We start from the raw sequence: 228,332 nt of genomic DNA, 5'->3' as shown, positions 1-228,332 counted from the left end.
GCGTCGGGAACCCGGCGCGACGTGCGTCCTCTATGCTGATGTCTTCGGCCTCGGTGGTCTCGATCGCGTCGATCGACAATATGCCGGCCGCTGTGCGCAGGCTGCCGCCGGCCTTGACTGTTGGCCTGGTCCAGCGCCGAAAGGCCAGTGTCACGTCGCCCTTGGCGATCTGGTAGAGAATGGCCTTGCGGAACAGCATGTCAGTTTGTGGCGCGGCGATAGAAAGCGAGGGAACCGGCAAGGGCAAGCAGGGCGCCGCCACAGATACGCTCGAGCCAGACGGCCCCGGAATGCTTGAGAAAACGAGCCGCCTGGGAGCCGAGTAGCGCGTAACCGAGCATCACGGCAAAATCGACAGCGGCGAAGACCAAGGCAAGTACTGCGTATTGCGGCGCCTGCGGCAAGGCGAGGTCAATGAACTGCGGCAGGAAGGCCGAGAAGAAGAGATAACCCTTCGGGTTGGTGACGGCGACCAGAAAGCTCTTCAGAAAAATCGCAGGCGTCGCGACGTCGGCGGCGCCTTTGTCGATGGCGACATCGAGCGTTCCCTTCGACCGCAACAGCATGACGCCGAGAAAGGCGAGATAGGCGGCGCCGAGCCATTTGACGACCGTAAACCAGAATTCCGAGGCAGCGAGTAGCGCGCCGAGACCCAGCGCCACCGCGCCGATCAGCACGAAATCCGAGAGAACGGCGCCGATCATGCCCACAAGCGCACGCTTGATGCCGTAGCGCGAACCGTTGGTCAGCGCCAACAGCACGGTCGGGCCCGGCGTGGCGATACCGATGAAAGCGACAAAGGCGAATGCGAGGATGGTTGTACCGCCCATGGGACACTCCGGTGTGCAGGGCGAATCTGTCTCACACCTTTGGCGTCGGAGCAACCGCCAGAATGCGTTCAGAAAGATCCACCGAGCGCGCGACGACGAGATCGACGCGATGGTCCTTCTCGGGATCGGTCTCGCGCTGGAGGGAGTGGGGGTAATCGACTTCGAGTTGAGGCTTCCTCTCCGGCCCGAGCAGCAGCGATGCCGTCAGCGCCTGCGTTTTGCGCGGTAGAGATAGGCGCAATAGGTGCTGCGTCTCGTCTTGAGACGATGAGCTGATGACCCCCAGACATGTTATCCGCTCTTTTTCTTCGTCGGCAAGGCAAAACGCCGGATTTGACAGTTCAGGTCGCTGGCCCTAATGGACGCGGAGGGCAAGGGCCCCTGCCGTCCGCGAGCGTCATGCTTTGGTGAAGCCCTTCTTTCAGACACGGTCAGCCGAAACGGCATGCGAACCGGTGGCAATGCGGGCTCCCATCTCTGATAATGCATGCCGCAGCAGGAGACCCTGTCATGATGCGCGGATCAAACACGCTACCATCGCTCGATGCCCTCAAGGACCAGGCGAAACGCCTGCGATCGCGGCTATCCTGCGAAGGCGAGAATATCAACCACTCCCGTTCCCTCGAACTGGTCGCCGCCCAATATGGCTACCGCGATTGGAACACGCTTCACGCTGCCGCCGGCAATCGGCCGCCGTTCAATCCCTGGATGCTCGGCTCGCGGGTGAAGGGCCTTTATCTCGGTCAGCCCTTCGAAGGCGAAATCCTTTCAGTGCAGGCGCTGACGGCCCAGCCGGGGCGCTACCGGTTGACGATGAAATTCGACGAGCCGGTCGATGTCGTTACCTTCGAGAGTTTCTCCGCGTTTCGCCAGCGGGTGACCGCGACGGTCGACGAGACCGGGCGCACGATCGAGAAGACGTCCAACGGCCGCCCACAGTTGGAGCTGGAATGGTGAGCGGCCCTTGCTGCTGCCGTGCGATCATCACGGTTGCGACTTGCCGGCTGTTGGCTTTTCAGCAGACTTCCCCGAAGCCAAGTGCTTCGGGGACTTAATCACCGTAGCTTTTCGCGCGACGATACCCCACTGATGCACCAATCCGTTCATCGCATCCGTTGGCATCATCATTAGTTGCGAATGAGTTGCATTTGCATTATCAATGTAGTTGCGAACGGTTCGCAATAAGGCGAGCCGATCAAATCGGGCCTTGTGGCATCGCCTCTGCAATCCGGAGCGGACACGTGGAGCCGTATCGGGCGAGGGGCGACTTCTATGGACAATTCGGTGAGGCAAGATCTGCTGAAACGGCGCAGCCTGCTGATGGGTGGGCTGGCGGCCGCCGGCGGCACCGCGATCTGCGCCGGCGCGGCGCCGGCGCAGATCGCGTCCCACGGTGGCGGCCACCAGATGGCCGCGCGGGCGTCCGAAGGCATGGCGGCACCGATGCCGGCGATGGGGCACGGCGCCATGATGACGGTCGGCGACGTCGATAACACCGCCAACGGTTTCGATCCGACCGACATGCTGACCGACTGGGACACCGGCACCGTCTCGGTACTGCCGGATGGGCGAACGCTCCGGACCTTCGAGATGGCTGCCGAGGATCGCGACATCGAAATCGCGCCGGGCATCACCTTTCCGGCCTGGACCTATAACGGCCGCGTGCCTGGCCCGGCGCTTCGGGCCAAGGAGGGCGAGCGCCTGCGCATCGTCTTTCGCAACTACGCCTCACACCCGCATTCGATCCACTTTCACGGCATTCACGCGGCGCGGATGGATGGCGTACCGGGGGCCGGCATGGTCGATCCCGGCGATGAGTTCGTCTATGAATTCGACGCCAAGCCTTTCGGCTGCCATCTCTATCATTGCCATGCGATGCCGCTGCGTCGGCATATCCACAAGGGCATGTACGGCGCCTTCGTCATCGACCCGGACCCGGAGCGCCATCCGGATCAGATCGACGTCGCCCGCTCGCGGCTCATCGGCACGCCGGAGAACGCCGGCTGGCAGGAACTGGTGATGGTGATGAACGCCTTCGACACCAACTTCGATGCCGAAAACGAATTTTACGCGGTCAACACCGTCGCCCATGCCTTCATGAAGCGGCCCATCCGGATCGTGAAAAGCAAGCCGGTGCGCATCTACCTCATCAATGTCATCGAGTTCGATCCGATCAATTCGTTCCATCTGCACGCGAACTTCTTCGATTATTACGACCAGGGAACGACGTTGACGCCGACGCTTAGAACTGTCGACCTCATCACCCAGTGCCAGGCACAGCGCGGCATTCTGGAGTTCACCTTCGCCGAGCATGAACCCGGCCTCTACATGTTCCATCCGCACCAGACCGAGTTTACCGAACTGGGTTGGGTCGGCATGTTCGACGTCGTGGAGGCGCTGGCATGAACGAAACCCTGCCGAGGGCCGCTATCCGTGCGGCGAAAACCAATCTGGTTTGGCTGGCGCTGCCGCTCATCGCGTTGGCCATCGCCGTCGCCTGGATCCTGTCGGCCGATCCGCTGTCGGGCTTTCGCAACGGCGCGCCGCCGGTGGAAAACCTGACCTTCGAACGAACCGTGCTCGACGACAGCGGCCTTCGCCTCTTGGTTCGCGCCGGTGGATCGGAGCCGATGACGGTGGCGCAGGTTCAGGTGGATGACGCCTACTGGCAATTCACCCAGGATCCGCCTGGTCCGATCGCGCGGGGCAAGGCGGCATGGCTGAGCCTGCCCTTCCCATGGATGCTGGGCGAGGCGCATGCGCTGAAGGTGGTGACCAACACTGGCGCCACCTTCGCCCACGACATTGCCGTTGCCGTGCCGACGCCGCAGGCGACGGCAGGTCAATTGCGACTGCAGGCGCTGGTTGGCATCATCGTCGGCATCGTGCCGGTCGCCGTCGGCCTGATGTTCTACCCGCTGCTGCGTGGCGTCGGCCAGGCGGGCATGGCGTTTCTATTGTCGCTGACGATCGGCCTGCTCGCCTTCCTGCTGATCGATGCAAGTGCGGAAGCCCTGGAACTGGCGTCGCAGGCCGCGGCAATTTTCCAGGGGCCGGTCATGGTGGTGCTTGCGGGGCTTGGCAGCTTCCTGTTGCTGATGGCGATCGGCCGGCGCGGCGGCGTGCCGACCGGGCTGGCGCTTTCCACCTATATCGCGCTTGGCATCGGGCTGCACAATCTCGGCGAGGGGCTGGCGATCGGTGCTGCCTTTGCCGCAGGATCGGCCGGGCTCGGTACCTTCCTGGTGCTCGGCTTCGCCCTGCACAATGTGACCGAAGGCATCGGCATCGCCGCGCCGATCCTGAAACAGCGGCCCTCGCTATGGGTCTTTGTCGGCCTGACGCTGCTTGCCGGCGGGCCGGCGGTGATCGGCATGTGGCTCGGCAGCCTGGCAACGTCGGCGCAATGGTCGGCGCTGGCGCTGGCGATCGGGGCCGGCGCGATCCTGCAGGTGATCGTCGAGGTCAGCGCTTACCTGATGCGCCAGAGCGGAAAGCGGATCGAGGTCCTCCTGACGCCGCCCGTCATGAGCGGGCTCGTTGCCGGCGTCGCCTTCATGTACGTGACCGCGGCAGTGGTGAAAATCTGATTGTTTGTGGATCGCTGTCATGAGCGATTTGGCAGCCCCTCATCCCGCTGCCGCGACCTTCTCCCCGCAGGCGGGGAGAAGGGACTCGTGGCGCGGTTTCGTCCGGCCAGATATTTCGGCATTCTTTGACAGAGCGTATGCCACGTCCCCTCGCCCCGCTTGCGGGGAGAGGGTTAGGGTGAGGGGCAACTGCGCTAACGCCGTCGAAGAGCGTCGAGCGAATGTTATCCGGCGATATCGACGATGCCGCAGTCGCCCTCGGCCGAGCCGAAAACGAGCTGGCGCCCGTCCTTGCTCCAGGCCATGGCGGTGACCGCACCCTTGCCGGGACGGCGCAACAGCACTTCCTTGCTGTCGGCGAAACGGGCGGCGAGGATCATGCCGTCCTGATAGCCGATGGCGACGATGTCTTCGGCCGGATGACAGGCGACGGAAGTCACCATGATGTCGGCGCGGGTGCCGAGTTCCAGCGGCGCCTTGCCCATCGGTCCGTCTTTGCCCTGGAAGGGCCAGACGATGGCGGCCGGCGCGCCCGAAGATGCGAGCCACTTGCCCTTCGCGGACCAGGAGAGCGACTTCACCTTGGCCGGGTAGCCGGTCATGCGCATGTGGCGTGCCTCGCCGCCGGGCTTTGCGTCGAGCTTCCAGCCGTGCAGGGCATTTTCCTGCATCGTGGTCACGAGGAAACGGCCGTCGGGCGAGAAGGTGACGCCGGTATGGGCGCCCTTCCAGTCGAGATCAATCGGCTGGCCCGCGGTCGCGACCCAGTGCATCGACACGCCGTTGTAGCGGGCGGCGGCAACACGCAAGCCCTTCGGCGCAAAGGCGACGCCCTCGACCGTGCGCTCCTCGGCAAATTCTTTCGTCGTGCCGTCGGCCAGCCGCACATGGGTGGTCTTGCCATAGGCATAGCCGACGGCGCCCTGCGGGCCGGCTGCGACTTGGGCGATCCACTTGCGCGGCGCTTCGGCAACCAGCGTCGCGGTGCCGTCGGCAGCCGTGCGCATCACCTTGCCGTCCTCGCCGCCGGTCAGAAGCGTTTCGTTCGCCTCGTCGAGAACCAGAGACAGCAGGCCCTCGTGGACTTCCGTCGTCTTGTGGCCGTGGTCGAGGCGGTGGATGGCGCCGGTGGCTTCGGCGAAGAAAGGTATGCCCTTGAGAAAGGCCACGCCAACGACGTGGCCTTCGAGATCGAGCGGAGCGACTGTCGGCATCAGATTGTCATGGTCCCCTGGTTCGGCATGCTGTTGGAGCATGATGCCGAAAAGGACCGACGCCATGCTCTCCTTAATTTGATCTTAGAGCCGCATCGCGGCTTCCGGAATCAGGCTGAAGCTTCGCAGGCCTTGAACGTGCGCTCCAGCTTTTCGCGGTCGAGGTCGCGGCCGATGAAGACCAGGCGGCTTTCGCGCTTTTCGCCTTCCTTCCAGGCACGCTGATGGTCGCCCTCGATGATCATGTGCACGCCCTGCACGACATAACGCTCGGCGTCGCCGGCAAAGGCGATGATGCCCTTCAGGCGCAGGATGTTCGGGCCGTCCGTCTGGGTGATCTTCTGGATCCAGGGGAAGAAGCGATCAGCGTTCATCTCGCCGCCGCGCAGCGAGATCGATTGCACCGTCACATCATGGATCGGCGAGGGGGCGTGGTCATGGTGGTGATGGTCGTGATCATGATGGTGGTGATGATCATGGTCATGATGATCGTGGTGATCGTGGCCGCAATCCGGGCCGCAGGTGTGATCGTGCTCGTGATCGTCCTGGTCGAGGAAATGCGGGTCGTTTTCCAGCGCTCTCTCAAGGTTGAACGCGCCCTGGTCGAGAACCTTGGTGAGGTCGATCTCGGAGCGCTGCGTTCTGTAGATGCGGGCCGACGGATTTATGACGCGAACCGTCGCCTCGATCCGCTCCAGCTCTTCCGGGCTGACGAGGTCGGTCTTGTTGAGGAGCACGACGTCGGCAAAGGCGATCTGGTCTTCGGCCTCGCGGCTGTCCTTCAGCCGGAGCGGCAGGTGCTTGGCGTCTACCAGCGCGACGACGGCATCAAGCTCGGTCTTGGCGCGCACATCGTCGTCCATGAAGAAGGTCTGGGCGACCGGAACCGGATCGGCAAGACCGGTGGTTTCCACGATGATCGCATCGAAGCGACCGGGCCGGCGCATCAGGCCTTCCACCACGCGGATCAGGTCGCCGCGCACGGTGCAGCAGACGCAGCCGTTGTTCATCTCGTAGATTTCCTCGTCGGATTCGACGATCAGGTCGTTGTCGATGCCGATCTCGCCGAATTCGTTGACGATGACGGCGTATTTGCGCCCGTGGTTCTCGCTGAGGATGCGGTTCAACAGCGTCGTCTTGCCGGCGCCGAGATATCCGGTGAGCACGGTGACGGGAATCGGCTTCTGCGGGGATGTTTCGGTCATGGGAACCTCTGGGATCTCGGGATGCGGGGAGCGGGCATCCATGTCGCGTTTCATATAGGAGATGCGGCGGCGATGCGCAAATGGCGAAGCCGATTTTGGCCACGCCTTTGCCGCCTCCGGGACGGGCGAACCGGGCAGCGATAACGCTCCTTTCATCAAAATCAGGGAGAGTTCGCGTCCTACCGAAGGGGTGCATGCGTGAAGACGATTTCCATCAACGGCCGGTTCCTGACTCAGCCGCTCACCGGCGTGCAGCGCTTTGCCCGCGAGATCACCCGCGCGCTCGATGCCCGCATTGCCGCGGGCGACGTGCCGCCGGCGCTGAAGGATGTGCGCTGGCGGTTGCTGGCTCCAGCGTCCGCGCCGGATGATCTGCCACTGTCGGCGATATCGATCGAGCGTTTCGGCTCAGGCCCGGGCCATCTCTGGGAGCAGGGGCCGCTCTATTGGCGGACGCGGCGCGATACGCTGGTCGGCCTCGGGGGCAGCGGACCGGTGCTGCATTCCGACCAAGTGGTGGTGATCCACGACGTCACGCTCTTCCGTCATCCGGCTTCCTTCGGGCGCGGCTACCGGCTGTTCCACGGCGCGCTCGGCTACATCCTGACGCGTCGCGCGAAGATCGGCACCGTTTCCTATTTTTCGCGCGGTGAACTGGCGGATGTCTTTCGCGTTCCAGCATCGGGTATTGACGTGATCTACAACGCCACAGATCACTTTTCCGACCTTCAGCCGGACCGGGAGATCGTTGCGAAGCTGGGGCTTGCCGAGACCCCCTTCTTCCTTCTCGTCGGCACACTGAAGCCCAACAAGAACGTCGAGTTTGCGGTGCGTGCCTTCGAAGCCCTGGGTGCTACCGGCAGCAAGCTCGTGGTCGTCGGCGGTACGGATCCCAGCGTTTTTCGCGACATCGCCCCGACGTCGCGGGGGAACCTGATCTTTCCCGGGCGGCTGACGGACGCCGAGATCGCCGGGCTGCAGCGCCACGCCACCGCCTTCCTGTTCCCGAGCCTCTATGAAGGGTTCGGTATCCCGCCGCTCGAGGCGATGACACAAGGGTGCCCGGTGCTGGCCGCTGACATACCCCCGGTCAGGGAAGCCTGCGGCGAGGCGGCTCTCTATTTCGATCCGGCGAAGGCGGAAACCCTCGTCGAGGTTATGCGGAAGATATCCGCCGATGATGCGCTTCGGCGACAGCTGGGGCGTTCGGGGCATGAAAATGCAATGCGGTTCTCATGGAACGCAAGCGCGGTCATTCTGCTCAACCTGCTGGTCGCAGGGCAGGGCTGACTAGCTTGCTTATTCGGAACTGAACGCGCGATTAGAGTTCGAGTGTGCGCAGCGGATCTATCCTGCCGCGTAGGAGATCTACGAGGGCGATAAGGTTTCCCTTAAGGCGGCCCCGTCTGTCGACAAGCCCCTGAGATTTCAGACTGCCGACGATGTTTGCGGCGATGTTGGAGCTCAAAAGCTTCAATGCCCAGCCCAGACCGACCGTGCCTTTGCGGAAAAGGTAGAGCGGGTTTGCCACCTGTGAGTAACCGAAGCGCAAACCCGAAGTACGTCCCCGTTTGTTGCCGAGATGGACGCCGCGCAGGGTGGCGCTGCGCACAATGCGGCCGTGGCGGGCGAGGCGGCGGCAGAAGTCGACATCCTCCTGCCAGCCGTAAAGCGGCAGGTTTTCGTCGAAGCGGGTGGCGTCGGCTTCAATGGCCGACACGCGAAAAACCATATTGCAGCCATAGGCGTTGTAAACGGGTTCGAGGGTGGCCTGTCTGCCCGTTGCCCGATCGCGCGCAAGGATTTCCAACCCTTCCTTGACCGGGATGCCCGGGCCATGAATGCCATCGGCCAGCACCAGGCCGGTCGCCACGGCAATGTCGGCCCTCTTCTCGAAGAGGGTTTCGACTTCAGCCAGAAAATCGCACTGGGGCAGGAAATCATCGTCGAAAAACACGATGATATCGGCGGTCCCCGTGTGGTCGAGGATGGCGTTGCGCTGCGCACAGGAGCCCTTGCTGCCCGTGACCAGGGTGATCTCCGATGCGAGCGTGCTGACAAAGTCGAGATCGACGTCCTGCGGCGACGAGGGGCAGACGAGGATCGTGTCCGCCTGGCGATCCTGCCGGCTCAGGTGCAGCAGTGTTTCGGACAGCACTTCGCGGCGACCCGCCGTGGCTATTCCGACAATGATCTTCATGGTGTTCTTCGCCTCTCGGTTTGCCCAGATCTAAACCGAAAGAGGTTCAGTTTTCCTTATCGCGCCCGGTTCACTATCGCGCCCGAGATCACGCGGCGGTTGACGCGCGCATGCCGAGCCGCAGGCGATTGAGCGCCAAGAGGCAGCAGACCCCACCAATGACAATCCCGGCGGCAGTAGCGACGGTGGCGGACCGGTAAGACAGCACGAAGGCGACAATGGTGACTCCAAGGCCGGCAGCGGCGAGGAGAACCGGCGACCAGGTGAAGTCGAAGGGCAAGGTCGCCATCAGGCGCAGGCCGATCAAGGATGCGAATATGGCGCCGAGCGCGCCGCCTGCCATCAGTGTGGCGGCGCTTGGCGCCAAAAGGAACGCGCTGGCAAGCGCGAAGAGATTGAGAAGCGCGCAGTCGATGGCCGCGAGCGCGAAGATCGCGGTCAGGCGCTGCTTCAAGTGCAGCGGTGTCGGCAGCATGATCTGGGTCAGAACGCGCGCGAGCGAAAGGATAATGACGAACGGGGCCGTCGCGAGGAAGCCGGCCTGCAGGTCAGGGCTGATGACCAGCCATGTCGCCGGCACCAGAACGGCGAAGATGCCTGCCGCCATCATCAGCGCGAAGCTGGTGAGCAGCGCGTAGTATTGTCCGAGCTCACGGCGAAGCGCCAGGGTATCGCCGCCCTTGTCGTGAGCAGCGACGATTTCGGGATACTGGATCGCCTGGAGGGCGGAGACGATCAGCACGAACGGGCGCTGCAGCAGATCGAGCGCCAGCAGCGCACCGGCAGCGCCGCCGGGGCCGAGGACCGAGGTGAATATCGCCTTCAGCGCAAGCGGTGCAAACATCGAGGCGCTGGCGGCACCCGCCGAAACGCTGCCATAGACGAGGTGCTTTCGCACGCGCGCCATGTCGAGCGAGGCGGAAGGCCGCGGGCCTGATCTGCGCGAAAGTAGGGTTGCGAGCAGAGCGTAGAGAGCATAACCGCCAAGCAGGCCGGTGACCGTCGACAGGAAGGTTGGCGATACGAGCGCGCCGATCAACGTTCCCGCCGCCAGGATGGTGGCGCGAGATCCCTGGAGTACCGAGAAGGCGCGAAAATCCTGGCGGAAGCGCAGCATGGTCAGGTGCAGGTCGCTGCCGCCTTGCGCAACGGCAACGAGGCCGCCGACCAGCGCCACCAGCGGCGAGACGCCGAAGGCGAGCGACGCGGCCGCAGCGACAAGGCAGAAAAGCGCGCAGGCCGCTGCCTCCGCAACGATCGTTCGCCGCTCCGCCGCTTCGATTTCCGCCGTCTGGCCGGGATAGAAGCGCATGCAGGAGAAACGCACCCATTCGAAAGCGGCGATCGCGCCGAATTGGCTGAGCGAGATGAACAGCGAATAGGCGGCATAGTCGACTGGGGCCAGCCAGTGGGCGACGACGATCAGCAGGCCGAAGGCGATCAGGGCCTGGTAGAAATAGGCGCCGAGCGCGATGATCTTCGCCATGGGGTTCCGGCCTAGCGCCGCCTGTCGTCGTTTGCTGCTGTCCATGCTGATAGCGCAAAAGCACAAACAAAGTGTTTTGTCGGCGCGCCCTGCCGGTCCTTCAGGCGAATTCGGTCATGTCGAAGTCGGCGACATCGGTCAAAAGCTCGATCACGCCCGTAACCGCGTGGGCCAGCAACTGTTCGCCGCGCGCCGCGGTTGCCACCGAGGCATTGCCGGCAACACCGTCACGGTTGAGGTCGGACATCTTCCAGCCGAAGGCATGCGGGCCATAGGCGCGCAAATGCCGGAAGCGTCCGGCGTAGTCGCTCTGGCGCGAGGGGAAGGCGCGGGCTTTCGCCATCTCGACCTTTTCGGGATGGAGCGCCAGCATCACCGACGTCTCGATCTCGCCGCCGTGAATGTCGATCGCCTTGTCTTCGGGCGCGATCCAGCCATCTGGCTGGCCGAAACGGGTCCAGCTGGTCGCCACCGCCAGCATGCCGAAACGCACTCGCGCCTCAGTCGCAACGATCGTCATCAGCGGCGAATTGCCGCCATGGGCGTTCAGCATCACGAATTTGCTGAGGCCGAGACCGTGCAGGTTTTCGGCGATCCCAAGCCAGCGACGCACGGCTTCGTCGTAGCCGAGCGACCGGCTGCCGGCCACATCCATATGCTCGATCGAATAGCCGACGGGTTCGGTCGGCAGGAAAGTAACGGGCAAGTTCGCGGGCAGGGCGGCGATGCAGCGTTCGACAATACCCTCGGCAATCAGCGTGTCCGTATCGAAGGGCAGATGCGGTCCATGCTGCTCATGGGCGCCGAGCGGCAGCACGGCGATCCAGTCGCGGCGGGCCTGTTGCGGAAGATCGGTCGGATTGTCCTGCCATCGGGCTTGGGGCATCGACATCTCTCTTCGATCCTTCACGTCAATTGTCGTAAAAATGTTATTTGAGTCATACAGTTCGTAATCGCAAGCTGTATTGCTATAAATGTCTGAGGCGGGATTCGGCAGGAGGTCCAATGGGCAAGAAGAACAAGGCCGAAAAGAAGGGCAAGAACGGCAAGAAGAAGGACGATCTTCTCGCCGAACCGCACGATCTTGCCTCGATCCTTGTCCAGGCGGCGCGTTCGATGCGCACGGTGATGTCGCGCAATCTGCTCGAAAGCGGTCTCTATGCCGGCCAGGACGGTGTGATGCTGGCGCTTGCCGAAATGGACGGGCTGACGGCGGGCGGGCTTGCCGCCAAGCTCGGCGTCAAGGCGCCGACGATGACGCGCACGATCGGTCGCATGGAAGCGCAAGGTTTCCTCGAGCGGCGCCCTGATGATGACGATGCGCGGCTGACCAAGGTCTATCTCACCGAACCGGGGCGCAACCGGCTGCAGACGATCGCCGAGGCCGGCCAGCATTCGGAAAACCTTGCGACGCGCGGACTGACCGACAAGCAGGTGCGCACGCTGATGAAGCTTTTGCGGGCTGTCGACAGCAACCTGCAGGCGGCACGCGCAGCCGACTGAGCCTTGTTTCGCGGCATATTGCGGCGGCGATTTAAACAGTTTAAATAGGATTTAAATTTGAGGGTAGGCAACTAGGCTTAAACAGGGGGCATCGTGGCGCAAAAAGTCAAGCTTTCGACGATCGCGGAAACACTCGGTCTTTCGACGGCAACAGTATCCCTGGCATTGCGTGACAGCCCATTGGTGGCGACCCTCACACGCGATAAGATCAAGGAGCAGGCCCGCGCACTCGGTTATATCTATAACCGCCGCGCTGCCAGCCTCAGAACCTCCCGGTCCGGCATCATCGGCGTCGTCGTGCACGACATCATGAACCCGTTCTACGGGGAAATCCTGAAGGCGATCGAAGCGGAGCTCGACCGCGACAAGCAGACCTTCATCCTCTCCAACCATTACGATTCGGTCGACAAGCAGCGCGATTTTATCGAAACGCTGCTGCAGCTCGGCGGCGACGGCGTCATCATGTCGCCGGCGATCGGCACGCCGCCGGAAGATATCCAGCTTGCCGAGGACAACGGCATGCCGGCGATCCTGATCGCCCGTTCGATTGAGGGGCTCGACGTGCCGATCTTCCGCGGCGACGACGCCTATGGCATCTCGCTGGCGACCAACCATCTGATCGGCCTTGGCCATCGCTGCATCGCCATGGTCGGCGGCACCGACCAGACCTCGACCGGTCGCGACCGCTATCAGGGTTATGTCAACGCGCTGCGCAAGGCCAACATCGAGGTCGATCCGGAATTGCGCATTCCCGGCCCGCGCTCCAAGCAGGGCGGCTTCGAGGCGGCTGTGCATCTGCTGTCGCTGCCGCAGAAGCCGACCGCAGTCGTCTGCTGGAACGATCTGGTGGCGATCGGCATGATGAACGGCATCGCGCGTGCGGGCCTTGTTCCAGGCGTCGATATCTCCGTCACCGGCTATGACGACCTCGAGGAGGCCTCGATCGCGACACCGGCGCTGACCACCGTCTGGAACGGCCAGGCCGATGTCGGCCGCAGTGCGGCACGCGCACTTCTCGACAAGCTTTCCGGCAGCCACGAACCCGACGGCATCCACCTGATCAAGCCGGAAATGCGCATCCGCCAGTCGACAGGCCCGTTGCGCGTCACCGCCTGAAGAAATCCCTAATGCATGTCGCGCAAAAGTGTGCAGCGGTTTTGCGAAGGCGACATGCACAAAAGCAAGAACCTAAAGTGCGGCAAGCGAATCCTGGAGATCGCGACGCGCTTTAATACCAGGAGTGCCCATGTCCGCGAGCCTTCCCCGCATCCTCGTGCCCGGAAAAATCAACGAACAGGTGCTGCTGCGGTTGCCCGAGATGTTCGAGATCGTGCGGCTGGACCGTGCGGACCCTGACCTTGTGACGGCAGACATGGCCGATATCAGGGGTATCGCCGTCTCTGGCCGCGTTCCCGCCGGTCTGATGGATGCGCTGCCCGGTCTTGAGATCGTTGCCAATTTCGGTGTCGGTTATGACGGGGTCGACGTGAAACATGCCGCCTCCAAGGGCATCGTCGTCACCAACACGCCTGACGTTCTGAGCGAAGAGGTCGCCGATACCGCCATCGGCCTGCTCATCAACACGCTGCGCCTGCTGCCGCAGGCGGAACAGTGGCTGCGCCAGGGGCGTTGGGTGCGGGATGGCGCCTTTGCGCTTTCGCCCTTGTCATTGCGGGGTCGCACGGTCGGGCTTTACGGCCTCGGACGCATCGGGCTTGCCATTGCCAAGCGGCTCGAAGCCTTCGGCGTCTCGGTCGCCTACCATACGCGCAGCCCACGCGATGGGCTTGCCTATGCCTATCACCCGACGCTCGAACGGCTTGCCGCCGCCGTCGATACGCTTGTTGTCATTGTTCCGGGAACGGAGGCGACACGAAAGACGGTCAACGCCGCGGTGCTTTCGGCACTGGGAAGCAATGGCGTCCTGATCAATGTCGGGCGCGGCTCGACGGTTGACGAGGCAGTGCTGGTCTCAGCACTTCAGGCCGGTGTGATTGCGGGGGCGGGGCTCGACGTTTTCGACAACGAACCGCATGTGCCCGATGCGCTGCTGGGGTTGCCGAATGTTTCGCTGTTGCCGCATGTGGCGTCGGCTTCGGTTGTTACCCGCAACGCCATGGCGGATCTGGTGGTCGATAACCTCATGGCCTGGTTTTCGACCGGCAAGGCACTGACGCCAGTGCCGGAAACGCCGTTCACGCGCCGAGCCGGTTAAAGCGTTGCCGGTTCAGACGGAGGTGCAGAAACGCTCCATCTCTTTGTTTTTGCGCATTTGCTGATGGAAAACCGCTTCGCACTTTTCCTGGAAATGCCCTAGGCGGCCATGCGCCGCGCCGCGTAGGCGCGCACGGCATCGCCGAAAGCCCTGAACAGGCTCGCCGACGGTGCGTCCGTCCGCACCCAGTATTCCGGATGCCATTGCACGCCGACGGCGAACGCCTTGGCGCCAATCACCGAGACCGCCTCGATGGTGCCATCGTCGGCAACGGCTTCGACGGCGAGGCGCGGCGCCGTTGCGCCGATGGCCTGGCGATGCAGGGAATTGACGCGAACGCGACCGGCACCCAGCACCGGCGCAAGACAGCTGCCTTCCTTGACGATCACGTCCTGGCGGATGCCGTAGGCGACATCCAGCTCGGAAACGTCGGGCTTGCGGTGATCCCAGACACCCGGCTGCTCCTGGATTTCGCTTGCGAGCGTGCCACCGAGGGCAACGTTGAGCTCCTGGATGCCGCGGCAGATGGCAAACAGCGGAACGCCGCGCTCGAGCGCGCGCCGGATCAACGGCAGGCTGGTGGCATCGCGGCCAGGATCGAAGGGGCCGTCGGTGTCCTTGGCCTCGCGGCCGTAGAGCGAGGGATGAACGTTGGATCGGGCGCCGCTTGCCAGCACGCCGTCGACGCGATCGAGGATCTCGTCGATATCGTTGCCGGTCTCAAGCGCCGGAATGAGGAAGGGCATGACGCCGGCGCCTTCGACGGCGGCACGGACATACTGGTTGGCAACGACATGCCAAACATTGCCGTCGAATTCGCGGAAATCGCAGGGGATGGCAACGACAGGTTTCGACATCATCAGGCTCCGTATCTCGCTTTGCAAAGCCTTGCCGCCAGATGTGGCTGAAAGTCAACTGCGAAGCGCGCAGATGTGATGGTGATACCGGCCGCAACTAGGCTCGTATGTGCATGGCAGGAATTGATGCGTTTTCTTCAGCTTTGGGTAACCACATCCTGAGTGAATCGGTGGATATGATGTTTGCCAAGCAGAATTGCCTTAAATACAATGTCAGAAAGCAAAACGTGATTTTGTCTATGCATGGTTGTAGAAGGCATCCGCCGGCCGTTGGTTTCGCAATACTAGGTTGAGTTTGGGAAAAACTCCCATGGGGCACCGTTTGAATGTTGCAATACAAGGCTTGGAGGCGGTGTTTTCACGAAATCTTTCGTTAAATCATCGCCTCTAAAAATCCGGAAAACCGGAGCTATGGGTTCATGACGCGCAATGAACGGGGCGCTCTCCCGACGGATGTCTATCTGTCGTCCGTGAGCTCGCTCTACGAACATCGCAGGACTCTGCTGATCGGCATGCTTTCGCATGTCGTGACTTTCGTGCTCGTCTATTTCAAGACCACCGACCCGCTCTATCTCTTCTGCACGGCCGCCATCGTTGTGCTCTGGGGGCTGCGCAACCTCGACATGGCGCGCTTTGATCGCCAGGATTTCTCCAACGCCGACCGAGCGATGGTCCGGAAATGGGAGAATCGCTACATTCTCGGCGGCGTCAGCGTGACGCTCACCTGTGGTATTGCCTGCGGCTACGCGATCGCCGTCAGCCGGGATTCCTTCTCGGAACTGGCCTGCATCTCCGTCACGCTCGCGTCGATGATCTCGCTGGTCGGGCGAAACTACGGCTCCGAACGGGCGGTGCTGCTTCTGTCCTCGTCCGCCTGCCTGCCGATCGTGATCGGGCTGATCACGCTTCAGGATGGTTTCATGCTCATCCTGGCGGTTCTGATCCTGCCATTCATCTTTTCGACCTGGATGATGGCCAACAATGTGCGCGCGTTTCTCTACGAGAACGTGCTGGCCGCCCGAGAAATCGCAACGATCGCCGGCCAGTTCGACGCAGCACTCAACAACATGACGCACGGGCTGCTGATGCTCGACCGCGACAACCGGATCGTCGTTGCCAACGAGCGCGCCTGCGCGCTGCTGATGCTGGGCGACAAGGCCGACCTGAGGGATCGGCTGCTGGATGACGTCGTGCGCCGCGGCGTCCGGCGCATGTCGCTCAGTGTCGAAGAGACGCGCGCGATCTCGCGGCAGCTCGACCTTCTGATCAAGGGCAAGAAGACTCAGGTTCTGGTGCCGGTCACCGACAACCTCTTTCTCGAGTTTTCCGCTGGGCGACACGAGAACGGTGAGGTCGTGCTGATATTCGAGGACGTGACCGCACGCGTCCAGGCCGACAGACAGATCCTTCAGATGGTGCGCTTCGACACGCTGACCGGCTTGCCGAGCCGCGATTACTTCGCCGAACTTGCCCACAGCGCTGTGGCGCTCGAAGGCAAGGAGGACGTCGAGGTCGGGCTGATGGTGCTCGACGTTGCCGAGTTCAAGCATGTCAACGACATGCGCGGCCACATCGTCGGCGACAGGCTATTGCAGGCGATTGCCGGGCGGCTGAAGACACTGGTCGGCAATACGGCGATCGCCGCGCGCCTGATGGGCGACGAATTCGTCGTCTTCTTCCCCAACAGGATGCATCGGCCGGATCTCGAAGAGCAGATGCGCGCGGTTCACGCCGGGTTGCGCGGTGCCTATATGGCGAATGGCTTTACCTTCAACGTGACCATGAGCGCCGGCGTCGTTCTCGTGCCGAGCAGCGCCTTCCGGCTGGAAGAACTCCAGATCAAGGCCGATCTTGCGCTGTCGGAAACCAAGGCACGCAACAAGGGCGGCTGCACCGTATTCGAAGAAGAGATGGATGCCCGCTATCTCGACCGCCAGAAACTGAAGAGCGATCTGCGCGATGCGATCAATGCTGGTGCCCTGACGCTTTCCTACCAGCCGATGTTCACGCCGAACGGCGCGCGTCTCGAATGCTGCGAGGCTTTGGCGCGCTGGACGCATCCCGAGCGCGGCCCGGTACCGCCGAATGTCTTCATCCAGCTTGCCGAGGAACTGGGGCTCGTCACCGAGATCACCCGCTTCGTGCTGGAGCAGGCGTGCAAGGATTGCATGGGCTGGCCCGGCGAGGTTTCCGTTTCGGTCAATCTGTCGGTGCTCGACCTGCGCAGCAACGACATCGTCACGGTGGTGGCGGATACGCTGCGGGCCACCGGGCTCGATGCTTCGCGGCTGCATCTCGAAGTCACAGAGAGCTGCCTGATGGATGAGCCGGCCAAGGTGCAGGCCATTCTCGGCGAGCTGCGTGACAGCGGCATAACGATCGCCATCGACGATTTCGGCACAGGCTATTCCAGCCTCAGCTACCTGGATGCGCTGCCGGTCAACATCATCAAGATCGATCGCTCTTTCGTGCGCAACATCCGCGAGGACTCGCGCCGCTTCAAGCTGCTGCGCGGCACAGCCAACCTCGGTCGTGCTCTCGGCCTGAAGATCGTCGTCGAGGGTGTGGAGACGGCGGATCAATTGCAGCTGATCAACGACTACCACTGCGCCGATCTGATACAGGGTTTTGTGTTCGCGGCCCCGATGCCGGCGTCCGCCATCGCGGCCTTCTGCAAGAATGGTGTCCAGAAACCGGTCACCACGCCGTCAAGCAAGCGTATCGCCTGACAACTCGCCACGTCGCCCGTCATTTCCTCCGCGATCCGCGTCCTCCATCCTCTTCCTTGCTCCGCCGCTTGTCCAAGATGGTGAGGTGGCGGGCTTAACCAATCGTTAACCATAAAACTTTACGAAATATTAAGGTTAACAATAGGTTAATCGTAATGTGTGCCATTTTGTTGTTGCTGCTGTGCCGACCGTCAATAGGTTAACGATCTGTTAACCATGAGGGTCAGGAAATGGGTGAAGGTCTTCACCGGGCGGAGCCTGGGAGTTTTTCTGAGAAGCTGATGCTTCTTCTCGATCGCGTCGAATACCGGCGGGTCGAGACGGGCGAGGACATGGAGGATATCGCCCGGCTCCGCTACAAGGCCTACAAGGCCGTCAATCTGATGGAACTCACCGGCTCGACCTTGATCGACGATCTCGATTTCGACAGTCACGCCTATGTCTTCGGTATCTATCTCGACGAGAACCTGGTCAGCACGGTGCGTGTTCATCACGTGACGCCTGAGCACAGGGCGAGCACGTCTGGGCTGATCTTCGGGCCCGAGATCGACGTCTTTCTCGACGCGGGCATGGTGCTGGTCGACCCCGGCCGGTTGGCTGTCGACCCCGATGTCACCGGCGACGAGATGCGCGCGCTTCCCTACCTGACGCTGCGCCCGGTGGCGATGGCATGCGAATACTTCACCGCCGACCGGTGCCTGACCGCCTGCCGGCCGCGGCATGCGGCGTTCTACAAGCGCATTTTTGCGTCGGAGACCGTTGTCGCCAAGCGCGAGAACCTCGGCGTCTACAATGCCGACGGTGCGCTGCTGGTTGCGCAGGTGAGGGGGCAGCGGCCCTCGATCCTCGATCGCTATCCGATCTTCGATTCGGAGCCGTTCGAGCGTCGCCTGATGTTCGCGGGCCGACAGGAAGTGCCGTTCGCGCCTTTGACGATTCTGCCGACGGCGCGGATCGCACAGAACGGTTCCGGCCGTTCCTATCGCACATCCGTATTCCGCTAGAGACGCACGCGGCATATCGCCCCAGGTGACCGGGCGCAGCGGCGGGTTTTCGTTGCGCCCGGGCCTGGCATTGTGTATGGGCAGCTAAAGGGCTTCCGTGCGGTTTTCCGCCAAAGCCGTTTCGTGGATCAAGGTTGAAGGGCGGCGAGGGCCAAGGGTCGGGCCGCAGCATTCTGGGAGAATTGGACGATGGCTGAGCATCATTCTGGACCGGTCGAAATGGGCGCTCCGATGGATTATGCGGAACACGAGAAGACCTACAATTTCTTCCTCAGTGCAACGAAATACCTCACGCTGTTCTGCGTGGCTCTGCTGATCGCCATGGCTGCCGCCTTCTTCACCACGATGGGCTTCTTCAGCTCGCTGGTGCTGTTCATCCTTATCAACGTCGCTGGTTTCTTCTTCCTTCGTTAATCGGCACTACTGACACGACTTGCCAGGGACAGGCCGGGTGGAGGCTTGCCCTTGGCTGCCGGACTCAAGGTCCGGATTGAAGCCGCATGACATCGACCGGGAGCGTCGATGGTCTTGCTTCGGCTGATGAAAGTTCGCAGCGCCTTGAAGCGTTCGTTGGAGAACGCGCGGCGCTTATCCTCACTGCGTGAGGGGGAGAGTGGAGGACAGGCTGAGCCTGTCTCCAGGGGAATGTGTGCTTTGCACATGGGAGGGCGCCTGCTCGCATGAGCGGCCGCTTTGCAGTCGGACAGGATGCCCGCATTCCAGCCTTGGCTCGATTGCGGCCAGGGAGGGGACTTGTGAGCGAAATTGTCTTTATTGCCAAGGAAACGGATCCGAACGAGGGTCGCGTTGCGGCATCGCCGGATAGCGTGAAGAAACTGAAAGGGCTGGGCTTCGACGTCGTCGTCGAGACCGGCGCCGGGTTTCTGTCGCGTATTCCGGATACAGAATATGAGAAGGCTGGTGCCAGGATCGGTGCTGTTGCCGATGCGAAGACGGCGGATGTCGTCCTTCGGGTTCGCCGGCCGAACAGCGCCGAAATCGCCGGCTATAAGTCCGGCGCCATCGTCATCGCCATCATGGATCCCTACGGCAACGAGGATGCGGTCGCCGAAATGGCCAAGGCCGGCCTTAGCGCCTTTGCGATGGAGCTGATGCCGCGCATCACCCGCGCGCAGTCGATGGACGTGCTGTCGAGCCAGGCAAACCTTGCCGGCTACCAGGCGGTGATCGATGCGGCCTGCGAATATGACCGGGCGCTGCCGATGATGATGACGGCGGCCGGCACGGTTCCCGCGGCGAAGGTCTTCGTCATGGGTGCCGGCGTTGCCGGCTTGCAGGCAATCGCGACGGCCCGCCGTCTCGGCGCCATGGTTTCGGCGACCGACGTGCGTCCCGCCGCCAAGGAGCAGGTGGCCTCGCTCGGCGCCAAGTTCATCGCCGTCGAGGACGAGGAATTCAAGGCGGCCGAAACCGCCGGCGGCTACGCCAAGGAAATGTCCAAAGAGTATCAGGCGAAACAGGCGGCACTCGTCGCCGAGCACATCGCCAAGCAGGACATCGTCATCACCACGGCGCTGATCCCGGGCCGGCCGGCGCCGCGCCTCGTCACGCGCGAAATGTTGAAGGCGATGAAGCCTGGTTCCATTGCGGTCGACCTCGCTGTCGAGCGCGGCGGCAACGTCGAAGGCGCCGAGGCCGGCAGGGTCGCCGATGTCGAGGGCGTCAAGGTCATCGGCCACCTCAACGTGCCCGGTCGGATCGCCGCATCGGCTTCCGGTCTCTACGCCAAGAACCTCGTGACCTTCCTCGAGACCATGGTCTCCAAGGAAACGAAGGCGCTGGCGCTCAACATGGAGGACGAGCTCGTCAAGGCGACGGCGCTCACCCATGGCGGCGCCATCGTCAATGCGAATTTCGAGCCGAAGAAGAAGGGGGATCTTTGATGGCGAACGAAGCATTGGAAAAAGCGCTCGATGCGCTCGACAAGGCGGTTGCCGCTGTCCAGCAGGCAGCGCTGAACCTTCCCGATGCCGCGGAAGCTGCCGGCGCGCTCGCGCACGGCGCCACCGGCGGCGCAATTGATCCGTTCGTCTTCCGACTGGCGATCTTCGTCCTGTCGATTTTCGTCGGCTACTATGTCGTCTGGTCGGTGACGCCGGCCCTGCACACGCCGTTGATGGCGGTCACCAACGCGATCTCTTCGGTCATCGTCGTTGGTGCACTGCTCGCCGTCGGCATCTCGGCCTCCGGGCTTGCGACCGGTTTCGGTTTCATCGCGCTCGTGCTCGCCTCGGTCAACATCTTTGGCGGCTTCCTGGTCACCCAGCGCATGCTCGCCATGTACAAGAAAAAAGACAAGTGAGGCCGGCCGATGAACGCTAACTTCGCAGCCTTCCTCTATCTCGTCTCGGGCGTGCTCTTCATCACGGCGCTCCGCGGCCTGTCGCACCCGGCCACCAGCCGCAAGGGCAACACCTACGGCATGGTCGGCATGGGCATTGCCATCGTCACCACGCTGCTGCTGGCCAAGCCCACCTTCGGCGGCTTCCTCTTGATCGTGCTCGGCCTTGCCATCGGCGGCGGTGCCGGCGCGGTCATCGCCCGCCGCATCGCCATGACGTCGATGCCGCAGCTTGTCGCCGCCTTCCATTCGCTCGTCGGTCTGGCGGCGGTGATGGTCGCGGCCGCGGCGATGTATGCGCCCGAGAGCTTCGGCATCGGCACGCTCGGTGACATCCACGCCCAGGCGCTGGTCGAAATGTCGCTCGGTGTCGCCATCGGCGCGGTCACCTTTACCGGTTCGGTCATCGCCTTCCTCAAGCTCGACGGACGCATGTCCGGCAAGCCGATCCTGTTGACCGGCCGTCACTTCGTCAACGCTGGCCTGGCGATCGCGCTCGTCGTCCTGGTGATCATGCTGGTCTTCACCCAGAGCACGACCGTGTTCTGGCTGATCGTCGCCCTGTCGCTGGCGCTCGGCGTGCTGATCATCATCCCGATCGGCGGCGCCGACATGCCGGTGGTCGTCTCGATGCTCAACTCCTATTCGGGTTGGGCCGCGGCCGGCATCGGCTTCACGCTCGGCAACCTGGCGCTGATCATCACCGGCGCGCTCGTCGGCTCGTCGGGTGCGATCCTGTCCTATATCATGTGCAAGGGCATGAACCGCTCGTTCATCTCGGTCATCCTCGGCGGCTTCGGCGGCGAGGCGGCGGCAGCCGCTGTTGACGATGGCGTCCAGCGCACCGTCAAGCAGGGCGCGGCCGACGACGCGGCATTCCTGATGGCCAATGCCTCCAAGGTGATCATCGTCCCGGGCTACGGCATGGCCGTCGCCCAGGCGCAGCATGCGCTGCGTGAACTCGGTGATCAGCTGAAGGCGGCGGGCGTCGACGTGAAATACGCCATCCATCCGGTTGCCGGCCGCATGCCCGGTCATATGAACGTGCTGCTCGCGGAAGCAAACGTGCCCTATGACGAGGTGTTCGAGCTCGAAGACATCAACTCGGAATTCGCCCAGGCGGATGTCGCCTATGTCATCGGCGCCAACGACGTGACCAACCCGGCAGCCCGCGACGACCCGTCGTCGCCGATCTACGGCATGCCGATCCTCGACGTCGACAAGGCCAAGACCTGCCTGTTCGTCAAGCGCTCGCTCGGCTCCGGTTACGCCGGCATCGACAACACGCTGTTCTACAAGGACGGCACCATGATGCTGCTCGGCGACGCCAAGAAGGTGACGGAAGACATCGTCAAGGCCATGAACCACTGAGGTTCCTTGCCATTCGGGTGAGCGACACAAAGGCGTCTATCCGTTGGGTCAAATGTTGGAAAAGAAAACGCCCGCCACATGGCGGGCGTTTTCGTTTGATGCGTCGAACTGCCGGCGAAGGTCGTCTTGCCGACTTTTCGTCATCTCGCCTTATCAGCTAGCCGGGGCGAGCGTCAGTTCGTCGACGCCGATCGCGATGTTCAGTCCTTCCTGGACCTGCACGTTAACTGGCTGCAGCATGAAGGCCTTGTTGGTACCGCCGCCGATCACCTTGGCGCCGCCGCCAACGGCAAGGCTCGCGTCGGCGCCGATGCCGTAATATTCACCGGCAAGCGCGTATTTGGTGATCGGAGTACCTGTCTTGGCCAGGACATCCCAGACCATCGTGCTCTTGCCGGTCTTGCCGATGTCGATGCCGATCTTGCGAATGGTGCCGGCATAGCTTGCGGCCGGCGCGCCGTTGGCGGGCCTGAAGGTGCACAGCAGGTTCTTTGTCGAGGTCAGAATCTGCCCCGTGCCGCCGTCGGAGCCGCAGACAAGGCGGCCGAGCGCGACATAATTCTGCGCTGCGGACGGGCCGGCGCAAAGGGCTGCCAGGGCCAGTGTCGCGATGAAGGTTTTCTTGATCATTGGCTCAGTCTCCGTTTTTCGTTCCTGGGCAAACGGATGGTGGCCGGGAAGGTTCCGTTCGTCATTGGAGGAGCAAATGGCTAATTCCTTAAATCGACATCGATTTATGGACAAAATTACGCAGCAGGTTCAGGGCGTTACGGCGTCCTTTACGCGTCATGCCGGACGCGCGGCGCAACGACGTGACGAAAAAACGAAAACGGCCGCGAACCGGTCGCGGGCGTTGAAACGGGAGAAGTGCTTTTCTCTCCTAAGAGGCTAAGCGGCTTTCACGCGGGCGAGACCTGCGCGCGCCGGCTCGTATTTCGGGTCGAGCTGCAGTGCGTGCGAGTAGGACTTCGCTGCCTTGGCCTTGTCGCCCTTGCGCTCGTAGACCAGCGCCTGGTTTGCCCAGGATTCGGCAACCTTGCCGTCGAGCGTGATCGCGGTGTTGAAGTCGGAGAAGGCATTGTCGTCATCGCCCTGGGCGACGTAGGAGATGCCGCGGCCGTTATAGGGCTCCGGCGAGCTCGGCGACAGCGAGATCGCCGTCGAGAAGTCTTCGATCGCCTGGCCGTGCTGGTTGCGGGCCTGGTAGATCAGGCCGCGATTGTGGTAGGCGCGCGGGTCGGTGGTGTCGAGCTGGATCGCCTTGTTGAAATCGTTGAAGGCGGAATCGAGCTGGCCGGCCTGGCGATAGAGATTGCCGCGGCCGATATAGGCGACGTCGTAGTTGGGGTTCAGCTGCAGCGCCATGTTGTAGTCGGCAAGTGCGGCCTGGGTGTTGCCCATGTTGCGGTGAACGAGCGCGCGGTTGGCATATGCCTGGTAGAAGCGCGGGTTGAGCTGGATCGCCTGATCGAAATCGGCCAGGGCGCGGCGGTATTCGCCTGCACGGCCATAGGCGGAGCCGCGGACGTTATAGCCCTCGGGGTCGCTCGGGTTGGAGGCGATCACGCTCGACAGCGATGCGATATTTCCCTGGGAGCCCTGTTCGCGCTCGACCTTGGCCATCGATTCCGGCCCTTCGGTCTGGCATGCCGACAGAAGCAGAGCCGATCCGAGGAGGAACAGGGCCGCAAGCTTCGGCTTGCGCTGGTGGCGGCGGCGCGCCTCTTGGGTGGTGAAACCGGCGACGTCCGCAGTCATGGCAGCAAGTGTCAAAGGTCGATCCCTCAATGCGACTAGGTCCGAAAGCCAACGGCTTCCCGTTCAAGGAGGCCGGCGAATTTCGCGGGGCCCCACAGCCGAGGCTACCAGGGCCTGCGGCAAACCGTCCGGCGTCAAGCGCCGCGACCGGCTACCGTTGCCGGCTGCATTGTCACGCTAGCCCGACGACGGAAAAGATGTCCATACCAAAAGAAAGGCGGCGGCGATATTTCGCCCCCGCCACGACTTAGATCGAAAAGTGTCGAAAAATCGACAAATTAACGGGCCACGAGGCCTTCGCGCTGTGCACGCTTGCGCGCCAGCTTGCGAACGCGGCGAACGGCTTCAGCCTTTTCGCGGGCGCGCTTCTGGGACGGCTTTTCGTAGAAATCACGCATCTTCATTTCGCGGAAAATGCCTTCGCGCTGCATCTTCTTCTTGAGAGCGCGGAGCGCCTGGTCAACATTGTTATCGCGGACAAGTACCTGCACGTGAAATCCCGTTCCTTTGGTTGTTTCGAGTTGTTGCCTCACGTCAGGTGTCGGAGGCAAAAAAAGCTACGTTCGCTGAGCCGAAAGCTCGACGATTGAAGGTGCGGATACCAGATCGTCAGCGGAAAGTCCAGCGAGGACATGAGGCTGTGCTGAAAAATCCGCAATGACGCCACGCTATGTGTATCATCGCGCCGCAGATGGTGTGATGCAGCGATGTCGCAACTCCGCGCAAGTCCGCCCGTTTGCGTCGCAAAAGAAACGTTGCGCAGGCGTCGGATTTGCGATTTCTAACGCCAACGAGAATGATCACCGGGGTTCATGGAGTAACAGGCGGATGCGCAAATATTCAGTTTTTGCCGTGGCGCGCGAGGCTTTGCGCGGCCACAAGGGATGGGGTCCGCAATGGGCCTCGCCCGAGCCCCGCAAGGACTATGATGTGATCATCATTGGCGGTGGTGGCCATGGGCTGGGCGCTGCCTACTATCTTGCCAAGGAGCATGGCATCACCAATGTCGCGGTGCTCGAAAAGGGTTGGATCGGCGGCGGCAACACCGGCCGCAACACGACGATCATCCGGTCCAACTATCTCTATGAAGAGAGCATGGACATCTACGAGCATTCGCTGAAGCTCTGGGAAAACCTGTCGCAGGACCTCAACTACAACGTCATGTATTCGCCGCGCGGCGTCATGATGCTCTCGCACAACATCCACGACCAGCAGTCGTTCAAGCGCCATATCAACGCCAACCGCCTCTATGGCATCGACAATGAGTGGCTGACGCCGGAACAGGCCAAGGCCTACTGCCCGCCGCTCGATATCGCCAAGAACGCCCGCTACCCGATCAACGGCGCAGCGCTGCAGCGTCGCGGCGGTACGGCTCGGCATGACGCGGTTGCCTGGGGCTATGCCCGCGGCGCGTCCGACCGTGGCGTGCACATCATCCAGAATTGCGAAGTGACCGGCATCCGCCGTGACGAGAACGGCCGGGTGACCGGCGTCGACACCAGTCGCGGTTTCATCGGCGCCAAGAAGATCGGCGTTTCTGCCGCCGGCCACTCGTCGGTGCTGATGGAAATGGCCGACGTGCGCGTGCCGCTGCAGAGCCAGCCGCTGCAGGCGCTGGTCTCCGAGCCGCTGAAGCCGATGTTCCCCTGCGTCGTCATGTCGAACTCGGTGCATGCCTATATCTCGCAGTCCGACAAGGGCGAGCTCGTCATCGGCGCCGGCACCGACCAGTACAATTCCTACTCCCAGACGGGCGGCCTGCAGATCATCACCCATACGCTGGATGCGATCTGTGAACTCTTCCCGATGTTCCGCCGCGTCAAGATGATGCGGCAGTGGGGCGGCATCGTCGACGTGACACAGGACCGTTCGCCGATCCAGGGTGTCACCCCGGTTCCGGGCCTGTTCCTCAATGCCGGCTGGGGTACGGGTGGCTTCAAGGCGACGCCGGGTTCGGCCAACCTCTTTGCGCACCTCATTGCGAGGGGCGAGCCGCATCGGCTGGCTGCCGGGCTGACGCTCGACCGTTTCCGCACCGGCCGACTGATCGACGAGGCGGCAGCTGCCGCCGTTGCGCACTGATTGCCAAGGATTTCGAGATGCTTTTGATCTATTGCCCCTATTGCGAAGAAGAGCGCTCCGAGCTCGAATTCCGCAATGCCGGTGACGCCCACATCGTCCGCCCTGCCAACATTGCCGAGATCAGCGACGAGGAGTTCGAGGAATTCTTCTTCCTCCGGCAGAACCCCAAGGGCCTGATCTTCGAACGCTGGCGCCATATCCACGGCTGCGGCCGCTTCTTCAATGCCGCGCGCGATACGGTCAGCGACCGGTTCTACACCACCTACAAGGCGGGCGAACCAAAGCCCGATGTTGCCGCCATTCTGAACAGCGAGCAGGACAAGGGAGCGGCACGATGAGCGGCACCAACCGTATTGCAGGTGCCGGCCGTCTGACGCCGGCGCGTACCGCCCGCTTCACCTTCGACGGACGCACGCTGACGGCGCTCGAAGGCGATACCGTCGCCTCGGCATTGCTTGCCAACGGCATCCATCTCGTCGGCCGCTCGTTCAAGTATCACCGTCCGCGCGGCATTCTTTCCGCCGGAGCCGAGGAGCCGAACGCGCTGCTCGATATTTCGCGCGATGCGGCCCGCCGCCAGCCGAACGTGCGCGCGACGGTGCAGGAAGTCTTCGATGGCATGAAGGTGGAATCGCAGAACCGCTGGCCGTCGCTCGCCTTCGACGTCGGCGGGTTCAACGACCTGCTGTCGCCGTTCTTTGCCGCCGGCTTCTACTATAAGACCTTCATGTGGCCGAAGGCTGCCTGGCACGCGATCTACGAACCCTTCATCCGCCGTGCGGCCGGTCTCGGCGTCGCGCCGACGGAAGCCGACCCGGACCATTATGCCAGTCGCTATGCCCATTGCGACGTGCTGGTGATCGGCGCCGGTGCTGCCGGCCTCTCCGCAGCGCTTGCAGCAGCCAAGGCCGGTGCCAAGGTGATCGTCTGCGACGAGCAGCCGGAAGTCGGTGGCGCGCTGCGCTATGAAGGCGGCACGACGATCGACGGCAAGGACGGCTGGGACTGGGCGCAGGCGACAGCCAGGGCGCTTGCCGCGATGGACAACGTCACGGTGCTCACGCGCACCACCGGCTTTGGCTACTACAACCACAATTTCGTCGGCCTCGTCGAAAGGGTGACGGACCATCTGTCCGTGCTCGACAAGGCATTGCCGCGCGAGCGCCTCTGGCAGGTGCGGGCGAAGAAGGTGATCCTCGCCAACGGCTCGATCGAACGCCACATGGTGTTTGCCAACAACGACCGCCCGGGCATCATGCTCGCTTCGGCCGGACGTACCTATCTCAACCATTACGGCGTTGCCGTCGGCTCCAAGGTCGGCGTCTACACCGCGCATGATTCCGCCTATGAGGCGGCCTTCGATCTCAAGCGCGCCGGCGTTGCCGTTCCTGCCATCGTCGACTGCCGCGACAATCCCGGCGAAGCGGTGCTTGCGGAAGCCCGTCGCCTCGGTATCGAGGTGCTGACCGGCCACTTCGTCGTCAATGCCGGCGGCAAGCTGCGCGTCTCCTCGATCAGCGTTGCCCGCAATGGCGGCGGGTCGGCGCGCAAGATCGCGGTCGATGCGCTGCTGGTTTCATCCGGCTGGACGCCGTCGGTGCACCTGTTCTCGCAGTCACGCGGCAAGGTGAAGTTCGATGCGGCAACGCAGCGCTTCCTGCCGGGCACCTATCTGCAGGATTGCCTGTCGATCGGCGCCTGCAACGGCACCGACGACCTGCAGGCAACGATCGACGAGGCGTTGGCAGCCGGCGAACTGACCGCACGCGCGGCAGGCGCCGAAGGTGGCGCCCAGGTGACGCTCCACGGCGACAATGCCTTCAGCTGGACCGGCGGCATGATCGGCGCTGCCGAAGGGGCCGGACCCGACACCACCGTCAAGGCCTTCATCGACTTCCAGCATGATGTCTGCGCCAAGGATATCCGGCTTGCGGTGCGCGAAGGCATGCATTCGATCGAGCATATCAAGCGCTTCACCACCAACGGCATGGCGTCAGACCAGGGCAAGCTGTCCAACATGCATGGCCTTGCCATTGCCGCCGAAGCGCTTGGCAAGGACATTCCGCAGGTGGGTCTGACGACCTTCCGCCAGCCCTACACGCCGGTAACCTTCGGCACGATCGTCAACCATTCGCGTGGAAGCCTGTTCGATCCTGCCCGCAAGACGCCTGTTCATGCCTGGGAAGAGGCGCATGGCGCCGAGTTCGAGGATGTCGGCAACTGGAAACGTGCCTGGTTCTACCCGAAGGCGGGCGAGAGCATGCATGAGGCGGTCGCGCGCGAATGCAAGACAGTACGCGAGGTCGCCGGCCTGTTCGACGCCTCGACGCTCGGCAAGATCGAGGTGGTCGGCCCGGATGCGGCCCAGTTCCTCAACCTGATGTACACCAACGCCTGGGACACGCTGAAGCCCGGCCGCTGCCGCTACGGCATCATGCTGCGCGACGACGGCTTCGTTTATGACGACGGCGTGGTCGGCAGGCTTGCCGAGGACCGCTTCCACGTGACGACCACCACCGGCGGTGCGCCGCGGGTGATGCACCATATGGAAGACTACCTGCAGACGGAGTTCCCGCACTTGAAGGTCTGGCTGACGTCGACGACGGAACAATGGGCCGTTATCGCCGTGCAGGGTCCGAAGGCGCGCGAGATCATCGCTCCGCTCGTCGAAGGCATCGATCTTTCCAACGAGGCTTTCCCGCATATGAGCGTGACCGAGGGCAAGATCTGCGGCGTGCCGACCCGGCTGTTCCGCATGTCGTTTACCGGCGAGCTCGGCTTCGAAGTCAACGTGCCGGCCGATTATGGCCAGGCGGTCTGGGAAGCGATCTGGGAGCGGGCCGAACCCATGGGCGCCTGCGCCTACGGCACCGAGACCATGCACGTGCTGCGCGCCGAGAAAGGCTACATCATCGTCGGCCAGGATACCGACGGGACGCTGACGCCCGACGATGCTGCCCTGTCCTGGGCAGTCTCGAAGAAGAAGGCCGATTTTGTCGGCATCCGCGGTCTCAAGCGCCCTGACCTCGTCAAGGATGGTCGTAAGCAGCTGGTCGGGCTCCTGACCAAGGATCCGAAGGTGGTGCTGGAGGAGGGCGCACAGATCGTCGCCGATCCGAACCAGCCGAAGCCGATGACGATGCTTGGCCATGTGACGTCGTCCTACTGGTCGGAAAATTGCGGCCGTTCGATCGCGCTCGCCGTCGTTGCTGGTGGCCGCGCACGCCTCGGTCAGACGCTGTACGTGCCGATGGCCGACAGGACGATCGCCGTCGAGGTGAGCGACATGGTGTTCTTTGACAAGGAAGGGGGTCGCCTCCATGGCTGATCTGGCAACTGCAACCCGCAAGGCTGCTCTTACTGCCCGCGGCGGTTTCGCCGAGGTGGTCCTGACGCCGGCACCCGCCGCTTCGCGCCTGTCGCTGCGCGCCGGTGCCGATGCGCTCTCCGGTCTTTCGGCGGCACTCGGCGTGACCTTGCCGGCACGGCCGAAGACCTCGGCTTTGAGCGGCAAACGCCATGCGCTCTGGCTCGGGCCGGACGAGTGGCTGGTGATCGACGAGAGCGAAGGTGACCTGATGGCCGCGGCCGCATCGAGCGGCACGCTGCACTCGGCGGTCGATGTCTCCCATCGCAACGTCGCCGTCATCGTCAGCGGTCCGGGCGCCGAAGTCGCGATCAACAGCGGCTGCCCGCAGGACCTGTCGCTGCCGATCTTCCCGGTAGGCGCCTGCTCGCGCACCATCCTCGGAAAGGTCGAGATCGTATTGCTGCGCCTCGCCGAGGACACGTTCCGCGTCGAATGCTGGCGGTCGTTTTCCCCCTATGTCTTCGGCATGCTGTCCGAAGGAGCGGCGGACGCTGGCCACTAAAGCTTTTCCAGGAAAACTGCGAAGCGCTCTTTCGTCAGGAAATGCGTACAACAAAGAAATATAGCGTTTTCAGGCGTTAAGCTGGAAACGCTCTCGGGCCGGCAAATTGCTGCGCGATCTTCGGGATGCGCAACGCCCTGTGGCCGGGTCCGCAATCCGACCTTGCCGCCGGCCTTCTCCGGCGGCTAAGCTGCCCCCGTTTGCAAGCGGGAGGACATCTTGAAGACACGGGCAGCAGGGCAGCAGTGCTCAGGCACGCACCGGTCGAGCGGCCCTATGCCAGGTCGCGACCGCTCTCGATCGAGACCGTCGACCTCGACACACCGGGACCCGACGAACTGCTGGTTCGCATCGGCGCTGCCGGTCTCTGCCACTCCGATCTTTCGGTGATCAACGGCGACAGGCCACGGCCCGTGCCGATGGCGCTCGGGCATGAGGCGGCAGGCACGGTGGAGGCCGTCGGCAGCGCAGTGCGCGATCTCAAGCCCGGCGATCGGGTGGTGATGAGCTTCATGCCGAGCTGCGGCGACTGCCAGCCTTGTGCGGAAGGGCGTCCGGCGCTCTGCATTCCAGGTGCCGAGGCGAATGGCAGGGGAACGCTGCTTTCCGGCGAGCGCCGGATTCGTTGCGACGCTGTTCCAGTCCATCATCACCTCGGCGTTTCCGGCTTTGCCGACTATGCGGTCGTCTCGCGCCATTCGGCAGTGAAGATCGAGGCGGACCTGCCGCTGGTCGAGGCGGCACTCTTCGGCTGCGCGGTGCTGACCGGCGTCGGTGCGATCGTCAATACCTGCCGCGTCCAGGCGGGCCAGTCGGCCGCCGTCGTCGGTCTCGGTGGCGTCGGGCTTGCCGCGGTGCTCGGAGCGGTCGCGTCGGGCGCGGAGCGGGTCGTCGCGATCGATCTCTCAAAGGACAAGCTGGCGCTGGCACGCTCGCTTGGCGCGACCGACACTTTTGTCGCCACCGATCCGGATGTGGGGGATGCGATCCGCGAGGCGACGTCAGGCGGTGTCGATCATGCGCTGGAGGCGGCCGGTTCGGTCAAGGCGTTCGAGCTTGCCTATCGCATCACCCGCCGCGGCGGAGCGACCGCGTCGGCCGGCCTTGCCCATCCCTCAAGCCAGATTGCCATCCCAGCCGTCAGCCTGGTCGCCGAAGAACGCACGCTTCGCGGCAGCTACATGGGAAGCTGCGTGCCGAGCCGCGATATTCCGCGCTTCATCGGGCTTTATCGGCGTGGCAAGCTGCCGGTCGACAGGCTGCTATCGAGCACCGGTCCGCTCGAGGAGATCAACGAGGCCTTCGACCTGCTCGACCAGGGCAAGGTCATCCGGCACGTGATTGCGTTTTGATCAGAGCCGCGCCGTAGAGGGTGAGCTTGGGCTGCCATCGCAGGATTTAGGCATCGGCAGGGCGGTCCTTCGGATCGAACTGGATGATCGTCTGCCAGGTGGCCGTCAGTGCCGGTTTGCGTTCACCCTCGATTTCGACCGTGACCTCATAGGTGATCATCAACATGCTGCTGCCACGGAAGCGCGCGTCTGCGATGGTGAAGTGCCCGCGCACGCGGGTGCCGCTCTTCACCGGTGCGATGAAGCGCACCTTCTCGAAGCCGTAGTTGATGCCCATCGTCTGTTCGCGGATTTTGGGCAGGCAGCTGTAATTCATCGCCGACAACAGCGACAGCGACAGGAAGCCGTGGGCGATCGTGCCGCCGAACGGCGTCTCGGCGGCGGCGCGCACCGGGTCGACATGGATATACTGATAATCGCCGGTTGCCTCGGCGAACTTGTCGATCGTGTCCTGCGTGACCGTGATCCAGTCGGAGACGCCGATCTCGGTGCCGACCAGCGGTCTGATTTCGGAAAGTGAAATATCCTTCAGCATATGGCTGTCCTGAAAGTGGCCCCCCAACGAATCTATAGGACGGTCGGGTGAGTTCTAGCAAGTGGTGGGAATAGTTCAGAAATTTTCGACGAAGAAGGAAACGGAGCGAGGAGGGACAAAGGTGGGTGGGAGTTCTGCAGAAAGCGCATCTTGCCACTGGCCGTCGAGGCTTTCGGGCAGATGGATCGGGTGCGGCGCGTGGCTGCGATTGACGACGACGGCAAGCCGCGTCGATCGCGTCTTCTTGCCGTCGCGTGTGGCAAGCACCATCGTCAGGTTGTCCGTTGCCGGGTGCTCCCAATCGGTCACCGCCATCGGGCGACCATCGAGGCGCAGCCATTCGACATCGTCCTTGCCGGTAAAGAATGTCGTCTCGCCGAACACACCGAAGCGCTTCCTCAGCGACGAAAGCGCTGCCGTATGGGCGACCAGCGTCTCATCCATCGCGCTCCAGTCGATCCAGGTGATGGCGTTGTCCTGGCAATAGGCATTGTTGTTGCCACGTTGGCTGCGTCCGCCTTCGTCGCCGGCGGTCAGCATGATCGTGCCGCGGGACGCAAACTGGGTGCCGAGAAGCGCCGCCACGTCATGCCGGCGCGCAACCGTGATCTCGGGGTCGGTTGTCGCGCCCTCGGCGCCGTTGTTCCAGGAATGGTTCTCGTTGTGGCCGTCACGGTTCTCTTCGCCGTTGGCCTCGTTATGCTTGCCGGCATAGGCAACGATGTCGGCAAGCGCAAAACCGTCATGGGCGGCGATGAAGTTGACCGTTCGGGTGCCGGTGTCGCCCCAGCGGGAAAACGTATCCGAAGAGCCCGCAAGCGCTGTCGCAAGCGCACCGATCACGTGCCGGTCGCCGCGCCAGTAGAGCCTGACGTCGTCGCGCGCCCGGTCGTTCCATTCCAGAAACGGAGCGGGAAAATTGCCGAGCTGGTAACCGCCGGGGCCGACATCCCAGGGCTCGGCGATCAGCACGCGGTCGGCAAGCACCGGATCGGCTTGGATTGCCTCAAACAGGGGAGCGTTCCGATGGAAACCGGTCATGTCGCGGCCGAGGACAGAGGCGAGATCGAAACGGAAGCCATCGACGCCGGCGGCCAGCACGAAGTGGCGCAGGCTGTCGAGGATCAGCGCCTGGACGACAGGGTGGTCGCAGGCGATCGTGTTGCCGCAGCCGGTGTCGTTGATGAGATCGCCCGGCCTGTCGGTGACGTGGCGATAATAGGCGAGGTTGTCGAGCCCTCGCATCGACAGCGTCGTGCCGAGCCGATCGCTTTCCCCGGAATGGTTGAAGACCAGATCGAGGATGACGCCGATGCCGGCCTTGCGCAGTGCCTCGACAGTCTGGCGAAGTTCCTTCAACCCGCCCGGCACCAGCCGTGGATCGAGCGCCATCGGCGCGATCGGATTGTAGCCCCAGCCATTGCTGAGCCCCAGTAGCGGCAGGTGACGTTCGTCGATCCAGGCGACGATCGGCATCAGTTCGACGGCGGAAACGCCGAGCCGCTTCAAATGGTCGATGATGACGGGCTCGGCGAGCGCTGCGACAGTGCCGCGTTTCGCCTCGGGAATGCCTTGATGCAGCGCTGTGAAGGGTTTGACGGCGATCTCGTAGATCAACCCGCCCGCCCTGAAGATCGGCGGCTTCGGCTTGGCTGTCTTGACGTCCCTGACGATTGCCTTAGGCACCAGATCGGCGGTGTCCTCGCCGAAGATGGTGAGCCTCGGATCGTGCCGGAAAGGCCGGTCGAGTTCGATGGCGTAGGGGTCGACGAGCAGCTTCGCTGGATCGAACCAGAGGCCGTGGTCGGGCGAATAGACCCCATCAGCGCGAAAACCGTAGCGGGTTCCCTTCGGCGCATCGGCAACCATCAGGCTATGCACATCGCCGTCGCGCAACATCGGCAGCTGACGCAATGCCTTGGCGCCCGCCTTGTCGAACAGGCAGAGGTCGATGCACGCAGCATTGCGCGACCAGACGGCAAACCGTGTACCGTCAGGGGTAAGCGTGGCGCCGAGGGGTAACAATGCATCGGTCGGCATTAATCAGTCACCCCTCGGGTTTTCTTGCTATATCAGTCTCTTGCGCGCCCCTGATGGGCGCTCCGTCAGGTGATCACGCTCGGCTCGGTGCGGCCGGTGCGGGTCTTGATGCCGGCGATCTCATCGGCAACGAGGATCAGGTCGGCGAGCGCCTCCTGGGTGTCGATATCATGGCGGGCCGGATTCGGCTCGAAACGCTCGATGTAGACACGCAGCGTTGCGCCTGATGTGCCGGTGCCCGACAGGCGGAAGACGACGCGCGATCCGCCCTCGAACAGGATGCGGATACCCTGGTTCTTGCTGACGGAATGGTCGACCGGATCGTGATAGGAAAAGTCGTCTGATGTCGCGACCTTGAGCGCGCCGAAGGATTTCCCGGGCAGGGTCGCGAGCTGGTCGCGGAGCGCTGCCACTAGGCCGTTGGCGGCATCGCTGTCCACTTCTTCGTAGTCGTGGCGCGAGTAGTAGTTGCGGCCGTAGGTCGCCCAGTGCTTGCGGGCGATGTCGAGCGCGCTTTCCTTGCGCACGGCAAGGATGTTGAGCCACAGGAGGACCGCCCAGAGGCCGTCTTTTTCGCGGACGTGGTTGGAGCCGGTGCCGGCACTTTCCTCGCCGCAGATCGTTGCCATGCCTTCATCGAGAAGGTTGCCGAAGAACTTCCAGCCGGTCGGCGTTTCGTAGAGGCCGATGCCGAGTTTTTCGGCGACACGGTCGGCGGCGCCGCTTGTCGGCATCGAACGGGCGATACCGGCAAGTCCCTTGGCATAGCCCGGCGCCAGATGGGCGTTGGCGGCCAGCATCGCCAGACTGTCGGACGGGGTGATGAAGATGCCGCGGCCGATGACGAGGTTGCGGTCGCCGTCGCCGTCGGAGGCTGCGCCGAAATCGGGGGCGTTGGGCGCCATCATTGTCTCGTAGAGCGCGCGGGCGTGTACGAGGTTCGGGTCCGGGTGATGGCCGCCGAAGTCCGGCAGCGGAATGAAGTTCATGACCGAGCCCTTCGGCGCGCCCAGACGCTTCTCGATGATCTCCTTGGCGTAAGGCCCGGTGACCGCGCTCATTGCATCGAAGACGACGCGGAAGCCGCCCGAGATCAGCTTGCGGATAGCGCCGAAGTCGAACAGGCTTTCCATCAGCGCGGCGTAGTCGGCCACCGGGTCGATGACGGTCACAGTCATGCCGTCGATCTCCTGCGAGCTCTCGGCATCGAGGTTGACGTCGGCGACATCCGAGATCTTGTAGGTGTCGATCACCTGGCTGCAGGCATAGATCGCGTCGGTGACCTTCTCCGGTGCCGGACCGCCATTGCCGATATTGTACTTGATGCCGAAGTCTTCGGTCGGGCCGCCGGGGTTGTGGCTGGCGGAGAGCACGATGCCGCCGAAGGCTTCGTATTTGCGGATGACGTTGGAGGCGGCCGGCGTCGACAGAATGCCGCCGCGGCCGACGAGTACGCGGCCGAAGCCGTTGGCGGCCGCCATCTTGATGGCGATCTGAATGACTTCGCGGTTGTAGAAGCGGCCGTCGCCGCCGATCACCAGGGTCTGACCGGCAAAGCCTTCGAGGGCGTCGAAGATCGACTGGATGAAGTTCTCGGCATAGTTCTTCTGCTGGAACACCGGAACCTTCTTGCGCAGGCCCGACGTGCCGGGTTTCTGATCGCCATAGGGTGTGGTGGTGACTGTTCTTATCATTCTGACTTAGCCTTTCCCGAGAAGACCGGAATATAGTGAGACGTAACGCTCGGCACTTCTGGCCCAGGAAACGTCCGATTTCATGCCCTGGGTCTGCAGACGCGCCCAGACTTTCGGTTCGTTGTATGCACGGAAGACGCGCCGGATCGCAAGACGCAACCCGTCGGCGGTGACCGGCGTGAACTGGAATCCGGTCGCCACCTTGGCTGACAACCCGGCTTCGTTCGCGTCGATGATGGTGTCGGCGAGGCCGCCGGTACGGGCAACCACCGGCACGCAACCGTAGCGCAGGCCGTAGAGTTGGGTCAGCCCGCAGGGCTCGAAGCGCGACGGAATGAGGATTGCGTCGGATCCCGCCTGCATCAGGTGCGACAGCGGTTCGTTATAGCCGGTAACCATGCCGACATGGCCGCGATGGCGCGAGGCGGCGGCGAGAAGCGCGCCTTCGAGCGCCGTGTCACCGGAGCCGAGAACGATGAGCTTGCCGCCCATCGCGACGATCTCGTCGGTGACTTCGGCGAGAAGGTCCATACCCTTTTGCCAGGTCAGCCGGCTGATGACGCAGAAGATCGGGCCGTTACCCTGTTCGAGCCCGAAGCGTTCCTCCAGCGCCCGGCGGTTGGCGGCGCGCTGCTTCAATGTCGTCGCGCTGAAATGCTGGGCGATAAAGGGGTCGCTGGCCGGATCCCAGACGTCGGCGTCGATGCCGTTGACGATGCCGGAGAGGTCGGAAACCCTGCTCTTGAGCAGGCCTTCAAAACCCATGCCGAAGTCCGGAGTCAGGATCTCCTGCGCATAGGATGGGCTGACGGTGGTGATCGCATTTGCGGTCTGCAGGCCACCTTTGAGGAAGCCGACATCGCCGTAATATTCGACGAACTGCGTCGAGAAGGCTTCGGGCGGAAGTGCCAACTCGGCGAAGATTTCCGGCCCAAATTGCCCCTGGAAGGCGATGTTGTGGATCGTCAACACTGTCGGCGTCGAGGCGGCGCGGCCAAAGCGCATATAGACCGGCGTCAGTGCCGTCTGCCAGTCGTGCACATGGACGATATCGGGCTTCCAGCCGGACACGACATCGCCGGCGGCGATTTCGGCCGCAGCCAGCGACAGGGCGGCGAAGCGGCGAAAGTTGTCGACATAATCGCGGCCGGTGGCGTCGACATAGGGGCCGCCGTCGCGCTCGTAGAGGGCAGGCAGATCGAGCACCAGCAGGTCGAGGCCGTCAAGATCGGCCGCGAGAACCGAGGCCGGGCTGCCGAACAGATTGGCAAAACTGCCGACCTTCTTTTTCTTCTTCAGTTTCTGCAGCACCGCGGGATAGCCGGGCACCAGGGTGCGGGTGCGGATGCCGTGCGGCGACAGTGCGGCCGGCAGGGCGCCGACGACATCGGCGAGCCCCCCGGTCTTGACCAGCGGATACACTTCGGACGCAACGGAGAGGATGTTCATCAGCGGCGGACCTACATTCCCAGTTTGTCGATCATTGTCTGGGTGATCAGGCAAACGCCGTTTTCCGAACGGCGGAAGCGCTTCGCATCCAGTTCCGGGTCTTCACCGACGACGAGGCCCTCCGGAATGACCACGCGGCTGTCGATCACCACGTTGCTGAGCAGCGCGCGGCGACCGATCTTCACATCGGGCAGTATGACGGCATTTTCCAGTCGCGAATATGAATTTACTCTGACGCCGGTGAAAAGCAGGCTGCGATTGAGGGCAGCGCCCGAGATGATGCAGTCGCCCGACACCAGCGACGAGGTCGCGGAGCCGCGGCGGTTCTCGTCGTCATGCACGAACTTTGCCGGCGGCTTGATCTCGGCGAAGGTCCAGATCGGCCAGGTGCTGTCGTAGATGTCGAGTTCGGGCGTTACATGCGTCAGGTCGATATTGGCCTGCCAATAGGCATCGATCGTGCCGACGTCGCGCCAGTAGGCTTCGCGTTCGAAGTCCGAGCGCACACAGGACTGGTTGAAGCGGTGGGCGACCGCCTTACCGTTGTCGACGATATACGGGATGATGTCCTTGCCGAAGTCGCGGCTCGACTTCGGATCGGCCGCGTCGCGGCGCAACAGATCCATCAGGAACTTGGTGTGGAACACGTAGATGCCCATCGAGGCGAGCGCCATCTCGGGATTGCCGGGAATGCCCGGCGGATCGGCCGGCTTCTCGACAAAGGCGATAATGCGATCCTTGTCGTCGACATGCATCACACCGAAGCCGGTCGCTTCCATGCGCGGCACTTCGAGGCAGCCGATGGTGACGTCGGCGCCGGAATCGACGTGCTGCTGCAGCATCAGTTCGTAGTCCATCTTGTAGATGTGGTCGCCCGCCAGGATGACCATGTATTCGACGCCGTGATCCTCGATGATGTCGATGTTCTGGTAGACCGCGTCGGCGGTGCCTTCGTACCACTGCGTTTCGGAAACGCGCTGGCTTGCCGGCAGGATATCGAAACTTTCGTTTCGCTCGGGGCGGAAGAAGTTCCAGCCGCGCTGCAGGTGGCGGATCAGCGAATGGGCCTTGTACTGCGTGGCGACGCCGATGCGACGGATGCCGGAGTTGAGGGCGTTCGAGAGTGCGAAGTCGATGATGCGGGCCTTGCCGCCGAAATAGACGGCCGGCTTTGCCCGTCGGTCGGTCAATTCCTTCAGGCGGCTGCCGCGGCCGCCAGCGAGAACATAGGCCATGGCATCACGGGCCAAGGGTTGCGTACGCTTTTCCACCATTTGTCCTCCCCAAAATCATTGTTCTTCGGGATCGTCACGGCGACCTTTGGCGACGCCTTGCGGCCCTCGAAATTTCTTCTTGCACTCCCGCCGTCCGGTTCACCCGTCGGGCTGGAACACTCTGCAGCGCCGCGCGTCTTATTAGACTTAGACGCGCAAAGGTCGCTGTAGCACTTTGAATTGCTGCATGTTTTTATCCTTAAATCGAATAGGATTTAAGGAAACATGCAGCAGCATTTCCGATTTGAACCAAGTCGAAGAAACGCTCTATCCCTTTGTTTTTGCGCATTTCCTGACGGAAAACCGCTTCGCAGTGCGTTCAGATGAACGCACAAAGGACGCTCTAGCACTTTGATTCTAGAGCATCTTATCCGCTTTCAGTGATTCCACTTGAAAGCGGGATGCTCTAGTCCTGCTCCAGCATCAGCGTTGCCAAAGGCGGCAAGGTGATGGTGGCTGCTATTGCTCCTGTCTGATCCTTTTGTGCCTGAACGGCGCCGCCGTTGCCCTTGCCACTCCCCCCATAGATTTCCGCATCGGTGTTCAATATTTCCTTCCAGCGACCCGCGACCGGAAGCGGGATCGTGTAGTTTTCCCGATAGACGGGCGTGAAATTGGTGATGACGGCGACGAGCTTTTCACCCGGCGCCTTGCGCAGCCACGCAAAGACCGAGTTGTCCCGGTCGTCTGCGAGCAGCCATTCGAATCCGTCGCCTTCGCAGTCGCGCGCATGCAGCGCCGGCTTCGAGCGATAGGTGCCGTTGAGATCGCGCACCAGTCGGCGCATGCCCTCATGCAGGTGATATTCCAGCAGGTTCCAGTCGAGCGCGCGCTCCTCCGACCATTCGCGCCACTGCGCAAACTCCTGCCCCATGAACAGGAGCTTCTTGCCGGGGTAGCCCCACATGAAGCCGTAGTAGGCGCGCAGGTTGGCGAACTTCTGCCAATCGTCGCCGGTCATCTTGGCAATGAGCGAACCTTTGCCGTGCACGACCTCGTCATGGGACAGCGGCAGCACGAAGTTTTCGCTGAAGGCGTAGAGCAGCCCGAACGTCAGGTCGTTGTGGTGGTGGCGACGGTGGATCGGCTCGCGCGACATGTATTGCAGCGTGTCGTGCATGAAGCCCATGTTCCACTTGAAGCCGAAGCCGAGACCGCCGGCATGGACCGGATGGGACACCTTGGGCCAGGACGTCGATTCCTCGGCGATCGTCAGGATGCCTTTGTGGACGCCGTAGATTTCGGTGTTCATCGTCTGAAGGAAGCGGACCGCCTCCAGGTTCTCGTTGCCGCCGTATTCGTTCGGCACCCATTCGCCGTGTTTGCGCGAATAGTCGAGGTAAAGCATCGAGGCGACGGCATCGACGCGCAGCCCGTCGACGTGGAATTTCTCCGCCCAATAGAGCGCGTTGTTGACGAGGAACGACAGCACTTCCTGCCGACCGAAATTGTAGATCGCCGTATTCCAGTCGGGGTGGAAACCCTGGCGCGGATCCTCATGCTCGTAGAGCGCGGTGCCGTCGAACCAGCGCAGCCCGTGCTCGTCGGTCGGGAAATGCGCGGGCACCCAGTCGAGGATGACGCCGAGGCCGACTTTGTGGCAGCCGTTGACGAAACGCGCAAACCCTTCCGGCTCGCCGAAGCGTGCCGTCGGCGCATAGAGGCCTGTCGTCTGGTAGCCCCAGGAGGGATCGTAGGGGAATTCGGAGATCGGCAGGAATTCGATATGGGTGAAACCCATGTCGACGCAGTAGGGGATCAGCCGGTCGGCGAGCTCATCCCAGGACAGCATGTCGCCATTGTCGCGGCGCTGCCACGAGCCGGCGTGGACCTCGTAGATCGAGATCGGCTGGCGGCGGGCGTCAGTCGATGCCCAATGGGCGCGGTGCGCCTCGTCTTCCCACACCTGTGCGATCTCAGGCGTCGTCACCGAGGCGGTGTTGGGCCGAAGCTCCGAACGGCGTGCGAAGGGATCCGCCTTCAGCGGCAGCAGCGTACCTTGGCGGTCAAGGATTTCGTATTTGTAGGCAAGGCCCGCCTCGACACCGGGGATGAAGATTTCCCAGATGCCGGTGTCGGTCCGCAGCCGCATGACATGGCGCCGCCCGTCCCAGCCGTTGAACTGGCCGACCACCGACACGCGCTTGGCGTTCGGGGCCCAGACGGCGAAATGGTAGCCTTGAGCGCCTTCATGGTCGGTCGGATGGGCGCCCATCTTGTCGAACAGCCGGAGATGCGAGCCCTCGCGGATGTAGTAGTCGTCCATCGGTCCGAGTACGGGGCCGAAGCTGTAGGGATCGACGACGATCCACTCGCCGCCATCGTTGCGGGCGCGATAACGCACCGGCTGGATCTTGCGCAGCGAGACCGGTCCCTCGAAGAAGCCGGCGTCGTCGCGCCGCTCGAGGGTTCCGAGTTCCTTGCCCGCCAGCGTTTCCGCAACGACGCTAGCGGCATCCGGGATGAAGCAGCGGGCGACGTAGTTTTTTCCCGCCGGATGCACGCCAAGAACGGCAAAGGGATCGTCGTGCGTGCCCGAAAGAATGGCCGCAATGGCCGGCATTGACAGCAGGGCTGCGGCTGCGGGTTCCGGGTCCTTGCCGGCCGAAGGGGTCATCCGGCTCTCCAAATTTCCCCGGCATATTGCCGGATGGTCCGATCGGACGAGAACCAGCCCATGCGCGCGGTGTTGCGTACGGCCTGCGAATACCACGCCGACGGCGTCGTCCACAGCTGGTCGATTTCACGCTGCGCCCGGGCATAGGCTTCGAAGTCGGCCGCGACCATGAACCAGTCGTGATTGTAGAGGCCATCGACGAGGCTGGTGAAGCGGTTGCGGTCATCGGGCGAAAACACACCCGAAGCGATCGCCTGCAACGCCTGCGACAGCTCGCGCGACCCTTCGATGATGGCGCGCGGATTGTGGCCTTCGGCGCGGGCGTTGGTGACTTCCTCGGCCGTCAGGCCGAAGATCTTGATGTTTTCCTCGCCGACCCAGTCGCGCATTTCGACATTGGCGCCGTCGAGCGTGCCGATCGTCAGCGCACCGTTCAGCGCAAACTTCATGTTGCCGGTGCCGGAGGCCTCCATGCCGGCCGTCGAGATCTGCTCGGACAGGTCGGCTGCGGGGACCATGATCTCGGCCAGCGAGACGTTGTAGTTCGGTACGAAGACGATCTTCAGAAGACCGCGCACCGCCGGGTCGTTGTTGACCACGCGGGCGACGTCGTTGGCCAGTTTGATGATCAGCTTGGCGTTGTGGTAGCTCGGCGCCGCCTTGCCCGCGAACAGCTTGACGCGCGGCACCCAGTCGAGCTCGGGATGCGAGCGGATCTGGTCGTAGAGCGCCACCGCCTCGATGATATTGAGGAGCTGGCGCTTGTACTCATGGATGCGCTTGATCTGGATGTCGAACATCGCCGACGGGTCGAGCCTGAGGCCGAGGCGGCTTTGCACAAGCTGCGCCAGCTTCACCTTGTTGGCGCGCTTGACCGCGGCAAAACGCTCCTGGAAATCCGGTTTGTCGGCGAAGGCATCGAGTGCCTGCAGCGCCTCGGTATTGTCCATGAATTCGTCGCCGATCGCCTCGCGGATCAGGCTGAACAGGCCGGGATTGCACTGCATCAGCCAGCGGCGGGGGGTGATGCCGTTGGTCTTGTTGTTGATGCGATCTGGATAGAGCCTGTGCAGGTCGGCAAAGACCGTTTCCTTCATCAGCTCGGTGTGCAGCGCCGACACGCCGTTGATCGAATGGGAGCCGACAAACGCAAGGTTGCCCATGCGCACCCGGCGGTCGCCGCTTTCGTCGATCAGCGAGATGTTGCGGATTTCCTGGTCGGTGGCGCCCTTCTGCTTGCGCGCCTCGATCAGGATCTTGGCGTTGATCGCATAGACGATCTGCATGTGGCGCGGTAGCAGACGTTCGAAGAGCGGCACGGGCCAGCTTTCGAGCGCTTCGGGCAAAAGCGTGTGGTTAGTGTAGGAAATGGTCCGGCGGGTGATCTCCCAGGCCTGTTCGAAATCTAGGCCGTGCAGATCCGTCAGCAGCCGGATCAGTTCGGCAATCGAGACCGCCGGATGCGTATCGTTGAGCTGGATCGCGACGGCATCGGGCAGCGAGGTGAAGTCGGGATACTGCTGCAGGTGGCGGCGCAGGATGTCCTGCAGAGACGCGGACGAGAAGAAATATTCCTGGCGCAGGCGAAGCTCCTGGCCGGCGGGCGTCGCGTCGGCGGGGTAGAGCACGCGGGTCAGGCTTTCGGCCTTGTTGCTTTCGCGCAGCGCGCCGATGTGGTCGCCGGCATTGAAGGCATCGAGCAGGATCGGGTCGATCGGCTGCGCCGTCCAGAGCCTGAGCGTATTGACGCGCTTGGCGCGCCAGCCGACGGCAGGCGTGTCGAAAGCGGTGGCGATCACACGCTCGGCCGGCTTCCACACGAAGCGCTGGATCTCCTCGTCGACATTGGCGGTTTCGACAACGCCGCCGAAGCCGATCTCATAGGAGCTTTCGCGCCGCTCGAACTCCCAGGGATTGCCATGGGCAAGCCAGGTCTCCGGCAGCTCTACCTGCCAGCCATCGGCCATCTGCTGGCGGAACAGGCCGTGCATGTAGCGGATGCCGTAGCCATAGGCTGGAACGTCCACCGTCGCCATCGATTCCATGAAACAGGCTGCAAGACGGCCGAGACCACCATTGCCGAGTGCTGCGTCGGGCTCGAGCAGGGCGATGACATCGATATCGACACCGAGCGAGGCGAGCGCATCGCGCATCTCCTCCATCAGGCCGATATTGGTCATGGCATCGCGCATCAGGCGGCCGATAAGGAACTCCAGCGACAGATAATAGACGCGCTTGGCACCGGTCGCGTAGGTCTGGCGGGTCGAATCCATCCACTTGTCGGTGATGCGGTCGCGCACCACGAGGATAGCCGCGGTCAGCCAGTCATGCGGCTTGGCGACCTTCGGATCCTTACCGATACGATACTTCAGGCGTTCGAGAATTTCGACGGCAAGCTGATCGGGTTCGGAAGAACGAAGTGCGGGCTGCGGCAGTTCGTTGGCGGAAATCTTGTTCATCATCAGAACTGTCTTACCCTTTTGCGTTGGGAGGTCGCAGGCCGGAACCGACCGGGGATGGGCAATTTATGCATCGATCCGAAGCGCTTGCAACAGCTGTTTTTAAAAGGATTAGAATTGCCTGAATAGAAGGGATACGCGACGAAGAGCCATGGGCTTGACGATTGCGCGAACGAAAAATGCCGCCCGGCGGGACCGGGCGGCACAGTGGTGCGCGCTTTTGTTGTTTACTTGGTCAGGCGGGTCGCCATGGCCGAAGCCTTCTCGCCGATCGCCTTGAAGGCCGCGATCAGGTCGGCGGCTTCTTCCGCCTGGAAGTAGTTGGCGGTGGTGGTGGCGCAGGACTTGAGCAGTGCTTTGCCGCGGTCCGGTGCCATGAAGGCGACGGTATAGACCTGGATGTTGTTCTTGCGTGCCGTATCGCACCACGTCAGTGTCGTCGTGTCGTCGCTCGTGTTGTTGTTGTCGCCGTCGGTCATGAACACGATGTATTTTGTCGGTACCTGACCGTTCTTGGCCTTGTGCGCGGTATTTTCCGTCGCGGCAGTGACCTTGTTGTATGCGGTCTTAAAGGCATTGCCCGATGCTGTGCCGCCGGTTGCAACGAGGGCGTTGACATAGGTTGCCGTTCCCGTCGTGCCCCAATCGAGATTACCGGCCGTATCCTGCGCCGAATTGTAGGAAACGGCTGCCGTGCGGACATAGAGATCCTTCGGGTCGGCAATCTTCAACTGCGCGAGCAGATCCTTGACCGCGGTCTTGAGCGCATCGACCTTGGTGACGTAGCAGGGCTTGGTCGCCTTCAGGTTCGGATACTTGCTCCAGTTGTCCTCGGTGTAGTTGGCGCACGACGTTTTCGTCGTGTCCAACGCGTTGGTCTTCCAGGCCATCGAGCCGGAGCGATCGAGCACGAGATACATCGACAGCGCGTTCTTGGTTTCGGTTGCGCTGTCCGCGGTGGCCCGGGTTTCGAGCTGGGTCCATTTCCGCCCGAGCAGGCGGGTCATCGCGTTGAATTCGATCGTGTGCTTGTTGACGATCGAGACTTTGAAGGTCTTGCCCGTCGCGCCGTTGCTGCCCTCGATGATGTCGACGGTTGCCTCATCGACGGGCGGCTTGTCTTCTGCGGCCGGATCGGCGGCGGATTTGAACGATGCCGCAGTTCCGCCATTCTCGCCCCAGCCGTCAGTGGCACTGCCTGCGGCCGTGGACTGAGCCTTCAGGAAGTTCAATGCGATTTCCTTGGCCTCTTCCGGCGTAGGCGGAGTTTTCGACACCAGTGCAGACGCTGCGGCCAACGCTGCGGCGTCGGCCGCATCTTGCATCTGGTTCTTCATCGTCACCATGTTCGCCAGGTCGATGGCGACGCCACCGGCCGCAAGTATCAATGGCGTTGCCAAAGCCGCCATCATGCCGAAATTGCCGCCGCGGTCCTTCAGCATAGCCATGAAGGACCGGTTGATCGTGGATCGTTTTCCCATCTCTGCACACCCCAAGGAACGCGTTGCAAGCTTGAGGGGGACATTAGCGGGGGTGACTTACGATATCGTTCAGGCGATCGATTCAATTTTAGCGGAATGCAGGAAAACCAGTGGTTACAGCGGGTTCACGCGACACGGAGGCGTGCGAAAACGGGAACGTCGTGTCTCAAATCGGGTCAGGTGACCGGAATGACGTCAACGGCCTGTTCGGTCTTCTGCCCGCCATAGCTCTTCAGCACGCCGATGACGGGTGCAACGTCGCCGTAGTCGCGACCATGACCGACGACGATATGGTCGGTTCCAGCAGGGATATTGTTGGTCGGATCGAGTTCAAGCCAACCAGCGGTGGTGCCACACCAGATACGAACCCATGCGTGCATGGCGTCAGCCCCTTCCAGGCGCTCCTTGCCGGCGGGAGGAATCGTTCTCAAGAATCCGCTAACATACCCAGCGGGAATGCCGAGGCTCCTGAGCGCCACGATCATCACATGGGTGAAATCCTGGCAGACACCGCGTTTGAGTTCGAATGCTTCCGCCGGTGTGGTGCTTACCGTCGTCGCCTCGGCGTCGTAGACGAAGTCCCGGTGGATGCGGGCGCAGATTGCCGTTGCGATCTGGCGGATCGTCATCCCGGGAGTGACCACGGCTTGTGCGTAGGCCGCAATCTCCGGGACCTCCGTCAGAAGCGGACTGGGGCCGATGAAATGATGCGGCGCTTCCGGGTCGACGGACCACGAGGCGGCGAGCTCCGTCGGCAGGCGCGACAGATCGGCCGAAAAGTCGGCCGTCAGCGGCAACGGCTCCACCTGCACCCGCGCCTGCATGCGGATCACGAGGTCGTCATGGGCGGAGCGAAACAGGATCGCGGTGAAGGGATTGGCGAAGAAATCGACGCTTTCGGAGCGTTCCGCCGGCATCGGGTGACAACTGAGCGAGCCGACGACGAGCCGCTGCCGGCCGGGCAGCGTCGCCGGCATGACGCGCACGAGGTGGCGCCCGCCGGACACCGGCACTTCGTAGCCGTAGGTGATCTTCAGGCTGATATCATAGAGCATGGGTGTATCCTGCCGGTCAGCCGAGATAGGTGTTGGCGAGAATATTGGAGAGCGCTTCCAGGTCCCGCTCCAGCCTGTTGTAGACGCCGAGGTTCATCGCCTCCGGCGTCATGACCGCAAGGCCGGAATGCAGGCGCATCGCCTCGCGGTAGAAGGGCGACATCTGGCCGTTGACATAGGCGTTCGGCAGAAGCTCCACCTCGGTCTTGATCTCGTTCAGCTGGTAGAGCACCGAGCGTGGGTTGAGCGGGTCGAGCGCCAGCAGGTCGGTCACGGTGAGTGCCGCGGTGTTGACGTTGTAGCGCCGGCGGTGGGTCATGACGCTGTCGCCGATCTCAAGCAGCATGTCGTAGGCGCCATCGGGGGCGTCGGGGCCGGACATATGACCAAGCAGCCGCGTCATGTGCAGCCCACGTTCGATGTAGCGGCCGATCGACAGAAAGCGCCAGCCGGTAAAGCGATACATGTTTTCGTGCACGAGACCGGCAAACCCAGCGAGCTTGCGCAAAAGCACGGTCATGGCGCGGGTGGCATCGTCGCCCGACTGCACGGTCGCATGAAACTTTCGTGCCGTCTGCGACAGATCGTTGAGCGCCAGCCAGCCGTCCGGCGAGAAGCGGTCGCGGATGTTGCCGGCGCTGAAGAGCGCGCTTGCGATATTGGCCAGCAGGCTGTCGGGCACCGCCTGGCGGGTATCGATATCGAGGGCGGCAAGATAATCGGTGACGTCCTGAAGCAGCGGCAGGCTCGGGTCGGCAGTCTCGGCAAACCGGCCGTGCCAGGCGCGCAGGATGCGCAACGCCCCTTCCGCGCGCTCGATATAGCGGCCAAGCCAGAACAGGTTGTCGGCCGCCCGGCTCGGCAGGCTTCCCGGCATGTTGCGGGCGAAGCTTTCCTCGGCCGGCAGCAAGGTGGTGCGTTCGACCGGCCGGTCGCTGACGATCCAGACGTCGGCCGCCGTGCCGCCGGCCTGCATGGCGATCGCGGCAACATCGTCGCCGGATCCGATGCGGGCAAAGCCGCCGGGCATGATCTGCCAGCCATCGCGGGTGCGGGCGGCAAAAACGCGCAGGCTCATCGGGCGCGGCGTCAGGCGGCCGCGCACCCAGGCCGGCGTGGTCGACAGCGTGACCGCCTCCTGGCCGACAAGTTTTCCGGCCTCGGCATCGAGCCAATCGGAGATCGACGCCTTGTCCTTTTCGCCCAGTGACGCTCCGAGCACCGACTGGCCGTTGTCGTCGAAGAACGGGCGCGTCGCATAGGCCGGGCCGATGACCATGCGCTCGATATTGGCGGCGACCTGCGCACGCTCGGATGTCTGGCCGCACCACCAGGTGGCGATCGATGGCAGCTTCTGTTCCTCGCCGAGTAGATGCCGGCAGATGGCCGGCAGGAAGGCGAGGAAGGCGCGCGTTTCGACGATGCCGGAGCCGAGCGCGTTGACGATCGCGACGGAACCGGCCCGCAGAGCCTCGACGATGCCGGGGGTGCCGATGTGCGACGACTGGTTCAATTCCAGCGGATCGGCGAAGGCGGCGTCGAGGCGGCGCCAGAGCACGCCGACCGGCTTCAGCCCGGCGACCGTGCGCACCATCACCCGTCCGCCGACAACAGTCAGGTCTTCGCCTTCCAGAAGCATGAAGCCGAGATAGCGGGCGATATAGGCGTGCTCGAAATAGGTCTCGTTGGCGATCCCGGGCGAGAGCACGGCGATGCGATCGTCCGGATGCAGCTTGCGCGCCTGCAGCGTGTCGCGGAAGGCGCCGAAGAAGCCGGCGAGGCGATGCACATGCGTTTCGGCATAGAGATTGGAGAAGGCACGCGTGGTGGCGACCCGGTTTTCCAGCGCGAAGCCGGCACCGGACGGCGCCTCTGTGCGATCCGAGAGGACCCACCAGTTACCATCAGGCCCACGGCCGATCTCGAAGGAGATGAATTGCAGGAAATGGCCATCGGCCGGTTTGACGCTGACGAGCGGTCGGAGAAAATCGGGGTTGGAGGCGATCAATGCCGGCGGCAGCAGGCCTTCGCGCACCAGGCGGTTTTCGCCGTAGACGTCGGCGACGACCTTCTCCAGAAGTTCGGCGCGCTGGATGAGGCCTTGCGAGACCGTCGCCCATTCGTGCTCGTCGATCAGGACCGGGATATGCGACAGCGGCCAGCTTCTCTCCGAGCTGTCCTTGCCGCCATAGACCCGATAGAAGACGCCGGCGTCGCGCAGATAGCGGTCGGCGCGTGCGAAGCGATTGACAAGGTCCGTTTCGTCGAGGCGGCCGAGCGTCGAAAGCAGCCGCTGCCAGACGGGCCGGACATTGCCGTGCGCGTCGAGCATCTCGTCGGCAATGCCTGGAAGTGCACGGTAGCCGAAAACCGGATCGTCATCGATGCCCAGCCGGCCTGCCGCTGCTGTCTGCTTCTTCGCCATTTACGCTCCTGGCGGACGCCTGAGATCAAGCGTCATCGGAAATTCCATCGACGGGCTTTCCGGATGAAGCAGGTAGCCTCCCGGAGTGTGGCCCCAGGGCTCGAACCGCGCCAGTCGCCGCGCTTCTGCCTCGTTGCCGTTGACCGGAAATGTCTCGTAACTGCGCCCGCCCGGATGGGCGACGTGGTAGACGCATCCGCCAATCGCCCGATTCGACCATGTATCATAGATATCGAATGTAAGGGGAGTGTTCACGGGCAAAACCGGGTGAAGGCCGGCGGCCGGTTGCCAGGCCTTGTAGCGAACGCCGGCAACGGCGCTGCCATTGACACCCGTCTTGGCGAGAGGCACGGGACGGCCGTTGCAGGTGACGGTGTAGCGCTCGGGATTTGGCGTGTCGAGCCTGACCTGCAGCCGCTCGACGGAGCTGTCGACATAGCGCACGGTGCCACCGATTGCGCCCTGTTCGCCCATGACATGCCAAGGCTCCAGTGCCTGACGAATTTCCAGCCTGCCGCCTTCGTATTCGACCTCTCCGCAGAAGGGGAAGCGGAATTCGAGCTGGGCCTCGAACCATTCCGGCCGAAGATCGAACCCATGGGCGCGCAGATCGGCGAGCACTTCGAGGAAATCCTGCCAGACGTGATGCGGCAGCATGAAGCGGTCATGAAGGGCGGTTCCCCAGCGCACGAAGCGGCCGTCGAGCGGGTGTTTCCAGAAACGGGCGATGAGCGCGCGCACCAACAGCTGCTGCGCAAGCGACATGCGGGCATTGGGCGGCATCTCGAAGCCGCGGAATTCGACGAGGCCGAGGCGGCCGGTCGGCCCGTCGGGCGAAAACAATTTGTCGATGCAGATTTCGGCACGGTGGGTGTTGCCGGTGACGTCTACGAGCAGGTTGCGGAACAGCCGGTCGACCAGCCAGGGCAGGGGCGGCGGTGTTGCGGAACCCGGCAGCGGGACCTGCGCGAGCGCAATCTCCAGCTCGTAGAGCTGATCGTGCCGAGCCTCGTCGATGCGCGGGGCCTGACTGGTCGGCCCAATGAACATGCCGGAGAACAGGTAGGAGAGCGACGGATGGCGCTGCCAATAGAGGACAATGCTCTTCAACAGGTCGGGCCGGCGCAGGAACGGGCTGTCATTGGGATTGGCGCCGCCGACGACGACGTGATTGCCGCCGCCAGTGCCGGTGTGGCGGCCGTCGATCATGAACTTGTCGGCGCCGAGCCGGCTTTGACGTGCCTCTTCGTAGATCGCGGTGGTGATATCGACGCACTCCTGCCAGCTGGCGGCCGGATGGATGTTGACCTCGATGACACCGGGATCGGGTGCCACGCGGATGACATTGATGCGCTCGTCGTGTGGCGGCGCGTAACCTTCTATGTGAAGCGGCAGGCCGAGTGCGGCGGCGGCCCGTTCGGTCGAAGCGATCAGGTCGAGATATTCCTCGATGCTCGTCGTCGGCGGCATGAAGACGCAGAGCCTGCCGTCGCGCGGCTCGACACTGATCGCCGTGCGCACCAGCCCGGCGATCTCGTCGCGTGGCTGGGGTTGCGGGGTTTCAGGCGCTTCCGAGGCCTGGAAGCGCGAATGCTGCGGGCGGGCGCTGGTTTCGGCGAAATCGGGCAGATCGTCGCGCGGAACGGTCGGGTCGACCGGATGGATATAGGGATAGGCGGACGGAGCGACATAGGGCAGGGCGCCGAGCGGCAGGCGATAGCCGACGGGGCTGTCGCCTGGAACGAGGAAGATGCGGCCGCGGCGGGTCTGCCACTTCTCGCTCATCCACCGCACGCCGGTGGCACGCGCATTCCAGGCCTGCACCGGCAGCACGTAGCCGGTCGGTGCCGTCAGGCCGCGCTCGAACACGCGGGCCATGCGGCTGCGTTCCTCTGGATCCTTCAGCTTGGAATTGGCCGGATCGACGTTGTCGGGAAGGTTTGCTTCCTTGAGCAGCCAATCGGCCGGGTCTTCGAAAGCCGGCACGACCATCTCAGTCGGCACGCTCAATTCGGCTGCCACCACATGCAGCAGGCGTTCGGCATCTTCTGCCGTCACGTCATGCTGGCCGTTCTCCTCGGCAATGAGATCGGCCTGACGCCAGATCGGCACGCCGTCCTTTCGCCAGTAGAGCGAGAAGGTCCAGCGCGGCAGGCTTTCGCCCGGATACCACTTGCCCTGGCCGTAATGCAGAAAACCGCCGGGCGCGAAGCGTTCGCGCAGCCGACGGATGAGGATATCCGCCTTCTCGCGCTTGGTCGGCCCGACAGCTTCGGTGTTCCATTCCTCTGCTTCGAAATCGTCGATCGATACGAAGGTCGGCTCGCCGCCCATCGTCAGGCGCACGTCGTTTTCGGACAGCACCTGGTCGACTTGCTCGCCGAGCGCGTTGAGGGCCTGCCAGCTTTCATCGGAGAACGGCTTGGTGATGCGCGGATGCTCGGCGACGCGCGAGACCTTCATGTCGAAGGCAAAGTCGGTACGAGTTTCAAGATCGCCGAAGAAGCCGCCGGAAATCGGGGCGGCGTTGCGGTAATGCGGCGTGGCGGCGAGCGGAATATGGCTTTCGCCGGTCAGAAGGCCGGAGGTCGGGTCAAGCCCGACCCAGCCGGCGCCGGGCAGATAAACCTCGGCCCAGGCATGCAGGTCGGTAAAATCGTGTTCGGTGCCGGACGGGCCGTCGAGCGCCTTGAGATCGGGCGCCAGCTGGATGAGGTAGCCCGAGACGAAGCGGGCGGCATAACCCAGATTGCGCAGGATCTGGACGAACAGCCAGCTCGAATCGCGGCACGACCCTCTGGCCGACGTCAGCGTTTCCTCCGGCGGCTGGACACCCGGCTCCATGCGGATGACGTAGCCGACGTCCTGCTGGAGCCGGGCATTGAGGCCGACGACCATGTCGATGGTCCGTTGCCGGGAGCGATCGACGGTCGCCATGAACGAAGACAGCGCCGGCCCCATCGGTTCCGGCGTCATGTAGATCTTCAGGTCGTCGATTAGGTCCTCAGGATAGGCGAAGGGCCAATGCTCGGACTCTTCCTCGATGAAGAAGTCGAAGGGGTTGTAGACGGTCATGTCGGCGACGAGATCGACTTCGACCTTCAGTTCGGTCACCGGATCCGGGAAGACGTAACGGGCGAGGTAGTTGCCGTAGGGGTCCTGCTGCAGATTGACGAAGTGGTTGGCAGGCGAGACTTTCAGCGAGTGGCTGATGACCTTGGTCTTGGAGTGGGCCGCCGGTTTCAACCGGATGATCTGCGGTGAAAGCCTGATCGGGCGGTCATAGGTATAGTGGGTCAGGTGGTAGATACTTGCCTTGATCGACATACCGGATTTTGTCCCCTTGATGGCAAGTCTAGCGCCGCCATTCAAAGGAAGTTTGTGCAATGCGAAGGGAGAAAGCAAGCGCGAAAGACAGCGCCGGATTTCTCCGGCGCGTCGATCGGCGGGCGGAGGCGTTCACACTGCCGGCGGGTTCAGGCGGGCGAAGCCTTCCTGGAGGTGATAGGGGAAGTGCGGGTAGGTGGGCGTCTTCTGACTGGCCTTGTCGAGCCGTGCAATCTGGTCAGGTGTCAGCGACCAGCCGACGGCACCCAGGTTCTGGCGCAACTGCTCTTCATTGCGGGCGCCGATGATGACGCTCGACACCGTCGGGCGCTGCAGCAGCCAGTTGATGGCGATCTGCGGGAGGGTCTTGCCGGTCTCAGCCGCCAGCTCGTCGAGCACGTCGACGATATCGTAGAGCTTGTCGTCATCGACCGGCGGGCCGAAGGAGGCGGTATCGTGCAGGCGGCTTCCTTCCGGCCAGGGCTGGCCACGTCTGATCTTGCCGGTCAGGCGGCCCCAACCGAGCGGGCTCCAGACGAGTGCGCCGACGCCCTGGTCGAGCCCAAGCGGCATCAGTTCCCATTCATAGTCGCGTCCGACCAGCGAGTAATAGACCTGATGGGCGACGTAGCGCGGATATCCTTGTTTTTCCGCCGCGGCGAGCGACTTCATAAGCTGCCACCCGGCGAAATTGGAAACGCCGACGTAGCGCAGCTTGCCGGCGCGCACCAAGGTATCGAGCGTCGAAAGCACCTCTTCGACCGGCGTGCCGGCATCGAAGGCGTGCAATTGCATCAGGTCGATGGTGTCGGTGCCGAGGCGGCGCAGGGCATCGTCGATCCCCTTGATCAACCGCGAGCGCGACGAACCGGCATCGTTCGGACCGTCGCCCATCGGCAGTGACATCTTGGTGGAGATCAGCACGTCGTTGCGCCGTCCCTTGATGGCTGCGCCGAGCACCTCTTCGGAGGCACCGTCGGAATAGACGTCTGCCGTGTCGAAAAGATTGACGCCGGCCTCGATGCAGATGTCGACAAGACGGCGTGCCTCGGCATTGTCGCTGTTGCCCCAGGCGCTGAAAAGCGGGCCCTTGCCGCCGAAGGTGCCGGCGCCGAAACTGAGCGCTGGAACCTTCAATCCTGATGAGCCAAGCCGTCTGTATTCCATCATTCTAACTCCTCGTTGCGTTCGTGCCTGCATTGGCAGGAGGAAGGTGGTGTCTCTGGCATTTGAGAGGTAGACCGTCTGCAGGAACATCATTTGTGAGTTGAAGTCACATGTCGCGAAATTCGATCAACCGATCCGGCGAAATGGCCGTCTTCGTCAGGGCTGTCGAGCTCGGCGGCTTCTCGGCGGCGGCACGCGAATGCTGCATGACGCCATCGGCGGTGAGCAAGCTGGTGCAGCGGCTGGAAGAAAGGCTCGGCGTTCGGCTGATCAACCGGTCGACGCGGCAACTGCAATTGACGCCGGAGGGCTGCGCCTTCCACGAGCGAGCGGCCCGCATTCTCGCCGATATCGATGACGCGGAGAGACAGGCGGCTGCTGGCGATGCACCGGCGGGCCGCGTTCGTCTCAACGCCAGCGCATCGTTTGCCACGCATGTGCTGATGCCGCTGCTGCCGGAATTTCTGAGCGCCTATCCGGAGCTTTCGGTTGACATCATCCAGACCGATGCCGTCGTCGACCTCATGGCGGAGCGCGTCGACATCGCAATCCGCGCCGGTCCGCTCAAAGCCTCGAGGCTGATTGCACGCAAGCTCGGCAGCACGTCGATGACCATCGTTGGGGCGCCGTCCTATCTCGAGCGCTGCGGCAGGCCCGAGAGCCTTGACGCGCTGATGGCGCACAATCGCCTAAGCCTCAGCTATATCAGGTCCGTCGACGGCTGGCCGCTATTGTCCAATGGCGAAGCGATATTGCTGCCGCCGAGCGAGAAGCTGCGCGTGAGCGACGGGGAGGGGTTGCGCCGGCTGGTGCTTGCCGGCGTTGGACTGGCACGGATGGCGACCTTTACCGTTAGGGATGACATCGATGCCGGCCGGCTGGTGCCGCTGGTCGAGCATCTCAATCCGGGGGACCGCGAGACCTTTCACGCCGTGTTTCAGGGCCAGGGCGGGGCGCTTCCGTCCCGCGTCAGGGTGATGCTCGATTTTCTGGCAGCGCGAGCACGGTTGTCCGGGTGACGAGGAGACGGGGTGTCCGGCTGTCGGGTCAGCCGCAGACGCGATTGCGTCCTTCGGATTTCGCGCGGTAGAGCTCGGTGTCGGCGCTTTCGATCAGGCCTTTCCAGCCCGGATTGGCGTCGGCCCCGGCGACGCCGAAGCTTGCGGTGACGTTCAGCTCCTTGCCGTCGGCAAAGGTGATTGGCGCGCGCGCAAGATTGGACCTGATGCGTTCGGCAAGGGCGCGCGCTGCCTCGAGATCGTCGCCTGGGGTAATGACGGCGAATTCCTCGCCGCCGAAACGCGCGACGAGATCGGACGAGCGCACGGAATAGCGGATGATGCGGGCGGTTTCCTTCAGCACGATGTCGCCGACAAGATGGCCGTGGGTGTCGTTGATCTGCTTGAAGTGATCGATGTCCATGAGGATCAGGCAGGCGTTCTTGTCGTTACCCGCCGCATCCTCGGCGCCGCCGATGAGTTCCAGCGCGCGACGGTTGAGCAGACCGGTCAGTTCGTCGGTCTCGGCCTGGCGTTCGAGGTGCTTCATCAGGAGCGTGCGCTCGTCGAGCCTCTGACGCAGCACGTCGATCGCATCGAACAGCCGTCCCATTTCGCCTTCGCCGCCCTTGCCGCTCAATCGGGCGATCGGGCGGTCATGGGCAAGCTCGATGATGCTGTGGCGCGCAAGCAGCAGCGGCTCGAAGACCAGCGATCGCGCGCGGCGCATGAGAACGAGAAGAACGATGAACAGGGCGAAGGTTGCGGTGGTGGCGATCGCCAGCTTGACCGAAGCCTGCGTCTTGCTGCTGGCGAGCCTCTCGACCGTGGCATCCATGAAATCGCGGCGAAGGATCTCGAGTGGCTTCATCTTCGGAACGTAGCGGTCGGTGAATTGCTCCGCTGTCATCGGGTAATGCCCGGTATGCCTGCCGACCGAAACGACGCTGTCGACGATGGCAAAACCTTCGCCGAAGAACTGGTGCTCGATCGCAGCGATATCGGCGATGTTCTTCGGCTTCAGCCCGGGCAATGCGCCCGGCTTGCCGACGACGGACCAGATTTCCTGCAGGCGACCGCGGGTTCGCTCGCTGTCGGCGATGTTCTTGGCTTCCAGCGGTCTTCCGACCGCGACCGGAGCCATGACCTGGGACGCGAGCCGACCGCCATCCTCGCGCAGATTGGCGAGCATATGGGCGGCGATGGCGATGCCCGCCAGATCAGGATCGGTGTTGGTCAAGCGCTGGATGTTCCAGTCGAAGGCGGGGCGCATTGCGTCGATCACCGCAAACATGCCTTCGATCGCCATCTGGATTTCCTTGAGGTCGCGGCGTTCCGGCGGCAGGGCGGCGATGCGATCGATCTCGGCACGGCCGAGCTGAAGGCGACGCTGGACTTCGGCAAGAATGGGAGAAAGTGCCGTCGCCGGCTCCGACCGGCTGCCATCGGTCGCGCCGGCGACGATCTCGGCAAGGGCTGCGTCGCTGCGCGCCCGAAACTCGACAAGGCGCGCCTGAACCGGAGAACCCGGGCCGACGCCGATGCCCATCACCCCATTCGACGGCCCACGCTCGGCCGAGAGATAGGTTGCCGTGTTCAGAACACGACAGAACGCGATGACTTCCGCAAGGTTGCGTCGAGCAACAACGAAGTCGGAATAGGACGCGGCGATGATTTCGGTGGCAAGCACACCCGTACAGGCGACCACGATGGCGATCAGCCACTGCAGTTTGCGGCGCAGCATCTTCGCTGAGCGAAGGTTGCGACCGTTCTCGCCGCGCTGGAGCTCATTGTTGGTGTGATTGGTCATTTGCGCGAAGTTGGTCCACCAATGCTACCGGCTATCGTGCCGGAGTCGCGACAATTTCTTGTCGCGGAGAAGGAATGCTTTCCGCGATCAGTGATACATGCCGCATGTACTATCGCATAAGGTGTTAAATATCCCTGAAATACCCTAAAATACCATGGGTTAAACCGCAACTGAGGGATGCGTGCGGCGCACGCCGGGCGCCGATTGCAGGGCGCCTGCCAGATGAGCGGTGATCATCGGCCTGCCTGGAGCCCATCGATGGACGTCAGGCAGGTCCGTTTCGATCGCGATTGCGTTCAGCCTCTCTGGCCGGCAAGAGCGAAGAGTGCGCCTTGCGGGTCGAGCGCCTGGATGATCCAGGCTCCGCCCGGTACTTCCAAGGGCTCAAGGACGATCTTGCCACCACCGGATTTGATACGCTCTATGGCCGTGTCGAGCGCTGCGACGTTGATGTAATAGAGCCAATAGGGGGACGGGATGTCCTTCGGCTTGGTCATCATGCCCCCGGCCTGCACGCCGTCGATTGCAAAGATCTGATAGGTGCCCATTTCCCCCATATCCATGGCGTGATCCTTGGTCCAGCCGAAGACCTCGGCATAGAAGGGGAAGGCCGTGTCGAGGTCGCCGGACATCAGTTCATGCCAGCCGATCTGGCCCGGCATCATTGGGTCAACGGCGGGCGGCGGGTCGCCGATGCCGGTAAACAGGGCGAAAACCGCGCCATGCGGGTCGGTGGCGATGGCGAAGCGGCCGATGCCGGGGATGTCGTCGGGCGCACGGTGGATCTTGCCGCCCTTGGCAGCAACCGTTGCCGCCGCCGCATCGACATCTTCGACACCGATATAGCCGAGCCATGCGGGGGGCACGTTCATCTCGAGCGCGCCTTCGGGCATGGTCATCAGGCCCGCGACTTGCCGCTCACCTTTCGTAAACAGGGTATAGCTGACGCCGGGCATGCCGGCGTCGCGGGCGTCCCACCCCACGACGTCCTTGTAGAAGGTTTCTGCCGCCTTGGTGTCCGTCGTCATCAGTTCGTACCAGACGAATTTGCCGTGATGGCCTGCCATCTTATGTCCTCCGGTTGCGATGTTGGAAGCCGGCGCCGAACGAGGCCGGCGAGGCCAAGCGATGTGTTTTAAATCCCCGTCAGAGGCGGCTGTACTCCGCCGTCATCAGTTCCTTCCAGGCCCCCTCAACCGTCCTGACATGGGCCGTCAACAGGCGCCGGGATTGGCCATGGTTATGGCGTCGCGATACCTGGCCTTCCTTCCTGGAGCGTCGAAGTCCGGGCCATCGCAATAGAGCGACAGCGTCAGCCCGTCAGGTTCGAGTTCGCCGTCATAGATCCACATGTGGGTCATCATCGAGCCGACCCAGGTTCCAACGAAGCGTCCGGTTTCGGGGCTGTAGCCAAGTGTCATCAAGGTCTGGCCGAAGCTGCCGTCTGGCATCGTGCCCTGGCCTTCGCAGACCGCCCAGAGCCCCTGAAGGCTGCGAACATGCTCTGTCCATGGGGTGCCTGTTTCCGGCGCGCCGGATGTGCGCACCTGCCAATCGCCGAGCAGTTGCTCGAGCCAGCGATGCGCTTCTTCCGGTTCTGCCTTCACCGAAGCTTCCTCTCCCCGGGACGCGTGAAAATCGATCAGAGATACGAGTGGATCAGAGATACAAGCGAAAAGAAACGCGCCCGGTGCCGAAAGGTTCCGTTCCGGGCGCAGTTGCCGGGAGGCTTAGCCGGCTTTGCGTCTGGGCATATCGCCATATTCGTCATGGCGGCGCACGAAACCCTGTGTGCCCTCCTCGTTTCGTCCCTTCGGCGCGCGGTCGAGAAGCATCAGCGTGCCGACCATTTCCTCAAGCCCGCGGGCATAGGTGGAATAGGTGTGGTAGACGGTGCCGTCGTCGGTCTTCTGAAAGGCGCTGAGGCCGGGCAGTTCCTCGTGTGCGTTGGCACTTTCCGTCTCGGTGAAGTTGTAGACGACCTTGCCCTGAGCGAGTTCGGCCGGCGTGAAGGCGACGTGAAAGTCGCTGTTGAAGCCGTTGCCCTCGGCCGAAGCCCAGGGGAAACGCCAGCCCATGCGTTTCTTGTAGGCTTCGAGCTTCGAGAGGGGCGCGTTGGAGACGGCGGTCAACGTCACGTCGTGGTGATTGAGGTGCGGCAGCATGCCGTCGAAATGGTCGACGAGGAACGAGCAGCCGGGGCAGCCGGCCTCCCAGGTCGGGCCGAACATGAAGTGATAGACGACGAGCTGGCTGCGCCCGTCGAAGAGTTCGGCCAGGGACTTCTGGCCATCAGGCGTGTCGAAGACGTAGGATTTTTCCATCTTCACCCAGGGCAAGGCGAGGCGTGCCGCGTTGACCTTGTCTCTGAGGTGGGTGTGTTCTTTTTCCAGATCCAGAAGCGCTTTTCGCGCTTTCAGCCATTCCTGCGACGATACGACTGCATGATCCTGTCTCATGCCCGCTCCTCCTTCCAACGTTGCACTTGACTAATTACGTTGATATCAACATTAATCAGTCATGTCAAAAGTACCCGTCATTCCGTTCGAGACCACATTGTTCGTGAAGGACACCTGCCTGTGCCTGCATGTCCAGCGCGCGGCCCGTGCGATCGCCCGCCAGTTCGACGATGCCTTGCGGCCGCTCGACATTACCAACGGCCAGTTTTCCCTGCTGATGTCGCTCAATCGTCCGGCGCCGCCGAACATGGGCGCGGTAGCGTCGCTGCTTGCCATGGATCGCACGACGCTGACGGCAGCGCTGAAGCCGCTGGAGCGGCGCAGGCTCGTCGAGATTTTCGCTGACGAAGAGGACCGACGGTCGCGTCGGCTGCGGTTGACGCCGGAGGGCGAGCGCCTGCTGGCACGGGCTGTCCCGATCTGGAAGGCGACCCACGCGATCGTGGGCGTGAGGCTCGGTGAGGGCGGGCCGGAGCGTCTGCGCTCCGATCTCCTGCAGTTTGCCTGATCGATCCTGCTTCTAGCCCGTCGCCTGGCGATCCCGCAGCAGGCCGATGGCTTCACCGATCAATGCGGTTGCTCGCTGCAACTGCTCCTCTCCGAGTTCCGCGCCAACGGCATTCGCCCAGACGGCCTGCCTGGCCTTGATTTCATCCAACACCTCCTCGCCGCGCGGCGTCGGTACCATCAGCTTTGCCCGCTGGTGTGCCGGATTGTCGCCATAGGCGATCAAGCCCTCTTCTTCGAGCAGGTCGGCGATGCGCTGTACGCCCTGTCGCGCAAGGCCAAGCGCGCGGGCGGCATCGGCAACTGACATCGGTGCGTGGCTTGCAGCCGCCAACACCTGCCAACGCGCACTGGTCTGGCCCGAGGGTTTGGCGAGCGTGTCGCCCGCCGCCGTCAACGGACCGGCCAGGCGAAGCACCGAGATGGCGAACTGGGCGAAGGCGTCGCCGGCAGGGGTGCGAACAGGGTCATTCATGTTGGAAGAGACTACCATTGCGCGATGGTGAATAATGACAGCATGTTGTCATGGAGGCGTCCTCGTCGCAAGCGTTTTGATAGTACGAAGGGAATCTTGCCTGCCCTGACGACCTCGACCCTTCGGCGCCGGCGGGGGCTCCCGTCGTCTATACGGACGGACGCAACGACAACTGGGCCAGTGCCCCTTCGGGGATCCGGCGTCTCTAAATTCGGTGCATCGTTTGAGTATCGTGCTCGGTCCGTCTGCTTTCCCTACTTTCAGCATTCCATCGTAGAGCGCAATTGACAATATGTTGTCATTGTGGGAGGGGTAAATGACAGTAAGTTGTCATGTTGGCGCCTTGAGAAGGCGCTGTTTTGGTCTGGGAGTATAGTCAATGAAAATGACCTATCGGGGAAGCTGCCATTGCGGAAAGATCCGCTATGAGGCCGACATCGATCTCGACGCCGGTACGGGCAAGTGCAACTGCTCGATCTGCTGGAAGAAGCGTTACTGGGGCGCGATCGTGAAGCCGGATGCGTTCCGGCTGCAGGCCGAAGAAGTCGATATCGCCGACTACCAGTTCGGCAGCGACAGCGTGCATCACCGCTTCTGCAAGACCTGCGGCATTGCTGCCTACGGGCATGGCTATATCGAGGAAATCGGCGGCGCCTACTATTCCGTCAATGTTGCAACGCTCGATGATCTCGATCCCGCCGTGCTTGCCGAAGCGCCGGTGAAGTACATGGACGGCCGCAACAACAACTGGTTCCACCCGCCGGCCGAGACACGCCACCTCTAGGCTGCTGCATCGGGCGTCATGCAATGCTCCTGCATCGATGGGCCCTGGTGGAACGGTCTTCAAACCTTGCGGAACTCAAGGTGATAGGTGACCTCTTCGCCGGTTGTTGGGTCGACGCCCGGCGCGCTGTGGATCACTAGCCGGTCGCCGTCCAGCATGAACGGCCGGATCAGGTCCGAAACGCCCCAGGCCGGGTTCCAGCTCGCCTCGACATGATGGATGACCTTGCCGTCCTCGAGCGTATAGGAGCCGGCATAGGCAAGCATCGAATCGAACAGTGCGACCTTTTCCTCGTCGGTGGGGGTTGCGCCGTTCGGCACGGGTCGATTGCGCTTGACCACGACCGCGGTCATGCGGCCATCCGGCTGGTAGGAGAGATAGCCGATGGGGTCCGGACCCATGGCATCGCTGATTTCGCCCGATACCACCGCCTTGCGGGTCCAGGAGAGCATTTTCCAGGTGCCGAGCAGGTTCGCCGCGTTTGTCATCGTCCACCCCTACAAAAATTAGATCAATCTAAAATAGCAGGTGAATTGTGTGCGTAACAGGCCGGCTGAGCCTGTTAGCGGCGCGTGTGGTCGCAAGGTCGCGACGCGCATGAAAAAGGCCCCCGCGAGCGGGAGCCTTCCGTCTCGTTAACCGTCGTCGGCTCAGAGATCGCCGAGGTCGCGAACAGCACCGCGGTCTGCGGAGGTGGCAAAGGCGGCGTAGGCCTTGAGGGCCGTCGTCACCTTGCGCTTGCGCACCTCGGTCGGCTTCCAGCCCTTGGCGTCCTGTTCGGCGCGGCGGCTGGCGAGTTCCGCCTCGTCGACGCGCAGGCTGATCGTGCGGTTGGGGATGTCGATGTCGATCATGTCGCCTTCGCGCACCAGGCCGATCATGCCGCCGTTCGCCGCTTCCGGCGAGACGTGGCCGATCGAAAGGCCCGAGGTGCCGCCGGAGAAGCGGCCGTCGGTGATCAGCGCGCAGGCTTTGCCAAGGCCCTTCGACTTCAGATAGCTCGTCGGATAGAGCATTTCCTGCATGCCCGGGCCGCCCTTCGGACCTTCGTAGCGGATGACGACGACGTCGCCGGCCTTGATCTCGTTGGCGAGAATGGCCTTGACCGATGCGTCCTGGCTTTCGAACACCCGTGCCGGACCGGAGAACTTCAGGATGCTCTCATCGACGCCGGCGGTCTTCACGATGCAGCCGTCGAGCGCAATGTTGCCCTTGAGCACGGCAAGGCCGCCGTCCTTGGAGAAGGGATGTTCGACCGAGCGGATGACGCCCTTTTCGCGGTCGGTGTCGAGCTCATCCCAGCGGGCTTCCTGGCTGAAGGCGACCTGGGTCGGAATGCCACCGGGGGCCGCGCGGAAGAAGTTGCGCACGGTTTCGCTCGTCGTGCGCGTGATGTCCCAGCGGTCGATGGCGTGGCCGAGGGTCTCGCTGTGCACCGTCGGGCAATCGCGGTTGATCAGCCCGCCTTTTTCTAGTTCGCCGAGGATCGACATGATGCCGCCGGCACGGTGCACGTCTTCCATGTGCACGTCGCTCTTGGCCGGAGCCACCTTGGACAGGCAGGGAACCTTGCGCGACAGCCGGTCGATGTCGGCCATGGTGAAATCGACCTCGCCTTCATGGGCGGCGGCGAGAATGTGCAGAACGGTGTTGGTCGAGCCACCCATGGCGATATCGAGCGCCATGGCGTTTTCAAAGGCCTGCTTCGAGGCGACGTTGCGCGGCAGCACACTGTCGTCATCCTGCTCGTAATGGCGGCGGGCGATGTCGACGATCAGGTGGCCAGCCTCGACGAACAGGCGCTTGCGGTCGGCATGCGTTGCGAGCGTCGAGCCGTTGCCCGGCAACGACAGGCCGAGCGCTTCCGTCAGACAGTTCATCGAATTGGCGGTGAACATGCCGGAACAGGAACCGCAGGTCGGGCAGGCCGAGCGCTCGATGACCTTGACGTCCTCGTCGGAGATGTTGTCGTCGGCGGCAGCGACCATGGCGTCGACCAGGTCGAGCGCATGCGTCTTGCCGTGCAGGACGACCTTGCCGGCCTCCATCGGGCCGCCGGACACGAAGACGGCCGGGATGTTGAGGCGCAGTGCCGCCATCAGCATGCCGGGCGTGATCTTGTCGCAGTTGGAGATGCAGACCATGGCGTCGGCACAGTGGGCGTTGACCATGTATTCGACGCTGTCGGCGATGATCTCGCGCGACGGCAGCGAATAGAGCATGCCGTCATGGCCCATGGCGATGCCGTCATCGACGGCGATGGTGTTGAATTCCTTGGCGACGCCGCCGGCCGCTTCGATTTCGCGGGCGACGAGCTGGCCGAGGTCCTTGAGGTGGACGTGGCCCGGCACGAACTGCGTGAAGGAGTTGACCACCGCGATAATCGGCTTGCCGAAGTCGCCATCCTTCATGCCCGTCGCGCGCCAAAGGCCGCGGGCGCCGGCCATGTTGCGGCCGTGGGTGGTGGTGCGGGAGCGATAGGCAGGCATGGACGTTTTCCTTCAAGGACGAAATGTCATTGGCTGATGTGGCGATCACCGACCGCCAGTGCAGGGGCTACCTAGCGCAAAATTGCGTGCACGTCATCTTTTGCGTCAGATTATTTCGACGCGACACTGCCCGCATTTCGGCCGGATATCGACCCCTTGCGCCAATCTAGCGTCGTGTCCGCGGCTTGGACACCCGCCACGTGATCCCCTTATGAAAATCTTATGCCGGCCGATGCAAGTCGCAATCGAAACCGGACGCGGGGCAGGGGTAGCCTCCACTCATCGACAACGGGTGAGCATCATGACCCTTTACGATTTCAGCCTTCGCCATCGTTCCGATACGCCGGATCGCCAGCCCGGCATCAGCCCCTTTGAGGGAGCGGATCGCGCCGACGGCGGGCCGGATGCCTTGAAGCTCCTGCTCCTGCGCATCGCGGCGGTGCGCCGCCTACGTGAACATCACGTCTGGGAGGCCGTACGACTGGTCCAAGACATGCCTGATCTGGTTGCCGAAGACTGGCCGTCGCGCCGCTTCCGCGAGCTCATGGCCGCCGACGCGCTGGTCGATGCCGTGATCCAGCTGACGACTTCGACCAAAGCCAAGCTCTGCCTGCGCACGCTCAGCCACGAATGCAGCGTGTGGACCTGTACGCTTCGTTACGCTCCGGCGGGTGCCGGCCGCGTGACATTCAAGGCGCGCCACGCCGATCTGGCGACGGCCCTGCTGACGGCCTTCCTGCAATGCTGCCGCGTCCACCGGCTTTCCATCGAAGGCGACAGAATTCGCCGCGGCCATCTTCCAACCTGAAGGACATTTCCATGAGCGATCATTGGCTTCGCCTCGAAGGGGCGATCACGGCGTTGGTCACGCCATTCAAGGACGGCAAGGTCGATACCGTCGGCCTGATGTCGCTCGTCGAATGCCAGATCCGCCACGGCATTTCCGCCATCGTCGCCTGCGGAACGACGGGCGAATCCGCGACGCTTTCCCGCGCCGAGCGTAGGATGGTCATCGAACGGTGCGTCGAGGTCGCCGAGAAGAACGTCCCTGTCATCGCCGGCACGGGCACGAACTGCACCGAAACGACGGTCGAACTGACCACGGAGGCCAAGACGCTCGGCTCCGACGCCGCGCTCATCGTTGCACCCTATTACAACAAGCCCTCCCAGGAGGGGATCTATCGCCACTACGAGGCAGTGGTCCGGGCGGTCGATCTGCCTGTCATCGTTTACAATGTGCCCTCACGCAGCGGCGTCGATATTGCGCCGCGCACGCTCGAGAGATTGGCGCAGCTGCCTGGGGTCGTCGGCATCAAGGACGCGACGGGAGACGTCGGCCGCTTTCTCGCATCGTCGCCATCGATCAAGGCGCAGCTCTGCCACTTCTCGGGCAACGACCAGACGGCGCTGCCGTTCAACCTTTGTGGCGGGCATGGCACGATTTCGGTCGCCGCAAATGTCGTGCCGAGGCTGATGGTGTCGCTGCATCATGCGATCACAACGGGCAACGCCCAAGCGGCTGTCGCCATCCATCAGCGGCTCCAACCTCTGTTTATCGCGCTCGAGCGCGAAACCAACCCGGGGCCGATCAAATACGCCTTGCATCTGGCACGAGGCTTAAGCCCCGACGTGCGGCTGCCGCTGACGACGGTGTCGCCGGAGACGGCAGCCGAGATCCGTTCAGCGCTCGAACCGCTGGCCGAGGTTCGCAGCGCCTCCCATGCCAGCCCGAGCTTGCCACTGGCGCTTGCGAGCTGAGGCCGCGTCGACATCAAAGGAGACAGACCATGTCACGCTTTCCCCATCTTGCCGCGCAGGCGGAACAAAGACGCCGGTCGGAGGGCAGCGATAACTATGCCACCTCCAACAGTGTGGTTCGCGACGCCTTTCTCGGCATCGGCATCCGCCTCGGTATCGTGCTTGGGCTCGCCTATGCCATCCAGATGGTCATCCCCTGGTTTGTCGGCTGAGTAGCCGCACTCTTCATCAACGAGGACCATTCGATCATGGGCAGTATGCAGCAGGTACGGCGTGGCTTCCTGGCGCGCGCGCGTTTCGTCGTCGGGCGCGATAGTCATGGATGGTGGGTTGTCTCCGACCGCAAGGGACTGGTCGGAGGGCTCTTCACCAATGAGGCGGCGGCGATCCACTTCGCCATCGAAGCAAGTGATCGCCACCCCGAAGAGGTTTGCCGGGCGCCGGACGGCGCCGCCATCGATCTCGGTACCTTTGCAGGCAGGTCGAGCGTGCGCAGGCCGTCCCGCCGCCGCGCCCACCCCTGATTTCGAGGTCTTTGTTTCCGTCGGCCAAGGGCTCGCTTGGTCGACGGAGAGGAATGCAGAATGCCTCCCAAGGGCGCCATGGCGCGTCCTGTTCGTAGCCTGTCAGTCTTTGAAATCTTAATTAGCGATTGCTTGCAAAGCCTTGCCGGCGGGTTCATTGTTTTGTGCATATTTTGTCCAAACGGCTCTGGGTAGCATGCGGAGCACGGAGCCTCTTCGAAGGTTCGCCATTGATGAATTGTCGTGAGTGCGGTTGCGAGATCGAGGGGCGTTTTTCGTTTTGCCCGAGCTGCGGAGCCAAACAGCAGAGCCTGTGTCCGGGCTGTGGCGCGGACTGTCTGCCAGGTTTCGCCTTCTGCCCGAATTGTGGGACGCCGGTGGAAAAGCCGACGGCGGCAAAGGTCCTGGCGTCCGGGCAGGCTGCCGTGATGCCCCAGCCTAGAGCGGTGCGGGACTCATCCCTGACGGTATCGAGCGACAACGAAAATGCCGACCGCCGTACGGCAACCATTCTTTTTGCCGATCTGTGCGGGTTTACCAGCCTTGGCGAACATATGGATCCGGAGATCCTGCAAACGTTTCAGAACGAACTTTTTGCAGAGCTCACCGCGGCGGTCGAAACCTATGGCGGCTTCGTCGACAAATTCATCGGCGATGCGCTGCTCGCGCTGTTTGGCGCCCCGGTGGCGCATGAGGATGATGCCGAGCGGGCCCTGCGTGCAGCGATCGACATGATCGCGCGCGGCAGCCTTGTCGGTGAGCGCTGGCAGGATCGCATCGGTGCGCCGGTCAGCCTGCATATCGGCTTGAATACCGGAACCGTGGTTGCCGGCGCCCTGGGCGCTGGAGACAGCAGATCCTATTCGGTCACTGGCGATGCCGTGAACACCGCGCAGCGCCTGCAGTCCATGGCAGGACCCGGCGAAATTCTCGTTGGACCGGTGACACACCGCGTGACCCGGCATGCCTTCGCCTACGAGGCGCTGGGTGCAACCGCATTGCGCGGCAAGGCCGGCATCATCGAGGTTTACCGTCTGATCAAGGTTCTTGACGCCCCTAGTGCCGCACGAGGTCTGGAGGCGTTGGGTCTGACTTCACCATTGGTCGGGCGCGATGCGGAAATGAAGCGACTGCTCGATTGCCTGGAACTCGCCTGTAACGGGGCGGCGCAACTGGTGCGTCTGTCCGGGGAGGCGGGGATGGGAAAATCGCGCCTCGTCGATACATTTCTTGCGCTGGTCGCCGTCGATCCGCGCTTCGGGCACGTTGTCGTTCGTCGCGCTAGCTCTTCTCCGCTCGGAGAACCTTCCTACGGTGTTCTGGCATCTGTTTTGCGCGGCGCCTATGGCATCTCGACCTTCGATACATTGGAGCGGACGACAGAGTTGCTCACAGCGGGGCTTGCCGAGATCGGCTTTGCGCCCGAAAAGCTTGAACAGCTCGTGCCGCTTTTCCTCCGCATCCTGGGGATGGGAACGCACGACGAAACCTTGCGCCATGTCGAGCCGGAACAGATGCGTCGCCAGCTCTTTGCGGCCGTGCGAGCCATCTTCGAGCGGCGCCTGTCGCGAACGCCGCTGCTGCTGGTGATCGAGGATCTGCATTGGGCCGATGCCGCGTCCCTCGATGCCATCGCCTTTATCCTCGACCGGATGGAGGGCAGTCCATTGATGATGCTGACGACGCAGCGCCCGGACGCGGCGGTCGATCGGCTGAAGCCTGGCCGAACGAGCCTCACGGCGTTGCGGCTCGCGCCGCTCACCGAGACCGAAGGGCGCAGGCTGCTTTCGGCCTTCTTCGGTACCGATGGCCTGCATCGGGGGCTGGCGGGCCGAATACTGGCGCGCGCCAGCGGAAATCCGCTGTTCATCGAGGAAATCGTACGTGGCCTGATCGAAGTCGATGCGCTGAAGCATTTCGGGGCCGCCTGGCGCGTGGTCGAGCGCGAGGCCACCGTCGATATTCCCGTAACCATCGAAGCCATGCTTTTGGGCAGGATCGACCGACTGCAACCGCGGTCGCGCAGACTGCTTCACCATGCGGCAGTCATCGGCCCGCGGTTTGATGTCGACTTGCTGCGTGTCGTTGCCGGCGATGAAGCCACGATCGATGCGGCGCTGGACAATCTGTGTGATGCCGAAATTATCGAGGAGACGCGGGAGGGACGCTTACAGGGCGCGCAGACCTACCGCTTCACCCAGACGCTGCTGCAGGAGGTGGTCTACAACAACCTGCTCCTGCGTCGGCGTGCGGAGATACATGCCGTTGTCGCCGACCAGCTTGAGCGCCGCTATGGAGCACAGACGACAAGGCTGGAGGAGATGGCGTTGCTTGGCCACCATTTCAGCCAGTCGGAGGATAGGTCGAAGGGCGCGCGCTATCTCATGGCGGCAGGAGAACGCGCGCAGGCGATCTATGCGAATGATGATGCCATACGGTTCTACAAGCAGGCCATGGCCGCCTGGGCGGCCGCTGGCGAGGAGGGGACCGAATGGCTTGCTGCCCGCGAGCGCGTTGCCGATCTGCTCGGCCCTTCCGGGCGGCGCGACGCGGCTGCTGGGCACTACGCTTCCCTGCTCGACGTCTATCATGCCACTGACGACCGGGTCTCAGCGGCCCGCATCCAGCGCAAGTACGGACATCTCCTGTGGGAGGCGGCCCGGCGCGACGAGGCGCTGGTGGCATTCGCGAACGCGGCCCAGCTTCTGGAAGACGCGGATGCGCCGATCGAAAGCGCCCATCTCTCCCAGGAACGGGGCCACCTTGCCTTTCGCATGGGCAACTATGCCGACGCTATCGTCTGGGCCGACGATGCCCTGAAGCGTGTCGGGGCGCTGGTGCCGCAAGCACCGGACGCTCGGCGCGAAATGGATCGGGTGACGGCGGAAGCCCTCAATACCAAAGGGGTGGCGCTGGCGCGCCTCAACCGCGGCACTGAGGCGATCGCAACGATCGAGCGCAGCGTCTCGGTCGCGGAGGCTGCCGACCTGCTCAATGCGGCCTGCCGGGGGTACACCAATCTTGCCGTCCTCTACACGATCATCGAGCCACGGCGGGCCATCGAGGTCTGCAAGTTCGGCTTCGGCATGGCCCACCGTATCGGCGACCTCAGCTTCCAGGCGCGGCTGCTTTCCAATCTGGCGGTGGCCTACTGCACCTTCACCGACCGCTGTGCTGCCGACGGCATTCCGGCTGCCGAACGGGCGATCGCGATCGACCGCGAGCTCGATCAGCGCGATCATCTGCCGGTGTCGTTGCTGGTGCTGGGACAGATCGATCAGTGCCACGGTCGCCCGGATGTCGCGCGCCGTCTGTATGAGGAGGCTCTCGAACTCGCTTTCGAAACGCGAGAGGCACAGCTGTTGTTTCCGTGCTATGATGGCTTGGCGACGCTCTGCCTTGATGCTGGTGACCTCGATGGTGCGGAAAGGCACTTCGCTTCGGCTCGCGACATATGCACACGGCACGGTCTTGATCCCGAAGCGTTGATGATACTGCCATTCCTCGACTAGGGGCGCTGCAGGGCAGGTCCGTCGAAGGTAAACACGACGATTCGGGTTCTACTGCATGTTTCCTTAGATCCTATTCGATTTAAGGATAAAAACATGCAGCCATTCAAAGTGCTACAGCGACCTTTGCGCGTCTAACAAGACGCGCGGCGCTGTAGGATTGGCCGCGAAAGGGCGCCCGAAATGTAGGCTTGTGTCGCCAAACCGGCTCTGCGTTCGACGCGATGGTCGCGTTTAGCGCACCGCGCGAGACGCGCTCCCCACATCTCCGTGACCCACGATCGGCATAAGGAGAAAAGATTATGGTTGAACAGCACAATGGACCGTTGCAACCCGGTGACCGGGCACCGAACGTGGTTCTCGACGCCATCACCCAGGACGGTCAGATTTCCATCGACGATTTTCGCGGTCGCAAGCCGGTGCTGGTCGGCCTGTTCCGCGGTCTGCACTGCCCCTTCTGCCGACGCCAGATCGCGGCGATGGCGCAGCTCGACGAGGCACTGCGCGAAAAAGGTGTCGAGAGCCTGACGGTCGTCAACACGCCGATCGACCGGGCGCGCCTTTATTTCCGCTACCATCCTCTGCCACATCTGCTGGCGGCGTCCGATCCGGAACGGGTTTCTCACCGCGCGTTCGGCTTACCCAATCTTCAGTTCACCGAGGATGAGGACGATTGGCCTCACAAACTTGCCAAGAAAACCGTCATGGCAATGCTGGTTGACATGCCGGGCGAGCTGCCGGCCGCTATGGATCCTTGGGCGGCCTCGTCGTTTCTCGACAAGGCGGACGGCTATGAAATCACACATGACGACGAACGCATGATCGCGACGGGCGAAGGGCAACTCGTCGGCGAGTTCCTGCTCGATCGGGATGGCATCGTGCGATGGAGCTTTACCGAGGCCACGGCTGACGGACACAACATGTTCGGCGTGCCTCGCCGAGAGGAGCTGATGTCGGCCGCGTCGAACGTCGCCCATTGACCGCCGCCCGTGGACGATAGACGGCGGCACGTTTGGCCGGCGCCGGTGTTCGTCCCGCGAAGACGATGCTGCCCCGAAATGAAAATGTCGTTCGGGGCAGCCGGTGGCGCGACGCCCGACGTCAGGCGAGCGAGGCGACCGCTTCTTCGATCAGCGCGACGACCTCCGAGGCACGCGAGGCCAGCGACGCGTGGCTCGCGTCAAGCGTGATCGTCTTCTTCGCCTTGATGCGCTCCGCCATCCACTGTTCGGTTTCCGGCGGAATCATGTTGTCGCGGCTCGACACCTGATACCAACTGGGCTTCACCTTCCAGGCCGGCGGGCCGGACTTGTCTTCAAAGCAGCGTCCTGCAATCGGCTTCTGCGCGACGGCCATGACCAGCGCTTCGGTCTCGCCGAGATCCTGGCCGAAGCTCTGGCGGAACGTCGCCTGGTCGAGCCAGAGGAAACCATCCTTATCAGGCCGGATACTGCCGGCACCGGAAGGGGCGTCGCGGCGGGCGAAGATGCTGCCGAGACTGTCACCTTCGTCGGGCGCGAAAGCGGCGATATAGACCAAGCCGGCAACGTTCGGCGCGTGGCCGGCGCCGGTGATCACGGCACCGCCATAGGAATGGCCGACCAGCAATGTCGGCCCGTCCTGTGCGGCCACAAGTTTCGATGTCCGGTCGATGTCGTCGGCAAGTGACGTCAGCGGGTTCTGGACCGCTGCGACATTGTAGCCCTTGGCGTGCAGCGGCGGTATCACGTGGCGCCAATGCGAGGCGTCACCCCAGGCGCCATGGACCAGGACGATGTTCTTGATGGCTGGCATTGTCCGTTCCTTTCCTTCCCACTTCAGCGCCGCGCGTCTTATTAGACGCGCAAAGGTCGCTGTAACACTTTGAATTGCTGTATGTTTTATCCTTAGATCGAATACAGTCTAACGAAACATGCGGTAGGGCTCTCGAATCCTCGGCACTTTGCCGTCGACATGGCGCGTGCCTCCTGCCGGGCGGATGCGTTCAGGTCGCGAGAGCAAAGTAGGGCGGCGAGGCTGGCCGATCCATGAGCTACCCCGAATATTCCGCGCAGTGGCGGCCGCTGCGGTCGATGCCGTCACTCGGTGGCTTGCACGGCAATGCCGTCACGGTGGGCCGGTTGATCAGATCACAGGTAGGCAGACGATCGGCTTCATCGAAGCACGATCGCCGTTCCTCTCATCTATCGATCAAGTTCTCGATCGTGCCTTACTGTTTCTTGTAGGCGCCGTCGAACGAGGCAGAGTTGCCGCAGAAAACGCGGCAATCCTTGGGAGTGACATCGATCTGGGAACCTGTGATCTTCAAGTCGACCGTGCACTGACCGTCGGCGCCGATTTCCTCAGGCGTGAAAACGTGCTGCACCGCCTCCCCTTCAAGCGGGGCACGGAAGGTTACCGAGCAGGAGTCGTAGGAGGGAGCGCCGACATCGGTCGAGATGTTGACCAAGAGGTTGCCATCGGGAAACAACACGCTGTCGAGCACGCCGCGCGCGTTCCCGTACGTGCCTGTGAGATGTTTTTGGTCATAGGCGGAGCTGAGTTCGGCATAGCGGCCACGATAGCTGTCGATCAGGCAATTCATCACCTTCTCGTCCGAACCCTTGCAATGGTCTCGCTTTGCAAGCCAGGCGCGCTGGCTCGATTCCAGTGTGGCGGCATCCGCGCCTGGCGCAGCGCGGACGGCCTTGTACAGGTCGGCCATGGTCTGATCGATCCACCCCATTCCGGAATCTCCGCCGGAGCAAAGAACTTTTTCGACCTGGCTCTTGGCCTTTGAACAATCAAAGCTCGGCTCCTCCTGCGCCTGGACCAGAGATGGTGCAGTCGACATTGAGAAAAGACCAAGACCGAAAACGAAAAATCTGTTCATTGTACCGTCTCCTCGTGTGGCGTTGGACAACCCGTGAGAACTGTGCGTGCCGTTGGTTTCACAAATTCGATGGCAAGGGTCAGGGCCTGTTAAATTCATCCACTCTGTTCAGGACCATGGGATCGGATGGAAGGAAACAGGCGCAAGGCAAGACCCGAAGGTCTTGTCGAGCACTGTTTTCGATCAGACTGCCCATAGTCCTGATCACGAAGGGCGAGGCCGATTTTGCGCGTGGCTGCGTCGGAAGGATTTGAAAATGTTGGTGTATATCCTGCCGCTGTAGTGTGTGTGCAACAACGTAACGCTGCTTGAAATTAAGTTGTATCCTATTGAATACTGCAATCTTTGCGATTTTGCGTCAAGGTAAACGAGTAGCGATTCATGCCGCTTTCCATTTAGCGCAATCCGCAGTGTGCCGATGATCCGGCACGGATCGTCCCATGCTGTTCTGATCCTCTCCAATATCGCGCTTAGGCGTCATCGGCCGCAGGTTCGATGAACCTTGGAAGCAAAACGTAAAAAGGGCTTCCGGTTTCCCGAAAGCCCTTTTTATCAGAAACTTGGATGGTGGGCGTGACAGGGATTGAACCTGTGACCCCTACGATGTCAACGTAGTGCTCTCCCGCTGAGCTACACGCCCATCCGATGAGGCGCATAGACCATAGAACCCGCTCTCGCGTCAATAGGGTTTTCGAAGGTTTTTTGACTGAAATTTTGCTGGCGGTTTTCCGTCATCGTCTGCCGCCTGTGGCGGCTTGCCGGAAGTCCGGATTTCCGGGCTTTGCGCGTAAGTCACTGAAATAAAAAGACCGCCGGAGATCCCTGTGGATCGCGGCGGTCGATCTGAAGTCTGCGCCGATCCGGTCCAAGTGTCACGGACGGCGGCGGCAGCTGTGGAAAAAATGTCTGGCCTCAGGCGGCCAGCATCTTGTTGACCTCGTCGACCAGGTCGCGAAGGTGGAAGGGCTTCGACAGGACCTTGGCGTCCTTCGGAGCTTTCGAATCCGGGTTCAGCGCGACCGCGGCAAAGCCGGTGATAAACATCACCTTGAGATCCGGATCGAGTTCGGTCGCCCGACGGGCAAGCTCGATGCCGTCCATCTCGGGCATGACGATATCGGTCAGGAGAAGCGAGAAGGGCTCTTCGCGAAGGCGGTCGTAGGCGCTGGCGCCGTTGTCATAGGACATGACCTTGTAGCCAGCCTTTTCGAGCGCCTTCACAAGGAAGCGGCGCATATCGTTGTCGTCTTCGGCAAGAAGGATTTTCACAGTCATGAACTCGGCCGTTGCTTCTCTTTATTCATTGCGTATGGATTGCGGCGTTCTATCCAAACCGCAACGGGGTAAATATCTCGTGAACGCGACGCGTCAACTCCCCAGAAACCGGAGTGGGCGCACTATGGACACAGAGCCGACCAACTGGCAACATGATGGCAACAGCAAGAACCGCACATGGTAAAAAGGGTTCCGATGGGGGAGATGACGGAGAGGGAGCTGTTTGAGGTTCTGGAACCTGCAAGTCAGCGGATTCCCTTCGTATTCAACTCGCCGCATAGCGGCCGCTCTTATCCACAGGCCTTTCTCGATCAGTCCCGCCTCGATGCGCTGGCGATCCGTCGTTCCGAAGATCACTATGTCGACGAGCTGTTCCAGAACGCGACGTTCCTCGGCGCGCCGATGCTGCTGGCGCATTTCCCGCGGGCCTTCCTCGACGTCAACCGCGAGCCTTACGAACTCGACCCGCGCATGTTCGACGGGCCGGTGCCGCCGCATGCCAATATCAGTTCGATGCGGGTGGCAGGCGGCCTTGGAACCGTGCCGCGGCTTGTCGCCGAGAACATGGAAATCTATCGCGGCCGCTTCCCCGTCGAAGACGCGCTGGCGCGCATCGAGACGATCTACAAGCCCTACCACGCCACCTTGCGCAAGCTCATCGCCCGCACGCATGTCCAGTTCGGCCTGTCGGTCTTGATCGATTGCCACTCGATGCCCGGCAATGTGCATCTGCCGGGCAGCGCCCAGCGGCCGGACTTCATCATCGGCGATCGTTACGGCACCAGTGCCGCGGCGGAACTGTCGAGGATGGCCGTCGATCTGTTGGCTGAGCTCGGCTATACCGTCGCGCGCAACAAGCCCTATGCCGGCGGTTTCATCACCGAACATTACGGCCGACCGAGCCGCGGCCTGCATGCGCTGCAGATCGAGATCAATCGCGGGCTCTATGTCGATGAGACGACGCTGGTCCGCAAGCCCGGTTTCGGCGCGCTGGTCGCCGATCTCACCAGCTTCATCGCGTCGCTCGCGCGTCATGTCGAGGATTATGGCGCCTATCTGCCGCTTGCTGCGGAGTAGCGTCGGTTCCCTATGGCATGTTCCTTAAATCCTATTCGATTTAAGGATAAAAACATGCAGCAATTCAAAGCGCTACAGCGACCTTTGCGCGTCCAATAAGCCGCGCGGCGCTGTAGTAGACCTCAAAAAGAACCGCGCCGGTGGCGCGGTTAAGTCTAGGGAGGAAACACCCAAGGAGGGTATTTACAGTCACAAGTGACTGCACAAAAACCCTAATATTGCACTGCACAATTGTCAAGTTGAGAGAGTGAAAACTTTTGCAGTGCGGCAAAGGAATTTCACCGGATCGACGGCGCTGAAACGATCGGAACGGCCCACCGTCTTGGATCGCTGACAGCCGGTCGCTTGGCCGTTTGCCTTTCTGCAGATTTCGTCTATGCAGATTGGACCTTCCTGCTTCTTTCCCTAAAGAGAGTGACATGCTGCCCGACCGCTCCTTTTTCGATCGTCTCGCCGATGCCGCCAAGGCGGAAACCTTGCCGCGCTTTCGCATCGGCACGAGCGTCGTCAACAAGCTCGAGGGCGGTTTCGATCCGGTGACCGAGGCCGATCAGTCGGCTGAGGCCGCGATCCGCGCTCTGATCGAGGAGAATTTCCCCGGTCACGGTATCCTCGGCGAGGAGCATGGCAATGTCGGGCTCGATCGCGAATATGTCTGGGTGATCGATCCGATCGATGGCACGCGCGCCTTCATCTCCGGCCTGCCGGTCTGGGGCACGCTGATCGGTCTTTATCGCAACGGCGATGCGGTGATGGGCCTGATGGATCAGCCATTTACCGGCGAACGCTTCTTTGCCGACGGCAAGCAGGCGCTCTACCGTGGACCCGACGGCGACAAGGTGCTGTCGACCCGCACTTGCGACGCGCTTTCAGATGCCGTGCTGTTTACGACCTCGCCGCATCTCTACACCGGCGACAACAAGACCCGCTTCGAGGCGCTGCAGGACAAGGTGCGGCTGTTCCGCTACGGTTGTGATTGCTATGCCTTCGCGCTGCTTGCGGCCGGTCATGTCGACCTGGTCATCGAGTGCGGGCTCAAGCCCTATGACGTCGGCGGCCTTATCCCGTTGATCGAGCAGGCTGGCGGCATCGTCACCAACTGGCAGGGCGGCCCGGCGGAAATGGGTGGCGAAGTCATCGCTGCCGGCAGCGCCGAACTGCATGCGCAGGCGCTGGAAATTCTCAAAGGCTGAATTTTCTCAAAAGACTGAATTGTCTCAGGCCGCTTCGCCTTCGTCCTTGTCGTCCTTATCGGGAATGACGAAAGCAAGAATGGCCGCCATGGCCTGGGCGCGATAACGATCGGCCTCGTGCAGCAGTTCGTGGCGCGCACCGTCGATCGGGATCATGTGGGCGGCGCGGAAATTGCGCGCCAGCCACTCGACGGCGACATGCGGCACCAGCCGGTCGGCTGTCGGCGCCAGGATGATCGTCGGCAGGGTGATGCGGGTCAGATGTTCCCGTCGGGCGACGCGGCGCATTGCACGAAACGCTTCGGTCAACCAGCGCGCCGACGGCGGCCCAAGTCGCAATTCCGGATAGGCTTCGGTCAAGGCCAGGTTGCGCGCAAAGCGCCGGCGGTCGGCGGTCAGCACGTTGTTTTCAAAGGGGCGATTGCCTTTGTCGGCATGCAATGGCAGCCGCCCGAGACCGACCCAGCGCATCACCGTTGCCATGCTGGCGATGCTGCGTTCGCCAATTATCTGGCCACCGAGGCCGACAAAGGGGGCAAGCACCACCAGGCGATCAATGCGGCTCGAAAGCATGGGCGCGAGCGACAGCGCGACCAGCGCGCCCATGGAGTGGGCGACAATCGAAAACGGCAGCCGGGTATCCGGCAGCACGATCTGTTCGAGGAAGGTGGTCAGATCGCGCTCGTAATAGGAGAAGCGCTCGACATGGCCGCGCCCGGCCTCGGGCAAGAGCCGCTCCGAGCCCGCCTGGCCGCGCCAGTCGAAGGTTGCGACCCAGAGGCCGGCGGCGTTGAGTTCGGCGATGGTCTCGAAGTATTTCTCGATCGATTCGTTGCGGCCCTGCAGCAGCACCACGGTGCCGCGCGCAACCGGCGTCCTGGTCTTGAAGATGGCGTAGCGGATCTTGCGGCCACCGGCTCCATCGAAGAAGCCCGCCACGTGATTGTCCGGTATCGGATTATCCGGTGTGGAGCGGAGGATCGTGGTCATGACGGACGAAACCAGGCTGAAGACGCGTTGATCGGTATCATCAGGGATAGGCGGCGGGCTTGGCGCCGTCAAAGAAAAAAGCCGGAAACGGTGGGTGAAATCCGGACGATCACCGTTTCCGGCCGCTGAAGGGGAAGGGACATGTCACTTCAGCCCCAGGAGATTTCCTCCCAGTGTGGCCTTTGTAACGCCCCTGATCTGAACCACGGCCGAACCTGTCATTCATCCGCCATTCACCTCTTGGGAATCTTGAGGCGGCATGCCTTGAACTGACGAAATCGCATTCCCATCTCTTGCTCACGGACGCCGATAACGGGTCCGTTCACCGGTCGCGCCGCTGCCTGGATGGGGTGGCAGACCAGACATCGCAAACAGTTGCTCCCAGGAGGACACCATGCGTCACGTTGATTTTTCCCCCCTCTATCGCTCCACCGTCGGCTTCGACCGCCTCTTCACGATGCTCGACAGCCTCGGCCAGCCTGACCAGGCTCAGACCTATCCGCCCTATAACATCGAGCGCACCGGCGAAAACGCCTACCGCATCACCATGGCGGTTGCCGGCTTCGACGAAACCGAACTGTCGATCGAAGCGCGCGAACATACGCTGACAATCAAGGGCGAAAAGAGCGAGGACAAGGCCGAAGAAAACCAGTTCCTGCATCGCGGTATTGCCAAGCGCGCCTTCGAGCGTCGCTTCCAGCTTGCCGACCATGTGGAGATCAAGTCCGCTTCGCTGAAGAATGGCCTGCTGCACATCGACCTCACCCGCGAGATCCCGGAAGCAGCCAAGCCGCGCCGGATCGACATTACGTCGGTCGCATCGCAGCCGAAGCAGATCGAGGCCCAGAACCTCTAATCCCTCCCTCCCAAGCTTGAAGAGGCGGCGCCCGAAAGGACGCCGCCTTTTTTTGGGATCGTTGTTTTCGCGTCTTCCCGGACAGGTTCTAGATCATTGAAATAACGCAATGCCGGACGGAAAACCGTTTCACACTTTTCCTGGAATTGCTTTAGGGGCGGACGGGTTCGGCGATGGCGTCCAGCTCTTTGCGGGCGGCGTAACGCTGGGCAATCACCGCGCAGGCCATCAGCTGGATCTGGTGGAAGAGCATGACCGGCAGCACGATCGCACCGATGTTCTGGCCGGCGAAGATGGCGCTTGCCATCGGGATGCCGCTCGCAAGGCTCTTCTTCGAGCCGCAGAAGGTAATGGCGATCTCGTCGGCGCGGTTGAAACCGAAGAGGCGGCTGCCGAACATGGTGACGGCGAGTACCAGCGCCAGCATGACGATCTCGATCGCGACCAGCACCCCGAGATCGGCAAGCGAAAAGGTCTGCCATAGCCCCGATGTGACGGCCTGGCTGAAGGCCAGATAGACGACCATGAGGATCGAACCGCGGTCGACGGGCGCAAGCAGGCCCTTGCGCGCCCGGATCCAGCCGCCGATCCACGGCTGCAACAATTGACCGGCGATGAACGGTGCCAGCAGCTGCAGCAGGATCTGCTCAAGGGCATCCAGCGACACACCGCCATGGCCGCCGGCGGAAAATAGGAGACCGACGAGAAGCGGCGTCAGGAACATGCCGAAGATGTTGGAGGCGGACGCTGAGCAGATTGCTGCCGGGACATTGCCGCCGGCAACCGACGTGAAGGCGATCGACGATTGCACGGTCGAGGGCAGGACGCAGAGGAAGAGGATGCCGGTATAGAGCGCCGGCGGCAGGACCGATGACGGTACGAAGCCGACGACGAGGCCGATCAGCGGGAACAGCACGAAGGTCGATGCCAGGATCGCCAGATGCAGCCGCCAATGCAGGAAGCCGGCGACGACGACATCGCGCGACAATCTTGCGCCATGCAGGAAGAAGACCAGGCCGACCGCCACCTTCGTTGCCATGGCGAACCAGGCCGTCGCCTCGCCATGGATCGGCAGCATCGATGCCAGAAGCACGGTGAGAAGCAGGAGCAGGGTGAAGGTGTCGGGAAGATAGCGGCCCATGTCTGTCACTGGCTCGATTGAGAAACGTCTTGCCGAGAAATGTCATTATGAAGCAGGATGCAAGGAATAACAGTTATCGCGAAATTGGATAATGCATGCTCGACCTCGTGCAACTGCGCAGCTTCGTTGCGCTCGAACAGATGGGCAGCTTCACCCTCGCGGCCGAGAGACTGGCGCTTGGCCAGTCGACGGTCAGTCAACATATTCAAAGGCTTGAGGCGTCGCTCGGGCGCAAGCTCGTTGCCCGCGACACGCACCGGGTCTCGTTGACGACGGATGGTCAGGCCCTGCTTGCCCATGCGCGTTCGATGCTGGCGATCGACGACGAGGTCAAGGCGCTGCTTGCCGAAAGCAGTCTGCGCGGACGATTACGGCTGGGCATGTCGGAGGATTTCGTCACCAGCCGGTTGCCGGGCGTGCTCGAAGATTTCGTTCGCGCCCATCCGTCGGTGGAGCTCGAATTGACGGTAGCACTCAGCGGCGTGCTCTACCATATGCAGGATGGTGGCGAGATCGATCTGGTGCTGGCAAAGCGGCGGCTGGGCGATCCGCGCGGCGAACTGGTCTATCGCGAGCCGCTGGTCTGGTTGGCGCGTGATCCCGAGCGTGTGAAGCGTGACAGGGTGCTGCCGTTGATCGCCTTTCCGCCGCCGAGCATCACGCGCAGCGTGGCGCTCGAGGTGCTCGACCGGCATCGGCTGCCATGGCGGATCGTCTGCACCTGCGGCAGCCTCAGCGGGCTGACGGCCGCCGCCCAAGCGGGCATGGGCGTGCTCGTCCAGCCGCGCAGTATGGCGCCGCAGGGCCTGCGGGAAATACCCACCGGCACCTTGCCGCCGCTGGAGGATGTCGAGTTCGTACTGGTTCCCAGCAAGGGCGCCGACCAGAAGCTGATCGCGGCGCTCTCGACCGAGATTTTGTCGAAGGTGAGGACGTTACAGGGCCAGGCGTGAGCCACAACACCGCGCGTGGCACGCGGTATTGTGGCTCTTTGAATTTGCTGCATAATTTTCTCCTCGGATCTATCCTGATCCAAGGAATTATGCAGTCGCCTCAGCAGGCTGCGACGAAGCGATCGACGTCGTCCATCTTGGTCGCAAAGCTCGTCACCAGGCGATAGAGGCCCTCGTCGGCCGCGAGGCTTCCGGCGAGTTCGTGCGGAACCGGCCAGTCGTAGAAAACGGCGCCTTGCTCCTGCAGTTTCGTCGCCACGTCCTTTTTCAGGATGACGAAGACCTCGTTGGCTTCGACCGGCCAACCGAGCCGGCTGTTGCGCGAAGCGGCGATGCCGTTGGCAAGACGCCGGGCCATGGCGTTGGAATGCCGGGCGAGGTCGAGCCAGAGACCGCCTTCGAGGTAGGCGTCGAACTGGGCCGAGACGAAGCGCGATTTCGAGAACAACTGAGCCGAGCGCTTGCGCAGGAAATGCATCTCGTGCGCCTTCGAAAGATCAAAGAGGACAAGGGCCTCGGCGCACCAGCAGCCGTTCTTCGTGCCGCCGAAGGAAACGAGATCGACGCCACGCTTCCAGGTCATCTCGGCCGGTGTGGCATCGAGGCTGACCAGCGCATTGGCAAAGCGGGCGCCGTCCATGTGCAGCGGCAGCTTGTGTGCATTGGCGACCGCGGCAATCGCCTCGATCTCATCGAGTGCGTAGACGGTGCCGCTTTCGGTCGCTTGCGTCAGCGTGACCGCCATCGGCTGACCGCCATGGACATTGTCGAGCGGGTAGCGGCGAATTTCCGCCTCAAGGCGCGATGCGTCCATCTTGCCATGTTTGCCGTCGACGGGCTTCAACCTCGATCCATGGGTGAAGAATTCCGGAGCGCCGCACTCGTCGGCCGTCACGTGCGCTTCGCGGTGGCAGAACGCGACGCCGCCGGCGCGGCTGGTGCTGGCGAGCGCCAGCGAATTGGCGGCCGTTCCCGTGCCGACGAAGAAGACTGCGACATCGCGCTCGAAAACCTCCGACAGTTTCCTCTCCACCTTCCGGTCGAGCTCACTGGTGCCGTAGGCGGAGGCGTAGCCGTCGGCATGGCTCACGAGGCTCTGGGCGATGGCAGGGTGGGCGCCAGCCCAGTTGTCAGAGGAAAAAATCATCACATATCGTCCTGTTTCACGGTCATATCGACGTCGTTCGGGCGACCATAACCCACCTGCCGGCCGGATCAATCACGGTCGCTGCTATGGAGGCCAACAGGATACCAGTTTGAAACCAAAATGAAGAAAACGTCCGTTTGTCGTAATTAAATTATAAAACCGGGAAATTTTCGGCAATGTTCGGCAAAATCCCTTCTATTATTTGCTCATATGCCCCTTGCGGAGGGGGGCGGTTTCTGGCATAGAGCGCATGAAATAGGACAGTCTTGCTGTCCTATTTCGGTCTAGGGACCGGAACAATCGCCGCAAGTGCCCAAAAAATCGGCAATCGGCGTGTGGCGCAGGGGGATCCGCCGGATTTCATCCGGTTGTTAACGCCTGCCATCAGGATGGTCACTGACATCAATGCCTGATGATGCCGTGCATTATTTGCGACCTGATCAGGATCATGAGACGATGAATGCCCCGGCTTTGCGGCACGTGAATGCGTGCGACGAGAAGCCATGCGCGGGCGCAGGTATGCCCGGACATGCCGGGTTCAACAGGAGGGAAGACGATGACGGATCACACGCCATCACAGCAATCTGGGCTCAACCTCGCACACACTGTTGCGACGGCTGAAAAAACGCCCACATTCCCGTCCGGCCTGCCGCGAAAACAGGGTCTCTATGATCCGCGCAACGAACACGATGCCTGCGGCGTCGGCTTCGTCGCGCATCTGAAGGGTGAGAAGTCGCACCAGATCGTGCGCGACGGCCTCTTCATGCTCGAAAACCTGACGCACCGCGGTGCCGTCGGCGCCGACCCGCTGATGGGTGACGGCGCTGGCATCCTCGTGCAGATCCCCGACCGCTTCTTCCGCGAGGAAATGGCCAAGCAGGGCGTTACCCTGCCGAAGGCCGGCGAATATGGCGTCGGCTACCTCTTCATGCCGCGCGACGAAAAGCTGATTGCCCATTTCAAGGACGTGATCAGCGAAGTGGTCGCCGAGGAAGGCCAGCACGTGCTTGGCTTCCGCGACGTGCCGGTCGACAATTCGTCGCTTTCCAAGGCTCCTGATATCGCTGCGACCGAACCGCACCATGTGCAGGTGTTCATCGGTGCCGGCCGCGATGCCGCGACCAACGCCGAATTCGAGCGTCGCCTGTTCACGCTGCGCAAGGTGATCTCCAACCGCATCTATGCGGAAGCGGAAGGCGGCGATCTCGGCTTCTACGTCGTGTCGCTGTCGACGCAGACGATCGTCTACAAGGGCATGTTCCTGGCCTATCAGGTCGGCGCCTACTACAAGGACCTGGAGGACGAGCGCTTCCAGTCGGCCGTCGCCCTGGTTCACCAGCGCTTCTCGACCAACACGTTTCCGTCCTGGAAGCTCGCGCACCCCTATCGCATGGTCGCCCACAACGGCGAAATCAACACGCTGCGCGGCAACGTCAACTGGATGGCGGCGCGCCAGGCTTCCGTGTCCTCGCCGCTCTTCGGCGACGACATCTCCAAGCTCTGGCCGATCTCCTACGAGGGTCAGTCGGACACCGCCTGTTTCGACAACGCGCTCGAATTCCTGGTGCAGGGCGGTTACTCGCTTTCGCATGCGGTGATGATGCTGATCCCCGAAGCCTGGGCCGGCAACCAGCTGATGTCGCCCGAGCGCAAGGCGTTCTACGAATACCACGCAGCGCTGATGGAGCCGTGGGACGGACCGGCAGCCGTGGCCTTCACCGACGGCCGCCAGATCGGCGCGACGCTCGACCGCAACGGTCTGCGTCCGGCCCGCTATATCGTCACATCTGATGATCGCGTCATCCTCGCGTCTGAAGCCGGCGTGCTTCCGGTCGACGAAGAAAAGATCGTCAAGAAGTGGCGCCTGCAGCCGGGCAAGATGCTGCTCATCGACATGGAGCAGGGTCGCATCATCTCCGACGAGGAGGTGAAGTCTTCGCTCGCCGACAAGCATCCTTACCGCAAGTGGCTCGACGATACCCAGCTCATCCTCGAAGAGTTGAAGCCGGTCGAGCCGCGTGCGCTGCGCCGCGACGTTTCCCTGATCGACCGCCAGCAGGCCTTCGGCTACACGCTCGAAGACACCAAGATCCTGATGTCGCCAATGGCCACCACCGGCCAGGAAGCCATCGGCTCGATGGGCACCGACACGCCGATCTCGGCAATGTCCGACAAGCGCAAGCTGCTCTATACCTACTTCAAGCAGAACTTCGCGCAGGTCACCAACCCGCCGATCGACCCGATCCGCGAAGAGCTGGTGATGAGCCTCGTCTCGTTCATCGGCCCGCGCCCGAACCTGCTCGATCATGCCGGCATGGCGCATGCCAAGCGGCTGGAAGTGCGCCAGCCGATCCTGACCAACGGCGATCTGGAAAAGATCCGCTCGATCGGCCATACCGAGGACCGGTTCGACACCAAGACGCTCGACTTCACCTACGACATTTCGCGCGATGCCGAAGGCATGCCGGAAATGCTCGATCGCCTCTGCGAACGTGCGGAAGCGGCGGTCAAGGGTGGCTACAACATCATCGTGCTTTCCGACCGCCAGGTCGGTCCGGACCGCGTCGCGATCCCGGCGCTGCTGGCAACGGCCGCCGTGCACCACCACCTGATCCGCAAGGGCCTGCGCACCTCGGTCGGCATCGTGCTGGAATCCGGCGAACCGCGTGAAGTGCATCACTTCTGCCTGCTCGCCGGCTACGGCGCCGAAGCGATCAACCCGTATCTTGCCTTCGATACGCTGACCGACATGCACAAGCGCGGCGATTTCCCCAAGGAAGTCGACGGCAGCGAAGTGGTCTACCGCTATATCAAGGCGGTGGGTAAGGGCATCCTCAAGGTGATGTCCAAGATGGGCATCTCGACCTACCAGTCCTATTGCGGCGCGCAGATCTTCGATGCTGTCGGCCTGTCGTCGAAGCTGGTCGACCAGTTCTTCTTCGGGACTGCGACGACGATCGAAGGCATCGGCCTTGAAGAGATCGCGGCCGAAACCGTCGCCCGCCACAAGGCAGCCTTCGGTGCCGATCCGGTGCTTGCCAACACGCTCGATATCGGTGGCGAATATGCCTACCGCATGCGCGGCGAAAGCCACGCCTGGACGCCGGATGCGATCGCCTCGCTGCAGCATGCCGTGCGCGGCAATGCAGAGGATCGCTATCGCGAATTTGCCGAGATGGTGAACAACTCGGCGCTCAGGATGAACACGATCCGTGGCCTGTTCACCGTCAAGAGTGCGGAGGCTGCCGGCCGCAAGCCGATCTCCGTCGACGAGGTCGAGCCGGCCACCGACATCGTCAAGCGCTTCTCGACGGGCGCCATGTCCTTCGGCTCGATCAGCCGCGAGGCGCATACGACGCTGGCAATCGCCATGAACCGGATCGGCGGCAAGTCGAACACCGGCGAAGGCGGCGAGGAAAGCGACCGCTACCTGCCGCTGCCCGATGGCTCGACCAACCCGGAACGGTCGGCGATCAAGCAGATCGCCTCCGGCCGCTTCGGCGTGACCACCGAGTATCTTGTTAATGCCGACATGCTGCAGATCAAGGTGGCCCAGGGCGCCAAGCCCGGCGAGGGCGGGCAGCTGCCCGGCCATAAGGTGGATGCGACCGTCGCCAAGACCCGGCATTCGACGCCGGGCGTCGGCCTGATTTCGCCGCCGCCGCACCACGACATCTACTCGATCGAAGATCTGGCGCAGCTGATCTACGACCTGAAGAACGTCAACCCTGAAGCCGATGTTTCGGTCAAGCTGGTCTCGGAAGTGGGCGTCGGCACGGTTGCTGCCGGTGTCGCCAAGGCGCGCGCCGACCACATCACCGTTTCCGGTTTCGACGGCGGCACCGGCGCATCGCCGCTGACGTCGTTGAAACACGCCGGCAGCCCCTGGGAAATCGGCCTTGCCGAAACTCAGCAGACGCTGGTGCTGAACGGCCTTCGGTCGCGCGTTGCCCTTCAGGTCGATGGTGGCCTGAAGACCGGCCGCGACGTGATCATCGGCGCGCTTCTCGGCGCCGACGAGTTCGGTTTTGCCACCGCGCCGCTGATTGCGGCCGGCTGCATCATGATGCGCAAGTGCCACCTCAACACCTGTCCTGTCGGTGTCGCGACCCAGGATCCGGTGCTGCGCAAGCGCTTCAAGGGCACGGCCGAGCACGTCATCAACTACTTCTTCTTCGTTGCAGAGGAAGTGCGCGAGATCCTCGCCTCGCTCGGCGTGCGCAGGCTCGATGAAATCATCGGTGCTTCCGAACTCTTGGAGAAGGACGGCGCGCTCGCCCACTGGAAGGCCAACGGTCTCGATTTCTCGAAGATCTTCCACAAGGTCGACGCTCCGAAGGCGGAGACCTACTGGACCAGCCGCCAGAAGCACCCGATCGACGACGTGCTCGACCGAACGCTGATCGAGAAGGCCAAGATCGCCTTGGAAACCAAGGCGCCCGTCGCCTTCGAAGCCAAGATCAAGAACGTCGACCGGTCGGCCGGCGCCATGCTTTCGGGTGTGCTTGCCAAGCGCTGGGGCCACAAGGGCCTGAAGGACGATACGATCCACGTCACCCTCAAGGGTACGGCGGGCCAATCCTTCGCCGCCTTCCTGGCGCGCGGCATCACCTTCGACCTGGTGGGCGACGGCAACGACTATGTCGGCAAGGGGCTTTCCGGTGGCCGTATCATCGTCCGGCCGCCTGAAAACACCAAAATCGTGCCCGAAAACTCGATCATCGTCGGCAACACCGTGCTTTACGGCGCGATCTCCGGCGAATGCTACTTCAACGGTGTTGCCGGCGAACGCTTCGCCGTGCGCAATTCCGGTGCCATTGCGGTCGTCGAAGGCGTGGGCGACCACGGCTGCGAATACATGACCGGCGGTGTCGTCGTCGTTCTCGGCGCGACGGGCCGCAACTTCGCGGCCGGCATGTCCGGCGGTGTTGCCTATGTGCTGGACGAGGAAGGCGATTTCGCCCGCCGCTGCAACATGGCGATGGTCGAACTGCAGCCGGTGCCCGAAGAAGACGACATGCTCGAGAAGCTGCATCATCACGGCGGCGACATCATGCACAAGGGCATGGTCGACGTGTCCGGCGATATGACGCGCCACGACGAGGAGCGGCTCTATCAGCTGATCTCCAGCCACCTGCACCACACGGGCTCGCCCCGGGCAAAGGCGATCCTCGACCATTGGGCAGACTACCGGCCGAAATTCCGCAAGGTCATGCCGGTCGAATATCGTCGTGCGCTCGAAGACATGGAACGCATGAAAATGGCAGAGGCGGCCGAATAGAGGCCCCGGTGAAAAGGGCTCCCGGTTCCGAAAAGGGTTCGGGGGTTCATCACGCGCGCTTGTCTCAAGCGCCTGTTCAGACGCATAGCTATCAGGATGATACGATGGGTAAGGTAACTGGTTTTCTCGAGATCGACCGGCAAGTGGCAAAGTACCAGCCGGCGTCCGACCGCATCCGCCATTTCCGTGAATTCACCATTCCGATGTCGGAACCGGAGGTGCAGAAGCAGGCGGCACGCTGCATGGATTGCGGCATCCCCTACTGCCATGGGCCGACCGGGTGTCCGGTGCACAACCAGATCCCCGACTGGAACGATCTGGTCTACAACGGCAACTGGGAAGAGGCGATCCGCAACCTGCATTCGACCAACAACTTCCCGGAATTCACCGGCCGCGTCTGCCCCGCGCCGTGCGAGGAAGCGTGCACGCTGAACCTCGAGGATGCGCCGGTCGCGATCAAGACCGTCGAGCAGGCGATCGCCGACAAGGCCTATGAAATGGGTTACATCGTGCCGCAGCCGGCTGTTACCAAGACCGGCAAGAAGGTCGCCGTCATTGGTTCGGGTCCGGCCGGCATGGCCGCCGCCCAGCAGATGGCGCGCGCCGGTCACGAGGTTCACGTCTACGAGCGCGAGAGCAAGCCCGGCGGCCTGCTGCGCTACGGCATCCCCGACTTCAAGATGGAGAAGAACTTCATTGATCGCCGCGTCGAGCAGATGAAGGGCGAAGGCGTCACCTTCCATTGCGGCGTCAATGTCGGCGTCGACCTGCCGGCCGAGCAACTGATCGATCGCCACGATGCCGTGCTCTATTGCGGCGGCTCCGAAACGCCGCGCAATGCCGGCATCCCCGGTGTCGAATTCGCCGGCGTGCATGACGCCATGCCCTATCTCGTGCAGCAGAACCGCCGGGTCGGGCGTGAGAACATCGACAGCACCGGCTGGCCGTCAGCGCCTATCCTTGCCGGCGGCAAGCACATCGTCGTCGTCGGCGGTGGCGACACCGCCTCCGACTGCGTCGGCACGGCCTTCCGCCAGGGTGCCGTCAAGGTCACCCAGCTCGACATCCGCCCGCAGCCGCCGGAAAAGGAAGACAAGCTTGCCGTCTGGCCGTTCTGGGCGACCAAGATGCGCACCTCGTCCAGCCAGGCCGAAGGCGCGATCCGCGAGTTCCAGGTCGCGACGTTGGAGTTTGTCGGCGACGAGGACGGCAACCTCATCGGCGTCAAGTGCTGCCAGGTGGACGATCGCCGCAAGCCGATTGCCGGCACGGAGTTCATCATCAAGGCCGATCTCGCCTTCATCGCCATCGGCTTCAGCGGCCCGTTCACCGATAGCGTACTGAAGGATCTCGGCGACAAGCTGACGCTCAACACCGATCGTCGTGGCTCGACCAACGTCGTTGCCAACGACCGCGACTACAAGACTTCGGTCGACAAGTTCTGGACGGCCGGCGACGTTCGCCGCGGCCAGTCGCTCGTCGTCTGGGCGATCCGCGAAGGCCGCCAGGCGGCCCGCGCGATCGACGAGGCGCTGATGGGATCGTCGATCCTGCCGCGCTGACATCATTGCTCCCAAGTGCAAAAAGGGCTCCGCCGGTTCATCGTGGGGCCCCTTTTGCTTTAGGGAATTTCCAGGAAAAGTGCGAAGCGGCTTTCCGTCAGGAAATGCGTAAAAACAAAGAGATAGAGCATCTGTGCGCTTCCGTCCAAATCGGAAACGCTCTAGGCGAAGCGATCGCCGTGACGATGGTTGTCGCACGCAGCCGCTCGAAAAAGTGTTAGTTCCGGATCACCGGATTGCTGATGACCGTACTAGGCTTGGCGAGGCGGAAATCGTCGACACGGCCGGCAGGTGCCGCGGCAACATCCCCCTTGTCGACCAGTCGGTCGCGCGGGCTCTTGCCTGTGCCCTTGTTGGGTGCGGCATCGCCGAGCAGTGCTGCAGCGCCGTCGAGATCCGGATCGGTGAGGCCGATCGGCTGCGTCTTGACGATGTCCTCGTTGGCAAGCGGCGCGGTAACCACAAGGTCCTTCAGCCCATCGGCGCCCGGCACGTCCTTGTCGGTCGCCGCGGCATCCCCGAGCAGGCGGCGAATGTCCTTTTCCACGTAGAAGGCGAGCTTGCGTTTACCGGCTTTGGTCAGGTTGATCCCGTCGGCGCCGCGCAATCGAACCTGCTGGCCGTTGATGTCGGAGCCGGTCAGCACGAACTTGCCGCCTTCGTCGACGAAACCGTCCCAAATGTCGACGAACTGGCCACCGACCTTTTCGACTTCCTCGCGGTAGATGCCGTTGAACGTCACCATGTCGGCGGTCATCGCGGCGGACTGGAACGGCGGCATGCCGACCCACAGGACCGGCAGTTTTTCCTTGTGTGCCAACTCTGCTAGCGCATGGACACGTTTGCGGTATTCCTCGGTCCAAAGATCGGTGCGGTACTTTTCCTTGGTGCTGCCGATCTGCATCTGCTGACGATCGTTGGCGCCGAGGCTGATGATGATGACGGAAGGCTTGATCTCGCCCACATAGCTCGGCAGCGTCACCGGCCAGTTGAAATAGTCCTCGCGCACCAGCCCGGACGAGCCGCTTGCGCGCGTCTCGATGGTGATGCCGGGCGTCATCTCGAATGCGGTCTTCAGGCCATCGCCGAGGCTGCCGGCCATGAAGTCGCCGACGACCAGAACCTTCTTGGAGTCCGGCGCCTTTTCAACCGGCTGCGGCACCGGCGCCGCATCGGCAATGGCGGGCTTTGCCTTTTGCTGGCCCGGAGCCTTCTGTCGTTGCGGGGTTTGGCTTTGGCGGGCGCGCCTCGGGCGCGGCTGTTGCGGAAACTCGTACCGCTCGTCGATTACGCGGCGTTCGCGCGTGAGGCCGCCGAACAGCATCTGGAAGAGATTGCGTCGCTGCACCCTCTGCTGGGCTTCCGCATAACTTGCGGCAAAGCCGACGAACAGCATCGCGGCTGCGGCGATGATCATCGTCGCCGTCCTCCAGGGCATTGCGCCCCCTGTCATCCGGGCCTTGGTTTTCGCATGCATATCTGATCATCCATCGAACGGACGGCGGCCGCAAGGCCGCCGTCGCGTTTCGGGCGTGCGCGTCAGTTGCGCAGGGCGCGCAGCAGATGTTGTGTCGGCTCGCCGTCCGGCGCCAGGCCGTTCTTCGATTGGAACTCCTGGATCGCAGCCTTGGAGCCGGATCCGAAATTGCCGTCGACTTCGCCGCTGTAATAACCCAGTTCCTTCAGGCGGTTCTGCAATTCGAACTTCTCGCTGATATCGAGCGAACCGTCCGGTCGCGGCCAGCGCTGCTGCATTCCGGCATAACCGGCGATCTGGTCGGCAAGAAGACCGACGCCGAGCGCGTAACTGTCCGACGCGTTGTAGCGCTTGATGACGAAGAAGTTCTTGGTCATCAGGAAGCCTGGACCGTTACCGCCGCTCGGCAGCTTCAGTTCGGCCCGCGAATTGCCGTTGCGGAAGCCCTTGCCGTTCGGGCGGAGGAAACCGAGTGCTGCCCACTGGGCAAGCGTCTTCGTCTGTCCGGAATATTTCGCGGCGTTGGCCGGTGGTGCGACTTCGTAGCCCCAGGTCTCGCCCGCTTGCCAGCCGTTCTTCTTCAAAAGGTTGGCGGCGGTCGCAAGCGCGTCGGGCACCGAATTCCAGATGTCACGATGGCCGTTACCATCAGCGTCGACCGCGTAGAGCAGATAGCTGGTCGGGATGAATTGCGTGTGTCCCATGGCGCCGGCCCAGGAGCCGGTCAGTTCGCGCGGGGTGATGTCGCCGCTCTGCAGGATCTTGAGTGCGGCAATCAGCTGGGTCTTGGCGAATTTCGCGCGCTTGGGATCGGCATAGGCAAGGGTTGCGAGCGCCCGCGGCACGTAGTGCAGGCGGTCGTCCTTTTCGAGAACGGCGCCGTAGTTCGATTCCATCGACCAGATCGCCAGCAGGATCGTCTTGTCGACGCCGAAGTGCTTTTCGATCGAATTCAGCGTGCGGGCGTGCTTGGCGGCCATCTCCTGGCCGACGCGCTTGGTGTAGGGGTTGACGCGGGAATCGATGTATTCCCAGATCTTGTGCTTGAACTCAGGCTGGTAATTGGCCTTTTCGATCACGGTGGCGTCGGGTGTCTTCACGCCGGCAAAGGCCTTGCGATAGGTCGCCTGGGTGATGCCGCTCTTTGCAGCCGTGGCATAGAAGTTGTTGATCCAATTCTGGAATCCGGCATCGGCGCGCGCGGGGGAGGTGCCAAGCGCGACGGCGGATAGGACGAAGGCGGCTGCGATATGACGGAAAAACGTCCTGCGGTTTCTGATCATCAGCTGTCGGTTCCGTTTCTCTGCGGAGCCTCAGCCGTCATAGCCGGGACATTTCCGCATGGTGGCAGTCTGGAGCCAGCCTTGCGGTTCGGCGACCGCCGGCGGTTCCTGTTCTCGGATCCGGCCGCAGTCGATGCAGCGCCGGATTAAGGCGAATCTACAGAAACGTGGTCAACAAACCCTTTACCATGAAAAGGCCATTGCGTCTTCCGTGGAAGAAAATGCGAGTACCGTCCGTATCTGCATTTTTTTCGTCCCGGTTCAGCGTGCGTTCACATCGTTGCGTAGAGATTGCCGCCGCACTGCAAAGCGCTGCACGATTCCTTAAATTGATTTTGATTTAAGGATTTTAACAGCAACACTCAGGATTGAAATCCGAATGAAGGAGGTACCGATGACCGACAAGCGTAAAGTCCGCAAAGCCGTGTTCCCGGTCGCTGGTCTGGGCACGCGTTTCCTGCCGGCCACCAAGGCCGTGCCGAAGGAAATGCTGACGGTGGTGGACAAGCCGGTCATTCAATATGTGGTCGACGAGGCGATGGAAGCTGGTATCGAGCACCTGATCTTTGTCACCGGCCGCAGCAAGGCCGTGATCGAGGACTATTTCGATATCCAGGTCGAACTCGACCAGACCCTGCGCGAGCGCAACAAGAAGATCGAGATCGAGCTTCTCGACACCATTCTGCCGAAGGCCGGCACGACGAGCTTCACCCGCCAGCAGGCGCCGCTCGGCCTTGGCCATGCCGTGTGGTGCGCCCGCGAGCTGGTCGGCAACGAGCCTTTCGCGCTGTTGCTGCCCGACATGATCATGAAGGGCGAGAAGGGCTGCCTGAAGGGCATGGTCGAGCTCTACGAACAGAGCGGCGGCAACGTCATAGCAGTCGAGGAATGCGCACCGGACCAGGCCCACAAATACGGGATCGTCGGTGTCGGCGACAAGGTCGGCGACGGCTTCAAGATCACCAAGATGGTCGAGAAGCCCGCACCGGGAACGGCGCCGTCGAACTTCTTCATCAACGGCCGCTACATCCTGCAGCCGGAAATCTTCCCGATCCTGGAGAAACAGGAGCGTGGCGCCGGCAACGAGATCCAGTTGACCGACGGGATGCTGAAGCTTTCGGAGGTCCAGCAGTTCGCCGCCTATCATTTCCGCGGCGAGACCTACGACTGTGGCGCCAAGGATGGCTTCATCCTCGCCAACGTCGCCTTCGCGCTGGAGCGCGCCGATATCCGCCCGATCGTGGAGGGCCCGCTGAAGGCGCTTTTGAGCAGCTTGAAGTAATCCCGGTTCAACCGAAACGAAAAGGCCGCGTCCCCCACGGGCGCGGCCTTTTTCTTTGTGTGGAAATGCGCATTGCCGCCCGGCCTTTATGCATGGCGGCCTCTCTGCTTTTACTCAACGCCGCAGCACAAGACCGACGCCGACGCGGGTGATGTCGGTCGTATCGCCGACGTCGGGCGTGGTGCGCTCATAGCTGACATCGCCGATTAGTGCGAGGTAACGGTTCATATCCCAGGTGAGGCCTGCGCCGGTGCGCCAGGTTGTCTCGTCGAGGGAACTGGAGTCTGACGGATATTTGCGGATGATCAGGGTGTTGGACAGTCGTGCAACCAGATCGGAGCGCATCTCGTGGGTGATGATGTTGGTCAAGGCATAGTCCATCGATCCGGAAACGCCCGCTGTCGTCGACGGGTCGAGACCGGTCGATAGCCCGAAGAGCACATCCGTACCGCGTTGCGGCGACCAGTTGAGGCGGCCGTCGACGGACAGGCCGCTGACGTCGCTGAGCCGGTCATCTTCGAAACGATAGGTCTCGTAGCCAAGGGCGATCTCGCCGTAGAGCTTCTCGCCAAGGTCGACCTCCAGACCGCCACGTGTCGCGTAGCTCTGGTAGGAGCGCTCGAAGCCGAGCGTGTCCTGGCGAAGATCGTAGATCGACCCGCCGACCGCGGCCTCGATGAACGGGATCAGTGCCGGTGACATTTCATAGCCGACGCGCGCCGTCAGGGTTCCGTTGTTGCGGTTTCGGTCTTCGACCGACATCGTCGTGCCGTTTTCCAGCTCGACGTCGCCATAGGTCTGCCGTTCGAATTCGAGCCCGACCGATCCGCGGATGAGGCCGAAGTCGCGCTCGATGGCAGCGCCGAGCCGATAGGTGTTGACGCCCGATTGTGTCTTGGCATTCGAGATCGCGTTCGGATCGTCGGCGTCCTCACGGTCGAAGCTGTAGCCTGCCCGAAGACGCGCAACGGTTTCATCTGAGAGATCGAGGCGCAGTTCCGCGTCGATGTCAGCGCGAGGCTCTTCCTCGCCCTCGCCGGAGATGTTGTTCTGCAACACGCCAGCGCCGATAACCGTCAGTTCGTGGCGGGACCAATCCGACGTCAGGGTGCCGCGGATGCCGGTTTCCAGATAACCGCGGTTCTGCTTGTTGTTGTTGCCGTTGTTGCGCCATTCATGGTTGATCGTCTCGCCGATTTCCGGCCGCAGCGTGAATGTGCCGATGCGAACGCCGGGTGCGCGGTCGTCTTCCGGCTCTATTCGCGTCCGCAATCCATCGATCGTTGGTTCGCGGCGGTTGAGACGGATGAGGTCTTCGTCCGAGGCCGGAGACAGATCGTCGGTGCTGACGGCGCCCGTCGTTTGCGGATCGGCGATCGCCGGTGCTGCGGTTGCTGTGCCGGGGGCAACGATGCCAGGGGTCGTCGGCACGGCGGCGTTCGTCACCGTTTGGGCATGCGCCGAAAGCGGAGCGGCCATCGCGGTGCCGGCCAGCAGCAACGCCACCAGCGTCAAACGCCGCGCGTCTCTTCCGATCGAGCGAGTGTTGTCTGGCACCATCTGCCGTTTGTCCGCGAGCCTGATTGCAATCCTTTCGCAATCGTAAAGCCGCGTGGTTAACCAATCGTTTCCAAACGGCAAAAACGCGTTAACGACATGCGCAAAAACAAGAGCTTAAAGCGCAGCACGCGCATCTGAACGGTCGCGGCGCTTTAGGCGCTCTCGACCGTCAGGTTGCGCCCGTGGCTGGCAACGATGCGAACGCGCGTACCGGCGGGCAGATCGGGCCCCTCGACGATCCAGATCGTATCGTCCAGACGCACGCGGCCGTGGCCCTCGGCAATCGGCTTTTCAAGCACGGCGGTTCGGCCGACGAGGCTTTGGGCCCGTTGGTTGAGCAGCGGTTCGTCCGTCTCCCTGGAAGACGAGGAGATGAAGTGCCGCCCAAGGAGAACGGCGACGATGGACAGAAGCGCGAAGACGACGAACTGAACCTGCCAGCCCCAGACGACAGTGTCCCACAGCAAAAGCGACAGAACGCCGGTGATGAGCGCGGCAATGGCGATCCAGACGAGGAAAACGCCGGGTGCGACGACTTCGGCCGCCAGCAGTGCAAGACCGAGAACCCACCAGCTCCAGGGGCCGAGTTCAAGGATGATGCGCTGGACCATCGCCTATTGTCCCTGAGGTTCAAACGGATCGGACGCCGGGCCGGTGCGCGGTGTCGTCGATTGGCGCTGCCGGGGGGCTGGCGCCTGGTTGTCGCCGAACACTTCCCTGGCAATTGCGCCAATGCCGCCGAGCGAGCCGATCAGCGCGGACGCTTCCATAGGCATCAGTATGATCTTCTGGTTGTTGGCAGTGCCGATCGCAGCAAGCGCTTCGGTGTATTTCTGGGCGACGAAGTAGTTGATCGCCTGGACGTCACCGGCAGCGATCGCCGCCGACACCATCTGTGTCGCTTTGGCCTCGGCCTCGGCCAGACGTTCGCGCGCCTCGGCGTCGCGGAAGGCGGCCTCGCGCTGGCCTTCGGCCTGCAGGATGGCCGACTGCTTGGCACCTTCGGCACGCAGGATCTGCGCGTTTCTCGACCCTTCCGCTTCCAGCACCTGGGCGCGCTTCTCGCGCTCGGCCTTCATCTGCCGAGCCATGGCGTCGACGAGATCCTTCGGCGGTGCGATGTCCTTGAGTTCGACGCGGGTGATCTTGATGCCCCAGGGGTTGGCGGCGTCATCGACCACGCGCAACAGCTTGTCGTTGATGGTGTCGCGGTTCGACAAAAGTTCGTCGAGGTCCATCGACCCCATGACCGAGCGGATGTTGGTCATGGTCAGGTTGAGAATGGCGTTTTGAAGATCGGACACCTGGTAGGCAGCCTGGGCGGCGTTGAGCACCTGGTAGAACGCGACGGCATCGGCCGACACGCTGGCGTTGTCCTTGGTGATGACTTCCTGGGTCGGAACGTCGAGGACCTGCTCCATCACGTTCATCCTGGCGCCGATCCGGTCGATGAACGGAATGATGATGTTGAGACCCGGTTCCATCGTCTTGGTGTAGCGGCCGAAGCGCTCCACCGTATAGCGATAGCCCTGCGGCACCGTCTTGACCATGGTGATGATCACAAAGATCACCAAGACCACCAATGCGATGACCGCAATATCAAATCCGCCCAAAGACACGTCCCCCATGATCACAACCCCAGTTTGAAGTGACACTCTAACCCAGACGTGGGCATCGGTCAGTCTATTTCAAGCGGTCGTCGCAGATTTCGGCTTCAAAGCCAGCCGCTTAGCTCCCGGCGCACGACATGCTCGAGAACCATCATGCCCTCGGCACTGTCGTTGAGACAGGGGATATGTGCAAACTTTTCGCCGCCATTGTGATGGAAGCTCTCGGCCGCCTGCTCGGCGATCTCCTCGAGCGTTTCCAGACAGTCGGAAACGAAGCCTGGGTTGATCACGGCGATGCGCTTGACGCCGTCCTGCGCCAGCTTCTCGACCGTCTTGTCGGTATAGGGCTGCAGCCATTCTTCCGGCCCGAAGCGGGACTGGAAGGTTACCTGCAGCTTGTCCTTGGACCACCCGAGCTTTTCGCGCAGCAGACGCGCGGTCTTCTGGCACTGGCAATAGTAGGGATCGCCCTTTTCGAAGTAACTCTTCGGGATGCCGTGGAAGGAGGTGAGCACCACTTCCGGCTCCCAGTCGAGTGTCGCCAGATGCCGCGTGATCGAAGTTGCCAGCGCGTCGATATAGACGGGATCGTCATGATAGGGCGGAACGGTGCGCAGCGCCGGCTGCCAGCGCATCTTGAGCAGGGCTTCGAATGCCTTGTCGTTGACGGTGGCTGTCGTTGCCGCGGCGTATTGCGGATAGAGCGGGAACAAGAGGATGCGTTCGCATCCGGCCTTCTGCAGGGCTTCCATGCGCGAGGCGATCGACGGCTGGCCGTAGCGCATGCCCCAATCGACGACGATGTGCGGCTGATTGGCGAAGGCTTCCGCCATCAAGGTCGCCTGGTTGCGGGTATAGGTGCGCAGGTAGCTTTCGTTCAGATCCTTGTTCCAGATCATTTCATAGGCCTTGCCGACCTTGCCGGGGCGGGTGTTGAGCACGATGCCGTAGAGGATCGGATACCAGAACAACCGCGACCATTCGATGACGCGGCGATCGCTGAGGAACTCCTTGAGATAGCGGCGCATCGAGGTGTAGTCGGTGCCATCGGGCGTGCCGAGATTGACCAGCAGAACGCCGACCTTTCCGGATTTAACGGTCGGGTGATCGCTTTGGGCGGTCGCGGCGGGCGCGTTGGTCATCTCGGTCCTCGTGGTCACGTATAAGCAGGTGCATGCACTTTTCGTCACGTCCTTCTAAGAAGAAAAGCCGGTGCGGGGAAGCCCGCGCCGGCTCTCGAAGGAGAGGCAAATTGTCTTACTTTGCCGGAATCTCCAGTTCGGTTCCGACATGCAGGTGGCGCGGAGCGGGCTTGCCGTTGGCCGCGGAGATCTTTGCCCAGAGCGCACCATCGCCGTAGAACGCCTTGGCGAGATCCCAAAGCGTGTCGCCCTTGGCGATGACATGCTTCTGCGGACCGGAGGCCGTCGCGCTCGCGGCGGCGTCGGCTGCAGGCTGCGTTGCCGTTGCCGGTTCGGCAGTCGTGGCGCCGGCGGCTGCAGCGACTTCGGTGATGCGGCCATCCGTGTAGGGCTTGAACGGCTGGTGCGCGGCGAGATAGTCGGCCAGAACGGTTTCGAGGCCCGGACCGTAGTCGTAGGCGTTCTCACCCTTGTCCTTGAAGATTGCGTAGCCGTCGCCGCCATTGCGCATGTAGTTGTTGGTGACGATCGAATAGGTCTTTGCCGGATCGAGCGGCACGAAGCCTTCGCCTTCCTTTACCTCGACCGAGACGACGCGGCTGCCCACTTCCTTCGACTTGTCGAAGGAATATTTCATGCCGGCCACCTGCGGGAAACGGCCGCCGGGTTCTTCAAGCTTGCTGAGGCCGTTCTCAAGCGCGGCACGGATGCCGTCACCCTTGAGCTGGAAGGTCGCAACCGTGTTCTGGAACGGCAGCACGGTGATGGCTTCGCCCATCGAAACGTCGCCGGCATCGATGGAGGCGCGCAGGCCACCGCCATTGGTGATGGCGATCGTCACGCCCTGGCCCTTGACGCGGTCGAGCATGGCGTCGGCAACGAGGCTGCCCATTTCGCATTCCCTGGCCCGGCAATTGTCACGCGAACCGTCGATCGGGGCCTCGGTCTTGCCGATGATCTTGGAGCGCAGCTCCTCGATCGGCTTGGCGAGTTCGGCCACGCGGGTCAAAACGGACTGATCCGGCTTGACGGAAGAATCGACTAGGATCGGATCGCCCTTGGCAGCCTTCACCACGCCGTTGTCGTCGAAGGTGACGACGAGATCGCCGAGGTACTTGCTATAGGAGGCGGCCTGGACGACCGGAACCTTGTAGCCACCGGGGTTGTCGACCATCGTCGGGTAGGGGCCTTCGGCCTTTGCGTCGGTGTTCGACAGCAGGCTGTGGGAGTGGCCGCCGACGACGACGTCGACATCGGGGATCTTTGCGATCGCGGCGAGGTCACGCGGGTAGCCGACATGGGTGAGCGCGATGATCTTGTCGACGCCCTGCTTCTTCAGCTCTTCAACCGCGGCAGTCGTGGTGGCGACGTCGTCACCGATCAGGATGTCCGGGCCGGGGGAGGAGAGTTCGGGCGTATCGTTGGCGACGGCGCCGACGATGCCGATCTTCTGGCCGCCGGCTTCGAGAACGATCGACGGCTTGATGCGGTCACCGATCTTCGACTTGTGACTGGGCAATACGTTGGCGGTGACGACGGGGAACTCGATCTTATCGAGGAAGCCGACAAGGCCATCTTCGCTCTCGTCGAATTCATGGTTGCCGACCGTCATCGCGTCGAACTTCATCAGGTTGAGGAATTCGGCTTCGGCCAGACCCTTGTAGGTGGTGAAGAACAGCGAACCCTGGAAGTTGTCGCCGGCATTCAACAGCAAGACGTTCTTGCCGGACAGATCCTGGCGTTTCTGGTCGATCAGAGACTTCAGGCGGGCGACGCCACCGAAGCACTCGTTCTTGCCTTCCTCTTCGGCCGAGCAGGTCGAATCGAACTTGTTGATCGATTCGATACGGGAGTGGAGATCGTTGATGTGCAGGATGTTCAGTTCATAATCGGCGAAGGCTGCGCCCGAGGAGAGGGCAAGAATGGACGCGGTCATCAGGCCGGTCCGTATGTGTCTGATCATGATGTTCTCCTGTTTTGCCTGTTGTCTGCCGGCCGCTTTAAGACCCGCCGAAGCGGGTCCGGTCCCCGCGGCCGGGGTGGCTTTGCCGGTGCGAATGTTTTCATCACTTCAGGGCGACTTCAAGCACTAAAACCATCCTCCGGTTGCCGGATCTGCAACTACAGCGCCGCGCGCCTTTTCAGGCGCGCAAAGGTCGCTGTAGCGCTTTGAATTGCTGCATGTTTTTCCCCCTAAATCGGCTTCGATTTAGGGAAACATGCAGTAGGGTTAAGTCATACGAATGCACAAAAAAAGCCCCCTAGCGGGAGCTTTGATCCGTGCTCGAAGCTTGTCTCAGCCGCGTCGCGCCAGCGAGAACTGGGCGCCGGCATCGGTGGTGCAATTGAGCTGGCTCTGTGTGACCAGCGCGCAATTGACCTTGGACTGGGTGTTGCGCACCAGCGAGGTCATGTTGATCTCGACGAGTGTCGGGCTGAGCTTCACGTAGTTGCCGGAAGCCAGCAGCTGGTTGCTGTCGGTGGTGCGGGTCGAGAAGGTTCCGCCTGCAAAGGTCGAAACGATGCCGTTCGGATCCGTCCATGAGCCTTCGACACCCGTTGCCTGGCGAGCGGGCGGTGCCCCTCCGGCTTCCCGGGGCGACGACTGGCAGGAGGCCAGGGTCGCGGCGGTCGCGAGAAGGGTCAGAATTGCGAATGGCTTCATTGGCGATTTCCCTCGCTTTGTGCCGAGCGTCCGTTTCATTTCGCCGAACCATGCCGCGATCAAGAGTTGAAAGCAAGAGTGGTCGGGCCGGCGCGCCGGGCTTTTCCCATATGAACAAAAAAAGCCCGGGGCAGAAATGCCCCGGGCCGGATGCTTCGCAATGTCAGCGGTTTAGCGAACGAGGATGTTCTTGAACTGCCAGGGATCCTTGGTGTCGATGTCTTCCGGGAACAGGCCCGGGCGACCGTCGAGCGGGGTCCAGTCGGTGTAGTGTCCTTCGACCGGGCCGAGATAGGGCAGCTGCACTTCGAGGCAGCGCTTGTAGTCCATCTCGTCGGCTTCGACGATGCCGGCCTTCGGGTTTTCGAGCGCCCAGACCATGCCCGCGAGCACCGCAGAGGTGACCTGCATGCCGGTGGCGTTCTGGTAGGGGGCGATGCGGCGGGTCTCTTCCAGCGACAGGCGCGAACCGAACCAGTAGGCATTCTTGTCATGGCCGTAGAGCAGGACGCCCAGTTCGTCGACGCCTTCAACGAGTTCCTTCTCGTCAAGAACATGATGGACTGGCTGCGAATTGCCGCCGTTGCCGAACATTTCGTGCAGCGAAAGGACGGCGTCATTGGCCGGATGGTAGGCGTAGTGGCAGGTCGGGCGATAGGTAACTTCGCCGTCCTTGTCGCGGACGGTGAAGAAGTCGGCGATCGAGATCGACTCGTTGTGGGTGACGAGGAAGCCGTATTGCGGGCCAGGCGTCGGGCACCAGGTGCGCACGCGGGTGTTGGCACCCGGCTGCTCCAGATAGATGGCCGCCTTGCAGCCCTTCTTGTGCTTCTTGGCGTTCTTCGGCATCCAGTTTTCGTGGGTGCCCCAGCCGAGTTCAGCCGGCTGCAGACCTTCGGAGATGAAGCCTTCGACCGACCAGGTGTTCCAGAAGACGTTGAGCGGCTTCGGCTTCTTGGTCAGCTGGGTGTCGCGCTCGGCGATGTGCACGCCCTTGACGCCGACCTTCTTCATCAGCTTCGCCCAGCCTTCGCGGTCGTCCTGATGCGGTTCGTCGTATTTCACGCCAAGGTCGTTGGCGAGGTTGAGGAGCCCCTGCTTGACGAACCAGGAGACCATGCCCGGGTTGGCGCCGCAGGTCGAAACGGCCGTGGTGCCGCCCGGGTTCTTTTCCTTTTCCTTGCGCATGGTTTCGCGCAGGGCATAGTTGGTGCGCGAGGCGTTGTCCATTTCGGCATCGAAGTAGAAGCCGAGCCACGGTTCGACGACGGTGTCGATGTAGAGAACGTCGAGCTTGCGGCACATCTTGATCAGGTCGAGCGAGCCGGTATCGACCGACAGGTTGACGCAGAAGCCTTGGCCTTCGCCTTCGGTCAGGAGCGGCTTCAGCAGCTCCTTATAGTTGTCCTTCGTCACATGGGCGCGAACGTGGCGGACGCCATGACGCTCGAAGATCTCGTTGTCGGCAGCATCCTCGCGCGGCTCGACCACGATCAACCGGTTCTTGTCGTATTTGAAGTGGCGCTCGATCAACGGCAAGGTGCCGCGGCCGATCGAACCGAAGCCGATCATGACGATCGGGCCGGTGATCTCGCCGTAAACCGGATAGGTGGTGTCTGCCATTTTGGTCTTACTCCTGAGGAAACTTTCCCAGTGACGGTGTTGAAAGTGTCTGAAAATGAGGCTCGCGCCGTGTGATAGGCCCTAGAGCATAGTTTGCTGTCACAATAAAGGGCCGCCGGGTCAACGCTGATCTGCGATATTGTTTAACCGGCGATGGAAATGAGGGCCGAAATGAGAGCGTCCCGCTTGCTGACGAGGCCCTTGTAGGCCGCCTGCGGCAGGTCGAGAGAGCGCAATTGCTCGATGAAGGAAAGGGCCAAAGTTCCCGCATCCGCCCGCTGTCGCAACAGCGCCAGGGGATCGGAATAGATCCGGATTGTGAAGACGATCGCGCCGCTTCGCGGCAACTTGCGCAACGTCTGGCGCTCGACGCGGATGAAGGTGCGCTCTTCGGTCAGCTCGATCGCGCCGGCCGACACCCCTTCCGATTTGGGCTTCGGCAGATGCAGGGAGCCGTCGACATTGACGGCCCAGTTGAAGCGTTCGACGAAGCGGCCAGGCGGCAGGTTATCGAACATGCGGCTGATGAGTTCGGCGTTGCGCGTGCCGTCTCCGAAGCCGGGGACCGGGGCGTGGATCTCGTCCATGGTGCGCCCGAACTTTTCGGCGAGCGACCAGGACGAGGGGAAGGCGATGTAGGCGGCGCCAAGGCGCCAGCCGCGGTCGTCGCGCTGCATGATCGCCAGGTCGTCCTGAACGAGCGAGCCCGCTAGCACAAGCGCGTCGTCGCCGGACAAGGGCACCCGTCGCCCGCCGACCATCATTGTTTCGTCCTGCCGACAGTAGATGTCGGGATACCGTGTCGGCAGATAGTCGGACAGGATCTGCAGCAGTTCGCTCTGCGCGTCCTGCGTCCGGTCGTCGGCGGCAAAAACCACGTCGCGGGACTGTGCGAGCAACTGGGCTTTCTGGTCGAGATAGTGCTGCAGCTGGACGTCCGGCTCGATCCAGCGATCGGGATCGAGCTGCGTGAGGCCGATCGTAAAGGGCTTGGAGGAGCCGTCGTAGGGCGTGTGTTTCATGCGGGATGACCGGATCATGCTCGCGATTTAACCATATTCCCTTTCGTTTCGCATGGGCCGAAGCTTGTCACAAGGACTTCGTGCTATAGCTTTGATACAATCATCCGCTACGCGCCATGATTGTTGTTTCCTTCCCCGACCTGGAGGCGTCGCAGACTGAACGTGACCGGCGACCATATAAAGACCTTGATGGGCCTGCAGGCCCAAACACCCGTGCTGATGGCGCTCTACGATCAGCACGACCGGCTGCAATTTGCCAATGATGCCTTTCGCGCTGCCTATTTCATCGAGGCCGACGAGGCGCCGACCTGGGCGGAAATCATGCGGCGCAACCATGCCGCCGGTCGCGGAACCGTGCTCTCGACCAGCGACATCAATGCCTGGATAGCCTCAACGATCAATCGGCGCGGCAAGATCCCGTTTCGGGCGATGGAGACCGACCTGCATGACGGCCGCTGGCTGTGGATGACGGAAACGGTCGATGCCAGGGGGTGGATGCTGTGCGTCGCCGTCGACATCACTACCATTCGCGTCGAGGAGCGCGCGCTAAGGCAGGATCGCGATTTCGCGCTGCGCGCCTCGCAGGTCGATGAACTCACCAATGTGCCCAACCGGCGCTATACCATGGGGCGGCTCGGTGAATTCATCGCCAATTGCGCCCAGAACCCGCATATGTGGGGCTGCGTCGCCATCATAGACATCGACTATTTCAAGGCGATCAACGATCGCTACGGCCACCATCAGGGCGATGAGGTTCTGCTCGACTTCGCCCGCCAGATGCAGGAGTTCGTGCGCCGCTCCGATTGCTTCGGCCGCATCGGCGGCGAGGAGTTCATGCTGATCCTGCCCGACACCACGATCAGCGAAGGCAACATGATCCTCGACCGCTTGCTCGACAAGGTGCGCAGCGCCAGGCCGCTCGCGAGTATCCCGGAGTTCTACTACACCTGTTCGGTGGGGCTGGCCGAGTATCGGGAAGGCGACGGCGTCAAGGACATTTATGCCCGCGCCGACGAGGCGCTCTATCTCGCCAAGCGCGACGGGCGCGACCGGGTAAAGCGGTACACCTTGCCGGGTTCAGACCCAGAGCTTCGCCCGGATCAGGCCCCGTAGCGAATTCCCGACATAGAGCTCGGCTTTTGCCAGATCGTCGAGCGACAGGCGGGCGACGCGCGCCCGTCGCTGGCAGATGAGTTCCGTCCGGAGCACGCCGGCCAGAAGCCCGCAGGCGATCGGCGGCGTTTTCAGCGTGCCGCTGCCATCGTCGAGGAAGATTGAGGTGATCGTTCCCTCGCAGACCTCGCCCTTTTCGTTGAGGAGAAGAACTTCGTCGACCTCGGTTGCCGGGTATTCAGTGCGTGCCGTCTCGTAGATGTCGCGCCGGGTGGTCTTCACCCGCACCAGCTTGTCTTCGGAAGAGAGCCGCGTTTGAGCAAAACGCACGCGCCAGACAGTGTCTTCTGCAAGGGGCGTGAAAGTTGCCGTGGTCACGGCGACGGTGCCGTTGCGGTCAAGCGTCAGGCGGACCCGTAGCGGGCCTGTTGCACCCTGGACGGCGGCTTGCAGCTCCGCCTGCGCCCGCTCGGCGCCGGCAAATCCCAATCTTCGTGCCGATCGTTTCAACCGGGCGAGATGTAACCTCAAGCGAACGAATTCAACATCGGGTTCGTAGCGCAGGGTCTCGATCAGGGAAAAATCCGTCATCGGGCGATCTCGGCATCGCCGATGGCAAACCGCGCCTTGAGCAGGCATTCGTCATATTCGGACTGGGCGCCGGAATCAAAGACGATGCCGCCGCCGACATTGAAGACGGCCTCGCCATTGGCAAACAGCGAGATGGTGCGGATCGCCACGCTGAAGCGCATGATGCCGTTCGGCGCGATAAAGCCGATTGCGCCGCAATAGGCGTCGCGCGGACCGTCTTCGAGATCGTGCAGGATTTCCATCGCCCGCATCTTCGGCGCGCCGGTGATCGAGCCGCAGGGAAAGAGTGCGGCGAAAATATCGGTGATGCCGACATCCGGCCGCAGCTTGGCCCTGACATGGCTGACCATCTGGTGAACGGTCGGATAGGTCTCGATGTCGAACAGTTTCGGGACGTCGAGCGTTCCGACCTCGGTGATGCGCGAGATGTCGTTGCGCAAGAGGTCGACGATCATGCGGTTTTCGGCCTGGGTCTTCTCGTCAGTGCGCATGGCAGCAATGATCTCGGCGTCCTCCTCAGCCGACGCGCCGCGCTTTGCGGTGCCCTTCATCGGATGCGTCTCAATCCATCGGTCAGCGTCGACCCGGAAGAAGAGCTCGGGCGAGCGCGAGACGAGGATCGGACCATCCAGCACGACGAGCGCGCCGTATTTTACCGGTTGCCGTTCGATCAGTGACCAGAAGGCGGCGCGCGGATCGCCCGTCCAGCGGGCGCGGATCGGCATCGTCAGGTTCGCCTGATAACAATCGCCCTGGCGCAGATGCTGATGCAGGCGGTCGAACCGCTCGCGATAGGTGGGAAAATCCCAGGCGGCACGCGGCTCGGCAAGGAAAGGCTCGTTCTCCATCCGACGTTGCGGCTCGCCAAGCGGATGGTCGTCGCTCGGTGCGTCGAAGATGCCGAAGGACATCAGCGGCGTTTCGCGCCCCCCCTCCTCGGCAAAGGGGCTCAGCTTCTCTTCGAAGATATGGCCCGCCTCATATGCCATGAAGCCGGCAATCCATTTGCCGGCCGCATGTGCACGCTCAAGCTCGGCGAGGCCGCGGCGGAATTCGGCTTTGGTCCGCGCCGTGACGACGCGCTCCGGATCAGTGAAAACCGTGGTCCGATTTTCGCTGTCGTCCCGGAAAAGCACAAAAGGTGCGTTTTCGTTCATCGATGCCGCTTCGCACTTTTCCTTGAAAGTCTCTGGAGCGCGGGCTCGGCCCGCGCCGGATCACGCCTTATCAAGCGCCTCGAGTTCGTCGATCAGCCCCTCGATCATCGACAGACCCTGTGCCCAGAACGACGGATCGGTGGCATCGAGGCCGAAGGGAGCGAGCAATTCCGAATGGTGCTTGGTGCCGCCGGCTTTCAGCAGCTCGAAATACTTTGCCTGGAAGCCCTTTTCGGCGTTCTGGTAGACGGCATAGAGCGAGTTCACCAGGCAATCGCCGAAAGCATAGGCATAGACATAGAACGGCGAGTGGATGAAGTGCGGGATATAGGCCCAGTAGGTCTCGTAGCCCTCGGAAATCCGGATCGCCGGCCCGAGGCTTTCCGCCTGCACCGAAAGCCACAGATTGCCGATATCCTCGGCGGTCAGTTCGCCTTCCTTGCGGGCCGTGTGCAGCTTGCGCTCGAATTCGTAGAAGGCGATCTGGCGCACGACCGTATTGATCATGTCCTCGACCTTCTGGGCGAGCATGGCCTTGCGCTCGCGCTTGTCCTTGGTCTGGTCGAGAAGCGCACGGAAGGTCAGCATTTCGCCGAACACCGATGCCGTCTCGGCGAGGGTCAGCGGCGTCGAGGCCATCAGCGCGCCCTGCTCGCCGGCGAGCACCTGGTGCACGCCGTGACCGAGTTCGTGGGCAAGCGTCATTACGTCGCGCGGCTTGCCCATATAATTGACGAGCACGTAGGGGTGCGCGGAGGGAACGGTCGGGTGGGCGAAGGCGCCGGGGGCCTTGCCGGGGCGCACCGGCGCATCGATCCAGCGGTCATCGAAGAAGCGGCGGGCAATTGCGGCCATCTCTGGGGCGAAGGCATGGTAGGCCGAAAGCACCGTATCCTTCGCCTGGTTCCACGAGATCAGCGCATTCGGCGTTTCCGGCAGCGGCGCGTTGCGATCCCAGAACTCCATCTGTTCCATGCCGAGCCACTTCGCCTTCATGGCATAGTAGCGGTGCGAAAGGCGCGGATAAGCTGACTTCACCGCTTCCGCGAGCGCATCGACGACCTCGCGCTCGACGCGGTTGGCGAGGTGCCGGCTGTCGGCGATATCCTCGAAACCGCGCCAGCGATCCGAGATTTCCTTGTCCTTGGCGAGCGTATTGGTGATCAGCGTGAAGGTGCGGATATTGGCCCTGAAGGTTTCGGCAAGCGCCATCGCCGCCTTCTTGCGCACCTCGGTCGAGGGATCCTGCAGCAGGTTCAGGGCCATTTCGAGCGGCATCGTCTCGCCGTCGACGGTGAAGGTCAGCGACGTCATGGTCTCGTCGAACAGGCGGTTGAAGGCGGCTGGCCCGGTCATCGATTTCTCGAGGAACAGCTGCTCGAGCTTGTCATCAAGCTGGTAGGGCTTGTCCTTGCGCAGGTCGAGTAGCCAGGGCTTGTAGTGCGCCGCCAGGCTGTCGTTGGTAAGCGCTGCGTCGATCACCGCATCGTCGATGCGGTTGAGTTCGAGCGAGAAGAACAGGAGATGCGCCGACATATCGGTCAGCTTCGACTGCACGTCGCCGTAGAGCTTGCCGTTTTCCGGCTTGGAGGTGTCGGAGAAATAGGTCAGGCCGGCAAAGGACGCGATGCGCCCCATGATGTCTTCCAGCGCTTCGAATTCTTTCACGGCAGCACCGATGCCTTCGTCGCCGGCTTTCGTCGCAGCGGTGGCAAGCTTGCCTTTCCACTTGGCCTCAAACGCAATCGAGTCCGCCTCGGCCTTCTTCATGTCGGAACGGAATGCATCAGAGGTTGCGGACGGATAGAGATCCTCCAGCCGCCAGGAGGGCAGATCGCCGAGCTCGGCCACAGCTCCTTGGGCGGGGCCGGTGGCGGCACGGACGATGGTTTTCTCGAGGGCGAAGGTGCGGAAGGTCATCGTCGGATTTCTCTCGTTCGTGGCAGGAAGAGGCAAGCGATATGGGTTCCATTGCTATCGCCGCCAATGGATAAAATGCAAGCATTTCTCAAAAGATGATGTTCAGCCCTTTATGGCACAGATGCCTGACGTGATTTGGCACATGACGTTGGCCAAAAAGTACCGCGTGTCCAAAGCAGGAGGCTTCCGTGACATCACACATTCTTGTCATCGATGACGATCCGGTGCAGCGCCGGTTGCTGACGAACATGATCGAGCGTCTCGGTCATGTCGCGCATCTCGCCGACAATGGCCGCAGTGGCCTGGAGCTGCTCGAGCGCAAGGGCGGCATCATCAACGTCATCCTTCTCGATCTGCTGATGCCCGAAATGAACGGCCACGGCTTTCTCGATGCGCTGGCGGAACGGGGCGTCGATACGCCCGTCATCGTGCAGACGGGGCAGGGCGGTATCGAAACCGTCGTGCAAGCGATGCAGGCCGGTGCCTTCGACTTCCTGGTCAAGCCGGTTTCTCCGGAGCGGCTGTCGGTGGCGCTCGGCAACGCGCTGAAGATGGCGAGCCGCGACGGCAAGGTCAAAACCTCGCGCCGCCCGCGCGGCGGTGCCGTCGGTTTCGATGACGTCGTTTCGGCCAGCCCGGCGATGATCCGGGTGATCGATCTCGCTCGCCGGGCTGCGCAGTCTAACATTCCGATCGTGCTCGAGGGTGAATCCGGCGTCGGCAAGGAAATGGTGGCGCGGGCGATCCAGTCGGCCAGCGACCGTTCGGGCAAGCCGTTCATCACCGTCAACTGTGGCGCCATCCCGCACAATCTGGTCGAGAGCATTCTCTTCGGCCACGAGAAGGGCGCCTTTACCGGTGCCACCGAAAAGCACAGCGGCAAGTTCGTCGACGCCGACGGCGGCACCCTGTTCCTCGACGAGATCGGCGACCTGCCGCTCGAAGTGCAGGTGAAGCTGCTGCGTGCGGTCCAGCAGGGCGAGATCGAGACGATCGGCGCGCGCCATCCGCACCGGGTCAACGTGCGACTGATCTCGGCCACCAACAAGGACCTCATCAACGAGGTGCGCGAAGGCCGGTTCCGCGAGGATCTCTACTATCGTCTCAACGTCTTCCCGATCACCATTCCGGCGCTGCGCCGGCGCAAGGAGGACGTCCCGGTCCTGGTGCGCTCGTTCGTCGACCGGTTTGCGTCCGAGCAGAGGCTCAGCACGCCGCTCACCGTTTCGAGCGGTGCGATGGCGCTGCTCACCGCCTATGACTGGCCGGGCAACATCCGCCAGCTGGAGAACGCGATCTTCCGTGCGGTCGTTCTGGCCGACGGCAACGAACTGACGGTCAAGGACTTCCCGCAGATCGCCACGCAGATCCCCGGCTACGTCGTTTCCGACCGCAGCGGTTTCTCCTGGGGCGATGCCGGCCCCGAGCGCACCGCCGCTGCCGATCCGGCCGTAAGCGTCTATCCCGATTTTGCCAGCACGGCGAAATCGATGGAGGCCGATGCCACGCATGATGGCCGTATGGAGAACGCAATTGCCAGCGTCGATGAGGGCGGAGACGTGCGCAAACTCGCCGAAGTCGAGGAGGAACTGATTCGTTTTGCGCTGAAATTCTATCGGGGCCAGATGAGCCAGGTGGCGCGCAAACTCGGTATCGGCCGGTCGACGCTCTACCGCAAACTCAAGGATTACGGCATCGATCCCGACAATCCCTTGCGTGAGGCGGCATAAAATCGACGCATTCACGCCTCACTAGCCGTGCGATTCCGTCACCGCCGTTTAGACCTTGTTAGTGAAGTGTTCACTATATTATAAGGGGCGGTGACGACTGTGGCATATATGCCATCCTGTCACCTTATTTGACAGTCATCTGAGACAGCGAAGCACGGTTGTCCGTCGGACGGGGATTGAATGCCAAATTTGTTCAGTTTTAAGAAGCCTCTCGGCTCCTTAGCTAGCAGACTCTGCTCGGCGATGACCCGTAAGGTGCCGCAGGTTCTGACATCCATCGCCCTTGCGGTGTCTCTGGTTACGCCTGGCATGGCACCTCCCGTCGAGGCCGCCGGCCAGACGCGTACGCTGAAGCTCTATTTCATCCACACGCAGGAAAAGGCGCAGATCACCTTCAAGCGCAACGGCCGCTATGACCCGAAGGGCCTGCAGCAGATCAACCGGTTCCTGCGCGACTGGCGTCGCAACGAGCCGACCAAGATGGATCCGCGCCTGCTCGACCTCGTGTGGGAAGTCTACACCAAGAGTGGCTCGCGCGATTATATCCACGTCGTTTCGGCCTATCGTTCGCCGGCCACCAACGGCATGCTGCGTTCGCGCTCCAAGGGCGTTGCCAAGAAGAGCCAGCACATGCTCGGCAAGGCGATGGACTTCTACATTCCCGACGTGAAGCTGAAGACGGTGCGCGAAATCGGCATGAAATTCCAGGTCGGTGGCGTCGGCTACTACCCGACCTCAGGCTCTCCGTTCGTTCACATGGATGTCGGCGGCGTTCGCGCCTGGCCGCGCATGACCCGCAACGAACTGGCCCGTCTCTTCCCCGACGGCAAGACCATGCACGTTCCGTCCGACGGCAAGCCGCTGCCGGGCTATAACCAGGCTGTTGCCGACTACAAGCGTCGCGTCGGCGCCTCGGCGATCGAAGTTGCCGGTGGTGGCGCCAAGGGTGCGGGCGATGCCGAGGGCGGCAAGCGTCGCGGTAACCTGTTCGCCATGCTCTTTGGCGGTGGCGGCGACGAGGATGAAGAACCCTCGGCAATCGCGGCCGGCCCCGGCGATGAAGAAGCCACTCCGGCAAAGGTCCAGACGGCGTCGGCACCTGCCGCCCAGGAAGCACTTCCGGGTGTTGCCGGTTCGGTCGCAGCCGAGACCACCACAGCCGAGACCACCACAGCCGAGACCACCACAGCCGATCAGAACATCAATGCACCGGTTCCGGCCGTTCGTCCGGCCTTCAAGGATGCGCCTGAAAATGGCGGCGTAGCCGTGGCCCTGGTCGCGCCGCAGAAGAACGCGGCCCAGGACGCGCTTGCTGCCGCCCTGCCGCAGACGCCGGAAATGCCGAGCGAATTTGCCGATCTGACCTCGGTCAAGGTGCCGGTCCCGCAGATGCTCGATCGGGGTGGCGTGAACGCTGCTGCCGGCGAGACGCTTGTGGCATCGGTCGATCCGCTGGCAACGGACATGCAGGCACTTGGCTTCGTGCCGGTGCCGGCCATGCGCCCGGCGGGTGATGCGGCTCTTGCCGCTGTCGCGGATGCCAAGGTTGCCGTGCCTGCCTTTGCAGAGCGCCCGGTTCTGGCTTCGGCCGAGCCGCCGCGTGATACCACGGCCCAGGCATCGACACGCGTCGCGCTTGCCGCGCCGACACAGGCAGAGCGCGAGCCAGTCGCCCAGCCGGTCGAAATGGCCGCCTATGCGCCGCAGGCCTCGACGAATGGCCGCGCCAATGCCTTTGATGGCGCCTTCGACACCCAGGCCGAAGCCCCGGCAAAAGGTGGTCGTCCGAAGAAGCATGATGCCGACGCCGCGACCCGTTCGTCGGTTCGCACCGAGCCGAAGCTGACGCAGAAGATCATCTCCGAATGGGCCCTTTCTGCCGGCCGCGTCGCGACGCTTTCCAAGCCCGTGAAGGCACCGCGCTTCGTCAGCAAGACGCTGCGCACGGCCCCGACGACTGTTTATGCTGCGGGCTTCAACAGCACGGCCGGAACAACGGTCGATACGGCCCGCTTCAGCGGCAACGCCGTCAACTTCATGGAAGTGAAGAAGTTCAGCACCAACTGAGTTTCGAGCAAATAAGACTCAACACAAAAAAAGCCCGCCGGTGATACCGGCGGGCTTTTTGCTGTCTATGGCAGGAGAAATTATTCTTCTTCAGCCGCGGCCGGGATCATGCCGAGCGCCTGCAGGTAGGTGTCGAGGATCGCTTCCTGTTCCATGCGCTCATCGGCGTCCTGCTTGCGAATGGAGATGACCTTCCGCAGGATCTTGGCATCGAAGCCGGTGGACTTGGCTTCGCCGTAGACGTCCTTGATGTCGTCGGCGATGGTCTTCTTTTCTTCTTCCAGGCGCTCGATCCGTTCGATGAAAGCGCGGAGTTGGTCGCGTGCGACGCCGTGTGCATCTGACATGGTCTTCTCCTTTTGCGGGGAATGAAATTCTTGGGTGCCGTGACGTGCCGCGAACGGCGGCCAAGGTCAAGGGCCATTGCGCAACAACGCTGGCATTTCCGTGGCGGTGGCCCGGCGCAGAGGTTTATTCCTTGGGGCGGTTGGTTTCGAAGGCGGCTTTCTGCTCGCTCGAGGCTTCCCTCTGATGCAGCGCCCGCCATTCCTCATAGGGCATGCCGTAGACGATCTCGCGGGATTGCTCCTTGTCGAGTGTCACGCCGGCCTCGTTGGCTGCGTCCCGATACCAGTTGGACAGGCAGTTGCGGCAGAAGCCGGCAAGGTTCATCAGGTCGATGTTCTGCACGTCGCTGCGCTCGCGCAAGTGCGCGACCAGACGCCGGAAGGCGGCGGCTTCGAAGGCGGTCTGCTGGTCCGGGGTGAGCTCGGTCATGATGTTGTCTTTCCTGGTCTCAAATGTCGTAGGCGCCGGTGCGCGACGGGTGCCGTTCGTAGCGATGCAGGTCGGGCCGGGTATTGAGATCGGCAAGGATCGGGGCGAGCCGATCGGCCCATGCGGCAATGCCCGCCTCGTCTGCGATCAGATCCTGCCTGATCTCGATCAGGGCATGGGGAATGCCCGGTGCCATGCAGTGCCGGAACATCGTATCCCCGCGCAGCGCTCCGTCATAGGGCTCGTTGTTGCCGACGACGATATCGCCCGATGCTTCGAGCTTTTCGATCAGCGGCAGCACCGCGCGCGCGTCGTTGTCCCAGAGCACGGCCGCGTGCCACGGACGGACGGCACCCTTCCAGGCGGGCGTAAAGGAATGGATTGAGATGACCAGCGGGGCGCTGCCCGTGGCCAAGGCACTGCGCTCCAGTGTCTCGGCGACTGCGCGGTGATAGGGCCGATGGAAACGGTTCAGCCGGTTGTCCCATTCCTCCTCGCTGATCGGGTGGTTTCCCGGAATGATCGCGCCGTCGGAAATCTTCATGATCAGGGTCGGATCGTCCTCGCCGCGATTGGGGTCGATCAAAAGTCGCGAGAAGCACCCTAGAACTGCCGGTGCGTCGAGTGCGGCCGAGAGCCGGCGGACGAGATGTTCGACGCCGATGTCATAGGCGATGTGACGTTGAAACGCGGCTGCCGGCAGGCCGAGGCTGCCATATTCTTCCGGTAGGCGGTTCATGGCGTGGTCGGCGAGTAGTACGAGGCCGGTTGTGGGGTTGGCTTCGATAATCTCATAGGGCGAATAGTGCTGCATGCAGTTCCAGTCTGCTTTCGGGGGGGTATGCTTTTGATTGCACGCGTCGGAGACATTCACAAGAAAAACGCAACTGTTTTGCGCAATCGACACCTAATTAGCCCGATGTAATCGATTAGAGTTACGTTGACTTTCCGGGCTGGTCGTCGCAAGAAAGGCCACGCAAATCAAAACGGAGTTCCATCGGAAACCGTGTCCAGATATCCATTTTCCAAAGCGAAGCCGGGGCTGTCGACATTGGGGGGGATCCTCCTGTTTTCCCTGGCTATTTCAGGCTCATTTCTATTTGCCGGTGAGGCTCGCGCCGATTTTCGCGTCTGCAATGGCACGCAAAATCTGGTCGGCGTGGCGATCGGTTACCGCGCCAAGGAAGGCTGGGTAACCGAGGGGTGGTGGCAGGTTCCCGCGACCACATGTGCGACCCTGATCGAGGGCGAGCTCGAATCGCGATACTATTATCTCTACGCTGAAGACGCGGCCCGGGGTGGCCGTTGGACCGGCGACGTCAACATGTGCGTCGCCGAAAACGAATTCAAGGTTTCGGGCGTGCAGGACTGCTTTGCCCGCGGCTTCCAGCGGATGGGATTCAAGGAATATGACACGGGGCGGCAGGGAAGCTGGATGGTTCAGCTCTCCGATACGCCCGGCACGCAGGAAAGCCAGAATTGATGAAGCGGAACAGAAAAGTCAAAATCCTCGCCACGCTCGGACCGGCGTCGGCCGACGAGCAGATGATCCAGAAGCTGCACGAGGCGGGGGCTGATCTGTTCCGTATCAACATGAGCCACGCAAGCCACGACGTGATGCGCACGCTGGTGCAGCGCATCCGCGCGGTCGAAGCGCGCTGTGGCCGCCCGATCGGCATTCTCGGCGACCTGCAGGGTCCGAAGCTGCGCGTCGGCAAGTTTGCCGAAGGCAAGGTCGACCTCAAGGTCGGTCAGACCTTTACCCTCGACAACAAGGACGAGCCTGGCGACAGCACCCGCGTGTTTCTGCCCCATCCGGAAATCCTCGAAGCGGTCAAGCCTGGCCATCGCCTGCTGATCGATGACGGCAAATTGCACCTGCGCGCCGAAAAGACCGACGGCAAGAGCATCGTCACAACGGTTGTTGCCGGCACGAGGATTTCCGACCGCAAGGGCGTCAGCCTGCCCGACACGCTGCTGGCCGTCGGCGTCCTGACCGACAAGGACCGCTCGGACCTCGATGCGATTCTGGCAACCGGAGAGTTCGACTGGGTGGCGCTGTCCTTCGTCCAGCGTCCCGAGGACCTGGCCGAGGTTCGCAAGATCGCCCGCGGCCGCGTCGGTCTGATGTCCAAGATCGAGAAGCCGCAGGCGCTCGAGCGCATCGACGAGATCATCGAGCTCTCCGACGCGCTGATGGTTGCACGCGGCGACCTTGGCGTCGAAATGCCGCTCGAATCTGTGCCTGGCCTGCAGAAGCAGCTGACGCGCGCCTGTCGCCGCGCCGGCAAACCGGTGGTCGTGGCCACGCAGATGCTGGAATCGATGATCTCCGCGCCGGTGCCGACGCGCGCTGAAGTCTCCGACGTTGCGACTGCCGTCTTCGAAGGCGCCGACGCCATCATGCTGTCGGCTGAATCCGCCTCCGGCGAGTATCCGGTGGAAGCCGTCTCGACCATGGCGTCGATCGCCAGCAGCGTCGAGCGCGACCCGCACTATTCCAGCATCATCTACGCGCAGCGCACGCCGCCCGAGGCGACCGGTGCCGACGCGATTTCGCTGGCCGCCCACCAGATCGCCGAGACGCTGCGGTTGTCTGCAATCGTCTGCTACACCTCGTCCGGCACAACGGGCCTTCGCGCCGCGCGCGAGCGCCCGCAGGTTCCGATCATCGCGCTGTCGCCGATCGTCCAGACGGCTCGCCGGCTTTCGGTCGTCTGGGGCCTGCATTGCGTCGTCACCGAGGATGCGACCGATCTCGACGACATGGTCAACCGTGCCTGCCGCATCGTTGCTCATGAGGGTTTCGGCAAGCCCGGCGAACGCGTCATCATCTCGGCCGGTGTGCCGCTCGGCACGCCCGGCGCCACCAACATGCTGCGCATCGCCTATATCGGCTCGGACGGCCTGAGCGGTATCTGAGGCTCGCCGCTCGTTTCAGAATGCCATGAGGCCATGGGAGCAGTGAACCTGCTCCCATGGCCTCTGTCTTTCTATTGGGCCAGGCCGATCTGCTTCATGAAGCCCTGATTGTCCCAAAAGAGGTATTCCTCATCCATCACGCCTTCCTTGGTCCAGTGACCTGTTCACAGAGCCGGGACAGCTCTTCTACGAACGTGCCCGGCAGATACTCGCCGATATCAAGAGGCCGAGGCGCTGGTCCGGCTTGCGTCTCGACATCGATTTGACCGACATGCTCGTCGATCTCGCCCATTCCGGTGTCGATGTCGCCTTGCGCATTGCCCGCGCGCCCAGCGCCAGCCTTATCGCGCGTGAAATCGCACCGGTGCGGATGATCGTTTGTGCTTCGCCAGATTACCTCGCTCGCAGCGGCACGCCGCAGCAACCGTCCGATCTCGGCGGCCATGAAACGTTTAGCTATTCCTATCTCTCGCTCGGGGATAGCTGGATGTTTTCCGATGTCGAGGGGCGCGAGACGCAGGTTCGGATTGATCCGGTCGTGCATGCCACCAATGGCGATCTGCTGCGCGCGCTGGCACTCGCCGGCGGCGGGGTCATCGTACAGCCGGACTTCATCGTCGGAGACGATATCGCCTCCGGTCGGTTGGTCCCCTTGCTGGAAAGCTGGCATATGAGCGCGCTCAACCTCTATGCCGTCTACCTCAGCCGACGTCACCTTTCGCCCGAGGTTCGCGTGTTCATCGATTATCTCGTCGAGACGCTGGGAAGGTCGACGGCTCAGGCCTCGGATCGGTTGAGATAAAACTTCCGCTCCTATCAATGCGCCTTGCCGTCGGTGAGCCTCTCTTCGGCGAGCTTCACCGCTGCGCGGAGATCGCCGGGTTTGCCCACCAGTTTCTCCACTGCGGCGACAACCACGTCGGTGACGACATAATCGGGCTTGTGGCCGAGGTTGCCGATCCACAGCAGTTCCGATCCGGCAATGTCGCGCGCCAGGCTGCGCGAGTGAATATCGGCCAGCACGATGTCGTCGCTGTCGCCGCTGACGATGATCGTGGGTGCGGCGCCGTCTTGTCGATGTAGTCGGCGGGTCGCGGATTGGGCGAAAAGACCGACCGCGTGCCACTATCGATCCGCCGGAGGCCGATCGGCGCAGCCAGCGTATGGGCAAACAGCCAGCCGACATAGGGCAGTGCCGTCAGCCGGTAGTACCAGTCGATGCCGCCCGGCCAGGGATGGGTCGCGGGCGCCAGCAGGATAAGGCCTGTCGTCCTTTCCGGATGGCGAAGGGCAAAGCTCGCGGCGATCGCCCCGCCGAAGGAGTGGCCGACGATGATCGCCCGAGGCATGCCTCGCATGTCCATCAGCTTTGCGATCGCATCCGCCTGGCCATCGGGGCGATCATTCGCCCGCCCGCCGCGCTCGGAGTAGCCGTGGCCCGGCCGGTCGACGAAAAGCATCTCCGCGCGGCCCTCGAAGGCCGGAGCAAAGGCATGCATCTGATCGAGCAGGTTGCCGCTCGCACCGTGAATGAAGACGAGCGGGACCAGGTCAGCCTCCGAAGTCGCCGGCAGGTGGACGCTGTTCATGCGGAAGCCGCCGATGTCGATCAGCTCGCCCGTATTCGGGAACCGCGCGCTGATGTTTCGTGCGCTACGCTGGCTGTAGGCGATGCCTGCGAGGGTGAGGGCAACGATGAACAGGGCGGCTAGAACCATTGTCTCGGCGGCTCCTCTTACTCTGCAGTGTACGCAAACATCTCAGGGATAAGGGTCGATGGTTTTCTGCTATTGCAGCGCCATCGTGGCCAGATTTCGTCCACCGCGCGCTGACAGGCCCGAATGAACTCCGGCAATGCCGTGTCGCGGTCGCCCTTGCTATAGCGGCGATCGTAGCGATCGACGATGTGCACGGGAGGAGCGCCGAACTGGTCGGCCGTAATATCGACGATAACGTTGCCGCACTCGACCCAGGCGTGGCTTTGCCAGCCGGCGTCACTGAGGAAGCCGAAATCGCCCAATTCCGGCCCGGAAGATGACAGGCGGGGCGTGCCGCTTGCCCATGAAGCCTCGAAACCTTCAGCCGCCAGGGCACGCGACAGAAACAGACTTGTGCGCCCGCATGTCCATTGAGAGGGCGTGACCGGCGCATCGCCGTTCCAGGCGCTATTCCATTCCAGCCAGATCGGCTCCACGAACAGGTGCGCTGCCGTGGCAAGGTTGCGGATAGCGGCCAGTTCCGTGGGAGGCGTCATCGCGGGGCCTGCGCTTGCTTCGGCATCCGTCCGGTTTACGTCTTGCTGCCCGCGAGCTTTTCGGTCAGCTCGCCCAGTTGCTCCTGTGCCTTGCGATCGGCTGGATAGATTGCCAGGAACTGCTCCCAGGCCCTGAGCGCCAGCTCGTCCTTGCCGGCGGAGCCGAGGATTGCGGCCATGCCGGCGAGCGCGCCGAAATGCCGAGGCTCGAGCGACAGGACATGATTGATGTCCGACATCGACTTGCGATAGTTACCCATCGTGTAGTGCAGGGTCGCGCGGCGGTTCCAGCCTTCGACGTAGCTCGGGGCCAGCGTGATCACCTGGTCGAGGATATCGAGGGCTGCCGCCGGCTTATTGTCGGTGATGGACTTGTCGGCCCACTGCATCAGCAGGTTGACCGTCGCGCTGCCGGAATCCTGCCATTCCAGGCGGATCTGGTTGGCGAGTTCGCGCGCCTTGTCGGCGTCCCGTTCCTTCTTGAGGTCGGAGAACAGGGCGTCGAGGCGTTGCTTTGGGGTGGTGAGGCTGGCGGCCTCGGTTTCCGGTGCCGTCTCTGCGGCGAAAGTCAGGGTGCCGGCTCCAACTGAGGCGGCGAGAAGGGCGGAACACGCCAGAATCAAGGGTACAAAAACTCGCATGGCGAGCATGTTAGCTCGCCACGGAATAAGATCAAAATCAATTTTGGGACATCGCCGAAGCGAGACGCCAAACAGAAACCAGTCTGGGCCTCAGCCCTGACGTGCCTTGAAGCGCGGGTTCTGCTTATTGATGATGTAGATACGGCCCTTGCGACGAACCAGACGGTTTTCGCGATGGCGGGTCTTCAGCGACTTGAGCGAATTCTTGATCTTCATTTTCCTGATCCGCAGGTTTCGGGGAAACAAAATTCGCCCGGTATTTCTAACAATCAAAAGCGCGCCATTCAGCGCGCTCCATAAGGTGGGATGGCAAATACCGTGTCACCCCTGTTGTGTCAACCGCAAGACACCGGATTTTGGCGCCTTGCCCCGCATTTCTGTGGCTTTGAGGCTCACGTCAAGCGGGTGATGTGACCCATCTTGCGGCCCGGTCGGGCTTGCGTCTTGCCGTAGAGATGGACGAAAACGTTGTCCTTGGCAAGCCAGGCCGGCACATCGTCGATGTCGTCGCCGATCAGGTTCTGCATCACGCAGTCGGAGTGGCGAACGGGATTGCCGAGCGGCAGGCCGGCCACGGCGCGAATGTGCTGCTCGAATTGCGAGACGATGCAGGCCGCCTCCGTCCAGTGGCCGGAATTATGCACGCGCGGCGCCATTTCATTGGCGACGAGGCTACCGTCGGCAAGCACGAAGAACTCCACACCGATGACGCCGACATAGCCGAGCGCATCGAGGATCGCCTTGGCCGCAGTGCGCGCGGTCTCGGCGGTGGCAGGGCCAATGGCCGCGGGTACGGTGGATGTATGCAGGATGCCGTTGCGGTGAACGTTCTCCGCCGGATCGTAACAGGCGACGGCGCCATCTACCGAGCGGGCAGCGATGATGGAGATTTCGCGCCCGAACGGCACGAAGCTTTCGAGGATCAGCGGCACGGAGCCGAGCGCCGCGAAGGCGCCTTGCGGGCTGTCCTGCCCGGAGCGGAACACGCGTTGTCCCTTGCCATCATAGCCGAGGCGGCGGGTCTTCAGGACGCCGGAACCGCCGAAATCGGCAAGTGCCGCCTCAAGATCGGCCTGGCTGTCGACCGCATGGAAGCGGGCGGTGACGATGCCGCTGTCGTTGAGGAAGCGTTTTTCGACCAGGCGGTCCTGGGCGGCTTCCAGTGCCTTCGGCGGCGGGAAGACAGGCCGGGCACGGGCGAGCCTCTCGGCGGCCGCAACCGGCACATTCTCGAATTCGTAGGTGACGATGTCGCAGGCGGCCGCCAGCGCATCGAGCGCGCGTTCATCGTCATAGGCGGCAACGATCTGTTCGTTTGCCACCTGCGCTGCCGGACAGTCGGGCTGCGGCTCGAGGATGATGGCGCGGAAGTTCAGCCGTGCAGCAGACATGGCCAGCATGCGGCCGAGCTGGCCGCCGCCAATGATGCCAATGGTTGTCATGCGTCGTCCACCGGATACTCGGCGACGGCGACGGTCTGCTGCTCGCGCCAGTCGTCGAGACGGTCGGCAAGGTCGTTGTCGCTGAGCGCCAGTACGGCTGCGGCGAGTAGTGCCGCGTTGACCGCGCCGGCGCGTCCGATCGCCAGCGTTCCGACGGGAATGCCGGCCGGCATCTGGACGATCGACAGCAGGCTGTCCTGCCCGGACAGTGCCTTCGATTGCACCGGCACGCCGAAGACCGGCAACGGCGTCATCGAGGCGCACATGCCCGGCAGATGGGCGGCACCGCCGGCACCGGCGATGATGACCTTGAAGCCTTCGTCGCGCGCGCCCTTGGCGAAGCTTACCAGCCGATCAGGTGTGCGGTGTGCAGAAACGATGCGAGCCTCATAGGCAATGTCGAGCGCGTCGAGCGTATCGGCGGCGTTCTTCATCGTCTCCCAGTCGGACTGGCTTCCCATGATGATGGCGACGGGTGGGGTAGTGGTGTCGAGCACGTCTTTAAAGTTCCGCTTCAGGCGATGATGTCGGGGATGATCTGGTCTTCGAGCTTGGTGATCTTGTCCTTGATGACCAGCTTCTTCTTCTTCATGCGCTGAATTCTCAGCGCATCGCAGCCGGTCTGAATCATGGCGTTGATGGCAGCATCATAATCTTCATGTTCCTGCCTCAGCCGCGCGGCGGTCAATCTGAGTTCGGCCTGGTCCTGGTCCGGCATGCAAAGCGATCCCCATCAGCCCGGTTGCGAAGTCCTCCTCGAACCGGAATTTCATGCGCCGCTCTATCACATCTTGGGCGGTAACGGGAAGTTATCCGTCGTCATCATTTCGCCTTCGACAAATGAAAAATGGCATGGCACAGTAGTAAGGTTACAACCATGGAACATCCGGCATTTACCAGCCGGATGCAAGCAAAAGGAAGGGACTGCCAATGACCATTGAGGCTCATCTTGCAACGCTTGAGAAAAAACATGGCGCACTGGAGCAGGAGCTCCATGCAGCAATGAACCAGCCGTCCATCGAGGACGAAATGATCAGCGACATCAAGCGAAGGAAGCTGCGCATCAGGGACGAAATCGAAAGGCTTCGCTCCTCGACTCACTGATTATAAACGGTATTTCCCAGTAACAACGGGAGGTGTCCTCTCCGCGGAGACGACGCAACAAGGTTCACAACCAATCCCCTCAACGGAAGATACGGATCGCTCGACCGGGTTTGAGACCCGGTCGATTTGTGTCAGGCCGCGGTTACGCTCCCGTCCGGTCATCAGGCCCAGAATTGATCCAACCACAGGTTGAGCCTGTCGAAGCCAGGGCGGTTGATCGCATATATCCGCCGCGTACCGTTGGCCGAAACCGAAACCAGATTGCAGTCGAGCAGGGCCTTCAGGTGCTGTGATACCGCGGGCCGGCTGATCGGCAATCCTTCGGCCAGTTCGTTGACCGTTTTCGGCGCGCGCCGCAGTTCCTCCAGCAGGTAACGCCGGTTGGGATCCGCGATGGCATCGAAAGGGTCCGCAATGGTCATGACCGGACGTTAAGCGAAATCACCGCGGGCGGCAAGAAATTTGTGCGCTGCGGCATTTTCGTTTTGCTTTGCAATATGATCGATCGCTTGGATGCAGTCAGGCGCCGGCCAGCAGGCTGTTGAGGCTGTCCCACAGCAGCTTCAGCCCGGCGATGAAAGCCATGCTATACATGAAGGGATAGAAGATCTGCGGCTTCATGCGGCGAACGATGAAGGCGCCGCAGACGGTGGCAACGATCGCCAGCGGAAACAGTGTCGCAGAGATCTTGAGATTGCTCATGTCGAGCTGGCCGAGCGCGAAATAGGGGATGAGCTTGACGGCATTGAGGATGGCGAAGAAGCGCACGATCGTGCCGGTGTATTCGCGCGGATCGAGCTGAAGCGGCAGGGCGTAGATCTGAAAAGGCGGGCCGCCGGCGTGGGCGACAAAGCTGCCATAGCCGGCAAACGAGCCCCAGAGCGTTGCGGGGCCAGCCCGTTGCTGCTTGGGCGTGATCGTTATTCCGTTGCGCATGCGCCAGACATTGTAGACATAGCGCAGGACGAACAGCACGGTGATGAGGCCGATGATCAGGCGCAGATAGTCGCGCGAGACATAGGCCGACGTCGCCCAGCCGATGAGAATGCCGGCGATGGCGCCGGGCAGGAGCATGAACAGGGTTTTGCGATCGCCGTGCTTGCGCCACATCCAGAGCGAGACGAGGTCCATCGCGATCAGGATCGGTAAGAGCAGCGCGGCCGCCTGAACCGGCGAGACGGCCATCGACAGGATCGGCACGCCCATCAACGAAAGGGCCTCGCCCATACCGCCCTTGCTGAGGCCAACGAGAAGAACCGCCGGGATGGCGACGAGATAGAAGTCCAGGTCGGGAAGCATCGGTGGCGGTTGATCCTTTTGACGTCTCCGTCTATCGGTTTTCCCAAACGAAATCGAGCGCTGGTTTCCGTCGACATGCGGGCACAGCTAGAAATGGATGTCATGAGCAAGACAATAGAACGCTGCCGCCTGGTGCTGATTGCGCCGGATATCGCTGATCCGGCGGATCGCGCCAAGGTGCTTGCCGACGCCTTGAAGGGCGGCGACGTCGCTTCGGTGATCGTGCCGCAATATGGCCTCGATGACGCCGAGTTCCAGAAACACGCCGAGCGCCTCGTGCCGATCATCCAGGAGGCTGGAGCCGCTGCGCTGATCGAGGGCGATTCCCGGGTCGCCGGACGCGCCAGGGCCGACGGCCTGCATATTTCCGGCAATGCCGAAGCACTTGGCGAGGCGGTCGAGAAGCACACGCCGAAGCTTATCGTCGGCGGCGGCAACGCGGCCGACCGCCATCACGCGCTTCAAATCGGCGAAGTGCGTCCGGACTACGTGTTCTTCGGCAAGACGGACGGCGACATCAAGCCGGATGCGCATCCGAAGAACCTGGCGCTCGCCGAATGGTGGGCCTCGATGATCGAGATTCCCTGCATCGTCATGGGCGGCACGGATCCGCAGTCCGCATTGGCGGCGGCCGAGACCGGCGCCGAATTCGTGGCGCTTCGCCTGGCCGTCTTCGGCGAGCCCGAGCAGGCGCCGTCGGTGGTCGCCGCCGTCAACGCGCTTCTTGACGAAAAAGCGCCACGGTTTGAAGCTTAAGACGTGTCGATGTTGAACCGCCTGTCTTCAAAGCTCAGTTGGGGCGTTGCCCTCCTTGCCGCCACCGCCGCCGTGGCGACGCCGGTGCGTGCGCAGGAAAAGCCGGCTCCAGTGCAGGAGCTGGGCGTCAACGCCGATGATAGTGGCGCTGCAAAGCGCGGCCGCATCACCCCCTTCAATGGCGCAGCGATGCCTGAAGAAGGCACGGGCAAGCCTGTGGCCAAGCCGGCTGACCCGGCGGACAAGAAGAAGGCTGGTGATGGCACGGTGCCTTCGCAGGGCGTCAATGTCTTTGACCGCATGGGCGCCGAACTGCCGGCACTACCTGCGGAAAAGCCATTCGCCGGCAAGGTCGACGACGCCTACGGCGCTTTCCAGCGCGGCTATTATCTGACGGCGATGGATCTCGCACTTCCGCGCGCGCAGCTCGGCGATCCTGCCGCGCAAACGCTTGTTGCCGAAATCCTGCAGCAGGGCCTCGGCGTGGTGCGCAATGCCAAGCAGGCGGCGTTCTGGTACGGACAGGCGGCTGAAAACGGCGACCCGGCCGCCATGTTCAAATACGCGCTGATCCTGATGGAAGGGCGCTACGTCAAGCGCGACCGCAAGAAGTCCGAAGAACTGATGAAGAAGGCGGCCGATCTCGGCAATGGGTCGGCCCAGTTCAACTATGGCCAGACGCTCGTGGCCGACAGCCCCGGACCGAAGGGTCTGAAGGCCGCTATGCCCTACTACGAAAAATCGGCCGAGCAGGGGATCGCCGACGCGCAATATGCGCTGTCGCAGATCTATCTCAACGTCGATGGCATTGACGAAGGCAAGCGGGCGCGGGCCAGGGAATGGCTGCTTCGGGCGGCCCATGCTGGTTACGACACGGCGCAGCTCGACATCGCCATCTGGATGATCGAAGGCATTGCCGGCGATCGCAACCTGGAGGACGGTTTCGGCTGGATGAAGCGGGCGGCGGAAGGCGGCAATGTCGTGGCGCAGAACCGGCTGTCCCATCTCTATGTCAACGCCATCGGCACCCGGCCCAATCCGGTCGAGGCGGCGAAGTGGTATGTGCTGTCGCGCCGCGCCGGCCTCAAGGACGATGCGCTGGAAGACTTCTACCTCGGTCTCAACGAGCAGCAGCAGAAGGCGGCACTCAGCGCAGCCAACAAGTTCCGCTCGAGCTGACCGGGATTCCACTGCATGTTTCCTTAAATCCTATTCGATTTAAGGATAAAAACATGCAGCAAAAATCAAAGTGCTACAGCGACCTTTGCGCGTCTAATAAGACGCGCGGCGCTGTAGGCGCCTGAATCTCGGCTGTTCGGCCGAGCCAGGCGCTATTTCTCTTGAACTTCCGGGGTTTTTGTGGTCTTGAAGCCCCGGTTTTTGCCCCTGGCGCCATGGTTTTCCGGCACGTCCCGGGCGGAGTGATCTTCACTCGGTTTTTTGACGATGGAACTCGATGACAGGCCTTGCCCGATCGGCAGGTGCTATCCCCGTGTTCCGTCACACAGGTTCAATGTCCGATCGAGAAGGCTCGATCGGCCTTCGCTTCACAAGGATCGCCAGATGGCCCGTTCAGCTCTCCTCAATGTCATGGTTCAGGCCGCCTTCAAGGCCGGCAAGTCGCTGGCGCGCGATTTCGGTGAAGTCCAGAACCTGCAGGTCTCGCTCAAGGGACCGGGCGACTACGTGTCCCAGGCCGACCGCAAGGCCGAAAAGCTCATCCGCGAAGAACTGCTGAAGGCGCGTCCGACCTATGGCTTCCTCGGCGAGGAAGGCGAGGAGATCATCGGCACCGATGGCGCCCATCGCTGGATCGTCGATCCGCTCGACGGCACCACCAATTTTCTGCACGGCATTCCACATTTTGCTGTCTCGATCGCGCTTGAGCGCCAGGGCGAGATCGTCGGCGCTGTCGTGTTCAACCCGGCAACCGACGAACTGTATACCGCCGAGCGTGGCGGCGGCGCTTTCCTCAATGACCGTCGCCTGCGCGTCGCTGCGCGCAAGGCCTTGTCGGATGCGGTGATCGCCACCGGCACGCCGCATCTCGGTCGTGGCAATCACGGCAAATACCTGATCGAACTGCGCCACGTGATGGGCGAAGTCGCCGGCATCCGCCGCATGGGCTCGGCGGCACTCGATCTCGCCTATGTTGCAGCCGGCCGTTTCGACGGCTACTGGGAGCGCGACCTGGCCGCCTGGGACATTGCGGCCGGCGTGCTTCTGATCCGCGAAGCCGGTGGCTGGTCGACGGATATCGATGGCGGCGCCAAGCCGGTCAACGAGGGTTCGATCGTTTGCGGCAACGAATACATCACCAAGGCGCTGCGCGACGTCGTTCACCGTCCGATCCCGTCGAAATAATCGACGGCCCGTCCGTTTCCTGCTTGCCAAGCCTCCGGCGCTCCATGTGTCGGAGGCTTTTTGTTTTTTCCTTCAATTCGGCGCAAAGCTCCACTACAGCGCCACACGTTAAACAGGACGCGCGATGGATGCTGCAGCGCGTTAACTTGCTGCATAACTTTCTCTTAAATCGATTCCGATTTGAGGAATTATGCAGTAGGCTCCGACGCGTCGCGGCACCGTTCCGCCAAATGCAACCGGGAGAATGGTATACCCATGACGAAACTGCATCTGTCCGGGTGGGACGGTCGGGAAGGGGTGGAAGCAGACTACAATCCGCATAAGCTTTCGAGCCCCATGCATTTTTTCTGGACCATGGTGATTTTCCTGATCATCGTCGGTTTCGTCGGCGCGATCCTCTTTCGGCAGGCACACAATGCCTTCCTCGCCAATCCCGGCCTGAACGGCCTGATCCTCGGGGTGCTGCTGATCGGCATCCTGCTGGCGTTCAACCATGTGCTCGGGCTTCGTCCAGAGGTGCGCTGGTTCAATTCTTTCCGCGCCGCCGGCAGCGCCGACAAGGTCGGGCGGGATCCGGTCCTGCTGTCGCCGATGCGCGCGCTGATCGGTGGCCGCCAGACGGCGATCTCGACGACGGCGCTGCGGTCGATCCTGGATTCGATTGCAACACGGCTGGATGAATCGCGCGACACGACGCGGTATCTGACCGGTCTGCTCGTCTTCCTCGGCCTGCTCGGCACCTTCTGGGGTCTGCTCGGCACGATCGGCTCCATCAACACCGTCATCCAGTCACTGGATGCCGGTTCCGGCAGCACCGAGGACGTGCTGGGCGCTCTCAAGAACGGCCTGTCGGCGCCGCTGACCGGCATGGGAACGGCGTTCTCGACGTCGCTCTTCGGCCTTTCCGGTTCGCTGATCCTCGGCTTTCTCGATCTGCAGGCGGGTCGGGCGCAGAACCGGTTCTATACCGAGCTTGAAAACTGGCTCTCCTCCGTCACCGATGTCGGATCGGAACTCTCGATTGCCGGCGACCTGTCGACCGGCGCGCCTGTTGAGGAGCTGAAGCGCCTGACGGACCAGCTCGTCCGCCTCAACCATGAAGGCGGTTCCAACCAGCGCACGACGGCGGCGATGGCGAGCCTGGCTGAAGGTATTCAGGGTCTGGTCAAGAACATGCGCGGCGAGCAGCAGATGCTGCGCGACTGGATAGAGGCGCAGCAGGAAGAGGCGAAGGCGATGCGCAAGACGCTGGACAAGCTGACGACGCGCATCGGCCACTCCGAGCGCATTTCAGTGAACAGCGAGAAGTCCGGATCGCAGGCCAAGCTCAGCCATGCGGACGATACCGGAGGGGAATGACCCATGGCGCTTGCCCGAAAAGGCCGTTCACAGCGCACGATCGACTACTGGCCCGGTTTCGTCGACGCATTGTCGACCCTGCTCCTGTCGATCATGTTCCTGCTCAGCGTCTTCGTGCTGGCGCAGTTCCTGCTCAGCCGCGAAATCAGCGGCAAGGACGAGGTTCTGACCCGGCTGAACAGCCAGATCAACGAGCTGACGCAGCTGCTGGCGCTGGAGAAAAGTGGCAAGCAGGATCTGGAGGATTCGCTCGCCAATCTCCAGGCCTCCCTCTCCCAGTCGGAAGGCGAGCGCTCTCGCCTGAAAGCCTTGCTTGACCAGGGCGCCGGCAGCACGGATGCCGCCAACGAGAAGCTGGGGCGTGTCGGTGCCGAGCTTGACGCCGAACGCCAGACCAGCGCCCGTGCCATGAGCCAGATCGAGCTTCTCAACCAGCAGATCGCGGCGCTGCGCAGCCAGATCGCGGCGATCGAAGAGGCCTTGCAGGCGTCGGAAGCCAAGGACCAGTCTTCGCAGACGAAGATCGCCGATCTCGGTCGCCGACTGAATGTCGCGCTGGCGCAGCGGGTGCAGGAACTAAACCGCTATCGTTCCGATTTCTTCGGACGGCTGCGCGAAATCCTGTCCGATCGCGAAAACATCCGCATCGTCGGCGACCGCTTCGTCTTCCAGTCGGAAGTGCTTTTCCCCTCCGGCGGCAACGAACTCAATCCTGAGGGCCAGACTGAAATGGCCAAGCTCGCCTCGGCGCTGCTCGACCTTGCCAAGGAAATTCCGGCGGAGATCAACTGGGTGCTGCGCGTCGACGGGCACACGGACAATGTACAGCTTTCAGGCACCGGCCGTTTTGCCGACAACTGGGAGCTTTCGTCCGCCCGTGCCACATCCGTCGTCAAGTTCCTGATCTCCAAGGGCGTGCCGGCCGACAGGCTGGTCGCCGCCGGTTTCGGCGAGTATCAGCCGATCGCCGAGGGCGAGAGCGTCGAAGCGCGGTCGCAGAACCGTCGTATCGAGCTGAAGCTGACCGAGAAATAGGCTCAAGGATAGCCCTCGGTCCGACGCCCTTGAATTGACCTTGACGTGCGCGTAACACTTGCATCCACAACATGCAGGGGGAAGCTTGCATCTTGGCGGATGCAGGGGAGGGCGCCGTTAATGGATTGCGATGTACTGGTCGTCGGTGCTGGGCTTGCCGGTCTTGTGGCCGCGTCTGAGGCAGCAGCGCTTGGCCGCAAGGTGATCGTTCTCGATCAGGAGGGGGAGCAGAACCTCGGCGGTCAGGCCTTCTGGTCGCTAGGCGGTCTCTTTTTCGTCGACAGTCCCGAGCAGCGGCGCATGGGTATCAAGGACAGTCGCCAGCTCGCCCGCCAGGACTGGATGGGCTCGTCGCAATTCGATCGTCCCGAGGACCACTGGCCGCGATTGTGGGCCGATGCCTATCTCGATTTCGCTGCCGGCGAGAAGCGCAGCTGGCTGCATTCGCTCGGCATGCGCTGGTTCCCCGTCGTCGGCTGGGCCGAGCGCGGTGGCGGCCTTGCGCATGGGCATGGCAATTCTGTTCCGCGCTTCCACGTCACCTGGGGCACCGGCCCGGCTGTTATCGAGCCGTTCGTGCGGCTGACGCGCGAGGCGGAAAGCCGCGGCCTCGTGCGTTTTCGCTTCCGCCACCGCGTCGACGAACTGGTGACGACGGATGGGGCGGTCACCGGCGCGCGCGGTTCGGTGCTCAAGGCCGATCCGGTCGGCCGCGGCCAGCGCAGCTCGCGTGATGTCGCCGGTGATTTCGAGATTTCGGCGGGCGCGGTGATCGTGACATCGGGCGGCATCGGCGGCAACCATGAGCTGGTACGGCGCAACTGGCCACGCAAGCGGCTGGGCCAGCCGCCGGCGACGATGGTCTGCGGCGTGCCGCATCATGTCGATGGCCGCATGCTGGAGATTGTCGGCCGCGCCCGCGGCTCGGTCATCAATTCCGATCGCATGTGGCATTACACCGAAGGCCTGAAGAATTTCGATCCGATCTGGCCGGATCACGGCATCCGCATCCTGCCCGGTCCGTCGTCCTTCTGGTGCGATGCTGACGGCAATCGCTTTTCAGCACCCGCCATGCCCGGCTTCGATACGCTCGGCACCTTGCAGGCCATCCGCCACAGCGGCCACGACTACAGCTGGTTCATCCTGACGCGGGCGATTATCAAGAAGGAATTTGCCCTTTCCGGTTCCGAACAGAACCCTGATCTGACCGGCAAGAGCATCTCGCTCCTGCTCAAGCGGCTGGGCAAGAACCCGCCCGGACCGGTGCAGGCCTTCATGGATAGGGGAGAAGATTTCATCGTTCGCGACCGGCTCGACGATCTCGTGCCGGCGATGAATGCGCTGACGGCTGAGAACCGCCTGTCGGTCGATCACCTGCTCGAGCAGATCGAGGCGCGTGACCGCGAGATCACCAATCCCTTCTCGAAGGATGCGCAGGTGACGGCGATCCGCGGGGCACGGTCCTACCGCGGTGACCGGCTGCTGCGTACCGCCAAACCGCACCGCCTGCTCGACCCCAAGGCCGGGCCGCTGATTGCCGTCAGGCTGCATATCCTGACGCGCAAGACGCTCGGCGGCCTGCAGACCAACCTGGCCGGCCAGGTGCTGGAGCAGTCGGGCGAACCGGTGCCGGGCCTTTACGCTGCAGGTGAAGTCGCAGGCTTCGGCGGCGGCGGCATGCATGGCTACAACGCGCTGGAAGGCACGTTTCTCGGCGGCTGCATCTATTCCGGCCGTGTCGCCGGGAGGCATGCGGGTGCGGTCTAAGCGGGCTGAATCGGCTATCGTTGTCCGCGTGTCGGGCCCCTCACCCTAGCCCTCTCCCCGCAAGCGGGGAGAGGGGACGCATAGCGTTTCCGGTCCGGTGCTTGTTGAGGTCAAGTCCTGCGCCAGCGTGCCACATATCCCTTCTCCCCGCAGGCGGGGAGAAGGTGGCGGCAGCCGGATGAGGGGCCGATCCGGCAGATGGGGTCAAGTAACTCCGATCAATCCATCTGGATGTTGGCGTCGCGAACGACAGGGGTCCATTTTGCGAGCTCGGCCTTCACATGCGCGGCAAGCTCCTGCGGCGTCGAGCCGACGATGGTTGCGCTGAATTCCTTCATCCGCTCGACCACGGCCGGATCCGCAAGCGCTTTGTTGGCGGCTTCGTTCAGGCGGGCGACAACTGGCTCGGGCGTGTTGGCCGGTGCAAACAGCGCGTTCCAGGTATAGGTTTCGTAGCCCGGAATGCCTGCCTCCGCGACCGTCGGAACGTCGGGGAAGGATGGCGCGCGTTCGGCGGTCGTTACCGCAAGCGCCCGCAAGGTGCCGGCCTTGATGTGGCTGGAGGAGGACGGCAGGTTGTCGAACATGATCGGCACCTGGTTGCCGATGACGTCGTTGAGCGCCGGTCCGGCGCCCTTGTAGGGGATATGCTGCATGTTGACGCCGGCCATCTTCTTGAAGAGCTCGCCGGAGAGGTGCAGCGGCGTGCCATTGCCGGAAGAAGCGTAGGCATATTCATCGGGCTTGGCCTTGAGCAGTGCCAGAAGCTCCTCGACGGTCTTGGCCGGCAGCTCCGGATTGACCACCAGCACGTTCGGAACGACGACCAGAAGCGAGATCGGAGCGAAGTCCTTTTCCGGGTCATAGGGCTTGGTCTTGAGGATCAGCGGGTTGAGGGCGTGCGTCGCCACCGTGCCCATGAGGATCGTATAGCCGTCCGGGTCGGCGCGCGCGACATTGTCGGCACCGAGGTTGCCACCGGCGCCGGCGACATTCTGGACGATGACCTGCTGGCCGAGATCCTCCGACATCTTCTGCGCCACGATCCGCGCGACCACGTCGGTCGAGCCGCCGGCGGCAAAGGGAACGACAAGGGTGATTGCGCGATCCGGAAAGTCCTGGGCATTCGCCTGGATGCCGGAGCCGAGAACGGTGAGTGCGGTGAAGCCGAGGGCAAGCGCCGCCCGGCGGGTCAACTTCGAAAATGTCATTAGGTTCCTCCCTGAACAATCCACATCGGTCGTGGCGGCCGAAAAAAGCCGGCACCTATAGAATAGGGTCCGGCTTTCCAGCTGCAATGGCATGCCGGACATGCCGGCATGCGACTATGGTAGTGGTCGTCTTACTTCCCAGCGTTCAGGAACAGCTCCTGGGCTCCGTGGTTGAACTGCAAACGGGCCAGCTTGGCATAGAGCCCGTCCTGCCGGATCAGCGAGGCATGGGTTCCCTCTTCGACGATCCGGCCGTGTTCCATCACGAGGATGCGGTCGGCCTTCAAGACGGTTGCGAGCCGGTGGGCGATGACAACAGTCGTGCGTTCATGCAGCAAGCCCTCGAGCGCCTTCTGCACCAGTGTCTCGCTTTCGGCGTCGAGCGCCGAGGTCGCCTCGTCGAGCAAAAGGATCGGCGCGTTGCGCAGGATGGCGCGGGCAATGGCGATGCGCTGGCGCTGGCCGCCCGAGAGCGTGATGCCACGCTCGCCGACAAGCGTGTCGTAGCCCTTCTCCATCCGGCCGATGAATTCGTCGGCCTGAGCGGCGACGGCAGCGGCGCGCACGGCTTCACGGCTTGCACCCGGCAGGCCGAAGGCAATGTTGTCGTGGACGGAGGAGGCGAAGATGGTGACGTCCTGCGGCACGATCGCCAGGCGGTCGCGCAGATCCTTCGGGTCCACGGTGCGGATATCGACGCCATCGACCGTGATGGCACCCTTTGCCGGATCGTAGAACCGCAGCAGCATCGAAAAGACGGTGCTCTTGCCCGCGCCGGATGGGCCGACAATGGCGACGGTTTCACCCGGTTTGATCGCAAAGCTCAGGCCGTTCAGGCTCTTGTAATCAGGGCGCGCGGGGTAGGCGAAATAGACTTCGTCGAAGCTGATGGCGCCGAGCGCCGGCGCCGGCATGGCGACGGGGTTTGCGGGCGCCTCGATTTCCGGGACTTCGGTCAAGAGCTCGTTCAACCGCTCCGCGGCACCGGCTGCCTGCGAGAGCTCGCCCCAGACCTCCGATAGCGAGCCGAGGCTGCCGGCGGCGAAGACCGAATAAAGCAGGAACTGGCTGAGGGTTCCGGCCGAGAGATTGCCCGCCAGCACGTCGCGCGCGCCGAACCACAGGACGGCGACAACGCTACCGAACACCATGGTGATGGCGAAGGCCGTCAGCACCGAGCGGGCCTTGATGGCCGCGCGTGCCGCGCCGAAGGCATCCTCGACGGCGTTGCCGAAGCGGTTGTTGGCGATGTCCTCGCTGTTGAAGGCCTGAACGGTGCGGGAGGCGGCGATCGCCTCGCCGGCATAGGCCGATGCCATCGCCAGGGTGTCCTGTGCCTCGCGCGAGCGGCGGCGGACGGAGCGGCCGAAGCCGACCAGCGGGAAGACGATCACCGGGATTGCCGCCAGCACCAGGCTCGACAGCTTCGGGCTGGTATAAACCATCATGCCGATGGCGCCGAGACACAGGATCAGGTTGCGAAGTGCTACCGATGCCGTCGCGCCGACGGCGGACTTCAGCTGCGTGGTATCGGCGGTCAGCCGCGAGACGATCTCGCCCGACTGGTTCACGTCGAAGAACGACGCGGAAAGGCGGGTGACGTGCTGGAAGACGTTGCGCCGGAGATCGGCGACAATGCGCTCGCCAAGGGTGATGACGAAATAGTAGCGGGCCGCACTGGCCAAAGCCAGGATGATGGCGAGCATCATCAGCATCGAGAAATAGGTATTGATGAAGCCGCTGTCGGAATTGGAGAAGCCGTTGTCGACCATGCGCCTGACGGCGAGCGGCAGCGTCAGCGTCGTCACCGCAGCGATAACGAGCGAAATCCCGGCGCCGATGACCAGATGGCGGTAGCGCTTGAGGTAGGGCAGCAGCGTGGCGAGAGGGCGAATGGATTTACGCGCTGGTGACTGGTTTGCTCGTTCGGACACATGACCCCCGTTCGCCAATCACGGAGGGGGCGGGTTTGCCCATGAGTCTTCCGCGCGGCACTTGTTATCCCGCGGACCTTGATGTATAGGCACGGCATCGAATTGGGAAGCCGTGGCCCATCAGCCGGTCCGCGGCTTCATTTACGTGTTCGGTCTCGAAGTCGCAATGCCTTGCGACAATTGGACCCTGGAACTCTAGGAAGATCGTTATGAAGGCAGACATCCATCCCGACTATCACCTGATCAAGGTGGTCATGACTGACGGCACCGAATACGAAACCCGCTCGACCTGGGGTTCGGCAGGCGCCACCATGAACCTGGAAATCGACCCGAAGTCGCACCCGGCTTGGACGGGCGGCAACCAGCAGCTCATGGACCGCGGCGGCCGCGTCTCCAAGTTCAAGAAGCGTTTCGAAGGCCTCGGCCTCTAATCGCACGCTCTCTTGGCGCGTTTTCGAAGCCCGGCTCTGCCGGGCTTTTTGTTGTGCGGATTTCCGTCCCGACTTAAGGCCGATCTTTGATGATTGAGATCGTGCGAGCCGGCTCAAGCCGCGCATGAAAAAACCCGGCTCAAGGCCGGGTTCGTTTCGTTGGCAGCGAACTGCCGAATATTTTGAAATCAGTTGGTGCCGAAGGCCGTCTGCAAGAGCTTGATCTGCGCCTTGACGCCGTTCTGGTTATCAGGAACGAAGGTCGAGGCTTCCTGCGGACGGTAGATCTCGCGATCGAGCAAGGCGACGCGGTTCTGCAGGCGCAGCGAGCGCTCGATGAGGTCGCGGAATGCTTCCGGCAGCTCACTCCAGCCGGGCGCGCTGCGGTCGACGTTGAAGCTGTCGAGGCGAACCTTGCTCTTTTCCGACAGCACCTGGTCGCGGCTCATCTCACCGTTGTTGACAGCGCGTTGAAGCAGGAGCCAGGATGCCATCTGCATGAGACGCGTGGTCAGACGCATGGATTCTGCTGCATAGAGGACCGATGCCATGCGCGGGAGGACCTTGGAGGCAAGGCGACCGGGGCCGTCGAGATAGCTCGCGGTTTCTTCGACCAGACCCATGCCTTCCGAATAGAGCGCCTTGAACTGCGCCGACGCCGCCGCGTGTCCCGCGAAACTGACGGTATTCAATCCTCTTTCGGACATGACCTGTTTTCCCTGGTTCAAACGCATCACGACAGTCGGGTAACGGGCGGTTTTGGGAAAAGTTTCCTTGCCGCCTCTATGCCTGAAGAATGATGCCATAGCGCATTTCGCGCAAGAGCATTCTTAAGAAAGGGTTAATCTCCACAATTCTTTGCAGCGACATATATCAAAACAAAAAAAGAGCCGCGGAAAGCGGCTCTCAAGGTAAAACAGGGAGAAAAATCAGACCCATTCGCCAGTCGGAGAAATTGTCTGAGTCCGGAAAGCTCCGGATAAACAGACAATCGCAGAGAATGCTTAATATACCGTTAAGAAAGCGCCGTTTCGGGCCGTTTGTCCTTGTGCGATCGTCAGCGGAACAGGCCCTCGGCCGCAGATCGGCTTGCGGATTTGCGCTCGCGCTCCGCCTCGAGCCGGGCGATTTCCTCCTTCAGCAGCGCGATGCGCTGTGTGAGCTCGTCGACGGACAGCAGCGACAGGTCGCTGCCGATCTCATGCGCCAGCTTCTTCTTGGGTTGGTCTTCGTCAAACAGGCCCATTCGACTTCTCCTCCTGTTCGGGGTCGATATCGCCGTCGTCGTCATCATGTGTTTCATCGAACGGTGCTGCGCGCGGCGAGAGCTGCAGGCTCTCGGGCGTCATTGCCGTTCCGGCATTGATCGGCGAGAAGGCATCGCGCTCGGCGACGGGAACCGGCGCGCGCATGCGGCTGCGGATGATGGCGTAGGCGGTGATGAGGATGTGGGCGCAGGCGGTGATCATGAACAGCCCGTAGGGGCCGGTCGCAGTCATCACCGGGCCGCCGATGGTCGGGCCGATAATGGTGCCGATGCCGTAGAGCAGCAGCAATCCGCCGGAAACCTTAACGAAATCCTCGGCTGTCGCAAAGTCGTTGGCATGCGAAACGGCGATCGGGTAGAGCGCGTTGGCGGCTGCGCCATAGATCGCAATCAGGGTGAGCACGATCCAGACCTGGCTTGGTTCGACTAGGAAGATCAGGAGCCCCGCCAGCGCACCGACACCGGCAAGGGCGGCAAGCACGTAGCGTCGATCGATGCGATCGGACAGGCGCCCGGCCGGCAGCTGCATCACCGCGCCGGCAAAGATCGCCACGCTCATCATCGCCGCGACAGTGCTGTCGGAGAGGCCCGCCTGGCGGCCGAAGACGGCGCCGAGCGTGCCGAAAGCGCCGTTGGCGATGCCGACGAGCAGGATGCCGAGGAACGAGACCGGGGAATTGCGATAGAGCCCGCGCAGGTCGAGCTGGACCTGCTTCAGCGGCTGCGGCGAGGCGGCCTTCGAGAGCAGGGTCGGCAGCATAGCGACGCAATAGAGAATACCGCAGATCATGAAGAGGGTGCTGGTGGAGGTATCGCCGAACGGGATCATCATCTGGCCGCCGACGACGCCGAAGAGCGTGATGGCGATATAGAGGGAAAAGATGACGCCGCGGCTCTCATTGGTGGCGCGCTCGTTGAGCCAGCTTTCGATGATCATCGAGGTGCCGGCAGTGGAAAAACCGGTCAGCGCACGCAGGATCAGCCACCAGGTCGGGTCGATCAGGATGCCGGTCATCAACGCGACGATGGCAATCATCGAGGTAAAGACGCTGAAGGCGCGCACATGGCCGATGCGCTTGACGACATTAGGTGCAAAGAAGCAGCCAAGCACGAAGCCGGCCGCCCAGGACGTGCCGATCAGGCCAAGGATGGTGGTGGGATAGCCCTCGGCCGTGCCTCTGACCGGCAAAAGCAGGCCCTGCAGGCCGTTGCCCAGGAAGAGAAACAGCGTGCCCAGCAGGAGCGAGGCGACGGGGAGCAGGTTTTTTCTCATCATCCATCCGAAAATCGTTCTGCCGTCAGCAAGTTAGGGCGGTGTGCCCGGAATTGCCAGCCGGATTCTGTCCGGCCGGTCATTGCAAATCGGCGGCGGAAACAATAGCCCTCTAATGCATCATCCCAAGAATCGATATCGAATTTCGGGATCATAAGCAGTTGCGCGTGCTGACGGCCTGCGCTGCTACGACGACAAGGTGACGGCGGCGTGACAGTTCCGCCGAGTTGCGGGAATTTACCCGGGGATAGGCTGGATATGTCGAAGGCGCTGGCGCTCATTCTGCTTCTGGCGATGGCCATCCAGCTGATCTGGCCGATCGGCCTGCCCGGTCTGAGGCAGCGTCGCGATTTCTGGAAGATCGCAGTGTTTGCGATCGTCATGATGATGATCACGGTTCTCATTCGACCGTGATACGGCGAACGAAGTAATCCCATAGTGTTAGGATGGTGGTTTCCTTGGAAACTTCGCCATCTGGCCTAGTGTGTTATCCGGTTCTTCGGTCATTCGTCGTACCCAGAAAAGTGCGCAGGACAGATGATGAAGAACGCGCTAGATTGTATACTTCACCCAGGAGATGAAATCGGGGGTTACTTGGAACGCCGCCTTGCTGCCATCCTTGCTGCCGATGTCGTGGGCTACAGCCGCCTCATAGGCGCTGATGAGACCGGCACGCTGGCCGCCATGAAGCGGCACAAGAACGAGCTGGTCGATCCCAAGGTCAGCCGACACAAGGGTCGGATTGTCAAACTGACCGGCGACGGCATTCTGGTCGAGTTCGCGAGTGTCGTGAACGCGGTTGCTTGTGCCGTCGACATTCAGCGCGGCATGCTTATCCGCAACGAAGACGTGCCGCAGTTGAAGCGTATCGAACTGCGCATCGGCGTGCATCTGGGCGACGTGATCGTCGAGGACGGCGATATCTTCGGCGACGGCGTCAATGTCGCAGCCCGGCTCGAAGGCCTGGCCGAGCCCTCCGGCATTGCCGTCTCCGCCTCCGTTCGCGACCATGTCGGCTCGAGGCTGGATGTCGGCTTCGTCGACAAGGGACAGCACGCGCTGAAGAACATCGCAGCGGGTGTGCATGTCTATTCGGTGGCGCTGGGGGCGCCGACCAAGATCGCCAAGGTGTTGAATGGGTCCCATACGGTAACGGTGGACGATGGTTACGGGCTTTCCGTCGCCGTGCTGCCCTTCACCAATATGAGCCATGACCCGGAGCAGGAATATTTCTCCGACGGCATCACCGAAGACATCATCACCGACCTGTCGAAGATCTCGCAGTTGCACGTGGTCGCCCGCAACACGGTCTTTACCTACAAGGGACGGTCTGTCCGGGTCAAAACCGTGGCGCAGGAACTGGGCGTTCGGTTCATCCTCGAAGGCAGTGTGCGCAAGGCCGGCGCGCGGGTGCGCATCACCGGGCAGCTGATCGATGCGCTGACAGGCACGCATCTTTGGGCCGACCGCTACGACCGCGATCTCACCGATATCTTCGCCATCCAGGACGAGATCACTCACGCCATCGTCGACCAATTGCGCATCAAGCTGTTGCCTGAGGAGAAGAAGGCGATCGAGAGCGATCCGACGACGAGCGTCGAGGCCTACACTTACTATCTACGCGGGCGGCGATTCTCGCACGCCTGGACCCGTTACTATCTGCTGCTCGCCCGGCGGATGTTCCTGAAGGCCGTCGAGCTCGACCCGAATTTTGCCCGCGCCTATGCCGGCATCGCCGATTGCGAATCCGCTCTTCGCGACTGGCACGAGCACGAATTCCCGCTCGAGAGCATTCTGAGCACGAGCGAGCGGGCGCTGGCGCTCGATCCGAACCTGGCGGAAGCGCACGCTTCCCGGGGATTGGTCCTGCACCAGGACGGGCAAAGCGAAGAGGCCGTTGCCGAGTTTGAGCGCGCCTTGACGCTTGATCCGCAGCTCTACGAGGCAAACTTTCACTATGGCCGCTTTCTCTTCATGCGCGGCGAGTTCGAGACGGCGATCCAGTTCTTCAAGCGGGCCGCGGAAATCAGCCCGGATGACTATCTCTCGCCGATCCACCTGATGAGCGCCTACAAGTCGCTGGGCCAGGAAACCGAGCGGGGACACTGGGCGAAGATTGGTATTTCCCGGGCCGAGCGGGCGCTGGAGCTGCATCCGGAGAATTCCGGTCCGGCCCATCGCGGCGCCCTGGCGCTGGCCCATATGGGCGAAGCAGAGCGCGCGCGTGAATGGGCGGCGTGCGCGATCGCCATCGATCCGGATGATGTTGTTGCACGCTACAACACGGCCTGCGTCCATTCGATCCTCGGCGATGTCGACACGGCGCTCGACATGCTCGAGAGCCTGTTGCCGCAAAGTTCCTGTTACCAGCTGCTTTGGTTCAAGCAGGACTCCGACCTGGACGCCGTTCGCCACCATGTGCGTTTCGAGGCGTTGGTGGCAGCGATCGCCCAGTGCGAGGCAGCAAAGCACTGACCACCTGAAATCAGTGCGCCCGGTAGGACCCGACCGGCGCGACTGCACGTTTCCTGAAATCGCATTCGATTTAAGGATAAAGACATGCAGCAATTCAAAGTGCTACGGCGACTTTTGCGCGTCTAATAAGACGCGCGGCGTTGTAGGCGATTGCCGCGCGTAAACCACCAGATGCCGGCGCCGGTGGCAAACAGGAGGCCTGTTGCCAAAAGGACGACGGCGACGAACGCCTTCTCGAAGGCCGCTTTGGCGAGTGCCACTAGATTTTCGGCATCATTCGACGACAGTTTTTCCGCCAATATCAACGCCTCGTCCAGGCTGTCGCGTGCGATCGCCGATATGCCCGCCCCTTCCGGCAGCATGACGAAGGCGGTGTAGACAGCCGACATCACGCTGCCGAGCACGGCGATGCCGATGGCGCCGCCAAGTTCGAAGGAAACCTCCTCGATGGAGGCGGCCATGCCGGCGCGTTCCGGCGCGGCGTTGGACATGATGGCGCTGGAGGCTGCCGTCATCGAAGCGCCAATGCCAAGGCCGAGCACGACCAGGCTGACGATCTGAGCGAGCACGCCGGCTTCGTGCACGGCAAGAAACGCACCGAGGCCGGCAGCTGCGGTGATAAGGCCGGTGCGCAGCACCATCTCGGCGCCGAGGCGCGGCAGCATCATGCCGGTAAGCGGACCGGCGACGAAGGCCGCAAGCGGGATCGGCAGGATGAAAATGCCGGCCTCAAGCGGCGAATACCCGGCGACAAGCTGCAGCCGCTGGCTGAGCACGAGCTCGACGCCGACGATGGCCGCGGATGCGACAAGGGCTGCGGCGACGCCCGAGGAGAAGGCGGCGTTGCGGAACAGGCCGAAGTCGATCATCGGGTGCGGGCTGCGCCTCTGCCTGCGCACGAAGAGGAGAAGCGCTACGACGCCGATGGCGGCGGCGATGAGCCCGGCTTCAGCCGAGGGTTCGCGCTTGCTCATCTCCTTGATGGCATAGGCAAGCCCGACCAGGCCGACCATGATCTGGACGGAGCCGAGCGGATCCCACGGGTGATCCTTGTTGCCCTTGCTGTCGGGAAGCACGACAACGCCGAGCAGCAAGGCCACGGCGACGATCGGCACATTGATGAGGAAGACCGAGCCCCACCAGAAGTATTCGAGCAGGAACCCGCCGAGCACCGGGCCGATCGCCGCGCCACCCGAGGCGATGGCAGCCCAGACGCCGATCGCCAGCGCCCGCTCACGCTCGTCGGTGAAGGTCAGCCGGATGATCGAAAGCGTTGCCGGCATCATCAGCGCGGCGCCGACGGCAAGAAGCACGCGGCCGGTAATCAGGATCGACGGGTTCGAGGCATAGGCCGCCAGCAGCGAAGCGAGGCCGAAGACGGCAAGACCGGCAATGAACGGCCGCTTGTGGCCGAGCCGGTCGCCGAGCGTGCCGAGCCCCGGCAGTAGGCCGGCAACGACCAGCGCATAGGCATTGACGATCCAGAGCTTTTCCGACGCGGACGCGCCAAGATCGTGGGTCAGCCGGGGCAGCGCCGTGTAAAGCACGGTCATATCGACAACGATCAGCAGCAGCGCGCTCGACACGATGGCAAGAATGAGCCAGCGATTATGCGGGGACATGGTACACCTCTGTGGCCGACCCGCTGCCTGCGGGACCTATGGCCTTGTTGACTTCAGAGCGATTATATAAATACATACGTATGGAATTGAAAGAGGGAATCTGAAATGGGACGACGCCGGACGATCGATCGCGACAAGGTGCTGGATGCGGCGGAGGCGACCGTCAGCGCCGTCGGTGCTGCCGGCCTGACGATCGACGCGGTGGCCAAGGCGGCGGGCATCACCAAGGGCGGGGTTCAATATTGCTTCGGTAACAAGGACGGCCTGATCGACGCGATGATGGAACGCTGGTTCAACGAGTTCGACAGCGCGGTCGCCGCCGAAGTCGGAGACGAGACGGATCCGGTAACGGCGATGCGCGCGCACGCGGAGGTGACGGCGCGCATGAACACGGCGGAGAATGCCCGCACGTCCGGGATGATGGCAGCGCTCCTGCAGCGCGAAGACCATATGGAAAAGAACCGGGCCTGGTATCGCGGGCGCCTCGACAGCCTCGATCTGTCGACCGAGGAGGGGCGCCGGGCGCGTCTTGCCTTTCTCGCAACGGAAGGCGCCTTCCTACTGCGCAGTTTCGGTTTTGCCGAAATGGACGATACCGAATGGCAGGATATTTTTGCCGATATCGTTGCCCTGGTGCCCAAAGAAAACGCCTGACTGCGACCCCTCGACCGCCGGGCACGATCCGGCAAGCGACAGGGCTTCGAGCAAAGGGAAGAGCATGCCGACGCTGGTCGAAGTCATCGCCTACGACGATGCGTGGCCGCAAGCATTTGCGGAGATGTCGAAGCATCTGGCGAGCCTGCTTGGCTCCGCCACGGTCGCAATCGACCATATCGGCAGCACTGCAGTTCCCGGGCTCATCGCCAAGCCGATCATCGATATCGATGTGACGCTGTGCAGGCCGGAAGCAATTGCCGCCGGCGGCGCGGCGCTCGTCGCCGACGGCTTTATGTCACGGGGGAACAGATATGACGATGGCGTCTGGGCATTCGCCAAGCAGGGATCGCCGGGGCGGCGCGTCTATCTCTGTTCGCCACACAACGACACCCATCGCCGTCGCCTGATCTTTCGTGATCAGCTTCGTCAAAGCCGCGAGACGGTCGACGCCTACGCAGCGCTGAAGCGAAGCCTTGCCGCGACATTTGCCTTCGATGGCGACGGCTATACCGCGGCCAAGACGCAGTTTATCGAGCAGGTGGTCGAGCGCGCCGGCCGGAGTTGAACGGCCCTCTCCCCCTCGCGTGGCGTCAGCTACGGGCTGCCGCCAGTTGGGCAAGGTGGCCGGGCAGGTCGGTCCCGCGACCGGCGGCGTTGATCGTTTCGAAATAGTCGTGCCAGCCGGCCGCCGCGATGCCCGAGACCAGGGCATCAAGCGCTGCTTCATCGGGGACGCGCCAGATGGCGAAATAGGACTGCGATGCGGCATGAAGCTTGCCGGCATCCACCTCGCCAAAGGCGATAGGCTCGACCCCGAGATCCGATAACTTGGCCATGCCATGGCCGACGGTCTCGAAAAACTGCTGCCGCGCGACGGCGTCAAGCGACAGCCATGTTCGCTTCGAGGTATAGAGTTCGCTCAGATAGTGGGGCATGCATTCTCTTTTCAGGATCAATCGATGGATCGAAGTGCGCGCTTGCAGATCCGGGCGGTGGCGGCGCTGTCTTGCTTGCGTTGCCAGGAGGCGCAGAGATCGCGAACCCAGTCGGGCCGGTCCTTGGCCGCGTCGTTCAGCCAGTTGCCGACGGAGTCCTGAACGTAGCGCGAGGGGTCGGCGTTCAACGGTTCGAGGATGATTAGTGCCATTTCCGGATTGTCTTTGAGCGTCGGGATATGGCTGCACCAGACCCCACGGGGGCGCGTCGCTTCGCTTGCAAACCGGCGCAGACGGTCGGAGGGGGAGGCGGTCCAGCGGCCAAGAAGCGTTATCGCCGCTTTGAGATCGGCGGCGAGATGCGGCCGCACGGCCATCCAGGCCCATTCACGCACGCCGAAGTGCGGGTCGTCGGCAAGCGGCCGGATCGCTTCGAGGCGTTGTTCAAGCGTGAGCGCTGGATTTGCGCCGATCACGAAGCACGCCCAGCCCCTGACCGTGTCGGACTGGTGTTGCTGCAGCCTTGTCACTGCGCCATCGCCAAGCCGGCCGCGGATCAATCCTGCTGCGAGCGCCATGCGTTTGGAAATGCCGGTGCCGGCTATGGCGCCGATGCTGGCGAGTGCATCGTCGCCGACTTCCGGTACGGCCGACCGCATCAGCGCCGCGAAATCGACCGCGAGGCATTCGGTCAGCGTCGAGGTTTGCGCCGCTCCCGCATTCAACAGCGCGAGCCGTTGCGGGTCGATATCCTGCACGCGTCGTGGGGCAGGGCTCATGGCTCGATCTCGTTTCCAGCCGTCGTCAATACGGCCTTTCGGCCGGCGTCGGTGTTGCGCCACGCGCGCTGGATGAGCGTACTTAGCGTCTGTCGGTCGCGCTCGTCGAAACCGGCAAACAGCGATGCAATCCAGCGCGTGTGCGTGTCGAACAGCTCGCGCGCTGCATTCTCGCCCTTCGGCGACAACTGCACCAGCACCTTTCGGCGATCGTCCTTGCTCTGCTGCCTCGCGAGAAAGCCGTCCCGCTCCAGCCCGTCCAGAAGTCCGGTAACGGTTGCGCGTGTGACGCCGGCCCGATCGGCAAGCTCATATGGCGACAATCCCTGCGGCAGCTGGTGCAGCAGGAAAAGCAGAACGAACTTTCCCTCTGAGAGATTGTGTGGCGCGAGCCGCGTAGCGCAGTCGCGATCGATGGCGGCGGCAAGTGCCATGACTTCGAAGCACAGACGCAGGTTGGCGGTTGGTAAGTGTCCGCGCTGTTCGGCTTCGGTGATCAGGGCGAGGTGCTTTTGCTCAAGCATATCCATCAGGCGCCATATAGTATGGCGCCTAATTAAGAGTCAATGGGTTCGCCGAAGGCACGCATGCGGGTTCGCTCGCGCCGCCGGTCAGCGTCTTGCGGGTGTTTAGAGCGCGATGGAACCGCGCATCGCAGTCACGCAGGCGCCGGCAATGCTGGTTTTGCCTACGGTGCCGCCTTGCTTGCTGACGCTGACCTCGATGATGCTTCGGCGCCCCATCTCGACGCCTTGCTCGATCGTCAGATCGACGTCGATGGTCTCTTCAGGCAGAAGCGAAACGAGATAGGCGCCAAGCGCAGCCGAGGCGCTGCCGGTCGCCGGGTCCTCAATGACGTTGTCGAGCGGTGCAAACATGCGGGCGCGCAGCTGCCATGGCTTTTCGGCCGAGCGGGCATAGAGGAACAGGCTGAAGCTGTCCTCATCCGGCTTGTAGCGCCGATTGGCGGCCTCGAAGGCGGTGACGTTGGGACGCGCCGCCGACAGCGCGGCTACGTCTTTCAGTTCCGCGACCGCGAAGGGCAGGCCGACGGAAACGCGCACCGGCGCATGGTTGGCGGTGCTGACGGCATCGGGTGCGACCATGGCGCAGGCGGCGATCGTCTCGACATCGATGCTGGGTCCAATGCTCAAGGCGCGCGGCACGACGATACGCGCTTCCTTCACCGCGCCATCGGCGCGCGACAGGGCGACCTCGACCAGCCCGGCGAGCTCTTCAAACCGCAGGTGATCGCCGGGCGCCCGGCCGAAAATCTCCGCCTGCTGGCCAAGCACGAAGGCGGTGCCGACATTCGGATGTCCGGCGAAGGGGATCTCCATCGTCGGCGTGAAAATGCGCACCCGCGCGCTGTTGGCAGGATCCTCCGGCGGCAGCACGAAGGTGACTTCGGAATAGCCGAACTCGGTTGCGATCGCCTGCATCTGCGCATCGCTTAAACCCCGTGCGTCCGGGATGACGGCAAGCTGGTTACCGGCGAAACGATCTTCAGTGAAGACGTCGACGGTGATGTAATCGACGGAGTGCACGGGGGCAAAAGAAGTCATGAACGCTCGCTTCCGCTGGATGCGGCGGCGATCAGCGCCGCCTGGTGGCCTGGATTGAAAGGCCTAAGGCAGGCGGCGAAACCGGCAAAGACACCAACTTGTCTTGGTGACAAGATCGGCATTTACGCTCTACGGCGAGCGGCAAACCATACGGGCGCCGCACGAAAAGGTGCCAATAAATGGCCCCTTGCGTTGTCTTCGACTTGGCTGACAGCGCCGCTCAGGCGGCCTTCTCCAGGTCCTTCTTCCAGCTGCCTTTGGCGGCCAGGCTGCACATTTCGGCGCGGTGCGAGAAGGCCCGCTGGCCGGCGGCGACATTCTCCGCCTTGCCGTTCCAGGCGGACAGCGCTTCCTGCTGCAGGGCGCGGCCGTAGGAGAAGGTGAGCTTCCAGGGCAGATTGTGGGTCGCATTCATGGCCGAGAGATGGGCCGTCGCCTCCTCGGTCGTCTGGCCACCGGAAAGGAAGGCGATGCCGGGAACGGCTGATGGCACCGTGCGTCGCAGCACCTTGATCGTGCGTTCGGCGACTTCGGCGACGGACGCCTTGCGCGCCTTCTTGCCATCGATGACCATGCTCGGCTTCAGGATCATGCTTTCGAGCTTTACACGCATCTCGGCGAGCGCCTCGAAAGTGACGCGCAGCGTCCATTCGGTGACCTCCTGCGACCGGTCGATCGAGTGATCGCCCGGCGCGCCATCCATCAGCACCTCCGGCTCGACGATCGGAACGATGCCGGCTTCCTGGCAAAGGGCGGCGTAGCGCGCGAGCGCATGTGCGTTCGCCCTGACGGCACCTGGGCTCGGCAGGTTGTCCGAAATGGCAATCACGCCACGCCATTTGGCAAAGCGGGCACCGGCCTCGTAATATTTCGTCAGGCGTTGTGCGAGCCCGTCGAGACCTTCGGTGATGGTCTCCGCCGGAAAATTGGTCATCGGTTTGGCCCCGGCATCGACCTTGATGCCCGGGATCGAGCCGGCGGCGCGGATGACGTCCACCAGCGGCGTGCCGTCGGCCGCCTTCTGGAACAGGGTCTCTTCGTAGAGAATGACGCCGGAAATGTACTTGCGCATCGCCTCGTCGGCGCGAACGAGCATTTCGCGATAGTCGCGCCGCGATGTCTCGGTCGATTCCAGACCGATGCCGTCGAAGCGCTTCTTGATCGTCGCCGTGGACTCGTCGGCGGCAAGCAGACCCCGGCCGTTTGCGACCATGGCAACTGCGATGTCTTCCAGTCTTTCGCTCATGTTTTTCTCCCTAGGTCACGATGATTTGGGCCGGGCCGGGCCAAATCATAACCGTGATCGTTCCCAATAAGTAGAGCGGGATACGGACGGAAAAAGCAGGCGTTTTCCTCATCCCGCTCAGCGCCGATCAGCAAGGATCAGGCAACCACTGAAACCGTTTCGGGGCCGTCGGTGCGCACGTGACCGCCACGCCCCCAAACAGGGCGTGAGTAACAGGGGAAATTGTCCGGGAAAAAGGCAGGAAAAGCGACTGAAACGATTTAAATAATTTTAATCGTTTGAATTATCTTGGTTTTTTCTGCGTCTCAGGCGCGCGGGTAAGCCGCGCGCCTGAGCGCCTGACTTATTTCTGCTGCTTGAGGATGTCGACGCCCGGCAGCGGCTTGCCTTCCATCCACTCGAGGAAGGCGCCGCCGGCGGTCGAGACATAGCTGAAATCGTCCGTGACTTCGGCGTGGTTGAGGGCTGCAACCGTATCGCCGCCGCCGGCGACCGACACGAGCGATCCCTGGCGGGTGCGGGCAGCCGCATGCTTGGCAACGGCGACCGTCGCCTTGTCGAAGGGGGCGATTTCGAAGGCGCCGAGCGGACCGTTCCAGACCAGCGTCTCGGCCTTGGAGATCCAGTCGTTGACCGCAGCGATCGACTTCGGACCGACGTCCAGCATCATCGCATCCGCCGGAATGGCGTTGATCTCCACCACTTCATTGTCGGCGCCGGCCTTGAATTCGCGGGCGACGACGCCGTCTTCCGGCAGGACGATGGCGCAACCGGCTTCAGCCGCTGCAGTGATGATCGCCTTGGCGGTATCGGCGAGATCGTGCTCGCAGAGCGACTTGCCGACATTGACGCCCTTTGCGGCGATGAAGGTATTGGCCATGCCGCCACCGATGACGAGGGCGTCGACCTTCTTCACGAGGTTCTGCAGCAGATCGATCTTGGTCGAGACCTTGGCGCCGCCGACGATGGCAACGACCGGGCGCTTCGGCTGGCCGAGACCCTTTTCAAGTGCCTCGAGCTCGGCCTGCATGGTGCGGCCGGCATAGGCCGGCAGGTGGTGGGCAAGGCCCTCGGTCGAGGCGTGGGCGCGGTGCGCGGCCGAAAAGGCATCGTTGACATAGATGTCGCCGTTGGCGGCAAGTGCCTTGACGAAGTCCGGCTCGTTCTTCTCTTCACCCTTGTGGAAGCGGGTGTTTTCGACCAGCAGCACGTCGCCGTCATTCATCTCGGCGATGGCATTTGCAGCCTTGTCGCCGATGCAGTCGGCGGCAAAGTGAACGCGCTGGTCGAGGATGTCTTCCACTGCCGGCGCAATGGTCTTCAGCGACATTTCGGCGACCGGCTCACCCTTCGGGCGGCCGAAATGCGCCAGCAGAATGACCTTGGCGCCCTTTTCCGACAGTTCGCGGATAGTCGGCGCGACGCGTTCGATGCGGGTTGCGTCGGTGACCACGCCGTCCTTGACCGGCACGTTGAGGTCGACACGCACAAGCACGCGCTTGCCGGCAATGTCGGTCAGGTCGTCGAGGGTCTTGAAAGTCATCAGATCGTCTCCGGTGATAGTCTCTGGAAAAGGGTGGGGTAGTCGATGACGAGGCCGTCCTCGTCCACGGGCAGGTCTGCGGCAAAGCTGCGGTCCTCGGCCTCGTAGCGATAGAGCCTGCCATCATCGAGGCAGGTATAGTGCTGGCGGTCGACCACCGGTTCAAAGGTGTCGAACGGCACGTACAGCATTTTCAGCCGCGCCTTGCCGGCCTTGCAATCAAGGCCGAGGCGGCGGATCGGCAGCGTGTTGGTAAAGGGCGTTCCGGCGAGGTCGATGTCGACGCAGCCGTCGAATTCGGGCAGCGCCGTGCCTCCCGACGTCGCCCATTGGCCCGGAGCATCCGAGCGCGGATGAAGGCTCCGGCCATCGGTCGTATCGACCATGAGCTTTCGAACCAGCCATCCGGCATCGCAATCGATCCCGTAGCGCACACCGTAGGGCGTGCCGCCGCGGTTGCCGATCAGAACGCCAACGGCGCGGATGACCGCGCCGTTGGTTGTGTCGGTTTGCGTCAGCGTCAGATGTTCGAGCCCTTCCCCCTCCAGCGGACGCCAGCGGACCGTCGTTTGGGAAAGGGCGCGAAACATCGGAGTTAGATGAGCTTGCTGAGCGCAACCGCAGTGTCGGACATGCGGTTGGAGAAGCCCCACTCGTTGTCGTACCAGGTCAGGATCGACACGAACCTGCCTTCCATCACCTTGGTCTGGTCCATGTGGAAGACCGAGGAATGCGGGTCGTGGTTAAAGTCGATCGAGACGTTCGGAGCGAGCGTGTAGCCGAGGATGCCCTTGAGCGGGCCGTCAGCAGCTGCCTTGATCGCAGCGTTGATCTCTTCCTTGGTGGTTTCGCGCTTGGCGACGAACTTGAGGTCGACGACCGAGACGTTCGGGGTCGGAACGCGCATGGCGAAGCCGTCGAGCTTGCCCTTCAGTTCCGGCAGAACGAGGCCAACGGCCTTGGCAGCACCGGTCGAGGTCGGGATCATCGACAGGGCTGCAGCGCGAGCGCGGTACAGATCCTTGTGCATCTGGTCGAGCGACGGCTGGTCGTTGGTGTAGGAGTGGATCGTCGTCATCATGCCGTGGTCGATGCCGATGACGTCGTTCAGGACCTTGGCGACCGGTGCAAGGCAGTTGGTCGTGCACGATGCGTTGGAGATGACGAGGTGATCCTTCGTCAGCTTGTCGTGGTTGACGCCGTAAACGACGGTGAGATCGGCGCCCTCGGCCGGAGCCGAAACGATGACGCGCTTGGCGCCGGCTTCCAGGTGTGCGGCTGCCTTGTCGCGGGCGGTGAAGATGCCGGTGCATTCCATCGCGACGTCGACGCCGAGTTCCTTGTGCGGCAGTTCGGCCGGGTTGCGGATCGCGGTGACCTTGATCGGCTTGCCGCCGTTGATGATGATCGCATCGCCTTCGACCTTCACATCAGCCGGGAAACGGCCGTGGATGGAATCGAAACGCAGCAGGTGTGCGTTGGTCTCGACCGGGCCGAGGTCGTTGATGGCAACGACTTCAATATCCTTGCGGCCGGATTCAACGATGGCGCGCAGCACGTTGCGGCCGATGCGGCCAAAACCGTTAATGGCGACTTTCACTGTCATATCGGGTCTCTCCCTGTCTGAATGGCATGGTCGGAAAAAAGCGGGGCGCGCTTTCACGCGCGCCCCGCGGCTTGATCAGGAAAGCTTGGCTTCCGCAGCGGCGACGACCGCCTCAGGCGTGATGCCGAAGTGCTTGTAGAGTTCCTTGTAGGGACCGGAAGCACCGAAGGACGACATGCCGATGAAGGCACCGTCGCTGCCGATGAAATGATCCCAACCCTGGCGGATGCCGGCTTCGACGGCGATCTTGACCGGCGAGTTGCCGATGATCGCCTGCTGGTAGTCTTCGCTCTGCTCGGCAAAGAGTTCGAAGCAGGGGACCGAGACGACGCGGGTCGAGATGCCCTTGGCGGTCAGCGCCTGGCAGGCCTTGACGGCGATTTCGACTTCCGAGCCGGTGGCGAAGATCGTCACCTTGGCGTCGCTTGCCGAGATCAGGTCGTAGGCGCCGCGAGCGCAGAGGTTTTCTTCCTCATACTCGGTGCGCACGGCCATCAGGTTCTGGCGGGTCAGCGCGATGCCGGACGGGCGGTTGTGGCTTTCAAGCGCCAGCTGCCAGCACTCGGCCGTCTCCGTGGCGTCGGCCGGGCGGAACATCAGGAGGTTCGGGATGGCGCGCAGCGCCGCCATGTGCTCGACCGGCTGATGCGTCGGGCCGTCTTCGCCAAGGCCGATGGAATCATGCGTCAGCACGTGGATGACGCGGATGCCCATCAGAGCGGCGAGGCGGATCGACGGACGGCAGTAGTCCGAGAAGATCAGGAAGCCGCCGGAGTAGGGGATGACGCCGCCATGCAGCGCCATGCCGTTCATCGCAGCCGCCATGCCATGCTCGCGCACGCCGTAGTGGATGTAGCGGCCGGAGAAATCGTCCGGGGTGATCGACTTGGTCTGGCTGGTCTTGGTGTTGTTGGAGCCGGTCAGGTCGGCCGAGCCGCCGATCGTTTCGGCCAGGACGCCGTTGATGACTTCGAGCGCGTCTTCGGAAGCCTTGCGGGTTGCCGGCGACGGCTTGGTCTCGGCCAGCTTGCGCTTGTAGTCGTCGATGGCCGACGACAGGCGGCCTTCGAGTTCGCCGGAGAAGCGGCGAACGAACTGTGCCTTCTTCTCGGCGTCGCTCTTGTCGAGGCGCTCTTCCCAGTCCTTGCGGGTCTTGGTCGAACGCAGGCCGGCCAGGCGCCAGGCGTCGAGCACGTCGGACGGAACGACGAAGGCTTCGGATTCCCAGTTCAGCGCCTTGCGGGTGGCGGCGATCTCCTCGGCGCCGAGCGGCGAGCCGTGAACCTTGTGGGTGCCGGCCTTGTTCGGCGCGCCGAAACCGATCGTCGTCTTGCACGCGATCATGGTCGGCTTGTCGGACTTCTGCGCCTGTTCGATCGCAGCGGCAATGGCTTCCGGATCATGGCCGTCGACGGCGATGGTGTTCCAGTTCGAGGCGCGGAAGCGGGCGTGCTGGTCGGTCGAGTCGGCGATCGAGATCGGGCCGTCGATCGAAATGTTGTTGTCGTCCCAGAAGACGATCAGCTTGTTGAGCTTGAGGTGGCCGGCAAGCGAAATCGCTTCCTGGCTGATGCCTTCCATGAGGCAGCCGTCGCCCGCGAGCGCATAGGTGTAGTGCTCCATGAGGTCGGCGCCGAACTCGTCGCGCAGCTTGCGCTCGGCGATCGCCATGCCGACGGCATTGGCAATGCCCTGGCCGAGCGGACCGGTGGTCGTCTCGATGCCGGCGGCGTGGCCATATTCCGGGTGACCGGCGGTGCGGGCGCCGAGTTGGCGGAAATTCTTGATCTCTTCGATGGAGATGTCTTCGTAGCCCGTCAAATAGAGCAGCGAATAAAGCAGCATCGAGCCGTGACCGGCCGACAGCACGAAGCGGTCGCGGTTCGGCCAGGAGGGGTTTTTGGGATCGAAGCTGAGGAAGCGCGTGAAGAGGACTGTCGCTATGTCAGCCGCACCCATGGGCAGGCCGGGGTGACCTGAATTTGCCTTCTCGACGGCGTCCATGGAGAGGAAACGGATCGCATTCGCCATCCGGTCGTGTTTTTCGCGAGAGATCATGACTGTTCCGTTTTGAGTTCGGTGGTCAGGGGACGGTCTCTATCCTCCAAAGACCGTGCAAGAAGCGGCAGACAAATAGCATCTGCGCCGCGCGAGTCAACAAATACAGGCCTTTTGCGGCCATTGGCAGCATGGTTTTCAAGGGGTGATATCGCGTCGCAGCAGAGTTTTTGCGCTGCGGCCGGATGAGCCGGCTATACAAACCATCCACAGCTTCCGTAATGCTTTGCTACAGTTGGCATTGTTGAGATTTGCGTAATAGGTTTAAAAAGGAGTGAGCCGAAGCGGCGGACGGGATGCTGGCGATTCGGCCTCACATGCGAGGTATCGAAAAACATGCCGGCAAAGACGGTCAAAGCGGCGATCGACGAACTGAAGAACGCGGTTCAGTCCCTGGAAAACGCGATCGACAGCCGTTTTGACAGGGAACGCGATCTCGGCGAGTTCGAGGGCGAGGTCCGGCGGGTCAATTCGGACCGGTCGCGACTGGCACAGGAACTCGACCAATCCCAATTCCGGGCAAACCGACTTGAAGAGGTCAACCGCGAGGTTTCCCGACGCCTCGTGACGGCGATGGAAACCATTCGAGCGGTGCTCGACCGCTGAGGTTTAAGCGACATGGCGCAGGTGACAGTATCGATCGACGGCAAGGCCTATCGCATGGCCTGCGAAGAGGGACAGGAAGATCATCTGATCGAACTGGCCACCAACTTCGATCAGTATGTCGGTCATTTGAAGACGCAGTTCGGCGAGATCGGCGACCTCAGGCTGACGGTCATGGCCGGCATCATGGTCATGGACGAACTCAGCGAAGTGAACCGCCGGCTGAAGGCGCTCGAAGCGGAAGTCGACACCCTCAAGCGGGGGCGCGACAGTACCCTCACCGACCAGGCAAGAAGCGAGGAGCTCCTGGCCTCGGCGCTGAGCGAAGTCACCTCGCAAATCCACACCATTGCCGCCAAGCTCAATGGCCGGGCAACGTCTTCGACAAACTGAGCTCTTTCGTCGGGCTGCCACTGGCGCGAAGCAGGGATAGGCTCTATATGTCGGATGCGGTCTGCGCTTCCCGACAGGATCCACAATCCCCGGGGCCTTACTCGATCTCAAGGGAGCTGTCCCTGGCCGGGCTTGTGGGCTCGGACATATGGCGCCCACCTACTTTGTAGGCACCCGGGATCGTAAAATATCCATCGGTTGGGTGGATCGCACCTCTTCCCTCTTCTCCATCAGTCTTAACCGGCGGCAAAAGCGCTGCGGATGGCGTCGGCCATCGCGTCGACGGTCTGCGAGCGCTTGCCGGGTCGGGTGCGCAGCACGACGTTGGAAAAATCGATGACGCTGAAGCCGTCTTCTTCGGTCAGTTCGCGGCAACCGACCGGTATGGCGCTGCGCGACAAGGGCGCAATGGCAAGCCCCGAGATCACGGCGGCGATCAGGCCGTTGCTGGTCCGGCTCGCATAGGCGACGCGGCTTTCGAGCCCACGCTTCCTCAGGCTCTTCATCGCAAGGTCATCGCACCACCCTCCTGCCAGATAGGTATAGGTGGCGATCGGCAGGGGCCGGCGTTCATGGGCCGCGTGCTGGTCCGAGGTCACCCAGACTGTGGGGTCGATCATGAGGACTTCGTTTTTCGTCGGTCCGCCAGGCTCGAAAACCACGGCGATGTCGATTTCGCCGGCAGCAAGGGCGTTGACGTTCGACATCGACACACCCTGCTGCACCGTCACTTCCACGCCGGGATGAACGGCAGCAAAGGCGCCCAAAGCTTTCGGAAGCGTGGAGTTGATGTATTCCTCGGAGATGCCGATCCTGACCGTTCCATCGAGCGCCGGCAGGCGCATCGATGCCGCGGTATCGTCGAGCAGAGCCACGATCCGCCGGGCGTTGTCGACGAGACGCAAGCCCTGCGCCGTCGGCACCACGCCGCGCGAATGACGCTCGAACAGCGGGTCGCCGAGCATGTCCTCGAGTTTCTTGAGTTGCATGCTGACGGCGGACTGTGTGCGGCCGATGCTGTCGGCGGCGCGTGTCAGATTGCCGGCGTCGGCAACGGCGAGAAAGGTTCTGAGCAGATCGCTGTCGAGGGGGACGGACATTGTCTCTACCATCAGAGTTTCTGATGGTAGTCATGCTTGCAATTCGTTTGTCAGATGTCAACGAGGCGAGGACAATTAGCCGGTCCTATAGACATCAAGGCTGTCCCGATGAGCGTTCTTGCTCTTGTCTTCTTCTCCGATCTTCACACCACCATCCGTGCCCGGCTCGTGTCATCAAGTCGCTGGATGCTAATAGCCGCTTCCGTGGAGCCGCCGCCTGCGATCCCACGCGACAAGCCGCATCTGCTGCACGATGCAGGGCGCCGTGAGCTGCGGTTCGACGACCGCTGGCGGGAGGGTTTGGGCAGGGATGCGGTCTATCGGTCGCTCTGGATGTTATGAAATAATATCGAGACGGGCGGCGCGGAAAATCGCTTCTGCAAGATTGCCCGCCTGCAGCTTGCGCATGGCGTCCTGCAAGGCCCTGTCGATGCGGTCGAGGGGAATGTCGGTCTCGCGCATCATGTCCTGACGGGTGCGGCCGCGGGCGGCCAGCGTCAGGCAACGCAATTCCAACGGATCGAGTTCGTTCATCTGGTCCTTCATGGACGTCGGCTTTTCCACTGCTGCCTGCAGGAGCGCGTCCATACATCGAACGCGGGCATTAGTTCCTGCTAATTATTTGAAATCACGACTGTATTTGCACGCGGCCCCACTCATGCGAAAGCGGAACCGTTGTCCATGATGAACGGAACGCTAACTCTGTGCCGTTGCGGGAATGCGCTGTTCGACTGTCGCAAACTGTTGCAAAACCGGCGGTGACGTGGTTCGAGCTAAAGGCTGCAATGCGTTAGATCGCAAGCGCGGAGGCGGGAAATCGATCGGTCCACGACGTTCTGTTTCATTTTGGGAAAAGAATGTGCGGGCGGTCGAATATTTGCGCGCAGTCTGTCGGAGGGGAATGATGTCACCAAAGGATCTGAAGGCCGCTCTGCGCAAGGAGAAGCTGGCGCTTCGCGACGCGATGGCGCCGGAGAGCCGCATCGAGGCAAGCCTGACCATGGCCGATCACGCTGGCGACGTCATTGCGCTCGATCGCGGCCATATCGTTGCCGGCTTTTGGCCGATCCGTTCCGAGATGGACATCCGGCCGCTGATGGCGCGCCTTCGGGATCGCGGCGCGCGGCTCTGCCTGCCCGTCATCATCGACAAGAAGACGATCGTGTTCCGCGAATTGCTCAATGGCGCTTCCGTCATCGAGACCGGTTTCGGCACGACGGGGCCTGGCCCGGATGCGCCGGAACTCGACCCCGATATCATGCTCGTGCCACTGTCGGCCTTCGATGCGACCGGTCATCGCATCGGCTACGGCGCCGGATATTACGACCGCGCCATCGACAAACTGCGCAACAAAGGGCATCTGCCGAAGCTGATCGGGATTGCATTTGACTGCCAGGAAGTGGCATCAGTGCCCGCTGAACCGCACGACGTCGCGCTGGACGCCGTCCTCACGGAGAGCGGATTTCGACATTTCTAGAGGGTTTCAGGCAATCTACGGATTCCTGGAAACGATCTATCTCTTTGTTGTTTTACGCAGTTCCGGACGCAAAACCTCCTGGAACTGCTCTGGTGGGATTGAACGGGCATGAGGCTTTTGTTTCTGGGAGATATGGTTGGCAAGACGGGCCGCACGGCGGTATGGGAGCGTCTTCCGGGGCTGGTCGGTGACCTCATGCTGGACTTCGTCATCGTCAACGGCGAGAACGCCGCCGGCGGCTTCGGCATCACCGAAGATATCTTTCTCGAGACGATCAATGCCGGTGCCGATGTCGTCACCACAGGCAACCATGTCTGGGACCAGAAGGAGGCGGTCGTCTTCTGCGAGCGGCATGACCAGTTTTTACGGCCGGCCAACTATCCGGCGGGCACGCCCGGGCGCGGATCGAACCTGTTCTTTGCCCGCAACGGCGCACGCGTGCTGGTTGCCAATGTCATGGGTCGCGTCTTCATGCACCCCGAACTCGACGACCCCTTCAAATCGGCCGAAGCGATCCTCGATGCCTGCCCGCTCGGCGAGCAGGCGGACGCCATCGTCTTCGACTTTCATGCCGAGGCGACGAGCGAGAAGCAGTGTTTCGGCCACTTCGTCGACGGACGGGCAAGCCTCGTCGTCGGCACCCACACCCATGTACCGACGGCCGATCATCAGATCCTCAACGGCGGCACCGCCTATATGAGTGACGCCGGCATGTGCGGCGACTATGATTCCTCGCTCGGCATGGACAAGGAAGAACCGCTGAACCGGTTTATTTCGAAGATGCCGAAGGGGCGTTTCGAGGCGGCATCGGGGCCGGCGACCATCTGCGGCCTCGGCGTTGAGATTTCCGACCGCACCGGCCTTGCCGAAAAGATCGCGCCGCTGCGCCTCGGTCCGAGATTGACCGAAACGATCCCGGATTTCTGGGCCTGAGCCATCCTCAGATTGATGATTTTCGGTCGCCTGATCGTCTCGCCCGCGCCTGACCAAGGCGCGGGTTTGCACACGTATCACCTTCCCGGAATTGATTTTTTTCAAGGTGACAAGCCGGCGAAATGATGGCAGGGTAACGCCACGTCAGCGCCGTTCGGACACGGCTGACGCTCGCAAGTCTTCCATACTGAGTACCATCCGCAGCACAGGATTGCGGGTTCGAAATGTCGCCGCAGGTACTCGGACGACCAATGTCCCGTGCCGGGCGTTCTCGATTTTACTGCATAATTCCTTGGATCGGCGTCGATTTGAGGAGCAAATTATGCGGCGAGTTTCAAGCGTGACAGCGTCCTTTTGCGCTTCATCTATGACGCGCGGCGCTGTCGGTGCATTCGGAGAGCGTGCATGTATTCAAGATGGCATTTGCCGATGATTTTCGGCGTTTCGATTTCCCTTTTCTCTGCAGCCAACGTCGTCGCGCAGGATGCGCAGCTTCCCACCGTCACTGCCGCCAAGCCGGTCGTTCGCGATGTGATCGACAGCGACGAGTTCATCGGTCGCTTCGAGGCAGTCGATGAAGTTTCCGTCCGCGCCCGCGTCGGGGGCTATCTCGACGAGGTCAACTTCACCGACGGTGCCCTGGTGAAGAAGGGCGACAAGCTCTTCGTCATTGACCAACGCCCCTATCGCACCGCGCTGTCGCAGGCGGAGGCGACGCTCGAGTCGACGCGTTCGTCTCTCGCCTTTGCCGAGACACAGTTCAAGCGCACGGAATCCCTGACTGGAACCGGCACGCTCTCCGTCTCGACGCTCGATGACCACCGCCGGGAATTGCTTTCGGCGCAAGCCGCCGTGCGCGGAGCGGAAGCCGCGGCCGAGCGCGCCAAGCTCGATCTCGACTATACGACGATCATCGCACCGCTGACCGGCCGCGTCGATCGCCGCCTGATCTCGACCGGCAACCTCGTTCAAGCGGACCAGACCGTGCTGACGACGATCGTTTCGCTCGATCCGATCGACTTCTATTTCGACGTCGATGAGCGTCGCCTGCTTTCCTATGCGCGTGTTGCTCGCGAACGCGGCAGCGCACTTCAGGAGGGCGGCGGCGCGCTCGATGTCATGGTCACCATCGCTGATTCCAACGAGGCGCCGTTCAAGGGCAAGCTCGATTTCGCCGAGAACCGGCTGGACCAGGCAAGCGGCACGATGCGGGTGCGTGCGCGCTTCGACAATCCCAACTACGTGCTACAGCCGGGTCTCTTCGGTCGCGCCGAACTCGAGGGCTCGAACACCTACAAGGCTGTGCTCATTCCCGATGAAGCGATCGGCGCCGACCAGAACGAACGCATCGTTTATGAGGTGCGCGAAGACGGCACCGTTGCGACCAAGCCGGTGCGGCTCGGTCCGAAGCTTCATGGCTATCGTGTCATCCGCAGCGGTATGACCGGCGACGAAACCATCGTGGTCAACGGCCTGATGCGGGCACGTCCGGGCACGAAGGTGAAGCCCGAGATCGTTGAACTGCCTCCTGAAGCTCAAGCGACGGGGAGCGCTCAATGAGGTTTGCCCATTTCTTCGTAGACCGGCCGATCTTCGCATCGGTGCTTTCGATCGTGTTGCTGATCGTCGGCAGCATCGCCTACTTCCAGCTGCCTGTGGCGCAGTATCCGGAAATCGCACCGCCGACCATCGTCGTTCGCGCGGCCTATCCGGGCGCCGATGCCGAAACCATCGCCAACACGGTGGCGACGCCGCTGGAACAGGAAATCAACGGCGTCGAGAACATGCTCTACATGTCCTCCTATTCGACCGCCGACGGTTCGATGGCGCTGACCATCACCTTCAAGCTTGGAACGGACCTCGATCAGGCCCAGGTTCTGGTGCAGAACCGCGTGTCCATCGCCGAACCGCGCCTGCCCGAAGATGTCCGGCGCATCGGCATCACTACGGCGAAAAGTTCACCCGACCTGATGATGGTCGTGCATCTGCTGTCGCCGAACGAACGTTACGACCAGCTCTACGTCTCGAACTATGCCCGCACCCGCATCCGCGACCTGCTGGTCCGTCTCGACGGCGTCGGTGACGTCATCCTGTTCGGCGAGCGTGAATATGCGCTGCGCGTCTGGCTCGATCCGGAAAAGCTCTCGGCCTACGGAATGACGGCAGGCGACGTCGTGCAGGCGTTGCGCGAGCAGAACGTGCAGGTCTCGGGCGGTTCGATCGGCGCGCCGCCGACACCGGGCGACAGCGCGTTCCAATATACTGTTACCACCGACGGCCGCTTCAGCGATGCCCGCCAGTTCCGCTACGTCATCGTCAAGGCGACGGAGAGCGGACGGCTGGTGCAGCTGCAGGACGTGGCGCGCATCGAACTCGGCGCCCGCGAATACGTCAACAACAGCTATCTGGACGGCAGCCCGGCCGTGGCGCTCGGCATCTTCTCGCGGCCGGGTACCAACGCGCTCGACGCGGCCGACGCGATCCAGAAGGTGATGACGGACGTTTCGAAGGACTTTCCGGAGGGCCTCGAATACCGGATCGTCTACAACCCGACCGAGTTCATCTCCGAATCGATCAACGAGGTCTACAAGACGATCGGCGAAGCCGCCATTCTGGTGGCGCTCGTGGTTCTCATCTTCCTGCAATCCTGGCGCACAGCGATCATCCCGATCGTGGCGATCCCGGTGTCGCTGGTCGGCACCTTCGCTTTCCTCTACGCCTTCGGCTTCTCGCTCAATATGCTGACATTGTTCGGCCTGGTGCTGGCGATCGGCATCGTCGTCGACGATGCCATCGTCGTGGTCGAGAACGTCGAACGAAACCTGGCGCGCGGCATGACCCCGCGCGAGGCGTCGCACGTGACCATGGACGAAGTGGGGGCAGCGGTCATCGCGATCTCGCTGGTGCTGACCGCCGTCTTCATTCCGACGGCCTTCATCCCCGGTATTGCCGGCCAGTTCTATCTGCAGTTCGCCGTCACGATATCAGTGGCGACGGTGATTTCCGCCTTCAATTCGCTGACGCTGTCGCCGGCGCTCGCGGCAATCCTGTTGAAACCGCACGAGAACAATCACCACGAAAGCGGCAACCCGCTCACCCGGTTTGGTCGGTCGCTGGCAAACGGCTTCAACAACGGTTTCGACCGCATGGCTGAAGGCTACGCCTGGATCGTGCGCAAGCTGATTTCGACAAAAACGGCGCTCGCTGCGGCGCTCATCGTCTTCGTCGGCCTGCTTGGCGCCACCTGGTACATGGCGCAGATCGTGCCGAGCGGCTTCGTACCGACCATGGACCAGGGTTATGCCATCGTCGTCATCCAGCTTCCCGACGGCGCGTCGCTCGATCGGACCGATGCGGTGGTCAAGCGCGCTTCGAAGATCATCCAGGAAGTGCCCGGCGTGAAAAACGCCGTCGCCTTCGCCGGTTTCAACGGCGCGACCTTCACCAATGCGTCCAATGCCGGTGTCATCTTCGCGTCCTTCGAGAGCTTCGAGGAGCGGCTCAAGCACGGCGAGAGCGCCAACCAGATCATCGGCCAACTCTATGGCAGCCTGCAAAGTATCCAGGAGGCCTTCATCATCGCCGTTCCCCCGCCGTCGGTGCGTGGCATCGGCAACTCCGGCGGCTTCAAAATGCAGATTGTCGACCGGCAGAGTGCCGACATGCGCCGCGTGCTGGGGCTGGCCTACCAGATGATGGGTGCTGCCAACCAGACCGAGGGGCTGACCGGCGTCTTCACGACGTTCTCGGCGTCGAGCCCGCAATACTTCCTGGCGATCGATCGCGACAAGGCGAGGACCTTGAACGTGCCAATCCCGAACATCTTCGAGGCACTGTCGATCAATCTCGGCACATCCTATGTCAACGACTTCAATGCCTTTGGCCGCGTCTATCAGGTGCGGGCACAGGCCGACCAGCAGTACCGTCTGGAGCGCGACGACATCCTGGCGCTGAAGGTCCGCTCTGCCACCGGCGCACTGGTGCCCATGGGCACACTGGTCGAGATTCGCGACACTGCGGGTCCCGCCTTGGTGCAGCGATACAATATGTATGTCTCGGTACCGTTGCAGGGCAACCCGGCGCCGGGTGTCTCGACCGGCACGAGCCTCGACAAGATGGAGGCGCTTGCGGCCCAGATGCTGCCACAAGGCACATCGTTCGAGTGGACGGAACTCGCCTTCCAGGAGCGCCAGACGGGCAACACCGCGGTCTTCATCTTCGCGCTGTCGGTCGTCTTTGTGTTCCTGGCGCTGGCAGCGCAGTATGAAAGCTGGGTCCTGCCGCTGGCGATCATCCTGATCGTGCCGCTCGGTGTGCTCTCGGCACTCATCGGCGTTTTCCTACGGGGGCTCGACAACAACGTGCTGACCCAGATCGGGTTGATCGTGCTGATCGGGCTTGCTGCGAAGAACGCGATCCTGATTGTCGAGTTCGCCCGCCAGGGCGAGGATGAGGGGAAAACACCGATCGAAGCGGCGGTCGAGGCCAGCCAGTTGCGTCTGCGGCCGATCCTGATGACTGCCTTCGCCTTCATCCTCGGCGTCGTGCCGCTGATGATCGCCACGGGACCCGGTGCCGAAATGCGCCAGTCGCTCGGAACGGCGGTGTTCTCCGGCATGCTCGGCGTGACCTTCCTTGGCCTGTTCCTGACGCCGGTCTTCTACGTTACGCTGCGCTCGTTCCGCCGGCGCAAGCCGGTTGCGGCGAGCGAGCCGATGGCGACGCCGGCCGAGTAACACGAGCGCTGTTGCTTGTGATCCAACGCCCCGGTGGCAGCGCCGGGGCGTTTTGCTGTGAACAGGACGCGCGCCGCTGTTCGCAATGCCAGCACAATGACGCAAACGTGAGTGCTTGATGCAGCTTTGTCGCTGGACGTTACGGCGCGCTTGAACAATCCTCCTTTCGCCCGTGACGGCAGCGTTTCTCGAACTGACGCGTTCACTGCCGATACTGTCAACGGCCGCATGACCTGTACCCAAGTCTGACGTGCTTGAGCACAGGTCATGCGCGCGCGGTGTGAAAGGTGATGGATGATGCTCCGCTACCTTGCCTACACTTTTGCCGCGATCTGGCTTCTGCATGCCTTCTGGCCGTCGGCCGCGCATGCACAGGCAGCGCCCGCACAAGTGAGCCAATGCCAGGCGATCGCCGAGGCGTTGCCGCAGGCCACTTTCGCCAGTTTCACACCGGCCGCCGCAACGAAGGGGCAGATGGTCGCTGGCGAAGTGACGATCACCTATCTCGGCCACTCGACCTTTTTGATCGAGACACCGGGCGGTGTTTCGATCGCCACGGACTATAATGGCTGGTTCCGTCCGTCGGCGCCGCCGACCGTGGTGACGATGAACAAGGCGCATTCCAGCCACTACACTTTGACGCCGGATCCGGCGATCCGCACGGTGCTGCATGGTTGGGGTGAAGACGGCGAGCCGGCGCGACACGACCTCGTCGTCGGCGATGCCTATATCCGCAATGTCACCACGGACATCCGCTCCGGCGCCATGACGATGGAGCATGATGGCAATTCCATCTTCATCTTCGAGGTGGCGGGTCTGTGCATTGGCCATCTCGGCCATCTGCACCACGAGCTCGATGACAGCCACTACCGGCAGATCGGCAGGCTCGACGTGCTGATGGTACCGGTCGATGGCGGGCTGACGATGGGGGCCGAAAGCATGAGTCGCGTCGTTTCGCGGCTGCGCGCGGCGCTGATCTTGCCGATGCATCGACGCGGTCCCCCGATCGACGCCTTCCTCGACATGTTCGGCGACGATTTCGACAAGAGCTTCGCGACTGGAGCGAGCGTCAAAGTCTCGCTGCGTTCCTTGCCAAGCAAACCGCTGATTTATATCCTCCAGGGAGTCTGAACATCGGGATTGCCCAATGAGAATGTTTGCAGCCGGCGTCGTTGCGTTTCTGTCCTTTTCAACAATGGTTTTGGCAACGGCAGCTCTGGCCGGAGGCGCACCTGCACCGCGCATGCCGCCTCCCGACACCCAGCACCCGCAAGCTGTTCCCCAGGCGACTGTCGCGCCCGTTGCCGAGCAGGAAGAGTTCGTGATGCCATCGGGCAATATCGGCTGCATCTACACGCCCGCGGGCGGCACGCCGACCTATCAGCCTGCCGACGGCGGGCCGGAACTTTCCTGCGATATCATCGCGCCGCGTTACGTCAGGGCAACGCTCGGACGGGCCGGCGCGGCAACGATCAATCGCGAGGTCGGAGATCCGAGCTGCTGTTCGGCCGGGCCGATCCTCGAATATGGGGTGACATGGCAGGGCGGGCCCTTTTCCTGCATCTCGGAACGAACGGGCCTTTCCTGCCGCCGCGACGACGGCCATGCCTTCGTTCTCAGTCGCGGGCGCATCTCCGCCAACTGAAAAGAAACGCCCCCTGCTGGACGGAAAGCGGCAATAAAACTATAAGGCGCCCCATTCCATTCAAATTCATGCATGCAGAGGGTGCCATGGCTGGCCATTCACAGTTCAAGAACATCATGCACCGCAAGGGCCGTCAGGATGCGGTGCGCTCGAAAATGTTTTCCAAGCTCGCGCGCGAAATCACGGTTGCGGCGAAGACCGGCATGCCCGATCCGTCGATGAACGCGCGCCTGCGTCTGGCGATCCAGAACGCCAAGGCGCAATCGATGCCGAAGGACAACATCGAACGGGCGATCAAGAAGGCCTCCGGCGGCGACGCGGAGAACTACGAAGAAGTCCGTTACGAAGGTTATGGCCCGGGCGGCGTCGCTGTTATCGTCGAGGCGTTGACCGACAACCGCAACCGAACCGCCTCCAACGTCCGCTCGACCTTCACCAAGGCGGGTGGCGCGCTTGGTGAAACCGGTTCGGTTTCCTTCTCCTTCGACCGTGTCGGCGAGATCACCTACAAGCTTTCGGTCGGCGACGCCGACAAGGTGATGGAAGCGGCGATCGAAGCCGGTGCCGACGACGTGACCACCGACGAGGACGGCCACACGATCATCTGCGGTTTCGAAGCGATCGGCGAAGTCTCCAAGGCTCTGGAAGACACGCTCGGCGAAGCCGAGACCGTCAATGCGATCTGGAAAGCCCAGAACACCGTGCCTGTTGACGAGGAGAAGGCGCAGTCGCTGATGAAGCTCATCGACATTCTTGAAGACGACGACGACGTGCAGAACGTCTATTCGAACTTCGAAGTGTCCGATGAGGTCATGGCGAAGCTTTCGGCCTGATCCGATTTTTTCAGGCCTACTGCATGTCTCCTTAAGTCCCATCCGATTTAGGGACAAAAACATGCAGCAATTCAAAGTGCTACAGCGACCCTTGCGCGTCCAATCGGACGCACCGCGCTGTAGACGTCTTGATCTACCCGTGTCCTAAAGGGCACGGGTTTTTCTTTGGGCGTCACCGATGGGATGTGACCGATGGCGTATGAGTTCGCGATCTTCGACTTCGACGGTACACTCGCCGATACGGCGGAGCTGTTCATGGCGGCGAGCAACCTTGCTGCCGCGCGCTTCGGGTTTCGCCAGCTCACGGTCGAGGAGTTCAAGGGGCTGCGCGCCATGGGCAGTCGCGAGATCATCGCGCATCTCGGCGTACCGATGTGGAAACTGCCGCAGATCGCCACTTTCATGCGGCAGGAAATGGCCGCCCAGGCTCGGGCCATCCAGCTTTTCCCCGGCGTTTCGGGCATGCTGACGGCGCTGAAGTCGGCTGGCATCGGCATCGCGGTCGTCAGTTCGAATGGCGAAGCGGCCGTTCGCAAGGCGCTAGGCGAGACCGCTGGCGCTATCGACCTGTTCGAATGCGGCGCCACGCTGTTCGGCAAGGCGCAGCATTTCAAGAGGGTCGTCAAGTTTGCTGGTATCGATCCTTCGCGGATGCTTGCGATCGGCGACGAGGCTCGCGACATCGAGGCAGCCCGCAAAGTACGCATTGCGGCGGGCGCCGTCGGCTGGGGTTACGCCGATCCCGCGTTTCTGAAATCGCTCGGGCCGGATCGTTTCTTCGATCGCATCGACGAGATCCTGCCGGCCTTTCGGGGCGCGAACGGCTGATCAGTCAGGCCGCCTTGGCAAGCTCCTGCTGCGCTTCGGCGAAAAGCCGAAGCGACTTGAGCCGGGCATCCATGTCGAAGATCGGCATGGAGATGATCAGTTCGTCGGCCTTGGTCTGGTCGAGGAACGTTTCGATCTTTCTGCGGATCGTCTCCGGCCCGCCGACGATGGCATAGGACATCGCATGATCGACAAAGATCTTCTCGTCCGAACTCCATAGCCCGTCCATGGATGCGACCGGTGCCGGGAACCGGCCGCGGGCGTTGCGCCGCAGGGCGACAAAGGATTGCTGCATCGACGTGAAGAGGTAGTTCGCCTCCTCGTCGGTGGCAGCTGCCACGCCCATGACGCCGACCATCACGTGCGGCTTGTCCAGCGTCTCCGAGGGCGTGAAGCGCTCGCGATAGATCTCGAGCGCCGACAGCAGCATGTCGGGCGCGAAATGCGAGGCAAAGGCAAAGGGCAAACCGAGCATGCCGGCGAGATGGGCGCTGTAGTGGCTCGATCCGAGCAGCCAGATCGGCACATTGGTGTCGGAACCCGGAACCGCGATGACCTTCTGATCCTCGGCGATGGGGCCGAGCAGTGCCTGCAGTTCGACGACGTCATTGGGGAAGTTGTTGGCGCTCGCCTCCATATTGCGGCGGAGCGCCTGGGCGGTGCGCATGTCGGTGCCCGGCGCCCGCCCAAGCCCGAGATCGATCCGGCCGGGATAAAGGGCGGCAAGTGTGCCGAACTGCTCGGCAATCACCAGCGGCGAATGGTTCGGCAACATGATACCGCCGGAGCCGACGCGGATCGTCTTCGTTCCCGCTGCGACATGGGAGATGACAATCGAGGTCGCAGCGCTGGCAATGCCCTTCATGCCGTGGTGTTCGGCCAGCCAGAACCGCTTGTAGCCGTTTTCTTCGGCCGCCTGCGCCAAGAGCCGCGAGTTTTCGAGCGATTGGGCGACGCTGCCGCCTTCGGTGATCGGGGAGAGATCGAGGACGGAGAAAGACGCCATGAGCAAGGCCCTTTATTGAGCGAAATTGATTGAATGGCTATGTAAGGTCAAAATTCCTCAATCCAAGGGTAGTGCTCGAGATTTCCGGCAGCCGCGTTTGCCTTATGTGGATGTTTTTGTTTTGTTCACTTTTTGCTGGCAGCGTCCGGACACGCAGCATAGGGTGAAATTCATGCAGACCACGATTCGCATCATCGGCATCGATCCGGGCCTCCGCCGTACCGGCTGGGGTATCATCGAAACGCTTGGCAATTCGCTGCGGTTCGTTGCCTCCGGCACCGTGACCTCGGATGGCGACATGGATCTCGCTTCGCGGCTCTGCCAGCTGCATGATGGCCTGGCGGAAGTCGTGCACAGCTATCAGCCGGACGAGGCTGCGGTGGAGCAGACCTTCGTCAACAAGGATGCAACGGCGACGCTGAAGCTCGGGCAGGCGCGCGGCATCGCCATGCTGGTGCCGGCGCGCGCGGGCTTGAGGGTTGCCGAATACGCGCCGAACGCGGTCAAGAAGGCCGTCATCGGTGTCGGTCACGGTGAAAAGCAGCAGATCCACATGATGCTGAAGGTTCTGATGCCGAAGGCCGAGTTCAAGGGCAACGATGCTGCCGACGCGCTCGCGATCGCCATTTGCCACGCGCACAACCGCCTGTCGGTGACCAGCCGGCTTGCGGCCCTGATGGGGTAGTTGCGCTGCTGCCGTTAATTTCCGATGGTCGGTCCGATCATCCCGCAATCCATCCATGAGAGACGACGCCACATGATCGGCAAATTGAAGGGTACTATCGACGAAATCGGCGAGGATCATGTCGTTCTCGACGTGCATGGCGTCGGCTATGTCGCCCATTGTTCGGCGCGCACATTGTCGAAGCTGGGTTCGGCGGGGGAGGCGGCGGTGCTGTTTATCGAGACCTATGTGCGCGAGGACCAGTTGAAGCTGTTCGGCTTCCTGACGGCGCTGGAGCGTGAGTGGTTCCGGCTGTTGCAGAGCGTCCAGGGGGTGGGCTCCAAGGTTGCGCTCGCCCTCTTGTCGACGCTGACGCCGGGCGAGCTTGCAAACGCGATTGCGCTGCAGGACAAGACCTCGGTATCGCGGGCGCCGGGCGTCGGCCCGAAGGTGGCGGTGCGCATCGTCACCGAATTGAAGAACAAGGCGCCGGCGTTTGCCGGCGAAATGTCCGGCACGATCGGCCTCAAGCAGGAGCTTGGCGAGGGTGTTGCCTCGGCGCCGGTTTCAGACGCGGTGTCGGCGTTGACCAACCTCGGCTATTCCCGCGACCAGGCTGCAAATGCGGTTGCCGCGGCGCTGAAGAACGGCGGCGAGGATGCCGACAGTGCCAAGCTGATCCGGCTGGGTCTCAAGGAACTGGCGCGATGAATCCTTGCGTTGTCGTGCCGGCCGATGCAAAACGGGCATTCTCTTTGACACCACGCGCAAGCATGCCCGATCGATTGGAACGGATGGATGACTGAAGCCGCACGTCTGATAACGCCGGAAAAGCGCGGCGAAGATCTCGATGCGACCATGCGTCCGCAGTCGCTGGACGAATTCACCGGCCAGGCGGAAGCCCGCGCCAACCTGAAGATCTTCATCGAGGCGGCGAAGAACCGCGGCGAAGCGCTCGATCACGTGCTGTTCGTCGGGCCGCCCGGTCTGGGCAAGACGACGCTGGCGCAGATCATGGCCAAGGAACTGGGCGTCAACTTCCGCTCGACCTCCGGGCCTGTTATCGCCAAGGCGGGCGATCTGGCAGCGCTTCTGACCAATCTCGAAGAGCGCGACGTTCTGTTCATCGACGAAATCCACCGGCTCAACCCGGCCGTCGAGGAAATCCTTTATCCGGCGATGGAAGATTTCCAGCTCGATCTGATCATCGGCGAGGGGCCGGCGGCGCGATCGGTGAAGATCGATCTGTCGAAGTTCACGCTGGTCGCTGCAACCACCCGTCTCGGCCTGCTGACGACGCCGCTGCGCGACCGCTTCGGCATTCCGGTGCGGCTCAATTTCTACACGGTCGAGGAACTGGAATCGATCGTGCGCCGTGGCTCCCGGCTGATGGGGCTCGGCATGACCGACGACGGCGCGCGCGAGATCGCCCGCCGCGCGCGCGGCACGCCGCGCATTGCCGGTCGGCTGCTTAGGCGCGTGCGCGACTTCGCTGAAGTGGCGCGGGCCGAGGCGGTGACCAAGACGATCGCCGACGAGGCACTGACGCGGCTTCTCGTCGACAATATGGGGCTCGACCAGCTCGACCGGCGCTATCTCTTCATGATCGCCCAGAATTTCGCTGGCGGGCCTGTCGGCATCGAGACCATTGCCGCGGGGCTTTCCGAACCGCGCGATGCGATCGAAGACATCATCGAACCCTATCTGATCCAGCAGGGTTTCATCCAGCGCACGCCGCGCGGCCGCATATTGACCGCCAATGCCTGGAAACATATCGGCCTCAATCCGCCAAAAGAGGTCGAGGCGACCCAGTTTCGATTGACGCTCGAGGACGAGTAAATGATCACGCGCCGTGGGCTTCTGAAGTTTCTCGGCGGCGGGATTGCCAGCATGGCGGCGCTTGGCAGCTATGCCTTTGCCATCGAGCCGCTCGCCCGGCTGAGCGTGACGCGTTATGCGCTGACGCCGCCGGGCTGGTCGCCGGGCTTGAAGCTGCGGGTGGTGGCACTTGCCGACATCCACGCCTGTGAGCCATGGATGTCCGCCAGCCGCATCGCCTCGATCTGCCGGCAGGCCAATGCGCTTGGTGGCGATATCACCGTCCTTCTCGGCGACTATGCCGCCGGCATGAACCTTGTCACGCGTTATGTGCATTCCAGCGAATGGTCGAAGGCGCTCGCGACGCTTGAGGCGCCGCTCGGCGTGCATGCGATCATGGGCAATCACGACTGGTGGGAGGACAGGACCGCGCAGAAGAACAGCGGCGGCCTCACCTTCGGTCACAAGGCGCTCGCCGACGTCGGCATCAACGTCTACAGCAATCGCGCCATCCGCCTGGAAAAGGATGGCCTCGGCTTCTGGCTCGCCGGCCTCGAAGACCAACTCGCGTTGGTGCCGGGCAAGAAATGGATGCGCAAGCATATGCAGGGCCTCGACGATCTCGATGGCACGCTGGCACAAGTAGAAGACGACGCGCCGGTGATCCTGCTTGCCCATGAGCCGGACATCTTTCCGAAAGTGCCTTCGCGTGTCGCCTTGACGCTCTCCGGCCATACCCATGGCGGGCAGGTCCGGTTTCTCGGCCACGCTCCGGTCGTACCCTCGCGCTTCGGCGATCGTTATGCCTATGGTCATATGGTCGAGGGGGATCGCAGCCTGATCGTTTCCGGCGGGCTCGGCTGCTCGATTGCGCCGGTCCGCTTCGGCGTGCCGCCGGAGATCGTCGTCATCGACCTCGGCTGAGGGGATTCCGGCCGCATGGCTTAGGCGCGCGGCCAAATGGCGTATTTCGGCGTGGCGGCGGGCTCGCTATGATCCGCGACAGCGCCACGCGTCTCATGAGACGCGCAGAGGTCGCTGTAGCACTTTGAATTGCTGCATGTTTCCTTGAACCGGATACGATTTAAGGAAACATGCAGTAGGGAAAGAGCCGGCCGTCGACGTTGGACGAGCGCTTTCCATTACCTGCATCGCCTCGATGAAGGTGGCAGGCGGCTTGGCGTCCATCCATTGAAGGGAAGAGTGAATGCTGGCGCGGCGCGGGTTCTTCAAGCTTCTCGGCGGGCTGGTGATGGCTGGGTTTGGCACCAGCGCCTATGCGGTGGGGGTCGAGCCGTTGCAGCGGCCGCTGGTGACGTCCTACGCTTTGCGGCCTGCCAACTGGCCGCCAGGCCTCAAGCTCAGGGTCGTCGTCCTGGCCGATATCCACGCCTGCGAACCCTGGATGCCTGTGCACCGGATTGCCGGCATCTGCGATCAGGCCAGTGCGCTTGGTGGCGACATCATCCTCCTTCTCGGCGACTATATGAGCAGCCTGCGCCTGACCGGTTTCGTCGAACCCGCCCGTTGGGCCGAGGCATTGGCGCGGCTGAAAGCGCCTCTCGGGGTCCACGCGATCATAGGCAATCACGACTGGCTCAACGATCCGGTCGCCCGTCTGGCCGGGCATGGTCCGACAATAGCCCACAGGGCGCTTGCCGGCGTTGGCATCCCGGTCTACGACAATCGTGCGCTGCGGCTCGAAAAGGACGGACGATCCTTCTGGCTCGCCGGTCTGGCCGATCAACTCGAGCCAACCTACCTGGCTCCCGACGGCTCAGGCATGATCCCCGGGCTCGATGACCTGCCCGGCACGATGGCCGGCATGGATGGTGACGATCCGATCATCCTGATGGCCCACGAGCCGGACATCTTTGTCGACGTGCCCCGGCGTGTATCGTTGACACTCGCCGGCCATACCCATGGCGGGCAGGTCAGGATTCTCGGCTATGCGCCGCTTGTCCCGTCGCGATACGGCAACCGCTATGCCTACGGCCACGTCGTCGAGGACGGTCGTCACATGATCGTCTCCGGTGGATTGGGTCTTTCGAATTTGCCGATCCGGATCGGATCGCCTCCGGAAATCGTTGCCATCGATATCGGCTAATGACAGCGTCGATTCAAGCAACGGGCTCGGTGATCTTGCCGAAGGTGAAGATGCAGATCGGCCGCTCGCTGACGGAAGGCATGTCGACCAAGCAGCGCAGCACCTTCCTCGTCTCCGGTGTAATATCGGCAACCTCCTGGCGCGTGCCGTTGATGCTCGGCGCATTGCCACAGCTCAATTTCGTCGTTCCGATGACGGTGATCCTGATGGCCTATGGCCTGCTGCTTGCCGCCGCGATCGTTGTCTCGCACAGCCTTCTCTTCGTGCTTACGGCGGATAAAACCGGCAAATTCGATGAAAGCGCGGATCGAGCCCATGATGGGCCTGCTGTCGGTGGCTTGAGTTGGGGGATCAGGGGTCTGGTTTGACCCGTGATCAGAAGGAAAGGCCCGGCGTCGAGCGCGACGCCGGGCCTTTCTGTTTATGGGTGTTGAGCAAACCGCGTCAGGCGGCCTTGCCGAAGAGATTTTGTAGAGCGCTACGCAAGCCGGGTACGACTTCATAGGTGTCGGTTACCAAAAGCAAACCATCCGCGCACTCGAACCAATCTCCTGCCATCCCCGCGATCCCTTTGATTGATGTGCTGAGCTTGGCAACCTCGATCGAGTTGGGCGGGGTGCTGATGACCCGCTCTGCAATCCAGGCGTCAAGCCAGCTTTGGTTCGCGGGTGAGACAGCCTCCAGCGCGGTTTGTGGGTGTTTGTCGAAATAGTCCTGAATAGCGATATTGGTCGGTGCGATGACGATCTGGTCGAGATTGCTGTCCCCGAAGGCATCGATGACGCGTGAGCGTTCAAGCGCCATCAGGAAGGTATCGGTCTTGCCGTCCCGGCCGGTTGTCGCCGCGAGAGAGCGTAGCGTCTCCAGTATCGTCGGAAGCTGTTGTTCCTGTTGCGCGTCGTCGGCGCCGGTCTTGATGAGGGACTGATAAACGAGGTCGATGCCGGGGGTGAACGACCGCTTGCGGATGCCGCGTGTCCAATTGTATTCGAAATCCACTTCGAAGCGACCTTTGAGATTGGGCACTGCGCCCTGCGGCACCTCGATGATCACGGCTGGGTTCCAGATATAGCCGGCATAGGATGGGCGGCCGGGATTTGCCGGCATTCCCGACGACACCCAGCCGACATGCGGCAAGCTGGTGTGCCATTCGATTGATCGCGATTCCGGGCGGGCCGCGAACGAGACCTCGGAAGCGGTGAAGCTGACGCCGACGTTGGCGCTGAGCGAAGCGCCCGCCTTCGGGCCTTCCGAACTATACTCGGCGCTCAGTTCGCCGCCGATCGAGAAGCTGATGGTTGCCTGCTCGACCGTGCTGTTCGGCCCGAACGTCAAGAGACGTGCCTGTGCCGAGGTCGTTTCAATGCGCAGATTCATGTGGTTGGCATAAAAGCCGACCGAGACCCAATTGGACGACGGCTTGGACGGCGAGCCCTGAATGCCGTGGTAGACATCGCCGGCAACGAGATAATAGTCGCGCGTCAGATTCTGATCGCCGTGTATCAGCTTGTAGACCGATAGCAAGGCGTTCGCGGTCAGGGTTTGCGATGAGGTTTTGACCGTACCCCATCCAAAATCCTTACCGCCGTTCGTTCTCCATTCACCGTTCAAAGTGCCGACAAGCTTCCAGACTTCAGGATTCAACGTCTCGATAGGCATCGTTTTGTTTCCTTCGAAGCGCCGTCGATCGACGGGAGGTTGAGCTGTGGAGCGAGACCGGAACCGGCCCGCGCAGCCACCTTAACGCAGATATTCGAAGACAACCTGAGGTAATTATTTGTACATTAAAGCTCTTTAAACGAGTCCTAAAATTAGACAAGCAGGACGCTGGTCCTATGCGCTTGCGGCGTCAGGCAAGCAGCGTTCTGACCGTTGCCCGCAATCGCTCCAGCCCGCCCGGCCGCCAGTCAACTGCTCGGATCTTCTCGCTATTCATGGCGTTGAAGGTGGTCAGCGTGGCCGGGCGCGGAAGGGCGTGCTTGGAGCCGGTAATATCCTGAACCATTGCCAGAATGGTACAGTTGTCGACGAGCACATCGGAGACGTTGAACACGCCGCTCGTCAGGCCGTCGAGCGGTGCTTCGAGGGTGAGGCGAACGGCGGCGGCCACATCATCGCCATGAACTTCCGTGCCGGCGCGTGGCGCAATCTCTCGGCCCGCGAGATAGTCATCGAAAAGCGGCTGCCATTTGTGAGCGGCACCTGTGCCGGACGGTCCGTAGACGCCGGTCACACGCAGGCTCACCGCCTTGAATGCGTTCGTGCCTAGTGCGGCCAGTGCATTTTCGGCTTCCAGCTTGAGGCTGCCATAGAGGCTTTCGGGATGGCAGGCCGTATCTTCAAACAGTTCTACGCCCGGCAGTTGGTCGCCATAGACGGCGCGGCTCGACAGGAAGACGCAGCGCTTCACGCCGTGGTCGCGGGCGGTTCGAAACAGGCGGACGGAGCCGTCGAGATTGCTGCGGCGGAACCCTTCCGGGTCATCGCCTTCGCCGCCCCGATAACGCCCGGCGACATGCTGGAAGGCGGCATGGACGAAGTGGTCGACGTCACGGAAGGCGACGCTCTGATCGATATCCGGGTCGAGAGCGAGCGGAACGAAAGCGACAGGCTTCGAGAAGAAGGCGGGAGCGGGCGGAGTGCGGCCGCCGGCAACAACGTCATACCCGGCGGCCATCAGATGCTCGACGATGAAGCGGCCGACGAAACCGGTGCCACCGGAGACGAGCACGCGCGTCATGACTGAGCCGGATTCGCAAGGGTTGCTATGTCTGGAATATTCTCGCCGGTGAGGTAGGCGGACCAGAGGTCGATCAACGGACGAAGCTGCTTGCGGGGATGGTCCTTCTCCCACGGCTTTTCGTACTGGTAGTGCAACACGCCGATCGACGACCAGTCCCAGAGTTCTGGCAAATTGAACCAGACATATTGCAGCATGTTCATGGTCACCGGCAGGCCATGCCATTCGGGAAAAAAGCTCTGCAGGAAGGTCTGGTCGGTGCGGGGCCAGAAGGCTTCAGGCGCGTCGAGCCTTTCGAGCATGGCGCGGAACGTCGCGATGGATGGCTCGGCAACGAAGACGCCGGAATTCAAACGGTGAAAATCGGCAAGACCTTCATAGACATTCGGCGCGGCGGAAAACTCCGGATAGCCAAACAGCCGGTCGATGTTTCTGAGAACGATCGCATCGGCGTCGATGAACACGCAGCGGCGATATTCTGTCAGCTGCCAGAGCCGCAGCTTGCAGAAATTGTCGAGCGGCGAATGAAAAGCCGGCTTGCGCCCCTTGGTGAAGGGCGCTTTGTCGTGGACGTTGCGCTTGCCGTGGCGCTCGTTGAAGGCTTCCGAGAGCGGCAGCAGCTTCGTTTCGATAAGGCGGCAGCCGATTGTTGAGAGTGGCGCAAGGACGTCGGCGGCAACGCCGCCAGTGTGGAGAACGACGATATCGGCCGGGGTGTTCGTCAGGCGGATCGAGCGGACGAGCGCGCGGGCGCCGAGCGCATAGTCGGCATTGGTGACGAGCGTCACGAATGCATGATCGGACGAGGCAGGGGAGGAGGGGCGGAGCCCCTCCGGGTGATCGTCAAGTGATGTCATGAAACGGATTTCAGCCGCTTGCCCTCAGGGTCGTGGTTGATGCGCATCGCGATATCCTTGGTCCAGGCGGAGACGGCCGGAACGCGCGAGCGATCGACGCGATAGGCAAATTTCCTGGCGACATCGACGATTTCGGAAAGCAGACCATCTCTGAGACGGATCGGATCAAGGCCAAGCCCCAGGAACTTTTTGTTGTGCACGACGAGTTCGTTTTCCGCCGCTTCCTTGCGCGGGTTGGGCAGCCAGGCAATCTGCGAACCGGAGATCGTGGCGATCATTTCGGCGAGGTCCCGCACCCGGTGGGTTTCCGTCATCTGGTTGAAGATTTCGACGCGGCTGCCACGGGCCGGCGGGTTCTTCAGCGCCAGTTCGATGCAGCGCACGGAATCCTGGATGTGGATGAAGGCGCGTGTCTGGCCGCCGGTACCATGCACGGTCAGCGGATAGCCGATCGCCGCCTGGATGAGGAAACGGTTCAGCACCGTGCCATAGTCGCCGTCATAGTCGAAACGGTTGATCAGCTGAGCGTGCCTGCGGGTCTGCTCCGTGTGGGTGCCCCAGACGATGCCCTGGTGCAGGTCGGTGATCCTGAGGCCATCGTTCTTGGCGTAGAACTGGAAAAGCAGCTGATCCAGGCACTTGGTCATGTGGTAGATCGAGCCGGGATTCGAGGGATAGAGGATGTCCTGGCTCACGGTTTTGCCCGCCATCGTCTCGATGCCAACAGGCAAATAACCCTCGGGGATCGCCGCGCCGACGGTGGAATAGCCATAGACGCCCATGGTGCCGAGATGCACCAGATGTGCATCGAGTTCGAGTTCGACGAGGGCGTTCAGCAGATTATGCGTGGCATTGACGTTGTTGTTGACGGTGTAATTCTTGTGCCGGTCGCTCTTCATCGAATAGGGCGCTGCGCGCTGTTCGGCGAAATGCACGATCGCGTCGGGGCGGTGTTGCGTAAGCCAGTTCTTCAAAAGCTCGTAGTCGCGGGCAAGATCGATCAGGTTGAAATGAATGCGACGGCCGGTTTCGGCATGCCAGATGCGGGTACGCTCCTGGATCGAATCCATCGGGGTCAGAGACTGCACGCCGAGCTCGGTATCAATCCAGCGGCGTGAGAGATTGTCGAGAATATGGATGTCATGACCGGCGTCGGACAGGTGAAGGGCCGTTGGCCAGCCGATGAAACCATCACCGCCGAGGATCGCAATCTTCATGCACGGTTCTCCTGATCAGGAAGGAAAGCTGTGTCACGTGTAGGATAGGTTTGTGACAAAGCTGCAATGCTTGCAAATGCCTTTTTGTTCCTGCACAGGATTTGGGAAATTCTTGTCGGAGAGAAGCATGTCCCTGATCTCGATTGCAGGCGAACTGACCGAAGGCGGCCATCGACTGGTCCAGCGCGTTTATTACGAAGACACCGATTTTTCCGGCGTCGTTTATCACGCCCGCTACTTGCATTTCATGGAGCGCGCCCGCACGGATTTCCTGCGGCTGCTCGGCGTCGAGCAGGCGACGCTGGCGATCGAGGGGGACAGCGAGGGTCTCGTCTTTGTCGTGCATCGGATGGAGATCGACTTCAAGGCGCCGGCGCGCATGGACGACATCCTGACGATCGGCACGGTGACGGAGAAAGCGGGCGGTGCCAAGATGGTGCTGCTGCAGGAGATCCGCCGTGATGGGCAATTGCTGATCGCCGCCAAGGTGATTATCGCGGTGATCAACGGCCAGGGCCGTCCCCGCCGCCTGCCCGAAGCGCTGGCGACGAAATTCACACAGGCAAGGCAAAGCGTGGGTTAAGCCGGCACGTGCTGTTGCATGCATCGAAGCGTCCTTTCTGAAGGGCGCTTTTTTCGTTGCCAGGAGGTTAGTTGCAACCCGTACCGTTTGTGCAGTTGACGATCATGCGGACGTACGTATGGATCGAGGGCCTGCGGCAGGTGGCGGCCTAGCCGCCCCGCTTATTCGGCCAGCGTATCCAGTATCTTCTTGGTCAGGGACTGCCTTGTATCGCCAAGCTCAGACCAGGGTTCCATTCCATTTTCGATGCGCTGGAGGATATCGGCGATATGGAAACCGTTGGCTGCGTCGAGGTTGGAAAGCTCGCTCCAGCTGACGGGCGTTGCCACCGGTCCACCTGCGCGGGCTCGGGTGGAATAGGGAGCGATCGCTGTCGCGCCGCGTTCGTTCCTCAGCCAGTCGATGAAGATCCTGCCCTGGCGCTTTGCCTTCGACATGGTGGCAATGAAATTATCCGGATCGCGGTCGGCAAAGCCCTGCGCGAACGACTTGGCGAAGCGTTTCGCGTCCTCCCATGGTGCGCGTGGCGCCAGCGGAACGATGACATGCACGCCCTTGCCGCCGGTAACCATCGGAACCGATTGCAGGCCGATGTCGTCGAGCGCGTCTCGAAGGCTGAGTGCGGCGTCCTTGACGGTTGAAAAATCGACGCTTGGGTCGGGGTCGAGGTCGAACACCAATCGGTCCGGCGTCTCGATCTTGTCGACCGGCGATCCCCAGATGTGAAATTCCAGCGTTCCCATCTGGACCGCCGCAACAAGACCCTTGGCATCACGCACATACATGTAGTTCTCGGTGTCGCCGGAGGATTCCTTCACCGGTGTCTCGCGGATCTCGGCCGGAAAACCCTCGCTGGCATGCTTCTGGTAAAAGCATTGGCCGCGTCCGCCCTGCGGGCACCGCATCAGCGACAGCAGGTGACCGCTGGCAAAGGGCAGCATCTTGTCCGCCACGACGGCGTAGTGGCGGGCGAGATCGAGCTTGGTGATGCGCCCTCCCTCGAACAGCTCGCGCTCCGGATGGGTGATGCGAACGCCGAGAACGGTGTCGTCCGTAACCGAATTCGCCGCGCTCGGCGTTTCGCGCGAGGCACGCTTCGCGTTGCCCTGCGCACGCACTGCTTGGTTCGGCGCACGTTTCGCATCGGGTTCGGGCTCCTTCGTCATCTTCGGTCTTTCCTGTGTCACGGCCTTGGCCTCCTTGTCGCGGCGCAGCCCTTCGAAGCGCCGTGGCGAATGTGTCCATCGTCAGAGAACTCGGCTAAGTCGAACTAGGCCACCAGATCCGGCGTGTGCCGGCGGGCCCCATGCCGTCGAGCAATGCTTGCAGCTCGTGCCGTCGCTTGATGAGCGGGTTCTTGCGCAGGTCAGCGTTCTCCGTTCAGCGGTTTGGTGCCTGACGCGCGGACTGCGTCTTGGGCGAGGGCCTGCTCGATGCCCGCGATATCTTCGCTGGTGATGGCAGGGATCGGATCGGAGATGATTGCCTGAAGCACCTCGCTGGATAGGACGCCGTTGGCGAGTGCCTCTTCCAGCGCGGCGCGGGTTTCCCGCTCGGCCTTCAACTGCGCGTAGAGTGCCAGGATCAAGCGATCGCGCTGATCGAAGTGCTGCGGGGTGGACCGCCGGTCGCGATGTCGTGTCGTTTGCGTGGTCATGGCGAGAAAACGCCCGCCGACGAGGGAAGTTCCGTGATGGGCGCTTGGCCTCAAGGTGCGGCCGGAAAGACACAGCACGGTAACACTCCCTTAACCATAATGGTGTCTTAATCAGCCCATCAGGATTTGTGCAGTGCACGTCATCCTTTGACCAAAATTGACGGCAAGAAGGCAACCATAAGCTAATAAAGGTCGCGATGGTGCGACCAGCGGCGGCGCCGGGGCATTCTTGCAACAGGACGTTTGGGCTACCCGGTCACGAGCATGAGCCGCTCTTGCCGGGTGTTTGGATTCGGGGACTGAAAACGATGGAACAGGTTGGATTGGCCGCTGCGACGCACGATGTGACCCTCTGGTCGCTGTTCATGCAAGCGGGCTTTGTCGTGAAGTTGGTCATGCTGGGGCTGATTGCAGCTTCGGTGTGGACATGGGCGATCGTCGTCGACAAGACGCTGAACTACGGCCGTGTCCGTCGCCAGCTCGACGGCTTCGAGCAGGTGTTCTGGTCGGGCCAATCGCTCGAAGAGCTGTACCGCACGCTCTCCGACCGCCAGACGGCGGGCATGGGGGCGATCTTCGTCTCGGCGATGCGCGAATGGAAGAAGAGCTTCGAGCGCGGCGCTCGCTCGCCGATCGGCCTGCAGATGCGTATCGACCGTGCCATGGACGTGACGCTTGCGCGTGAATCGGAATCGCTGGAAGCGCGCCTCGGTTCGCTCGCGACCATCGGTTCGGCGGCACCCTTCATCGGCCTCTTCGGTACCGTCGTCGGTATCATGACCTCGTTCCAGGCGATCGCCGGTTCGAAGTCGACCAACCTTGCAGTTGTGGCCCCCGGTATCGCCGAAGCGCTGCTGGCAACTGCCATCGGCCTGCTTGCGGCTATTCCCGCCGTTATCGCCTACAACAAGTTTTCTGCCGACGCCGGCAAACTGTCGGCGCGTATGGAAGCCTTCGCCGACGAGTTTTCCGCGATCCTGTCGCGGCAGATCGACGAGAAACTGCAGAACCCGCGCCAGGCCGCGCAGTAATCGCCAGAGAGCACGGAGACCACGCTGATGGGTATGTCGGTTGGCGGAGCCAAGGGGTCGGGCGGCGGTCGCCGCCGCCGCGGCGGCAAGAAAGCGATCATGAGCGAAATCAACGTCACGCCCTTTGTGGACGTGATGCTGGTGCTGCTGATCATCTTCATGGTCGCCGCACCGATGATGACGGTCGGCGTGCCGATCGACCTGCCGGAAACGCAGGCCAAGGCGCTCAACTCCGATACGCAGCCGATCACCGTTTCGGTCAACCCGGCCGGCGAGATTTTCCTGCAGGAAACGCCGATCGCAATCGAAGAGGTTGTGCCCAAGCTCGAGGCGATTGCCACCACCGGCTACAACGAACGCATCTATGTCCGCGGCGACACCAACGCCGACTATGGCACGGTGATGAAGGTCATGGCGCGCATCTCGGCTGCCGGGTTCAAGAACCTCGGCCTCGTGACGCTGCAAGAACAGGAAAAGTGATCCTTGGCCATGAAGGGCAGTCTCGCCACATCTGGTCTGCTTCACGCTCTGGTTCTGACCTGGGCGCTGGTTTCGCTCGGCAGCCCGGCTGACTTCCAGGTCGCCGACGTCGAAGCCTTGCCTGTCGATATCGTACCCTATTCGGAAATGACCCAGGTCCAGCAGGGCGACAAGAAGGCACCGAAGAAGGAAACATCGTCGCCGGTTCCGACCAAACGTCCGGAAACGAGCCAGCCGGCCGAGAACATCGGCGACAACGACACGGACCTGAAAACGCCGCCGACGCCGAACGCCAAGCCGTCGAAGAGCGAGGCCACGGCCTCGCCGGAAAAGAACGAGAAGCCCGAACCGACGCCCGATCCGGTCGAGCAGGAAATCAAGAAGGTCGAGGAGACGAAGCCTGCTTCCGAACCGGCGACCGAAGTCGCGGCACTGCCGGAAGCCAAGCAGGAAGTAAAGCCCGAAACCAAGCCGGAACCGGCGCCGGCCGAAGAAAAGCCGGCCGAAAATCCGGAAGCCGAAGCGTTGCCCGAAAAGGTGCCGACGCCGGCTGCCAAGCCCAAGGTCGAAAAACCGGCACAGTCGGCAAAGACACCTGACCGCAAGAACGAGCAGACGCCGAAGGAACAGAAGAAGGCGGCCTCCACTGAGGAAAGCAAGTTCAACGCTGACGAAATTGCCGCCCTTCTCAACCGGCAAGATCCCTCTGCCGGTGGCGCCAAGCGCTCGACGCAGGAGGCGGCTCTCGGTGGCAAGAAGACCATCGGCGTGGGCTTGAGCGCCAACGAGATCGACGGTGTGAAGGGTCAGATCCAGGACAAATGGTCGCTGATGGCCGGTCTCACAGGCGTCGAGGAAGTGCGCGTCTCGATCCGGGTGCAACTGGATCCCTCGGGCAACATCGTCGGTGAGCCGGAGGTGACCGCCACGGGGGGGCCGGAAGGAACGCGCCGCGCCGTCGAGAGCAGCACGCTGCGCGCGCTCCGCCGCTCGGCACCGCTACAGAACCTGCCGCCTGAAAAATATGACGGCGAAAAAGGATGGAATACCCTCGTGCTGAACTTCGACCCCTCGGATTTCGCACTCTAGAGCTGCCGGGATTGGAATCATGCCGGATAGCAAACCAACCCTGCAAACCCTTCGTACTAAGCTGAAAGGCTTGTCTCTATGATCAAGAGCTCTTTTTTCCGCGCCCTGATGGTGGCAGCGGGTCTGCTGGCCGCCTTCGTGGCGGCGACGCCGGCGAATGCGGTCGTTGAAATCAACATCAACAAGGGCAATGTCGAACCGTTGCCGATCGCGATCACCGACTTCCTGCAGGGTGAACTCGGCAAGAAGATTTCGGACGTGGTCGCAGCCGACCTCAAGCGGTCGGGCCTGTTTAAGCCGATCGACCGCGGTGCCTTCATCGAAAAGATCAGCAACCCCGACGCCGCGCCGCGGTTCGAGGACTGGAAGGTCATCAACGCCCAGGCGCTCGTCACCGGTCGCGTGACGCAGGAGGCCGACGGTCGCCTGAAGGCCGAGTTCCGGCTTTGGGACACGTTTGCCGGCACGCAGATGACCGGGCAGCAGTTCTTCACCCAGCCTGAAAACTGGCGTCGTGTTGCCCATATCATCGCCGATGCGATCTATGAGCGCATCACCGGCGAAAAGGGCTACTTCGATACGCGTGTCGTCTACGTTGCCGAAAGCGGCCCGAAGACCGCCCGCAAGCGCCAGCTTGCGATCATGGACCAGGATGGCGCAAATCCACGACCGCTCACCAACTCCAACGACATCGTTCTGACGCCGCGCTTCTCGCCGAACCGTCAGGAAGTCACCTACATGTCGTTCGAAAACCAGCAGCCGCGGGTCTACCTGCTGCAGCTGGAGACCGGACAGCGGGAGGTTGTCGGCAACTTTCCGGGCATGACCTTCTCGCCGCGCTTCTCGCCCGATGGCCAGCGCGTCATCATGAGCCTGCAGCAGGACGGCAACGCCAACATCTACACGATGGACCTGCGCTCGCGCACGACGACACGGCTCACCAGCACGCCGGCGATCGATACGGCACCGTCCTATTCGCCGGATGGTGGCCAGATCGCCTTTGAAAGCGACCGCGGCGGACGTCAGCAGATCTACGTCATGGGTGCCGATGGCTCCGGTCAGCGTCGTATCTCCTTCGGCGACGGTTCCTATTCGACGCCGGTCTGGTCTCCGCGTGGCGACCTCATCGCCTTCACCAAGCAGTCGGGCGGCAAGTTCTCGATCGGCGTGATGAAGCCGGACGGTTCGGGTGAGCGCATCCTGACCACAGGCTTCCACAATGAAGGCCCGACCTGGGCGCCGAACGGCCGCGTTTTGATGTTCTTCCGCCAGAACGCCGGTGCCGGCGGACCGCAGCTCTACTCGATCGATCTGACCGGTTACAACGAGCAGGCCGTCCCGACACAGGGCTTTGCCTCGGACCCGGCCTGGTCGCCGCGGCTTGAATAGCAGGCTCGCCTTTGCGGCGGGGATTGTGGCGACGGTGCCGCTTTCTCGCCGCAAAGTGCTGGTCTAGCAGGCGCCGAGCTTAAATTATCGATTTGTTAACCATAACTGTTGAATAGCGATTAACCGCTTCCGGTTACAGTCTGGCAACCGTGAATTCAGACACTTCTCAAGGAGACCGGCGCATGAGCCGAATTGACACCCCGGCCGCAGGCCGCATGCAGACCATCGCTCGCAACCCGGTCATGATCGCACTTGTCATGACCCTTGCCATCGCTGGCTGCGCCTCGAAGAAGAACATGCCGAACAATGCCAACGAGCTTGGTCTCGGCGCCGGCGCTGCAACGCCGGGTTCGCAGCAGGACTTCACCGTCAATGTCGGCGACCGTATCTTCTTCGACACGGACTCGACCTCGATCCGCGCCGACGCCCAGCAGACGCTCGACCGTCAGGCTCAGTGGCTGGCCAAGTACCCGAACTACGCCGTCACCGTCGAAGGCCATGCCGACGAACGCGGCACCCGCGAATACAACCTGGCACTCGGCGCTCGCCGCGCTGCTTCCACCAAGGACTATCTGATTTCGCGCGGCGTTCCGGCCAACCGCCTGAAGACGATCTCCTACGGCAAGGAAAAGCCGGTTGCCGTTTGCGACGACATCTCGTGCTGGTCGCAGAACCGCCGCGCCGTGACCGTTCTCGGTGGCGCCGGCATGTGATCTTCCGATCACGCATCGCTAAATTATAAGGGCGGCCTTGTGCCGCCCTTTGCTTTTTTACCACACTTTGGCCGAACTCCGTTGCTTTTTCAGGGTAATTGGAAAACTGTGCGGCAATCATCCAGATGAATCGGCGAGATGTATTGCGGGCCCCGATTCCAGGGTGGGAAAACCGGTATTCGAACAGGACAAATGAAATGAAGAAATTTGTCGTGGCTGGACTGCTTGGTCTCGCGGCCCTTTCGGGCCTGGGCCAGACAGTAAACGCCATGCCGCTTTCCGGGCTCATGGCCCGAACGACACACGCCGACACGGCAGGGGCGCACAGTCTTCCCGTCGTGAAGGTACAGGCGTCCGAAACCACACGGGTCGGCCAACTTGAAGAACAGATCCGCTCGCTCAACGGGCGTATCGAGGAAATGAGCTTCCAACTCCTGCAGATGCAGGAGCAGATCCGGAAGTTCCAGGAGGACAACGAGTTCCGCTTCCAGGATCTGGAAAGCGGCAAGGCCTCCCCGAAGAAGAGCGGCGCATTGCAGACGCCGAAGTCCAGCGATCAGGCGTCCGTCACCCCTCAGGTGACGGATAGCCAGACGATGGCGCCTGTCGATCCTGGCACCGGCATGGCCGCATCGGGTGCCAATCAGGGCACGACCGGTGCGGCACCGCCGACGACGCTCGGCCAGATCGTCTTCGACGAGAGCGGCAATCCGATTTCGACGACGACAGACGCACAGCCTGGCGCCAACGCCACGCCTCCCGGTGTCGATCCCGGCGTAGCACTTCCGGGCACCGATGGCGGGCTCAACGCCAATCCGGATAGCCAGCGGCAGACGGCAGCGCTGGACAACCCCGGCGACCTCTACCAGTCGGCCTATGGGCACGTGCTTTCCGGCGACTACAGCACCGCCGAACAGGAGTTCCGCGACTATCTCGATGTGTTCCCGCAGGGCGAAAAGGCAGCCGATGCCAGCTTCTGGATGGGCGAAGCGCAGTATTCGCAGGGCAAGTACAGCGAAGCCGCCAAGACGTTCCTGAATGCGCATCAGGCGCACGCCAAATCGCCGAAGGCTCCGGAAATGCTGCTGAAACTCGGCATGTCGCTTGGCGCGCTCGACAACAAGGAAACCGCCTGCGCCACGTTGCGCGAGGTGAACAAGCGCTACCCGAAGGCCTCGCCGGCCGTGCGCGCAAAGGTGACGAGCGAGCAAAGCCGCTTTGGCTGCTGAGACGCCGGCGCACCTGGCCGTTCTCGAAACGGCGAAACGATTTCTTTCATTCTTCCATCGGCCCGCCCGACTGCTCGTAGCTGTCTCAGGCGGTAGCGATTCCAAGGGACTGCTTCTTGCCCTGCACCGGGCGATCGAGGCAACCGGCAAAGCCGACCTTTCCCTTGCCGCCTGCACGGTCGACCATGCCCTGAGGCCCGGCTCCGCCGATGAAGCGGAGGCGATCGCCGCCTTCTGCGCCAGCCTCGGCATTGCACATATGGTCAAACGCTGGGACGGCCACAAGCCGACGGCGGGAATTCAGGCCGCGGCACGCAACGAGCGCTATCAACTGCTGGCGAGCGCTGCCGATGAATTCGGGGCCACCTGCATCGTCACCGGGCACACCCTCGATGACCAGCGCGAGACGATCCTGATGCGGTCCGAGCGTGGGCAGGGGCCCGGTGGCGCCGGAATGGCCCGCGCAACGCTCTACGACAGGCGCTTCTGGGTGTTGCGCCCGTTTCTCGGCCTTCGCCGCGCCGACATACGCGCTTTTCTGAGCGCGGAGGGCGTTGGCTGGTTCGACGATCCGAGCAACATGAATATGCGCTTTGAGCGTGTGCGCACCCGCGAGCGCCTCGCCGAAACGGGTGGCGAAGTGGCTGCCGCATGGGATGCTGCGTCGCGGGCGCGCTCCTCGGCAAGGGCCGCCGCCTGGCTGAAGCTTCATGCGCGCGTTCACGAAAACCTCGTGGTGAGCTTTGCGGGCGCTGCTGTCGCCGGATGCGTCGACGCCGACTGCCGCCGCGCGCTTCTGGCGATGGCTGCCGTCGTCGGTGGCAGGACGCATCCACTGGCCGCGGAAACGGTCACGCGACTGATGGCGTTTCTCGAGCGGGACGAACCCGGACGGCTGACGGCGGGACGCGTCGTGTTCGACAGGCGTGCGACCGGCCTTTACCTCTATCGCGAGGCGCGTGATCTGCGGCTTCTGGCGCTGAGGCCCGGCGAAGCCGGCATCTGGGACGGCCGCTTTACGGTTCGAAATGTCGGAAATGGCATGGTGCAGATCGGCGCCACCAACGATGGCGGCCTGCAACAGGAGAGACTTATTGCCGCAGGACTGCCACCGGGCGTTGCCAAGCGGGCGTCGGTTTCCGCGCCTTGTGTTGTATCCACAGACGACAATTGCGTCGCGAAGACCGACGTTGAGCCGCGCATAGGCCCCTACGACACCTTTTTGCCGGGTTTCGACCTGATCATGGCGGAGATGATTGCCGGATTGTTCGGGCGTCAGCCCTATGTTCGGTCGCCGGTTCACGATCTGTTGACAGAAATGGAACGGTAGTTGGCGGTTTGCCTTGGCAAGGCGTCGCCAGAACCCTATGTTAGGGGCAAGAAAGCGGCCCGGCGAAATGTGCGGGTCGTGACAGGTTCCGGGGAGTTCGATGAACCCTAATTTTCGTAATTTTGCCCTATGGGCAATCATAGCGCTTTTGCTGATCGCGCTGTTTAGCATGTTTCAGCAACCGACCGAGCGCACCGGCTCGCGCGAGATTCCGTTCTCGCAGTTCCTCAAGGACGTCGATGCGAGCCGCGTCAAGGAAGTCGTGATCACTGGCTCCAAGGTCATCGGCAGCTATTCTGAAAGCGGCGCGACGTTCCAGACCTATGCACCTTCGGTTGACACCGCGCTCACCGAGCGTCTGGAAGCCAAGGACGTGACGGTGACCGTTCGTCCGGAAACCGACGGCTCCTCCGGGTTCCTGAGCTATATCGGCACGCTGCTGCCAATGCTTTTGATCCTCGGCGTCTGGCTGTTCTTCATGCGTCAGATGCAGGGCGGTTCGCGAGGCGCCATGGGCTTTGGCAAATCCAAGGCCAAGCTTCTGACGGAAGCGCATGGCCGCGTCACCTTTGACGACGTTGCCGGTGTCGATGAAGCCAAGCAGGATCTGGAAGAAATCGTCGAATTCCTGCGCGACCCGCAGAAGTTCCAGCGGCTCGGCGGACGTATTCCGCGCGGCGTGCTGCTCGTCGGCCCTCCCGGTACCGGTAAGACGCTGCTTGCCCGCTCGGTCGCAGGCGAAGCCAACGTTCCCTTCTTCACCATCTCCGGTTCGGACTTCGTCGAAATGTTCGTCGGCGTCGGCGCAAGCCGTGTGCGCGACATGTTCGAACAGGCCAAGAAGAATGCGCCCTGCATCATCTTCATCGACGAAATCGACGCCGTCGGTCGCCATCGCGGCGCCGGTCTCGGCGGCGGCAACGACGAACGCGAGCAGACGCTGAACCAGTTGCTGGTCGAAATGGACGGCTTTGAGGCCAATGAAGGCATCATCCTGATCGCGGCGACCAACCGTCCCGACGTTCTCGATCCGGCCCTTCTGCGTCCGGGCCGTTTCGACCGCCAGGTCGTGGTGCCGAACCCCGATATCAACGGCCGCGAGCGCATCCTCAAGGTGCACGTTCGCAACGTGCCGCTGGCGCCGAATGTCGACCTCAAGGTTCTGGCCCGCGGCACGCCCGGCTTTTCCGGTGCCGACCTGATGAACCTCGTCAACGAAGCGGCCCTGATGGCTGCGCGCCGCAACAAGCGCGTCGTCACCATGCTCGAGTTCGAAGACGCCAAGGACAAGATCATGATGGGTGCGGAGCGCCGCTCCTCTGCCATGACCGAAGCCGAAAAGAAGCTGACCGCCTACCACGAAGCCGGACACGCAATCCTGGCGCTCAACGTTCCCTCGGCCGATCCGCTGCACAAGGCGACGATCATTCCGCGTGGACGGGCGCTTGGCATGGTGATGCAGCTGCCGGAAGGCGACCGTTATTCCATGAGCTACAAGTGGATGGTCTCGCGGCTCGCCATCATGATGGGCGGACGTGTTGCCGAAGAACTGACTTTTGGCAAGGAGAACATCACCTCCGGCGCTTCGTCCGACATCGAGCAGGCGACCAAGCTTGCTCGTGCGATGGTGACGCAATGGGGCTTCTCCGACCAGCTTGGCCAGGTTTCCTACGGCGAGAACCAGCAGGAAGTCTTCCTTGGTCACTCCGTTGCGCAGCAGAAGAACGTTTCGGAAGCGACCGCTCAGAAGATCGACAACGAAATCCGTCGTCTGATCGATGAGGCCTACGAGACCGCCCGCAAGATCCTCACCGACAAGAACCACGAGTTCGTGGCTTTGGCGGAAGGGCTGCTCGAATACGAAACCCTGACCGGCGAAGAGATCAAAGCGCTGATCCGCGGCGAAAAGCCGGCGCGCGACCTCGGCGACGACACCCCGCCGCATCGCGGCTCCGCCGTGCCTTCCGCTGGCGTGAAGAAAGAGGGTTCGTCGGGTAACAAGGGCGAAGAATCCGAAGGTGGGTTCGAGCCGCAGCCGCAATAGCGGTTTTGGTTTCAGACGCTTATCTCAGAAGCCGCCGCGCCGGAGGGTGCGGCGGCTTTTTGTTGCTACTGCAACGTTTTCCTTAAATCGCATTCGATTTAAGGATAAAAACATGCAGCAATTCGAAGTGCTACCGCGACCTTTGCGCGTCTAATAAGACGCGCGGCGCTGTATGTGCAGGATTGCACTTGGTAACGCGATGTAATGATTTCTGATGCTATCGTCGCTGCCGTTTGCATTGGTTTTGTGTCAAAGAAGAAACGAAATACTCTCGGCCTTTGCTTCGGCATCAAGGTCGCGGGGGCCACGGTAACAGCCGGAATGATATGAGGTCTGGTCAATGAAACCCAGTCGCGGAGCACGCAGACAGGTGAAGCAGGCAAAGCCTGCATTGACCCAGCAGAACGATGGAGTTCTTATGAAGCGCAAGTATTTCGGCACGGACGGTATCCGCGGTCAGTCCAACATCTTTCCGATGACGCCGGACCTCGCCATGCGGGTCGGCATTGCAGTCGGTACGATCTTCCGCAATGGCGCCCATCGCCACCGGGTGGTGATCGGCAAGGACACGCGCCTCTCCGGCTACATGCTTGAAAACGCCATGGTCGCCGGCTTTACGGCTGCGGGTCTCGATGTGTTCCTGCTCGGACCGATCCCGACCCCCGGCGTTGCCATGCTGACGCGCTCGCTGCGCGCTGATATCGGCGTGATGATTTCCGCGTCGCACAATCCGTTCCAGGACAACGGCATCAAGCTGTTCGGCCCTGATGGCTACAAGCTCTCCGACGATATCGAAGCCAAGATCGAAGCCCTGCTCGATCAGGATCTGTCCGGCCAGCTCGCCAAGGCGGAAGACATCGGCCGCGCCAAGCGCGTCGACGGCGACATCTATCGTTATCTCGAACATGCCAAGCGCACCTTGCCGCGCGACGTCACCCTTCAGGGCCTGCGGATCGCCATCGATTGCGCCAACGGCGCCGCCTACAAGGTTGCACCCCAGGCGCTTTGGGAACTCGGCGCCGAGGTGGTGTCGATCGGGACCGAGCCGAATGGTGTCAATATCAACCTCGATTGCGGCTCGACCCATCCGGCGGCCCTTTCCAGGAAGGTGCATGAGGTGCGCGCCGATATCGGTATCGCGCTTGATGGCGACGCCGACCGGGTTCTGATCGTCGATGAGAACGGCACCGTGATCGATGGCGACCAACTGATGGCTGTTATCGCCGACAGCTGGGCCGAGGATGGCACGTTGCGTGGCGGCGCGATCGCCGCAACCGTCATGTCCAACTTGGGGCTGGAGCGTTACCTCAAGGGCCGTGGTATCGAGCTGCGCCGCACCAAGGTCGGCGACCGCTACGTTGTCGAGCAGATGCGCCAGGACGGCCTGAATGTCGGTGGCGAGCAGTCCGGCCACATCGTGCTGTCGGACTTCGGCACGACCGGTGACGGTCTCGTGGCCGCCCTGCAGATCCTTGCGGTCGTCAAGCGCCTGGGCAAGCCGGTGAGCGAGGTCTGCCACCGTTTCGAGCCGGTGCCACAGGTCTTGAAGAATGTGCGCGTGTCCGCCGGCAAGCCGCTCGAGGATGCAGCCGTGCGCCAGGCGATTGCCGATGCGGAAGCCGAGCTTGCCAAGTCCGGCCGCCTGCTGATCCGTCCGTCGGGTACAGAGCCTTTGATCCGGGTCATGGCCGAGGGCGATGACCGCGGCCAGGTCGAGCGGATCGTCGACGGGCTGATCAATGTCATCGGCAGCGCGCGTAACGCTGCTTAAAAGCGTACCTTCAGAAGTTTCCTCCAGGGCCGGTGACAATCACCGGCCTTTTCTTTGCTCGCCAAAGAACAAGTTGCCGCAGCCCGGAGTATTAACGTTCCTTAATGCACACGGTAAACGTTTGTAGTTAATCGGAGTTTAACCTTTCCCCCTCATTATCCATAACCAACGTCAGGATTTGGACACCACTTTCATGGTGCACCAAGCAACCGAATGTATTGGAGTGGGCCATGAAGAGAATTTTGAGTGGCGTTGTTGCAGTCTTGCTCAGCGGCACCGCAGCTTTTGCTGCCGACATTTACCAACCGCCTGTCGAAGCGCCTATCGTCGAGCCAGTGATCCAGACCAGCGGCTGGTATCTGCGCGGCGACGTCGGCTACGCCTGGAACGACCTGCGCGGCGCGAATTACTACCAGGGAGGCCCGGGCGGCTCTATCGCTGAGTTCGCCTCGGCCGATATCGATGACTCCTGGGTCATTGGCGGCGGTGTCGGTTACCAGTTCAACAACTATCTGCGCACCGACGTCACGCTCGACTACTGGGGCGGTGGCGACTTCAACGGCTCGACCTTAGGCGGCTGCGGGATCGTCGCGGGTCCCTGCGTGTCAAGTGACACAAGCTCGGTTTCCGCCTGGAGCTTGATGGCCAACGCCTATGTCGACATCGGCACCTACGGCGCCTTCACCCCCTATGTCGGTGCCGGTATCGGTGCCACGCACGTGAAATGGGACGGACTGCGCAACACCAGCTGCAGTGTCAGCAATCCGGCAGATTGCGACCCGACGACGGATCACGGTGGCGAGAGCGATTGGCGCTTCACCTACGCGCTCATGGCCGGTACTGCGATCGACCTGACCTGCAATCTCAAGGCAGACGTTGGCTACCGCTTCCGCCAGGTCGATGATGGCGACATGTTCGGCTACAACAACGGCGGCGGCCCGGGCTTCGACGAGGGTTTCTACATCCACGAGGCACGCGCTGGTCTGCGCTACTCCTTCGGCAATGTCTGCGAGGTTCCCTACGAGCCGGAGCCGATCGTCTACAAGTAAGACATATGACGCTGAAATCATGAAGGCCGCCCCCGGGGCGGCCTTTGTCGTTTCGCCCAAAGCTTTGCGCAAATCCTAACGGGCATGGTTAACCGCGAGTTAACCTCTGTCTGCAATAGTTAACGCTGAACGAAGCAGCTGGTGGGTGGATCCTATTCGGCGATGGCAATGGCAGCGAAAGGGCATGGGCATGGATTGGCGAAACGGGATCTGCGGAGCCGCGTTCGGTGTCGGCCTGTTGCTTTCCGGTCCGGCAGTTGCCGCAGACGAGACCCTGATCGACGCCCCCGAAATCACGATTGCCCAGGAAGCAACCGGCAGCAGCGGCCTCTACCTGCGCGGCGACATCGGGTACCGCACCTTCGATCTGGGGACCGGTTACAGCAATATTCCGTTCGACGGTGCACGCTTCGATAAACCGCTTTCGGGCACCATCGGCCTCGGCTACCAGATCACCGACACTTTCCGCGCTGACCTCACGGCCGATTATTTCGAGGGTCGTTTCGACGGCTCGTCGCTTACTGCAAGCCCCTGCGCGGGGCAGGGTGCCGGCACGTCCTGCGCCTTTGCCGCGACGGCGGATTTTTCCGCGCTGGGCCTGATGGCGAACGCCTATGTCGACTTCGGAACGCTCGCCGGCTTCACGCCCTATCTCGGCGCCGGTATCGGGGCGACCAATCTGCGTTGGAATACCGCCTTTGCCAGCGAGAGCTGCGTTGCCGGCGGCGGCGCCTGTGCCGGCGCTCCGGCCACAACCTCATTTGATGGTCGCGACAGCTGGCGCTTCACCTATGCGCTGATGGCCGGCGTCTCCTACGACCTCAGCGATCGCCTGAAGCTCGATGTCGGCTACCGCTATTCGCATATCGGCGACGGCGAGATGTTCGGCTTCGGCGCCGAGGCGCTAGCGGGTGCGAGCGGGGCAAAGGGTTTCGACGATGGACTTTCCCGTCACGAGATCAGAGCGGGCCTGCGTTTCTCGTTCTGGTAACAATCGGTCGGCAGGCGCAGCCCCATCTTTGCTGATATTGCCTGCGACGCCATAAATATTCTCGATTGCGACACAAGTCGCTTGACTTCCTTCCGGACCCGCAATATTTCCGACGGCGGGACACCCTTCCCCAACGAAGGGCTATCTATCTGGAAGGATAGCACATGACGAAGCCTGCCAAGCCGGACATCCGTCCGAACAACACCCATTTTTCTTCTGGCCCATGCTCGAAGCGCCCCGGTTGGTCGCTCGATGCTCTCTCCGGCGCTCCGCTCGGTCGTTCGCACCGCGCCAAGGTCGGCAAGACGAAGCTCAAGCAGGCCATCGATCTTACCCGTGACATTCTTGAAGTGCCGGCCGATTACCGCATCGGCATCGTGCCCGCTTCCGATACCGGCGCCGTCGAAATGGCACTCTGGTCGATGCTCGGCCAGCGTGGCGTCGACATGGTCGCCTGGGAAAGCTTCGGCGCCGGCTGGGTGACCGATGTGGTCAAGCAGCTGAAGCTCGCCGATGTGCGCAAGTTCGAAGCCGGTTATGGCGAACTTCCCGATCTCTCCAAGGTCGATTTCGACCGTGACGTCGTCTTCACCTGGAACGGCACGACCTCCGGTGTGCGCGTTCCGAACGCCGACTTCATTCCCGCCGACCGCAAGGGTCTGACCATCTGCGACGCGACGTCGGCCGCCTTTGCGCAGAACCTCGATTTCGCCAAGCTCGATGTCGTCACCTTCTCCTGGCAGAAGGTACTGGGCGGTGAGGGCGCGCACGGCGTCATCATTCTTTCGCCGCGTGCCGTCGAACGCCTCTTGACCTACGTGCCGGCCTGGCCGCTGCCGAAGATCTTCCGCATGACCTCGGGCGGCAAGCTGATCGAAGGCATCTTCACCGGCGAGACCATCAACACGCCGTCGATGCTCTGCGTCGAAGACTACATCGATGCGCTCGTCTGGGCTGAGAAGGTCGGTGGGCTCAAGGGCCTGATGGCGCGTGCCGACGCCAATGCCAAGGTGATCTTCGACTTCGTTGCAGCCAACGGCTGGATCGCCAATCTGGCGGTCAAGGACGAAACCCGCTCCAATACGTCGGTCTGCCTGAAGATCGTCGACACGGACGTCGCCGCACTGGATGCGGATGGACAGGCAGCCTTTGCCAAGGGCGTTGTCGCCCTGCTCGAAAAAGAAGGTGTCGCGTTCGACATCGGCCATTATCGCGATGCACCGTCCGGTCTCAGAATTTGGGCCGGTGCCACGATTGAGGCATCCGACATGGCAGCTCTGATGCCGTGGCTGACCTGGGCTTTTGAGACCCAGAAGGCGACGCTGTCGCTGGCAGCGGCCTAACCCAAGCGTTTGCTTCGCTCTCGATGGGGAGCGAAGCCCTTGTACCGCATTCCCGTTCAGACCTGATCTTCTCAAGGAGGCCATCATGGCACCTCGCGTTCTCGTATCCGACGAACTGTCGGAAACCGCCGTCCAGATCTTCCGCGACCGCGGCGTTGAAGTCGATTTCCAGCCGAAGCTCGGCAAGGACAAGGACAAGCTCGCCGAAATCATCGGCAACTATGACGGTCTTGCCATTCGCTCGGCCACCAAGGCGACCGAGAAGCTGATCGCCGCTGCGACCAATCTCAAGGTCATTGGCCGTGCCGGCATCGGCGTCGACAATGTCGATATTCCGGCCGCTTCGCGCCGCGGTATCATTGTCATGAACACGCCCTTCGGCAATTCGATCACCACGGCCGAACACGCCATCGCGCTGCTTTTTGCCGTTGCCCGCCAGCTTCCGGCCGCCGACACCTCGACGCAGGCCGGCAAGTGGGAGAAGTCCCGCTTCATGGGTGTCGAAATCACCGGCAAGACGCTCGGCGTCATCGGCGCCGGCAACATCGGCTCGATCGTCTGCTCGCGCGCCATCGGCCTCAAGATGCATGTGCTTGCCTATGACCCGTTCCTGTCGAAGGAGCGCGCCGAGGAAATGGGCGTCACCAAGGTCGAGCTCGACGAGCTGCTGGCCCAGGCCGACTTCATCACCCTGCACGTGCCGCTGACGGACAAGACCCGCAGCATCCTCAATGCCGAAGCTCTGGCCAAGACCAAGCCGGGCGTGCGCATCATCAACTGCGCCCGCGGCGGCCTCGTCGACGAGAAGGCGCTGGCCGACGCGATCAAGTCCGGCCACGTTGCCGGCGCCGGCTTTGACGTGTTCGAGGTCGAGCCTGCGACGGAAAGCCCGCTCTTCGGCCTGGCGAACGTCGTCTGCACGCCGCATCTCGGTGCGTCGACCACGGAAGCACAGGAAAACGTCGCCCTGCAGGTCGCCGAACAGATGTCGGACTATCTCGTCAAGGGTGCCGTTTCCAACGCCATCAACATGCCCTCGATCACCGCCGAAGAAGCCCCGATCCTCAAGCCCTTCATCCGGCTTGCCGACGTGCTTGGCGCCTTCGTCGGGCAGGTGACGGAAAGCGCGATCAAGGAAATCGAGATCCTCTACGATGGCGCGACCGCAGCGATGAACACCAAGGCGTTGACCAGTGCCGTGCTCGCCGGTCTCATCCGGCCGCAGGTGGCCGACGTCAACATGGTTTCGGCTCCGATCATGATCAAGGAAAAGGGCGTCATTCTTTCCGAGGTCAAGCGTGACAAGACCGGCGTCTTCGACGGCTACATCAAGCTGACGGTCAAGACCGCCAACCAGACCCGCTCGGTCGCCGGTACGGTGTTCTCCGACGGCAAGCCGCGCTTTATCCAGATCAAGGGCATCAACCTTGATGCGGATGTCGGCAGCCACATGGTCTACATCACCAACACCGACGTACCCGGCATGATCGGCTTCATCGGCATGACCCTCGGCGATGCCGGCGTCAACATCGCCAACTTCCAGCTCGGTCGCGAGAAGGAAGCCGGCGACGCCATCGCGTTGCTCTATGTCGACGGCCCGGTTTCCGATGACGTGCTCGACAAGCTGCGCGCCAACGGCGCGATCCGCCAGGCAAAGCCGCTGGTGTTCAACATCGATTGATCATCGATGCAGCAGCCTTGCGCACCGCCTGGTGCGCAAGGCTGAAGGGCGCAAATCGGCCATGATTTTGTGACCTATGCGCCGGCGAATGGCCCGCTCGCCAAGGCGGGCAGATGATTGAATTCGAGAATGACCAGGAACGCATCGGAGCAAACCGGTGCGTTCTTTCGGTTTGAAACATTGATGACGGCAATGACACGACAGGCATTCCGCTGGCGCGAGGCCAGCCTTCCCGATCTCGTTTCGGTCTCCGAAATCCAGCTGGTGGTTCACGAGGCATTCCCCGAGGACGATCACGTGCTTGCCGATCGGTTGGAACTGAGCCCGGAGGGCTGCTTCATGCTGGAGGTCGGCGGCGTCACTCAAGGCTATGTCTTGAGCCACCCCTGGATCCGCCGTGCGCCGCCCGCGCTGAACGCGGTGCTCGGCGAGATCCCTGAAACCGCCGACACCTGGTACATTCACGACCTGGCGCTTTTGCCTGAGACCCGTGGATCCGGGGCAGGGGGCAACGTCGTGCCGCTGCTCGCCGATATCGCCCGGTCGGACGGCTACCACTCGATGTCGCTGGTGTCGGTCAACGGTTCGCGCGGCTTCTGGGAGCGGCAGGGGTTTTCCGTCCGCATGGACGAGCGGCTGGCAAGCAAGCTTGCAAGCTACGGCGAGGATGCGCTCTACATGGAGCGGTTGCTCGCCTGAAAGAGGGGCGCCGGCTCGGCCGGAAGAGGTCAATATCCGTGCGGGTTGGTATTAGTGTTTCGGGCGGCCCTTCTCGGCAATGGCGATGCCGCCGAGAACAAGCAGCAGGGCGATGAAATGGAAGGTGTGGAAGGTCTCGCCGACCAGCATGACCGACAGCAGCGTGCCGAAGACCGGGATGGCATTGATGAAGAGCCCGGCACGGTTGGCGCCGATCATCTCGACGCCGCGGACATAGAGCACCTGCGACATCAATGACGGGAAGATGGCGGCGTAGAGCACGATGATCCAGCCGGTCGTGTCAGGAAAGATCGCCGTGCCGTTGCCGATCTCCCAGAAGAGCAGTGGAATGGCGCTGAGCAGGGCGCCGAAGGCGGGTGCGGCGATGAAACTCTGCCAATGCATCGTGGGCTTCCAGCGCAGTGCCACGGTATAGGCGGCGTAAACGATGCAGGCGGCGATCATCAGGGCGTCGCCGAAGTTGAACTCCAGTTGCAGCAGGCTGGCGATGTCGCCGTGCGCGGCGGTGATCAGCACGCCGATCAGCGTCACGGTGAAGCCGATCACCTGTGCGATCGAGGCGCGGGTTCGAAACAGCATGAAATTGAACAGGAAGATCAGCATGGGGATGCCGGCCTGCAGGATGACCGCGTTGATCGCGCTGGTATATTTCAGCGCAGAATAGAGCAGGGCGTTGAAGGTGGTGAAACCGATGACGCCATAGGCCAGCAGCTGCAGCCAATGCTGCTTGATCTTCTGCCAATCGCGGCGGATCTGCGGCGTCATTAGCACCAGGATGATGAGAAGCGCAAACACCCAGCGAAGGGTGGTGAGCATCATCGGACTGACATGTCCGACGGCCATTTTTCCGGCGACCGAATTGCCGCCCCAGAAGAGTGCGGTGACGCAGAGATAGAAATAAGCCCTGGAATTCACGATGCTGCAACCTGCTGGGATGACGGGGATTGATTGCCGCAAGGGCGGGAGAGACGCAAGATATAGGCGCTAAATCCAGCGCTTGTCATGCAAAAAGGGCGGAACGCCCGTCATAACGGGGTCGCTTTCCCGGTGACAACACAGTATAGATGCGCGGGTTTTGAGAACAGCGCAACCCTACTTGCGCGCGTCAACAGGAAGAGAATTATGACGAATGTCGTGGTGGTCGGATCCCAGTGGGGTGATGAAGGCAAAGGCAAGATTGTAGATTGGCTCTCGGAACGCGCGGATATCGTCGTGCGCTTTCAGGGCGGTCACAACGCCGGCCATACCCTGGTGATCGACGGCGTCAGCTACAAGCTGTCGCTGCTTCCGTCCGGCGTCGTGCGTCCCGGCAAGCTCGCCGTCATCGGCAACGGCGTGGTCATCGACCCGCATGCGCTGATCGCTGAAATCGACAAGCTCGGCAAGCAGGGCGTGACGATCACCCCGGAGAACCTGCGTGTTGCCGACAACGCCACGCTCATTCTTTCGCTGCACCGCGAACTCGACGGCTTCCGCGAAGACGCTGCCTCCAACAGCGGCACCAAGATCGGCACCACCCGCCGCGGCATCGGCCCGGCCTATGAAGACAAGGTCGGCCGTCGTGCGATCCGCGTGATGGACCTTGCCGACCTCGAAACCCTGCCGGCCAAGGTCGATCGCCTGCTGACGCACCACAACGCGCTGCGGCGTGGCCTCGGCGAACCGGAAATCAGCCATGACGCGATCATGCTCGAGCTGTCTTCGGTTGCCGACAAGGTACTGCCGTTCATGGAAACCGTCTGGGTGCTGCTCGACAAGGCGCGGCGCAAGGGCGCCCGCATCCTGTTCGAAGGCGCGCAGGGCACGCTTCTCGACATCGATCATGGCACCTATCCGTTCGTAACCTCGTCCAACACCGTTGCAGGTCAGGCCGCCGCCGGTTCGGGCATGGGCCCGGGCTCGCTCGGCTACATTCTCGGTATCACCAAGGCCTATACGACCCGCGTCGGCGAGGGCCCGTTCCCGACCGAACTGCACGACGAGATCGGCCAGTTCCTCGGCGAGCGCGGCCACGAATTCGGCACCGTTACCGGACGCAAGCGCCGCTGCGGCTGGTTCGATGCTGCGCTCGTGCGCCAGTCGGTCGCTGCCAACGGCATCACCGGCATCGCGCTGACCAAGCTCGACGTGCTCGATGGCCTTGATGAACTGAAGATTTGCGTCGGATATACTCTCGACGGACAGCAGATCGATCATCTTCCGGCAAGCCAGGCGCAGCAAGCTTCGGCAAAGCCAGTCTATATTACACTTGAAGGCTGGAAGGAATCGACTGTCGGCGCACGCAGCTGGGCAGATCTTCCGGCACAGGCGATCAAGTATGTTCGCCAGGTCGAGGAACTCATCGGTGCACCGGTGGCTCTTCTTTCGACCAGCCCGGAGCGGGACGACACAATACTTGTGACGGACCCCTTTGAGGACTAGTGTCGGCGGACTGACATTGCGTCGTGATCGCAAACACATGCCTGAGCGTATGAGAAAGTTCTGATGGCGGATTTTGTTGCAGTTATTCGCAGGACCGTTGACGGCCTGTCGGAAAACACACCGGAAATGCGGGATAAGGTCTACGAGAAGGCGCGCGCCGCCGTGCGTCGCCAACTCGAAAATATGAATCCGCGTCCGTCGGACGATATGATCAATCGTCAGTTGGCAAAACTCGAAAACGCGATCGGCGAGGTCGACAGCGAGTATGCTGAGGCCCTGCCGGCGGTCGACGCGTTCGAGCCCGAGGCTGAAGTCGCGGAAGCGGTCGTGCCCGCTGAGGCGGAACCGGAACCGGGCGATGTCGTCGAGACGCCGGTCGAACAGGCCGAAAGCGAGCCGGTGACGGCGGCAGCCGAAGAACCGGCACAAGACGACGTTGTCGGCGATGCCGAGCCTGCTTACGCCGACGCAGTTGCCGAGCATGATGAGCAGACGGAAAGCTATGCCGAGACCGTGCCCGCGGAAGCACCGGCCGAATATGTCGAGGTAGCAGCCGAATACGCCGAAGCCGTCGAAGAGCAGGCCGAGCCGGCTTGGCAGCCGCCGGTCGAGGCACAGGCGCATGATGAGGAAATCGTCGCACCCGCCCAGCCTGCCGCTGAAGAGGTCCTTGACCATGCGCCGGTTGCCCCGGCCATCGAGCCTGAACCCGAATCGGTGCAGGATGCGACCTGGGATGCGCCCGCTGTCGCGCCTGCTGCGGAAACGTCAGCGCATTCGGAATGGGAACTGCCGGACTGGGAAGACACGAAGCCCGCTCCTGCACCTGCCTCGCTGGACGCGAAGCCGGACGACGTGGTCGACGATGCCGGTGCACCTGAGTTGCTCGGCATGCATCCCGTCGAGGAAAAGCCTGCCGAAATAGAGCCGGCGGCGCCGAAAGCGGATGCCAGCCGTTCCTGGTCGTTCGACGACGACGATCCGTTTGCCTCGATCACCGAGCGCCCCGCTCAAAAGGCCAGCGACGCCGAAATTTCCGATTGGTCGTGGCCGGTCGAAAAGACATCGCTAACGCCGGCCGCAAACTCGGCGGAATCCGCAAGCCAGCAGGAGCGCGCGGGTACGGCCTGGGATCACATTGACGATCTTCTGGGTCTTGAAGGCGGTGCGACGGCGGCAGGTGCGGGAGCGGCAACGGCCAAGGATACCGATCGCGGCATCGAGATGCCGGCGCGGCCGACTTCGTATAGCACGACGCCAAAGCCTTCGCGCTTCAGCGTCAAGCGCCTGGTGATCGCCGCCGGCTTTTTGCTCGTGCTCGGTGGCGGCGGATTTGCCTATTGGCAGAACCGGGAGGCGGGCAATGCCTGGATTTCCGGCATGGTCGCTTCGATAACGTCGGCCGTTTCCGGCAAGGGTGAGACGCCGGCGGAACAGCAGAGCACGCCCCCGGCGCCGACCGGCGAGACCGTGACGCAACAGCCCGGCGCGCATGACGACACGGCTGTTCCGGACAACACGTCGACGAAATTTACCCAGCGCCTGCTTGCCGATGGCTCGGAAACCGATGCCGGCCCGGCTGTCTTGAACGGTGAAAGTGCCGCGCAGGAAGGCAAGTCGGTCGCACCGCAGACCGAAGCCGGAAAACCGCAGGAAGAAGCGGCCGGTACGCCTGGTACCGACGCCGGAACGCCTGGTACAGGTCTGCAACCCGGCGCTCAGCCGGCACAGCCGGATGTTGCGGTTGCCAACGGCGAAAAGATGTTCCTCTACGAAGAGCGGCTCGGCCAATCCTCTCCGACCGCCATTCCGGGAACTGTCGCCTGGTCGGTCAAGGAGGAGTCTCCGGGTGGCGACGCCAAGCCGGAACCGGCAATCCAGGCTCAGATCACCGTGCCGGACCGCGGGTTGACCGCGCTGATGACGATCAAGCGCAATGCGGATCCGTCCCTGCCGGCGAGCCACGTGATCGAGTTCGTCTTCTCGCTGCCGCAGAACTTCGAAGGCGGCGCCATCGACGGCGTGCAGCGCGTTTCGATGAAGCGGACGGAGCAGGATCGTGGCGATGCGCTGATCGCGGTACCCGCCAAGATCACCGACGACTTCCACATGATCGCGCTCAATGACTTCGCCGAAGCGGTTGGCAGCAATACCGAACTGCTGCGCAGCCGTGGATGGATCGATATCCCGCTGACATACCGCAACGGTCGCCGCGCCTTGCTGACGCTTGAAAAGGGCCAGAGTGGCAACGAAGCCTTCAGCCAGGCGATGCGCGCTTGGGGATCGTCAGGCAATACGGCAGCGACAGGCCAATAGGGCCGGACACGCTGAAGCAGAAACAACAAAAAAACCCGGCGAGAACTTCGCCGGGTTTTTTCGTTTCCTGTTATGCCAAGCCTCGGACCTATGCGCCTTCGACGACGCGCAAGGCTTGGGCATTCTCCAACGCCGCCTTGCGGACGGCGTCCTGGACCTTTTCAAAGGCCCTGACTTCGATCTGGCGCACGCGCTCGCGGCTGATATCGAACTCGGTCGACAGGTCTTCGAGCGTCAACGGATCTTCGGTAAGGCGGCGCGCCTCGAAGATGCGGCGTTCACGATCGTTGAGCACCTTCATCGCGTTTGCGAGCAAGGCCTTGCGGCTGTCCAACTCGTCCTGCTCGATCAGGATCTGTTCCTGATTGTCGTGGTCGTCGACGAGCCAATCCTGCCATTGTCCGGATTCGCCTTCGCTCGCCTTGATCGGCGCGTTCAGCGAAGCATCGCCGGACAGGCGACGGTTCATCGAGATGACCTCGTCCTCGCTGACCTTCAGGGTCGTGGCGATTTCCTTGACGTGCTCGGGCTTCAGGTCGCCTTCGTCGAGCGCCTGGATCTTGCCCTTGAGTCGACGCAGGTTGAAGAACAGCCGCTTCTGGTTGGCGGTCGTACCCATCTTGACCAGCGACCAGGAGCGCAGAATGTATTCCTGGATGGCGGCCTTGATCCACCACATGGCATAGGTCGCCAGGCGGAAGCCGCGATCGGGCTCGAACTTCTTGACGGCCTGCATCAGGCCGACGTTGCCTTCAGACACGACTTCGCCGATCGGCAGGCCGTAGCCGCGATAACCCATCGCGATCTTGGCGACGAGGCGCAGGTGGCTGGTGACGAGCTTGTGAGCGGCGTTGCGGTCGTCATGCTCCTGATACCGCTTGGCGAGCATGTACTCTTCCTGCGGCTCGAGCATGGGAAATTTGCGGATTTCGTCGAGATAACGATTGAGGCCGCCTTCACCAGCGGCAATGGACGGCAAATTGTTTCGGGCCATGAAGCACCCCCCTTTATAGTCTCCGGCCTCCGGGCGGCAGGCCGGGCATGTGGGTCTTCGTCAAGACCCCACGAGGCTACAAAATAAGTACGGCGAAAGCATGATTCAAGGAGTCCGGTTTCACTAACATGTGACGCCGGAGGCAAGACAGATCACGAATAGAGGCGCAGTTAAAATTGGAATCCTGCGGCCGAAATTCAAGAGGTGGCGTTACGTTCCGCCACGCAGGGCCTCGACCAGGGCCGCCATGTCGTCAGGCACCGGGGCCTCGAAGTGCATGGTCTCGCCGGTCGACGGATGTTCGAACTGCAGCATGAAGGCATGCAGGGCCTGGCGGTGGAATTGGCTGACCACGGACTTTGCCGCCTCCGGCAGGAGGTTGGCCTTGGTGCGGAAGGCCGCGCCATATTCCGGGTCGCCGATCAGCGGATGGCCGATATGAGCCATGTGCACGCGGATCTGGTGGGTGCGACCGGTTTCGAGGTGGCATTCCACCGTCGATGCCAGGCTGGTGCCGTCGGGCTTTTCCAGATAACGCTCGACGACCTCGTAATGGGTAATCGCTTCGCGGGCGTCGTCGCTGTCCTCGCGTTTTACGGCGCGCTTGGTGCGGTCTCCCGCACSGCCAAGAGGGGCGTCGATGGTGCCCTTCAACTGGCGCGGACGGCCCCAGACGACGGCCCGGTAGGCACGCTCGAGCGGGCCGGTGCGGCCGTGATCGGCAAACTGGTCTGACAGATGGCGATGGGCGGCGTCGTTCTTGGCGACGACCATGACCCCGCTCGTTTCCTTGTCGAGGCGGTGGACGATACCGGGCCGCTTGACGCCGCCGATGCCCGAGAGGCTGTTGCCGCAATGGTGGATGAGAGCATTGACCAGCGTGCCCGTCCAATTGCCGGCGCCGGGATGAACGACAAGCCCTGCCGGCTTGCACAGGACGATAAGGTGGTCGTCCTCATAGAGCACGTCGAGCGGGATATCCTCGCCCTTCGGCTCCGGATCTTCCGGCTCGGGCAGGTCGATCTCGAAATGGTCGCCCGGCTGGACCTTCTTCTTCGGTTCGGTCACCAGCTTGCCGTTGATCGAAACAGCACCCTGCTCGATCAGGCTCTTGATCCGGTTGCGGGAAAACTCGCCCGAAAGTGCCTCGGTCAGGAAGGAATCGAGCCGCCCTGCGGCGTCCTCGCCCGCCGTCAGGACTTTCCTATTGGCTGCTGCTTGTTTAAAGGGGTCGTTCATTCCGTTTTAATTCCGATAAAAGGCCAATCATGACCGCGACCGCGCCCGATGACCAGGAAGACAAGCCGCTAGACCCGGCGATGGAGAATGTTCGCCGCAAGATGGTGCGGCTGCAACTCGTCTCGGCAGGCGTGATGTTGGTCATGCTTATGGCTGTCCTCGGAACGATTGTCTACAAGCTGACCCGCACGGACGAAAAGGCGCAGGCGCAATCCGCAGCCATCGCCGTTCCGAGCGAGGCGCCGGTCAATGCGGTTGCCGCCCTCCCGGCCGGCTTCACGGTGACCAACGTCGCGCTGTCGGGCTCGCAGGTGCTTTTCTACGGCAATCTGCCCGGCGCCGAGCCGCGCGCCATCGTTTTCGATATCGCCGCCGGCCGCATCGTGGCCGACATCACCGTCAGGACCAACTGACGGTATGAGCTCAAGCGCCTCGCCTCCGATCCGCATCGATGATCCGGCAGATCCGCGCATCGCCGGCTTCGTGTCGATCAAGGAGCGCGACCTGACGGGCCGACAGGGGCGTTTCATCGCTGAAGGCACGGTGGTGCTGCGCATGCTGGCGGCGGCGCATCGCTCCAACAGCGGGCTTGGCGCCGAGGCCATCCTGCTTCTCGAAAGCCGTGTGGCCGGCGTGGAGGCCATTCTGGCGGAATTTCCCGCTGACGTGCCCGTCTATGTGGCGGCGGCACCGGTGTTCGACGCGATCGCCGGTTTCAACATGCACCGTGGTGTGCTGGCACTTGGGCGCCGTGACGGCATTGTCGGCCGGGACACGCTGCTTGCCTCGCTTCCCGCTTCAAGCCTGGTCCTCGCAGCCTGTGGCATCTCCAACCATGACAATATGGGTTCGCTGTTTCGCAATGCCGCGGCCTTCGGCGTCGATGCGGTGCTGATGGATGAGACGAGCTGCGATCCGATGTACCGGAAGGCGATCCGTGTTTCCGTCGGTTCGGTGCTGACGGTGCCGTTTGCGCGCGAAGGGTCGGCGGCGTCGCTGATCGAACGGCTGCAGGCCGAGGGCTTTGCGATCTGGGGGCTGTCGCCGGCCGGCGAAACCGACATCGGCGGAATACCGCCGGCCAGGCGCACTGCCTTGCTCGTCGGAACGGAAGGTGAGGGGCTGCCGCCGGCCATCCTGAAATCCGTACGCACCGCCCGCATTCGCCAGCGGCCCGGGCTCGACAGCCTCAATGTCTCGATGGCAGCCGGCATCGCGCTGCATCAGGTCGCCTTGATCAACGACCGGATCTGACGCGCACAGAAAGTGCCTATTCCTTCGGCAGGATTTCTTTTGCCCGCGTTGCCAGGCTCTTGCGGCCGGCCGCATCGTTGTTTTCGTCACCCGCGAGCAGGCTGAGGATCGGCGAGGCGGCGCCCTCGCGCGTTGCCGTCAGAGCCACCATGCTGGCGGCAATTTCCGCCACTTCCTCGCGCAAGGCATCGTCATGGGCGGTCGTCTTGGAATTGGTCAACCGTTCCGACAGGGCGGCCGCACGGTTCTTGAGTTCATGCGAAAGCGCCGCAGTTTCCAGCGGCGGCACGCCCGGTTGCTCGATGAGCTGCGCAGGGTGCGCGGCAACGCCCTCCGACGGCTCGCTGCCGCTTGCGCGACGGTCCTTGCGCGCTGGGAAGGCGATACCTGCCGCGCGCAACACCTTGGCGGCATCCCGCATGTCCTGGTTCACGTCTTTCACCTTGGTCTTCAGTCGTTCGATTTCATCGGCGCGTCGCTCGAGCGCGCTTTCGCGATCGGCGCCTGCAGCCAGTTCCCGCGAAAGCTTGTCTTCCAGTCGCTGCAGGCGGCTCTCGTCACGGGCAAGACGCAGCTCCATTTCCTTGGCATGCGCGCTTTCCGTCTTCAGATCTGCACGCAGCGCATCGCGCTCGTCGCGGAGCGTCGCGACGCGGCTCTTGAGGTTTTCGGCCTCTGTCTCGCCGGCGGCAAGGTCGAGGCGTAGATTGTCGATGGCGGCGGCCTGTTGCGCCAACTGATTGGTCAGAGTCTTGATCGTTTCCGCCTTGCCGGCGTTGTCGCGCTCGACGGTTTCGAGCGAAACCTTCATGCGCTCCAGTCGCTGCTCGAACTGTCGGATCGCCGAGCGCATGTCGGCGGCTTCGACGTTCATGTCGGCAAGCTGGGAATGCAGATCGGCATTCTCGCCGTTCAGGCGGCGTGCCTCCTGCAGTGTCTTTTCGTTGTTGAGCATCAGCGATACGCCCTTGTCGCGCTCGCGCTTCAGGGCTTGCTGCGTGCGTGCGTTCTCGGCGGCAAAGGTGGCGCGGGCGGCATCTTTCTGGGCGCGCACTTCCTGGGGGCTGAGCGGCATGGTCGCCTTCAGACGATCCTCGGCAAAGCGCACGATGCGGCGGTGAATGGCCGGCGCGACGAGAAGGCCGATGATGATCGCCGTCAGGAAGCCCAGGGCAAAGAGGAGCGAGAATTCAATCACGAGCTGGCCGTTTCAAAGCTGGACCGGAAGCAAACGCCCCGCCCGACCATTACAGCCAGAGCAAGGCGCTTGATGTTACTTCCCTGCACTAAACATGACGTCTCGTGCGCTGCAAGTATTTGAGGTGGGATTTCGCCAAAGCGCACCCGCCATCTACAGCGCCGCGCGTCATATTAGACGCGCAAAGGTCGCTGTAGCATTTGAATTGCTGCATGTTTTATCCTTAAATCGAATAGGATTTAAGGAAACATGCATTAGGTCAGAAGGGGTTCCAGGTCGGGTTCTGTGTCATCTTGAGATAGCCGACATTGACCCCGAGCCGGGCGCCGATGCCGGTGCGGATCGGGACGACGACGATGTGTTCGTCGGTGAGCACCGTCATGCCGACGCCGGCCACGACATAGGCCGAACCGGAGACGCCGCCAAACCGCTTGTAGAGGGATGGCACGCTCGGAAGGTTGTAGACCAGCATCATCGTTCGGCTGCCCTGTCCGCCCCAGTCGATGCCGAGTGATGGCCCCTGCCAGAAGACGTTGTGCTGGCCGGCATTCTTGGTGTTGAGTTCGCCTTCCCCGTAGGTCAGGCCAGCGATGAAGGCGCCAGAACCTTCCTGTCCGAGGATATAGCCGTTCGGCAGGCCGTAACGTTCGAAGGCGCGCTCCACCACCTTGGCGAGGCCGCCCGAGGTTTCGCCGAAGAAGCCGTGACCGGCATCGACGATCTCCTGCATCGAATATTGACTATTCGCCTGCTGGGCATGGGCGGCGGATATGGCGCCGGCCATCAGGAACATCGTCGCCAGGATAGCGCGGCTGGCCATCGTGGCTGCCTTCATGATCTGCTGCATCGTTTCCTCCGTCAGGCGCGAAAATCACTCGCTTGCGGGTTTGCTATGGCCGGCATCGCCTGTGACGGCGCGGCCAGCGGGGGTCTGGACCATTTCCCTGCAATTTGAACCGATGGTCTTAACAATCGGTTTACCAAATGTGGTGTCATTATGATCCACTGATGAACGGCTGCGCCGGGCAGCCCATGGCTTGCGTCTTAGCGCCTGAGGCTTTACCGGCTCTGCCCGAGCGCGTGCCTCATGTCCGCATGCCGATGGAACCGAACAAGGAAAGACGATGGCAACGAATCCGAACCTGACATTGACGGGACCCGATCTGGCCGCGCTTCTGTGCAGCCGGGTTTGCCACGACATCATCTCGCCGGTCGGCGCCATCAACAATGGCCTGGAACTTCTGGACGAGGGCGGCGCCGATGCCGACGCCATGGACCTCATCCGCACCAGCGCACTCAACGCGTCGGTCCGCCTGAAGTTCGCTCGTCTCGCCTTCGGCGCCTCCGGCTCGGTCGGCGCGTCGATCGATACCGGCGAAGCGGAAAAGGCGGCCAAGGACTTTGCCGCCGCCGAGAAGAAGACCGAGGTCAACTGGCACGGGCCGCGCGCCATCATCGCCAAGAACCGGGTCAAGCTCCTCCTGAATCTTTTCCTCATCGCCTATGGGGCGATCCCGCGCGGTGGCGTCATCGACATCACGCTCGAAAATCCCGAGCTCGACGCAGTGTTCACGCTGGCCTGCAAGGGCCGGATGATGCGCGTGCCGCCGCGTCTGGTCGAACTTCTGTCCGGCACGCCGGAAGAGGCGGTCGATGCGCATTCGATCCAGCCCTACTACACGGTGCTGCTCGGCGAGGAAGCGGGCATGACGATCGATGTGGTTTCGACCGGCGAAGAGATCATCTTCACGGCGCGTATGAAGCCGGTCGACGCCTAAGTCCGGCGCTGCCTTTGCTGTTTTGATACATGTCCGGCGCGGTGTGGCGATGGCCCCCGCGCCGGACATTTGCGTGGCCACAGTTTGAGCGCCCGCCTTTCCTGGCTTTTGGCCGGTTCACCGAAAAATTAATATTTTCAGCGTGTTAAAAACAGCCGGAGAGCCTGCGTTAAGCAAGCTCCGTAACGAAATCTTTGCCAAATTTGTATAGGGTTGTTTCAGGCGTGCGAGCACGCGTATAGGTAAGTCATGAAGGAGTTGGACATGCGGCGCTTGATGATTGCCGACGGCTCGGATGTCGTCAGGAAAGTTGGGAAACGTATCCTGTCCGGCATGGGCTTCCTTGTCTACGAAGCGCCGAGCGGCCTTGAGGCGCTGGTGCGCTGCGAAGCCGAGCTGCCGAATATTCTCGTGGTCGACGCCGGCCTGGAGGGCGCTCTGGATCTCATCGCCAATATCAGGCGACTGCCGAATGGTGCGTCTGTGCGCATCTATTACTGCGTCGTCGAGGCGGATCTGAAGAAGATGATGGCCGGCAAGCGCGCCGGTGCCGATGATTTCCTGCTGAAGCCGTTCGATCGCAAGATCCTGACGAGCGTCTTTGCCAGCCAGTCGATGGCGGCCTGAACCGCAATAAACGTGTTTCCGGACTGAACAAGCCGCGGCAGTTGCTGCGTCTTTTTGCTGTCTCGTCTTGGCACTTTTTGCATGACACCCGAGATCAAGGCCGAGGCAGGCGCATGTCACCACCTTCGGACCTTTGACACCAGGAAGCACCTGATCACCGAGGGAAGGGGCGACCATAACGAAAAAACCCGCCTCGAAGGGCGGGTTTGTTCAAAAGGCGTCCGTTGGCGTCATGCCTGGATATGCGGGTCCATGCCGCGCCCGGAAGAAAGCTCGAAATCAGGCGGTTTCGGCGTATTCGGCACCATCCGGCTCGCGCAGAACGTAGCCACGGCCCCAGACGGTTTCGATGTAGTTGGCGCCGCCGGCAGCATTGGCAAGCTTCTTGCGCAGCTTGCAGATGAAGACGTCGATGATCTTCAGTTCCGGCTCGTCCATACCGCCGTAGAGGTGGTTGAGGAACATTTCCTTGGTGAGCGTCGTGCCCTTGCGCAGCGAGAGCAGCTCGAGCATCTGGTATTCCTTGCCGGTGAGGTGGACGCGCTGTCCGCCGACTTCCACCGTCTTGGCATCGAGATTGACGATAAGTTCGCCGGTCGAGATGACCGACTGGGCATGACCCTTGGAACGGCGGACGATCGCATGGATGCGCGCCACCAGCTCGTCCTTGTGGAACGGCTTGGTCATGTAGTCGTCGGCGCCGAAGCCGAGACCGCGAACCTTGTCTTCAATTCCGGCCATGCCGGAGAGAATGAGGATCGGCGTCTTCACCTTGGAAAGACGCAGTGTTCTCAAGACCTCGTAACCGGACATGTCCGGAAGGTTGAGGTCGAGAAGGATGATGTCGTAGTCATAGAGTTTGCCGAGATCGACGCCTTCCTCACCGAGATCGGTGGTGTAAACGTTGAAACTCTCGGACTTGAGCATCAGCTCAATGCTCTGAGCCGTTGCGCTGTCGTCTTCAATTAGTAGAACCCGCATATTCTTCCCCTTTTCCGCCGCCCAAGGTCATCGTGGCCCCCTTACGCGATACGGATCCAGTCGTTGCCTGATTTGGAGGCTGCCATCAAATGGTTAACAAATTCTGATTCACTCTGGCAAGCTGTATCGAGATTGTTAAATATTTTTAGCAGTTCCCTGATTTCAAACGTGAATCCAAAATGGCACTTTTCATGCGAAACATGAGGAAATGCCGCTATCTGACTCTTCTGACTCGTTAATGCCGGGGCCGTCATATTTCGTGCCTCAGTATTTACGGAGCCTTAAATCATCACCCCTATGATTAACGATGCCCGTAAACGAAAGGTTACCAGCGGTAGGCTTTTGTTAATATCGCTGTCGATTTTCGTTTTCTGTCTGTTGGGGCAGGCTCGACGGGCCAAATCAGTAACCGGGGTCTCGTTATCCACGGGAGTATTGCGTATGAAAGCACGTGAGAGCCTTGTCCGCCTGAAGGAATTTCAGGTCAGGGAGAAGCAGCGTCAGCTGAGCCAGCTTCAGATGATGATGGCTGAGTTCGAACGGATGACCAAGGATCTGGAAAATCAGATTGTTTTCGAGGAAAAGAAGTCGGGCATTTCCGATCCCTCGCATTTTGCCTATCCCACTTTCGCCAAGGCTGCTCGTCAAAGAGCCGACAATCTTCAGGTCTCCATTCGTGAACTGAAGGCGCAGCAGGATGCGGCCGAACTTGCACTTGAAGAAGTGCAGGCCGAATTTGCGAAGGCGGCGGCGCTCGAGGAACGGGATACGACGACGCGTCTCAGGGCGTAAGCTCCTTAGCCGTTTCGAGGCAGATGATTTTCATTCTTTGTCGGGCGATGCCGATGGCACGGCCCGATCCGGCACGATTGTCACAAGAACGAAAAACCCGCGCGACAGGCATCTGTCGGGCGGGTTTTCCCATTTCGGAACTTTGGTGGTTTGCCGCCTCAGGCCTGGATCACGTCCTGCCAATCGGGATGGCGCAGCGCCTGCGCGCGCATGAACGGGCAGAGCGGAATGATCTTCCAGCCGCCCTTGCGCGCTTCGTCGATTGCATGTTTTGCCAGCGCCTGGCCGACGCCCTTGCCGCGCAACTCGTCGGGAACGAGCGTGTGATCGACGATGATCAGTTTCGGCGATGAGCGGGAATAGGTCATCTCGCCGGTATAGCCTTCGACGGTTGTCGAGTAGCGGCCGTGCGAACCGATTTCTTCGTGGGCGATATCCATCTCAGCATCCCTTCACATTCAACGTTTGCGTGTTGCTGAAGATGCTATCGCATGACTGCAGCATTCGAAACCGGTTTGGCGAACGCGAAGGGGAAACGCACTGTCGCCGAAATGTTGCCTATTGAAAGACGGGGCGGAGCGGGCGACGGAAAACGAAGACGGCGGCCACCGGAAATTCCGGAGCCGCCGTTCGACCTATGGCCCTGTTGGGGGCTTTTAGTGGCGATATTGCTGGATGCGTGTGGTGCGCAGGCCGGCCAGACCGTGATCGTTGATGGAGGACTGCCAGGAAAGGAATTCCTCGACAGTGAGGGTATAGCGTTCGCACGCTTCCTCAAGGCTCAAAAGGCCACCGCGGACAGCGGCAACCACCTCAGCCTTCCTGCGAATAACCCAGCGCCGGGTATTCGCCGGCGGCAGATCCGCAATCGTCAGAGGACTGCCATCGGGGCCGATGACATATTTTACACGTGGTCGCATCATTTCGGTCATGGGACTCTCTACACAAACTCAAGACCATATGTTGCTGACCTTAGCCCGCCACATTTAACATTTGCCTAAGCGGTCGGTAACAATTTGCTCATAATTTTAAATACTTCCGCACACTCCCTCGATCACTTCCGCAACGTCCCGCCGGCGATCGCGACGCCTGTCGCGCTCGACAAGAGCCGCCTTAATGCCCGGAAAGCTTTGGATTATCGCGGATTTTACATGGGAGCCATGCAATTACCACATTTCACTTTAACTAAAATTCTTGGTAACGAGGCGCCGAAATAAAGGATGAGCGACGTTTGTGCGCTCCCGAATCATTCTTGGTGCATCGTCATATTTTCACAACCGGTCGCGTTGCTTTCGCGGGCATGCCGGAGAGGGTGGCTGTATTCTGGCTGCCGGGTGAAGTTCATGCACCGGATGATTTTCGGGGCTGTTTGTATTCTCTCGACCAGGTGCGTTGGCACCGGTGATGTGGTGATCAGAGATGAAGGAATCGAATGAACCAGCCTTGCTGCGCGAGGCTGAGACGGCGGACATGATTTCCGAAATCGATACGGCTGCCGTCCGCACGGAATACGAACTTCTGCACCTGATGCGGCGGTTGATCGCGCGCTATGGCTTCGGCCATTTCATGATCGCGCGCCTGCCGCTGGCCGAGCAGCAGCGCTTTTCCGAGCGCCTGGTGCTGAGTAACTGGCCGTCGGAGCTGGTGCGCCAGTACGACGCCTGCGAGACCTTTCAGTCGAGCGTGCTCGTCGAGCGCCTGCGCGGTACCAAGCTGCCGGTAACCGGCGGCGCCGAGCTGCTCGATGCGGCCGGCAAACCGACCGACGAGGCGATGGTGCACCGGCTGCTGGCGCATCCGGAGATGGGGCGCCATTTCGCCGTCCAGTTGCATACCAGCAGCGGCGATCCCTTCGTAGCCATGCTGTCCGGACGACGCGACCCGCCTGTCGGCGTCGAGCAGGCGACGCTCTATCTTTCCCTCGTGCAGCTGTTCGAATGCCTCGAACGCACCTTCGACACCGGCAGCTCGGCGCGCGAAAAGCTGTCGAGCCGCGAGATCGAGTGTCTGCGCTGGGCCGCAGCCGGCAAGAGCAGCGACGAGATCGCCATCATCCTTGGCATCTCCACCTATACGGTCAGCAGCTACTTCAAGAGCGCGACCCGCAAGCTCGACGCCGTCAACCGCATGCAGGCGATCGCCCGCGCCATGCGGCTGAAACTGATCTGAGACGGACCGCCCTGACCGGCCTTGCGCCATAGCACCGCCCTTGCCGCCGGGCGGACAAGTTTCTATATGTCGGCGACTGGAGCCTCCCGCTTTCAAGAAAGCGGAGAAGATACTCTGGACATTGTCGTGCTACAGCGACCTTGGCGCGTCTGAATAAGACGCGCGGCGCTGTAGAAGCCGAACGCGTGCCGCGTGCTATCGCGCAGGCATTGCATCGCATGAAGCGTGAAACAGGGGCGAGCGTTGTCGCTGCCACCCGAAGGCCGGATTGGATCCCGTGAATACTCTCAATTTTGACCGCAAGCCCGAAGATACGCGTGTCGTTGTCGCCATGTCCGGCGGCGTCGATAGTTCCGTCGTCGCGGGCCTGCTCAAACGCGAGGGTTACGACGTTCTCGGCATCACGCTGCAGCTCTACGACCACGGTACCGCCGTCCACCGTGCCGGCTCCTGCTGTGCCGGCCAGGACATCGACGACGCGCGACGCGTCTGCGAAACGCTCGGCATCCCGCATTACGTGCTCGATTACGAAGCGCGCTTCCGCGAAACGGTGATCAACCCGTTTGCCGAAAGCTATGTCGCCGGCGAAACGCCGATCCCCTGCGTTGCCTGTAACCAGACGGTCAAGTTTGCCGATCTCCTGGCGACGGCCAAGGAGCTCGGTGCCGATGCGCTGGCGACCGGCCACTACATCCGCTCGCGGCCGAGCCCGAACCCGCGCTATGCCGGCCAGCGGGCGCTCTATCGCCCGACTGACGCCGATCGCGACCAGAGCTACTTCCTCTTTGCCACCACGCAGGAGCAGATCGACTATCTGCGCTTCCCGCTCGGTCACCTCTCCAAGGCCGAAACGCGGGTGCTGGCCGAAGAGATGGGCCTTGTCGTTGCCCAGAAGGCCGACAGCCAGGACATCTGTTTCGTGCCGCAGGGCAAGTACAGCGATATCGTTTCCAAGCTGAAGCCGAATGCAGCGCTTGCCGGCGAGATCGTGCATCTCGATGGCCGCATACTCGGCACCCATGACGGCATTTTGCACTACACCATCGGCCAGCGCCGCGGCATCGGCATCGCCACCGGCGAGCCGCTCTATGTCGTCTATCTCGACGCCCGCTCGCGCCGCGTCATCGTCGGCCCCAAGGAAGCGCTGGAAACGCGCCGCGTCTACCTGCGCGACGTCAACTGGCTGGGCGATGAAGATCTTGAAGACGTGGCAGCCGATGGCTTCGACTGTTTCGCCAAGGTCCGCTCCACCCGCCAGCCGGCGCCCGCTATCCTGAAGCGTGACGCCGAGGGTCTTTATGTCGAGCTTGCCGAAGGCGAAGCCGGCATCGCGCCCGGCCAGGCCTGCGCGCTCTATTCCGGCGTCGGCGAAGACGCCCGCGTCTATGGCGGCGGCTTCATCCGCAAATCCGAGCGTGAGGCCGGTGCGGAAGCCGCATTGAAGGTGCTTCTGGCAGCGCCTGCGGCTGCCTGAGGCAGTCATTTCCGATCGCGCGGGAAAACTTCACATTTTCCCCGCGACTTGGCTTGACACTAGGCAGAACCGGGCCTTATAAGCCGCCCGTCCAGTCAAGACGGCTTCACCTTCGAAGCCCTGACGCGGTACCCGGCGGAGTAGCTCAGTAGGTTAGAGCAGAGGAATCATAATCCTTGTGTCGGGGGTTCGAATCCCTCCTCCGCTACCATTAGACACCCCGCTCGTACCTTAGGTTGGGTCTCTGCAAAGGAACTCCTTAGCTTTCCAATGAGTTGGATATCGGGCTTGCGCTTCTCCAAGTTCTGACCCGTACTTCCTTGATCAACTGGCGCATCAGCCTCGAATAGGCGTCTGCGCTCTTCGGGTTCCGCTCGATCACCTTCCGGGGTGACGGCTATCTCTCTGCGCTGATCAATTTCCGCTACATGGCCAACGGCCTTTGGACGACCGATGAGGTTGTCAAGATGCTGGTCCAGGCATAACGGGGATCAATCCCCAGGCGGATCAGGCACAGAATGCCCGGTCCGTCCCGCACCAGCGCGAACCATCGCCGCTATAGCTCGCGCTTTTCCGGAATTTTGCCACGCAAGTCCGGAAAATTTGCATTTCCGATATGCTCCAAAATCCGCAACTTCGACGCACTTTCAAGCCGTCTCAGAGGTAATTTCAGGGCACCTAAACGCCCTCACCCATGACTATGCCGGTGATGCAGGTCCGGGTAATGCGGATGCTTATGCCGCATCGGTTCGTGCCGGTGCCAGTGGGAGTGCGGCTCGGTGACCGGGCCGTCGTGGCTGTGGTTGTGATGTTCGTCGTGAATATGGGCGTGTTCGTGCTCGAGCGCCTCGTGGGTGTGTTCGTGGTCGTGGCGCTCGGCCAGGTGCATCCAGAGGCCAAAGGCCATCAGCAGGCCGGCTGAGAGGAATTGCAGGGTGATCGTGTCGCGGAAGAGGGCGATCGAGAGAAGGGCGCCGATGAAGGGGGCGAGCGAGAAGTAAGCGCCAGTGCGCGCCGTGCCGAGATGGCGCAGGCCGAGCATGAAGAAGACGAGGCTGATGCCGACACCGAGGAAGCCGACGAGGGCGGCTGCTGCCGTGAGGCCGACAGACGGCAGCGAGGCGCCGAGCGACAGGGCAAGGGCGAGGTTGGTGGCGCCGGCAGCCAAACCCTTGATCATGGCGATCTGGACGGGATCGGCGGAGGAGAGTTTTCGCGTCAGATTGTTGTCGATGCCCCAGGCAAGGCAGGCGCCTGATATCAGCAGGCTGCCGCGATCGAGGCTCAGGCCTGCACCGTTCCACGACAGGAGAACCGCGCCGCATAAAATTGCGGCTGCGCCCAGGAGCAGGCGGCGATCGACATTCTCGCGAAACACCAGCCAGGCAATCGCCATTGTCGCCAGTCCCTCGAGGTTGAGGAGCAGCGATCCGGAGGCGGCCGTGGTCTGGGATAGGCCGAACATCAGCAACAGCGGGCCGAGCACGCCGCCGAACAGGATCACGGTAATCAGCCAGGGAATATCGGCGCGCGCCAGCGGCGCTTCGACGCCATCGAGTCCGACCAGGGCGCGGGCGCGGTGAACGATCGCCAAGCCAATCCCGGCGCCGAGATAAAGCATGCCGGCGAGCAGCCAGGGGTCAATGGTGCCGAGCAGAAGTTTTGAAAGCGGCGTCGAGGCGCCGAAGAGAACGGCGGACCCCAGGGCGAGGGGAACGCCGGGCCAGAGGTGGGAATGATCGCTCGACATCGGAAACTTCCTGGCAACGGATGGGCATCGGCCATGAGGCGGCCGGTGCGGTCCATCCAAGCAGCAAAGTCATGCCAGGGGAAGTCTTTGTTCGTGCCGACAATGGGAAGGGAGGTTTCTCCACCAGGACATCGGCCGTTCACGTTTCAAGGAGACCGGCCGGCTCTGCCTGACGCGGAGAATAGCGCCGGCCGACTGCGCAACGGTCAGGCCGCGATCATGGCGATCGCCGTACTTAGGTTCGCCCGTCGCCTTGCCGCCAAGAGTGCGGCTATCAGGGAGATCTGGAGAAAAGCGGGTCTCGAAGCTCTGGGGGTGCCTGAACCGGTCGTAGCCAATGGCTGCCCGCCCAGGTTGCTGCTGCCAATTCAGCCTCCTGCTGTCAGCGCGGAACGCTGGCGGGCCGACCATTGCCGTTGTAGGCTAAACGCAACTTTGAATATATGAGCGATTCGGCGAATACTATGACGATTGCAGTTTCGAAACTCCGTGCTGGCCCGTTTTCCGCTATCTTGGCCGCGTGTATGCTGATCAGTCTGCCGGCCCAGTCTCAGGCCCTCACGGATGATCTGACCACGGGAACGCTGACCGGCACCTGTGAGAGCCTCATCGTTGCAGGTGAAGACTGGACGAGCCAATGTGACGGCATGCTGGTACAATCGGTTTATCCAGACGGCCGATCCGGTTTCACGGTTTTCCTCAAGTCCGGCGTTGCAGTGACTTTCCGAGGACGCGAGGCCGAGAAGCCCGACCCGGACAGTCAGTTGCAGAGCGTCAACAGGATCGTTGTGGACCCCGGTAAGGAAGCGGCTGAATTCGAGATGAAGGAAGTGGCTGGCGGATGCGGTTACACCAACCCCTTCAAGGGCGAGGCCATGACGGTTTGCGAGGCCACCGATATCGGCAAAAGCCAGTACGCTCTGCAGTTCAGGTCCGACGGAAAGCCGCCGCAGATGGAGCGCGATGGAAGTGACCAGGACGAGGCGAAGCGCGAAAGCTCTGAGCAAAAATTTCAGGTGGGCAGTTGGACTGGAGACCCATTGGATGGGGGACGAAAAGGCTGTCTGATGTCGAAAAACGTCGACCGAAAGATCGCGCTCATCCTGTATGCCGACCGTAATCAGGCGTTTCACCTCAGCCTCTTCAACAACAGCTGGAATCTCACCGAGAAGAGCGCATCCGCGGGTGACTTGAGGATCGGCGGCAAGGCGTTTGCACTACGCGAAGTCGATATCCGCACGCCTCATCTCCTGACTGTTCACGTCGGCGCTGACAGGGACGCGTTGCAATCGGCGTTAGCGCAAAGCGCTGAACTGACGTTTCAATCGGCCGGCGCTGCGCAAACCAGGGTCGATCTCGCGGGAGCCGATGAGGCCATCAAGGCGCTCAATGCCTGCGTGAAGTGAAACGCCGTGTTTGCCGGCCACGGACATCAGGTTTTCGCGGTGAGGAGTTCGAGGCGAAGACCGTCGCCTCGTGTGGCTGCCGACGCGTGGAGGGTGAGCAGGGACATCATGGCTGGCTCCATCGTTTGATCGAGCATTCTTGCCCCTCAGCGTCGGGCAAGCCACCCGGTTTCCTGCCCGGTGGAAATCGAGACGGCGCGCTTTAGCGATGGATGGACGAGGTGATCGTGCTGTAGTCGGGCAGGGTGATGTCGGCAATTTCTGCCGCCCGATATTGGGACAGGGCCACATTCATGAAGGCGATCACTGCCAGAGAGAAGGCCAGAACGGTGATGGAAACGCCGAAACCGGTCTTGATCATGTCCGTATCCTCCAAGCCTTGTGTTTGCTGTTGAGAGACTGTCAAACCGTGGCATGGAGACTATCCTGTGGCGTCGAATGCGCTGTTCCCCGGGTAACACGCCGTATGGTTACCGAATTATGAACGGAAAAATCGGTGCCAATCCTGGCGAGGAGCGTCGAGAATGCTCAGGCTTGCCGGATTTCGACGCTTTCTCCCGGCGCCAGCGCCCGATGCTGGACGATGGCTCGCCGATCCTCGGAGAAGCGGAAGGCAGCCCGCTCTACATCCTGGTGAAGGAGGGGGAGCGCTGGATGATCGCCATCGGCCAGAACACCAAGATCCAGACGGAGGCGATCATGACGCAGCAGAAGGAGATCAGCGCCAGCGACGCAAAGTAGCCGTTGGTGTTGGCGCCGTCCGTTCGGTTGTAAGCTGAGGTTGCGCGATCGGAGAGCGGCGCGGAGCTGGCCGCCGGCACCAGGCGCAGTCAGACGCTCGGCGCCGGGTCGATCTCGATGAGAAACACCTCGCACGGTGCCGGCGCCTTCACCGTGGCCGCAACCGGCCCCTCGAGGATCACCGCATCGCCGACGGAAAGCGCAAGCGTCTGGCCGTTACCATCCAGCTCCACCGCGCCGCGATGGCAAAAGACCATGGTGGTGGTAGCCTCGCTCGCCAGCGAATGCTCGCCGTCGATCGCCAGCCGGCGCACCCGATGGATGAGCTTGCCCCGGCGGGTCATGACATTGAGGTCGACGATCGTGCCGTTAATCAGGCTGGCCGATGTGGCGACGTCGGCGGGGAAGGCAAGGGGCGCATCCGCCTCCGTCAATCGGGCCGGGTCGCGGCCTTCGATCAAGAGCGTCATGCCGTTGCCTTTAAGGATCGACAGCGTGCGGTCGATGCCGGGAAAAGCAGAGAAGGGGCCATCGCTTGCGACGGTCGCCATGCTCACCCGCCAGTCAAACTCCGAAAGCGATGCGCCTTCCGGAAAGACTGATATCTCGATGGTTTCGCCGCCACCGTTTTTCCAGGGCATGCGCTTGTGGCCGGAGGCGGGCAGGAGCTTCATGGCGTCTCTTCCTGAATGACGAGCCGCATGCGGTCGAAATCCTCGTTCATCGGCCGGTCGTCTGCATAGACGGGAACGACGGCGCGGATGCGCTGGTAGAGCGCCTCGGTGCGTTTCGCCTTGGCCGTTGCGCGGGGCTGCAGGTCATAGGCCTGTGCGGCCGCGAGCAGCTCGATTGCAAGAATGCGCTCGAGGTTGTCGACGATTTCAAGCGCCTTCCAGGCGGCGGGCGTGGCGTGCGTCAGGATATCCTCCTGCAGCGCCGAGGTGATGCCACCATCAAGGCTGGCGGGGGCTGCTAGGCGACGGTTCTCCGCGGCAAGGGCAGCCGCCGTATACTGGGCGATCATGTAGCCGGAGGAAACACCGCTGTCGCCGGCGAGAAAGGCGGGCAGGCCACTGACGAGCGGGTTGACCAGCCGGTCGATACGACGCTCAGATATCGCCGCAACTTCGGCAACGGCGACCGCGAGACTGTCCATGGCGAGACCGAGTGCTGCTCCAACCGCATGAGCCTGCGAATGCACCTCCGGCGCCTCCGGCGTGCCTGAAACGGCCGGGTTGTCGGTGAGGCTTGCCAGCTCCCGGTTCACCACCTCGGCCACATGGTCGAAGGCGTCGCGGGCGGCGCCATGCACATGCGGCACGGCGCGCAGGCTCAAGGGATCCTGTGTGCGCGTGCCGGCGCTTGCCGCCAGCATTGGGCTATCCTCCAGAAGGTCGCGCAGCGTCTTGCCGACCGCCTGCAGTCCGGACGAGTGCCGCAGCGCCAGCGGGCCGGCGGCAAAGGCATTGGCCTGGCTGCCGAGGTTTTCATAGGTCAGCGCCGATGCGGCATCCGCCCAGGCGAAGAGTTTTTGTGCGCGCGACAGCGCCAGCGCGGCAAGGCCGGTGGCGCAGGGCGTGCCGTTGACGAGGCTCAAGCCCTCCTTGGCCTGCAACTGCAGGGGCTGGAGCTCGAGCCGACGCAAGGCTTCGGCACCGCTGACTGTTGCCTTGCCGTCGTTTGCCGAGCCATGGCCGATCAGCACGAGGCCGATCGACGCGGCATGGGAGAGGTAGCCGACAGAGCCACGCGACGGAATATTGGGGATGAGGCCCGCATTGAGCAGCGCCAGAAGTGCCTCGACCGTCTCGATGCGGACGCCGGAATAGCCATGGGCGAAATTGGCGATCTGGGCAGCCATCACCGCCCGTGCCTCGGTTCGCCCGAGCGGCTCACCGACGCCGCAGGCATGGCTGAGGATGATGTTGCGCGACAGAGCCTGCTGGTTTTCCCGGTCGATGATGACATCGCAAAGCGCACCGACACCTGTGTTGATGCCGTAGCCGCGGATGCCGCGATCGACCAGCGCCTCGACCACGGCGCGGGCCTTGACGATGCGCTGGCGAGCAGCCGCGGAAAGCGTCAGCCGAGCGCCATCTGCGACCGCGGCGATCTCGACCCAGGTTGCAGGTCCATCAAGCGTGACGGTTTCAGTCATGAGTTTCTGGCCTTCCCTGGCGGCGCTGGACGAACCGGGCGACATAGTCGTTGGCGGGCTTGTCGAGAATATCGTCAGGCGTTCCCACCTGCACCACCTGGCCGTCCTTCAGGATGGCGATTTCCGAGCCGATGCGCAAAGCCTCGTCGAGATCGTGAGTGATGAAGACGATGGTCTTCGACAGGTTCTGCTGCAGCTGCAGCAACTGGTCCTGCATGTCGGCGCGGATCAGCGGATCGAGCGCCGAGAAGGCTTCGTCCATCAGGATGACATCGGTATCGGCGGCAAGCGCCCGGGCAAGGCCGACGCGCTGTTTCATGCCGCCCGAAAGCTGATGCGGGAACTTGGCGTCGTAGCCGGAAAGCCCGACGGTCTCGATCCATTTCATGCCGATGTCGCGGCTGTCGGCCTTGGAAAGGCCGCGCACCCGCTGGCCGTAGACGACGTTCTGCAGCACGGTGCGGTGCGGCATCAGGGCAAAGCTCTGGAACACCATGCTGACGCGGTGCATGCGGAAGGTGCGAAGCGCCTTGGCGTCGAGCTCGAGGATGTTGCTGCCGTCGAAGACCACCTGGCCGCTGGTCGGTTCGATCAGCCGGTTGATGTGGCGCACAAGCGTCGACTTGCCCGATCCGGACAGGCCCATGATGACGAAGATCTTGCCGGCACCGATCGTCAGGCTGACGTCGTTGAGGCCGACGCTGCAGCCGGAGCGGGCGAGAATCTCAGATTTGTCGAGGCCGTCCTTGGCCATGGCGAGTGCCGCCTTGGCGTCCTGGCCGAAGATCTTGTAGACGTTGCGGATCTCGATATCAGCCATTGCGGGGATCCTCCGTCCGGTTCTTGCCGAAACCTTGCGTGATGCGGTCGAGTACGATTGCCAGAATGACGATGCCGATGCCGGCTTCCAGGCCCTTGCCGACGTCAAGCGTCTGGATGCCGTTCAGCACCTGCTCGCCGAGGCCGCGCGCGCCGATCATCGAAGCGACGACCACCATCGACAGCGCCATCATGATTGTCTGGTTGAGGCCGGCCATGATCGTCGGGGTTGCCAGCGGCAGTTCGACGCCGAAGAGGATCTGGTTGGGGCTGCCGCCGAAGGCCGTTGCCGCTTCGACCACCTCGTGGTCGACCTGGCGAATGCCGAGGTCGGTGAGGCGGATCAGTGGCGGCACGGCATAGATGATGGTGGCGAGGATCGCCGGCACCTTGCCGAGGCCGAAGAGCATCAGCGCCGGGATCAGATAGACGAAGCTCGGCATGGTCTGCATCACGTCGAGCACCGGCAGCGTGATGTTGCGCACCAGCCGGCTCTTGGCGACGAGAATGCCCATGGGAACTCCGATGGCCACAGACACCAGCGTCGCCATCAGCATCAGCGCCAGCGTCTGCATGGTAAGATCCCAGAGGCCGAGCACGCCGACGAAGAACAGGAGCGCGCCGACGGCGACCGTCAGCGTCCAGCGCTTGGAGCTTTGCCAGGCAAGCGCCATGAAGGCGAGGATGACGACCCACCAGGGCAGGCCGCGCAGGATCCATTCGATGAACAGCACGGCTTTCAGGATCACCGCGCTGATCGCCTTGAAGACCCAGCCATAGCTGCTGACCAGCGTCTGGATGAACTCGTTCACCGGCGCGCGGATGGAGAGATTGAGGGAATCCGGAAACATCGGATGTCGTTCCTTGCTCGGGCCATGACGGACGCAATGCCGCCGCCGATGGCGCTTGCCTCGGGGTGTCGAAGGGTGGGGCCGGCGCGGGTCCGATGGGACCGCCCTGTCTCAGACAGAGGCGAGGCGCATCAGACCCGCGTCGGCCGACCGAACGGACTTTACTTCAGGCTGGCTTCGATCTTGCCGCGGGCCTCGTCGGAGACCCACTTGCCCCAGATGTCGCCCTTGGTCTTCAGGAACTCGGCCGCTGCCGCCACTGCATCGACCTTCTGGTCGGTCATGTAGGCAAGGCTGCCGTTGACGTCTTCCAGAGGGAAGGTCGCCTTTTCGAGGATGGCGATGATCTCGGGGGCTTCCTGGGCGAAGGTGCTGTTGACGCCGTAGGAAACATCGACGGACGGGAAGGCGCAGCCCTGGTCGCGCTTGCCGGTGGCGCTCGAAAGCTCCTTCCAGCAGGCTTCGTTGTAGGCCGGCTCTTCAAGCTGGACGAGCTTGAACTTGCCCATGATCGCGGTCGGAGACCAGTAGTAGAACAGGATCGGCTCGCCCTGCAGATAGGCCGAAGTGATTGCGGAATCGAGCGCCGTGCCGGTGCCGGGACGGAAGTTCACATAGGTTTCGCCGAGCTTGTAGGCATCAAGCTTGGCGGTGCTGACGCCCTCGCAGGTCCAGCCGGACGGGCAATTGAGGAAGCGGCCCTTGGACGGCTCCTCCGGATCGGCGAAGAGTTCGACGATCTTGGCATCGGAAAGCTGCGAGACGCTCTTCAGGTCCGGCGCCTTGGCCTCGATGTTGCGGCTGGCATCGCCCTTGATGACGTATTCCGGCACGAACCAGCCTTCGCTGGCGCCGACGAAGGTCTTGCCGATGGCCACGACCTTCTTTTCCTCGACAGCCTTGTTCCAGATGTCGGAGCGGCCGAGCCATTCCTCGGCGAAGATCTGGACGTCGTTGTTGGCGGTCGCCTGTTCGAGCGTCACCGAATTGCCGGGGATCGAATCCACCTGGCAGTCGTAGCCCTTCGACAGGATGGTTTTCATCACCTCGGTGATGAACGCGCCGCTTTCCCAGTCGATGCCGGCGAAGGTAACGGTCTTGCCGTCGCCGCAATAGGAGGCGCTGGCGTTGCCGGCAGAAGCGGCAAGCACGAGGCCGGTGGCGGCGAGGGTGAGTTTCAGTTTGCTGATCGACATGCGCATTCCCCTTTTTTTGATAGTCGCTTCGATTGCTACTTCAGTTTCATAAGCACCCGCGCGAAAGCACGGTCGATGTCTTCCTCCCGATCATGGCGTCCGTTGCGGATCTTCCACTGTCCCGCGACCATGACGTCGCGGACGGTCTCGCCGCCGAGCGCAAACAGCCAGCGGTCGAGGATCTGATTGCCGCTTGCGGCGGCGATGTACGGATTGGAGCCGTCGAGCACGACGAAATCGGCGCGGGCACCGACTGCAATGCCGGCAGCCTTATGGCCGACAGCCTGGGCGCCACCCTTGAGGGCCGCATCGAAAATGGTGTGGCCGACCGATGCGCCCGGGGCGGCGGCGAGCCGGTTGCGACGCCGGTCGCGCAGGCGCTGGCCGTATTCCAGCAACCGCAGTTCTTCGGCGACGCTGGTTGCCACATGGCTGTCGGTGCCGATGCCGAGGCGTCCGCCTTCGGCGATGTAGTCGACGGCTGGAAAGATGCCGTCGCCAAGATTGGCTTCCGTTGCCGGGCAAAGGCCGGCGACCGCGCCCGACCGTGCCAGCCGCTGTCTTTCCTCGTCGGTCAGATGGGTCGCGTGGATCAAGCACCAGCGCTCGTCGACGGGCATTTCGTCGAGCAACCACTGAACAGGGCGGCGACCGCTCCAGGCAAGGCTGTCTTCGACTTCCTTGGTCTGTTCGGCGACGTGAATATGGATCGGTCCGTTGACGGGTGCACGTTCGAGGATCGTGCGCATCTCTTCCGGGGTCGCGGCGCGCAGTGAATGGATGGCGTAGCCGAGCGTCTGGCCATTGTCGCGGCAGATCGGCGCCAGGCGTTCCAGGAGTGCGAGGAAACGATCGGGGTCATGCAGGAAGGGGCGCTGGCCGACGTTCGGGGCGACGCCGCCGAAATTGGCATGAGCGTAGAAGACCGGCAGATGGGTGAGGCCGATGCCGGTCGATTGCGCGGCAGCGAGAATGCGCAGCGACATCTCGGCCGGGTCGGAATAGGGCGTGCCGTCGGCGGTGTGGTGCAGGTAATGGAATTCGGCAACATGGCCGAAGCCGCCCTTCAGCATCTCCATGTAGAGCTTGGCGGCGATCGCCTCGACGTCGTCGGGGTTCACCAGTCCGACGGTGCGGTACATTTCTTCCCGCCAGGTCCAGAAACTGTCGTTGCCGCTGCCGGCGACCTCGGCGAGGCCCGCCATGGCGCGCTGGAAGGCGTGGGAATGCAGATTGGCGACGGCTGGAATGAGCGGTCCGGCAACGCGTTCGTCGCCGTCGGCGATCGTCTGATCGGTCTCAATGGAGGCGATGCCGCCTGACGCATCGAGCGCAATGGCGACATTCTGCGCCCAGCCTGTCGGCAGAAGCACATGGTCGGCGAAGAGCCGGTTGACGGGAAAAGTTGCCATGTTGCGATTTTCCTGTACGTAGTTGTATATGGAACTATAGATATTTTGCTGTGGCGCGCAAGCGCGAAATGAACGAAAAGAATCATTGCCGGATACGCATGATTTGTTTGCTTTCCGGAAAGGGCGGGAAAAATGCCAATAACGGCACTCAGGCGAAGGATCGAAATGGCCGCATTCGAGGACGGACCGGTGCCACGCTACGAGGCGGTGAAGCAGTTCATCCGCACCCGCATCGACAGCGGGGAATGGCCGGCACATCATCGTATTCCTTCCGAAAACGAGATCGTCGCCGATCTCGGCGTCAGCCGCATGACCGCGAACCGGGCGCTGCGGGAGCTGGCGACCGAGGGGGCGATCACCCGCGTTCAGGGGGTAGGGTCGTTCGTCGCGGCACACAAGGGCAGCACGGCGCTCTTGGAAGTGCGCAACATCGCCGACGAGATCCGCGAGCGCGGCCACGCCCATACTTCGCGCATGACGCTGATGCAGGAGGAGGTAGCACCTTCGGAAATCGGCTATGCGCTCGGGCTTGTTACCGGCGCACGAGTTTTCCATTCGATCATGGTGCATTCGGAAAACGGCCTGCCGATTCAGATCGAGGACCGGTTCGTCAACCCGGCCATCTGCCCGAAATACATGGAGCAGGATTTCCGCGACATGACGCCGAACGCCTATCTGACGGCGGTCGCACCGATCACCCGCACCGAACAGATCGTCGAGGCGGTGTCGCCGCAGCCATGGGAATGCAAGCTGCTCGGCATCGACCGCAACGAGCCTTGTCTTATGATCCGGCGTCGCACCTGGTTCGACACCGCCAATGTGACGACGGCGCGCCTGCTCTATCCCGGGACGCGCTATCGCCTTGAAGGTGTGTCGCAATAGTCAGGAGACCCGTTCGGTCGATTCGGAAGTCGGCATGATGCCGGATGTGATGGAGGCGACATTATGGTTGAAGACGCGCTGAAGCTTCGCACGCAATTGCCAAGGCCCGATGTGACGCCCGAGGACGCTGCGCGCATTCTTTCGGAGCATTTCGGCCTTTCCGGCACCCTGACCGAACTGGGCAGCCAGCAGGATCGCAACTACCGGATCGACACCGGCGAGGCACTTTTCGTCCTGAAGATCTGCCGAGCGGCCTACGATCCGCTGGAACTGCAAGCCCAGAACGCCGCCTTGTTGCATCTCGCCCGTCAGACCGGCTCGGTGCGGGTGCCGCAGGTCATGCGCGCGCTCGATGGCAACGACATCGTCGATGTGACGGTGCGCGGCGAGGACTATCGCGTTCGCCTGTTGACCTATCTCGATGGCGTGCCGTTGACGCGGCGCAAACATCTGACAGCGGAAACCGTGGCCGCGCTCGGCGACATTGCCGGGCGGCTGGCGGTGGCACTCAGCGATTTCGATCATCCGGGCCTCGACCGCGAGCTGCAATGGGATCTACGCCACGCCGCACCGGTCGCCTTGCACCTGCTTTCCGCCATGACCGACGAGGGCCTGAAGAAGCGCATCGCCGAGGCGATGGTCGGGGCCATGCGCCGGCTGCAGCCGCTGACGGCCGATCTGCGCCTCCAGGCGATCCACCATGATGTGACTGACGACAATGTCGTCGGCCAACCGGATGCGGCCGGCCGGCCGATCCCGGATGGCGTCAACGATTTCGGCGATATTCTGAAGGGCTGGCTCGTCGCAGAGCTCGCCGTCACATGCGCTTCGCTGCTGCATCATGCCGATGGCGATCCTCTCTTCGTTCTGCCGGCCATCAGGGCCTTTCACGCGGTTTGCCCGCTTGAGGAAAACGAGCTGAAGGCATTGTGGCCGCTGATCGTTGCGCGTGCCGCGGTTCTGATCGCCAGTTCCGAGCAGCAGCTCACCATCGATCCTGAGAACGCCTATGTGCAGGGCAACGCGGCCCATGAGCGCGAGATCTTCGACGTTGCCGTCTCCGTACCGCCGGCCATGATGCAATACGCGATCCTGCGTGCCGTCGATGCGGTACCGGAGGCGACGATGCCGGTGGTGGGTGAGGGATTGCTCGTCGACATCGAGCCTGCCGGCGTGCGCCAGATCGATCTTTCCATCTTGAGCCCGCTGCTTCCCGAGGAGCGCTGGCAGCACGAGGCGCTGCCGGCCTCGTTGCTGCAGACGGCGGCGCACGCGATCGGGATGGCGTCGACCCGGTATGGCGAGTACCGGATGACCGAGAGCGCGCTTCGGGCGTCCGCGCCGATGCCGACCTTCGCCCTGCATGTCGATCTCTGCCTGCCGACCGGGACTGTCGTCAGGGCACCCTTTGCCGGCCGACCCGAATGGCATGACGGGCGGATGGTCCTGAACGGTGGGGCGGTCGTTCTCCATCTCTCCGGTCTCGAACCGTCCGAGGATACGGAAGAGACGGTTGCTGCCGGCACGCCGATCGGCACGGTGGTCGAGGCCGGCCATGGGCTTGGCCTGATCCGGGTGCAGCTCTGCCGCGAACCGGGACTGAACCCGCCGCTGTTTGTCCCGGCCCATCAGGCGGATGCGTGGCGCATGCTCTGCCCGTCACCATCAGGCATCCTCGGTTTCGACTGCGATGCGCCGAGACCGCATTCGACCGACCTGCTTGACCGCCGCAAGCGGCACTTCGCCAGGCAGCAGAAAAACTACTATCGCAATCCACCGCAGATCGAACGCGGCTGGAAGGAACATCTGTTCGACGTCGAGGGCAGGGCCTATCTCGACATGGTCAACAACGTCACCATCCTCGGCCACGGACATCCGCGGCTGGCGGCAGCGGTCGGCCGGCAATGGTCGCTGCTCAATACGAATTCGCGTTTCCATTATGCTTCGGTCGCCGAGTTTTCCGCGCGGCTTGCAGCACTCGCGCCCGATGGCCTCGACACGGTGTTCCTGGTCAACAGCGGCTCGGAAGCGAACGATCTCGCCTTGCGGCTCGCCTGGGCCTTTTCCGGCCAGCGCAACATCGTCAGTCTGCTCGAGGCCTATCACGGCTGGACGGTGGCGAGCGACGCGGTCTCGACCTCGATCGCTGACAACCCGCAGGCGCTTGAGACCCGCCCTGACTGGGTGCATGCCGTGGTGGCGCCAAACACCTATCGAGGCCCGTTCCGCGGCGCCGGCACGACCGACAATTACGTCCGGTCGGTTGCGACCAAATTGCGCGAACTGGAGGACGGGGGGCAAGGCCTTGCCGGCTTCATCTGTGAGCCGGTCTATGGCAACGCCGGCGGCATTCCCTTGCCGAAAGGCTATCTCGACGCCGTCTATGCCATGGTTCGCCAGCGCGGTGGTGTCTGCATCGCAGACGAGGTGCAGGTCGGTTACGGCAGGCTCGGGGACTATTTCTGGGGTTTCGAGGAACAGGGCGTCGTGCCCGATATCATCACCATCGCCAAGGGCATGGGCAACGGCCATCCGCTCGGCGCCGTCATCACGCGGCGTGAGATTGCCGACGCCCTGGAGAAGGAAGGTTATTTCTTCTCGTCATCAGGCGGCAGTCCGGTGAGTTCCATCGTCGGTCAGACGGTGCTCGATCTTCTCGAAGAGGAGAAATTGCAGGACAACGCGCGCGTCGTCGGCGGCTACCTCAAGACGAGGCTCGAAGCGCTGGAGCAGCGGTTTCCGCTGGTCGGCGCCGTGCACGGCATGGGGCTTTATCTCGGTGTCGAGTTCGTCCGCGATCGCGAAACGCTGGAGCCCGCGACAGAAGAGACCGCGGCCATCTGCGATCGCCTTCTTGAGTTTGGCGTCATCATGCAGCCGACCGGCGACCACCTGAACGTCTTGAAGATCAAGCCGCCGCTCTGCCTCAGCCGGGAAAGCGCCGACTTTTTTGCCGACATGCTCACGCGTGTTCTTGACGAGGGTTGGTAGACGCGGGTCCCACCGACGGCAGACGCCGGTAGGACTGCCTCACCAGCCGGCGAATTCTGAAAGCACCGCGTCTGAAACCCGGCCGGCTACGACATCGCCAAAGGCGCGGTCGAGAATGTCGAGCGCCTGGTCGATGTCCGCGTCCGAGATCGTCAGCGGCGGGGTCATCTCCAAAACGTTCGAATTCATGCCGACATAATAGACGACGAGGCCGAGCTCATAGGCGCGGTAGATCAGCTTGGCCGTTTCTCTTGCTGCCGGTGAACGGCTGTCGCGGTCGGCAATCAGCTCCACGCCGCAGGCAAGGCCGCGTCCGCGCACATCGCCGATCAGCGTGTGACGCCCGGAAAGCTGCCGCAGGCCCTGGCGCAAACGTTCGCCCTTTCGGTGGGCAGCTTCGGCCAGTCCCTCGCGCTCGATGGTTTCGAGCACGGCAAGGCCGGCAGCTGTCGACACCGGGTTGCCATGTAGCGTCTGCATCGCAAAGGCCGTGGCGCAATCCATGATCTCGGCCGGGCCGATCGCTGCCGAAAGCGGCAGGCCGCCGCCGAGCCCTTTGCCGACCGTCAGGATATCGGGCACAAAATCCTCATGCTCGAAGCAGTGCATCCTGCCGCTGCGGCCGAGCCCGACCTTGACTTCGTCGCAGACGACGAGGATGCCGTGCCGTTGGCAGAGATCGGCAAATTTTTCGAAGAACCCCATCGGCGGCACGATCAGCCCGCCGTCGGACTGGATCGGCTCGATGAAGGCGCAGCCGATCCGCTCCGGCGGTGCCGAGGTCGCAAACTGCTGTTTCAGGAGGTCGAGGATTGCCTCGCCTGTAACGTCGCCTTGATAAGGCCGGTAGGGATCGGGGTAGGGCAGCAGGATCAGCCCCTCCGCCTTGGTCGCACCCGCCTGGACGCTGTGGCCGGAAAAGGCCATCGAGCCGGTGGTGCAGCCGTGATAGGCGCCAATGAAAGAGATGACGCCGGTGCGGCCGGTGGTTTTGGCGATCGCCCGGAAGACTGCTTCGTTGGCGTCGGAGCCGGAATGGCCGAACCACACCTTGTTGCGTCCCTTGCCGGGGAAAAGGCCGAGCAGTTTTTCCGCAAGGGCGGTCGCCGGTGCGTTGGCGGCGGAGAGAACGCTTGCGCCCGCCGGGTTGGCAACAGCCCGCGACACGGCCTCGACCAGGGCGGGATGGCCATAACCAAGGCTTGCAGCTCCCCAGGCGCCGGAAAGGTCGATCAGCTCGCGGCCGTTCTCCTCGACGAGACGTACACCCTTGCCGCCGGCGATGGCGAGCGGAAAGAAGCGCAGCTTCTGCAGGTTGGCAATCGCGTGTCCGTCCCTGGCGTAAAGGCCTTCGGTCACGGGCGGCACTCCCTGAGGCTCGTCTGGAGACAACGGGTCAGCCGCTCACCCCACGCCTTTACGCCCGCGTCGGTATCGATCAGGTCATGCCTGACTTCGATCAGCACGCCCGGCAGCTGGCGCGCGTCGGCATGCACCGGCACCGTATAATCCTCGTCCGGGTGGATGTTGTAGGGCTCGTTGTCGCCGATCGTCAGTTGCTCTTCCGAACTCAGGTCCCGGATCAGCGACTGCGCGAAAGCCTCGGCATCGCGATAGAGAATGCCCGCCTGCCACGGGCGCTGATTGCCGAAATAGACGGGGGTGAAACTGTGCACGCCAACGACAAACGGCCGTTCACCCCTTGCCTGCAGTAGATCAAGGCGCCGGGAAACGGCATCGGCGAAGGGCCTGAACAGCGTATCGATCCGCTGCTGTCGCTCCATCTCGCTCAGATCCCGGTTGGCCGGGATCTCCGTCGTTTCGCTCACTTCCGGAATGAAGGACGGCGCCGAAAGCGGACGGTTGCAGTCGATCACCAACCTTGAATAGTTGGTGAAGAACAACGGCGCGTCGAGGCTGAGGCTTAGATGCTGGGCGAGTGCCAAGGCCCCGATGTCCCAGGCGATATGGCGCTGGCGCTCGTGTTCGGGCAATCCCATGTCACCGAGTGCACGCGGCATGCGGTTGGACGCATGCTCGCACAAAAGCAGGAACGGCGATTTGCCGTCCGGGTTAAACACCGCATAGGGCGGCGGCTCGTCGATCGCCAGAAGCGGCTGGCGGGCGTCGTGCCTGCCGCGTCGGTCGTCGGGGCTCTTGATGGCCGTTGTCGAAGTCATGGGAGCCTATCCGTATCAGTAGACGGCCGCGTAGCGGGCGCAGAGTTCGTCGGGGGAGAGGCCGTCGACGATCTCGATTTCCTTGCGCTTCATCGCGACGTAGCAATCGAGGAAGTCCTTGGCGAACCAGCCGGTCACCACCTTGTCTTCGGCAAGCGTTTCGAGCGCTTCCGGCAGGCTTGCAGGCAGGCGGCGGATGCCGAGCTTCTTCTGGTCCGCGTCGGAAAAATCGGACGGGTCCGAGTTGATCAGCGGCGGCTGTTCGAGGCCAGCCCGGATACCTTCGAGGCCGGCCTTGAGCAGGACGGCCAGCGACAGATGCGGGCTCGCGCAGGCGTCGGCGGCGCGGTACTCCATGTTGAACTGCTTGGCCGGATTGCTGCCGGGCAGATCCAGCGTCGGGCAGATGCGGAGCGTCGCCTCGCGGTTCTTTTCGCCAAGGCAGGTATAGGCAGCGCTCCAATGGTGCGGAACGAGCCGCATGTAGGAGAGCACCGACGGGGCGGTGAAGGCGGTCAGCGCCGGGAGGTGGCGGATAACGCCGGCGGCGAAAGACCCGGCGACCTTCGACAGGCGACCCGGGCGCGACGCGTCGAAGGTGACAGGATTGCCGTCAAGATCGGTGAAGCTGACATGTAGGTGCACGCCGTTGCCCACGCCGTTGGCGCTCGTCTTCGGTGCGAAGCTTGCGTTCCAGCCGAAGAGGGCGGCCACTTCCTTGGTGATGGCGCGGATCGTGGCGCCACGGTCGGCAGCGGTCAGCGCATCCGCCGGGCGGCAGGTGATCTCGAACTGGTCCTTGCCATATTCGGGCAGGAACATTTCCGGCTCGGCGCCCGCCTCCTGCAGTGCCGTCATCAACAGCGGGCCGAAGGGTTCGGCACGGCGTTGCGCGCGCAGGCCGAAGGACGGCGCGTCGGGCCAGTCGACGCCGAGAAGCTGGAACTCCTGCTCGACGGCGGAGATGACTTTCAGCCCGGCCTCGCGCTCGAATTCCTCAAGCGTGCGCTTGAGCAAGCTGCGAACGCAGCACTCCCACGGGTCGCCTTTGAGGTCGGTGATATCGGAGTGATAGAAATGCAGCGGGGTGACGTCGGGCAGGCAGGTGACGCGCGCCTTGCTGGCGGGGTCGGCCATCAGCCTGAGGTCGCCGGCCGAGCCCCAGGGATTGTTTTCGGCGATCTGGTCGAAGGGTGTCAGCGCCAGATTGGCAGGCACCCAGCCGACGCCCTTGCGCAGATAGTCGTCGATCTGTGCAGCGGCAAAGCTGCGGCCGCGGGTGATGCCGGCGATGTCGGTGGTGACGAAGGTCGCGAGTTCCGTCAGTGCGGAATGAGCCTTGCCGTTGTTGGTCTCGGTCATGAATTCCCCTCTTGTCTCAAGATCTTCGGCAGCGGCTCAGGCTTGGCGCAGGCCCTGAAGGCGGTTGACGACGGTGTCGGTATCGGTGGTCCAGCAGTAGCCGGAATAGGCGCGAAGGGCGCCTTCGTGGCGCTCGGGGCTGTAGGTCGCACAGGCGTCGCTGACGACGGTGACGAGATAGCCGCGGTCGGCGGCGTCGCGCACCGCCATGTCGACGCACTGGTCGGTGATGACGCCGGCGATGATCAGATAGCGGGTGTTGAGGTTGCGCAGGATGTAGTCGATGTTGGTCGAGTTGAAGACGCCGGAAGAGGTTTTCGGCAGCACGATCTCGTTGTCGACAGGCGCCAGTTCGGGAATGACCTGGCCCTCGGGCGAGCCCTTCGGCACATGCATGTCGGAAAGCTTGTGGTCGAGCGAGCGGTCGCGGCCGTCAAGCGTCAGGCTCTCGATGATGGTGTGCAGCACTTCGCAGCCGGAACTGCGGGCCGCCTCGAGGATGCGGACCTGGTTGGGGATCACCGTCTGGCGCAGCCGCTTGTGATAGTAGCTGTCGGCGTCCTGCGGGTGGGTCGGATCGAGATTGGGTTCGCACCAGATGCGCTGCATGTCGACGAACAGCACGGACGTGCGGCCGCGCTCGTAGTCGCTGTCGCGCCTCAGCATGTCGTCACCGACCTTCACTGTAACGGCACTCATTCGGATTCTCCTCGGTTGCGGTCCTGGCCTTTCGGCAGATAGTCAGCGGCCGTCGTCGACGTTCGGGTTGAGAGCGTCTTCGGTGATGGCGTAGCCGCGGCGCAGCTCCTCCATCTTCTCGATGCGGGCGCGCGATTGGGTGGCGAGACGGGCCGTCAGCGCGGCGATCAGCGCTTCCGTCTGGGCGATCGCCGGCACCATCGTGTCGTAGGGCGAGACCGTATCGACCGGCGCCGTCAGCGTGACGGTGGCGAATTCGGCGATCGGCGAAAGCCACCGGTCGGTGAACAGCACGATCCGTGCGCCTTGTGCGGCCGCCTGCTTGGCGAAGCGAATGGTGTCGTTCTGGTAGCGGCGGTAATCGTAGACGAACAGCACGTCGCGTTTGCCGAGATCGACGAGCTGGTCGACCTGGTCGGCCTGGCTGCCGTTGATCCAGCGGGTGTCGCCGCGCAGCTGCTTCATATGCGACCAGAGCAGGCCGGCGAGAAAACCGCTGAACCGACCGCCGAGGCAATGCGCTCGTGCGCTCGTGTCTGCCGCCGCATCGACCGCCGCCTCGAAATCCTCCGACGGCAGCATCTGCATCGAAGCTTCGAGCGCATGGATGCTGGCGCGCAGGAAGTACTGGTAGAAGTTCTCCTGTTCCAGCGACGGCCGCCGCTCGTCGAGCATCGACAGCGGCGAACTCATGCGTTCCTGCACTTCGCCGAGCAGCGCCTTCTGAAACTCCGGATAGCCCTCGAAGCCAAGCTTGTTGGCGAAGCGCACCACAGTCGGATTGCTGACCCCCGCCGACGAAGCCAGATAGGCAACGGTATTCAATCCCGCTGCCGGATAGTTCGACAGGAGCTGCCGCACGATCTTCAGTTCCGATCGTGTGAAAGTAATAGCCCCGTCTGTCAGTCGATCCCGGATTGCCACGATTTCCGCCTCCCAAAAATGATGGCTTGAACCCCGATTTCTAATTTTTGTTACATAATTGCTAGCAGAGAATGTTTTTTGAAACAAGATTGACATTTGATCGCGATGGGATAACTTTCATTACGGGAACTGGCCCGAGCCAAAAACAAAGGCGGGCCGACAATTCGGGGGAATGCAGATGGTCCGCGTCAGGCGAGAAACCGTCGTCGGTATCCTTTTAACGTCGTTGCCGCTGCTGGTGGCCGCTGCCGTCGCTTCGCTGGTTTTTCCGGGGAGCGGTGAGCGCCTCGTGACGCTGTTCATGATCAACGTGATCGCAGTGCTCGGCATCGGCATGTATGCTGGCAATTCGGGCATCGTTTCCTTCGGCCATGTCGGCTTCATGGCGATCGGCGCCTATGCGTCCGGCCTTCTCACCATCAACCCGATCGTCCAGAAGACGGCGCTGCCGCACCTGCCGGAATGGCTCGCCGGCATCGGCATGTCGTTCCTGCCGGCGCTTGCCGTGGCGCTGGTGGTCGTGGCGCTAGTCGCGGTGCTGATCGGAATACCCGTCGCGCGCCTTGCCGGTTCATCGGCTTCGATCGCGACGCTCGGCCTTCTCGTGATCGTCCATGTCGTGTTGGTCGCCTCGACCGATATCACCCGCGGCAGCCAGACCTTCTTCGGCATCCCGCGCGCGGTCAATCTGTGGGTGGCGTTGCCTTTTGCGGTGGCCGCCATCGCCATCGCCCGTCTCTACCGGGATTCGGGCGCGGGGCTGAAGTTGAGGGCCTCACGTGAGGACGAGATCGCCTCGACCGCCGTCGGCGTCAATGTCAGGCTTCATCGGTTTGTCGGCTGGGTCCTCGGCGCCATTCTGGCAGGGGCGGCGGGCGCGTTGCTGGCGCATTTCCTCGGCGCCTTCTCGCCCAAGGACTTCTATTTCAACCTGACCTTCGTGCTGCTCGCCATGCTGATCCTCGGTGGCGTCACCACCGTTTCGGGTGCGGTCGGCGGAACGGCCGTGATCATGCTGATCGTCGAGCTTCTGCGCAAACTCGAAGGCGGTGTCGACCTCGGCTTCGTCACGCTTCCGACCGTCTTCGGTCTCACGGATATCGGCATCGGCGTTGCGATCCTGGTGGTGATGTATCGGCTCCAGGACGGGATCTTCGGGGTCCGCGAGCTGGATGAGCGTCTTGCCTGGTTGAAGCGCTTTGCCGCAAAGCCTGCGACAGCCTCCGACAGCGCGCAAAAAATTGCTCCGGTCCCACCGGGCGGAACACTCAAGGTCGAAAATCTCGGCAAGAAATTCGCCGGACTTGTGGCGCTGGAAAACGCCAATTTCGAGATCAAGCCGGGTCTCGTGACCGGTCTCATCGGCCCGAACGGGGCCGGCAAGTCGACGCTGATCAACAGCGTCTCCGGCGTCGTTCCGCCGTCGAGTGGCCGCGTGCTGATCGACGGCAAAGATATCGCATCGCTGTCGGTTCACGCGGTTCCTGTCGCCGGCCTCGCGCGCACCTTCCAGAACATCCGCCTGTTCAAGAACCTGACCGTGCTCGAAAACGTCACGGTGGCGGCGAGTGCTTTGAAGGGCAATGGCGAGGACCCGATGGAAAGCGCCCGGCTGGTGCTTTCAGAGGTTGGGCTCGACGGCTTTTCCGACCAGCTTGCCGGAACACTTTCCTATGGCGCGCAACGCCGTCTCGAGATCGCCCGCGCACTGGCCTTGAGGCCGCGCTACCTGCTGCTCGACGAGCCGGCGGCCGGCATGAACCCTGCCGAAACGCAGGAACTGATGCACGTGCTCGACCGCATCCGCACGAAGTACCGCCTCGGCCTGCTCGTCGTCGAGCATGACCTGAAGCTGATCATGCGGCTCTGCGATATCGTCGTCGTCCTCAACAAGGGCCAGCAGATCGCCATCGGCACACCGGCGGAGATCCAGGTCAACCCGGCTGTGATCGAAGCCTATATCGGCCGTCGCCGTTCGTCAGCGCAGGCGCAGCATGAGGTTGTCGAGGCCACCGGTCTCCGGCCGGGCACAGGCAGCCTTCACAATCCAGCTTGATCAGCAAACGAAATCAGAAAGAGGGAGCTTACCGATGAAATCGAATCTCAGGGCACTGTGCCTCACCACCATCCTTAGCGGCTTCGCGCTGTCGCCGCTGCCGGCATTTGCCGAAGATTTGGTCATCGGTCTTGCCACCGCCCAGACCGGCGGCCTTGCTCCCTATGACCAGCCGTCGCTGAAGGGCCTGGAAATGGCCGTCGAGGAAATCAACGCGGCTGGCGGCGC

203 protein-coding genes, 2 tRNA genes, 1 other RNA gene and 3 pseudogenes (2 of these 209 running past the window's edge) are annotated in these 228,332 nt (G+C 62.4%); 101 read left to right on the top strand and 108 right to left on the bottom strand.

The annotated features are described in order from the left end of the window. The 3 genes in view from ASD02_RS31680 to ASD02_RS31670 are tightly spaced (at most 31 nt apart) and all read right to left on the bottom strand, a layout consistent with a single transcriptional unit that may run on beyond the window. On the bottom strand, window positions 1–199 hold the 5' end (the start) of the coding sequence (locus ASD02_RS31680) for a hypothetical protein (protein ID WP_057221585.1). 374 nt of this gene lie to the left of the window's left edge; 199 of the gene's 573 nt are visible here — the first part of the coding sequence; its start codon is at window positions 197–199; the stop codon falls past the left edge of the window. 1 nt (window position 200) lies between these two features. Next, complete coding sequence (locus tag ASD02_RS31675) at window positions 201–830, bottom strand: LysE family translocator (protein ID WP_025424881.1); 630 nt, start codon at window positions 828–830, stop codon at window positions 201–203. Between the two features lie 31 nt (window positions 831–861). After that, window positions 862–1,071: a hypothetical protein gene (locus tag ASD02_RS31670; RefSeq protein ID WP_038575712.1), complete on the bottom strand. Its 210-nt coding sequence runs from the start codon at window positions 1,069–1,071 to the stop codon at window positions 862–864. 269 nt (window positions 1,072–1,340) lie between these two features. Between ASD02_RS31670 and ASD02_RS31665 the strand changes: the two genes are divergently transcribed. The 3 genes from ASD02_RS31665 (at window position 1,341) to ASD02_RS31655 (ending at window position 4,420) form a co-directional block, all read left to right on the top strand. Next, the gene (locus ASD02_RS31665; protein WP_082523599.1) at window positions 1,341–1,787 is read left to right on the top strand and encodes a glyoxalase superfamily protein; all 447 of its coding nucleotides are present in this window, start codon (window positions 1,341–1,343) and stop codon (window positions 1,785–1,787) included. Window positions 1,788–2,102: 315 nt separating this feature from the next. Beyond that, window positions 2,103–3,236, top strand: coding sequence for a multicopper oxidase domain-containing protein (locus ASD02_RS31660; protein ID WP_025424878.1), 1,134 nt, complete (start codon window positions 2,103–2,105; stop codon window positions 3,234–3,236). Continuing rightward, window positions 3,233–4,420 (top strand): metal transporter, encoded by a 1,188-nt coding sequence (locus ASD02_RS31655; RefSeq protein ID WP_025424877.1) that lies wholly within the window; start codon window positions 3,233–3,235, stop codon window positions 4,418–4,420. The genes ASD02_RS31660 and ASD02_RS31655 overlap by 4 nt, the downstream gene beginning before the upstream one ends. A 224-nt stretch (window positions 4,421–4,644) precedes the next feature. On the opposite strand, the gene ASD02_RS31650 is transcribed toward ASD02_RS31655, so the two are convergent. Both ASD02_RS31650 and ASD02_RS31645 read right to left on the bottom strand, forming a co-directional pair. Then, entirely contained in the window at window positions 4,645–5,634 is a 990-nt protein-coding gene (locus ASD02_RS31650; protein ID WP_025424876.1) for a WD40 repeat domain-containing protein, read from the bottom strand. Between the two features lie 110 nt (window positions 5,635–5,744). Then, complete coding sequence (locus tag ASD02_RS31645) at window positions 5,745–6,839, bottom strand: GTP-binding protein (RefSeq protein ID WP_025424875.1); 1,095 nt, start codon at window positions 6,837–6,839, stop codon at window positions 5,745–5,747. Between the two features lie 198 nt (window positions 6,840–7,037). Here ASD02_RS31645 and ASD02_RS31640 point away from each other — a divergent pair, with 198 nt between their 5' ends. Beyond that, complete coding sequence (locus ASD02_RS31640) at window positions 7,038–8,129, top strand: glycosyltransferase family 1 protein (RefSeq protein WP_025424874.1); 1,092 nt, start codon at window positions 7,038–7,040, stop codon at window positions 8,127–8,129. 31 nt (window positions 8,130–8,160) lie between these two features. Here the strand turns inward: ASD02_RS31640 and ASD02_RS31635 are convergent, their stop codons facing one another. From ASD02_RS31635 to ASD02_RS31625, 3 genes are all read right to left on the bottom strand, one after another. After that, window positions 8,161–9,039, bottom strand: coding sequence for a glycosyltransferase (locus ASD02_RS31635; RefSeq protein ID WP_057221584.1), 879 nt, complete (start codon window positions 9,037–9,039; stop codon window positions 8,161–8,163). Between the two features lie 88 nt (window positions 9,040–9,127). Continuing rightward, entirely contained in the window at window positions 9,128–10,525 is a 1,398-nt protein-coding gene (locus ASD02_RS31630; protein ID WP_057207580.1) for a hypothetical protein, read from the bottom strand. 100 nt (window positions 10,526–10,625) lie between these two features. Beyond that, window positions 10,626–11,417 carry a creatininase family protein gene (locus ASD02_RS31625; protein ID WP_025424871.1) on the bottom strand — a complete coding sequence of 264 codons (792 nt, stop codon included), beginning with the start codon at window positions 11,415–11,417 and terminating at the stop codon, window positions 10,626–10,628. A gap of 113 nt (window positions 11,418–11,530) precedes the next feature. On the opposite strand from ASD02_RS31625, the gene ASD02_RS31620 reads away from it, so the two are divergent. From ASD02_RS31620 to ASD02_RS31610, 3 genes are all read left to right on the top strand, one after another. After that, window positions 11,531–12,028: a MarR family transcriptional regulator gene (locus ASD02_RS31620; protein WP_025424870.1), complete on the top strand. Its 498-nt coding sequence runs from the start codon at window positions 11,531–11,533 to the stop codon at window positions 12,026–12,028. Window positions 12,029–12,121: 93 nt separating this feature from the next. After that, on the top strand, window positions 12,122–13,144 hold the full coding sequence (locus ASD02_RS31615; protein WP_025424869.1) for a LacI family DNA-binding transcriptional regulator: 1,023 nt from the start codon (window positions 12,122–12,124) through the stop codon (window positions 13,142–13,144). Between the two features lie 130 nt (window positions 13,145–13,274). After that, window positions 13,275–14,243, top strand: a complete 969-nt coding sequence (locus ASD02_RS31610; protein ID WP_025424868.1) for a 2-hydroxyacid dehydrogenase — start codon at window positions 13,275–13,277, stop codon at window positions 14,241–14,243. Between the two features lie 98 nt (window positions 14,244–14,341). Here the strand turns inward: ASD02_RS31610 and ASD02_RS31605 are convergent, their stop codons facing one another. After that, window positions 14,342–15,100 (bottom strand): gamma-glutamyl-gamma-aminobutyrate hydrolase family protein, encoded by a 759-nt coding sequence (locus tag ASD02_RS31605; protein ID WP_025424867.1) that lies wholly within the window; start codon window positions 15,098–15,100, stop codon window positions 14,342–14,344. Between the two features lie 419 nt (window positions 15,101–15,519). Between ASD02_RS31605 and ASD02_RS31600 the strand changes: the two genes are divergently transcribed. From ASD02_RS31600 to ASD02_RS31575, 6 genes are all read left to right on the top strand, one after another. After that, window positions 15,520–17,829 carry an EAL domain-containing protein gene (locus ASD02_RS31600; RefSeq protein ID WP_025424865.1) on the top strand — a complete coding sequence of 770 codons (2,310 nt, stop codon included), beginning with the start codon at window positions 15,520–15,522 and terminating at the stop codon, window positions 17,827–17,829. A 281-nt stretch (window positions 17,830–18,110) separates the two neighbouring features. Continuing rightward, complete coding sequence (locus ASD02_RS31595) at window positions 18,111–18,833, top strand: hypothetical protein (RefSeq protein ID WP_234907904.1); 723 nt, start codon at window positions 18,111–18,113, stop codon at window positions 18,831–18,833. A 189-nt stretch (window positions 18,834–19,022) separates the two neighbouring features. Then, window positions 19,023–19,247 (top strand): aa3-type cytochrome c oxidase subunit IV, encoded by a 225-nt coding sequence (locus tag ASD02_RS31590; protein WP_025424863.1) that lies wholly within the window; start codon window positions 19,023–19,025, stop codon window positions 19,245–19,247. A 341-nt stretch (window positions 19,248–19,588) separates the two neighbouring features. Next, window positions 19,589–20,737: a Re/Si-specific NAD(P)(+) transhydrogenase subunit alpha gene (locus tag ASD02_RS31585; RefSeq protein ID WP_025424862.1), complete on the top strand. Its 1,149-nt coding sequence runs from the start codon at window positions 19,589–19,591 to the stop codon at window positions 20,735–20,737. Continuing rightward, window positions 20,737–21,156, top strand: a complete 420-nt coding sequence (locus tag ASD02_RS31580; protein ID WP_025424861.1) for a proton-translocating transhydrogenase family protein — start codon at window positions 20,737–20,739, stop codon at window positions 21,154–21,156. The genes ASD02_RS31585 and ASD02_RS31580 overlap by 1 nt, the downstream gene beginning before the upstream one ends. 9 nt (window positions 21,157–21,165) lie before the next feature. Beyond that, a complete protein-coding gene (locus ASD02_RS31575) occupies window positions 21,166–22,566 on the top strand; it encodes an NAD(P)(+) transhydrogenase (Re/Si-specific) subunit beta (RefSeq protein ID WP_025424860.1) in 1,401 nt (466 codons plus the stop codon). A gap of 153 nt (window positions 22,567–22,719) precedes the next feature. On the opposite strand, the gene ASD02_RS31570 is transcribed toward ASD02_RS31575, so the two are convergent. The 3 genes from ASD02_RS31570 to rpsU all read right to left on the bottom strand — a co-directional run bounded on the left by ASD02_RS31570 (window position 22,720) and on the right by rpsU (window position 24,815). Next, complete coding sequence (locus ASD02_RS31570; RefSeq protein WP_025424859.1) at window positions 22,720–23,196, bottom strand: DUF992 domain-containing protein; 477 nt, start codon at window positions 23,194–23,196, stop codon at window positions 22,720–22,722. 258 nt (window positions 23,197–23,454) lie between these two features. After that, entirely contained in the window at window positions 23,455–24,339 is an 885-nt protein-coding gene (locus ASD02_RS31565; RefSeq protein ID WP_038575705.1) for a tetratricopeptide repeat protein, read from the bottom strand. Between the two features lie 263 nt (window positions 24,340–24,602). Next, window positions 24,603–24,815 (bottom strand): 30S ribosomal protein S21, encoded by a 213-nt coding sequence (rpsU, locus tag ASD02_RS31560; protein ID WP_025424858.1) that lies wholly within the window; start codon window positions 24,813–24,815, stop codon window positions 24,603–24,605. A 337-nt stretch (window positions 24,816–25,152) separates the two neighbouring features. Here rpsU and ASD02_RS31555 point away from each other — a divergent pair, with 337 nt between their 5' ends. The 5 genes from ASD02_RS31555 (at window position 25,153) to ASD02_RS31535 (ending at window position 31,630) form a co-directional block, all read left to right on the top strand. Continuing rightward, complete coding sequence (locus ASD02_RS31555; RefSeq protein WP_025424857.1) at window positions 25,153–26,406, top strand: sarcosine oxidase subunit beta family protein; 1,254 nt, start codon at window positions 25,153–25,155, stop codon at window positions 26,404–26,406. A 17-nt stretch (window positions 26,407–26,423) separates the two neighbouring features. Further along, window positions 26,424–26,744 carry a sarcosine oxidase subunit delta gene (locus ASD02_RS31550; protein WP_025424856.1) on the top strand — a complete coding sequence of 107 codons (321 nt, stop codon included), beginning with the start codon at window positions 26,424–26,426 and terminating at the stop codon, window positions 26,742–26,744. Then, window positions 26,741–29,734, top strand: a complete 2,994-nt coding sequence (locus ASD02_RS31545; RefSeq protein ID WP_025424855.1) for a sarcosine oxidase subunit alpha — start codon at window positions 26,741–26,743, stop codon at window positions 29,732–29,734. Before ASD02_RS31550 ends, ASD02_RS31545 begins: the two co-directional genes overlap by 4 nt. Beyond that, window positions 29,727–30,278 carry a sarcosine oxidase subunit gamma gene (locus tag ASD02_RS31540; RefSeq protein ID WP_025424854.1) on the top strand — a complete coding sequence of 184 codons (552 nt, stop codon included), beginning with the start codon at window positions 29,727–29,729 and terminating at the stop codon, window positions 30,276–30,278. Before ASD02_RS31545 ends, ASD02_RS31540 begins: the two co-directional genes overlap by 8 nt. Before the next feature lie 200 nt (window positions 30,279–30,478). Next, on the top strand, window positions 30,479–31,630 hold the full coding sequence (locus tag ASD02_RS31535) for a zinc-dependent alcohol dehydrogenase family protein (protein WP_051509185.1): 1,152 nt from the start codon (window positions 30,479–30,481) through the stop codon (window positions 31,628–31,630). 46 nt (window positions 31,631–31,676) lie between these two features. Here ASD02_RS31535 and ASD02_RS31530 read toward each other — a convergent pair whose 3' ends face one another. From ASD02_RS31530 to ASD02_RS31475, 12 genes are all read right to left on the bottom strand, one after another. Beyond that, complete coding sequence (locus ASD02_RS31530) at window positions 31,677–32,165, bottom strand: MaoC family dehydratase (RefSeq protein ID WP_025424852.1); 489 nt, start codon at window positions 32,163–32,165, stop codon at window positions 31,677–31,679. Window positions 32,166–32,240: 75 nt separating this feature from the next. Beyond that, complete coding sequence (glgX, locus tag ASD02_RS31525; RefSeq protein ID WP_057221583.1) at window positions 32,241–34,205, bottom strand: glycogen debranching protein GlgX; 1,965 nt, start codon at window positions 34,203–34,205, stop codon at window positions 32,241–32,243. A 65-nt stretch (window positions 34,206–34,270) separates the two neighbouring features. Then, window positions 34,271–35,899 (bottom strand): alpha-D-glucose phosphate-specific phosphoglucomutase, encoded by a 1,629-nt coding sequence (locus ASD02_RS31520; protein WP_025424850.1) that lies wholly within the window; start codon window positions 35,897–35,899, stop codon window positions 34,271–34,273. 6 nt (window positions 35,900–35,905) lie between these two features. Beyond that, a complete protein-coding gene (gene glgA / locus ASD02_RS31515) occupies window positions 35,906–37,348 on the bottom strand; it encodes a glycogen synthase GlgA (protein WP_025424849.1) in 1,443 nt (480 codons plus the stop codon). 11 nt (window positions 37,349–37,359) lie between these two features. After that, window positions 37,360–38,622, bottom strand: coding sequence for a glucose-1-phosphate adenylyltransferase (glgC, locus tag ASD02_RS31510; protein WP_025424848.1), 1,263 nt, complete (start codon window positions 38,620–38,622; stop codon window positions 37,360–37,362). Between the two features lie 406 nt (window positions 38,623–39,028). After that, window positions 39,029–41,239 (bottom strand): 1,4-alpha-glucan branching protein GlgB, encoded by a 2,211-nt coding sequence (gene glgB, locus ASD02_RS31505; protein ID WP_057217968.1) that lies wholly within the window; start codon window positions 41,237–41,239, stop codon window positions 39,029–39,031. Next, window positions 41,236–43,698 (bottom strand): glycogen/starch/alpha-glucan phosphorylase, encoded by a 2,463-nt coding sequence (locus tag ASD02_RS31500; protein ID WP_025424846.1) that lies wholly within the window; start codon window positions 43,696–43,698, stop codon window positions 41,236–41,238. Before ASD02_RS31500 ends, glgB begins: the two co-directional genes overlap by 4 nt. Before the next feature lie 227 nt (window positions 43,699–43,925). Beyond that, window positions 43,926–45,179 (bottom strand): TadE/TadG family type IV pilus assembly protein, encoded by a 1,254-nt coding sequence (locus ASD02_RS31495; RefSeq protein ID WP_081788819.1) that lies wholly within the window; start codon window positions 45,177–45,179, stop codon window positions 43,926–43,928. Between the two features lie 176 nt (window positions 45,180–45,355). Beyond that, window positions 45,356–46,234 carry a transglutaminase family protein gene (locus tag ASD02_RS31490; protein WP_025424844.1) on the bottom strand — a complete coding sequence of 293 codons (879 nt, stop codon included), beginning with the start codon at window positions 46,232–46,234 and terminating at the stop codon, window positions 45,356–45,358. 16 nt (window positions 46,235–46,250) lie between these two features. Beyond that, window positions 46,251–48,659, bottom strand: coding sequence for a circularly permuted type 2 ATP-grasp protein (locus tag ASD02_RS31485; RefSeq protein ID WP_057221582.1), 2,409 nt, complete (start codon window positions 48,657–48,659; stop codon window positions 46,251–46,253). Then, window positions 48,660–51,986: a transglutaminase family protein gene (locus ASD02_RS31480; RefSeq protein ID WP_057221581.1), complete on the bottom strand. Its 3,327-nt coding sequence runs from the start codon at window positions 51,984–51,986 to the stop codon at window positions 48,660–48,662. A gap of 132 nt (window positions 51,987–52,118) precedes the next feature. Further along, window positions 52,119–53,153: an aldo/keto reductase gene (locus ASD02_RS31475; RefSeq protein WP_057221600.1), complete on the bottom strand. Its 1,035-nt coding sequence runs from the start codon at window positions 53,151–53,153 to the stop codon at window positions 52,119–52,121. A gap of 110 nt (window positions 53,154–53,263) precedes the next feature. Between ASD02_RS31475 and ASD02_RS31470 the strand changes: the two genes are divergently transcribed. After that, on the top strand, window positions 53,264–54,172 hold the full coding sequence (locus tag ASD02_RS31470; protein ID WP_025424840.1) for a LysR family transcriptional regulator: 909 nt from the start codon (window positions 53,264–53,266) through the stop codon (window positions 54,170–54,172). Between the two features lie 28 nt (window positions 54,173–54,200). Here the strand turns inward: ASD02_RS31470 and ASD02_RS31465 are convergent, their stop codons facing one another. The 4 genes and pseudogenes from ASD02_RS31465 to ASD02_RS31450 form a co-directional block, all read right to left on the bottom strand. Then, window positions 54,201–55,961 carry a GGDEF domain-containing protein gene (locus ASD02_RS31465; RefSeq protein WP_025424839.1) on the bottom strand — a complete coding sequence of 587 codons (1,761 nt, stop codon included), beginning with the start codon at window positions 55,959–55,961 and terminating at the stop codon, window positions 54,201–54,203. Between the two features lie 296 nt (window positions 55,962–56,257). Beyond that, window positions 56,258–57,028 (bottom strand): VOC family protein, encoded by a 771-nt coding sequence (locus tag ASD02_RS31460; RefSeq protein WP_025424838.1) that lies wholly within the window; start codon window positions 57,026–57,028, stop codon window positions 56,258–56,260. 79 nt (window positions 57,029–57,107) lie between these two features. After that, window positions 57,108–57,568: pseudogene (locus ASD02_RS31455) on the bottom strand (DUF1579 domain-containing protein). A 123-nt stretch (window positions 57,569–57,691) separates the two neighbouring features. Beyond that, window positions 57,692–58,420, bottom strand: coding sequence for a thioredoxin family protein (locus ASD02_RS31450; protein WP_025424837.1), 729 nt, complete (start codon window positions 58,418–58,420; stop codon window positions 57,692–57,694). A 61-nt stretch (window positions 58,421–58,481) separates the two neighbouring features. Between ASD02_RS31450 and ASD02_RS31445 the strand changes: the two genes are divergently transcribed. After that, on the top strand, window positions 58,482–58,928 hold the full coding sequence (locus ASD02_RS31445; protein WP_025424836.1) for a MarR family transcriptional regulator: 447 nt from the start codon (window positions 58,482–58,484) through the stop codon (window positions 58,926–58,928). 12 nt (window positions 58,929–58,940) lie between these two features. Here the strand turns inward: ASD02_RS31445 and ASD02_RS31440 are convergent, their stop codons facing one another. Beyond that, a complete protein-coding gene (locus tag ASD02_RS31440; protein ID WP_025424835.1) occupies window positions 58,941–59,402 on the bottom strand; it encodes a MarR family winged helix-turn-helix transcriptional regulator in 462 nt (153 codons plus the stop codon). Window positions 59,403–59,781: 379 nt separating this feature from the next. Between ASD02_RS31440 and ASD02_RS31435 the strand changes: the two genes are divergently transcribed. Further along, complete coding sequence (locus ASD02_RS31435; RefSeq protein WP_025424834.1) at window positions 59,782–60,186, top strand: GFA family protein; 405 nt, start codon at window positions 59,782–59,784, stop codon at window positions 60,184–60,186. A 59-nt stretch (window positions 60,187–60,245) separates the two neighbouring features. Here the strand turns inward: ASD02_RS31435 and ASD02_RS31430 are convergent, their stop codons facing one another. Together ASD02_RS31430 and ilvD are read right to left on the bottom strand one after the other, a co-directional pair. Further along, window positions 60,246–60,674, bottom strand: coding sequence for a lipocalin-like domain-containing protein (locus tag ASD02_RS31430; protein ID WP_025424833.1), 429 nt, complete (start codon window positions 60,672–60,674; stop codon window positions 60,246–60,248). Between the two features lie 162 nt (window positions 60,675–60,836). Then, window positions 60,837–62,675 (bottom strand): dihydroxy-acid dehydratase, encoded by a 1,839-nt coding sequence (gene ilvD / locus ASD02_RS31425; RefSeq protein WP_025424832.1) that lies wholly within the window; start codon window positions 62,673–62,675, stop codon window positions 60,837–60,839. 301 nt (window positions 62,676–62,976) lie between these two features. On the opposite strand from ilvD, the gene ASD02_RS31420 reads away from it, so the two are divergent. The 6 genes from ASD02_RS31420 (at window position 62,977) to ASD02_RS31395 (ending at window position 69,446) form a co-directional block, all read left to right on the top strand. Beyond that, window positions 62,977–63,483 carry a hypothetical protein gene (locus ASD02_RS31420; protein WP_057205634.1) on the top strand — a complete coding sequence of 169 codons (507 nt, stop codon included), beginning with the start codon at window positions 62,977–62,979 and terminating at the stop codon, window positions 63,481–63,483. Between the two features lie 11 nt (window positions 63,484–63,494). Beyond that, on the top strand, window positions 63,495–64,433 hold the full coding sequence (dapA, locus tag ASD02_RS31415; RefSeq protein WP_025424830.1) for a 4-hydroxy-tetrahydrodipicolinate synthase: 939 nt from the start codon (window positions 63,495–63,497) through the stop codon (window positions 64,431–64,433). 29 nt (window positions 64,434–64,462) lie between these two features. Continuing rightward, complete coding sequence (locus tag ASD02_RS31410) at window positions 64,463–64,645, top strand: hypothetical protein (protein WP_025424829.1); 183 nt, start codon at window positions 64,463–64,465, stop codon at window positions 64,643–64,645. A gap of 36 nt (window positions 64,646–64,681) precedes the next feature. Further along, window positions 64,682–64,957, top strand: a complete 276-nt coding sequence (locus ASD02_RS31405) for a hypothetical protein (RefSeq protein ID WP_025424828.1) — start codon at window positions 64,682–64,684, stop codon at window positions 64,955–64,957. Between the two features lie 233 nt (window positions 64,958–65,190). Then, the gene (locus ASD02_RS31400) at window positions 65,191–68,469 is read left to right on the top strand and encodes an adenylate/guanylate cyclase domain-containing protein (RefSeq protein ID WP_025424827.1); all 3,279 of its coding nucleotides are present in this window, start codon (window positions 65,191–65,193) and stop codon (window positions 68,467–68,469) included. Window positions 68,470–68,768: 299 nt separating this feature from the next. Continuing rightward, on the top strand, window positions 68,769–69,446 hold the full coding sequence (locus ASD02_RS31395) for a peroxiredoxin-like family protein (RefSeq protein ID WP_025424826.1): 678 nt from the start codon (window positions 68,769–68,771) through the stop codon (window positions 69,444–69,446). Between the two features lie 121 nt (window positions 69,447–69,567). Here ASD02_RS31395 and ASD02_RS31390 read toward each other — a convergent pair whose 3' ends face one another. The 4 genes from ASD02_RS31390 to cpdR1 form a co-directional block, all read right to left on the bottom strand. Continuing rightward, complete coding sequence (locus ASD02_RS31390) at window positions 69,568–70,260, bottom strand: alpha/beta hydrolase (RefSeq protein WP_057221580.1); 693 nt, start codon at window positions 70,258–70,260, stop codon at window positions 69,568–69,570. A 415-nt stretch (window positions 70,261–70,675) separates the two neighbouring features. Further along, entirely contained in the window at window positions 70,676–71,437 is a 762-nt protein-coding gene (locus ASD02_RS31385) for a lysozyme inhibitor LprI family protein (RefSeq protein ID WP_107027702.1), read from the bottom strand. Between the two features lie 466 nt (window positions 71,438–71,903). Beyond that, window positions 71,904–71,978 (bottom strand) — tRNA-Val (locus ASD02_RS31380). 272 nt (window positions 71,979–72,250) lie between these two features. Then, on the bottom strand, window positions 72,251–72,613 hold the full coding sequence (cpdR1, locus tag ASD02_RS31375; protein WP_025424823.1) for a response regulator CpdR1: 363 nt from the start codon (window positions 72,611–72,613) through the stop codon (window positions 72,251–72,253). A 195-nt stretch (window positions 72,614–72,808) separates the two neighbouring features. Here cpdR1 and ASD02_RS31370 point away from each other — a divergent pair, with 195 nt between their 5' ends. Next, a complete protein-coding gene (locus tag ASD02_RS31370; protein ID WP_025424822.1) occupies window positions 72,809–73,690 on the top strand; it encodes an N-formylglutamate amidohydrolase in 882 nt (293 codons plus the stop codon). 419 nt (window positions 73,691–74,109) lie between these two features. After that, entirely contained in the window at window positions 74,110–74,883 is a 774-nt protein-coding gene (gene hisN, locus ASD02_RS31365) for a histidinol-phosphatase (protein ID WP_057205640.1), read from the top strand. Window positions 74,884–74,907: 24 nt separating this feature from the next. Here hisN and ASD02_RS31360 read toward each other — a convergent pair whose 3' ends face one another. Then, window positions 74,908–75,873, bottom strand: coding sequence for an alpha/beta hydrolase (locus tag ASD02_RS31360; protein ID WP_057205642.1), 966 nt, complete (start codon window positions 75,871–75,873; stop codon window positions 74,908–74,910). Between the two features lie 394 nt (window positions 75,874–76,267). On the opposite strand from ASD02_RS31360, the gene ASD02_RS31355 reads away from it, so the two are divergent. Further along, window positions 76,268–76,729: an Hsp20 family protein gene (locus ASD02_RS31355; RefSeq protein ID WP_025424819.1), complete on the top strand. Its 462-nt coding sequence runs from the start codon at window positions 76,268–76,270 to the stop codon at window positions 76,727–76,729. Window positions 76,730–76,880: 151 nt separating this feature from the next. Here the strand turns inward: ASD02_RS31355 and ASD02_RS31350 are convergent, their stop codons facing one another. Then, window positions 76,881–77,870 carry a bile acid:sodium symporter family protein gene (locus ASD02_RS31350; protein ID WP_025424818.1) on the bottom strand — a complete coding sequence of 330 codons (990 nt, stop codon included), beginning with the start codon at window positions 77,868–77,870 and terminating at the stop codon, window positions 76,881–76,883. Window positions 77,871–77,965: 95 nt separating this feature from the next. Between ASD02_RS31350 and ASD02_RS31345 the strand changes: the two genes are divergently transcribed. Continuing rightward, window positions 77,966–78,823, top strand: coding sequence for a LysR substrate-binding domain-containing protein (locus ASD02_RS31345; protein WP_025424817.1), 858 nt, complete (start codon window positions 77,966–77,968; stop codon window positions 78,821–78,823). A gap of 100 nt (window positions 78,824–78,923) precedes the next feature. On the opposite strand, the gene ASD02_RS31340 is transcribed toward ASD02_RS31345, so the two are convergent. Further along, window positions 78,924–79,970, bottom strand: a complete 1,047-nt coding sequence (locus ASD02_RS31340; RefSeq protein ID WP_057221579.1) for a low specificity L-threonine aldolase — start codon at window positions 79,968–79,970, stop codon at window positions 78,924–78,926. Window positions 79,971–80,526: 556 nt separating this feature from the next. Here ASD02_RS31340 and gltB point away from each other — a divergent pair. Continuing rightward, complete coding sequence (gltB, locus tag ASD02_RS31335; protein WP_025424815.1) at window positions 80,527–85,251, top strand: glutamate synthase large subunit; 4,725 nt, start codon at window positions 80,527–80,529, stop codon at window positions 85,249–85,251. A 104-nt stretch (window positions 85,252–85,355) separates the two neighbouring features. After that, entirely contained in the window at window positions 85,356–86,813 is a 1,458-nt protein-coding gene (locus ASD02_RS31330) for a glutamate synthase subunit beta (protein WP_025424814.1), read from the top strand. A 217-nt stretch (window positions 86,814–87,030) separates the two neighbouring features. On the opposite strand, the gene ASD02_RS31325 is transcribed toward ASD02_RS31330, so the two are convergent. After that, window positions 87,031–88,251, bottom strand: coding sequence for a DUF459 domain-containing protein (locus tag ASD02_RS31325; protein WP_234907903.1), 1,221 nt, complete (start codon window positions 88,249–88,251; stop codon window positions 87,031–87,033). A 101-nt stretch (window positions 88,252–88,352) separates the two neighbouring features. After that, window positions 88,353–89,573, bottom strand: a complete 1,221-nt coding sequence (locus ASD02_RS31320) for a lytic murein transglycosylase (protein WP_025424812.1) — start codon at window positions 89,571–89,573, stop codon at window positions 88,353–88,355. A gap of 394 nt (window positions 89,574–89,967) precedes the next feature. Between ASD02_RS31320 and galU the strand changes: the two genes are divergently transcribed. Continuing rightward, the gene (gene galU / locus ASD02_RS31315) at window positions 89,968–90,855 is read left to right on the top strand and encodes a UTP--glucose-1-phosphate uridylyltransferase GalU (protein WP_025424811.1); all 888 of its coding nucleotides are present in this window, start codon (window positions 89,968–89,970) and stop codon (window positions 90,853–90,855) included. Between the two features lie 114 nt (window positions 90,856–90,969). Here the strand turns inward: galU and ASD02_RS31310 are convergent, their stop codons facing one another. The 8 genes from ASD02_RS31310 to ASD02_RS31275 form a co-directional block, all read right to left on the bottom strand. Continuing rightward, on the bottom strand, window positions 90,970–92,415 hold the full coding sequence (locus tag ASD02_RS31310) for an outer membrane beta-barrel protein (protein WP_025424810.1): 1,446 nt from the start codon (window positions 92,413–92,415) through the stop codon (window positions 90,970–90,972). Window positions 92,416–92,567: 152 nt separating this feature from the next. Next, window positions 92,568–93,026: an NfeD family protein gene (locus ASD02_RS31305; RefSeq protein WP_025424809.1), complete on the bottom strand. Its 459-nt coding sequence runs from the start codon at window positions 93,024–93,026 to the stop codon at window positions 92,568–92,570. 3 nt (window positions 93,027–93,029) lie between these two features. Further along, on the bottom strand, window positions 93,030–94,028 hold the full coding sequence (locus tag ASD02_RS31300) for an SPFH domain-containing protein (RefSeq protein ID WP_025424808.1): 999 nt from the start codon (window positions 94,026–94,028) through the stop codon (window positions 93,030–93,032). A 101-nt stretch (window positions 94,029–94,129) separates the two neighbouring features. Next, window positions 94,130–95,167, bottom strand: a complete 1,038-nt coding sequence (gene hemH, locus ASD02_RS31295) for a ferrochelatase (protein ID WP_025424807.1) — start codon at window positions 95,165–95,167, stop codon at window positions 94,130–94,132. Window positions 95,168–95,282: 115 nt separating this feature from the next. Continuing rightward, window positions 95,283–97,130 (bottom strand): bifunctional UDP-sugar hydrolase/5'-nucleotidase, encoded by a 1,848-nt coding sequence (locus ASD02_RS31290; protein WP_025424806.1) that lies wholly within the window; start codon window positions 97,128–97,130, stop codon window positions 95,283–95,285. A 333-nt stretch (window positions 97,131–97,463) separates the two neighbouring features. Next, entirely contained in the window at window positions 97,464–97,832 is a 369-nt protein-coding gene (gene omp10 / locus ASD02_RS31285; protein ID WP_025424805.1) for an outer membrane lipoprotein Omp10, read from the bottom strand. Between the two features lie 171 nt (window positions 97,833–98,003). After that, the gene (locus tag ASD02_RS31280) at window positions 98,004–99,455 is read right to left on the bottom strand and encodes a homospermidine synthase (protein WP_025424804.1); all 1,452 of its coding nucleotides are present in this window, start codon (window positions 99,453–99,455) and stop codon (window positions 98,004–98,006) included. A 143-nt stretch (window positions 99,456–99,598) separates the two neighbouring features. Further along, entirely contained in the window at window positions 99,599–100,495 is an 897-nt protein-coding gene (locus tag ASD02_RS31275; RefSeq protein ID WP_025424803.1) for a DUF3445 domain-containing protein, read from the bottom strand. A gap of 144 nt (window positions 100,496–100,639) precedes the next feature. Between ASD02_RS31275 and ASD02_RS31270 the strand changes: the two genes are divergently transcribed. Next, window positions 100,640–101,590 (top strand): GGDEF domain-containing protein, encoded by a 951-nt coding sequence (locus ASD02_RS31270; RefSeq protein WP_025424802.1) that lies wholly within the window; start codon window positions 100,640–100,642, stop codon window positions 101,588–101,590. On the opposite strand, the gene ASD02_RS31265 is transcribed toward ASD02_RS31270, so the two are convergent. Genes ASD02_RS31265 through ASD02_RS31255 form a run of 3 tightly spaced genes read right to left on the bottom strand, consistent with a single transcriptional unit; the run spans window position 101,555 to window position 105,258 of the window. After that, entirely contained in the window at window positions 101,555–102,181 is a 627-nt protein-coding gene (locus ASD02_RS31265) for an aminotransferase class IV family protein (protein WP_057221578.1), read from the bottom strand. The genes ASD02_RS31270 and ASD02_RS31265 overlap by 36 nt on opposite strands. After that, window positions 102,178–103,338 carry an aminodeoxychorismate synthase component I gene (locus ASD02_RS31260; protein WP_025424800.1) on the bottom strand — a complete coding sequence of 387 codons (1,161 nt, stop codon included), beginning with the start codon at window positions 103,336–103,338 and terminating at the stop codon, window positions 102,178–102,180. The genes ASD02_RS31265 and ASD02_RS31260 overlap by 4 nt, the downstream gene beginning before the upstream one ends. 60 nt (window positions 103,339–103,398) lie before the next feature. Then, on the bottom strand, window positions 103,399–105,258 hold the full coding sequence (locus tag ASD02_RS31255; protein ID WP_057221577.1) for a M3 family oligoendopeptidase: 1,860 nt from the start codon (window positions 105,256–105,258) through the stop codon (window positions 103,399–103,401). Window positions 105,259–105,446: 188 nt separating this feature from the next. Between ASD02_RS31255 and ASD02_RS31250 the strand changes: the two genes are divergently transcribed. Together ASD02_RS31250 and ASD02_RS31245 are read left to right on the top strand one after the other, a co-directional pair. Further along, window positions 105,447–106,988, top strand: coding sequence for a sigma-54 dependent transcriptional regulator (locus ASD02_RS31250; protein ID WP_057205656.1), 1,542 nt, complete (start codon window positions 105,447–105,449; stop codon window positions 106,986–106,988). A 180-nt stretch (window positions 106,989–107,168) separates the two neighbouring features. Next, on the top strand, window positions 107,169–109,055 hold the full coding sequence (locus ASD02_RS31245) for a DUF882 domain-containing protein (RefSeq protein ID WP_057221576.1): 1,887 nt from the start codon (window positions 107,169–107,171) through the stop codon (window positions 109,053–109,055). 80 nt (window positions 109,056–109,135) lie between these two features. On the opposite strand, the gene ASD02_RS31240 is transcribed toward ASD02_RS31245, so the two are convergent. From ASD02_RS31240 to ASD02_RS31230, 3 genes are all read right to left on the bottom strand, one after another. Beyond that, complete coding sequence (locus ASD02_RS31240; RefSeq protein WP_025424796.1) at window positions 109,136–109,402, bottom strand: DUF2312 domain-containing protein; 267 nt, start codon at window positions 109,400–109,402, stop codon at window positions 109,136–109,138. 124 nt (window positions 109,403–109,526) lie between these two features. Then, a complete protein-coding gene (locus ASD02_RS31235) occupies window positions 109,527–109,832 on the bottom strand; it encodes a DUF1244 domain-containing protein (RefSeq protein ID WP_025424795.1) in 306 nt (101 codons plus the stop codon). A gap of 19 nt (window positions 109,833–109,851) precedes the next feature. Next, complete coding sequence (locus tag ASD02_RS31230) at window positions 109,852–110,646, bottom strand: N-formylglutamate amidohydrolase (RefSeq protein WP_025424794.1); 795 nt, start codon at window positions 110,644–110,646, stop codon at window positions 109,852–109,854. 297 nt (window positions 110,647–110,943) lie between these two features. Here ASD02_RS31230 and ASD02_RS31225 point away from each other — a divergent pair. The 3 genes and pseudogenes from ASD02_RS31225 to ASD02_RS31215 all read left to right on the top strand — a co-directional run. After that, window positions 110,944–111,315 (top strand): annotated as a pseudogene (locus tag ASD02_RS31225) (DUF1036 domain-containing protein); the annotation flags it as partial. After that, window positions 111,315–112,754 carry a pyruvate kinase gene (gene pyk, locus ASD02_RS31220; RefSeq protein WP_057221575.1) on the top strand — a complete coding sequence of 480 codons (1,440 nt, stop codon included), beginning with the start codon at window positions 111,315–111,317 and terminating at the stop codon, window positions 112,752–112,754. The pseudogene ASD02_RS31225 and the gene pyk, both read left to right, overlap by 1 nt. 244 nt (window positions 112,755–112,998) lie before the next feature. Continuing rightward, entirely contained in the window at window positions 112,999–113,556 is a 558-nt protein-coding gene (locus tag ASD02_RS31215; protein ID WP_025424791.1) for a substrate binding domain-containing protein, read from the top strand. A gap of 55 nt (window positions 113,557–113,611) precedes the next feature. Here the strand turns inward: ASD02_RS31215 and ASD02_RS31210 are convergent, their stop codons facing one another. The 7 genes from ASD02_RS31210 to ASD02_RS31180 all read right to left on the bottom strand — a co-directional run bounded on the left by ASD02_RS31210 (window position 113,612) and on the right by ASD02_RS31180 (window position 117,809). Further along, the gene (locus ASD02_RS31210; RefSeq protein ID WP_244494320.1) at window positions 113,612–114,472 is read right to left on the bottom strand and encodes an alpha/beta fold hydrolase; all 861 of its coding nucleotides are present in this window, start codon (window positions 114,470–114,472) and stop codon (window positions 113,612–113,614) included. A 17-nt stretch (window positions 114,473–114,489) separates the two neighbouring features. Beyond that, the gene (locus tag ASD02_RS31205) at window positions 114,490–115,008 is read right to left on the bottom strand and encodes a hypothetical protein (RefSeq protein ID WP_057221574.1); all 519 of its coding nucleotides are present in this window, start codon (window positions 115,006–115,008) and stop codon (window positions 114,490–114,492) included. Window positions 115,009–115,043: 35 nt separating this feature from the next. Further along, the gene (locus ASD02_RS31200) at window positions 115,044–115,658 is read right to left on the bottom strand and encodes a hypothetical protein (RefSeq protein WP_025424788.1); all 615 of its coding nucleotides are present in this window, start codon (window positions 115,656–115,658) and stop codon (window positions 115,044–115,046) included. An 81-nt stretch (window positions 115,659–115,739) separates the two neighbouring features. Beyond that, entirely contained in the window at window positions 115,740–115,865 is a 126-nt protein-coding gene (ykgO, locus tag ASD02_RS31195) for a type B 50S ribosomal protein L36 (protein WP_025424787.1), read from the bottom strand. A 176-nt stretch (window positions 115,866–116,041) separates the two neighbouring features. Then, the gene (locus ASD02_RS31190) at window positions 116,042–117,091 is read right to left on the bottom strand and encodes a 5-(carboxyamino)imidazole ribonucleotide synthase (RefSeq protein ID WP_057221573.1); all 1,050 of its coding nucleotides are present in this window, start codon (window positions 117,089–117,091) and stop codon (window positions 116,042–116,044) included. Then, entirely contained in the window at window positions 117,088–117,552 is a 465-nt protein-coding gene (gene purE / locus ASD02_RS31185; protein WP_038576471.1) for a 5-(carboxyamino)imidazole ribonucleotide mutase, read from the bottom strand. The genes ASD02_RS31190 and purE overlap by 4 nt, the downstream gene beginning before the upstream one ends. A gap of 53 nt (window positions 117,553–117,605) precedes the next feature. After that, entirely contained in the window at window positions 117,606–117,809 is a 204-nt protein-coding gene (locus tag ASD02_RS31180; RefSeq protein WP_025424784.1) for a YdcH family protein, read from the bottom strand. Window positions 117,810–118,021: 212 nt separating this feature from the next. On the opposite strand from ASD02_RS31180, the gene ASD02_RS37665 reads away from it, so the two are divergent. After that, complete coding sequence (locus ASD02_RS37665; RefSeq protein ID WP_038575691.1) at window positions 118,022–118,195, top strand: DUF465 domain-containing protein; 174 nt, start codon at window positions 118,022–118,024, stop codon at window positions 118,193–118,195. Between the two features lie 161 nt (window positions 118,196–118,356). Here ASD02_RS37665 and ASD02_RS31175 read toward each other — a convergent pair whose 3' ends face one another. Together ASD02_RS31175 and ASD02_RS31170 are read right to left on the bottom strand one after the other, a co-directional pair. Then, window positions 118,357–118,617 carry a metalloregulator ArsR/SmtB family transcription factor gene (locus ASD02_RS31175; RefSeq protein WP_025424783.1) on the bottom strand — a complete coding sequence of 87 codons (261 nt, stop codon included), beginning with the start codon at window positions 118,615–118,617 and terminating at the stop codon, window positions 118,357–118,359. Window positions 118,618–118,714: 97 nt separating this feature from the next. Continuing rightward, window positions 118,715–119,494, bottom strand: coding sequence for a sulfite exporter TauE/SafE family protein (locus tag ASD02_RS31170; protein WP_025424782.1), 780 nt, complete (start codon window positions 119,492–119,494; stop codon window positions 118,715–118,717). Between the two features lie 102 nt (window positions 119,495–119,596). Here ASD02_RS31170 and ASD02_RS31165 point away from each other — a divergent pair, with 102 nt between their 5' ends. The 6 genes from ASD02_RS31165 (at window position 119,597) to ASD02_RS31140 (ending at window position 126,775) form a co-directional block, all read left to right on the top strand. After that, complete coding sequence (locus ASD02_RS31165; RefSeq protein WP_025424781.1) at window positions 119,597–120,250, top strand: thiamine phosphate synthase; 654 nt, start codon at window positions 119,597–119,599, stop codon at window positions 120,248–120,250. Between the two features lie 9 nt (window positions 120,251–120,259). Then, complete coding sequence (locus ASD02_RS31160; protein WP_025424780.1) at window positions 120,260–121,429, top strand: tetratricopeptide repeat protein; 1,170 nt, start codon at window positions 120,260–120,262, stop codon at window positions 121,427–121,429. 384 nt (window positions 121,430–121,813) lie between these two features. Further along, the gene (locus ASD02_RS31155) at window positions 121,814–122,614 is read left to right on the top strand and encodes an inositol monophosphatase family protein (protein ID WP_025424779.1); all 801 of its coding nucleotides are present in this window, start codon (window positions 121,814–121,816) and stop codon (window positions 122,612–122,614) included. Between the two features lie 255 nt (window positions 122,615–122,869). Then, window positions 122,870–123,973 carry a MotA/TolQ/ExbB proton channel family protein gene (locus tag ASD02_RS31150; RefSeq protein WP_025424778.1) on the top strand — a complete coding sequence of 368 codons (1,104 nt, stop codon included), beginning with the start codon at window positions 122,870–122,872 and terminating at the stop codon, window positions 123,971–123,973. Between the two features lie 3 nt (window positions 123,974–123,976). After that, entirely contained in the window at window positions 123,977–125,008 is a 1,032-nt protein-coding gene (locus ASD02_RS31145; RefSeq protein WP_057205664.1) for a peptidoglycan -binding protein, read from the top strand. 120 nt (window positions 125,009–125,128) lie between these two features. Further along, window positions 125,129–126,775 (top strand): FAD-binding dehydrogenase, encoded by a 1,647-nt coding sequence (locus ASD02_RS31140; RefSeq protein WP_025424776.1) that lies wholly within the window; start codon window positions 125,129–125,131, stop codon window positions 126,773–126,775. 218 nt (window positions 126,776–126,993) lie between these two features. Here ASD02_RS31140 and ASD02_RS31135 read toward each other — a convergent pair whose 3' ends face one another. Both ASD02_RS31135 and ASD02_RS31130 read right to left on the bottom strand, forming a co-directional pair. Beyond that, the gene (locus ASD02_RS31135) at window positions 126,994–127,986 is read right to left on the bottom strand and encodes a tripartite tricarboxylate transporter substrate binding protein (RefSeq protein WP_025424775.1); all 993 of its coding nucleotides are present in this window, start codon (window positions 127,984–127,986) and stop codon (window positions 126,994–126,996) included. 131 nt (window positions 127,987–128,117) lie between these two features. Further along, complete coding sequence (locus ASD02_RS31130) at window positions 128,118–129,920, bottom strand: ABC transporter transmembrane domain-containing protein (RefSeq protein ID WP_038575689.1); 1,803 nt, start codon at window positions 129,918–129,920, stop codon at window positions 128,118–128,120. 209 nt (window positions 129,921–130,129) lie between these two features. Here ASD02_RS31130 and rpmE point away from each other — a divergent pair, with 209 nt between their 5' ends. Then, window positions 130,130–130,351 carry a 50S ribosomal protein L31 gene (rpmE, locus tag ASD02_RS31125; RefSeq protein WP_025424773.1) on the top strand — a complete coding sequence of 74 codons (222 nt, stop codon included), beginning with the start codon at window positions 130,130–130,132 and terminating at the stop codon, window positions 130,349–130,351. Between the two features lie 188 nt (window positions 130,352–130,539). Here the strand turns inward: rpmE and ASD02_RS31120 are convergent, their stop codons facing one another. From ASD02_RS31120 to ASD02_RS31110, 3 genes are all read right to left on the bottom strand, one after another. Continuing rightward, a complete protein-coding gene (locus tag ASD02_RS31120) occupies window positions 130,540–131,058 on the bottom strand; it encodes a DUF1465 family protein (RefSeq protein WP_025424772.1) in 519 nt (172 codons plus the stop codon). A 350-nt stretch (window positions 131,059–131,408) separates the two neighbouring features. Next, on the bottom strand, window positions 131,409–131,597 hold the full coding sequence (locus ASD02_RS31115) for a DUF1192 domain-containing protein (protein WP_057205668.1): 189 nt from the start codon (window positions 131,595–131,597) through the stop codon (window positions 131,409–131,411). Next, window positions 131,584–132,891 carry an MFS transporter gene (locus ASD02_RS31110; protein ID WP_025424770.1) on the bottom strand — a complete coding sequence of 436 codons (1,308 nt, stop codon included), beginning with the start codon at window positions 132,889–132,891 and terminating at the stop codon, window positions 131,584–131,586. Before ASD02_RS31110 ends, ASD02_RS31115 begins: the two co-directional genes overlap by 14 nt. Before the next feature lie 258 nt (window positions 132,892–133,149). Here ASD02_RS31110 and ASD02_RS39315 point away from each other — a divergent pair, with 258 nt between their 5' ends. Then, on the top strand, window positions 133,150–133,305 hold the full coding sequence (locus tag ASD02_RS39315) for a hypothetical protein (protein ID WP_107027707.1): 156 nt from the start codon (window positions 133,150–133,152) through the stop codon (window positions 133,303–133,305). A gap of 126 nt (window positions 133,306–133,431) precedes the next feature. After that, window positions 133,432–135,366: a tetratricopeptide repeat protein gene (locus ASD02_RS31105; RefSeq protein WP_128090377.1), complete on the top strand. Its 1,935-nt coding sequence runs from the start codon at window positions 133,432–133,434 to the stop codon at window positions 135,364–135,366. 122 nt (window positions 135,367–135,488) lie between these two features. Here the strand turns inward: ASD02_RS31105 and ASD02_RS31100 are convergent, their stop codons facing one another. Then, complete coding sequence (locus ASD02_RS31100) at window positions 135,489–136,988, bottom strand: MFS transporter (RefSeq protein WP_025424768.1); 1,500 nt, start codon at window positions 136,986–136,988, stop codon at window positions 135,489–135,491. A 105-nt stretch (window positions 136,989–137,093) separates the two neighbouring features. On the opposite strand from ASD02_RS31100, the gene ASD02_RS31095 reads away from it, so the two are divergent. Next, window positions 137,094–137,642, top strand: a complete 549-nt coding sequence (locus ASD02_RS31095; protein WP_025424767.1) for a TetR/AcrR family transcriptional regulator — start codon at window positions 137,094–137,096, stop codon at window positions 137,640–137,642. 64 nt (window positions 137,643–137,706) lie between these two features. Further along, complete coding sequence (locus ASD02_RS31090) at window positions 137,707–138,210, top strand: GrpB family protein (protein ID WP_057221572.1); 504 nt, start codon at window positions 137,707–137,709, stop codon at window positions 138,208–138,210. A 25-nt stretch (window positions 138,211–138,235) separates the two neighbouring features. Here ASD02_RS31090 and ASD02_RS31085 read toward each other — a convergent pair whose 3' ends face one another. The 9 genes from ASD02_RS31085 to tkt form a co-directional block, all read right to left on the bottom strand. Then, the gene (locus ASD02_RS31085; RefSeq protein ID WP_025424765.1) at window positions 138,236–138,580 is read right to left on the bottom strand and encodes a DUF6616 family protein; all 345 of its coding nucleotides are present in this window, start codon (window positions 138,578–138,580) and stop codon (window positions 138,236–138,238) included. A gap of 17 nt (window positions 138,581–138,597) precedes the next feature. Next, window positions 138,598–139,359, bottom strand: a complete 762-nt coding sequence (locus tag ASD02_RS31080; protein ID WP_025424764.1) for a DNA alkylation repair protein — start codon at window positions 139,357–139,359, stop codon at window positions 138,598–138,600. Further along, a complete protein-coding gene (locus ASD02_RS31075; protein ID WP_025424763.1) occupies window positions 139,356–139,889 on the bottom strand; it encodes a MarR family transcriptional regulator in 534 nt (177 codons plus the stop codon). Before ASD02_RS31075 ends, ASD02_RS31080 begins: the two co-directional genes overlap by 4 nt. Before the next feature lie 99 nt (window positions 139,890–139,988). Beyond that, complete coding sequence (locus tag ASD02_RS31070; protein ID WP_025424762.1) at window positions 139,989–140,906, bottom strand: PhzF family phenazine biosynthesis protein; 918 nt, start codon at window positions 140,904–140,906, stop codon at window positions 139,989–139,991. A 238-nt stretch (window positions 140,907–141,144) separates the two neighbouring features. Next, entirely contained in the window at window positions 141,145–142,170 is a 1,026-nt protein-coding gene (locus tag ASD02_RS31065; protein WP_057221571.1) for a class I fructose-bisphosphate aldolase, read from the bottom strand. Between the two features lie 343 nt (window positions 142,171–142,513). Beyond that, window positions 142,514–143,713 (bottom strand): phosphoglycerate kinase, encoded by a 1,200-nt coding sequence (locus tag ASD02_RS31060; RefSeq protein ID WP_057221570.1) that lies wholly within the window; start codon window positions 143,711–143,713, stop codon window positions 142,514–142,516. After that, complete coding sequence (locus tag ASD02_RS31055) at window positions 143,713–144,303, bottom strand: putative glycolipid-binding domain-containing protein (RefSeq protein WP_025424759.1); 591 nt, start codon at window positions 144,301–144,303, stop codon at window positions 143,713–143,715. Before ASD02_RS31055 ends, ASD02_RS31060 begins: the two co-directional genes overlap by 1 nt. 5 nt (window positions 144,304–144,308) lie before the next feature. Then, window positions 144,309–145,319 (bottom strand): type I glyceraldehyde-3-phosphate dehydrogenase, encoded by a 1,011-nt coding sequence (gene gap, locus ASD02_RS31050; protein WP_025424758.1) that lies wholly within the window; start codon window positions 145,317–145,319, stop codon window positions 144,309–144,311. A 75-nt stretch (window positions 145,320–145,394) separates the two neighbouring features. Beyond that, window positions 145,395–147,377, bottom strand: coding sequence for a transketolase (gene tkt / locus ASD02_RS31045; protein ID WP_025424757.1), 1,983 nt, complete (start codon window positions 147,375–147,377; stop codon window positions 145,395–145,397). 336 nt (window positions 147,378–147,713) lie between these two features. Here tkt and ASD02_RS31040 point away from each other — a divergent pair, with 336 nt between their 5' ends. From ASD02_RS31040 to ssrS, 3 genes are all read left to right on the top strand, one after another. Beyond that, window positions 147,714–147,983 (top strand): DUF4164 domain-containing protein, encoded by a 270-nt coding sequence (locus ASD02_RS31040; RefSeq protein WP_025424756.1) that lies wholly within the window; start codon window positions 147,714–147,716, stop codon window positions 147,981–147,983. 12 nt (window positions 147,984–147,995) lie between these two features. After that, a complete protein-coding gene (locus ASD02_RS31035; RefSeq protein ID WP_025424755.1) occupies window positions 147,996–148,373 on the top strand; it encodes a cell division protein ZapA in 378 nt (125 codons plus the stop codon). A gap of 55 nt (window positions 148,374–148,428) precedes the next feature. Next, window positions 148,429–148,586, top strand: a non-coding RNA gene (gene ssrS, locus ASD02_RS36590) — 6S RNA. A gap of 23 nt (window positions 148,587–148,609) precedes the next feature. On the opposite strand, the gene ASD02_RS31030 is transcribed toward ssrS, so the two are convergent. After that, window positions 148,610–149,473 (bottom strand): LysR family transcriptional regulator, encoded by an 864-nt coding sequence (locus tag ASD02_RS31030; protein WP_038575685.1) that lies wholly within the window; start codon window positions 149,471–149,473, stop codon window positions 148,610–148,612. A 108-nt stretch (window positions 149,474–149,581) separates the two neighbouring features. Between ASD02_RS31030 and ASD02_RS31025 the strand changes: the two genes are divergently transcribed. Further along, window positions 149,582–149,815, top strand: a complete 234-nt coding sequence (locus ASD02_RS31025) for a hypothetical protein (protein ID WP_057221569.1) — start codon at window positions 149,582–149,584, stop codon at window positions 149,813–149,815. Here ASD02_RS31025 and ASD02_RS31020 read toward each other — a convergent pair. Then, the gene (locus ASD02_RS31020) at window positions 149,810–150,007 is read right to left on the bottom strand and encodes a transcriptional regulator (protein ID WP_225906339.1); all 198 of its coding nucleotides are present in this window, start codon (window positions 150,005–150,007) and stop codon (window positions 149,810–149,812) included. The two genes, ASD02_RS31025 and ASD02_RS31020, sit on opposite strands and share 6 nt — an antisense overlap. Before the next feature lie 370 nt (window positions 150,008–150,377). Between ASD02_RS31020 and ASD02_RS31015 the strand changes: the two genes are divergently transcribed. The 8 genes from ASD02_RS31015 to ASD02_RS30980 all read left to right on the top strand — a co-directional run bounded on the left by ASD02_RS31015 (window position 150,378) and on the right by ASD02_RS30980 (window position 159,925). Then, the gene (locus tag ASD02_RS31015) at window positions 150,378–150,950 is read left to right on the top strand and encodes a 5-formyltetrahydrofolate cyclo-ligase (protein ID WP_025424752.1); all 573 of its coding nucleotides are present in this window, start codon (window positions 150,378–150,380) and stop codon (window positions 150,948–150,950) included. A gap of 108 nt (window positions 150,951–151,058) precedes the next feature. Beyond that, complete coding sequence (locus ASD02_RS31010; RefSeq protein ID WP_025424751.1) at window positions 151,059–151,883, top strand: YmdB family metallophosphoesterase; 825 nt, start codon at window positions 151,059–151,061, stop codon at window positions 151,881–151,883. A 405-nt stretch (window positions 151,884–152,288) separates the two neighbouring features. Then, window positions 152,289–153,443 carry an efflux RND transporter periplasmic adaptor subunit gene (locus tag ASD02_RS31005; RefSeq protein WP_025424750.1) on the top strand — a complete coding sequence of 385 codons (1,155 nt, stop codon included), beginning with the start codon at window positions 152,289–152,291 and terminating at the stop codon, window positions 153,441–153,443. Beyond that, the gene (locus ASD02_RS31000) at window positions 153,440–156,619 is read left to right on the top strand and encodes a multidrug efflux RND transporter permease subunit (protein ID WP_025424749.1); all 3,180 of its coding nucleotides are present in this window, start codon (window positions 153,440–153,442) and stop codon (window positions 156,617–156,619) included. Before ASD02_RS31005 ends, ASD02_RS31000 begins: the two co-directional genes overlap by 4 nt. 294 nt (window positions 156,620–156,913) lie before the next feature. Continuing rightward, window positions 156,914–157,750, top strand: coding sequence for an MBL fold metallo-hydrolase (locus ASD02_RS30995; RefSeq protein WP_025424748.1), 837 nt, complete (start codon window positions 156,914–156,916; stop codon window positions 157,748–157,750). A gap of 16 nt (window positions 157,751–157,766) precedes the next feature. Next, window positions 157,767–158,264: a DUF6636 domain-containing protein gene (locus ASD02_RS30990; protein WP_128090376.1), complete on the top strand. Its 498-nt coding sequence runs from the start codon at window positions 157,767–157,769 to the stop codon at window positions 158,262–158,264. A gap of 86 nt (window positions 158,265–158,350) precedes the next feature. After that, the gene (locus tag ASD02_RS30985; protein ID WP_025424746.1) at window positions 158,351–159,097 is read left to right on the top strand and encodes a YebC/PmpR family DNA-binding transcriptional regulator; all 747 of its coding nucleotides are present in this window, start codon (window positions 158,351–158,353) and stop codon (window positions 159,095–159,097) included. 192 nt (window positions 159,098–159,289) lie between these two features. Then, window positions 159,290–159,925: an HAD hydrolase-like protein gene (locus ASD02_RS30980; protein ID WP_025424745.1), complete on the top strand. Its 636-nt coding sequence runs from the start codon at window positions 159,290–159,292 to the stop codon at window positions 159,923–159,925. A 4-nt stretch (window positions 159,926–159,929) separates the two neighbouring features. Here the strand turns inward: ASD02_RS30980 and ASD02_RS30975 are convergent, their stop codons facing one another. Beyond that, complete coding sequence (locus tag ASD02_RS30975) at window positions 159,930–160,931, bottom strand: LLM class flavin-dependent oxidoreductase (protein ID WP_057221568.1); 1,002 nt, start codon at window positions 160,929–160,931, stop codon at window positions 159,930–159,932. A gap of 172 nt (window positions 160,932–161,103) precedes the next feature. On the opposite strand from ASD02_RS30975, the gene ruvC reads away from it, so the two are divergent. From ruvC to ASD02_RS30945, 6 genes are all read left to right on the top strand, one after another. Beyond that, window positions 161,104–161,616, top strand: coding sequence for a crossover junction endodeoxyribonuclease RuvC (ruvC, locus tag ASD02_RS30970; protein WP_025424743.1), 513 nt, complete (start codon window positions 161,104–161,106; stop codon window positions 161,614–161,616). Window positions 161,617–161,688: 72 nt separating this feature from the next. Beyond that, window positions 161,689–162,306, top strand: a complete 618-nt coding sequence (gene ruvA / locus ASD02_RS30965) for a Holliday junction branch migration protein RuvA (RefSeq protein WP_025424742.1) — start codon at window positions 161,689–161,691, stop codon at window positions 162,304–162,306. An 87-nt stretch (window positions 162,307–162,393) separates the two neighbouring features. Continuing rightward, the gene (ruvB, locus tag ASD02_RS30960) at window positions 162,394–163,434 is read left to right on the top strand and encodes a Holliday junction branch migration DNA helicase RuvB (protein WP_025424741.1); all 1,041 of its coding nucleotides are present in this window, start codon (window positions 162,394–162,396) and stop codon (window positions 163,432–163,434) included. Further along, on the top strand, window positions 163,435–164,337 hold the full coding sequence (locus ASD02_RS30955) for a metallophosphoesterase (RefSeq protein ID WP_025424740.1): 903 nt from the start codon (window positions 163,435–163,437) through the stop codon (window positions 164,335–164,337). A 283-nt stretch (window positions 164,338–164,620) separates the two neighbouring features. Beyond that, on the top strand, window positions 164,621–165,520 hold the full coding sequence (locus ASD02_RS30950; protein WP_025424739.1) for a metallophosphoesterase: 900 nt from the start codon (window positions 164,621–164,623) through the stop codon (window positions 165,518–165,520). Continuing rightward, window positions 165,520–165,888 (top strand): hypothetical protein, encoded by a 369-nt coding sequence (locus tag ASD02_RS30945; RefSeq protein ID WP_025424738.1) that lies wholly within the window; start codon window positions 165,520–165,522, stop codon window positions 165,886–165,888. The genes ASD02_RS30950 and ASD02_RS30945 overlap by 1 nt, the downstream gene beginning before the upstream one ends. A gap of 76 nt (window positions 165,889–165,964) precedes the next feature. On the opposite strand, the gene ASD02_RS30940 is transcribed toward ASD02_RS30945, so the two are convergent. The 4 genes from ASD02_RS30940 to ASD02_RS30925 all read right to left on the bottom strand — a co-directional run bounded on the left by ASD02_RS30940 (window position 165,965) and on the right by ASD02_RS30925 (window position 170,334). After that, the gene (locus tag ASD02_RS30940; protein ID WP_057206614.1) at window positions 165,965–167,179 is read right to left on the bottom strand and encodes a hypothetical protein; all 1,215 of its coding nucleotides are present in this window, start codon (window positions 167,177–167,179) and stop codon (window positions 165,965–165,967) included. Window positions 167,180–167,369: 190 nt separating this feature from the next. Continuing rightward, window positions 167,370–168,260: an NAD(P)-dependent oxidoreductase gene (locus ASD02_RS30935; protein WP_057221567.1), complete on the bottom strand. Its 891-nt coding sequence runs from the start codon at window positions 168,258–168,260 to the stop codon at window positions 167,370–167,372. After that, window positions 168,257–169,117, bottom strand: a complete 861-nt coding sequence (locus ASD02_RS30930) for a glycosyltransferase (RefSeq protein ID WP_057221566.1) — start codon at window positions 169,115–169,117, stop codon at window positions 168,257–168,259. The genes ASD02_RS30935 and ASD02_RS30930 overlap by 4 nt, the downstream gene beginning before the upstream one ends. Next, a complete protein-coding gene (locus tag ASD02_RS30925; protein ID WP_025424734.1) occupies window positions 169,114–170,334 on the bottom strand; it encodes an NAD-dependent epimerase/dehydratase family protein in 1,221 nt (406 codons plus the stop codon). The genes ASD02_RS30930 and ASD02_RS30925 overlap by 4 nt, the downstream gene beginning before the upstream one ends. 127 nt (window positions 170,335–170,461) lie before the next feature. On the opposite strand from ASD02_RS30925, the gene ybgC reads away from it, so the two are divergent. Further along, entirely contained in the window at window positions 170,462–170,917 is a 456-nt protein-coding gene (gene ybgC, locus ASD02_RS30920) for a tol-pal system-associated acyl-CoA thioesterase (RefSeq protein WP_025424733.1), read from the top strand. A 161-nt stretch (window positions 170,918–171,078) separates the two neighbouring features. On the opposite strand, the pseudogene ligD reads toward ybgC, so the two are convergent. Continuing rightward, a pseudogene (gene ligD, locus ASD02_RS30915) lies at window positions 171,079–172,205 on the bottom strand (non-homologous end-joining DNA ligase); the annotation flags it as partial. Between the two features lie 78 nt (window positions 172,206–172,283). Next, window positions 172,284–172,574, bottom strand: a complete 291-nt coding sequence (locus ASD02_RS30910) for a hypothetical protein (protein WP_025424732.1) — start codon at window positions 172,572–172,574, stop codon at window positions 172,284–172,286. A 308-nt stretch (window positions 172,575–172,882) separates the two neighbouring features. On the opposite strand from ASD02_RS30910, the gene tolQ reads away from it, so the two are divergent. The 14 genes from tolQ (at window position 172,883) to ASD02_RS30840 (ending at window position 189,413) form a co-directional block, all read left to right on the top strand. Beyond that, window positions 172,883–173,605 carry a protein TolQ gene (tolQ, locus tag ASD02_RS30905; RefSeq protein WP_025424731.1) on the top strand — a complete coding sequence of 241 codons (723 nt, stop codon included), beginning with the start codon at window positions 172,883–172,885 and terminating at the stop codon, window positions 173,603–173,605. A 27-nt stretch (window positions 173,606–173,632) separates the two neighbouring features. Then, a complete protein-coding gene (gene tolR / locus ASD02_RS30900; RefSeq protein WP_025424730.1) occupies window positions 173,633–174,085 on the top strand; it encodes a protein TolR in 453 nt (150 codons plus the stop codon). Window positions 174,086–174,094: 9 nt separating this feature from the next. After that, the gene (gene tolA / locus ASD02_RS30895) at window positions 174,095–175,174 is read left to right on the top strand and encodes a cell envelope integrity protein TolA (protein WP_025424729.1); all 1,080 of its coding nucleotides are present in this window, start codon (window positions 174,095–174,097) and stop codon (window positions 175,172–175,174) included. A gap of 78 nt (window positions 175,175–175,252) precedes the next feature. After that, on the top strand, window positions 175,253–176,563 hold the full coding sequence (gene tolB / locus ASD02_RS30890; RefSeq protein ID WP_025424728.1) for a Tol-Pal system beta propeller repeat protein TolB: 1,311 nt from the start codon (window positions 175,253–175,255) through the stop codon (window positions 176,561–176,563). Window positions 176,564–176,745: 182 nt separating this feature from the next. Further along, window positions 176,746–177,276, top strand: coding sequence for a peptidoglycan-associated lipoprotein Pal (gene pal / locus ASD02_RS30885; RefSeq protein WP_025424727.1), 531 nt, complete (start codon window positions 176,746–176,748; stop codon window positions 177,274–177,276). A 197-nt stretch (window positions 177,277–177,473) separates the two neighbouring features. Then, complete coding sequence (gene ybgF / locus ASD02_RS30880; RefSeq protein WP_025424726.1) at window positions 177,474–178,505, top strand: tol-pal system protein YbgF; 1,032 nt, start codon at window positions 177,474–177,476, stop codon at window positions 178,503–178,505. Continuing rightward, window positions 178,495–179,835, top strand: a complete 1,341-nt coding sequence (gene tilS / locus ASD02_RS30875) for a tRNA lysidine(34) synthetase TilS (protein WP_025424725.1) — start codon at window positions 178,495–178,497, stop codon at window positions 179,833–179,835. The genes ybgF and tilS overlap by 11 nt, the downstream gene beginning before the upstream one ends. A gap of 100 nt (window positions 179,836–179,935) precedes the next feature. Then, on the top strand, window positions 179,936–181,879 hold the full coding sequence (gene ftsH / locus ASD02_RS30870) for an ATP-dependent zinc metalloprotease FtsH (RefSeq protein ID WP_025424724.1): 1,944 nt from the start codon (window positions 179,936–179,938) through the stop codon (window positions 181,877–181,879). 418 nt (window positions 181,880–182,297) lie between these two features. Then, window positions 182,298–183,650 carry a phosphoglucosamine mutase gene (gene glmM, locus ASD02_RS30865; protein ID WP_025424723.1) on the top strand — a complete coding sequence of 451 codons (1,353 nt, stop codon included), beginning with the start codon at window positions 182,298–182,300 and terminating at the stop codon, window positions 183,648–183,650. A 230-nt stretch (window positions 183,651–183,880) separates the two neighbouring features. Beyond that, a complete protein-coding gene (locus tag ASD02_RS30860) occupies window positions 183,881–184,699 on the top strand; it encodes an outer membrane protein (protein ID WP_057206601.1) in 819 nt (272 codons plus the stop codon). 190 nt (window positions 184,700–184,889) lie between these two features. Next, window positions 184,890–185,690 carry an outer membrane protein gene (locus ASD02_RS30855; RefSeq protein ID WP_057221599.1) on the top strand — a complete coding sequence of 267 codons (801 nt, stop codon included), beginning with the start codon at window positions 184,890–184,892 and terminating at the stop codon, window positions 185,688–185,690. Between the two features lie 164 nt (window positions 185,691–185,854). After that, the gene (locus tag ASD02_RS30850) at window positions 185,855–187,033 is read left to right on the top strand and encodes a phosphoserine transaminase (protein ID WP_057221565.1); all 1,179 of its coding nucleotides are present in this window, start codon (window positions 185,855–185,857) and stop codon (window positions 187,031–187,033) included. A gap of 85 nt (window positions 187,034–187,118) precedes the next feature. After that, a complete protein-coding gene (serA, locus tag ASD02_RS30845) occupies window positions 187,119–188,714 on the top strand; it encodes a phosphoglycerate dehydrogenase (protein ID WP_057217916.1) in 1,596 nt (531 codons plus the stop codon). A gap of 183 nt (window positions 188,715–188,897) precedes the next feature. Then, window positions 188,898–189,413 (top strand): GNAT family N-acetyltransferase, encoded by a 516-nt coding sequence (locus ASD02_RS30840; RefSeq protein WP_244494319.1) that lies wholly within the window; start codon window positions 188,898–188,900, stop codon window positions 189,411–189,413. Between the two features lie 51 nt (window positions 189,414–189,464). Here the strand turns inward: ASD02_RS30840 and ASD02_RS30835 are convergent, their stop codons facing one another. Continuing rightward, window positions 189,465–190,349 carry a DMT family transporter gene (locus ASD02_RS30835; protein ID WP_057206595.1) on the bottom strand — a complete coding sequence of 295 codons (885 nt, stop codon included), beginning with the start codon at window positions 190,347–190,349 and terminating at the stop codon, window positions 189,465–189,467. A gap of 207 nt (window positions 190,350–190,556) precedes the next feature. On the opposite strand from ASD02_RS30835, the gene ASD02_RS30830 reads away from it, so the two are divergent. Both ASD02_RS30830 and ASD02_RS30825 read left to right on the top strand, forming a co-directional pair. Next, complete coding sequence (locus ASD02_RS30830) at window positions 190,557–191,855, top strand: adenylosuccinate synthase (RefSeq protein WP_057206594.1); 1,299 nt, start codon at window positions 190,557–190,559, stop codon at window positions 191,853–191,855. 63 nt (window positions 191,856–191,918) lie between these two features. Further along, the gene (locus tag ASD02_RS30825; RefSeq protein WP_057206592.1) at window positions 191,919–194,171 is read left to right on the top strand and encodes a hypothetical protein; all 2,253 of its coding nucleotides are present in this window, start codon (window positions 191,919–191,921) and stop codon (window positions 194,169–194,171) included. Window positions 194,172–194,259: 88 nt separating this feature from the next. Here ASD02_RS30825 and rpoH read toward each other — a convergent pair whose 3' ends face one another. Continuing rightward, window positions 194,260–195,165 (bottom strand): RNA polymerase sigma factor RpoH, encoded by a 906-nt coding sequence (rpoH, locus tag ASD02_RS30820; protein ID WP_025424714.1) that lies wholly within the window; start codon window positions 195,163–195,165, stop codon window positions 194,260–194,262. 210 nt (window positions 195,166–195,375) lie between these two features. Beyond that, window positions 195,376–196,404: an RluA family pseudouridine synthase gene (locus ASD02_RS30815; protein ID WP_057258500.1), complete on the bottom strand. Its 1,029-nt coding sequence runs from the start codon at window positions 196,402–196,404 to the stop codon at window positions 195,376–195,378. A 29-nt stretch (window positions 196,405–196,433) separates the two neighbouring features. Here ASD02_RS30815 and ASD02_RS30810 point away from each other — a divergent pair, with 29 nt between their 5' ends. Together ASD02_RS30810 and ASD02_RS30805 are read left to right on the top strand one after the other, a co-directional pair. Then, window positions 196,434–196,817: a hypothetical protein gene (locus ASD02_RS30810; protein ID WP_025424712.1), complete on the top strand. Its 384-nt coding sequence runs from the start codon at window positions 196,434–196,436 to the stop codon at window positions 196,815–196,817. Between the two features lie 4 nt (window positions 196,818–196,821). Further along, window positions 196,822–197,658 carry an RNA methyltransferase gene (locus ASD02_RS30805; protein ID WP_057206589.1) on the top strand — a complete coding sequence of 279 codons (837 nt, stop codon included), beginning with the start codon at window positions 196,822–196,824 and terminating at the stop codon, window positions 197,656–197,658. A 16-nt stretch (window positions 197,659–197,674) separates the two neighbouring features. Here the strand turns inward: ASD02_RS30805 and ASD02_RS30800 are convergent, their stop codons facing one another. Next, window positions 197,675–198,856, bottom strand: a complete 1,182-nt coding sequence (locus ASD02_RS30800) for a hypothetical protein (protein WP_057206587.1) — start codon at window positions 198,854–198,856, stop codon at window positions 197,675–197,677. 259 nt (window positions 198,857–199,115) lie between these two features. Next, window positions 199,116–199,703 (bottom strand): EipA family protein, encoded by a 588-nt coding sequence (locus ASD02_RS30795; protein ID WP_025424709.1) that lies wholly within the window; start codon window positions 199,701–199,703, stop codon window positions 199,116–199,118. A gap of 277 nt (window positions 199,704–199,980) precedes the next feature. Between ASD02_RS30795 and ASD02_RS30790 the strand changes: the two genes are divergently transcribed. Together ASD02_RS30790 and ASD02_RS30785 are read left to right on the top strand one after the other, a co-directional pair. Further along, the gene (locus ASD02_RS30790; protein WP_057206585.1) at window positions 199,981–200,634 is read left to right on the top strand and encodes a histidine phosphotransferase family protein; all 654 of its coding nucleotides are present in this window, start codon (window positions 199,981–199,983) and stop codon (window positions 200,632–200,634) included. Between the two features lie 264 nt (window positions 200,635–200,898). Beyond that, window positions 200,899–201,261, top strand: a complete 363-nt coding sequence (locus ASD02_RS30785) for a response regulator (protein ID WP_025424707.1) — start codon at window positions 200,899–200,901, stop codon at window positions 201,259–201,261. A 279-nt stretch (window positions 201,262–201,540) separates the two neighbouring features. Here the strand turns inward: ASD02_RS30785 and ctrA are convergent, their stop codons facing one another. Then, window positions 201,541–202,242, bottom strand: a complete 702-nt coding sequence (ctrA, locus tag ASD02_RS30780; protein ID WP_025424706.1) for a cell cycle two-component system response regulator CtrA — start codon at window positions 202,240–202,242, stop codon at window positions 201,541–201,543. A gap of 441 nt (window positions 202,243–202,683) precedes the next feature. Between ctrA and ASD02_RS30775 the strand changes: the two genes are divergently transcribed. Continuing rightward, on the top strand, window positions 202,684–203,034 hold the full coding sequence (locus tag ASD02_RS30775; RefSeq protein ID WP_025424705.1) for a hypothetical protein: 351 nt from the start codon (window positions 202,684–202,686) through the stop codon (window positions 203,032–203,034). 158 nt (window positions 203,035–203,192) lie between these two features. On the opposite strand, the gene ASD02_RS30770 is transcribed toward ASD02_RS30775, so the two are convergent. Further along, window positions 203,193–203,474: a GNAT family N-acetyltransferase gene (locus tag ASD02_RS30770; protein ID WP_025424704.1), complete on the bottom strand. Its 282-nt coding sequence runs from the start codon at window positions 203,472–203,474 to the stop codon at window positions 203,193–203,195. A 216-nt stretch (window positions 203,475–203,690) separates the two neighbouring features. Continuing rightward, window positions 203,691–203,966, bottom strand: a complete 276-nt coding sequence (locus ASD02_RS30765; protein ID WP_003527546.1) for a DUF1153 domain-containing protein — start codon at window positions 203,964–203,966, stop codon at window positions 203,691–203,693. A 487-nt stretch (window positions 203,967–204,453) separates the two neighbouring features. Here ASD02_RS30765 and ASD02_RS30760 point away from each other — a divergent pair, with 487 nt between their 5' ends. The 3 genes from ASD02_RS30760 to ASD02_RS30750 all read left to right on the top strand — a co-directional run bounded on the left by ASD02_RS30760 (window position 204,454) and on the right by ASD02_RS30750 (window position 206,888). Further along, window positions 204,454–205,203: a LuxR family transcriptional regulator gene (locus tag ASD02_RS30760; RefSeq protein ID WP_025424703.1), complete on the top strand. Its 750-nt coding sequence runs from the start codon at window positions 204,454–204,456 to the stop codon at window positions 205,201–205,203. Window positions 205,204–205,480: 277 nt separating this feature from the next. Continuing rightward, window positions 205,481–206,677 (top strand): tRNA 2-thiouridine(34) synthase MnmA, encoded by a 1,197-nt coding sequence (mnmA, locus tag ASD02_RS30755; RefSeq protein WP_025424702.1) that lies wholly within the window; start codon window positions 205,481–205,483, stop codon window positions 206,675–206,677. 134 nt (window positions 206,678–206,811) lie between these two features. Then, window positions 206,812–206,888, top strand: a tRNA-Met gene (locus ASD02_RS30750). A gap of 477 nt (window positions 206,889–207,365) precedes the next feature. On the opposite strand, the gene ASD02_RS30745 is transcribed toward ASD02_RS30750, so the two are convergent. Next, the gene (locus ASD02_RS30745) at window positions 207,366–208,427 is read right to left on the bottom strand and encodes a DMT family transporter (protein WP_025424699.1); all 1,062 of its coding nucleotides are present in this window, start codon (window positions 208,425–208,427) and stop codon (window positions 207,366–207,368) included. A gap of 464 nt (window positions 208,428–208,891) precedes the next feature. Between ASD02_RS30745 and ASD02_RS30740 the strand changes: the two genes are divergently transcribed. Then, window positions 208,892–209,833 carry a hypothetical protein gene (locus tag ASD02_RS30740; protein ID WP_057206582.1) on the top strand — a complete coding sequence of 314 codons (942 nt, stop codon included), beginning with the start codon at window positions 208,892–208,894 and terminating at the stop codon, window positions 209,831–209,833. 202 nt (window positions 209,834–210,035) lie between these two features. Here ASD02_RS30740 and ASD02_RS38745 read toward each other — a convergent pair whose 3' ends face one another. Then, entirely contained in the window at window positions 210,036–210,194 is a 159-nt protein-coding gene (locus tag ASD02_RS38745) for a hypothetical protein (RefSeq protein ID WP_156408099.1), read from the bottom strand. Between the two features lie 119 nt (window positions 210,195–210,313). Between ASD02_RS38745 and ASD02_RS30735 the strand changes: the two genes are divergently transcribed. Then, entirely contained in the window at window positions 210,314–210,574 is a 261-nt protein-coding gene (locus ASD02_RS30735) for a hypothetical protein (protein WP_156408499.1), read from the top strand. 89 nt (window positions 210,575–210,663) lie between these two features. Here ASD02_RS30735 and ASD02_RS30730 read toward each other — a convergent pair whose 3' ends face one another. From ASD02_RS30730 to hutF, 6 genes are all read right to left on the bottom strand, one after another. Further along, window positions 210,664–211,248, bottom strand: coding sequence for a HutD family protein (locus tag ASD02_RS30730; RefSeq protein WP_025424696.1), 585 nt, complete (start codon window positions 211,246–211,248; stop codon window positions 210,664–210,666). Next, window positions 211,245–212,732, bottom strand: coding sequence for a histidine ammonia-lyase (gene hutH / locus ASD02_RS30725; protein ID WP_057217899.1), 1,488 nt, complete (start codon window positions 212,730–212,732; stop codon window positions 211,245–211,247). Before hutH ends, ASD02_RS30730 begins: the two co-directional genes overlap by 4 nt. Further along, window positions 212,725–213,552 (bottom strand): betaine/proline/choline family ABC transporter ATP-binding protein, encoded by an 828-nt coding sequence (locus ASD02_RS30720; RefSeq protein ID WP_025424694.1) that lies wholly within the window; start codon window positions 213,550–213,552, stop codon window positions 212,725–212,727. Before ASD02_RS30720 ends, hutH begins: the two co-directional genes overlap by 8 nt. Continuing rightward, on the bottom strand, window positions 213,545–214,402 hold the full coding sequence (locus ASD02_RS30715) for a proline/glycine betaine ABC transporter permease (RefSeq protein WP_025424693.1): 858 nt from the start codon (window positions 214,400–214,402) through the stop codon (window positions 213,545–213,547). The genes ASD02_RS30720 and ASD02_RS30715 overlap by 8 nt, the downstream gene beginning before the upstream one ends. Window positions 214,403–214,563: 161 nt before the next feature. Beyond that, on the bottom strand, window positions 214,564–215,598 hold the full coding sequence (locus ASD02_RS30710; RefSeq protein WP_057206637.1) for an ABC transporter substrate-binding protein: 1,035 nt from the start codon (window positions 215,596–215,598) through the stop codon (window positions 214,564–214,566). Window positions 215,599–215,633: 35 nt separating this feature from the next. Then, window positions 215,634–217,010, bottom strand: coding sequence for a formimidoylglutamate deiminase (gene hutF / locus ASD02_RS30705; protein WP_057206574.1), 1,377 nt, complete (start codon window positions 217,008–217,010; stop codon window positions 215,634–215,636). Between the two features lie 138 nt (window positions 217,011–217,148). Between hutF and hutC the strand changes: the two genes are divergently transcribed. Both hutC and ASD02_RS30695 read left to right on the top strand, forming a co-directional pair. After that, window positions 217,149–217,892: a histidine utilization repressor gene (gene hutC / locus ASD02_RS30700; RefSeq protein ID WP_156408502.1), complete on the top strand. Its 744-nt coding sequence runs from the start codon at window positions 217,149–217,151 to the stop codon at window positions 217,890–217,892. A 63-nt stretch (window positions 217,893–217,955) separates the two neighbouring features. After that, entirely contained in the window at window positions 217,956–220,883 is a 2,928-nt protein-coding gene (locus ASD02_RS30695) for an aminotransferase (protein WP_057221561.1), read from the top strand. A gap of 39 nt (window positions 220,884–220,922) precedes the next feature. Here ASD02_RS30695 and ASD02_RS30690 read toward each other — a convergent pair whose 3' ends face one another. Genes ASD02_RS30690 through ASD02_RS30670 form a run of 5 tightly spaced genes read right to left on the bottom strand, consistent with a single transcriptional unit; the run spans window position 220,923 to window position 226,048 of the window. Next, a complete protein-coding gene (locus ASD02_RS30690; RefSeq protein WP_025424688.1) occupies window positions 220,923–222,242 on the bottom strand; it encodes an aspartate aminotransferase family protein in 1,320 nt (439 codons plus the stop codon). Next, window positions 222,239–223,063: an N-formylglutamate amidohydrolase gene (locus ASD02_RS30685; protein WP_082523521.1), complete on the bottom strand. Its 825-nt coding sequence runs from the start codon at window positions 223,061–223,063 to the stop codon at window positions 222,239–222,241. The genes ASD02_RS30690 and ASD02_RS30685 overlap by 4 nt, the downstream gene beginning before the upstream one ends. Before the next feature lie 15 nt (window positions 223,064–223,078). After that, entirely contained in the window at window positions 223,079–224,425 is a 1,347-nt protein-coding gene (locus ASD02_RS30680) for a glutamine synthetase family protein (RefSeq protein ID WP_025424686.1), read from the bottom strand. A 36-nt stretch (window positions 224,426–224,461) separates the two neighbouring features. Then, complete coding sequence (locus ASD02_RS30675; RefSeq protein ID WP_025424685.1) at window positions 224,462–225,124, bottom strand: isochorismatase family cysteine hydrolase; 663 nt, start codon at window positions 225,122–225,124, stop codon at window positions 224,462–224,464. A 42-nt stretch (window positions 225,125–225,166) separates the two neighbouring features. After that, on the bottom strand, window positions 225,167–226,048 hold the full coding sequence (locus ASD02_RS30670; protein ID WP_025424684.1) for a MurR/RpiR family transcriptional regulator: 882 nt from the start codon (window positions 226,046–226,048) through the stop codon (window positions 225,167–225,169). A 178-nt stretch (window positions 226,049–226,226) separates the two neighbouring features. Here ASD02_RS30670 and ASD02_RS30665 point away from each other — a divergent pair, with 178 nt between their 5' ends. Together ASD02_RS30665 and ASD02_RS30660 are read left to right on the top strand one after the other, a co-directional pair. Continuing rightward, a complete protein-coding gene (locus tag ASD02_RS30665) occupies window positions 226,227–228,104 on the top strand; it encodes a branched-chain amino acid ABC transporter ATP-binding protein/permease (protein WP_057221560.1) in 1,878 nt (625 codons plus the stop codon). Between the two features lie 34 nt (window positions 228,105–228,138). Then, window positions 228,139–228,332, top strand: partial view of an ABC transporter substrate-binding protein gene (locus ASD02_RS30660; protein WP_025424682.1) — the 5' portion only. Its footprint extends 970 nt past the window's final position; the window shows 194 of its 1,164 coding nt (coding positions 1–194); the start codon lies at window positions 228,139–228,141; its stop codon lies off the right edge, out of view.

The sequence above is a fragment of the Ensifer sp. Root1252 genome, from assembly GCF_001425885.1.
Lineage (GTDB): Bacteria > Pseudomonadota > Alphaproteobacteria > Rhizobiales > Rhizobiaceae > Ensifer > Ensifer canadensis.
The sequence above is the reverse complement of the archived record's forward strand: the minus strand, read 5'-3'. Positions and strand labels throughout refer to the sequence as shown.

Excerpts from the sequence above, each read along its gene's own strand:
- ASD02_RS31190 (WP_057221573.1), bottom strand. The coding sequence starts at position 117,091 with ATGACAACCATTGGCATCATTGGCGGCGGCCAGCTCGGCCGCATGCTG.
- ASD02_RS31265 (WP_057221578.1), bottom strand. The coding sequence starts at position 102,181 with ATGACGGATTTTTCCCTGATCGAGACCCTGCGCTACGAACCCGATGTT.
- rpoH (WP_025424714.1), bottom strand. The coding sequence starts at position 195,165 with ATGGCCCGAAACAATTTGCCGTCCATTGCCGCTGGTGAAGGCGGCCTC.
- ASD02_RS30685 (WP_082523521.1), bottom strand. The coding sequence starts at position 223,063 with ATGACTTCGACAACGGCCATCAAGAGCCCCGACGACCGACGCGGCAGG.
- ASD02_RS31340 (WP_057221579.1), bottom strand. The coding sequence starts at position 79,970 with ATGATTTTTTCCTCTGACAACTGGGCTGGCGCCCACCCTGCCATCGCC.
- ASD02_RS31370 (WP_025424822.1), top strand. The coding sequence starts at position 72,809 with ATGGGGGAGATGACGGAGAGGGAGCTGTTTGAGGTTCTGGAACCTGCA.
- ASD02_RS31495 (WP_081788819.1), bottom strand. The coding sequence starts at position 45,179 with ATGGGAAAACGATCCACGATCAACCGGTCCTTCATGGCTATGCTGAAG.
- ASD02_RS31435 (WP_025424834.1), top strand. The coding sequence starts at position 59,782 with ATGAAAATGACCTATCGGGGAAGCTGCCATTGCGGAAAGATCCGCTAT.
- hutH (WP_057217899.1), bottom strand. The coding sequence starts at position 212,732 with ATGACTGAAACCGTCACGCTTGATGGACCTGCAACCTGGGTCGAGATC.
- ASD02_RS30715 (WP_025424693.1), bottom strand. The coding sequence starts at position 214,402 with ATGTTTCCGGATTCCCTCAATCTCTCCATCCGCGCGCCGGTGAACGAG.
- ybgC (WP_025424733.1), top strand. The coding sequence starts at position 170,462 with ATGTCCCTGATCTCGATTGCAGGCGAACTGACCGAAGGCGGCCATCGA.
- ASD02_RS31320 (WP_025424812.1), bottom strand. The coding sequence starts at position 89,573 with ATGATCAGAAACCGCAGGACGTTTTTCCGTCATATCGCAGCCGCCTTC.
- glgA (WP_025424849.1), bottom strand. The coding sequence starts at position 37,348 with ATGAACATCCTCTCCGTTGCGTCCGAAGTGTATCCGCTGGTCAAGACC.
- omp10 (WP_025424805.1), bottom strand. The coding sequence starts at position 97,832 with ATGAAGCCATTCGCAATTCTGACCCTTCTCGCGACCGCCGCGACCCTG.
- ASD02_RS31015 (WP_025424752.1), top strand. The coding sequence starts at position 150,378 with ATGTCACCAAAGGATCTGAAGGCCGCTCTGCGCAAGGAGAAGCTGGCG.
- ASD02_RS30925 (WP_025424734.1), bottom strand. The coding sequence starts at position 170,334 with ATGAAGATTGCGATCCTCGGCGGTGATGGTTTCATCGGCTGGCCAACG.
- glgX (WP_057221583.1), bottom strand. The coding sequence starts at position 34,205 with ATGCCGACCGATGCATTGTTACCCCTCGGCGCCACGCTTACCCCTGAC.
- ASD02_RS31575 (WP_025424860.1), top strand. The coding sequence starts at position 21,166 with ATGAACGCTAACTTCGCAGCCTTCCTCTATCTCGTCTCGGGCGTGCTC.
- ASD02_RS30730 (WP_025424696.1), bottom strand. The coding sequence starts at position 211,248 with ATGAAGCTCCTGCCCGCCTCCGGCCACAAGCGCATGCCCTGGAAAAAC.
- ASD02_RS31570 (WP_025424859.1), bottom strand. The coding sequence starts at position 23,196 with ATGATCAAGAAAACCTTCATCGCGACACTGGCCCTGGCAGCCCTTTGC.
- tolR (WP_025424730.1), top strand. The coding sequence starts at position 173,633 with ATGGGTATGTCGGTTGGCGGAGCCAAGGGGTCGGGCGGCGGTCGCCGC.
- ASD02_RS31290 (WP_025424806.1), bottom strand. The coding sequence starts at position 97,130 with ATGATCAGACACATACGGACCGGCCTGATGACCGCGTCCATTCTTGCC.
- ASD02_RS31210 (WP_244494320.1), bottom strand. The coding sequence starts at position 114,472 with ATGGTTCTAGCCGCCCTGTTCATCGTTGCCCTCACCCTCGCAGGCATC.
- ASD02_RS31395 (WP_025424826.1), top strand. The coding sequence starts at position 68,769 with ATGGTTGAACAGCACAATGGACCGTTGCAACCCGGTGACCGGGCACCG.
- purE (WP_038576471.1), bottom strand. The coding sequence starts at position 117,552 with ATGGGAAGCCAGTCCGACTGGGAGACGATGAAGAACGCCGCCGATACG.
- ruvC (WP_025424743.1), top strand. The coding sequence starts at position 161,104 with ATGCAGACCACGATTCGCATCATCGGCATCGATCCGGGCCTCCGCCGT.
- ASD02_RS31580 (WP_025424861.1), top strand. The coding sequence starts at position 20,737 with ATGGCGAACGAAGCATTGGAAAAAGCGCTCGATGCGCTCGACAAGGCG.
- ASD02_RS31325 (WP_234907903.1), bottom strand. The coding sequence starts at position 88,251 with ATGCCCTGGAGGACGGCGACGATGATCATCGCCGCAGCCGCGATGCTG.
- ASD02_RS30840 (WP_244494319.1), top strand. The coding sequence starts at position 188,898 with ATGACGGCAATGACACGACAGGCATTCCGCTGGCGCGAGGCCAGCCTT.
- ASD02_RS31655 (WP_025424877.1), top strand. The coding sequence starts at position 3,233 with ATGAACGAAACCCTGCCGAGGGCCGCTATCCGTGCGGCGAAAACCAAT.
- ASD02_RS31460 (WP_025424838.1), bottom strand. The coding sequence starts at position 57,028 with ATGGCAGGCCATCACGGCAAATTCGTCTGGTACGAACTGATGACGACG.
- ASD02_RS31550 (WP_025424856.1), top strand. The coding sequence starts at position 26,424 with ATGCTTTTGATCTATTGCCCCTATTGCGAAGAAGAGCGCTCCGAGCTC.
- ASD02_RS30740 (WP_057206582.1), top strand. The coding sequence starts at position 208,892 with ATGACGATTGCAGTTTCGAAACTCCGTGCTGGCCCGTTTTCCGCTATC.
- ASD02_RS31180 (WP_025424784.1), bottom strand. The coding sequence starts at position 117,809 with ATGCCGGACCAGGACCAGGCCGAACTCAGATTGACCGCCGCGCGGCTG.
- ftsH (WP_025424724.1), top strand. The coding sequence starts at position 179,936 with ATGAACCCTAATTTTCGTAATTTTGCCCTATGGGCAATCATAGCGCTT.
- ASD02_RS31080 (WP_025424764.1), bottom strand. The coding sequence starts at position 139,359 with ATGAGCCCTGCCCCACGACGCGTGCAGGATATCGACCCGCAACGGCTC.
- hisN (WP_057205640.1), top strand. The coding sequence starts at position 74,110 with ATGCTGCCCGACCGCTCCTTTTTCGATCGTCTCGCCGATGCCGCCAAG.
- ASD02_RS31005 (WP_025424750.1), top strand. The coding sequence starts at position 152,289 with ATGTATTCAAGATGGCATTTGCCGATGATTTTCGGCGTTTCGATTTCC.
- ASD02_RS30930 (WP_057221566.1), bottom strand. The coding sequence starts at position 169,117 with ATGACATCACTTGACGATCACCCGGAGGGGCTCCGCCCCTCCTCCCCT.
- ASD02_RS30745 (WP_025424699.1), bottom strand. The coding sequence starts at position 208,427 with ATGTCGAGCGATCATTCCCACCTCTGGCCCGGCGTTCCCCTCGCCCTG.
- ASD02_RS31035 (WP_025424755.1), top strand. The coding sequence starts at position 147,996 with ATGGCGCAGGTGACAGTATCGATCGACGGCAAGGCCTATCGCATGGCC.
- ASD02_RS30955 (WP_025424740.1), top strand. The coding sequence starts at position 163,435 with ATGATCACGCGCCGTGGGCTTCTGAAGTTTCTCGGCGGCGGGATTGCC.
- ASD02_RS31105 (WP_128090377.1), top strand. The coding sequence starts at position 133,432 with ATGAAGAACGCGCTAGATTGTATACTTCACCCAGGAGATGAAATCGGG.
- glgC (WP_025424848.1), bottom strand. The coding sequence starts at position 38,622 with ATGGTGGAAAAGCGTACGCAACCCTTGGCCCGTGATGCCATGGCCTAT.
- ASD02_RS31140 (WP_025424776.1), top strand. The coding sequence starts at position 125,129 with ATGGATTGCGATGTACTGGTCGTCGGTGCTGGGCTTGCCGGTCTTGTG.
- ASD02_RS30765 (WP_003527546.1), bottom strand. The coding sequence starts at position 203,966 with ATGACCGAAATGATGCGACCACGTGTAAAATATGTCATCGGCCCCGAT.
- ruvA (WP_025424742.1), top strand. The coding sequence starts at position 161,689 with ATGATCGGCAAATTGAAGGGTACTATCGACGAAATCGGCGAGGATCAT.
- tolB (WP_025424728.1), top strand. The coding sequence starts at position 175,253 with ATGATCAAGAGCTCTTTTTTCCGCGCCCTGATGGTGGCAGCGGGTCTG.
- serA (WP_057217916.1), top strand. The coding sequence starts at position 187,119 with ATGGCACCTCGCGTTCTCGTATCCGACGAACTGTCGGAAACCGCCGTC.
- ruvB (WP_025424741.1), top strand. The coding sequence starts at position 162,394 with ATGACTGAAGCCGCACGTCTGATAACGCCGGAAAAGCGCGGCGAAGAT.
- ASD02_RS31095 (WP_025424767.1), top strand. The coding sequence starts at position 137,094 with ATGGGACGACGCCGGACGATCGATCGCGACAAGGTGCTGGATGCGGCG.
- ASD02_RS31205 (WP_057221574.1), bottom strand. The coding sequence starts at position 115,008 with ATGACGCCTCCCACGGAACTGGCCGCTATCCGCAACCTTGCCACGGCA.
- ASD02_RS31355 (WP_025424819.1), top strand. The coding sequence starts at position 76,268 with ATGCGTCACGTTGATTTTTCCCCCCTCTATCGCTCCACCGTCGGCTTC.
- ASD02_RS30775 (WP_025424705.1), top strand. The coding sequence starts at position 202,684 with ATGAAAGCACGTGAGAGCCTTGTCCGCCTGAAGGAATTTCAGGTCAGG.
- ASD02_RS30735 (WP_156408499.1), top strand. The coding sequence starts at position 210,314 with ATGAACGGAAAAATCGGTGCCAATCCTGGCGAGGAGCGTCGAGAATGC.
- ASD02_RS31000 (WP_025424749.1), top strand. The coding sequence starts at position 153,440 with ATGAGGTTTGCCCATTTCTTCGTAGACCGGCCGATCTTCGCATCGGTG.
- ASD02_RS31235 (WP_025424795.1), bottom strand. The coding sequence starts at position 109,832 with ATGACCGAGCTCACCCCGGACCAGCAGACCGCCTTCGAAGCCGCCGCC.
- ASD02_RS30720 (WP_025424694.1), bottom strand. The coding sequence starts at position 213,552 with ATGGCTGATATCGAGATCCGCAACGTCTACAAGATCTTCGGCCAGGAC.
- ASD02_RS30680 (WP_025424686.1), bottom strand. The coding sequence starts at position 224,425 with ATGACCGAGACCAACAACGGCAAGGCTCATTCCGCACTGACGGAACTC.
- ASD02_RS31470 (WP_025424840.1), top strand. The coding sequence starts at position 53,264 with ATGTCGCGAAATTCGATCAACCGATCCGGCGAAATGGCCGTCTTCGTC.
- pal (WP_025424727.1), top strand. The coding sequence starts at position 176,746 with ATGAGCCGAATTGACACCCCGGCCGCAGGCCGCATGCAGACCATCGCT.
- ASD02_RS31110 (WP_025424770.1), bottom strand. The coding sequence starts at position 132,891 with ATGAGAAAAAACCTGCTCCCCGTCGCCTCGCTCCTGCTGGGCACGCTG.
- ASD02_RS31520 (WP_025424850.1), bottom strand. The coding sequence starts at position 35,899 with ATGATAAGAACAGTCACCACCACACCCTATGGCGATCAGAAACCCGGC.
- ASD02_RS31385 (WP_107027702.1), bottom strand. The coding sequence starts at position 71,437 with ATGAATTTAACAGGCCCTGACCCTTGCCATCGAATTTGTGAAACCAAC.
- ASD02_RS31305 (WP_025424809.1), bottom strand. The coding sequence starts at position 93,026 with ATGGTCCAGCGCATCATCCTTGAACTCGGCCCCTGGAGCTGGTGGGTT.
- ASD02_RS31405 (WP_025424828.1), top strand. The coding sequence starts at position 64,682 with ATGGGCAGTATGCAGCAGGTACGGCGTGGCTTCCTGGCGCGCGCGCGT.
- ASD02_RS30830 (WP_057206594.1), top strand. The coding sequence starts at position 190,557 with ATGACGAATGTCGTGGTGGTCGGATCCCAGTGGGGTGATGAAGGCAAA.
- ASD02_RS31475 (WP_057221600.1), bottom strand. The coding sequence starts at position 53,153 with ATGGAATACAGACGGCTTGGCTCATCAGGATTGAAGGTTCCAGCGCTC.
- ASD02_RS31090 (WP_057221572.1), top strand. The coding sequence starts at position 137,707 with ATGCCGACGCTGGTCGAAGTCATCGCCTACGACGATGCGTGGCCGCAA.
- ASD02_RS31420 (WP_057205634.1), top strand. The coding sequence starts at position 62,977 with ATGACCCTTTACGATTTCAGCCTTCGCCATCGTTCCGATACGCCGGAT.
- ASD02_RS31255 (WP_057221577.1), bottom strand. The coding sequence starts at position 105,258 with ATGACCTTCCGCACCTTCGCCCTCGAGAAAACCATCGTCCGTGCCGCC.
- ASD02_RS30695 (WP_057221561.1), top strand. The coding sequence starts at position 217,956 with ATGGTTGAAGACGCGCTGAAGCTTCGCACGCAATTGCCAAGGCCCGAT.
- ASD02_RS31310 (WP_025424810.1), bottom strand. The coding sequence starts at position 92,415 with ATGGTGCCAGACAACACTCGCTCGATCGGAAGAGACGCGCGGCGTTTG.
- ASD02_RS30940 (WP_057206614.1), bottom strand. The coding sequence starts at position 167,179 with ATGCCTATCGAGACGTTGAATCCTGAAGTCTGGAAGCTTGTCGGCACT.
- ASD02_RS31240 (WP_025424796.1), bottom strand. The coding sequence starts at position 109,402 with ATGTCAGATGCACACGGCGTCGCACGCGACCAACTCCGCGCTTTCATC.
- ASD02_RS31555 (WP_025424857.1), top strand. The coding sequence starts at position 25,153 with ATGCGCAAATATTCAGTTTTTGCCGTGGCGCGCGAGGCTTTGCGCGGC.
- ASD02_RS31660 (WP_025424878.1), top strand. The coding sequence starts at position 2,103 with ATGGACAATTCGGTGAGGCAAGATCTGCTGAAACGGCGCAGCCTGCTG.
- ASD02_RS30825 (WP_057206592.1), top strand. The coding sequence starts at position 191,919 with ATGGCGGATTTTGTTGCAGTTATTCGCAGGACCGTTGACGGCCTGTCG.
- ASD02_RS31350 (WP_025424818.1), bottom strand. The coding sequence starts at position 77,870 with ATGGGCCGCTATCTTCCCGACACCTTCACCCTGCTCCTGCTTCTCACC.
- ASD02_RS30790 (WP_057206585.1), top strand. The coding sequence starts at position 199,981 with ATGGCAACGAATCCGAACCTGACATTGACGGGACCCGATCTGGCCGCG.
- ASD02_RS31230 (WP_025424794.1), bottom strand. The coding sequence starts at position 110,646 with ATGCAGCACTATTCGCCCTATGAGATTATCGAAGCCAACCCCACAACC.
- ASD02_RS31445 (WP_025424836.1), top strand. The coding sequence starts at position 58,482 with ATGTCAAAAGTACCCGTCATTCCGTTCGAGACCACATTGTTCGTGAAG.
- ASD02_RS31605 (WP_025424867.1), bottom strand. The coding sequence starts at position 15,100 with ATGTCGAAACCTGTCGTTGCCATCCCCTGCGATTTCCGCGAATTCGAC.
- ASD02_RS31360 (WP_057205642.1), bottom strand. The coding sequence starts at position 75,873 with ATGACCACGATCCTCCGCTCCACACCGGATAATCCGATACCGGACAAT.
- ASD02_RS31065 (WP_057221571.1), bottom strand. The coding sequence starts at position 142,170 with ATGAGCGAAAGACTGGAAGACATCGCAGTTGCCATGGTCGCAAACGGC.
- ASD02_RS31345 (WP_025424817.1), top strand. The coding sequence starts at position 77,966 with ATGCTCGACCTCGTGCAACTGCGCAGCTTCGTTGCGCTCGAACAGATG.
- ASD02_RS30945 (WP_025424738.1), top strand. The coding sequence starts at position 165,520 with ATGACAGCGTCGATTCAAGCAACGGGCTCGGTGATCTTGCCGAAGGTG.
- ASD02_RS30995 (WP_025424748.1), top strand. The coding sequence starts at position 156,914 with ATGATGCTCCGCTACCTTGCCTACACTTTTGCCGCGATCTGGCTTCTG.
- ASD02_RS31450 (WP_025424837.1), bottom strand. The coding sequence starts at position 58,420 with ATGAGACAGGATCATGCAGTCGTATCGTCGCAGGAATGGCTGAAAGCG.
- cpdR1 (WP_025424823.1), bottom strand. The coding sequence starts at position 72,613 with ATGACTGTGAAAATCCTTCTTGCCGAAGACGACAACGATATGCGCCGC.
- galU (WP_025424811.1), top strand. The coding sequence starts at position 89,968 with ATGACCGACAAGCGTAAAGTCCGCAAAGCCGTGTTCCCGGTCGCTGGT.
- ASD02_RS31170 (WP_025424782.1), bottom strand. The coding sequence starts at position 119,494 with ATGCTTCCCGACCTGGACTTCTATCTCGTCGCCATCCCGGCGGTTCTT.
- ASD02_RS31135 (WP_025424775.1), bottom strand. The coding sequence starts at position 127,986 with ATGACATTTTCGAAGTTGACCCGCCGGGCGGCGCTTGCCCTCGGCTTC.
- ASD02_RS31200 (WP_025424788.1), bottom strand. The coding sequence starts at position 115,658 with ATGCTCGCCATGCGAGTTTTTGTACCCTTGATTCTGGCGTGTTCCGCC.
- dapA (WP_025424830.1), top strand. The coding sequence starts at position 63,495 with ATGAGCGATCATTGGCTTCGCCTCGAAGGGGCGATCACGGCGTTGGTC.
- ASD02_RS31465 (WP_025424839.1), bottom strand. The coding sequence starts at position 55,961 with ATGACCAATCACACCAACAATGAGCTCCAGCGCGGCGAGAACGGTCGC.
- ASD02_RS30990 (WP_128090376.1), top strand. The coding sequence starts at position 157,767 with ATGAGAATGTTTGCAGCCGGCGTCGTTGCGTTTCTGTCCTTTTCAACA.
- ASD02_RS30710 (WP_057206637.1), bottom strand. The coding sequence starts at position 215,598 with ATGTCGATCAGCAAACTGAAACTCACCCTCGCCGCCACCGGCCTCGTG.
- ASD02_RS31530 (WP_025424852.1), bottom strand. The coding sequence starts at position 32,165 with ATGCTGAAGGATATTTCACTTTCCGAAATCAGACCGCTGGTCGGCACC.
- ASD02_RS31120 (WP_025424772.1), bottom strand. The coding sequence starts at position 131,058 with ATGTCCGAAAGAGGATTGAATACCGTCAGTTTCGCGGGACACGCGGCG.
- ASD02_RS31040 (WP_025424756.1), top strand. The coding sequence starts at position 147,714 with ATGCCGGCAAAGACGGTCAAAGCGGCGATCGACGAACTGAAGAACGCG.
- ASD02_RS30665 (WP_057221560.1), top strand. The coding sequence starts at position 226,227 with ATGGTCCGCGTCAGGCGAGAAACCGTCGTCGGTATCCTTTTAACGTCG.
- ASD02_RS30975 (WP_057221568.1), bottom strand. The coding sequence starts at position 160,931 with ATGGCGTCTTTCTCCGTCCTCGATCTCTCCCCGATCACCGAAGGCGGC.
- ASD02_RS30985 (WP_025424746.1), top strand. The coding sequence starts at position 158,351 with ATGGCTGGCCATTCACAGTTCAAGAACATCATGCACCGCAAGGGCCGT.
- ASD02_RS30805 (WP_057206589.1), top strand. The coding sequence starts at position 196,822 with ATGAGCTCAAGCGCCTCGCCTCCGATCCGCATCGATGATCCGGCAGAT.
- ASD02_RS31275 (WP_025424803.1), bottom strand. The coding sequence starts at position 100,495 with ATGATCCGGTCATCCCGCATGAAACACACGCCCTACGACGGCTCCTCC.
- ASD02_RS31545 (WP_025424855.1), top strand. The coding sequence starts at position 26,741 with ATGAGCGGCACCAACCGTATTGCAGGTGCCGGCCGTCTGACGCCGGCG.
- glmM (WP_025424723.1), top strand. The coding sequence starts at position 182,298 with ATGAAGCGCAAGTATTTCGGCACGGACGGTATCCGCGGTCAGTCCAAC.
- ASD02_RS31020 (WP_225906339.1), bottom strand. The coding sequence starts at position 150,007 with ATGAACGAACTCGATCCGTTGGAATTGCGTTGCCTGACGCTGGCCGCC.
- ASD02_RS31480 (WP_057221581.1), bottom strand. The coding sequence starts at position 51,986 with ATGTCGATCAAGGCAAGTATCTACCACCTGACCCACTATACCTATGAC.
- ASD02_RS31245 (WP_057221576.1), top strand. The coding sequence starts at position 107,169 with ATGCCAAATTTGTTCAGTTTTAAGAAGCCTCTCGGCTCCTTAGCTAGC.
- ASD02_RS31115 (WP_057205668.1), bottom strand. The coding sequence starts at position 131,597 with ATGGGCCTGTTTGACGAAGACCAACCCAAGAAGAAGCTGGCGCATGAG.
- ASD02_RS31665 (WP_082523599.1), top strand. The coding sequence starts at position 1,341 with ATGATGCGCGGATCAAACACGCTACCATCGCTCGATGCCCTCAAGGAC.
- ASD02_RS31675 (WP_025424881.1), bottom strand. The coding sequence starts at position 830 with ATGGGCGGTACAACCATCCTCGCATTCGCCTTTGTCGCTTTCATCGGT.
- rpmE (WP_025424773.1), top strand. The coding sequence starts at position 130,130 with ATGAAGGCAGACATCCATCCCGACTATCACCTGATCAAGGTGGTCATG.
- ASD02_RS31410 (WP_025424829.1), top strand. The coding sequence starts at position 64,463 with ATGTCACGCTTTCCCCATCTTGCCGCGCAGGCGGAACAAAGACGCCGG.
- ASD02_RS31025 (WP_057221569.1), top strand. The coding sequence starts at position 149,582 with ATGAGCGTTCTTGCTCTTGTCTTCTTCTCCGATCTTCACACCACCATC.
- ASD02_RS31485 (WP_057221582.1), bottom strand. The coding sequence starts at position 48,659 with ATGGCGAAGAAGCAGACAGCAGCGGCAGGCCGGCTGGGCATCGATGAC.
- hemH (WP_025424807.1), bottom strand. The coding sequence starts at position 95,167 with ATGACCAACGCGCCCGCCGCGACCGCCCAAAGCGATCACCCGACCGTT.
- ASD02_RS31630 (WP_057207580.1), bottom strand. The coding sequence starts at position 10,525 with ATGGCGAAGATCATCGCGCTCGGCGCCTATTTCTACCAGGCCCTGATC.
- pyk (WP_057221575.1), top strand. The coding sequence starts at position 111,315 with ATGAAGCGGAACAGAAAAGTCAAAATCCTCGCCACGCTCGGACCGGCG.
- ASD02_RS31635 (WP_057221584.1), bottom strand. The coding sequence starts at position 9,039 with ATGAAGATCATTGTCGGAATAGCCACGGCGGGTCGCCGCGAAGTGCTG.
- ASD02_RS31610 (WP_025424868.1), top strand. The coding sequence starts at position 13,275 with ATGTCCGCGAGCCTTCCCCGCATCCTCGTGCCCGGAAAAATCAACGAA.
- ASD02_RS31625 (WP_025424871.1), bottom strand. The coding sequence starts at position 11,417 with ATGTCGATGCCCCAAGCCCGATGGCAGGACAATCCGACCGATCTTCCG.
- ASD02_RS31400 (WP_025424827.1), top strand. The coding sequence starts at position 65,191 with ATGAATTGTCGTGAGTGCGGTTGCGAGATCGAGGGGCGTTTTTCGTTT.
- tolQ (WP_025424731.1), top strand. The coding sequence starts at position 172,883 with ATGGAACAGGTTGGATTGGCCGCTGCGACGCACGATGTGACCCTCTGG.
- ASD02_RS30785 (WP_025424707.1), top strand. The coding sequence starts at position 200,899 with ATGCGGCGCTTGATGATTGCCGACGGCTCGGATGTCGTCAGGAAAGTT.
- ASD02_RS30770 (WP_025424704.1), bottom strand. The coding sequence starts at position 203,474 with ATGGATATCGCCCACGAAGAAATCGGTTCGCACGGCCGCTACTCGACA.
- ASD02_RS31500 (WP_025424846.1), bottom strand. The coding sequence starts at position 43,698 with ATGAACAAGATTTCCGCCAACGAACTGCCGCAGCCCGCACTTCGTTCT.
- ASD02_RS31165 (WP_025424781.1), top strand. The coding sequence starts at position 119,597 with ATGAGCAAGACAATAGAACGCTGCCGCCTGGTGCTGATTGCGCCGGAT.
- ASD02_RS31440 (WP_025424835.1), bottom strand. The coding sequence starts at position 59,402 with ATGAATGACCCTGTTCGCACCCCTGCCGGCGACGCCTTCGCCCAGTTC.
- ASD02_RS30950 (WP_025424739.1), top strand. The coding sequence starts at position 164,621 with ATGCTGGCGCGGCGCGGGTTCTTCAAGCTTCTCGGCGGGCTGGTGATG.
- ASD02_RS37665 (WP_038575691.1), top strand. The coding sequence starts at position 118,022 with ATGACCATTGAGGCTCATCTTGCAACGCTTGAGAAAAAACATGGCGCA.
- ASD02_RS30855 (WP_057221599.1), top strand. The coding sequence starts at position 184,890 with ATGGATTGGCGAAACGGGATCTGCGGAGCCGCGTTCGGTGTCGGCCTG.
- ASD02_RS38745 (WP_156408099.1), bottom strand. The coding sequence starts at position 210,194 with ATGATCAAGACCGGTTTCGGCGTTTCCATCACCGTTCTGGCCTTCTCT.
- ASD02_RS30860 (WP_057206601.1), top strand. The coding sequence starts at position 183,881 with ATGAAGAGAATTTTGAGTGGCGTTGTTGCAGTCTTGCTCAGCGGCACC.
- ASD02_RS31390 (WP_057221580.1), bottom strand. The coding sequence starts at position 70,260 with ATGCCAGCCATCAAGAACATCGTCCTGGTCCATGGCGCCTGGGGTGAC.
- ASD02_RS31645 (WP_025424875.1), bottom strand. The coding sequence starts at position 6,839 with ATGACCGAAACATCCCCGCAGAAGCCGATTCCCGTCACCGTGCTCACC.
- ASD02_RS30760 (WP_025424703.1), top strand. The coding sequence starts at position 204,454 with ATGAAGGAATCGAATGAACCAGCCTTGCTGCGCGAGGCTGAGACGGCG.
- ASD02_RS30810 (WP_025424712.1), top strand. The coding sequence starts at position 196,434 with ATGACCGCGACCGCGCCCGATGACCAGGAAGACAAGCCGCTAGACCCG.
- ASD02_RS30850 (WP_057221565.1), top strand. The coding sequence starts at position 185,855 with ATGACGAAGCCTGCCAAGCCGGACATCCGTCCGAACAACACCCATTTT.
- ASD02_RS31175 (WP_025424783.1), bottom strand. The coding sequence starts at position 118,617 with ATGACCATTGCGGACCCTTTCGATGCCATCGCGGATCCCAACCGGCGT.
- ASD02_RS39315 (WP_107027707.1), top strand. The coding sequence starts at position 133,150 with ATGTCGAAGGCGCTGGCGCTCATTCTGCTTCTGGCGATGGCCATCCAG.
- ASD02_RS31155 (WP_025424779.1), top strand. The coding sequence starts at position 121,814 with ATGGCCCGTTCAGCTCTCCTCAATGTCATGGTTCAGGCCGCCTTCAAG.
- ASD02_RS30980 (WP_025424745.1), top strand. The coding sequence starts at position 159,290 with ATGGCGTATGAGTTCGCGATCTTCGACTTCGACGGTACACTCGCCGAT.
- ASD02_RS31490 (WP_025424844.1), bottom strand. The coding sequence starts at position 46,234 with ATGCTCTATGATATCAGCCTGAAGATCACCTACGGCTACGAAGTGCCG.
- ASD02_RS31260 (WP_025424800.1), bottom strand. The coding sequence starts at position 103,338 with ATGAACGAAAACGCACCTTTTGTGCTTTTCCGGGACGACAGCGAAAAT.
- ybgF (WP_025424726.1), top strand. The coding sequence starts at position 177,474 with ATGAAGAAATTTGTCGTGGCTGGACTGCTTGGTCTCGCGGCCCTTTCG.
- glgB (WP_057217968.1), bottom strand. The coding sequence starts at position 41,239 with ATGACCCCTTCGGCCGGCAAGGACCCGGAACCCGCAGCCGCAGCCCTG.
- ASD02_RS31055 (WP_025424759.1), bottom strand. The coding sequence starts at position 144,303 with ATGTTTCGCGCCCTTTCCCAAACGACGGTCCGCTGGCGTCCGCTGGAG.
- hutF (WP_057206574.1), bottom strand. The coding sequence starts at position 217,010 with ATGGCAACTTTTCCCGTCAACCGGCTCTTCGCCGACCATGTGCTTCTG.
- ASD02_RS31595 (WP_234907904.1), top strand. The coding sequence starts at position 18,111 with ATGCTTCTTCTCGATCGCGTCGAATACCGGCGGGTCGAGACGGGCGAG.
- gltB (WP_025424815.1), top strand. The coding sequence starts at position 80,527 with ATGACGGATCACACGCCATCACAGCAATCTGGGCTCAACCTCGCACAC.
- ASD02_RS31600 (WP_025424865.1), top strand. The coding sequence starts at position 15,520 with ATGACGCGCAATGAACGGGGCGCTCTCCCGACGGATGTCTATCTGTCG.
- ASD02_RS31145 (WP_057205664.1), top strand. The coding sequence starts at position 123,977 with ATGGCGCTTGCCCGAAAAGGCCGTTCACAGCGCACGATCGACTACTGG.
- ASD02_RS31650 (WP_025424876.1), bottom strand. The coding sequence starts at position 5,634 with ATGCCGACAGTCGCTCCGCTCGATCTCGAAGGCCACGTCGTTGGCGTG.
- ASD02_RS31150 (WP_025424778.1), top strand. The coding sequence starts at position 122,870 with ATGACGAAACTGCATCTGTCCGGGTGGGACGGTCGGGAAGGGGTGGAA.
- ilvD (WP_025424832.1), bottom strand. The coding sequence starts at position 62,675 with ATGCCTGCCTATCGCTCCCGCACCACCACCCACGGCCGCAACATGGCC.
- ASD02_RS30935 (WP_057221567.1), bottom strand. The coding sequence starts at position 168,260 with ATGACGCGCGTGCTCGTCTCCGGTGGCACCGGTTTCGTCGGCCGCTTC.
- ASD02_RS31540 (WP_025424854.1), top strand. The coding sequence starts at position 29,727 with ATGGCTGATCTGGCAACTGCAACCCGCAAGGCTGCTCTTACTGCCCGC.
- ASD02_RS31030 (WP_038575685.1), bottom strand. The coding sequence starts at position 149,473 with ATGTCCGTCCCCCTCGACAGCGATCTGCTCAGAACCTTTCTCGCCGTT.
- ASD02_RS30910 (WP_025424732.1), bottom strand. The coding sequence starts at position 172,574 with ATGACCACGCAAACGACACGACATCGCGACCGGCGGTCCACCCCGCAG.
- gap (WP_025424758.1), bottom strand. The coding sequence starts at position 145,319 with ATGACAGTGAAAGTCGCCATTAACGGTTTTGGCCGCATCGGCCGCAAC.
- ASD02_RS31280 (WP_025424804.1), bottom strand. The coding sequence starts at position 99,455 with ATGGCAGACACCACCTATCCGGTTTACGGCGAGATCACCGGCCCGATC.
- ASD02_RS31430 (WP_025424833.1), bottom strand. The coding sequence starts at position 60,674 with ATGACAAACGCGGCGAACCTGCTCGGCACCTGGAAAATGCTCTCCTGG.
- ASD02_RS30795 (WP_025424709.1), bottom strand. The coding sequence starts at position 199,703 with ATGCAGCAGATCATGAAGGCAGCCACGATGGCCAGCCGCGCTATCCTG.
- ASD02_RS31060 (WP_057221570.1), bottom strand. The coding sequence starts at position 143,713 with ATGACTTTCAAGACCCTCGACGACCTGACCGACATTGCCGGCAAGCGC.
- ASD02_RS31100 (WP_025424768.1), bottom strand. The coding sequence starts at position 136,988 with ATGTCCCCGCATAATCGCTGGCTCATTCTTGCCATCGTGTCGAGCGCG.
- ASD02_RS30675 (WP_025424685.1), bottom strand. The coding sequence starts at position 225,124 with ATGAGTGCCGTTACAGTGAAGGTCGGTGACGACATGCTGAGGCGCGAC.
- ASD02_RS31590 (WP_025424863.1), top strand. The coding sequence starts at position 19,023 with ATGGCTGAGCATCATTCTGGACCGGTCGAAATGGGCGCTCCGATGGAT.
- ASD02_RS31620 (WP_025424870.1), top strand. The coding sequence starts at position 11,531 with ATGGGCAAGAAGAACAAGGCCGAAAAGAAGGGCAAGAACGGCAAGAAG.
- ASD02_RS31085 (WP_025424765.1), bottom strand. The coding sequence starts at position 138,580 with ATGCCCCACTATCTGAGCGAACTCTATACCTCGAAGCGAACATGGCTG.
- ykgO (WP_025424787.1), bottom strand. The coding sequence starts at position 115,865 with ATGAAGATCAAGAATTCGCTCAAGTCGCTGAAGACCCGCCATCGCGAA.
- ctrA (WP_025424706.1), bottom strand. The coding sequence starts at position 202,242 with ATGCGGGTTCTACTAATTGAAGACGACAGCGCAACGGCTCAGAGCATT.
- ASD02_RS31160 (WP_025424780.1), top strand. The coding sequence starts at position 120,260 with ATGTTGAACCGCCTGTCTTCAAAGCTCAGTTGGGGCGTTGCCCTCCTT.
- ASD02_RS31330 (WP_025424814.1), top strand. The coding sequence starts at position 85,356 with ATGGGTAAGGTAACTGGTTTTCTCGAGATCGACCGGCAAGTGGCAAAG.
- tkt (WP_025424757.1), bottom strand. The coding sequence starts at position 147,377 with ATGATCTCTCGCGAAAAACACGACCGGATGGCGAATGCGATCCGTTTC.
- tolA (WP_025424729.1), top strand. The coding sequence starts at position 174,095 with ATGAAGGGCAGTCTCGCCACATCTGGTCTGCTTCACGCTCTGGTTCTG.
- ASD02_RS31075 (WP_025424763.1), bottom strand. The coding sequence starts at position 139,889 with ATGGATATGCTTGAGCAAAAGCACCTCGCCCTGATCACCGAAGCCGAA.
- ASD02_RS31010 (WP_025424751.1), top strand. The coding sequence starts at position 151,059 with ATGAGGCTTTTGTTTCTGGGAGATATGGTTGGCAAGACGGGCCGCACG.